Origin of the sequence: Pedobacter boryungensis (assembly GCF_013204825.1) — a bacterium.
GTDB classification, from domain to species: domain Bacteria; phylum Bacteroidota; class Bacteroidia; order Sphingobacteriales; family Sphingobacteriaceae; genus Pedobacter; species Pedobacter boryungensis.
Window position 1 is genome coordinate 634,165 of the sequence record NZ_JABMKV010000002.1, and the last position, 230,686, is coordinate 864,850.

Sequence of the window (230,686 nt, forward strand, 5' to 3'; positions counted from 1 at the left end):
ACCCAAGTATTATTTTTGGAATCAAAAGTCTCTCCTTGATTTTTCATCCATTTCCATTTGCCAATAAGCGCCTCTTTTAAAGGCTTGGAAGGTACATTAGGAGTTATAGGGTTTTTTTTACAGGCAGTTAAAGTGAATGCTGCAAGAGTGAGCACTAATATTAATTTTTTCATGTGGGATATTTTTGCAAAAAAACACATATATGTTTATATGTTAAGCATTTATACCCCAAAAGACTAGTTTTTATGGTTGTTTTGAAAAGCATGCTGTAAATATGAGCTATGTAACTAGTCTGTTTAATCGGTTTGGAATGACGATCGACTAAATATTTTTGAGAATTGGTAACCAGAATTTAGCATATAATATTACTGTTTTAAATTATTTAGCTGTTAATCAGTTAATTACATATTATAACTTATTTTTTAGTTGTATAACTGAAAAATAAGTTATAGCTTTAGTCTATGGAAGAATTAACTAAGGCAGAAGAGCGCATCATGCAAGTTTTATGGAAACTGCAAACTGCATTTGTAAAAGATATCATCGACGAATTGGAGGAGGAACCTAAACCACCATACAATACCATTTCATCAATTGTTAGGCTTTTGGAAAAGAAGGGATATGTAAGCTATAAAGCATACGGCAAAACCTACGAGTATTTTCCAGCCATTAGTAAAGAAGATTATACCAAAACCACGTTTTCTAAATTATTTTCAGGGTATTTCGATAATTCGCCTACAAGCCTATTATCATTCATGGTAAAAGAGGAAAAATTAAGTGAAAGCGATATAGAAGAACTAAAAGCTTTAATCAACAAAAAATCATAGGTATGGAATGGCTGATCTATCTTTTTAAAGTAAGTGTATGCTCTGGATTGTTCTTTGCCTTTTACCTGCTTTTTTTACGCAAACTAACTTTTTTTAGAGCAAATCGTTTTTATTTGTTAGCAGCATTAGTCTTAAGCTTTACTATTCCGGCATTAAATTTTAATCTAGAACGAGCAGCTCCTGAAATCGTTAACCGGGTGGTTTTCCCACAAGAAAATTTGACTGCAGTAAATACTCAGATTGCAGCTCCGGTAGTAACTCAACAGATAGATTGGCAATTCTTATTGATCTCAACGTATAAATTACTTGTTGTGGTTTTATTGCTCATTACTACATGGCGGCTTTTCCAATTACTAAGTTTTACAAGGCGACCAACTCGAGAAATTAATGGGCTAAAATTAGTTTCTAAAACGGATGGCTTTACCAATTGCTCTTTTTTCAACTATGTTTTTATTGACCAAGATAGCCTAACCGATAAAGAATTAGCGCTTTTGCTAAAACACGAAGAAGTACATGCCAAGCAATATCATTCATTTGATAAGTTATTGCTTATGATCACAAAGGCAGTATTATGGTTTAATCCAATTATTTATTTATACGATAAGGCATTAGAACAAACACATGAATATGAAGCGGATGAGGTGACGTCTCAAGATTTTGGGACAGCACCTTATGCTAACCTTTTATTAAAATTAGCCGTGGCTAGAGGGAATATGCCACTCATTCACAACTTCGTGAAAAGCCCCCTAAAAGAAAGAATAAAAATGTTATATAATTCAAAATCAAAAGACATGAAAAAATTAAGGTATGTATTGGCAATGCCAATAGGTTTGGTATTAGTTTGGGGTTTAGCTGTAAATGTGGTGTATGCTCAAACAAAAGAAACTGAAGTAAAAGAAGTGAGAATAGTAGGTAAAACAGAACCTGTAACGGTAAAGGAAGTAAGAGTTACAGAGGTGCCAATCAAGGTAAGGGGTGTGCAGGTAAATCCTAATACTAGTGTCTCTGGCAAAGTAGTGGCTATTACCGAAAAAAGAAATGATGTAGCTGCGGTTACAGTAACTGGAGTACAGGCAATAAATGGACAAATAGTGGGTACTGGAAAGGTGAATGCTATAAGTGTTGCTGGTGTAGAGGAAAGACCAATTGCCAGCAGAGCTGTGGGTGTTATGGCTACAGGAAGTAGAAATTCAGTTAATGCAGTAACGATATCAGGAGTAAAAAGTATCAATTCAACAAATACTAGAGGAATAGTAAGTGGTAACCAAGTGTTTGCTACAGTAACAGAACAGCCAATAGCTACTAGAACTAGAAGGACAAGTAAGGAAGAAGAAACCTTTTATGAAAGATATACAGCAATAGATAGAAATGGTGAAGCACATGATGTTGCAACAATAAAAACATTAAAAGGTAGCTCTGCTTCTGTAGAAATTCCTAGAAATGGAAAAGTAATGATTTACATAAATGGAGTTCCTTACACCGAAAGCCAAGCCGCAAACCTTAAAAAACCAGCAATTGAAACCTATAATATGGTTTCAGCATGTGAAAAAGGAGCTGAAGACTTTGCTAATAAATATCCTAATCTAGTTGGGAAATATGATGCAGTTCTAGAATTAAAATCTAATTAATCGCTATCTATGGAATGGTTTAACTATCTCTTAAAAGTAAGTGCTTGTACTACCTTATTCTTTGCCTTTTACCTACTGGTTTTAAGGAAGCTGACCTTTTTTAAAATTAATCGATTTTATTTACTAGGTAGTTTGTTGCTCAGCTTTGTTATTCCTGCTTTGCAATTTAAGATAGAAAAAGAGGTAGAGCAAAGTGCATTAATTGAACAAACTACTACTTTGTCAGATGTAGACTTAGCAGGAACTAGCTTTAGTACACCAATTGTGGTTGGCTCAGGCACTGGAGATATTGAGGTTGAACCTTTCGATTGGTATGCTCTACTTCCTTACGTGTACACTGCGGTTGTAATGGGTTTTTTAGCTGTAGCCGCATGGCGATTATTTCAATTGTACAAACATACCAGAACAAAAGCCCACGAAATAAACGGACTAAAATTAGTAGCAAAAAGTGCTGGATTTACCAACTGCTCTTTCTTTAATTATGTATTTATTGATCAAAATAGTTTAACAGAAGCAGAACTAAAGGTATTACTCCAACACGAAGAAGTACATGCAAGGCAACTTCATTCGATAGATAAAATTTTGTTAATGATAGCTAAAGCAGTGTTATGGTTTAATCCGATTGTTTATTTATACGATAAAGCATTAGAGCAAGCGCATGAATATGAAGCAGATGAAACTACATCCTTAAACTTCGGAGCTGAACACTACGCTCATCTGTTATTGAAATTAGCCGTTAGTAAAAATACAATGCCGCTCATTCACAATTTTGTGAAAAGCCCCATTAAAGAAAGAATTAAAATGTTGTTTCACTCAAAATCTAAAAACATGAAAAAATTAATGTACTTATTAGCATTGCCAATTGGATTGGGGTTGCTATGGGGTTTTACGGTAGATGTAGTTGAGGTTCCTACCAAAACTGCAAATGAATTTACTTTAATTCTTGATGCCGGCCATGGCGGCAAAGAAATTGGAGCCAATATAAATGGATATAAAGAAAAAGATATCGCATTAGCATTTACAAAAAAGATTAAAGCGTTGGCAGAAGCTAAGGGAATTAAAGTAGTAACTACCCGTGCTGATGACGAGAGTTTAAGCTTAGCTGATAGATTAAAACCACAAGGAGATTTCCTACTTTCTATTCATGTAAATAGTGAACCAATTGCTACTGGTGGTTCAAAAAATGGAATTGAAATGTATACCCCTACTTCAGATAATAAGTTAAACTGGTTTAAATCAACCAGCATGACTTATAATTTGTATAAAAATCTGACAACTGTAGAAGGTATCAAAACAGGTAATAAACCATTCCAGAAAAAACTATTTCTACTACAAAATTCAAACGCTGCAGGATTAGTGCTAGAAATGGGTTATTTAACCAACAAACAAGATTTAAAAACGATTACCAATGAAGCTAAGCAAGATGAATTAGCTACGGCCATAGTAAATGCTATTCTACAATATAAAACATATTTAAAAACAGATCAGGAGATAGAAAGGAATTTAAAAGGAGGAACATTACCAGAACCACCTAAACCTAATCAACAAAATGTGCCGTTGATTAAAAAAACAAGCATGAACTATAAAGATGGTAAAACAGGAGAGAAAATAGTGATCACTGCTAACGGTAAAACTTTCCCAATCATCTATACATCCCTTGCCGGACAAACGAAAGTATATTTTTACATCAACCAAAAAGTATACAGCGAAGCAGAAGCGATGCAGTTTACCCCAGCCTTTATTGCCAAACTAAGTGATAAAAGCGGTATAGGAAATATAAAAAGCACGTATGAAGTTCCTGGTGTAGAAAATACAATGGATAACTATGTCGTATGGTTTGGTGTAGAGCCAAAATTATCAGCTTATGCAGTTAAAAATAAAGACATTTATGAAAAGTACAATGGTAAAACTGTTGATGGAAAAGTAATTGATTATACCTATTCTCCAGTTTCAAAAGTAATGGATGGTTTTATTGTAAAAACAACCACAGGTGAGACTTTAAAAGCAAATGTTGAAGAGAAGTTTGCAAAACAAACGCAAGCTATGGTAACCAAAGGCGATAAAGTTTCTATAAAAATATATAATGCTAATTACAACGAAAATATAGCATTCCCAGTAGTATTTAGTTATAAATTAATGAAAGGAGATAAGGTTTTATTTGATAGATGGCCTAAAACTGCAAGTACATTAGTAAATGATGCTACTGTTAATGTGGTGCAAAACGAACAAGGTAAAATTTATCCTAAGCCAATGGTATATAAAGCTTTAAGTATTACCAATGATACTAAAAATAATATCTCTTATTTAAAAAAAGGAATTATGGAGATTGGAGAAAACAAACTAGAAGGAGAAGAAATTGCTTTTGATAAAAGAAAGGAAACGATTACTGCAAAAAACGGAAAACTTACATTAAAAGGTGGTACAGAGGTTGCAGAAAAGTATATCATTTACGATATAAAAAAAGGAACATACATTACAAATAAAACACCTGGAAATACTATTCAAGTTAATTCGGATGCTTACGAATTAATTTCGAGACTAAAGGCTAATAATGATTCTTTAAAAATGAATACTATAATGAATAAGACTCTTATAGTAAGCGGTAATGTAAAGTTAAATATCGATAAGTTTTTATTTAATGCCAAGGTATTTACCGTAGATAAAAATTCTGATGTCATAGTTGCTCATGTAGCAACTTTAACAACTCCAGAAGGTTATCAAATAAGTGGAGATAAAATTGAATACAATACACTACTTAAAAAATATACTGTAACACAACCAGTTGGCAGTGTGTATTAAAACTGGTAATTTATCAGTTTTTGTCATTCAGAGCGAAGCGAAGAATCTCAAAAACTTACCACACCAATTTATTCAAGAGATTTCTCCAAAGTCGGAATGACAATTAGTTAAAGGGCTGTCAAACCATATAAATTAATTTTTCATTCCGACTTTGCTCTATGTTCCTATGTGGTAAATCTTATTGGCCAGGCTGATAGCTTCTTTCTACATGTTTAAGCACATCTTCTTTATAAAAAAGCACATCTTTAAATTGTCCTTTGGTATACATTAAAGCCTGATCGTTGAAATGTTTTGAAGTGGGATCTCCACTATTTCCACCAGCTAGAATAGATTTTGCTTTAATCCGTTTGCCAAACTCAACTGCACAAACAAAACTATTGCCACTATATCCATAACGTTTATTTGTTTTAAAAGGGTTACTCACAAATGATCCTAATTGACCCCACATTGCGGAACCGAAACCTACAGGGATGCTGGGCGAATTGTCATCAAATTTTTCGTTAATAGCACCAGTCAATCGCTGGTATCGATTTACTTCCCCCCAAGCAATTTGCCATTTACCAAAACGCTTGGTTAAATCGGCAAGCGTAGCTTTTAATGGGTCTAATAATTCATTTGGCCGTGCTACTTTTGCAAATGCCGTGGTTGCTTCTACCTGATCTTTATCCCCAGGATTAATGTAAACTTTGCGAATGGCAGAGTTTAATCTAGGCGCCCACTCCATGGCTAAAGTAGTGGCTTCAGAATTTTCTCCAGATCTATAATCCCACGTTTTTAAAATAGCAATAGGCGCTTTTAATTCTTCTAATAAAGGATCGCTTTGTGGCAATTGATGATATGCTTTTAATAATGCAGGAATGAGTACTTCAAAACCAGGCATGTAACTATCGTAACCAGTTGCAATAACTTTATCTAGGGTGTATTTCATTGGTCGACTTAATAATTTTACTGCCGCTACACCTCTAAAATTTTCTCCATCCGGTGCCATATAGCTTGGGTAATTTGCTTTAATTGGACTGGATTTGCCTGCCGAACTAAATGGAGTAGAATTACAGTTTTGTAGCCAGCCATTTGGTGGATTATACACATGAACCATATCTTTCACATTGTGTAATCCTTTCCAAGCCGTTGCCGATGTAGAACCATCAACAACCTCAGTCCAATTATATATTGTATTTCTTACAGGAATAAAATTACCATGCCAGTAGGCAATATTTCCTTGCGCATCTGCATAAACCGTATTATTAGATGCATTTGCTTTTAAGTCCATTGCCTTTTGATAATCTTCAAAACTTTTAGCTTTAGTACGTACCCAACTTTGCACTAAACTTTGTGTATTTCTGTTTTTAGATTTTAAGCTAATCCATTTGCCGTCTCTGACCGCCATAACTGGTCCATTATTGGTAAAATAGGCGTTAAAATTTTTAGTTCTTAAAGTTTCTCCTTCACGATAGCGGATGGTTACTTTTTTCTCCATTACAGGGAATTTCTTTTTATCGTATTCATAAACTAAACCCTTATCCGTTTTACTTATTTTCTCAGCATACATATCGGCAATATCAACATTGTTAGACGTATGCATCCAGCCACAATGTTCATTAAAGCCTTGGTAAACGAAAAACTGACCCCAAGTTACAGCACCATATGCATTTAAACCTTCTTCGCTTTGCATTTGTACTTCTGGTCTAAAATAAAAGGTAGTATGCGGATTGATATATAAAATTGCATTACCAGATTCAGTCATTGATGGTGCAAAAGCAAAACCATTTGATCCACTATGTTGATCTTTTATCACAGGAACATAAGCCGTTGGCGAATAATCTCCTGTATAAAATTTCTTTAATTCTTCGATGGTTAAATCAGCAGTATTAATCGCACCAATACTTCCATCAGTCCATAGTAACGCGTACCAAGGTTTAAATCTAGTTAGTAGGGCAGGTTTAACTTGTGGATTTTTGTATAAATAATAGTTTATACCTGCAGCATAAGCATCCAATAATTTTTTAAGCCAAGGTTGGGCTTTTTGATAATCAGCTATAGCTTCAGTCGAATCTATTAATAAACGAATTTGCAAATCATTAAAAAGGCTTCGTTCCCCATTAATTTCAGCTAATCTCCCTAATTTTTCAATGTAGTTAAGTTCTACACGCTTAAAATCATCCTCACATTGCGCATACAAAAGTCCAAAAACTGCATCAGCATCTGTTTTGCCATATACATGTGGAATTCCCCAATTATCTCTAATAATAGTCACATTTTTAGCTCGAGCCTGATAAGCGGCAATTTCGGTAGGAGTAAATTTCTGAGCGAAAACAGAAAGGGGAAGTAAAAACAGTAATACTAATTTTTTCATGACCAAGAAGTAAAATATAATGAGAGAACCCTAAATTGAGAAATATTTTTGATTTAATAGTGGTTCGTTATAATCGGCTTTAAATTAATTGATTATGCAGGAAATTTTCATTTGTATTAGTATAGATAAATATCGAAATTAGTTTCAAATCTAAATTCATGCGCCACAATACAACAGTTGAAGACCATTTAAAAAATAAAGTAGAATGCACTTCTTGCGGATCAGTATTAACGGGCAAGTATTGTAGCACATGTGGTGAGAAAAGATTTGAACTTCATGATCTAGCTTTGAAGCATTATGCTGAAGAATCAATTGAAGGGATAACCCATTTTGATAATAAGTTTTTTAAATCGGTAAAACTGTTAGTGACGAGGCCGGGGTTGTTGGCATTAGATTTTTGCAGAGGTAAAAGAGTGCCGTTTATGCGTCCATTTGCTTTATTCTTTGTCTGCAATATCATTTATTTTTTACTAATTGGACAAAACAACCTGTTTTCAACACCGTTAACTAGTTTTTATAATTTTTATCCCTTTACAGAATTTCATTCAAAAGAGATTATAGATCAAGTAGCTCCAACAAATGAAAAGTTTAAAGTTGTTGCTACAATTTTTAATCAAAAGATGGGTATAGAATCAAAAGCCTTTTTAGTGGTTTTTATTCCCTTATTGGCCATTGGTGGTTTTTTAGTATTTAGAAGAAGATATCTCTCTGAACATTTAGTTTTTAGCACCTATCTTTTTTCGTTCTTACTTTTGTTTTACACTTTTTTAGGCTCCTGTATCACAAACCCTTACTACTATTTTTTTGTAAAAGGGAATTACGATAGCACCTATGATTTGGTTAGTGCGTTAACAGCATGGGTCATTTTTGGCGTATATTGTTTTTTTGCCTCAAGAAGATTTTATAATGCTTCCATAATCCGATCAGTTATCGGATCTGTAGTCATTATGTTTTTATTTTTAGCAGGGTTATACGGCTATAGAATATTGCTTTTCTTTAAAATTATACATTCAATTGGAGTTTAAACCAGTTAAAAAGCCTCTGCTAAACTAATATACATTCCACTTTGGCGTTTTTCATTTGCTTTTTTCTCCCCAATTCCATAATCCAAACGAACACTTAACCCTTTGGCAGTATCAAAGAAATATCTTCCGCCTACACCATAATTAGGCTTTAAATCATCAAAAGATAAATTGCCGTTAGAGAATACTTTTCCTCCGCCAGCAAAAGCAACAATACCAAATCTGTTCATAAAACGATAACGCAATTCCGCTTGTGCCGCTACTAAATTCTCATCCCGATAGCGCCCAGTATAATAACCACGCATAATTTCATCATTACCTAACTGCGGTAAAAGATAAAATGGAGTTTGTGTGCCCTGCACAGTATGATATAAGCCTTGTATGCCCAATACTACTTTTGGTGCTAACGACCAAAAATTACGCACATTTACCTTTATTTGGCTGCCTGTAAAATGGCTGCTACCAAAAACATCTGGTGCATATTGATAAGTTATTCTGCCAAAAAACCCTTTTGTTGGGTAATTATTAGAGTTTCTCGTGTCATAACTTTGAGATAAACCAACATACGCAACCGAACCACCAGTTCTATCGTGTAAAGCAGGCGATGAACTGTAAATTCCACCAGTAATTTTATCGGTAAAACTATAGTTTTCAAACCCTAAAGAAATTCCAGTATAAGCGTGTTTAATAAATGTTTTCTCTGCATCTAAAAGGATTTTTATTTGCTGTTGCACCAGCTTATCTTCATCACTTTTTTGCGTGTTATTTCCTATGCCATAAAAGTTAAAAGGTGTTTTTTTAAAGCGTACTTCACCAATAAAATGATAAAGATTTCCCTTTGTCCATGCATCACCTTTTAACGTTAAATTATATGTCTTTTTCGTAGAGTAAGAAGCTGTTCCAGAGAAATTAGAACTTCTATTAGTTGTATCTTTTCTATCCATATAAAATGAATACAGTGCACCTAGGCCAAATTCAAAACCAGTTTCCTGCGCATAACCTAATACAGGTATCGGCATAAAGCTAGCCTTACGAGTAGTATCTTTTTCGTTCGATAATAACTTTTGAATTAGTTTTTTTTGAGCCCAAAGAGGATTAGTCAAAACAGTCAGTACGCAAAAAATCAATATTTTTTTCATCGCCACAAAGTAAAGGAATTATTGCTTAAAAGTTTAATAGCGTATTTGGATATAATAAGCAGTTTGATTGCAATTTATAGTTTGAGATGGATGTCACTCAACTTCTTAAAAATTCATTTTCAACTTCACTGTTAAGACGGGGTTTGGTCGGAGTTTGGTCGGGGTTTGGTCGGACTTGTGACAATTGTACCCGACTAAAGTCCGTATCAACTGCGAATTAAACTGGAGCTTAAATAATCCAATTAGAGTTCTCCTTGGTCATAGTATCATTGCCTATTAATAGAACCACTCTTTAATCTAATTTAACTAATAGTTAATAGTGCGGCCAGACCAAAAAATCGCAATAGAAAATTATCAATTTCACTTTAACCTAAAATCTGTACTTTTGCAGCAAACAATAAAAATATACAGATGAGTACGACAAGAGGACCGATATCGAAATTTATGGAGACTAACTATCTTCATTTTAACGCTGCGGCGATGATGGATGCAGCTAAAGGTTATGAAACCCATTTAGAAGAAGGTGGAAAAATGATGATTACCCTTGCAGGCGCAATGAGTACGGCAGAGTTGGGCATTTCTTTAGCGGAAATGATTAGACAAGATAAAGTGGCTATTATTTCATGTACAGGTGCAAACTTAGAGGAAGATATTATGAACCTTGTTGCGCACTCACACTATAAACGTGTTCCAAACTATCGTGATTTAAGTCCGCAAGATGAGTGGGACTTATTAGAAAATCATTACAACCGTGTAACGGATACCTGTATTCCAGAAGAAGAGGCATTTCGTCGTTTGCAAAAACATATTCACAAAATTTGGAAAGATGCTGATGCTTCAGGCGAGCGTTATTTTCCGCATGAGTTTATGTACAAAATGCTGTTAAGTGGAGATTTAGAGCAATACTATGAAATTGACCCTAAAAATTCATGGATGTTGGCAGCTGCCGAAAAGAATTTGCCAATTGTAGTGCCAGGATGGGAAGATTCGACGATGGGAAATATCTTCGCATCTTACGTGATGAAAAATGAATTGAAAGCTACCACCATGAAAAGTGGTATTGAATATATGGGTTATCTAGCAGATTGGTATATCGCAAACTCGGCTGGCAAAGGAATTGGCTTTTTCCAAATTGGTGGCGGTATAGCAGGAGATTTCCCAATTTGTGTGGTTCCGATGTTGTATCAAGATATGGAAATGGAGAATATTCCATTCTGGAGTTATTTCTGTCAGATATCTGATTCCACTACTTCTTATGGTTCTTATTCGGGCGCTGTGCCAAATGAAAAGATCACTTGGGGTAAATTAGATATTCATACGCCTAAATTTATTGTAGAATCTGATGCTACGATTGTAGCTCCATTGATATTTGCTTGGATATTAAAAATGTAATTTAAAATCCAAATTTTTTTCAAAAAGATAAGCGCAAGAGAATCAGCAGTATTTTAAAAATTGCTGATTTTTTATTGTTTAAAGGGGAAAATACAATAATTTAGAATGATTATAAATTGTATTTCACTGTCATTAATATGTCATTGGTATCTTAATAAATTTTACTTTTGTTCAAATCTTTCTGAATGGCTTAATCAAATCATCATCTAGATTTAAAATTAATTTCAAAAAATAGCATAAAATACTCATTATGAGGAATATCTCATTAATTCTTAAGAAAGTTTGGAAGTCGGCATTTATTTTTGCCTCTTTATCTTTTTTAATTGTAACTGTAACACAGGCACAAGATGTAGTAGCTGGTAGAACATTGTTTAAAGCAAAATGTGCTTCTTGCCATGCTTTAGATCATGATGCTACAGGTCCGGCACTTACTCCAAAGGTGAATGAATTGGATGAAACCTTTTTGCTTGCGTGGATTAAAAACAACGTTGCTTTAAGAGCTTCTGGAAACGCACAAGCAATAGAGGCTGCAAAGTTTTCTCCTTCGGAGATGACGGCATTCCCTACGTTAAAAGATGAAGAAATTAAAAACGTCATCGCTTACGCAAAAGCAGGAGAGCCTAAGAAAGCTGCAGAAGCTGGTGCTGCTGTTAAAGACGAAGGCACTTCAAGTCTTTCTATTGTTGGTGTAATTGCCATCATTATCCTTTCTATTATTGTATTGGTGGTTTTAGGCCGTGCAGTAAAAATGTTAGAGCGCTTAATTCTACAAAAACAAGGTATAGAAATTGTTGAAGAAGAAAATGTATCTCTTGCTACAGGAGTTAGAGCATTATTTAAAAACAAGAAATTTGTTGCCTTCTTTGTATTGTGTTTAATCATTGTATTAGGCTCATTCGGTTGGATGGGTATGTGGGAAACAGGTGTACACACAGGTTATCAACCAGTACAGCCAATTAAATTCTCACACGAATTACATGCTGGTATCAATCAAATCGATTGTCAATACTGTCACTCTGGTGCATTTAAATCAAAAAACTCTACTATTCCTTCACTTAACGTTTGTATGAACTGTCACAAAAACGTACAAGCTAGAACAGAGGATGGTCAGATTTCACCAGAAATTCAGAAGATATACAATGCTTTAGGTTACGATGCTGATAAACAGACTTACGATAAAACTAAAGAAAAACCAATTGAGTGGGTTCGTGTTCACAACTTGCCAGATTTTGCATATTTCAATCACTCACAACACGTAGTAGTTGGTGAAGCAGCAATTCGTAAAGAAAAAGGTATCAATCCAAAAGACCCAGTATGTTTCGCTTGCCATGGTCCTGTTAATACAATGGAAGAAATTTATCAATATTCTCCATTAACAATGAAATGGTGTATCAATTGCCATAAAGATGCAGATATCTCTGGTAAGAAAAATGATGCTTTCTATGCGAACATTATTGCAGCGCATGAGAAAATTAAAAAAGGCGAAAAAATTACTCCAGCCATGTTAGGTGGTTTAGAGTGTGGTAAATGCCATTATTAATTAATAGAGTTTAGTAAAGAACGTTCGATAAACAGTAATAGAGCTTAAATGGAAAGCAATAAAAAATACTGGAAAGGCTTAGAGGAGCTTAAAAACACTCCCGATTTTGTTCAAAACAACAAAAACGAATTTGCAGAGCCACTTCCAATAGAAGATGTTTTAAGTGAAGCAGGATTAAGTACCGTTACCCCACGCCGTGACTTTTTAAAAGCCTTAGGTTTTGGTTTAGGTGCGGTAACCTTAGCAGCTTGTCAAACAACACCTGTACACAAATCAATTCCTTATTTAATTAGACCGGAAGAGGTTGTGCCAGGTATCCCTAACTATTATGTTTCGACTTTTAAAGGTCAAAGCGTATTGGTTAAAACAGTAGTTGGTAGACCGATTAAAATAGAGGTTAATCCAAATGCTGGTGTATTTAGCACAGGTACAGATGCACAAGCGCAAGCTTCTGTGTTAGATTTGTATGATGTATCTAAATTAAAAACGCCTTTGCTTAAAAAAGCAGAAACAACTTGGAGTAAATTAGATGAGTTTGTAAAAGGCGAATTAAATAAAGCACAAGCATCAGGTAAAAAAATCCGTATTGTTTCATCTAGCTTAAATAGCCCATCGGCTAAAGCAGTTGTTGCAGATTTTGCGGTTAAATATCCTACATCAAAACTTGTACAATACGATGCGGTATCTTATACAGGTATCATCAAAGCAAATGAGAATAGCTTTGGTAAAGCAGTATTGCCAAAATATAACTTCGATAAAGCAGACTTAATTGTAAGTTTTGCTGCAGATTTCTTAGGAACTTGGATTAGTGGAGAAGAGTTCACTGCGCAATATGTTGCAAACAGAAATCATAAATCGTTAGAAAAAGGTAAAATGTCTCGCCACTTTCAGTTTGAAACTGGTATGAGCTTAACAGGTACTAACGCTGATACACGTATTCCGATTAAATTATCTGAAGAAGGTCCGGCATTAATTACCTTATACAATGCAATTACAGGTAGCAATTTAGCTGGCGGAACATTAGGAAATAATACCAATGCCGATAAAGCTTTAAAATTAGTTGCCAAAGAATTACTACAAAACAAAGGAAAATCTGTAGTAGTTTCTGGTTCTAACGACGTTTCTACTCAAACTTTAGTAAATGCCATTAACTCTGCTATTGGTAGTTATGGTACAACTATCGATTTAGATAATCCAAATAAACGTTACGAAGGTAATGATGCAGAATTTGCAGAATTAATTAATGAAATGAACAGAGGAGAAGTTGCTGCGGTATTCTTCTTAAATTCAAACCCTGTTTATGATTCAACTAATTCAAAAGCATTTGCTGAAGCCTTAGCTAAAGTAGCTTTAAAAGTTTCTTTCTCAGATAGAGTTGATGAAACTTCAGATAACTGTGATGTTGTTGCCATTACACCTAACTATTTAGAGTCATGGGGTGATGCAAATACATACGAAGGTTTCTATTCTATCGTACAGCCAACAATCAATCCTGTTTTCAATTCTCGTCAAGCAGAACAAAGTTTATTAATTTGGTCTGATGCTGCTGTTCAAGATTACTACCAATATGTACGTAACAATTGGGAGAAAAACATTTTACCTAGTGTAGGTAAAACTTGGAATGATGTATTACAAAGTGGTGTAGTTATGGCAGCGCCAAAAACTGCAGGTGCTTATAACTTCGCTCTTTCTTTAGATGCTGTTGCTACTTCAATTGCAAATAGCAGCAAAGCTTTAGCTAAAGGAAACGGAAAAGATACGTTAGAATTACATGTATACGAAAGCATTCCGATGCGTGATGGTAAACATGCTAACAATGCATTCTTACAAGAGTTACCTGATCCAGTTTCTAAAGTAACTTGGGATAACTATTTAGCGCTTTCACCTAAACAAGCTGAAGCATCAGGTTACAAAGAATTTGATGTAGTTACCATCAAGGATGAAAAAGGAACATCAATTGATTTACCTGTATTAATTCAACCAGGTCAGGCAATGGGTACTGCTTCTGTAGCTTTAGGTTACGGACGTACTAAAGTGGGTAAAGCTGGTGATAATGTAGGTAAAAATGCCTTCCCTTTTGTACAGTTTAGTAACGGTACTTTAAGTTATGCAACTACAGTTAAATTAACTGGAACTGGCATGACAGAAGAATTGGCGCAAACACAAACGCACTATTCATTTGAAGGTAGAAATATTATTCGCGAAGCAAGTTTAAAAGATTACTTAAAAGATCCAGCTGCTGGTTCTGGTAATCACCATAAACATAAAGTTTACGATTTATGGACTACAGATAAATACGAGAAATTAGGTAATGACTGGGTAATGGCAATCGATTTGAATGCTTGTACTGGTTGTGGTTCTTGTATTGTTGCTTGTAATGTAGAAAACAACATTCCAGTTGTAGGTAAAGATGAAGTTCGTAGACGTAGAGAAATGCACTGGTTGCGTATCGATCGTTATTACAGCTTTAACGATGAGAAAACTGGCGAAAATGTAACTGAAGAAAAAGAAATCGCTCACATGAGCAATTTAGATAATGTTTCAGTTGTTCACCAACCAATGTTATGCCAACACTGTGATCACGCACCATGCGAAACAGTTTGTCCGGTATTAGCAACTGTACACTCATCAGATGGTTTAAACCACATGGCTTACAACCGTTGTGTTGGTACACGTTATTGTGCAAACAACTGTCCATATAAAGTTCGTCGTTTCAACTGGTTTAACTACTGGAATGATTCACGTTTCGATAACTACTTAAACAATGAATTTACACAATTGGTATTAAATCCAGATGTTACTACACGTTCTCGTGGGGTAATGGAGAAATGCTCTATGTGTATTCAACGTATCCAAGCTGGTAAATTAACTGCCAAAATGGAAAAACGTGCACTAAAAGACGGAGATATCAAAATGGCTTGTCAACAAGCTTGTTCGGCTAACGCGATTATCTTCGGTGATAAAAACGATCCAAATTCAGAGGTATCGAAATTATTGCGCAGTGAACGTACCTACTACGTTTTAGAAGAAATCAACGTACAACCAGGTATTGGTTATATGACGAAAATTAGAAATATAGATTCAGAAACTAAAGAAGTACACGCTTAAGCCGTACTTACAGCAATATAAATTATGTCAGGACATAACGAATCAATTTTAAGAGAACCATTAATTACCGGTAAAGACATTACGTATGCTCAAATTACGAATGATATTTTACTGCCGGTAGAAAACAAGCCTAACAGGGCTTGGTGGATTGGCTTTATCATCGCACTTTGTGGTGCTACACTTTGGGTAGTTGCCGTGAGTTATACTTTTTGGTTCGGTATCGGATCATGGGGTTTAAATAAAACAGTTGGATGGGCTTGGGATATCACCGGTTTCGTATGGTGGGTAGGTATTGGTCACGCAGGAACGCTAATTTCTGCAGTATTACTACTCTTCCGTCAAAATTGGCGTAACTCTATTAACCGTTCTGCAGAGGCGATGACTATTTTCGCCGTTATCTGCGCCGCAACATACGTAGTATCGCACATGGGTCGTCCATGGTTAGCGTATTGGGTATTACCATTACCAAATCAGTTTGGTTCACTTTGGGTAAACTTTAACTCTCCGTTAGTATGGGATATGTTTGCCATCTCTACTTATTTCTCAGTATCATTATTGTTTTGGTATACAGGTTTATTGCCTGATATCGCAACCATTAGAGATAGAGCAATAGGTATGCGTAGAAAAGTATATACCATCCTTTCTTTCGGTTGGACTGGTAATGTGAAAACTTGGCAACGTTTTGAGGCGGTGTCTCTAATCTTAGCAGGTATTTCAACACCACTTGTACTTTCGGTACACACTATTGTATCTATGGACTTTGCAACCTCTGTAATTCCAGGATGGCACACTACCATTTTCCCTCCATACTTTGTGGCTGGGGCGATTTTCTCTGGCTTTGCGATGGTGTTAACCTTATTATTGGTTGCACGTAAAGTATTAGGTTTAGAAAATTATATCACCATGTTCCACATCGAATCGATGAACAAGATTATCATCTTAACAGGTTCAATTGTAGGTGTGGCTTACTTAACTGAGTTCTTTATCGCTTGGTACTCTGGTTCAGAGTATGAGCAATACGCCTTCATAAACCGTTCTACTGGTCCTTACTGGTGGGCATATTGGATGATGATGACTTGTAACGTAATCTCTCCGCAGTTGTTATGGTTCAAAAAAATCCGTACCAGCATTGCAGCTACTTGGATTTTATCTATCGTGGTAAACATCGGTATGTGGTTTGAGCGTTTCGTAATTATTGTAACCTCTTTACACCGTGATTATTTACCATCAAGTTGGGCAATGTTTTATCCAACATGGGTTGATGTAAGTGTATTTGTAGGATCAATTGGAGTATTCTTTACTTTATTCTTATTGTTCTTAAGAGTATTACCTTCTATCGCGATAGCAGAGGTGAAATTATTGTTGAAGAGTGCGAGTGAGCAATCTAAAATGGAATTAATCAAAGACGGTCACTTGGATAAAGAACAAGTAGCTGAGTATATAGAGTCTTTAGATAAATTTGATAGTGTTAAACAAGAAGAATACGCAAAAATATAACAATGAGTAATATCAAATATATTTTAGGCAGTTTTGGCGATCCTGATGAAATGATGCATGGCATCGAAAAATTGCAGGAAAATAACATCAAGATACATGATGTATATACGCCTATGCCTATCCACGGCATCGAAGCAAAATTAGGAGTAAAAAGATCTAGGTTAGATATAGCTGCATTCTTTTTCGGTATTACCGGAACGATAACTATGTTAACCGGGGTTTATTTAGCTACAGTAGTAGATTGGCCGATTAACATTGGTGGTAAAACCCACTTTGCTTTACCAGATTTTATTCCAATAACTTTTGAGTTAACGATTTTATTTTGTGCTTTTGGCCTAGTAGGATCATACTATGCTTCTACTCATTTATTTCCGGGAAGAGCACCAAGAGTAATGGATTTACGTGCAACTGATGATCGTTTTATCATCGCTATAGATGCAAAACAAAATACTGAGCACACTAAAATTGACGAACTATTAAAAGGTGCTGGTGCTTTAGAAGTAAAGCATAATGAAAGGAAGTATGTTAGCTATGAATAAGAAGAATATAGTTTACGCCGCATTTATACTACTTGCTTCTGTGGCGATGCTTTCGGCTTGTAGAGATAAACGCAGTACAGGCTTAGAGTATGCAAGAAATATGTATGATCCAATTGCTTACAATCAGGATCAACCAAACAAAAACTTTGCAAATGGAGCTACTGCACAAACTCCACCAGCAAATACAGATCCAATTGGATTTGTAAGATATGAGTACGCTAATACAAAGGAAGGTTATGAAGCTTCTGCAGCATTAGTGAACCCTTTACCTTTAACAGAAAAGAATTTAGTAGAAGGTAAACACTTCTTTACTGTATTCTGCGCTCCATGCCATGGTGAAAAAGGCGATGGTCAAGGTCATATCGTAAAACTAGATAAAGGTATTTCTGGAGTTCCAGCATATCATGGAGCTGATGCAGTTTCATCACGTGGTGGATTAATGAAAGATATGCCAGCTGGTAAAATTTATCATACTATTATGTATGGTTTAAATGCAATGGGATCTCATGCTTCACAACTTACACCAGACGAAAGATGGAAAGTAGTGATGTATGTTCAACAATTACAAAAAATAAAATAAGAAAAGCAGATTTAAATGGGAACTCATCATTATAATTTAAGTGAACAATTTGAGTTTACAGGGAAAGTAAAAACGCTGAGCATTATCGGTATCGTAATTGGTATTGGAGCAATTGCTTACGGTTTTATGAGCGACGCTCACGAGCGTACATTCGCTAACCTGTTACTAATGGCATATTACTTTGCATGTGTATGTATGTCTGGGGCTTTCTTTTTAGCCGTTCAATATGTAGCTCAGGCAGGTTGGTCTGCATCTATTTTACGTGTACCTCAAGCAATGGCAAAAGTTTTGCCTTTAGCTGTGATTATCTTATTGGTTGTTGTAGGCTTAGGTTTATATACACACAACTTGTATCACCATTGGAATGCACCAGGTATTACTGATCCTAATTCTGCTAACTATGATAAGTTGATTGATGGTAAATCGGCATTCTTAAATGTGCCTTTTTTCATGGCAAGACAGGTTATCTTTTTAGGAGTATATAGCATCTTTGCTGTGCTTTTAGCAAAATGGTCTAACAACGAAGATTTAGAGGGTGGATTAAATTCATACCGTAAAAGCTTTAAATACTCATGTATATTTTTAGTAATTTATGGTTTTACTACACCAATATTTGCTTTTGATACCATCATGTCGTTAGAAGCGCATTGGTTCTCAACTATGTTTGGTTGGTACAACTTCGCTGCAATGTGGGTAAGTAGTTTAGCTACCATTGCTGTAATTATTATCTTATTAAAGAAAGCTGGTTATATGAGCTGGGTTAACAATAGCCACTTACATAACTTAGGTCAGTTTATCTTTGGTTTCTCTATTTTCTGGACTTATGTATGGTTTGCTCAATTCTTATTGATTTACTATGCAAACATGTCTGAGGAAACTGTATACTTCTACAAACGATTTAATAACTATGAAGCTTGGTTCTACATCAATTTAATATTGAATTTCCTTTCTCCTTTATTATTATTAATGGATCGTGATAACAAGAGAAGTGAAAATATATTATTAGCTGTATCGATTGTGGTTCTTTGTGGACACTGGGTAGATTACTATCAAATGATTATGCCAGGTGTATTTGAATTTGGACCTAAGGTAGTTGATGGAAAGCCAGGTAGCGGATTTGGAATTATAGAAATAGGAACAGCATTAGGTTTCTTAGGCTTATTTACATTCACAGTGTTAAGTTCACTAAGTAAAAAAGCATTAATCCCTAAAAACCATCCGTTTTTACAAGAAAGTTTAAACCATCATCTATAATAGATTAGGTTTAGGAGTATATAAATTAATATTATAAAAGTACAGCGTACTACTTTTAAGAAAATGAGTTTAAAAAAATTAATAAGTAATAAAACAATGGCGGCTTTAGCAGTAATTTTTACTGCGTTTGCAAGCACCAATGCTTTTGCCCAAGAAGCAGCCGCAGCCGCTACAGCAAAACCTGTAGATATGGGTCCGATTTATAAATCGACATTATTCTATGTATTGCTATTCTTGCTATTGTGCTTATTCATTGCCATAGTTGGTAAAGCAATGAAGGTTTATGAATTAACTCGCGAGAGTGAAGGTAAATCTGAAGGAATTAACTGGGATTTAGTGAATGGGGTTATATTCGTCGTATTCCTACTTGTAGGTTTGTACGGTGTGTATTGGGAATATACGGTTCATGGAAATATGATTTTACCTGAAGCTGCATCTGAGCATGGTAAAAAAATTGATGAAATGTTTAATATTACGCTAATATTAACCACCATCGTATTTATAGCTACGCATATTGTTTTATTTACGTTTGCCTATATCTATAGACATCAAAAAGATAAGAAAGCATATTACTATCCACATAATAATGTTTTAGAGCGTGTTTGGACTGTTATTCCTGCGTTTGTATTAACTATTTTGGTATTGATGGGCTTTATTACTTGGAGATCGATTTTTTATAAGATTGAAGATCCTAAAAATAAGCCATTGAGCATTGAAGTAACTTCTTCTCAATTCCAATGGGATGTTCGTTATCCAGGAGCAGATGGTATTGTTGGTTTAAAGAACTATAAATTAATTACCTCTATTAATAATTTGGGTATCGATTTTAACGATAAAAACAACTTAGATGATCAAGTTGCTGATGAAATTGTACTTCCAGTAAACAAACCAGTTCGTTTTATTTTAACAAGTAAAGACGTTATACATAGTTTTTATATGCCTCACTTTAGAGTTCAATTAAATACTGTACCTGGTATGACTTCTTATTTCGAATTTACGCCTACTATTACTACAGCTGAAATGAAGGCTAAAACGAACGATCCTAATTTTAACTATTTATTGCTTTGCGCAAAAATTTGTGGTACTAACCACTATAACATGCAAAAACCAGTTAGAGTTGTTTCGCAAAAAGAATATGAGGAATGGGTGGTTAAACAAGCAACTTATTTAACTAACGATTTGAGAAAGACTTTCAAATTACCTTTACTTGCTGATCCGGCTGAAAAACCTGCCGCAGCTGATTCAACAGCAAAAGATACGACTGCAAAAACAAATCAATTAGCTTTAAAAAAATAATAATACTGGAGAGCCCTTATTATGTCAACTATATCACTACAAGATACACACCACCACGATAATCATGATGATCACGGTCATGAGCATCACCAAGATACGTTCTTAACTAAATACGTATTTAGTCAGGATCATAAAATGATTGCCAAACAGTTTCTAATAACTGGTATTATTATGGCTGTTATTGCTATGGGTTTGTCTATTTTATTTAGATTACAATTAGCATGGCCAGATAAAAGCTTCCCAATTTTAGAAACATTTTTAGGTAAATGGGCTGAAGGTGGTAGAATTAGACCAGACTTTTACTTGGCGCTAGTTACTATACATGGTACCATTATGGTATTCTTTGTGTTAACAGCAGGGTTAAGTGGAACTTTTAGTAACTTATTAATCCCATTACAAGTGGGTGCTAGAGATATGGCATCGCCATTCTTGAATATGCTTTCTTATTGGTTTTTCTTTACTGCTTGTGTAATCATGATGGGATCATTCTTTATACAAACAGGTCCTGCAAGTGCTGGTTGGACAGTATATCCGCCATTATCGGCTATACCAAAAGCAATACCAGGGTCTGGATTGGGTATGACCATGTGGTTAATTAGTATGGTGCTTTTCGTAGCTTCATCGCTAATGGGTGGTATTAACTATGTAAGTACAATCTTAAACATGCGTACTAAAGGGATGGATCTTTGGAAAATGCCTTTAACAATTTGGGCGTTTTTCTTAACAGCTATCTTGGGTATTTTATCATTCCCTGTATTAGTAGCAGGTGTTGTATTATTGGTATTTGACCGTAGTTTTGGTACAAGTTTCTACCTATCAGATATTGTTTTCGGTACACAAATTTTACCTAACGAAGGGGGCTCGCCAATTTTATGGCAACACTTATTTTGGTTCTTAGGTCACCCAGAGGTGTATATTGTAATTATGCCAGCAATGGGTATCTCATCAGAAATTATTTCTGTAAACTCGAGAAAACCAATTTTTGGTTATCATGCAATGATTTATTCATTAATTGGTATTACTGTATTATCATTTATCGTTTGGGGTCACCATATGTTCGTAACTGGTATGAATCCTTTACTAGGTGGTGTATTTATGATCACTACTTTGATTATTGCGGTACCATCAGCAGTAAAAACATTTAACTGGTTGGCTACCTTATGGAGAGGTAATATTAGATTTACACCAGCGATGTTATTTGCTATTGGTATGGTTTCATTCTTTATCTCTGGTGGTTTAACTGGTATTTGGTTGGGTAATGCAGCATTAGATATTAACTTACACGATACCTATTTCGTAGTAGCTCACTTCCACTTGGTAATGGGTTCTGCAGCGATATTTGGTATGCTTGCAGGTGTTTATCACTGGTTCCCAAGAATGTTCGGTCGTTTAATGGACAAAAAATTAGGTTATTTACACTTCTGGATTACATTCACTTGTGCTTATTTAGTATTCTTCCCATTACACTTTTTAGGATTAGATGGAGTACCGCGTCGTTATTACGCATTTACTGAATTTGCTTTCATGGAGAAATGGTTAACTGTGAATGTATTGGTAACTTGGTCGGCTATTATAGCTGGTTTAGCTCAAGTAGCATTCTTATTTAACTTCTTTTATTCGATATTTAAAGGTAAAAAATCATCACAAAACCCTTGGGGTGCAAATACATTAGAATGGACTGCCCCAGTTGAGCGCTTACATGGTAACTGGCCAGGAGAAATTCCAACAGTATATCGTTGGCCATATGACTATAGTAAGCCAGGTGCGGAAGAAGACTTTATTCCTCAAACTGTTCCTTTCTCTCAAACTATGAGCTCTAACTTGCCACATGATTTTGAAGGAAACACTGAAGCTGAAAAAATTCAGGCGGAATGGGAGTTAAATAACAAACCCGCTAAAGACACAGAATAGCAGGTATTATTCTGTATAATAATATAGATAAGGTATCTGCTGAAGTAATTTAACTTGCAACAGATGCCTTTTTTTAATCTATCACACATCAATGATTGCTAAATCTGAAAATAGATTTATTAGATTAAACTTTATTAGTATTGTGGTAACACTACTAGTTATTTTGGCTGGTGGAATTGTTCGCAGCACTGGCTCTGGTATGGGCTGTCCTGATTGGCCAAAATGCTTTGATCAATATATACCACCAACTTCGGTATCACAATTACCAGCTAATTATAAAGAAAAATATGTAGCACAACGTTTAGCAAAAAACGAACGTTTTGCTAAAACGCTAGAAAAAATAGGTAAAGCAGATTTAGCGGATAGTATTAGACATGATACTTCTATTGCCCAACCCGAAGCATTTAATGTGGCGAATACTTGGACAGAGTATGCCAATAGATTAGTAGGTGTGGTAGCAGGCTTTTGCCTTATTCTATTGGTAATTTATTCTTTCTCTTTTAAAAAATCAGCTAAAAGAATAATCGTATTAAGTATTTTAAATTTATTACTGATTGGTTTTCAAGGATGGTTGGGTGCAATTGTAGTATCCACTAATTTAACACAGTGGGTAGTAACAGCACATATGTTAATTGCATTAGTAATTTTGGGTATTTTAATTTATACCTACAATTATGCTAAAATGTTGCATAAAGATCGTAGCGTAATTATGTATCGCATTTTATGGTTAAAGGGATTTTTGGCCTTTACAATTATCGTTACCATTATACAAATCATTTTAGGTACAGAGGTGCGTGAGAGTATAGATGCAGTAGCCAAATCATTGCAATTTAATGGACGAAATACATGGGTTGGTAGAGTGGGTTCAATATTTTCATACCATAGAGATTTAGCAATTTTAGTGACGGTATGTAATTTTATCGTATACAAAATGGTGATTGATCGTTTTAGTGGAAAAGGTTGGCCTTTATTAACTGCTAATTATATCATGATTACCTTAGTGGTGCAAATTGCTTCAGGTTTCTTATTGTCCTATTTGTCGTTACCACCATACGCACAAGCCATACATATTTTATTTGCTACAGTATTATTTAGCCTACAATATTATTTATATCTATTAGTTTACCGTACAGCTACTTATAAACCCAATTAAATTGAAACAGTTTTTTTCAGATTTCTCAAAATTAATCAAGTTCAGACTTACCTTTTTGGTAGTGTTTTCTGCTTCGGTTACATTTTTGATTGGGTCTAAAATTCAGATTGACAGAAATATTGCAGAAGGAATTAACTGGACAAATTGGTTAATTCTTATTGTAGGTGGATTTTTGGTTACTGCTTCGGCAAATTGTTTCAATGAGATTATTGAAAAGGATTTGGATAAGTTGATGAGTAGAACCAAAGATAGACCAATGCCAGCAGGTAGAATGACTACAGGACAAGGATTGGTACTAGGTTTAATTATGGGGATGGCAGGTACCTCACTATTGGTGAAATTAAATCCTGAAACCGGTTTGCTTTCTGTTTTCTCTATATTGTTGTACGCTTTTGCTTATACGCCTTTAAAACGTAAATCGCCAATTGCTGTATTTGTAGGCGCAATTCCAGGAGCCTTGCCACCACTAATCGGATATATTGCTGCTATCGGTGGACAATCAGAGATTGGGTATGTTCCTGTGGATTATCAGATTGCATTAATTCTATTTCTAATTCAATTTGTATGGCAATTCCCTCATTTTTGGTCTATTGCATGGGTATTGGATGATGATTATAAAAAGGCTGGTTTTAGATTATTGCCAACCAAAAAACGAGATAAAACAAGTGCTGTATTTACCTTTGTAAGTACATTGATTTTAATACCTGTAAGTTTATTGCCAACCATTTATGGCTTTGGTGGTTATTACATTGCTGGTGTTTCTATAGTTGCTGGGCTTGTTTTTAGCTACTTTGCTTATCAGATGATGGTAAAAATGGATTTGCCTAGTGCAAGAAAGGTGATGTTCTGTTCTTTTATTTACATCCCGTTAGTACAAGTGGTTTTATTATTTAATTTAATAGTTTAACAATATTAAAATGGTGCATACTTTGCAACAACAAGAATTTAAGTTTGATGCCAAACCCAAAAAGTTTGTGGTATGGTTATTTGTGGTTTCGTCTACCATTATGTTTGGTGGATGGACAAGTTATTACATTGTATTTGCAGCGTCTAAAGGTAAGGGTCATGGGTTAGTATTGCCAGATGCCTTTATGTACAGTACTGCAGTATTAGTAGTTAGCAGTGTTACACTTTTCTTAGCCTCGAGAGCTTTAAGAAATGGGAATAAAAAATCACAGCAATTATTTTTATGGATCACCTTTGCATTGGGGTTAATTTTTGCCTATTTGCAATTTCAGGGTTGGACAGGATTATATCGTAGTGGAGCTGTCTTAATTAACAATAATGCAGCTATTTCCCTAATATATGTTGTATCAGGGTTCCACTTATTACACATTTTTGCAGGTATTTGCTTTATCTTAAATACGCTAATTGGTTCTTATAAAGAGATTCCAACTGAGAAAGCGGTTTATCGTCAAGAAATTACCTCTATTTTTTGGCATTTTATAGATATATTATGGATATATCTGTATGTTTTTTTACTTTTGAACAGTTAGATTTTTTAACAAACTATTATACTATTACTAAATGGATTCATTATCGAAATTAGACCAAGTTAAAACCACTCCATGGGCTGGCGGACATTCTCCCTGGAACGTAGAATATGGTAAAATAATGATGTGGTTTTTCTTATTATCAGATGCCTTTACTTTCTCATCATTATTGGTTTATTATGGTGCACAACGTTTTACTAAATTCACTTGGCCAGCACCAGACAAGGTTTTTCAATCTATACCAGGTATAACAGATAGTGGTGCTCCACTAGTATTTGTGGGTATTATGACTTTTATTTTGATTATGAGTTCGGTAACTATGGTACTAGCGGTAGAAGCTGGTCATCGCCGTGCTAAAAAAGAAGTAATTGGTTGGATGATTGCTACCATTATAGGTGGTTTCATGTTCTTAGGCTGTCAGGCTATTGAATGGACACACTTACATCATGAAGGTTTCTGGTGGGGAACAATTCCATCTGCTGAAGAACTAACTCATTTCTTTAATGGGCCTGTTTCTACCGTTGCAGCACAACAATTTGCAAACTTATTCTTTACCATTACTGGTTTCCACGGTTTCCACGTATTTAGTGGTGTGGTGATCAATATCATCATTTTATGTATGACAATTAACGGTACTTTCGAGAAACGTGGTCATTATTTAATGGTTGAAAAAGTAGGTTTATATTGGCACTTTGTAGATTTAGTTTGGGTGTTTGTATTTACATTCTTCTATCTAGTTTAATTATTCTTTAAAAAAAATATTATGTCAGAACAACACATACATACTACAGATGAGCATGCACACGGTGAGCATGAAGGAATGACGAAGAAAAAAATCTGGAAGGTTTTCGGTATTTTATTGATGATTACAGTGATTGAGTTTATCATCGCTTTATGGGCAATTCCTCAGGGTCATCTTACACAACACACAGGTAATTATATTTATATCGTTTTAACATTGCTTAAAGCATTTTATATTGTTGCTTATTTTATGCACTTAAAGTTCGAAAAATTAGGATTACAATTGGCGCTTTCAGTTTCTTTTGTATTCATTATTTATTTCATAACATTAATGCTAATTGAAGGTGGTTACCTTCATATTCACATGCCAAAGGTTTAATGTAACTCGAAATGGATAAAGATTATTTATTCATTAAAGGCTCCATCCGACTATTGAAAGAAAAAAACTAACGGATGAAATATAATCCAATAAAAAAAATATTAATCCTGGTCACCATATTAGCGGTACCAGGATTTTTATATTATTTACTTCAAGAAAAGGGTAAAAACAGATATAAACCCTTAGCTATATACGGCGCAAAACAAGTCGCTTCAACTTTTCATTCGGTAAGAGGAAAACAGATACCAGATACCATTTACCATACGATAGAAAATTTTAAGTTAGTTAACCAGAAAGGTGATTCAGTAAGTTGGAAAAATTACGAAGGTAAAATTATCCTTGCTCATCTTTTTTATACTAATGGCGGGAATTATGGAATTGATGTTGCCAATACCGCTTTAAAAACCCTCAATAAAGAGTACACGAAGAATACCATGGTTCATTTTGTTGGTTTAACTATGGATGCTGAGCATGACCAACCTTTTGTTTTGGCCGATTATGCGAAAAAGCTAAATGCGAAAGCTAGTAAGTGGGATTTATTAACGGGAGACAGCACAACCATACATCGCTTTATTAAAAACGGATTATTATTGGATGCATTGAAAGTAACTGAAAACGGGCAAACTAAATTTACCTTTAGCAATATGTTTGTATTGTTAGATCCACAGCATAGAATAAGAGGATATTACGAAGCTACAAATCAAGAAGCATTATCAAAACTAGACGATGAAATTAAAGTATTGATTGCTGAAGAGTTAAGAAGTATGGACGATGGTAGATAGTCAAAATAAAAAGCATTTGACTAAACAAACAAGAAATAAAATGAATACATCAGTAGAACAAAAATATAATAAATGGATAATTGTATTATCTGTTGCGATACCACTAGTTGTTGCCTTGCTTTTTGGGGTTAATTTGAGAAAGCTTGGTTACGATGTACAACCACTTTCTTTTTTGCCACCAATTTATGCTACCATTAATGGGATAACGGCTGTTGTGTTGGTTATTGCAGTTTGGGCAATTAAGAATGGTAAGAGAAAATTACACGAAAATTTAATGAAGTTTGCGATTTGTCTTTCTGTTCTGTTTTTAGGCATGTACGTTGCCTACCACATGACCTCGGATTCTACTAAATTTGGCGGTGAAGGCGCTATCAAATATATCTACTATTTTATTTTAATTACGCATATCTGTTTATCGGTAATTATTATTCCTTTTGTATTAGTGACGTATGTGAGAGCCTTAGCCCAACGTTTTGATAGACATAAAAAGATTGCAAAAATCACGTTTCCAATGTGGTTATATGTAGCGGTAACAGGAGTAATTGTATATCTCATGATATCGCCATATTATAATTTTTAAAACAATTTAACGTTAGAATAGGTATATTTGTCAGATGAAAAAAGGTATAGTTTTTCTATTTATTATCCTATTGAGTTTTTCGTTTAGCCCAGCAGTTAAGGCGCAATGTTCTATGTGTACCATAAATGCAGAGCAAGGCACTAAAAATGGAAATACGCAAGGAAAGGGGCTAAACTCTGGTATTATTTATCTTTTAGCAATTCCTTATCTTTTAATGACAGGGATTGGAGTGCTATGGTATAGAAATTATCGTAAGAAGATGATATCTACACCTCTTAATCACTAATTTCTTTCATTAGGTCTTTTCTTACCATGGGTCATTCTTTACAGAAAACGCCTAAACTCTATGCAATCCTAACAGGAAAATGTCCTCATTGCAGAAGGGGAGCAATATTTACTGGAAGTATGTATGGTTTCAATGTTCAGCGTACTAACTATAAATGTGCACATTGCGGACAAAGATTTGAAATAGAACCGGGTTACTTTTACGCAGCCATGTATGTAAGTTATGCAATGAATATGGCTGAAATGATTAGTATGGGCTTTTTAACCTATTACTTATCTAACGGCAAATTGGATTTCGATTCTGTATGGTTATATGTAGGTGTCATTTTCCTTGGATCACTTTTTTTATCTCCCCTAAATTATCGATATTCACGTATAATTTTACTGCATTTACTATCGCCTAAAATTAAATACAATGCTAATTTTGATAAGTCATGATTAAACCTAAAACCTTATCTTTTTTAACTGAACTTAGTGAGAATAACAATCGTGAATGGTTTGCAGAAAACAAGTATCTGTATGAAGAAGCAAAAGCAGATTTATTCCCTTTCATCGCGAAGTTGATTAAAGAACTTGCAGCAATCGACCCTCAGTTTTCTGCAGATACAGAGCCTAAAAAAGCTTTGATGCGCATTTACCGCGATGTACGATTTAGTAAGAACAAAGATCCTTATAAAAAGAATTACGGTATTGCATTTGATGTAAAAGGGTATGGCCCAAATACAGCAGCTTATTATCTCCATTTGCAACCTGGCAATTGTTTTTTTGGTGTAGGTTTTTGGCAGCCAGAGTCTTCGGTATTAAAAATGATTAGAGAAGAAATTGATTATAATACTTCTGAATTTTTAGACGTTATTAACGCAAAAGAATTTAAAAATATATACAAACTTAGCCAAGAAGATAAACTGAAAAAAGCACCAAAGGGATATGAAATCACACATCCTGAAATTGAATTATTAAAGCTGAAAAGTTTTATCGCAATTTATTCAATACCAGATGCAGAGTTTTTTAAGCCAACAATCGTGGATAAGTTAATAACTGCTTTTAAAACTATTCAACCATTTGTTCTATTTTTGAGAAAAGCCACTACTGCATAATTACAGTTAGTGGTTTATAAATACTATAAACACACAAATTCGCATAATGAAAAACACTTTTCTAGCAATAGCTCTCTTTTTAATCGTTTCAACTATTAGTTCTTGCGTAATATTATCGCCTAAAAAGTATAAAACTTTATTGGCAAAACAAGATTCGTTAAATACAGGTTGGACAGAATCTCAACTTAAAAATGAAAGTTTAGAACAATTAATTGCTCGTTTAAAAACAGATACTACAAACTTAAGTGGCCAGTTAAATGACTTAAAATCTCAGTATGCAGAAATGGATGCTAATTACAATAAATTACGTAACAATAGCTCTTCAGAGATTAATAAGCTTTCTGCTGATTTACAGAAACGTGAACAACGTTTAAAGGAGGTAGAAGAAGTGTTGCGCAAACGCGATGAGGCAACGAACCAATTGAAGGCAAAATTACAGACGGCTTTATTAGGTTTCACCAAAAATGGATTAACTGTTGAGATTAAAAATGGTAAGGTATATGTTTCATTAACTGATAAATTATTATTCCCTTCTGGTAGTATTATTATTGATGAAAAAGGTAAACAAGCATTAACGCAGTTGGCTTCGGTACTTAAACAGCAGCCTGAAATTAATATTGCTGTAGAAGGTCATACTGATTCTCAAAAAATCACTAATCTTGGTCAGATAAAAGATAATTGGGATTTAAGTGTGCTTAGATCTACGTCGGTTGTTCGATTTTTAACGGATGAGCAAAAAGTGGAAAGTGTAAGAATGACAGCCACTGGTAAGGGAGAGTTCCAGCCCTTAAGTTCAAATACCACCGCAGAAGGTCGAAGCAAAAATCGTAGGATAGAAATTGTATTGTCACCTAAATTAGATGAATTGTACGATTTGATAAAACAATAATTTATCATTTAGAATGTAGTGAAGAATTTAATTCTTCACTACATAATGTATAAGATTAAAACGGACTTTCAAGAGATTTAAAGTCACTAAGAATTAAGTCCTTATCAGATAATAGAAATTCGTTGGCATTCACATGTTCGCTCCAATTTATATTTAAAGTTGGGTCGTTCCATATTACGCCAATTTCAGAATTTTTATCGTAATAATTAGTTACTTTATAAGTGAAAATGGTATTATCTTCTAATGTAAGAAAACCATGTAAAAAACCTGGCGGAACCCACAATTGCTTATGGTTTTCACCGCTTAATTCAATTGCGAAATGTTCGCCGTAGGTAGATGAATTTTTACGAATATCAACCGCAACATCTAATACACTTCCTTGAATAACACGGACTAACTTGCCTTGCGCAAAAGGAGGTGCTTGCGCATGCAAGCCTCGTAAAGTTCCTTTTTGAGAAAAAGACTGATTGTCCTGTACAAATACTGCATTTATATCTGCTTCAGAAAATAATTTTGCGCTATAGCTTTCGTAAAAATAACCACGTGGATCTTTCCAGATTTTGGGTTCAATAACAAAAAGGTCTTTTATGGGAGTTTCTATAATATTCATATTAGGCTACAAATTCCATTAATGTGCGAAAAGCAACAAATCTATTCTCGAATTTACGTTGTAAGTCTGCTTGTAAAGCTGGAGCATAATTTTGTTGGTAATCTGCGTAATCTTCTGCTGTTTCTGCAACATATTGTGTGCAATACGTTTTACCTTCATTTGGTGAATCTAGCACTTTCAATAAACGATTGGAAACAAATTTTCCAGTTGCCATTACTTCTGGAATATGGATTTCTAACATCCATTGCAACCACTCTTCTGCAGCTGCCTCTTCTATAATTACGGTTACATTGTATAATAACATAGTACAAATATATAATTAAGTGCCTACATTATCACCACGGATATTTCTAAAACGTTTCCTGGCCTCTGCATTAAACATACTTCCAGGATAATCATTCATTAATTGCTGGTATAATTTTTTTGCCTCCTCTGGATTATTGAGTTTCTTTTCTAAAATATCGGCCAATGTAAATAAAGCATCGTCAATCCAAATGCTACTGGTTTGGGTTGTAATTAATTCTTTCAATGTTATAACCGCTTTATTTATCTCATTAGTTTTTACATAAATTTTAGCTTTCGCCATTAAGATATCATCCATTAAACTATTATTTGGATATGAGATATCAATGCTATCTAATTTGCTCAAAGCTTGATCTGATAGGTTCATGAATTGAAGCATTTCTGCATCAGCATACATTTTGAGTGCTAAACTGTCATTCTTACTTTGTAGATTGTCTGATAATAATAGACTTAAATTTAAAGCATCATTTGCAATTAGTTGTGTAGTAGACGCTTTTAAAACATCAGCTTGAGATTTAGCATAGTCAAAATCACCAACATAAAAATTAACTCTAGCAGAGCGATAACGAGCTTCATTTCCAATTGGCTGATTCTCGAATTGTTTAGCCACTTGTTCATATACTAAAATGGCTTCCCAAGGTTGTTTGGTTAAAATATAAATATCACCTAAATCTATTTTTATCTGACCAATATCTGCATTAGAGATCCCTTTTACTTGTAGTCCTTCTTCTAAAGTTGCTTCTGCTTTCTTTAAGTCGTTAAGATAATAAGCTTGCAAATAAGCCAATTTTTTTAATGCAAAAAGAGTTTGTGGGGTTTTACCATATTTCGTTAAAATTTCCTGGTATTCAGTTGCTAAAACTTGGATTGCTTGTCTATCAATTTTTCCAGCAACTGCCAGTTCATACTTCGCATTAATTAATTCAATTTTAGCTGGGATATATAATTCATTCTCTGGCCCTTTGGTTAAAATATATTCATAAGCTTTTATAGCAGTCGAAAAAGCTTTGTTAGCAGTAAAAGTATCTGCCGAATTAAACAATAACAATCCATCTCCTTTTGTGCGTTTATCTTGCGCAATTAATTGCCTCAGCGCCATTTCATAATCCTGTTGCTGTATGTATTGCCATGTGAGCAACTCGGTGTAAACCTCTGTTTGCGGATCTTTTTGTATTTTTTTGAGTAGTGCAGTTTGCAGTAATTGATAATCTATATTATCTTCAAATACAGATGATAGCACATTTTCTGCTTGGGATAATAACTGCGGATTGCTTGGTAGAGCATTTAGATATTCCTCGATTAACATTTTTTTATCTTTCTTAAAGCGATAAATACTAAGCAAATCATATACAAATAGTTGTTGGTCACCAAATGATTTCCTGCCTTGTAAAAGAGCTAGAATTGCCATGTCATAGGCTTCAAACCGATAGAAACTATTAGCTAATTCTCTAAATTTATATTCGTCTTTTGGCGTGTTGTTTATGGCATCAAGAAATGATTTATTTGCTTCCGCAATACGCCCATTTTCTTGGTAAACTCTACCTAAAGCAATCGCATATTGTGTTTTTGTAGGGTTTTGTTTAATCAGTTTTTTAAGAAGATTTTCTGCTTCATTGTATTTTTTTATTTTAATGAGAGATGTAAAATAAAGCTCAAAATAGCTGTCGTTTTTCGTAGCATTGAACAACTTCTCAAGTAAAACTGCAGCTTTCTCATACTCTGCTTGCTGATAATATTGATATGCCAAAGCTTCATCTACATTATCTTGTGCATGTAGCAGTAAGGAAGAAAAGGTTAGTAAACTAAGTATGAGAAACTTCTTCATTAAAATGGATAAACGTAAGTTTAAATTTAAGCGTTAGAACGCTGGTTAGCTTAATTGCTAAAATAACGAAAATTGTTAAAGCGTATTCTAAATGTTACTCATATTTTATTTGAATAAAGTACAATGTTGCTACATTGAGACTTCGAAGGGTATTTTGAAGGATAAGTAACAATGTTACTATTTAATGCCTTTGGCGAATAGGTTGCTTATTTTTGTATTCGATTTAACTATGATGATGATCTGGAAGAGATATGTTTTGATAATGCTTGTTGCATCCTTCTTTGCCTGTAAGCAAGGAAATAAAGTTGCAATTATTCCTGTTAATGATTTTTTTAAATCGCAGGATAGAGCAACTTATCATGTTTCTCCTGATGGTAAAAGTTTGTCTTATTTAAAGTTACAAGGCAAAAAGCAAAATCTTTTTGTTGAAGATATTGCAACTGGAAAAGTTGTTCAACTAACACATTTGCGTGATAAAAACATCAACTTTTATTCTTGGGTAAGTAATAAGGAGTTAATTTATTATAAAGAAAAAGCTGGAGAACGTTTTCAGTCAGACCTCTATATTATTAATCAAGATGGCACAAATGAGCGGCTGCTAGGCAATAATGAGAAAAGTAGAATTAGAGTTTTGGAAGATCAGTTGATTGATGATAAATTTTTATTAGTGCTTTCTAATAAAAGAGATTCTACAGTTTCTGATGTTTACCGCTTAAATGTTAGGGATGGGAAAATGGAAATGGCTGCACAAAATCCGGGTAATATTACCAATTGGGTAACAGATTCTCGAGGTAAACTTCGCATGGCCGTTTCAAGTGATGGCGTAAATGAAACTGTGTTGTACCGAGAAAACGAAGAACAGAAATTTAAGCCAATCCTTACCAACAATTTTAAAACAAAGTTATTTCCCGTTGCATTTTCTGAAGATAAACCAAATATTGTTTATGCGATCTCTAATGTAAATAGAGATAAAAATGCCTTAATCGAATTAGATTGTACTACTGGAAAGGAAAAAAGTGTACTCTTTGCTAACGATACCTTAAATGTAGTTAATGCACAATATTCAAGGCAAAAGGGAAAAATGGCTTACGTTGTCTATGAAAATTGGAAGAAAGAAAAACATTATTTAGATAATGATGCAAAGGTTCTTTATCAAAAGCTAGATGAGCTATTGCCAAAAACAGAATCGAGAATAATTGACAGAGATAAAAATGAAAATGTATTTGTAGTAAGAACATTTACAGATAGAAATCCTGGTTCTTATTATTTGTATATCGTTAATACTGGGACGTTAAAAAAGTTGAGCGATATTAATTCTGCAATTAATGAAGATGAAATGTGCGAAATGAAGCCCATTAGTTATATTGCAAGGGATGGGTTAAAGATAAATGGTTATTTAACGCTACCATTAAATTCTAATGCTAAGAATTTGCCTGTTGTAGTAATGCCGCACAACGGCCCAGGTCAGCGCAATACATGGGGTTTTAACGCTGAAGTTCAATTTCTTGCTAATAGAGGTTATGCAGTTTTACAAGTAAACTATCGTGGTTCTACGGGTTATGGAAAGGACTTTTATGCTGCAGGGTTTAAACAATGGGGTGCTAAAATACAAGATGACGTTGATAATGGTGTATTATGGTTAATTAATAAAAAGATTGCTAATCCTCAAAAAATAGCAATTTATGGCAGCGGTTTTGGCGGCTATATTGCATTAAATGGCGCTATTAAAAGTCCAAAATTATATAAATGTGCAGCATCGAATTCTGGAGTGCTTAATTTATTCAGCTATTTGAAATCAATTCCACCGTATTTTAAATCGAATTTGCAGATGTTTTATGATATTTTAGGTAATCCAGATACTGATGTAGATTACATGCGCCAAGCTTCACCCGTCTTCCATGCTGATAAAATTAATATTCCTATCTTTATTACTCAAAATATTAAAGACCCTCGCATTAACTCAAGTGATGCAATACAGTTCGTTAAAGAATTAAAAAAACGCAATGTATCAGTAACTTATTTTGAAAATGACGAAACGCCTTTTCCTATGAACCGCGAAGAAAGTCGCCAAAGGGTTTACACAGCTTTGGAACAATTTTTAGAAAGTAATTTAAAGAAGAAATAATCCGCAAATCAAAAATGATTTCAGAAAAGGATAGTGGTTATCGCAAGAATTTTTCACTGATAGTAACGTTTATTGTCTTAATTTCTATCTTATTTATCCTTTCTCTTTTTTTAGCGTTTAATTTTAGTAAAAAGAACATAGAAAACGACTTTGTTTCGGCAAAAGCTAATGTGCTCGAAGAAAGTATAAAACCATACAATGATTTCTTTTTAAATAAACTACCCGAAATTTCATATTACAATGGTTATTTAGATTCGGCAACTGCTTCTAAATTTGTAGATACAGTATTATTACAATACCCTTTTGTATCTAAAGTGATATTTTACGATACGCAGGTAAGAAATGTGAAATACGAAGAAAATGGGCTTAATATTGGCGATTTTTCCATTGGAATGAAAAGTGCATATCAGTTTGGAAGTCTAGTGCCTAAAGATTCGATTAAGCTTTTTGGAGAAAATGAAGTTCGTAAAAATGTGAGCTTGGATGATTTTACAGCACTTTCTATAAAACTCATCAATTTTATTCAAAAATTAGATACAACAAAGGTTCCAAGCCAAGAGGAGCTGTTTAGTAATTTCACAAATACACGCTCTAATCACATCGATTATTTCAATATACCAAGTCATGAGTTGCTGAAAACGTATAAAAAAATGGTGAGTACTAAACTCCAATCTGATCCTGTGTATGAACAAGATATGCTTTCTTTTGAGTTAGACCCTTACAAGATTAAGATTAAAAATTCCAGACCTTTATTATATCAGAACATTAGGATTGAACCTATTACTTACGATCCTTTAGATACTTCGTCAGAATACGTTACGGGAGAAATTACTTTGGGAGGAGCATTTTCAGACTATAAACTTTATTTCATTTCCTCTAAATCTTTCGTAAAAAAAGAGATCTTCAGCTATTTTTTACCAATTGCTGCTTTATTGTTACTTGTTTATGGCGTTTTAGTATTAGTTGCTTTTTTAATTTATCGAAACTTAAATATCAATCATAAAATGTTTAAGCTACAATATGATTTCGTGACTAATTTAACACATGAATTTAAAACACCTGTAAGTGTAATTAAGATTGCTGGAAATAATATTAAAAGTGCAGCTAGTTTAACCGAACGTGAGCAGCAACTGTATGGTAAAATATTAGACGAGGAAGCTGATAAGCTGAACGGTTTGATGAATAAATTGCTAGCATTTACACAAATAGAAAATAAGGCAATTACCTTAAATCAGGATGAGATTAATATGCTCGACTTTATTGAAAGTACAATAGATGTACACCAATTAAAGCATCCGGATTTTGAATTTACCTATGAGGTTTCTGGCTTTAAAACATTTATAACAGATCCAGTTTTATTGGGTAGTTTGTTCGATAATTTAGTAGAAAATTCTTACAAATATTCTCCGTCAGATCGTAAAAAATTGCACATTAGTGCTCGATTAATAAAAGATAGAGTTGTACTTCGATTTAAAGACGCTGGGATAGGTATTCCATCATCAGAAATAAATAATATCTTTAAAAAGTTTTATCGTATTCAGAACCGATATAATCAAAATGGGAGTGTGGGTTTGGGTTTGGCTTTTTGTAAGGAACTTGTTAACTTTATGAACGGCGAAATTTCAGTGAAAAGTGTTGTAGATAAAGGAACAGAATTTAAAATTGTATTGCCTTATAATAATTAATCGTTGCAAATTTGAAACGTTGTAATATAACAACCTTAGAAAAAAAATATGTCTAAAGGAATTAAAATACTGATAGTTGAGGATGATGAAAATTTACGTTTTTTAGTAGTTCATCGCTTACAAGCAGAAGGATATCAAGTGTTAGAAAATAGCGATGGTACAACTGCTATAGAAACGATTATGGCAGAAAAGCCAGAAATTGTGCTGTTAGATTGGATGTTGCCAGGGAAAGAGGGTGCAGAAGTTTGCGAAGAGGTGCGTAAACAAGGATACGAAGGTTTGGTGATTATGATGACTGCAAAAGCACAAGATGTAGATAAAATTGATGCCTATAATTTTGGTGCTTCAGATTATGTGACCAAGCCTTTTAATATGGATGTTTTGGTAGCGATGTTAGAAAGTAAAGTTAAATTCTTACTCAACAACGATCGTTCTGAAATTCATCGTTTTGGTAACATGGAACATCATCCTAATATTCATACCTTATATCGTGATGGTAAAAAAATTGAGCTTACTATTTTAGAAAATCGAATATTATTATACTTTTTGCGTAATCCAAATAAAGTAATTAATCGTGATGAATTGATGTTAGTGGTTTGGGGTTACAACTCTGATGTGAATACCCGCACACTTGATATGCATATTGTTAGATTGCGTAAAAAAATAGAACTTAATCCAGATAATCCTCAATTATTACAAACAGTACGCGGTATAGGATATCGCTTTAATGCTGGATAACATTTGTCCTGAATTTCTTTCCAAGTCGTATCATAGGGATGAAATTCAGGATTTTTTATGCCTTCATTTTTAAATGGGTACTATCGAGCTCAAGAAATGTATAGTAAACAGAATTACCCATTGCAAAAGCATTGTTCCATCTAAGTAAAAGAAATAATAATATTCATTTCTTTTAAAGTTCGATTTAAAAATCAACCACCCTGTTAAGAAAATAGTTAAAGCTAAGCCTATTACATCTAAATTGATATTCTTAGTGAAAAGAACGAGCAAAATTAAATAGGCTCCTAGTAAGGCTTGACAGAAAATCCATGCTTTTTTTTCGCCTAACATTACCGGAATAGTTTTCAACTCATAAAGTTTATCCTGAAAAAGATCACGAATATCAAAAGGGATGGTAATTGCACAAATAAACAAAAAACGCTTAGCTACCAACAATAAAGTTTCTCCCAATGGGATAACTACATTACGGTTATTTTCGAGTTCTACAATTGGTAAGAGCACACAACTTACCGACCAAACGAAAGCAATTAAAAACAATTTGATTCCTGGCAAGTTTCTTAATCCTATCTTTTTTTGATTTAAGCTTAAAAAGGGAAAATTATAAGCAACTGATATTAACCCAACAAAAGCCATTAATAGTTTTGCCTGAAAACTTAAATACAATAAACCTAATGGAATTATGCAGAGTATAGCAATTAGCGTTATAGATATAATTAATCGGTGATGGGAAAAAATCCAGCGAACTCTTTTAAAAGGTGATTTTTGTGGTTCTTTGGGCTTGGATAACAACATACTTAAGTTGTAGATCAACAAGGTAGAGAAGAAAACAAAGGCTAAAACATAGATGTCTGGTGGAAGCTTTAGGAGATAATAGGTTACTAAGCCCTGAGCAACGGCGCAAATGGCAATGAAAAGATTGCTAAAAAGCAGAAAATCTAATACAGAAAAGAATGCTTTTTTTAACATAGTATAATATCAAATTAGCAATCTATTATTTTGCTAATTAAGATCGCTTTAATTCAAATATCGTAATTTCTGGTAAAACTCCTACACGTCCAGGATATCCTAAAAAGCCATACCCGACATTTACATAAAGTTGTTGTTGTTTCTCTCTGTAAAGTCCTGCCCATTCTTTATAGATATACTGCACAGGGCTCCACTGAAATTCTTTTAATCTAACGCCGAACTGCATGCCGTGTGTATGGCCGCTAAACATCGCATCAACATCTTGATATTTTTCTAAAACTTCACCACGCCAATGTGATGGGTCATGAGAAAGGAGTAATTTAACAGGTAAATCTTCGGTGTTTTTATGTGCTAGCTCCATTTTACCGTATTTAGGAAAACGCCCCATTCCCCAATTTTCTATGCCTAAAATTCCAATTTCTTCCCCATCAACTTTTAAACGTCTGTTTTCATTCATTAATAAATCGTAACCCATTAATTTATGAGTGGTAATCATATCCTGCAAATTTTTCACCTTGGCAGGAGAACTTTCTTTGCCAAAATAGTAATCTCCATAATCGTGATTACCTAATGTAGAATACACACCTAGCGGTGCTTTAACTTTTGAAAAGATATCTTGATAATCCTTTACTTCATTTGTTAAGTTGTTCACTAAATCACCTGTAAAAAAAATAAAATCTGGTTTTTCTGCCATCAGCATTTCTACACCACCTTTTACCGCTGTTTTATTGTAAAAACTGCCAGAATGGATATCTGATATTTGTCCTAATTTAATACCATCAAAAGCTTTTGGTAAATTAGGAAGGACCAATTTTACACGCTTTACTTTGTAATCGTATGCGCCAGAAATAATACCCCAACTTAAAGAGCTTAATGGAACTGCAGCTGCTAAAAGACCGGCTTTAACTAAAAAAGAAGAGCGACTAATAGGTTCGCCAATTGGTTGTTTAGCTGTTTGGTTGTTTGGTTGATTCGTTTTAGGTAATCTAAATAATTTGATAAAAAATCTTCTTAAATCATCAATTAATAGAAATGGAAGCATGAAAACTTTTCCTACACTTAATAGGAAAAAAGCAACCAAAATAATTGCTCTTATCGTTAAAAATAAATTGAGATAAATTGCTGCAAAAACACCAACTATCAATGAAAGATTAATCGTCCACCAAACAATGGTAAAATTTCTTTTAGTTTTAAGCGACCATTTTTTAAAAACGCTAATGATAGCTTTGTAACAATAATAATCTAGTAAAAGAACTATTAGGCAAAGTATAGTTAAAAATCCTGTTCTTCCCATTTATGGTATAATTTATTTTTTAGTTAGATGATCGTAAAGATGATTTGTTTCATGTTCTATTATGGGCACACTGTCATTTTGACTCTGTGGGGAATCCTTGGAATTGGTAACCAAAGTTCAAAAGATTTCTCTATGTCGCTGCGCTCCAGTCGAAATGACAGTTCGGATGATTTGTTGTAATCACTAATTACCTAAAATCATCCTCGTCTTCATCTGTTAAATCTACATTAAAAAGACTATCAAACATATCAGAGAAACCAAAGCCACCTGTTAAATAGTTTTTGCTTAGTTGTGAAAATTCTGCTAAACCATGCAATACAAATTCCATCAATAAAAGCGTTTGGTTCTCACTTAATTTAGGATGAAACTTCTGAACTAATTCATGCAATCCTTCAACATTCATTAGTTTCTTTTTGTAATCGTCAAACTTCAAATCATCGCCAATGTCTATCGTATTACCTTCTGTAAACCATTCGGTAATTTTGGTAAACGGATTAGCTGTTTTGCTTTTCTTAGCCCTTTCTGGATCTGGAAAATAACGAGCAAATAAATGTTTAATTGCTTTCCCAATTAATGTATGTGCAACTTTAGCGGGGCCTTCTAATTCGCCTTCGTAAACTAATTCTATTTTACCAGTAACCGCTGGAATAATTCCACTTAAATCGGCCAAACGCACAAAAGTTGATTTTTCATGATTAATGAGCATTCTTCGCTCTGCGTTACTAATTAAATTCTCATAAGCTGAGATCGTTAGCCTGGCCGAAACTCCAGATTTTTGATCGATAAATTCACTTTTACGTGCTTCAAAAGCCACTTGTTCAATTAAATCTTTAAGTAGGCCATCAACTTCAATTAAACGTTGCTCTTCAGTTAATTTTGCTTCCTGAAAAGTGATTTTTCGAGAAATTTCTACTGTTTTTGGATAATGCGTTAAAATTTGGCTTTCAATTCTGTCTTTTAAAGGCGTTACAATGCTGCCACGATTGGTATAATCTTCTGGATTTGCAGTAAATACAAATTGAACATCTAACGGTAAACGTAATTTAAAACCACGAATTTGAATGTCTTTTTCTTGTAGCATATTAAATAAAGCTACTTGAATACGAGCTTGCAAGTCGGGTAATTCATTAATTACAAAAATTCCGCGATGTGCTCTTGGAATTAAACCAAAATGGATTACGCGTTCATCGTTATATGTTAACTTTAAGGTTGCTGCTTTGATCGGATCTACATCGCCAATTAAATCTGCAACCGTAACATCTGGTGTAGCCAATTTTTCTGTATAACGTTCGCTTCGGTGCAGCCATAAAATAGGAGTGTTATCTCCTTTTTGTTCAATCTCGTTTTTAGCAAACCATGAGATCGGATTTAATGGATCGTCGAAAATTTCGCTTCCTGCAACGTAAGGAATATATTCGTCTAATAAATTTACCATTAAACGGGCAATTCTAGTTTTCGCCTGACCGCGTAACCCTAATAACAAAACATTATGTCGTGATAGAATAGCAGTTTGCAATTCTGGGATAACGGTTTCGTCGTAACCAAGTATTCCCTCAAAACCAAGCTCTTTTTGTTGAAGCTGTGTAATTAAGTTTTTTCTTAATTCATCTTTAACGCTAAGTGAAATATAATTGGTGGCCTTTAATTCGCCTAATGTTTTTGCTTGCATATTTTTTATTTAGTCAGTAAGTCCGAAAGTCAGTAAAGTCCGCAAGTTTGAAGTTTTGATTTTTATCTTCCCCACTTTCAGCTAAAACCTTCGAACTATCTAAAAGTTTTTCTTCTGTTTTTAATATAATCTTCAAAGATGTATTCACCTAAACCAGTTAATGAACTATAAAAAGCTCTACCACCATTTATTTGAGTGAACTGTCTTACAAATTGTTGTAAGTACGGATCTTGAGCAATCATAAATGTTGTTATTGGGATATTTAAACGTTTACATTGTGCTGCCATATTTAAAGTTTTGCCAATTACTTTTCTGTCCAAACCCATACTATTTTTATAATATCGACCATTCTCCTTCAAACAGGTTGGTTTCCCATCGGTAATCATAAAAATTTGTTTGTTGTGGGTTTTTCTGCGACGCAATAAATCTGTCGCTAATTCTAATCCTGCTAAGGTATTTGTATGATAGGGACCAACTTGTAAATAAGGCAAATCTTTTATAGTAATTGGCCAAGCGTCATTTCCAAAAACTACAATATCTAAGGTATCTTTTGGATATTTTGTTTTAATCAGCTCGGCTAGTGCCATTGCCGTTTTTTTTGCAGGAGTAATCCTGTCTTCACCATATAAAATCATAGAATGAGAAATATCTATCATTAATACAGTTGAGGTTAATGTTTTGTAATCTTTTTCTTCAACCTCTAAATCCTTTTCTGTAAGTGTGAAATTACCAATACCATGATTTATTTGCGCATTTTGAATTGATGCAGTCATGTCAATTTGGTCTAAACTATCGCCGAAGTTATATTCGCGGCGGTCGGCATTTTTTTCTTCTCCAATGCCCGAAATATTACTATTGTGATTTCCTTTTCCAGCCTTTTTTAACTTGCCAAATATTTCTTCTAAGGCAGATTTTCGAATAGTCTGTTCAGTTTTTGCAGTAATTTTTACTTCACCATTTTTCTCTTTGAGATAACCTTTTTCTTTTAAATCATCAATAAAATCGCCCATGGCATAATCGTTATTGGTGAATTTGTATTGCTTATCAAGTTCATTCATCCAAGCTAAAGTTTCTCCAGCATCGCCAGCAGTGTAATTTAGTAATTCGGTAAAAAGCTTAAGCAATTCATCGAAACCACCTTTTGGCAACTTATTCGGTAAAAACTTAGAAAATTGAAATCCTCTCATGAGTTATATAAACGTAGTATCGAAGGTAAAAGTTTGAGAATGAATTAATGTTATGGACTTGTAAAAATACCTTACTATATTTAAAGATGAAACAGATTATAAAATTGATACTCGTACTAACTTGTTTATTTTCTTTCCAAGTTCAAGCGCAAAAAATTAACGATAAACAAGCTATTTTAAACCTTTTAGAAAAGCAACGAACAGAATGGAATAAAGGTAATGTTGAAGCTTTTATGCAAGGGTATTGGAAAAACGATAGTTTATTGTTTGTAGGAAAGAGCGGGGCAACGTATGGTTGGCAAAAAACATTGGATAACTACAAAAAGGGTTATCCCAATAAGGCGGCAATGGGTTTTTTAACCTTTGGAATAAAAAAAGTTGACCTTCTAACCAAAGATAGAGCTTTTGTTTTGGGAAGTTGGAATGTGAAACAGGAAAAAAATGAACTTAAAGGATATTTCACACTTCTATTGCGGAAGATAAACGGTGTTTGGAAAATTGTGGTAGATCATTCAAGTTAATCTATTGGGAAATAAAAAAGGTCGAAACATTTATTGCTTCGACCTTTAAAGTATCTGTATAAAAGTTATTTTGGATTGCCGTTTTTTAAAGCTCTTTCGGCACGTTTAATAGCTAATTTTTCTCTCCATTGTGCATATGGAGCTTTAAAAGCCATTTTTAATAAGCTATCTACTCCACCTTTAACGGCTAAATTGAAAACACTTGCAGCTTTTCTACTAAGAGATGCATCCCAAGCTCTTAAACTTAGCGAGAAAGAACCATCTAAATATTTCATCCAATGCCACATTCCTGTAGGCATAAATAAAGTGTCGCCATGCTCTAAAAAAACTTCATAGCCTTCTACGCCTTTTAACGCTGGGAATTTCTCAAAATCAGGATTTGCAACATCATAATCTTCTAGGGCATAAGTTGCATTTGGAATACAGTATAAACGTTTCTTCCATTTATTGTCAAATAGAATGATGTGTTTTCGTCCGCCAAAATGAGTATGGAAAAGATGTGGTAAATCTATATCGTAATGTAAAAAAGTAACAGAATTAGAACCGCCAAAAAACATAGCTGGCATGCTTTCTATAAAACCGCCCATTAAATCTTTAGGAATTTTAATGTCGTTAATTAAACTTGGAACATGCTTAAACAAATTAAAAAAGAAGATACGTAATTCGGTAGGTTCTCTTTTAATCAGATCCAAATAATCGCCAAACTTCATGCTAGCAATTGAAGCATTAATTGGTTTAGTAGGGTCGGCCTTAGAATTATCCACTAGGTTAACTTCAATATTTCCGCCAATTTCCTTTAAATAATCGGTTGTCCATTTTTCACGGGCTGGCCAATCTTTAGTCAATCCTTTAATAATTAATGGTTTTCCGGCATCGAGATAGTTTTTTTTAAAATCTTCTCTGCTTATGGTTTCAACGGTGTCAACTGGTTTTAAAATAAAGCTCATAATGTGCAATAAAGTAAATTTTAGGCGAAAAAAATCGTTTAATTATTTCACCAACACAAAAGTGTAAATTAAAATTTAAAAAAAATATGATTAATCTCACAAATGTTAAGCCTATGATAATTCAATGTAAATAAAAAAGCGCTCTGAATATCAGAACGCCCTCGTATTAAACATTTACCTAAAAAGATTGAATATTTATTTTGGCATTAAAACGGTATCAATTACATGGATAACACCATTACTTTGAAAAACGTCTTTGATAGTAACTTTAGCCATTCCACCTTTTTCATCTTTAAGCATTAAATTTTTACCTTCCATCCAAGCCCACAATTTTCCACCTTGTACTGTTGTCAATTCTGCTTTACCACCGCCAGCTTTAATTGCAGCAGCAATTTCTTTACTTCCCATTTTACCTGCAACTACGTGATAAGTTAAAATGGTGGTTAAAGTCGCTTTGTTCTCTGGTTTTACCAGCATATCTACTGTTCCTGCAGGTAATTTTGCAAATGCATCATTTGTTGGTGCAAAAACTGTAAACGGACCAGCGCTTTTTAAAGTTTCAACTAAACCTGCAGCGCCAACAGCAGCAACTAGGGTAGTATGGTCTTTTGAATTCAAGGCATTTTCAACAATGTTTTTTGTTGGATACATTTCGGCGCCACCAACCATTGGATTTTTCTGTGCGTTAACTTGAGTTGTGAATGCTATTGTTATTACAGCAATCGCAGATAGGAATATTCTTTTCATAATTTTTTAATTTGATATGAAAGCAGATACGCAGAATAAAAACCTATGGATTGAAGTAAATTCAATTAAAGATTTAAAATGTTGATTTTTAACTAATTAAAATTTAAAATCGCATTAAGTCACTTTAGCTTTGCGGATAATTTTAGAAAATAAACGTGGAAAAAAACGTTTCAATAATATTCCTTTTACTTCTTTACCACCAATATATACCTCTTCTTTTTTGGCTTCGATTGCTTTAATGATTTGTTCGGCACAAACTTCAGGGAGCATCCCATTTTCTTGGGCATCGTCCATGCTTCCTTGAGCTGTACCATTTGCCGTTAGAGCATTGATGGTAACTTTTGTCTTAATAAAACCTGGGCAAGCCAACATGATATGCACGTTTGGATTGTCAATTTCTATGCGTAGTGAATCGAAATAACCATGTAAAGCATGTTTTGATGCAGCGTATGCAGAGCGAAAACGAGTGCCGAATTTTCCTACTAAACTGCTTACGCAAACAATACTTCCACTTCCTTGTGTTAACATTTGAGGTAAAACGGCTTTACTTAAAATTACAGTACCCCAAAAATTAACATCCATTAAGCGTTTCTCGGTTTCTAAATTAGTTTCTATTGCTAAACTCCTCTGACTAATTCCGCCGCTATTAATTAAAATATCAATTTTTCCGAAGATTTTTAAAGCCTCTCCAGCCTTGCCTTTTAAAGATAGATTGTCAGCTAAATCAAGTGATAAAACGTGTACATTAATTTGATCTTTACAATTAGATTTAACTCTAAAAAGCTCGTCGCGGTTGCGTGATGAGATAATTAATTTAGCTCCCATTTTATTGTATGCATATACTAATGCTTCGCCAATACCAGATGAAGCTCCGGTAATCCATACAATTTTATTTTTCATCTGCATTGCCAGTAGAATTTTTTAATGCATCATTTTCTATCACCTTTTCTTCCATCGATTTTTCAGTGATTATCTGTTCTTTTTTAGAAGGAGTGTTTAAGAATTTTTGATCGAATTCTGGCCTTAAAGTTCCCATCCATCTATCCCAAAATAAAAAATACAAACCATAATTACCTTTAAAGAATTGATGATGCATGTTATGAGCAGTTCCGGTACTGATCCATCTACCTATCCAACTTTTGTGAAATTTTGGCGAAAATAATTCATATCCTAAGTGCCCATAAACATTGTACACAAATACGATAGTGAAAAATACAGCCAAATGTATTTGATGCACTGGCATTATAAAAATAATAACCACAAATATGCCAGTTTCTACGACTGCCTCTAAGGGATGAAAGGAATAAGCGGTCCAAGGAGTTGGACTAGTAGATTTATGGTGAATTAAATGGAAAAGTTTAAATAATTTTGGGTGATGCATGATGCGGTGTGTCCAATAAAAATAAGCATCGTGAATAAGTAGCATTAATGGAAAAGCTAAAATAAAATAAACCCAACCATGATCACTAATGTGCTGATAAAGCTGAGTGTAAGGTCTTATTTTATCATTTTCTAAAAATATTACTGGTAAGGCGCCAAAAATTACAATTGTGATAATAGAATAAAAGACGTCTCTTTTGTGGTCGGACATCTTTGGCATTTTCTTCTGCAAACGTCTTCCACTAAATCTCTCATGAAATAGTACATAGAAAATTAAAAAAGCAATTCCAGCAATTAAAAAATAACGGGTCCCTACGTCAAAAATATATTTCAGGAAATTTTCAGGGGTCATAACAGTAAATAATAGAGGATGTTGAACAAAAATAAGGAAAATCGATTAGATTAGTATTCGTCTGTTGCAAAAAGTTCCGATGCAATACCGTCTGCGAATAATTTGCCATCATGAGTCAAATTGATGATAGAATTATTTACAGCCAGCTGACCTTTTTCAATAAATGGTTTGATTTGTCGGAGTGTTAAATCAGTATAATTTTTGCCAAAATCGGCAGTTATTTTTTGTAAATCCACTCCCCACATAGTGCGAATTGAGGTCATGATATATTCGTTGAAACGATCTACCTGAGTTAATTCTTCGATCTCTTCAGCTAATTTTTGTGAGCTTAATGCGCTTAAATATTTTGCATTGTTAGCCACATTAATGTATCTGTTCTGTCCATCAAAACCATGTGCCGAAGGCCCAATGCCTAAATATGATACACCTTTCCAATAATTTGTGTTATGAACTGCATACTTGCCAGGTAAACTGTAATTTGAAATTTCATAATGCTCAAAATTATGATCAGTCAATTGCTTTGTTAAGCATAAAAACTGAGCAGCACTCTGTTCATCATTTATAGGTGTTTGTTTTCCTCTTTGTATCGAGTTAGCTAAAGCGGTACGTGCTTCAACAGTAAGAGAATAAGCAGAAATATGTGGGGTTTTTAAGGATAAAATAGTTTGAATATTGGTAAGCAACTTTTCGTCGGTAAGCAATGGATAGCCATAGATTAAATCTATACTTAAATTTTCAAATCCTGCATCTTGACTTCTCTTGATACAATTTATAGCTTCATCTGCACTATGTGCTCTGTTCATCCAAACTAAATCTTCATTAAAAAAAGATTGAATCCCAATACTAAATCTATTGATCGGAAGCTGACGTAATTCACCTATTTTTTTTGCATCAAGATCATCTGGGTTGGCTTCGATAGTTATTTCGGCATCGGAAGATATGGAAAAGCATTCTGTAAGTGTATCGAAAATTTTTTGGAAGGAAGCTGCAGATAAGACGGATGGAGTACCTCCACCAAAATAAATAGTCTCAATTTGCTCTGTTATGCGATTTTTTTTAAGTCTTATTTCTGTGCAAATTGCTGCTGTCATTTCATCAACATATTTAAATGAGGTAGAAAAGTGGAAATCACAATAGGTGCAAGCCTTTTTACAGAAAGGAATATGGATATAAATACCAGCCATTTTACAAAGATAAATTAATTTAAGGGTGCAACTATTATTATGCATCAAGATTTAAAACAGGCTCTATTGTGGAAACAAAATAATAAAGCAGTAAATTTGTGACAATTGGGCGCAGTTATATAGTTGTTTATTTACAATGTTTAAAAAAGTTTTTTTACTTAATCTATTGTTTTTTAGTAGTTTATTGCTGTCCATTAAAGCGCAACAATTACCGCTAACAGCTGATAGCATTTCTAATATTACGGTAGTAACAGATAGTTTAGATTCCACCCAAAATGTAGTAGTAGCTGAAGATACAATTACCCCACACAGTTTAAGAGCACTCGATTCTTTAACCAAGGCGCTTATCGCAGATAGTTTAAAAAAGAGCTTTAGCTATCCAAAACTTGATTTCAAGGTTTTGATGGAAAATTTTTTGCGCAACTCTGTAAATAGTGATCCAAGACAACAGGGTGATATTTTGGTTAAGGGCGATATTTGGATACTAGCCTTTATTGCTTTTTTATTAGTTCTATTCGCGATCTTAAAAAATGTCTTTTCTAAACAGTTAATGGGAATTATATTATCTTTTTTTAGCAATAGAGCTTTAGGAAATTTAAATAAGGAAGATAATCTCTTTACATCTTGGCCTTTTTTGTTGCTTTTTGTTCAATTTGGTTTCACAATTGGAATGTTTTTTTATCTAGTAGCCCAATATCAAAAGCTAGATTATGTTAGGAATGGCTTCCAATTCTTTGTAACAATTTCGGTAGTTATTATTGTTTTATATGTGTTAAAGATCTTATTGCTGCGAGTGCTTGGCTATATATTTAATATTCAAAAACCGGTTCACGAATATGTTTCTATATTATATTTAAGTTATTTTAATGCTTCTTTATTGTTCACTCCCTTAGTTATTGCATTTGCTCTTTCTCCAATAAAATATGGCTCATTTTATATTGCAACAGCAATTATTTTGATAGTCGTTATCTTTGTTTTTCAATTTATTAGAGCAGGTGTAAATATTTTATCTCACTATAGGTTTTCAAAAGTCTATTTATTTTTGTACTTTTGCACCCTCGAAATTTGCCCTATATTAATATTAATCAAGGCAATAGGATTTTAAAGAGGTAATTAGTTAAAATGCAGGAAAAGAAAGAAGATAGGTTACGTAAAGTTAAAAGTATACTGATCACTTTACCAAAGCCCGAAACAGAAAAATCACCTTATTTTGATCTGGCTAAAAAGTACAATTTGAAAATCGACTTTCGGTCATTTATTCATGTTGAAGGAGTTCCAGCCAGAGATTTTAGAAAAGACAAAATTAACTTAGCAGAATTTACTGCCGTAGTTTTTACAAGTCGTAATGCTGTTGATCATTTTTTTAGAATATGTGAAGAAATGAGATACGAAGTTCCGGCAGATCTTAAATATTTCTGTATTTCTGAATCTACAGCCTTATATCTTCAAAAATATATTCAATATAGAAAACGTAAAATTTTCTTTGGCAAACAAACTGCATCTGATTTAGCAGAAGTTTTGAAAAAACATGCCGGAGAGAAATTTTTATATCCTTGTTCTGATGTTGCTACAGAAGATACCATGAATTTCTTGCAAAAAAATGGGTATGATGTTACTCCTGCAGTTTTATTTAAAACGGTAGTTAGTGATTTATCAGATTTGGCAGAAGTTTTCTACGATGTAATTGCTTTTTTCAGTCCATCAAGTATACAGTCTCTTTATACCAATTTTCCGGACTTTAAGCAAAATAATACTCGCATTGCTGCATTTGGTTCAAATACTAACAAAGCGGCAGCAGATGCTGGTCAAATAGTAGATATTGCTGCACCAAGTCCTGAAGCTCCATCTATGATTATGGCAATAGAAAATTATATAAAAAAATCTAATAAGTAATTTTTCATAACATGTGCCGTTACTTCAACAATATTTGAAGAATTTCTGCGGCTAAAAACAATTTTCTTCACCTTAAATCTTAGTTAAGATTATGCTTAATTAAAATTAAACAACTTATTATTAGGTTGTTATATTTTCAATTAATATAGCGGGGTGCTGTGTATTTATTTGTGTAAATAATTGTTTATTTCAAGGATTTTCGATAAAATTGCTAACAAATAACAAGATATTGCTTTAACGAATTTTATGAGAAAAATATACTTTCTTGGTTTTTTGATCATCTCTAGTTTACTTTTTAGCTGTAAAAGTGGACAGCAGGGAGAACTAGTTGGCGCATACAACAAAAAATTTAAGAATAAAACAATTCCTTATGGGATGGTTTTTATCCCCCCAGGAAGAACTTTAATTGGTATGACTGATGAAGATATTAGCTTTTATCAAGGTACGCCTAGTCGAATGACGTCATTCCCTGCTTTTTACATGGATCAAACTGAAATTACAAATGCAGAATATAGACAATTTGTAAATTGGGTAAGAGATTCTGTAGCAGTAACTACTTTAGGGCAATCTGGTGCGCCAAATCTATATATGCCACAACCGGCAGCTGCAGCAGGAACTACAGTGTCTGGTCAAAGAAATATTAATTGGAAAGCGATAGGGAAAAGTGGTGTTCTTTGGGGAAAAAATAGTGCATATAAAGCTAGATTACAAAATATGTACTATTCTGGAAATGATGCTTTGCCAGGAAAAAATGAATTTGATATCCGTAAATTCAGATATGCTTACAGTTATTTAGATCATGATTTAGAAGCAGCAGGAAGAAATGATCCAAGTAAAAGCAGACAAGATTTTATACAAACATATACTGATAATCCTACACCAGGTAAAACAAATGAGCATCCTTCGGTTAGTGTATACCCAGATACCTTGGTTTGGAAATTGGATTTTTCTTATGCGCAAAATGATCCAATGGTTGATTCATATTTTAACCACCCATCTTATGATGGATATCCGGTAGTTGGTGTAACTTGGGAACAAGCAACGGCTTTCTGTAATTGGAGAACAGTTTTATATAAAAATATAGCATCTGCTAGAAAACAGCCGGAAAATGTAAGATTAAAATACCGCCTACCAACAGACCAAGAGTTTGAATATGCCGCTAGAGGTGGAAGAACTCAAACTAAATATCCTTGGGGAGGGCCATATATTAAAAATACTAAAGGATGTTTACAAGCAAACTTTAAAGTAGGTAGAGGTAATTATACCGATGATGGTGGATTATACACTGTGGATGCTAGAGCTTATATTCCAAATGATTACGGTTTGTATAATATGGCTGGTAATGTAGCCGAGTGGACAGTAACAGCTTATAACAGATCTGCAACAAGTTTATTGTCAGATTTTAGTCCTAATTATGTGAATACAGCTAAGGGGGCTAAAGTAGTGAGAGGTGGTTCATGGAAAGATATAGGTTTCTTTTTGCAAAATTCTGTAGGTACATACGAGTATCAAGATAAAGCAAGATCGTATATCGGTTTCCGTTGTGTATCAGATTATCCTGGTAACGCATTAAATTAAAAATTCAACAAGCAACAAATAAAACTTTAAACAAATTATGGCAGCAAGAAAACAACCGGGTTGGTTACATGTGGCAATTTCCTGGGGAGCGAGTATAGTAATTATCGGTGCATTATGTAAAATTATTCACTTTGGTGGATCATGGGCCAATATAATCATTGGAGTTGGTTTGGGAGTAGAAGCATTATTATTCTTCTTAACAGGATTTTTTCCGCCAGAACCGGAATTACCTTGGGAGCGTGTTTACCCAGAATTAAATATGGGCTTTGCTGGTGAATTACCAAAAGCTACTGCAAGACCAGTAGTTTCTGCAGGTTCTTCTTCAACAGCAGCGTTGGATAGTATGTTAAATAATGCTAAAATTGGTCCAGAATTAATCGAAAGTTTAGGTAATGGCTTACGTACGTTTGGTGATAAAGTAGCTACAATTTCTAATGTGAGTGATGCTGCAATTGCAACAAACGAATTCACTGGAAAAGTAAAAACAGCTTCATCTAGCTTTGATAATTTAAGTAATGCGTTTGAGAAAGCTACTTCACAATTAGTTGAAATGGGAGAGAGTAATGTTGATTCTAGAGCTTATCATGATCAAGTAAATAATTTAGCTAAGAATTTATCAGCCTTAAATGCTGTATATGAATTAGAATTACAAGATTCAAGTGCTCATTTAAAATCGATGAATAAGTTTTACCAAAACTTATCTTTAACAATGGGTAATTTCAATGAATCAATGGAAGACTCTAAACAGTTTAAAGAAGAAGTAGGTAAACTGGCTAAAAACTTAGCGTCATTAAATGCAATTTATGGCAATATGTTAACAGCTATGAACCAACCACGTACATAATTAGTTTCTATTATTTAAATCAGTAAACAAAAATCTAATTTAACATGGCTGGAGGAAAAGAAACGACAAGGCAGAAGATGATCAATATCATGTATTTGGTATTGTTAGCTATGCTTGCTTTAAACGTTTCAGATGCAATCTTAAATGCTTTTAAGAACATTAACGATAGTTTAGATGCCTCAAAAACAAATGTAAGCTCTGGCTTGGATCAAACATTTAGTGCATTTGAAGAAACAGAATTAAAAAATAAACCCGAGCGTGCTCAACCACTTTGGGACAGAGCCCAAAAAGTAAAAGCTTACGCTGAAGATTTGAATAAAGAAATTCAAAGACTTAAAGATGAGTTTAGAGAAAAAGGTGAAGGAATTGATCCTGAAACTGGAGATTTGGTGCTGAGAGACAATTTAGATATTGCTCAAAACATCATGATCAATAAAAAAGAAGGAGCAAAGCTAAAAGCAAAAATCAACGAAACTAGAGCGAAACTAATTTCATTATTAGATAAAAAAGATAGAGAAAACGTATCATTTTCTTTAGAAGCGAAAGATCCTTTAAAAGCAGTAAATGGAAAAAAATGGGAAGATGTTAATTTTGGAGAAGGAACTCCATTAACAGCTGCAAACACCATTTTAACTAAACTACAAGCAGATTTAAAAAATGCAGAGTCGGAAGTAGTTCGAAAGATTTTTGGTAAAATGAGCGAAACTACAATTATCATGGACGCGTTTACAGCTGTTGCAGTACCTTCTAGTAGCTATGTAATTCAAGGTCAACCTTATAAAGCTGATATTTTCTTAACTGCAAGAGATACGAAATCGAATCCTGAAATTTCTGTAGGAGGTAATTCATTAGGAGTAGTAAAAGGTATAGCAACCTATACAGGTGGTACCGGGTCAGTAGGTGAATTTACATGGAAAGGAACAATTCGTGTTAAGAAAACAGATGGTACTTATGCAACATATTACACTGAACCAATGAAATACCAAGTTGCAAAACCATCTGCAACTGTTTCTTCAACTAACTTAAATGTAATTTACGCAGGTATTCCTAATCCATTTTCAATTTCTGCTCCTGGATTTTCGTTAGAAAGCATAAAAGCTAATATTTCTGCAGGTTCAATGACAGGGGGGGCTGGTAGATATACCATTAATGTTCCAGGAAGTTTAATTGGTAATGAGGTTACTATTAGTGTATCTGGCAATAGCAATGGGAAATCGCTAAGCTTAGGTACGAATAAATTTAGAGTAAAAGGAATTCCTAATCCAGTGGCAAAATTTGCTGGTAAAATGGGTGGGGTTATTTCTGGAAATACAATTGCAAGAGAAAGTCAAGTTTCAGCAGCTATTGAAAATTTCGAATTCGATGTTAAAGTAAGGGTTACTAAGTTTAGTGTAACAGTTGTTAGACCACGCCAAGATGCTCAGGTTTATTATTGTTCAGGAGATAATTTTAGTGCACAAGCTAAATCTGCATTGTCGAATTTACCCTTTAAATCGGTTGTTTATATCGATAATATTGTTGCTCAAATGCCAGATGGACGTACACCTACATTAAATTCAATGGTATTTACCGTAAACTAAAAATTATGAAGAAAATATTTTTTCTATTTATATTTCTTTTAAGTATTGGATTTGTATATGCGCAAAATCCAACTACCCCTCCCGTAACTGCGGATAAAAAAGTAGTACCTAAAAAGAAGGGTCCAAAAAAGGATGGCTTTATTTATAGGGAAGAAAGCGTAGCTGATACAGTAGTGCCTTATGCACCCGTAAATAAAGAAGATGTAGTTTATACAAAGCGTGTATGGAGAGAAATAGACCTTCGTGATCGTGGAAATTCTGTATTGGCTTCTCCTAAAGTGAACTTATTAGGTGTTATTTATGATGCAGTTAGCAATGGAGAATTAGATCTATATTCTAGTGAGGATGAAGATTTTAAAGGTGAACCTTTAGGGCAGAAAAAAGGTAATGATCCAAAGGTTACGAATAGTTCTGCAGCAGATACAGCTTTTTTAGGTGTTAATCCAGGTACAAATGAAATCAACAGAGCAAACAATGAGTTCTTTGTTGCAAGTTTTACCACATTAAGAATTAAAGAGGATTGGATATTAGATATTAAACGAGGAATTTTCGAGCCGCGGATAATTGGTATTGCGCCAGTTAGAATTGATGTTAAAACACAAGTAGATAACAATGGAAATCCAGTTCCTGATCCTACAACTGGTAAACCAAGAGCAGATACATTAAAAACTGTAGCTGGCTGGCTATATTTTGATGATTTAAGAGAAATTTTAGTGAAACACAAAGTAGCGAATAATCAGAATGATAACTCTGGAATTAACTTCGATGATGTATTTACTAGAAGATTATTTTTTAGCAATATCACTAAAGTCTCTAATGCTGCAGATAATAGAATTGAAGATATTTTATTTAATCCTAAAGAAAGACTTTTAGAGTCTGAACGTATTAAAAAGGCAATGGCCGATTTTGAACAAGGTCTTTGGGAATATTAGAAAAGAAGTCTCGATCATTCGGGGCTTTTTTATGCCTTAAAATATTCACTTAAGGCAAGGATTTGCTTCTTATTCAGAAGTTGAGCTAATTCTTCTTCTGATGCTTCTTTTATTTTTTTGACAGATTTAAATTTTACTAAAAGTTTATCTGCAGTACTTTTTCCAATTCCCGGAATTACTTCGAGTTCTGTTTTAAGGGTACCTTGATCTCTTTTTTTACGATGGAAAGTGATGCCAAAACGATGGGCTTCATCTCGTAATTGTTGAATTATTTTTAAGGTTTCAGATTTTTTATCAAGATACAATGGTAAGCTATCTCCAGGATAATATAATTCTTCTAAACGCTTCGCAATACCAATAACTGTTACTTTTTTGTCTATGCCTAATTTCTTTAAACTGCTAACAGCAGATGATAATTGGCCTTTACCACCATCTATAATTATTAATTGAGGTAATGGCTGTTGCTCCTCTAACATTCGTCTGTAACGTCTGTATACGGCTTCTTCCATGGTTGCAAAATCATTCGGACCTTCTACAGTTTTAACATTAAAATGTCGATAGTCTTTTTTACTAGGCTTAGCATCCTTAAATACTACAATTGCTGAAACAGGATATTTACCTTGAAAATTTGAGTTATCAAAACATTCAATATGTTGAGGAACTTGGGTAAGCCTTAAATCCTTTTGCATCTGACTTAAAATACGATCTGTTCTTAAATCAGGGTTTAATTTTTCATATTGATTTAATTTTTCACGCTTAAAGAACAATACATTCTTTTCAGACAATTCTAATAGTTTCTTCTTTTCACCAAGCTTTGGTACTGTGAATTTTAAATTTTTATCTAATAAAGAAATGTTGAATGGAACAATAATCTCTCTGGATGTACTATTAAATTTGGTTCTAAATTCGGTAATTGCAATCGTTAATAATTCCTCATCTGTCTCATCTAAGCGTTTTTTAATCTCTATAGTTTGTGTTTGGATAATGCTTCCATTTACTACTTTTAAATAATTTACGAACGCATAACGTTCATCAGATGCAATACTTACCACATCTGTATTTGTAATGGCGCTATTAACAACAGTAGATTTGCTTTGATATTTTTCTAAAATCAATAATTTCTTTTGATAAGAATGGGCAAGCTCAAAATTCAAATCTTCCGAAGCTTTTTTAACTACTTGTTTTACATCTCTAATTACATTGCCAATTTTACCATTTAAAATAGCTGTAATTTCTTCAATGTTTTGATCGTAATCTGCTTTGCTTTGATAATTTTGGCAAGGACCTTTGCAATTTCCTATCTGATATTCTAAGCAAACTTTAAATTTTCCATCATTAATATTTTGTGGAGTTAGGGGAAGATTGCAGGTTCTTAATGTATAAGTTTCCTTTATCAAATCTAAAATGGTGTGCATCATTCCGACAGATGCGTAGGGTCCAAAATACGTAGACCCATCTTTAATCATTTTTCGTGTCCAATAAATACGAGGAAAATCTTCTTTTTTAATGATAATCCATGGATAGGTCTTATCATCTTTCAGCATAATATTATAACGAGGCTGATGTTTTTTGATCAGGTTATTTTCCAATAACCATGCATCAATTTCAGTATCAACTATGGTAAAGCTTATTCGTCTTATTTTGGAAACAAGAACTTTAGTTTTGCCATTAACCTGCTTATCTTGATTAAAATAAGAGCCAACTCGATTGCGTAAATCCTTCGCTTTGCCAATATAAATAAGCAAACCTTCCTCATCAAAATACTGGTAAACTCCAGGTTTATGCGGAATATCGGCCAATGCCTTTTTATAGTCGAAAGCACTCATTTATAATGTAGGGATGATTTAATAAAACTAGAAACCTAATTTTTTATCGAGTTCAGTTGTGTCCTGCTCAGGTTGTTGATATTGGTTACAGTCATAAACAATGGAAACACCATTTTTAGGAGGTTCAAAATCAGCTTTGCTTATTTTTAAATTTGGATTTGCATATACTCGTTTCATAAAACCAGCATAAATTGGTAGGGCCGAATTTGCACCCTCGCCGTCTCTTGTGCTCGTAAAATGGAATGCTCTGTCTTCACATCCTGTCCAAATACCAGCTACTAAATCTGGTGTAATGGCCATAAACCAACCATCTGAATTATTTTGAGTTGTTCCTGTTTTTCCACCAGTTGGAGCATTTATTCCGTATTTATAACTTAGTCTCGAACCTGTACCCCCAGTAATTACACCTCTTAGCATCCTGGTCATTACGTAAGCTACTTCTTCGTTCATAGCTACTTTTATTGTTGGTTTGCTATCATAAAGCACTACACCATTTTTATCTTCGATTTTTAAAATATAGGTAGGTTGTGTCCAAACTCCTTTATTGGCAAAAACGCCATAAGCACCTACCATGTCATAAATTGATGCATCAAAAACGCCTAAAGCTATAGATGGTACGATTGGAACATCTGATGTTATACCCATTTTTTTGGCTTCGGTAGCTACAGCGGTTGGCCCTACTTGTTTCATTAAATAGGCTGCAATGTAGTTTTGAGAGTATGCCAATGCCTTTTGTAAGGTAATTGCCCCAGGTAAAGTTCCAGAAGACCGAGGAGTCCAATCCGGACTACCGGGATTTGAAATAGTAACTGGTTCATTTTGCACGGTAAAACAAGGCGAATATCCATTTTCTATAGCAACAGCGTAGGTAAATGGTTTTGCTGTTGAACCAACCTGACGTGTACCCATTTTTACTTGATCGTATTTAAAGTGCTCGAAATTAATTCCGCCTACCCAAGCTTTAATGTAACCTGTTTTGGGATCCATTGCCATCATCGCATTGCGCAATAATAATTTATAGTATTTCACAGAATCAATAGGTTTCATTAATGTATCTATATCACCTTTCCATGTGAAAATCGTTAATCTGGTTCGTGTATTGAAATCAGCTTTAATTTCTTCATCAGATTTTCCTTCTAATTTCAGCGCTTTGTATCGATCTGAGCGTCTCATCCCCTGATCAATTTGTAATTCCATTCCTTTAAAAGGATTTCTTCCTTTCCAACTATTTGTAAATTGCTGTTGCAAAATTTTCATGTATTCTTTTTGTGCTTGTTCAGCATAAACCTGCATATCGTAATTGATAGTTGTAGTTATTTTGAGGCCATCTCTATCTAAATCATATGGAATGCCATTATTTGTAATAGAGCGCTCTTCTAAAATTTTTCTTACTTCTGATTTTAAAACAGCTCTAAAATAAGGCGCAACACCATCATTTGTTGTAGCAGCATTAAAATGCAAATCAAGTGGTTTCCCTTTTTCTGCTTCAAATTGTTCTTCCGTCAACAAATCTGCTTTAACCATTAATGCCATCACTGTATTCCTTCTGGTTAATGATCTTTCTGGGTTTTTAGTAGGTGAATATCGAGTAATACCTCTTTGTATCCCAACTAAAACTGCAGCTTGAGGAACTGTTAATTTATCAGGAGTTGTATTAAAATAAACTCTTGCGGCAGATTTTATACCATAAGCTTGATTACCAAAATCAACTGTATTTAAATACATAGTGATAATTTCTTCCTTAGTATAATTACGTTCTAATTTTACTGCAATTACCCATTCTTGAAATTTTTGGATTATTCTTTTGAAGTAATTTTTTTGTCTACCTTCTTCAGAAAATAAGTTTAGCGCTAATTGTTGAGTAATTGTACTTCCACCTTGTTTTTTACCCATTAATGCATAAGCAAAAATGGTAAATGTACGCTTAAAGTCTATACCAGAATGAGAGCGAAAACGGACATCTTCTGTTGCAATTAATGCATTTACAACATTTGGAGATATTTCGCTATAGTTAACATTAGAACGATTTTTAACAAAATAAGTTCCTATTACTTTTCCATCTTCTGAAAGAATTTCTGTGGCTTCATTGCTTTTTGGGTGCTCAATTGCTCTAAAGGAAGGAATATCTCCGAATAGCCCAAATCCTATTGAAACAATAAATAAAGCGAAAAACACCATGCCGCCAATGAGTAATTTCCAAAGTCTGTGGTTATACTTTTTTATGTTTTCTGGTGTTAGGGATGTATTCATTTTATTACTGGTTGTTCTTGAAAAACTCAATATACCTATTTAAAAGTTCTCTGTTCTTAATTTTGTCGAAGTTCTCTTTACTAATATAAAAACCTTTATAAGTAGTAGCGGGAACTTTCATGATTTTTGTTAGTTGTGGCGTAATACTTTCTGCATAAGTTTTCACCTCATCTAAGGATGCAAAAGTACCTACAAAAATTAATTGATCTTCATCAAGTTCTAATAATTGATGTTTTAATGCTGTACCAGCATAATTACCTCTATTAAATTGACCAATACCAAAACGAGATGAACTTACACTCAAGCTCATATCATTAACGCTAACTACGTAATAATATATATTTGATTCTGCTTTGCTGAAAAGATTATCTACAGGTTTAACGGTTGGCTCATTTTTAATTTCTTGGGATTTTGTGTTAACTGGTACACTTGGAGTAGTGATTGCAACTGGCGTAGTAACTGGAGTAATAGGCTTAATTACTTCAGGTTCTGGTTTAGTTAAAGTAGTTTCTGGTTTATTTACTACGACAACTGTATTTTCTCGTTGCGAAATAAAGCGAGGTTCAGTCGGATCAAAATCGATTAATGCAATTTTTCTTGCTTTAAATGCTGGTAAATTAGCTTGGATGTAGTTTATATGATCCAAAACGAGTGGATTGATCAATTTATCATCTGGATATTTAGTGATAATAGTATTAAATGCAATTAATAAACTATCTACATTTTGTGTGCGACCAATGGCGATTGCTTTTAAATAATCATATTGTGCTTGTAATGAATTCCCTGGAAATCGCTGATTAGTTTCGTTTACCGCTGCAATTACTGTAGGAAAATCTTTTTGCTCATAGCGATCAAAAATGGTATTGTAAATTTTATTTATTTCTAAATCTAAAGCATTTTGTTTAGCCGAAAAATTAGGGTCTACTATTGTCTTTGCATAGACCGAATTCGGATAAATAGCTAATACCTTGTTTTTATATAGGTCCGATTTAGCTTGATCTGTTTTTGCATAAACAAGATATAAGCTATAATAAACTGCTTCTAGATGATTGTTTTGAGGATATCTAGACAATAGTTCTTCGTAAACTTTAGCTGCTTCTTCTTCATCTTGCAGAACCTGTTGGTAAAAGCCTGCAATTTCAAAATAGGCATCTATTATTTTTTGGTCAGATTTAACCATTTGATCTGCTGTTAAAGGCAGTAGAGCTGTATATTCTTTAATTCGTGATTCTTTATCTGCATTTGCAGCAAGCATATTTGTAGAATTATTCGAATTATCAATAATAGCCGACTGATTTTGCTGATTAACCTGAGCAGATGATTTTACACTTTGTCTCCAATTATCCTCTAAACTTCTATTTCCCCAACGCTTTTTGAAATCGGTAAAACCTCTACTAATTGCATTAGTGTTGCTAAAATAAAACTTATCGCTATTTTGCGTTTTTGTAGGGTCATCAAATTTTACAACTTTACCATTATCAATTGTTTTTGTAGTGTTATTAACTTCTTTTTTAGGTTCAAATAATTCGTTTAGTTTCTTTTCACGAGCCTGTTCTGGTAAATGAGCTATAAATTGCAATGTATCTTCATCTGCAATTAATTGGTAGCGTTTAGTTAAATACTCTAAATTTTCTGCTTTTTTCAATATGCCTTCATAACCCTGATAATTTTTAGGCAAAGTAGTTACTGCACTATCATAATATAGCTTGGCATTCACATAGTTGCTTAGATTTTTAAAGTTAAGGTCGGCAAGTTTTAAATACGATAATCCCTTTTGATATTGATTTGTTATACTTTTTTGAGCAGATAATTTATAATACTCCTCTGCTTTTTTATACTCCTTATCTGAGAAATAATCTTCAGCTACCTCATAATAAATCTGATCAGTATAATCGAAATTTTTATCATCCTTTAATAATTTAAGCAATTGCTGTTTACGATTGGAAGTTTGAGAATTCAAAATGTCATTAATACGAATTTTACTCAGCTTTGCGTTAAAATACATTTCAAAAGGTGCGTTGCTATTCTCAACCTTAGTATAATTACGTAAGCTGGCATCGTATTCTTTATTATATTCATAGAGTTGAGCTAAAATGTAAGGCCATCTAGTTCTACTTTGTATTTTATTAGTTTCTTTTATCGCTTGCTCTAAATAGCTAGTGGCCCCTTTGTAATCTTGCTGATAAATATTCATTTGTGCTAGCGTAGCTAATGGTTCAGCTTTTTCACTTTTAACCGAATCTAATGTTGCTTTAACGGTATCTAACGTAAGTTCAGCTTTTTCATAATTATTCAGTTGCATTAAACTACGAGCTTTCCATGTCATAGCACTTAAAAAAACATTTTTATTGCTTCTATAAGTTTTGGCAGTATAATCAAAATATTCTACGGCAGTAAAATAGTTGCCTTTATAGAAATTTGTTTTACCTAAAAGGATGTACGCTTCGTCTATATAATTACTAAAGTTTTTTTCGCTAATAATTGTTTGCGCCTTTTGCGTAATCTCATCTAATGATTTAACATTACTAGGAGTAGTTGAAATATTTAGATAATCAGACGTTTCGGGAGCAATATAAACAGCTAAAAAATTATCATAATTATCTTTGTAAGTTTGAGAAAGATCATCCTGATAAGTTGTTAATAAAACATTTGAGTTATAAATATAGTTATAACGAGCAGAGAGGTTTTGTAGACTTCTGTTTGTTGCATTATCTTTTTGCGTAGAGCAACCAATAATGGCTATGCTTAAGCATGAGAAGATAATTTTTGCACTTAGTTTTGCGTAGTTGTTCAAGGAATTTAAGAATTGCGTATAACTTTACAAGATAACAGAATGTATGCAAAAATATTTTATTTGCTCTTAAATTTTTAATATTTGAGCTTATATTTTTAAAGGAGACGACTTATTATGGCAAACTTTGGAAATAATGATGAAGGTAAACAGGTTAGTAATTTCGCCAAATATACAGGTATAGCATTTCAGATGTTAGCAACAATCGGCGTATTTGCTTTTGTAGGGTATAAAATTGATGAGCATAGTGGGAGCACCAAATCAATTTATACCGCAATGCTAGGTTTGTTAGGTGTTATTATATCTTTATATATGGTAATTAGATCTTTAACTAAAAAGTAAACCAAATTTAGTCTGTAAAGAATAAAGTCAACACTTTTTCCGAATTGCTTAATAGTTCTACAATCTCAGCCAAATATCAATGCATTCTTCTACCTTTGCATAAAATTTAAGGGTTTGAGTTTACAACGTTTTATTCTATACTTCGTCTTATATACGGTGATGTTAGCTGGTATAGCCCTGGCAATGCCGTTAATTTTTCCTACTGTCAAACTATTAACCAATAAATTTTGGCTAGTTTTTGGCTTTTTAGGCGGGATCACTTTTATCGCCTACATTGTGGCTTTTTTGGGGATTAAACGAAATCCAGAAACAGGCATTTTAGCCATTATGGGGTCGATCGCTATAAAGATGCTTTTTTCTATGGCTTTCGTACTGATTTACAGTCTAAACCATAAAGGAAAGGACGTTGTTTTTGTGTTGAATTTTTTTTCTTTATATTTATTGTTCACCTTCTTTGAAATATACTGTTTGTTACGTAACTTGCGCCACCAAAATAAATAGTAAAAATCTGCGAGTAAATGGATTGTAGCCACGTTTTTGAGTTTAAGTTTAATAGGTTAATTGTTGTTTTTACGCTTTTTTCGATGTTTTTGTTGGTTTCTCTTGGTGCAAAAGCACAAGTAGATACTCTACATAAAGTTGAAGAGACACATGGTGAAACGGCGGAAAAGAAAAAGTTTGAGATTGGTAAATTTGCCCTGCATCACATTGCTGATTCGCATAGCTGGCATGTAATTGGTGAAACCTATATTGGATTGCCAATTGTTCTATTTGCTGATGGAAAAGTTGTGACTTTTAATGATAATGATTTTAATCATGATAATGATGCAAAAGTTGTAGTTGAAAAAGACGGACAACGTTTTGTGAAAATGCATGAGAAAATTTATTTTGCATCTGCAACTGCAAATGAGCACGGTCAGTATGTAGAGCTGAATGAAAAACATCACCCAGAGAATAAACGTCCTTTAGATTTCTCATTGACTAAAAATACTTGCACTTTGTTGCTTTCGGTAGTTTTATTATTAGTGGTTTTTATTAGTGTAGGTAATAGCTATAAAAAACGCCATGGTAAATCTCCTAAGGGATTACAATCATGGGTAGAGCCAATCATTCTTTTTGTACGTGACGATATTGCTAAGCCAAACTTGGGTCATAAATATGAGCGTTTTATGCCTTATTTATTAACGGTTTTCTTTTTTATCTGGTTTAACAACATGTTGGGCTTGGTTCCATTTTTACCAGGAGGTGCAAATTTAACAGGTAATATTGCGGTAACTATGGTGTTAGCAGTAATCACTTTCTTGGTTACGGTATTTAATGGAAACAAGCACTATTGGAAACATATTTTCTGGATGCCGGGCGTACCAGTGCCAATGAAAATCTTTTTAATGCCTTTAGAGTTGATCGGTATTTTTACCAAACCAATTGCATTGATGATACGATTATTTGCGAACATTACTGCAGGTCACATTTTGGTGCTATCATTAATTTGCTTAATCTTCGTATTTAACAGTATTTGGGTGTCTGCAGCTTCTATTCCGTTTGCAATATTTATTGGCGGTATAGAGCTTATGGTTGCATTTATCCAAGCATTTATATTTACTATTCTATCTGCCTTATTTATTGGTATGGCAGTAGAAGAACACCATTAATTTTAATATTTTTTAAACAATTTAATATATAAAATCATGATTACAGGAAGTATTGCTGCAGTAGGTGCGGGATTAGCTGCGATTGGCGCTGGTCTAGGTATCGGTCGTATTGGTGGTTCTGCTATGGACGGTATTGCTCGTCAACCAGAAGCTGCCTCAAAAATTCAAACTGCGATGTTGATCGCTGCTGCCTTCGTTGAGGCTGTTGCGTTATTCGCGGTTGTTGTTGCTTTAATGTAATAACAAAAAGTAAGTGCCTTGCAAAAGATTGTTTTGTAAGGCGCTTATTTATTCAATGAACACAAAAAAATTATAATATATACTGAAATGGATTTATTAATACCTGAAGTTGGTTTAGTTGTATTTCAAACAATAGCTTTTTTATTGTTAATGTTTCTTTTGGGCAAATTTGCTTGGAAACCAGTAATGGCTGCCATTAAAGAACGTGAGCAATTCATTGATGATTCTTTGAATAAAGCAGAATTAGCTAATCAAGAAATGGCTAGATTGGCAGCTCAAAATGAAGATTTGATGAAACAAGCTCGTGCTGAGCGTGATGAAATTCTGAAAGAGGCTAAAAAACTAAAAGATAATATTGTTAATGAAGCTAAAACATCTGCTCAAACAGAAGGTGCTAAATTGATTGAAAAAGCTCGTATTGAGATTGAAAATCAAAAGAAAGCAGCATTGGCTGAATTAAAAGGTCAGGTTTCTACTTTATCATTAGATATTGCTGAACGGGTTTTACGCAGTCAGTTAGATGATAAAGCAAAACAACAGGATTTGGTTAACAGCCTGTTAAAAGATGTTGAATTAAACTAAGTTATTAAAGTATAAAGTTAAAAGTCAAAATAAATCATTTGAACTTTAACTTAAACTCAAAGATATGTCAAGTAAAGCAGCAAGCAGATATGCAAAATCGTTAATTGATCTTTCTACAGAGCAAAATGCGCTAGAAGAAATGAAAAACGATATGGTGTTATTTGAGGAAATTGTAGATAACAATAGTGAACTAGAAGCTATTTTAAAAAACCCAATTGTTCCTTTAGATAAGAAACTTGGGATTTTAAATAATGTTTTTGGTGGCAAGGTTCATAAAATTACTGAAAGCTTTTTAAAGCTTGTTGTAAATAAAGGTCGTGCTGCGATATTGTTTGAAACTTCTAAACAATTTATTAGCCAATATCAATTAATTAAAGGAATTGTTACTGCTGAGGTAACATCTGCTATTGCATTAATTGATGCGACTAGAGCTGAAATAGTAAGCTTAGTTAAAAGGGAAGTAGGTGCTAAAGAGGTGATTATTAAAGAAAAAGTTGACGAAAAGTTAATTGGTGGTTTTATTTTAAAAGTTGGCGATAAGCAGTTTGATGCTAGTATAGCTAGTGGTTTAAATAAACTGAAAAAGGAATTTGCACAAGGTATAGCTTAATTGCTATAAAAAGCAAGCGAAGTAATACTAACGCTAATATATAAACCCGATTGACAGCGATAGCTCTTGAGCTGAAAGCTAAAGACTACAGCAGAAAGCGGGACTAGAATAACAAAAGAGTACAAGATTTATATTTTCAAAAAGAAATCAAAAATAAAATTATGGTAGAGGTAAGACCAGACGAAGTTTCGGCAATTATCAGACAACAATTGTCAGGCTTTAAATCGGAAGCTGAATTGGAAGAAGTTGGTACCGTTTTACAAGTGGGTGATGGTATTGCTCGTGTTTACGGTTTAACTAAAGTTCAAAGTGGTGAGCTAGTTGAATTTGCAAACGGATTGCAAGGTATCGTTTTAAACCTTGAAGAAGATAACGTTGGTGTGGTTTTATTAGGCCCATCAGACGAGATTAAAGAAGGTGATACTATTAAACGTACCAAAAAAATTGCTTCTATTAAAGTTGGTGAAGGTATGTTAGGTCGTGTTGTTAACACACTTGGTGAGCCTATTGACGGTAAAGGGCCAATTTTAGGCGAGACTTACGAAATGCCTTTGGAGCGTAAAGCACCAGGTGTAATTTATCGTCAGCCAGTTACTGAACCTTTACAAACAGGTATTAAAGCAATTGATGCAATGATTCCAATCGGTCGTGGTCAACGTGAGTTGGTTATTGGTGATCGTCAAATTGGTAAAACTGCAGTTTGTATCGATACCATTATCAATCAGAAAGAGTTTTATGATGCAGGAAATCCTGTGTTCTGTATATATGTAGCTTGTGGACAAAAAGCAAGTACAGTAGCGAACGTGGTACGTACATTAGAAGAAAATGGTGCAATGCCTTACACTGTAGTTGTTGCTGCATCTGCTGCTGAACCTGCTCCATTACAGTTTTACGCTCCATTTGCAGGTGCTGCAATTGGTGAGTTTTTCCGTGATACTGGTCGTCCAGCATTAATTGTTTATGATGATTTATCTAAACAAGCAGTTGCTTACCGTGAGGTGTCATTATTATTACGTCGTCCACCGGGTCGTGAGGCTTATCCAGGTGATGTGTTTTATTTGCACAGTCGTTTATTAGAACGTGCTGCAAAAATCAACGCAAACGATGAGATTGCTAAGAACATGAATGATTTACCAGAATCGTTAAAGGGAATTGTTAAAGGTGGTGGTTCATTAACTGCTTTACCAATTATCGAAACTCAAGCTGGTGACGTTTCTGCATATATTCCAACTAACGTAATCTCAATTACTGATGGTCAGATTTTCTTAGAGTCGAATTTATTCAACTCTGGTGTACGCCCGGCAATTAACGTAGGTATTTCGGTATCACGTGTAGGTGGTAATGCACAAATTAAATCAATGAAAAAAGTAGCTGGTACGTTAAAATTAGATCAGGCTCAATACCGTGAGTTAGAGGCTTTCTCTAAATTCGGTTCTGATTTAGATGCGGCTACTAAATCTGTTTTAGATAAAGGTGCTCGTAACGTAGAGATGTTGAAACAAGCTCAATTCTCTCCATTTACTGTTGAGAAACAAGTTGCGATTGTTTATTTGGGTACTAAAAACTTAATGCGTTCGGTTCCTGTAAACAAAGTAAAAGAATTTGAAGCGGAGTTTTTACAAGCACTAGAATTACGTCATCCAGAAGCTTTAGCTTCTTTAAAAGCTGGTAAGTTAGATGATGCAATTGAAGTGTTAGAAAGAGTTGCAAAAGAGATTTCAAGTAAATACTAAGAAGTTTAAAGTTGAAAGTAGAGAGTTTAAGCTTTTTACTTTTAACTTCAGACTTTACACTTATAAAGAATGGCTAATTTAAAAGAAGTAAGAATTCGTATATCATCGGTACAATCTACCCAGCAGATTACAAAAGCTATGAAAATGGTTTCGGCTGCGAAGTTAAAACGTGCTACCAATGCTATTGTAGCTTTACGCCCTTATGCTACTAAATTGAAAGAGATTTTAGGAAATCTTTCTGCCAGTTTAGAAGGTGCTTCATCTCCTTTTAGTCAGGAACGTGAGCCGAATAAGGTATTAATTGTTGTAGTATCATCAAACCGTGGTTTGGCTGGTGCTTTTAACATGAATGTAATTAAAACTGCGAATATTTTAATTGCCGAAAAATATAGCGAACAGCTTAAAAATGGTAATGTAAGTATAGTTGCTATTGGTAAAAAAGCGCAAGATTTTTACGAAAAACGTAATTATAAAGTAGTTGGAAACAATAACGAAGTTTACTCGGCTTTAACATTCGAAAACGTAACTAAAATTACCGATGCTATTATGGCTGGTTTTGAAAAGGAAGAGTTTGATAGAGTAGAATTGGTTTATAACCGTTTTAAAAATGCTGCAGTGCAGATTTTAACTACTGAACAATTATTACCACTACCTAAAGCAGAAACGAATGACGCAGTAAAAGCATCGAACGTTGATTACATTTTAGAGCCAAATCAAGAAGAAATTGTAAAACAGTTGATTCCTAAATCGATTAAAACACAATTATATAAAGCAGTATTAGATTCTCACGCTTCTGAACATGGTGCTCGTATGACATCAATGGATAAAGCAACAGAAAATGCTGGTGACTTGATTAAATCATTAAAATTAGCGTATAACCAAGCTCGTCAGGCGGCAATTACAACGGAGTTGACAGAGATTGTGAGCGGTGCAGCAGCATTGAACGGGTAATTACATTAATTAGTTGTTTATATCTTCATTTAAACTAAGCCCTTTATCCGTTAGATAAAGGGCTTTAGGCTAAAATAAAGTCTTAATTTTATTAAATTTTTATATCTTTATTATTAAGCGTTTTAAAATTTACTCTACCTACACTTGTAGGTAGTTTGTATTGAAGAGCTATAGGGTACTTACTTTGTTGTTTCCGAATTTGATCTATCCTTAATAGATCAAAGCTTTTTAATTGTAAAGTTTATCTTCTATATAAGATTATTAACTTAATTTAATTATATGAAAAATATATCTATATTATTTTTAGTTGTTTTCTTATTTGCATGTAAAGATGAAAATAATACTCCTATTGAAAGTTCAAAACCTTATGACTTGGAAGTAGTGTCTTCGACTCTAACCTCAATTAAGATATCATGGAAGGATTTAACATCAGTGTCAGGTTTCAATGTATATAGAAAAACAGGTAGTTCTAATTATGTAAAGATTACATCAATTGCCTTTCCAATTAAAAGCTATTCTGATACTCAATTAACCCCTGGTACATTATATACCTATAAAGTTACTGCTGTTACTGCTGACGGAGCGGAAAGTTTGCCAACAAACGAATTAACAGTTTCAACTGTAATAAACACTGTGATAACTGGCTTTAGTATTCCATCAAAGAATTTTGGTGATGCTCCTTTTAGTATTTTACCTCCAATAAGCAATAGTCCTGAGCCTTTCTTTTATATTTCAGGAAATGAAAATGTGGCGAAGATTTTGGGTAATGTTATTACCATTATTGGCCCCGGTTCATCTATAATATCGGTTAATCAGAAAGCTACTAGTAATTATAGCATAGGAACAATTTCTACTATATTTACAGTTAATGGAGCCTCTCCAACCTTAAGTAATTTTATTGTAGTTACTAAGTTCAACTACGATCCAACAAGATTTCCAGAAGAAATTATTCCTCCAACTAGCAACAGTACCGGGAAATTCTCGTACACAAGTAGCGATACATCAATTGCTTCAATTGGCACACTACAATGTGGACTTGGCTGTTCCATACCTACTTTAGAAATAAAAAAAGCAGGTACTGTTACGATAACTGCTAATCAAGCTGCTCAAGGCGCCTATTCATCTGGAACAATTTCCAAAACGATTACGCTTACAAATTAAGTTTGCTGTTGTAAATTACTTCTATAAAGCATTAATCTATTAGCTTTGTTATAAATTAAATGAAGTAATATGAAGAAGTTGTTTTTTATAAGCGTTTTTTATCTATTGTCTGCTTTATCGTTTGCTCAAAAAAGCCCTGAAAGAGATTATACAAATGCAGTTTTATGGCAACAGTACAGTGGTGAATATAGAGCCTTATCTTTTCAGGCTTATAATTTTGCTCGTTTATCCTTAAAGGAAGCACTGTGGAATCAGGCGAATGCCAAACCGAATTGTGTAATTGTAGATGCTGATGAAACCATTTTAGATAATTCTGCTTTCCAAGGGCATGAAATGAAAAATGGAGTAAGTTATGTACAAAAGGATTGGACGCAATGGACTTCTTTAGCACAGGCTGATACAGTTCCTGGGGCTTTAGCATTTTTGAAATTTGCAGCTAGTAAAAATGTAGAAACTTTTTATGTAACTAATAGAGAAGCCGCGGATCATGATGGCACATTAAAGAACCTGCAAAAATTTGGATTTCCTTATGCCGATGAAGCGCATTTATTGTTAAAAACTACTACATCAGATAAAGAACCACGGAGACAAAAAATACTTGAAAAATATAATATCTTATTGTTGTGTGGAGATAATTTGAGCGATTTTTCAAACGTGTTTTATCGCGAAGGAAAAGATACAAAAGAGCAAGTTAATCTATTGCAAAACCTATTTGGAACTCGCTTTATAGTATTACCAAATCCTATGTATGGGGATTGGGAAAAGCTATTGTACAAGGGTGATAAATTAAATGAAGCGGATAAAGCAAAACAAAGATTTAATCAGCTGAAAAGTTATTAAAATGTATGCTGATTTTACCTAATTAATATTATTTTTGTAGCAGAAAAATTTTTAAAAGAAAAACGATGGAACAATTTGAAGAAAGAGAACAAAGCATGAAGTCTGCTAATCAAGTTTCGATATATAAATCATTACTAGTTGGAATTTTAATTGGAGTTGTGGGTGTTTTTGGCCGCTTTGCCTTTGATTCAATGGCACTTTCAATTGCATGTTGGGTTATCTTATTAATTGGTACAATCTGGAGCTTTAAAGCTGTTTTTAAGATTTTAGACGCAAAATAAATAGACTATTTTATATGTATTAATCCTCTTTGGTAATAACCGGAGAGGATTTTTTATTGGGTATTATTTCTGTTACTCATAAGAATTTAAGGTTACTTCTGCATCCTATTGGCATTAAGCAATACCGGCCGGTACAAATAAATTAAACAAATTTTAATGCTGAAATTGCTATGGGCGAACCCTATCAATTGGCACTAGAGTTTGACACCTTAAACAATAGAAATAATGAAAAGATATTTATTTTGTGTCGCTATTATCATAGCTATGTTTGGCTGCAACTCTGAGAAGAAAAATGATTATGCCAGCTCAGAAAATTTAGTAGTATCTGATACTACAGCATCTGTTGATACAACTTCGATTGCAAAAATCATAAAGACTGCAGATATGCGGTTTCGTGTTAAAGATGTCCAAGGAACAAAGGAACAGTTAAGTGCCAGTATAAAAGCACGAGGAGGAACAATTGCTGAATTTTCTATCGAAAGCTCAATTCAAGAGCGTGATAAAGTAAAATACAGTGTAGATTCATTGAAAGAAATCACCTCTTGTCGTAAAGAAGGATTTGTCATTGCAAAAATTCCTTCAGAAAAATTGGATGATTTTACAAACTCGGTTGCAAAAATGGCTGTGTTTGTTGATCATCAAGCGATGAAGATGGATGATCAGAGTATCGCATATTTGGCTAATAAGCTGAAAGCTCAAAACAGAGTTGATGCAATGAATGCTATCAATAAAACCGCAACTAGAAAAGGAAATAACATAGAAACATCATTGTATATTAAAGATGATTATGTTGATAAGAAAATAGAAAATATGAGCATAGATAATCGTGTAAGGTATAGTACAATTACCCTTAATTTTTATCAAGACAATACTGTAAATGCCATAATTGTTGGGAATGACAATTTATATGATTATCGTCCTGGTTTTTTTCAACGTTTAGGTTTAAATATAATTGATGGTTGGATATATTTTAAGGAGTTTTTGTTGGGGTTATCACGCTTATGGGCAATAATTGCTCTAGGTCTTGTAATATTTTTTGGAGTTAGATATTTAATTAGAAAGCGAAAAGTCTAATCATTTTATGATGAAGTAATCTTAGAGATAGGGTTACTTCATCATAATTTACATCAATAATGCGAAGTTTTTATTTCACTCTTTTCTTATTATCCTTTACAAAAGCATCCCAACCAGAATAAGATTTGCCTGTGTTTGATGTATTAATTTTTTGAAACGAATGACAAACTGCAACAGCTAGACCATCGGTAGCATCTAAAAATTCTGGAGTTTCATGAAAGCCTAATAATCGTTGTAACATGGCAGCAACTTGCTCTTTACTTGCAGTTCCTTTACCTGTTATAGATTGTTTAATTTTTCGAGGAGCATATTCGGTAACCGAGATATTTCTTGATAAAGCAGCAGCCATTGCAATTCCTTGAGCTCTGCCAAGTTTTAACATTACTTGAATGTTTTTACCATAAAAAGGAGCTTCAATAGCTAATACATCTGGTTTATATTCGTCAATTAATGCAATTGTTTTTTCGAAAATGCGTTGAAGTTTTAAAAAGTGATCATCTAAATGATTCATTTTTACAATGCCCATGCCAAGCAATTCAATTTTATTTCCCTTTTCTAACACGATACCGTAACCCATAATGGCTGTACCTGGGTCGATACCCATGATAACTCGTTCCTTTTTTTCAACCAACATACAACAATATTAAGCATATTTGCACAATCAAAAAGCAAAAATTTGACACCTCAATACAAAAAAATATTTTCCATCAGTATTAAAATCGCGATTGTAGTTTTTGCATTTTGGTTTATCTATGTAAAACTTATTGCTAATAACGACTTAAAGAAATTTATATCATTATTAAATGCAATGCCTAGATTTCAAATCTGGACAATACTTTCTATTGTTGTTGCTCTAATGCTTTTAAATTGGGGTTTAGAAGCTGTAAAATGGAAAAGATTAATTAAACAAGTCGAACCAATTAATATATGGCTGGCTATAGAATCAGTTTTTTGCGGATTAACTTGGGCCGTTTTTACCCCGAATCGATTGGGAGAATATGGCGGTAGAGTATTTTTTCTTTCCCCAAAAAGAAGGATAGTTGGAGTGGTAGCGATGGCAGTAGGTAATATTGGTCAGCTAGTATTAACCAACTTTTTTGGAGCAATTGCTGTGTGTATTTTTATTTACAGATTTACGCCAATAGATCATCGCTTGTTTTTGGCGGTTTGTGCAATAGCTATGGGTTTTTGCTTGTTTTTTATCATTTTCTTCTTCAACATTAAATGGTTAAATGGCATTTTGTTATCCATGCGTTTTACAAGAAAATATAAAAAATTCTATTCTATTTTGGCTCGTTATAAAAAAGCAGAATTATTAAAAATTTTACTTTTTTGTTTTGCCCGTTATTTAGTTTTTAGCACTCAATATTTCATCATGTTTTTATGGCTTATTCCAGAGCTTCATTTCTTAGACATCATGATGCTTGTGAGTATTTTATTTTTTGTCCAATCGTCATTACCCTCGTTAGATTTACTAGATATCGGCATTAGAAGTGTTACAGCATTATTTTTCTTTAAGTTTGTAACACAGCAAAATACAGCAGTTGTAGCATGTATTGCAAGTATTTGGCTCATCAATATTATAATTCCTGCTATATTAGGGTCGTATTTTGTTTTTAAACTCAATTTCTTTGGAAGTAATCAGCGGACTTAGTTATTTTACCATTTTCTTAACCCTAATTTATGTGCTTGTAGTTGGCACATTTATAAGAGGCTGGACAAGAATTATTCTGTATAAACGAAATGATAAAGTTGCAAAAACAAAAGTTTCGATATTAATCGCTGCTCGTAATGAAGAAGATAAAATAGGAAAAACTATTAATGATCTTTTAGCTCAAGATTATGATAAAAGTCTCACAGAAATTATTGTAATAGATGATCATTCTACTGACAAAACTGCTCAAATCATAGCCTCTTATTCAGATCAAGGTATAAAACTAATACAACTCAATGAGGCGAATGCTTTAAACTCTTATAAGAAAAAGGCAATACAAACTGCTATAGGTGAAGCAACCGGTGCACTTATTATTACTACAGATGCAGACTGCAGAATGGGCCCAAATTGGTTAAAGACCATTGTTAATTATTATGAAACTAATAATTACAAGATGATTTCGGCTCCTGTAGCATATTTTGAAGAAAAAAGTTTTTTTGAAAGAATACAGACTTTAGAATTTTCTTATTTGATTGGATTAGGCGCCTCAACTATTGGTAATAATAATCCAAGTACCTGTAATGGTGCAAATCTGGCTTACGAACGAAAAGCATTTTTTGACGTTGGTGGTTTTAAAGGTATCGATGATTTAGCATCTGGAGATGATGAGTTATTACTACACAAAATGGCTGCTCTTTATGAAGGAAAAATTGGGTTTTTAAAAAATAAAGACGCCATAGTTTACACTCATGCCAAGCCTACATTAATTGAATTTATACAACAACGAAAACGTTGGGCATCAAAAAGCACTCGCTATAAAGACAAATTAGTTATTGTATTGGGCATAAGTATTTGGTTATTTAATCTCAGTATTATTATAAATGCGCTATTAGCTATTGTTTTTCCTGCTGGAGAAAGTTTATGGTTTTTACTTTTTCAATTAATTTGTAAAATTGGAATAGAATTGATTTTTTTAAATAATGTAACCAACTTCTTTAAACGGAAACAATTGTTAGTTTTACTACCAATAATGAATATTCTGCATATTATTTACTTCGTTTATATTGGTATTGCTGGTAACTTTGGTAAATACAATTGGAAAGACCGAATGGTTAAATAGGTAAGATGAATACTAACAGCCCTTCAGAGAAAATATGGAATAGATTTAAACGCAATAAACTTGCGTTTGGCGGATTGATATTTATCATTTTATTAATGGTGATGGGTATTTTAGGTTATTTAATTACACCAGATCAAACTCCTTATGCTAACACGATGCATTTGCAGATTGCTAATAAAAAACCAGGTAGATCTTTCAATTTCCTAATCATTAGCAGAAATAACAGTATTAAAAAGGTTAACCTTTTTGAGAAAATGTTGTACGGACAGGAAGCTAATTTTAAAAGCATACCCATAACTTCTTATCGACAGGTTGGCGTTAAAGTTTATGCCAGAGAGTATATAGGCGATGATGAACAGGCAGAAGAAATTGCTTATCCTCTAGTTTCTGGTGCAAATCGTTACGCACAAACCTTTTATTTAGGTACAGATATTTACGGAAGAGATTTACTGAGTAGATTAATTTTAGGTATTCGAGTTTCGCTTTCAGTAGGTTTAATGGCGGTATTAATCTCCCTATTTATTGGCGTTACCTTAGGTGCAATTGCTGGTTATTTTGGCGGTAAAACCGATGCAAGTATCAGTTGGTTTATGAATGTAATTTGGGCATTACCTTCCTTATTGCTCGTTATTGCTATTTCTTTTGCATTAGGCAAGGGCTTTTGGCAAATATTCATCGCCGTTGGTTTATCTACATGGGTAGATGTTGCACGTTTAGTGCGAGGACAGGTGATGGCATTAAAGGAAGTAGAATTTGTAGAAGCTGCCAAAGCATTGGGTTTTTCTACAAGTCGCACCATTGCAAAACATATTTTACCTAATATAGCCGGACCAATTTTAGTTGTCGCATCAGCCAACTTTGCATCAGCCATTCTATTAGAAACCGGATTAAGCTTTTTAGGTTTTGGTGCACAACCCCCAATGCCAAGTTGGGGTACCATGATAAAAGAACACTACGGCTACATTATTATGGATGCAGCCTATTTAGCTATTTTACCTGGTTTGGCAATTATGCTTACGGTTTATGCGTTTAATTTATTAGCGATTGGTTTGCGAGATGCTTTTGATGTAAAAGGTCAGAATACTTCTGTTTGAGTAAAGCCAATCATCTATCTCATGAATCTGTTTAATCTATTTTTTAACTTTGTGTAGTGTTATTAAACTGTTACCATTTAGAACTAATTGAAGCCGGGTGCGATGAAGCTGGGAGAGGGTGTCTAGCCGGTCCAGTGTTTGCTGCCGCCGTAATTTTGCGTAAAGATTTCTATTTAGAGGGATTAAATGATTCGAAACAATTAACACACGAGCAACGTGACCAGCTTAGACCTATTATTGAAAGAGAGGCATTGTCTTGGGCTGTTGCAGCAGTTGATCATGAAGAAATAGATCGAATTAATATATTGAATGCATCTTTTTTAGCTATGCACAGGGCGATAGAAAAATTGATGATTATTCCGCAACATTTGATTATTGATGGGAATAGGTTTAAGGCTTTTTCAGATATTCCGCATTGTTGTATTGTAAAAGGTGATGGAAAATACCTTAACATAGCTGCGGCTTCAATTTTAGCAAAAACACATCGCGATGAATATATGGCCAACCTTCATTCGGAATATCCAATGTATAATTGGAAACAAAATAAAGGATATCCAACCATTGAGCATCGAAAAGCTGTTATTGAAACTGGCTTGTCGCCATATCACCGTAAAACTTTTAATGTAAGCGACCCTCAAACCAGTCTTTCTTTTGAAGCAATGGTATAATTCGTAGATTTATGGTGTGAAAGTACTCATTTTAACAAATCGTGTTCCTTTTCCACCAAATAGTGGTTATCCAATTGTGGTGTATAACACCATTAAAGGTTTGTTAAACTTAAACGTAGATGTTTCATTATTTAGCATTAATGCCTCAAAACATAGGGTTGATGTTGATGATATTTACGATCCTGTATTTGAGAAAATCAACTTTCATTCGTTTAATGTAGATACGGAAGTAAATATTTGGGGTGCTTTTTTTAACATTTTCTCTAATCAATCTTATAATGTTTCTCGTTTTTATGATGAAGATGCGGCTAAGCTTTTAGAGAATGTTTTGCGTGAACATGAGTTCGATATTATTCAGTTTGAGGGCTTATTTGTTGTTCCTTATTTAGATCTTGTTAAGGAGTATAGTAAAGCAAAGCTGATTTATAGGGCGCATAATATAGAGTTTGATGTGTGGGAACGTTTAGCTGCTAGGGAACAATTTACTCCTCGAAGAAAATATTTGGAGTTTTTATCTAGAAGGTTAAAGGTTTACGAAACTGAACAAATTAATCGTTTTCATCAGGTGTTTGCTATTAGTGATCCTGATAGACAAAATATTTTAAAATTGGGTTGTCAGACGCGATTAGATGTTTTTCCGGTAGCGATAGATGTAGAAAAATACCTAGTTGATATTAAGAAAACGAGTTTCCCAACGTTGTTCCATTTAGGTGCAATGGATTGGCGGCCAAATAAGGAAGGATTAGAGTGGTTTTTGGATGAAATTTGGCCAGATATAGAAAAACTGAGTGGTGAATTGCGCTTTTATATTGCTGGCAAACATATGCAAAAGCAATTTTTCGACTATGATTCGGATAATTTAATTGTTGAGGGAGAGGTTTTTGATGCAGTTGAGTTTATGAATTCCAAGGCGATTATGATTGTGCCTTTGTTGTCTGGTAGTGGAATGCGGGTGAAAATTATAGAGGGGATGGCAATGCAAAAGTGTATTATCGCTACCACTATGGCTGCCGAAGGGATTAACTGTATGCATGGAAAGGATATTTTAATTGCCGATACTCCTGATGAATTTTACCGTTCGATTTTACAATGCATTACTCAGCCTAACCGTTGGAGGGAAATTGGTAAGCATGCTCGCAAAACTGCTGAGAGAGACCATGATATTAATGGTAATGCAAAACGGATGCTTGACATTTATGAAATTTTGGTTAGTAACCTCAGTCGATAATTAAATCCTGATTTTATTAGAGATGTCGTCATTGCGAGGCACGAATCAATCTTAAAGAGATAGGTTATAAACTTTCTCACGTTGTAGGATTGCTTCGTGCCTCGCAATGACGATATGCCTAGGCATAATGCGCCAATCCTGTTTATGGATTGGCTTTTTTTATGTCGCTTATAGTTTGGGTTATTTCTTTTATTTGTTTAAAAGGCATGGAAGCTAGTAATTCTTGCACATTGCTTTGAACTTGGGCTCTTTTGAGGTTAAATAGTGGGTGATTTTCTGGGTAGATTTGATCTTTGTCTGGTGACCAGACTAGGAGGTCGTTAGGTTCGCAGATTAAGAGTTTACAAAGTAACTCTATGTGATCTAGTCTAAGAACACGAGGTTTTCCTTGTATTAGATCTGTAGCGGAATGTCTGGAAATGCCTGCTTTAACTAAATAAGTGTAAGGTCTTTCGATACCTCTGGCCTTTAAAACAGGGCCTACATTTAATGATAACATACGATTTGTTTTAAAATAGCAATACATTTTACTATTAGTAATGTATATGTTAGTTATCATGATTACTACTAAACTAATAATAGTTGCTGGGATGATTAGTTTTAAATATACTATTTTAAAATTGTAATTGCTATTGGTTTTTTTATAGGTACAGTTGATTTAAGTTGGGTTGCAGTTGACTTATGTGGGGTTATAAGTGATTTATACAGAATTGCAGTTAATACCTACGGAGCTGTAGTTAATTTCTATGGAATTGAAGTTGACATCTATGGGTATGAAGTTAATTTAAATGGGGTTGAAGTTGATTTATACTGGGTATAAGTTGTGTTATGCTGGGGCAAAGTTGATAAAAGTGGGGAATAAGTAGGTTGTTTTTAGTTTTACTATAATTTTTGGCTTATCTAGGCTTATTGTTAACACTCAATGTCTTAACGAAGCTGATTTTTATAAGCTGTGGCAATGTTATTGTTTTTTGTGCTAGCGCAAAAGTTTGTAGCTGATTGGCTGTTTCTTTTGGATAGGCCGTGGCACTTTGCTTGCCTCGGCTCTTGACAGCCGAAGGGTCAATTCACTTTTTCCTTGATGAAAAAGTAACCAAAAAATCAAGGCTGTGTATCATCTCTCGGATTAAGCTAACCAAACTTTTTTTGGGGCGACAGAAAAAGGTTTCGATGAAGGATCGAAACTGCTTTCTGTCTTGGGTAGTGGTTTGTGAATGTTGGTGGTGAAGTTTGATTGCTTTCTCCTTCGGGATGCTACAAGGCCGTATGACGTTCTTGGGATTAGGCTGTGGTTTAGGAGGGGGTGCATGGGTCGTTAGCATGACGAAACCGTGCGTTAAGTTCTGATTAGACGTTTGAATTAAAGAGCCTAGTATAATTATTAAGACCTTATGTACGTTTAAAACCAATAACATTGTTATTTGAAACTCTTCCAAGTGCTCTATTTTTCAAATCTTCAAACTCTTCATTTGTAATTGCATTTCTATCTTTTAGCCAAACAAGGTTTTGAAGTTGAGGTTCAATGGGAAAGTCGTGATCAATATTTCCATATTTCTCTTTTATGTATCTATTTATTTGCACAGATAATTCTTCGATAAATTCGGTTACGGTTTCTTTATTTGGTGAATTTTCAAATAGAATTACAAATTGTTGAAGACTTTGTTTATTTGCTGCTGGAATTAATATTTCTCTTCTTCTACCAACATAAGCAGAAAACCCCATGATTATTGTAAATAAGAAAAGTATAGTAAGCGCCCCATAGGTAAATTCTGTATCATCTTTTAAAAGAAGAGCCACAAAGTTTACGAATAAAACAATTGTCATAATCGGAGTTAAGATAAGTGGTATCCAGCTTGTTTCTTGTTGCTTTAATAATCTTTGTGGATATATATCTTCATAAGGTACTGTAACCTCACTACCATTTTTTAAACTATTCACACGATAAATAAGTCCATGCTCTGCGAATTCGCACTCTCGTGTAATGAATAATCGCCTTTGTTTTAAAATTTTATTTTGCATTAGTTTTAAGTGATGTAGTTAGGCATTTCGAAGATATAAAATATTGCGGATGAAATTTGTATTTCGGTTTGCAACAGAAGTTATTAGTACGATATTCGTCTTCTAAACCCGATAGTAATGGGCACGAGCGTAGCGAAGTAAAACGGATAGCGGGGCTGGTGTTGCTATGAAAGAGTGACTTTCGTTTTCAAATTTTACTTTACTGTGCTTAGGCTCTGCATGGCTGATGTTTGAAATTTACAGGTTAGAGGTCCTTCGCTGCGCTCTGGAGGACAAGAGCAAGCTCTGGATGATAAAATAGTCTAAAAAGATTGGGCTATTCTTAGTATTTTTGGGCATCAATATTTATATAAATGAAGAATACTGCATTAACAGAGAAACATATTTCATTAGGTGCTAAGATGGTTCCTTTTGCTGGTTACAACATGCCTGTACAATATGAGGGCATTAATATAGAGCATGCAACGGTTAGAAATGGGGTTGGTGTTTTTGATGTGAGCCACATGGGTGAGTTTATTTTAAAGGGTGAGGGTGCTTTGGATTTGATACAACGTGTTACGAGTAATGATGCGTCGAAATTGCATGATGGTAAGGTGCAATATTCTTGCTTGCCAAATGAGGATGGTGGTATTGTTGATGATTTATTGGTGTACCGTATTGATGATAAAACCTATATGTTGGTTGTGAATGCGAGTAATATTGATAAGGATTGGGAGTGGATTATGAAGTATAATACTGCTAATGTTGAAATGCATAACATTTCTGACAAGACTTCTTTATTGGCTGTTCAAGGCCCGAAAGCGGCAGATGCTTTACAGAGTTTAACGTATTTGGATTTGGCTTCGATGGAGTATTATACTTTTAAGAAGGGCACTTTTGCTGGGATTGAGAATGTGGTGGTTTCTGCTACGGGTTATACTGGTGCTGGTGGTTTTGAGATTTATTTTGATAATGAGCACGCGGATAAAATGTGGGATGCCATTTTTGCAGCTGGTGCTGAGTTTGGTATTAAACCGATTGGTTTGGCTGCTCGTGATACGTTGCGTTTGGAAATGGGTTTCTGTTTGTATGGTAATGATATTGATGATACAACATCACCAATTGAAGCTGGTTTGGGTTGGATTACTAAATTCACTAAATCGTTTACTAATTCTGAGGCTTTGTTAGCTCAAAAGGAAGCTGGTGTTACGCGTAAGTTAATTGGCTTTGAAATGATTGATAGAGGTATTCCACGTCATGATTACCAAATTATGGATGCTGACGGGAATGTGATTGGTAAGGTTACTTCGGGTACGCAATCTCCTTCGTTGCAAAAGGCAATTGGAATGGGTTATATAACTAAGGAGTTTGCTAAGGAGGGTACAGAAATCTTTATCGACATTAGAAATAGCAAAATAAAAGCTAAAGTTGTTAAGTTTCCATTTTATAAATAGATTTTTAGTAGTTAGTATTTAGTAATTAGACATGGTTCTAGCATTAAATACTACCTATTTTGCATTAAAAATATGGCTAGAACTATTGAAGTCTGCTTAACTCCTGCTCTGCTTAACTTATATGCTATTGAAGATAGTATTGTTGTTGTTATTGATATACTTAGGGCAACATCGTCGATTACTTATGGGATAGATAATGGTGCAGAGGCTATTATTCCGGTGGCTAATGTTGAAGAGTGTTTGGCTTATGCTGATAAGGGTTTTCTATTAGCTGCTGAGCGCAATGGTGAGGTTGTTGAGGGATATGATTTCGGAAATTCGCCATTTTCTTATACTAAGGAAAAGGTTGGTGGTAAAACGGTGGTGCTGACGACTACAAATGGTACTAAGGCTATGCATATGGCACGGGAAAGGGCTTATCAGGTTGTGGTTGGCTCTTTTTTAAATATTACTGCTTTATGTGATTGGCTAAAAACCCAGGATAAAAATGTGTTGTTGCTTTGTGCTGGTTGGAAAGATAATTTCAATTTAGAGGATACTTTGTTTGCGGGTGCTGTGGTAAATGTTTTGCGCAATGATTTTAAGCATAGTGATGATGCTTGCGTTGTTGCAGAGGATATGTATTTAATGGCTAAGGATGATTTGAGAACTTATTTGCATAAATCGTCGCACAGTCATAGATTGGCGGCCTTGAATATTGAGGAAGATGTACAATTTTGTTTAAAACTTGATGTTTGTAAAGCTATTCCGGTTTTGCGAGGGGATAGGTTGGTGGCTTTAACACTCTAGCTTTTTAAATATTTAGGTGTTTATTAACTCCTGGAAACTCTCACTGGTTTTGATTGTCTTTAACGCTTCTTCGTAAGCTACCCAATAAATGCTTTCAGCTTTTTTCATATCGAATGTGCTAATTTCTCCCATCCCTTTGGGTTCGATGAGCAAATCGCAAAACTTAGCTTTACGCTCCATATCGTGATTAATGGACATTATCCCCGCTCGTTGCATTAAGTTAGAGATCTTGGTGATTTTATCTACTGGTTTTAAATGATTGCATGATGAACCGATAATGTAATCGCAGTTGTTAAGCAAAGGCTCTACTGGGAAGTTGTTTAAAATACCTCCATCTACAAACATTTGGTTCTCGATCATGATTGGTCTAAAAATACCAGGGATGCAACTTGATGCTAGTATTGCTCTTATTAATGGACCTTTTGTGAAATAAACTAGGTTTCCTTCGCTAAAGTTAGTGGCGCAAATTGTTAAGGGAATTTTGAGGTCTTCTATTTTATCGTGAGGGAAATGTTCGGTTAACACATCTCTCATATTTTCGATGTTAATTAAACCTAAAGAGCCTATAGCGGGGCGGATAAATCGTAAAAGTTTAGTTCGCATGAAAATATTTAAGCCTTCTTCTGGATCTATACCGGCAGCATAGAAAGCGCCTGCAATGGAACCTGCACTTGTACCACTTACATGACTGAATTTGATGCCAGCATTGATAAAAGCTTTTAAAATTCCTAAATGTGCAATACCTCTAATGCCTCCTCCAGATAATACAATTCCGATTTTCTTTTTTGGTTTTTTTTCTGTCATTGGTTTATTGGTGTCATTAGTTCACTGGTGTCAATTGTTTATTAGTTACATTATTTAACAAGCTTGGTATACAGATGGTAACTTGGAAATGTTAACTGAAAACTGTTTACTGAGTTTCTTTAGGTTTATATTTGGCTTTGGTTAATATTTTTTGAGCGTCTGTTTCGGCCATTAATTGTTGTAGGGTGATAGTTGGATTTTCTGTCATGTACTTTCTTACAATTTGCCAACCTAGCCAAACGCCTAATTTTGGCGCTGATGATCTTTTTTCTCCTAAGCCAGGTGTAAATGGACCATCAGTTAAAAATGTTTGTATTTTTTGATTATCGCTTTGATACAATAAATCATTTTCTAAAAAGAAACCCCAAATGTTGCCTTCGTAATTTTTACACCATGCTAATTGTTTTCCTGTGTAGCCAATTTTAACTGTGTCGGCTGTGGTTTCTGGTAAAATTTGATCCATGAAGTAGAGAATTTTACCGTTATAGATCATTTTTGCTAACAAGGTTTGATCTTCATCACGCTCTGGAAATAGTTCTTCCCTCGCATATACTTCGGATACTCTGGGTACAATGTATTGTGGTTCAAATCTTCTGGATTGGTACATAGGAATGCTTTGTACAATAGCGCCGTAAAATTTACTGTCTCTGCCTAAAAACATATCTAAACCAATACTCATGTAATCATCGCCAGTTGTAATTTGGTATGCAAAGCCAGATAAATGAGAAATAAAGTGAGGAACTTTTGCTTTGGGATAATAATATTTGATGTACTTAAAACTCTGGGTCAAATCTTTTTCTACAGAATTTAAATTCGGATAAACGCTATCTACTTCATTATTTAAATCTGTATAAGCTTGATCTTTGTATAAACCCATTAAAACATCTTTTCCGGTTAAATTGGGATTTCCTACCATTCTGTGTATAAAATCATCATAAAAGAAACCGTATTTCTGCTTTAATAAATTATCGGTTTGTTGTACATCTTTATTTTTACCTCGATATAAGTCTTGATCAAACCGTTGTATTTTTATATCCAACTTGATGTTGCTGATATCTGGTTTTTTATCCTGCTTGCAAGAAAAAATTAGCACTACACAGAGAAAAAATAGATAAATTTGTGCCGAAGGCATCCCTTTTGAAAGATGTTTTACGTTATACCTCATGAATAACAAATATAACCACAAGTAACATGAAAAAAACAGTAACCGCAATACTATTCCTATTTTTTACATTGAATCTTTATGCTCAACAAAATGCTGCACCTTATTATGGTTTTAGGCTTGGGTTAACTGCACATCCAAACTTTGGTTATATAAAGGCCGAAAATGGCAAAGGCAATGGTGTAAGTTTGGGTTTTTCGTACGGCTTAATTGGTGATTTTAATTTTGCTGAGAACTATAGCTTTTCTACCGGAATAACGATTACCACTATTAATGGAAAAAGCACAGAAATAGATGCTTTACCTTATTATGCCAAGGTGAGTAGCACAACACCTGTAAGTTATGATTTGAAGTATAAAATGCAGTATGTTGAAGTTCCGTTAACTATTAAATTAAAAACAGACAATATTGGTAATATCCGGTGGTTTGGTCAGTTTGGTTTATCGAATGATATCAAAATAGGTGCTAAACAAGATGCAGAATCAAATGGAACTGAATTAGCAGACGATATAAATTCATCAGACTGGACACGATTTTACAGAGCAGGATTAATTATTGGCGGTGGTGCAGAATTTAATGTGAATGGCAAAACTAGTATTATGACAGGAATTACGTTAAATAATGGTTTTACTAATATCTCGACTGGGAAAAACAATATCCGTAATCATTATGTTGCTTTAAATTTAGGCGTATTCTTTTAGTAAATTACTCTACTTACATTATTAATGAAAATAGCACTGGCACAACTTAATTATCACATTGGTAATTTTGAATTAAATACACAGCGAATTATAGAAAATATAAATCTTGCAAAAGCTAAAGGCGCAGATCTGGTTGTGTTTGCGGAGTTGGCGATTTGCGGATATCCACCACGTGATTTTTTAGAGTTTACGGACTTTATTTTATTGTGTGAAGAAGCTGCTCAGCAAGTAGCGAAACATTGTGTCGATATTGCTTGTATTATTGGCTTGCCTATTAAAAATGATATTTTAGAGGGCAAAGATTTATATAATGCCGCTTATTTTATTGAGAATGGAAAGGTAAAGGTAGTCACGAAAAAAGCCTTATTGCCAACGTATGATGTTTTTGATGAATATCGTTATTTTGAACCAAACACTCAGTTTGAATGTATAGAGTTTAAAGGGAAAAAAATTGCATTAACTATTTGTGAGGATCTTTGGAACATAAATGATAATCCATTGTATGTTTCTTGTCCGATGGATGAATTGATTAAGCAGTCGCCTGATGTGATGATTAATATTGCTGCGTCTCCATTTAATTATCGTCATGATGAAGATCGAATTCAAGTATTAGCTGATAATGCTAGAAAGTATAATTTGCCTTTGTTTTATGTAAACCAGGTTGGTGCGCAAACGGAAATCATTTTTGATGGAGGATCTTTAGTATTTGACGAAACTGGAGAAGTGAAAGCAGAAATGAAATATTTTGAAGAAGATCTTCAGGTATTTGATTTGGATGAAATACAAAATGTAAAGAATAAATATCCCGCAGCGGAAAGAGCGAGTGACATTAGCCAAATTCACGATGCGTTGATTATGGGAATTCAAGATTATTTTAAAAAATCGGGATTTAGCAAAGCAGTTTTAGGTCTTTCTGGTGGAATAGATTCTGCAATTGTTTGCGCATTAGCTTGTCGTGCTTTAGGAGCAGAAAATGTTATGGCTGTGTTAATGCCGTCGAAATATTCATCAGATCATTCTATAAAAGATGCCTTAGATTTAGTAAATGCTACAGGTTGCAAACACGAAATTATAGCTATAAAAGAAGCCGCTACTGCATTTGATAGTATGTTGGCTAAGCCTTTTACAGGTTTGGAGCACAACTTAACGGAAGAAAATATTCAGGCACGTTGTCGTGGAATTGTATTAATGGCCATGTCTAATAAATTTGGATATATTTTGCTTAATACCTCTAATAAAAGCGAGTGTGCAGTTGGTTATGGCACTTTATATGGAGATATGTGTGGTGCAATTGGTGTAATTGGCGATGTGTACAAAACACAGATTTTTGAATTGGCACGCTATATCAATAAAGATGGGGAGGTTATTCCAGAGAATACGATTGTAAAACCACCTTCGGCAGAATTAAGACCAGATCAGAAGGATTCTGATTCTTTGCCAGATTATGGTGTTCTTGACCAAATTCTATTTCAGCATATCGAATTACAGAAGGGCTCAAAAGCAATTATAGCGCAAGGTTTTGATGAAGCTCTAGTGCATAGGGTTCTTAAAATGGTAAATCAAGCAGAGTTTAAACGTTACCAAACACCACCAATTTTAAGGGTTTCACCTAAAGCATTTGGCATGGGTAGAAGGATGCCTATTGTTGGAAAGTATATGGCTTAAGTAGTTTGTTTAATTGTTTTCTTTTTTAGGGATTGGATAAATAATATGGCTATGCCAATCATGATAGATACATCGGCTAAATTGAAAATGCCAGTTCTGAAGATGCCAAAATCTATATGGAGAAAATCTGTAACAGAGCCAAATACAATGCGATCATATACGTTGCCAATTCCACCGCCTATTAAAAAGCATAAGCCTATTTGCATTTCTCGTGATAAATTATTTTTATTAAGTAAATAAAATAAACCATAACCTAATACTAAAACTGGCAAAATGCTCAATAAAATAATGCGGACGGCTTCTGGTAAATTGTTTCCCGCACTTAAAAATGCACCAGTATTTTCTACTTTGGTTAAGATAAAATGATTTTTAATAATGCTGATATTCTCATCATAATCAATTTTCTGTCTTACAATACTTTTTGAAACTTGATCGCACCCAATATTTAATGCAACTATAGCTAAAAGCAAAATTAATCTTAGTGAGTTTTTCTTTTGCATGGTTATGCGGTAAGGTTTATTTTTTTACCCATTTTTTGTAAGGAATAACTAACGCCAATACAACTGCTAATACTGAAAATAATTTTGCTAATATATCTCCACTACTAACGTAAGTTGTTATCGAATCGTTTAGATTGATATCAGCTTTTAAAGCAGCTCGCGTCCACCATTTAGATTGTTGAACTATATCGCCGCGTTGATTAATAAAACCAGAAATACCCGTGTTTGCGGAGCGAACAACCCATCTACGTGTTTCGATGGCTCTTAATTTTGCATATAATAGGTGTTGTTCCTTACCAGAAGTATTTCCCCACCATCCATCATTTGTAATTATAGCAATGAATTGAGCTCCATTTTTTACAGATTCACCGATCCAATTGCCCCAAATAGATTCGTAGCAAATTACAGGAGCAACGCCTATTCCGCTTTGCGAATAAAAAACTGCCGGGTGTGCTTGCCAGCCATATCCAGAGGTGCTGCCGCCTAAATTCTCGAACACTGGAGCCAAAAAAGAAAACACTTTAGGGAAAGGCATTTTCTCTACGCCAGGTACTAATTTAGATTTATGGTAAACATCGATTGTTGCAGAGTTTTCTATTTGTAAAGCAGAATTAAAACTATCATAATACATTCCACTTTGAGTATGTTTTTTGGCTGAGATGGTCTCTTTGGTCGCGTACCATTTTACACTCTCAATTCCAGTTATAAGCGTTCCGTTTTTATATTTACTTAAAAATTGTTGTGCTTGTAAAAAGTCTGGATTGCTTCGAATTTTATCTTCATCTATGTAATTAGAAATAGCAGTTTCTGGCCAAATAAAATACTCAGTGTTTACTTGTCCAACAGAATCTGATAAATGAATAAGCGTTTGTAGGTGTTTATCTGCAGCTGCTGTCTCGTATTTTTCATAAGGATCAATATTGGGTTGAACCACTACAACATTAACTGGAACTGATTTTTCTTTATAAGTTGAATAGGTATACAATGAAAATGCGATAGGTAATGCGATTATCAATGCCCAGCTTAAGGTTGGCTTTAGCTTACTACTATTATTTTTCCAGGCTTTGTAAGCTTCAAATGCTAAAATATTACTTACTAAAATCCACAATGAACCGCCGTACACGCCTGTGTATTCGTACCATTGCGCTAATTGATGCATACCTGCAAATCCATTACCTAATGTCATCCATGGAAAAGCTAAATCCCAACTTTGGTGTAAGAATTCCATGGCAATGTAAAAGGAAACTAATCCTACATATGCAACATTGGCACTCACTTTCGTTTTTAATTGATAATACAGCCAAAATGCAAAAGTCATTAATAAAGCTCCTAAACCATACGGAATAAGTGATACCAATAAAGAAATAACTGCGCCAATAAAACCAGTATTAGAAGCACTTATCGCATTATAAACCCAATAAATACTCGCTGTATTCCACGTTAAAAAGGTCAAGCCAGCGGTTAAAAAAATGCGCTTGCCCGATTTAGATTGTTGCTGTTTTGCTATGTCATTTACGGCAATAAACAAAGGTACCAAGCCGACAAGTAATAACGGAGCTAGCCAAATATGAGGTGGCCAGGCCAGCCATAATAGTAGTGCACTTAATAGGGCAAGTAGATAGTTTTTCTTTAACATTGTCAATTACAAACTATCTAAAATATTTGCCTTTTTACTTTCGTATTCTTCTTGGGTGATTAACTGTTTATCGTATAATGTTTTCAGTTTTCTCAGTTTCAAAGTCGTTTCATCTTCTGGTTCTTCAAGTTGTACTTGCGGAATTACAACTGCTTCCTCAATTTCGATTGGTGTTTCGAATGTGCTTTGAGGAGTTTGCGGTACATTGATAGAAGAAGCGGAAGCACGATTTTCTTCTAATTTTTGTTGTCTTGTTAATTCTTTAAATGCTTCCAATTGCTCATTTGCCGCTTGATGTAATTTTCTAGCCTGTATTTTAGGAATAAACTCAGTCACAATATTTTCACCATGCTGCGGCACGCAAATAAATTTAGAACCAAAAAATTCTTCCTTAAAAGAAACCTCTTTAATGTTTTTCCAAGAAATGTCTTTGAAATTCATCGTTAAACCTAAATTTCCAGGCTCACAATAAAAAATGCGTTTATTGCTAATTGCAATACTATCTGGCAACAAATTTACAGCAGGTTTTTTTTGTACTGCTAAGTATAAAAGTTCTTCTCCACTGGTTAACAAATCATTTAATTTCCCAATTACTTTTTCTACAGCTTTTGGATCTTGTTCATCACTTAAAAATCTATCTATTGAAATCATTCTTTATCTTTTTTATGGTATTTATTCTTGTTTTTTATTCCTTTATCTTTTTCTACTTTCCCAGCAACACAAATTACGAATTCTCCTTTTAATATATTGTTTTCGAAATGTGATTTTATTTCTATAACGGTGCCACGAACAGTTTCTTCGTAAATTTTGGTCAATTCTCTACTTACAGATGCCTGTCTATCTTCACCTAAAAACGCTGCAAATTCTTCTAATGTTTTTAATAATCGATGCGGACTTTCATAAAAAATCATGGTTCGTTCTTCCTCAGCCAATAACTTCAAACGCGTTTGTCGCCCTTTCTTAACAGGAAGAAATCCTTCAAAAACAAATTGATCGCTTGGTAAACCCGAATTAACTAAAGCTGGTACAAAGGCTGTCGCCCCAGGCAAACAATTCACTTCTATTTCGTTTTTTAATGCTTCTCTAACTAAGAAAAAACCAGGATCGGAAATTGCGGGAGTACCTGCATCAGATACTAGAGCTACATTTTTACCTTCTTTTAAAAATTTGATAATTTCAGATGTTGCTTTATGCTCATTATGCTGGTGATGAGAATATGCTTTTTTATCAATACCAAAATGTTTCAGCATTGGTGCACTTGTACGGGTGTCTTCGGCCAAAATTATATCTGCTTCTTTCAAAATACGGATAGCCCTAAAGGTCATGTCCTCTAAATTTCCGATTGGTGTTGGTACGAGATAAAGTTTGCCTTCCATTTTTTTGTAATTTTTTTGGTTGCAGGTTACAGGTTATGTTTGAGTTGGAAAAACACACAACTCGTACTGATAACTCGTAACTCTTATTATCTTTGTGAAAAAATAAAATAATGCTGCAAGTTAACTATATCCGCGAAAATAGAGAGAAAGTTTTAGAGCGCTTAAATGTGCGTAATTTTAAACAACCCGAATTGGTAGATCAAATCATTTTCATTGATGAAGAACGTCGCCAAACTCAAAATTCGTTAGATAATCTTTCTGCAGCAGCAAATGCCGCCGCTAAACAAATTGGTGAATTAATGCGCTCTGGCAAAAAAGAAAAAGCGGAAGCGATAAAATCCCAAACTGCTTCTCAAAAAGAAAGTATTAAAACGCTTGGTGAAAAACTGACCGAACTAGAGCAAAATCAATTTAATTTACTTGTTCAATTACCTAATTTACCTCACGATTTGGTAAAACCTGGTACTACTCCAGAAGAAAATGAAGTAGTTTTAGTTCATGGTGAGCCAGCAAAATTACCTGTAGATGCAAAACCTCACTGGGAGTTGACGGCAAAATATGATATTATTGATTTTGAACTTGGTGTAAAAATAACTGGCGCAGGTTTCCCTGTTTATAAAGGAAAGGGAGCTCGTTTACAACGTGCTTTAATTAATTTTTTCTTAGATGAAGCTATTGCGGCTGGTTATAGAGAAATGCAAGTTCCTCATATGGTAAACGCAGCTTCTGGTTTTGGAACTGGTCAATTACCAGATAAAGAAGGACAAATGTATCATTCGACAGTTGATGATTTGTACTTAATACCAACAGCGGAAGTTCCAGTTACAAATTTATATCGTGATGTAATTTTAAAGGAAGAAGATTTACCAATTAAAAATACAGCTTATACGCCTTGTTTTAGAAGAGAGGCTGGTTCTTACGGTTCTCATGTACGTGGCCTAAATCGCTTGCATCAATTTGATAAAGTAGAATTGGTACAAGTTACTCACCCCGATAAATCTTACGAAACACTTGAAGAAATGAGTGCCTATGTTCAAGGGTTATTGCAAAAATTAGGATTACATTATCGTGTATTACGTTTGTGTGGCGGCGATATGGGTTTTGGTTCAGCTATGACGTATGATATGGAAACATGGAGTGCTTCTCAAGAACGTTGGCTAGAAGTTTCTTCTGTTTCAAATGTGGAAACTTTCCAAAGTAACCGTTCAAAAATCCGTTTTAAAGGTAAGGAAGGTAAAACTCAATTAGCGCACACCTTAAATGGAAGTGCTTTGGCTTTACCGAGAATTGTAGCCTCAATTTTAGAAAATTATCAGACAGAAAAAGGTATCGTTATTCCAGAAATATTGAGAAAATATACCGGATTTGATATTATAGATTAAAATTATCGCATTACGTATAAGGGCATTGTAAGATTGCTTCGTGCCTCGCAATGACGAAACTGCTTAAAATGAAAAAGTCCCTCAATAAATCGGGGGACTTTTTCTATATATAGGATTGTGTAAATTCTTATAAAATTAAAATCAACAATAAAATGATGATGATAATTGCACCAACTGAAAGATAAACACCACCAGACATAGCACGAGCTTTATCTTTCATTTCTTTCAATTCTTTACGTAATTCTCTTTTCTCTGTTCTAGTTAAGTTAGATTTATCCATTTTGCGGATTTCTTCAACTCTGTTTACAATTTTTTCAAACTGTACTTTTTGTTCAGCAGTCATTTCTGCTTTTGGGTCTTTTTTGTTGTCAGCTGCCGAAGCAGTATTAGCACTAATTCCCAATGTGAAAATTAGAACAAGAGAGTAAATAAATTTTTTCATGTGATTTTGATTTAAAGGTTAATTAATTAGTAAGATAACAAAAAACCTACCAATATGTTTGGTAGGTCTTAAAAACGCTATTAAATTTAAAAAAAATTACCTATTTAATTTCAAAAACTGCGTTTACAGTAAAATTTAGCTTTATTTTTTTGAAATCAATTTCTTGAGCAGGCGCAGCATCAGCCATTTCTGCTTTCATCATGTAATTTCTGTATATAGGTTGTATTACATTATCGCCACCATCTTGTATTTCTAATACACTACCCAACTTTTCACCTAGCGCAGTTACCATATAATTGGCCTTATCTCTAGCCGCTAATAATGCTTTTATTTTAAGCTCTTTTTTTAGCGTTTCCATTTTGCTATAATCATAGCTTTCTATGTTTGTACTAGCAATGCCTTTTGCGTCAATCGCATTTATAATCTCATTAAATTTGTTTAAATCACTTACTTTTAAACGGTATTGTTTGCTCGCTAAAAAATCAGGATTTTTCTTTTTCTCAGTTGCAAAATTATAGCTCGATACATTGTTAATCATCAAATCCTCTTTAGCAATTCCTGCTTTTAAAACCGCATTATACAATTGATTTTCTAACTCAGTAATCTCTACTCTTTTTTTACTGTTGTTATCTTTAAAATACTCTTTTAAAGAAATACCGATATAAATAATATCTGGTGTAACTTCGGTTTCTGCCGAACCGCTTACATTAATCTTCTTTCTTAAATCTACTTGTTGAGCCATGGCACTTACACTAAATAAGGCAACAATGGCTAGGGCTATTAAATTTTTCATGTTATAATATTTAATTTGTGTGTTATACAAATCAGATGTAAAAACCGTACCAATTCCACAGACTTAATTTTATTTTTAATTTTTAAATAACTAAGATGCAGATCATCAGTATCTTAAAATAGATATGCTTTTTTTTGAAAAGGGTAGGTAGCACTACTATTTTAGGATAGTCCTTCTTTCCACTAAATCTTCTCGCAAAAGCTCAAAGGATATCGTTTCAATAAGGTTTATGAAACAATGTTCCTCATTCTAATGAACAACAAAGTGCTTCAAGGATAAACGTAAAGCTATCAGAATAAGAGCGAAAGAATTAATCTGGCCTATCTACCTGATACACAAAATTTAATTTAACAGGCTCACCATAATAGGCAACTTCCAACTCTCCAATTTTTTTAGCGCCTAATTTTTCTGTAGCCTTTTGCGAACGGAAATTAGTTTCGCCAATGTGTAAAATTATTTTGTCTACAAATTGAAAAGCATACGCAAACATTAAGTTCTTTAACGCTTTATTATGTCCTTTTCCCCAATAATCTCGTCCAATGAAAGTATAACCAACAGCTATCGAGCTATTTTCTTCATCTAAATCATAATACCTAGAGCTACCAATAATTCTATCGGTTTCTTTTTCATACACTAAAAAAGCACCTTTAGATTCCATGGCACCTTTAAAGAAATTTTGAAATACTTCTCTTTGATATCGATTTTTGTTTGGATGTTGTTCCCAGATCAAAGGATCAGATGCTACAGCATACAACTTTTCAAAATCATCTTCTTGTAAAGGAACAATCTTGATCAATTCATTTTCAAGTGTGGGTTGTAAATTGAAATCCATACTTATTTGCTGAGTTTTTTAATTGGTTTTAATAACAATTTCTTAAACTCAACTTCAGCACCTTCAGCTTGTAAGGCAATTTGTCCTTTATCTACTGTGCAGTTTGTTCCTTCATTAACTAAAACACCATTTACCCAAACTTTAACAGCATTATTAAAACATTCAATTACCATCGTGTTCCATTCGCCTAAAGGTTTTTCACTTCCATCTGTTAGGTTTTTAATTCTGCGTAGTTTATTTCCGTTAACACCCCAATTTTCCTTTGGCCCACGACGAGCTTCCATATCTGGAACAGTAATATCTTCTTCAATACACCAAAAATCACCTGCATCTTGATGTTGCATTTGCACTTCTAATGATTTTGGAAACATTCCGTACAATGCTCTTGGAGTAGAAGCATGAATTAAAACGCCACAATTTCCAGGTTTTCCCGCAAAGCGATATTCAACTTCTAAACGATAATTTTGATAAATAGCATCCGTAATTAAATGACCACGTGGATCGCCTAAACTAACTAACATTCCATTCCTTACTATAAAAGCATCTGGGGTTTTTGGATCTTTATCTTTAGCTGGTACATCAGCATGCCAGCCGCTTAGAGTTTTTCCGTCAAAAAGACTTTTTTGTTGAGCAAATGCTGAAGAAATAGATAATGAAATTACGATAGCAACAAGGATGAGCTTGAATTTTTGCATGATTTTTATAGTTGGTCTTCTCAAATATAATCATCTAAATTAAAAAAGCCATTTAGGTATTAAACTAAATGGCTTTGATATATTGAGTTTTATTTTGATTAATCCTCTACAGTTTCATTATTTATTCCAACCTCATCTTTCACTTCTTCTTTAAAATAACGTTTTTGGAATATTAAAATCGCAATTACACCAACAGAAATTGCCGCATCTGCTAAATTAAATACCGGACGGAAGAACTCAAATGACTCGTTTCCCCATATCGGAAACCAAGATGGAAAAGTTCCTTTAACGATTGGGAAATAAAGCATATCAACTACTCTTCCATGGAAAAGGGTTTCATATTTATAAATTACTCCATAAAATACTGAATCAATAATATTGCCTAATGCTCCAGCAAAAATTAAAGCTACATTTAAAATTAAGCCACGGTGATATTTGCGTTTAATTAGATAATGCAATCCATATCCAATTCCAATTACTGCAAGCACTCTAAATAAGGATAAAGCTAGTTTGCCGAATTCACCACCAAACTCTAATCCAAATGCCATACCGTTATTTTCGGTAAAATGGATAATAAACCAATCGCCAATAATTTTAAATTCCTGACCTAAAAACATGTGTGTTTTAATCCAAGTTTTTAAAACCTGATCAGCAATTAAAACCAGAAAAATAAGTAGTAAGGGTTTTGTATAGCCTTTCATTAACCTTGTTTCAATTTAGCTTCCATACTCAATGTAGCGTGGGGTACAGCACGTAAGCGTTCTTTTTGTATCAATTTTCCAGTTTCTCTGCAGATACCGTACGTTTTATTTTCGATGCGGACCAAAGCAGCTTCTAAATTATCAATAAACTTTTTTTGACGAGCTGCTAATTGATTGATTTGTTCTTTTTCTAAAGTTGCAGAACCATCTTCTAATGTTTTATAAGCACCAGAAGTATCTTCTGTGCCGTGAGAATTTGGGTTGCTTAACGATGAGGTAAGTGAAAGAAACTCTTCTCTTGAACTTTTTAGTTTTCCTTGGATCAGCTCTTTAAACTCTTGTAGTTCGCTATCAGAGTAGCGGGTTTTTTCAGTTTTTTCCATATTATTTATTGTTTTGCAATCGAAATTTGTAGTTCAACATCTTCGATTACTATTTTGTTTCCATTATCTATGTTTTCGGAGAGAATTAAATCATCAGCTAATATTTCTGCGCAAATGTAGGCTTTGTTTTGCATTACTGCATCTCCCAATATATTATCCTGTTGTAAATTTACCGTAATGCGATCTGTAACCTCAAAATTTAACTCTTTTCTTAGGTTTTGAATACGATTAATTAATTCACGAGATAATCCTTCCTGTTTTAACTCTGTTGTAATACTTACATCTAAAGCAACAGTTAAATTGCCTAAATTGGTTACTTGCCAACCTGGAATATCCTCTGCTATAATTTCTACATCACTTAAAACAATACTGTAGCTTGTGTTAGGTATTGAAATAGAACCTTCTTTTTCAAATTTGGCTAATTCCTCTTGTGATATATTTTGAATAGCTTCAGTTACCAATTTCATATCCTTACCAACTTTTGCTCCTAAAGCTTTAAAGTTTGGTTTGATTTTCTTTTTGATTAGTCCAGCTGTATCTGTAATGAAATCTATTTCTTTGATATTGGTTTCTGATAAAATTAAATCTTTTACCAGCTCAACCTTTACTTGGAAATTATCATCCAATACAGGAATTAAAACTTTTGCCAATGGCTGACGAACATTGATGCCCATTTTCTTTCTCAATGATAAAACCATCGATGAAATATTTTGAGCCAATTCCATTCTTTCATTTAAATCATAGTCGATTAAAGTCTCATCAACTTCATTCCAAATCGTTAAATGAACAGATTTTGCAGTATGAACTGTCGGATTTGCCTCGGTTAATCGGATATATAACCAATCTGCAAAGAACGGTGCAACTGGACTCATGATTTGCGAAATGGTCATTAAACAAGTAAACAAAGTTTCGTAAGCGGCTTTTTTGTCTTCTGTCATTTCACCTTTCCAGAAACGGCGGCGAGATAAACGGATATACCAATTACTTAAATGTTCATCAACAAAAGTTTGAATTGCTCTAGCTGCTTTTGTAGGTTCATAAGCTGCATAACTTTCATCAACTTCTTTAATCAAGGTTTGAAGTAATGATAAAATCCAACGGTCTAGTTCGCTTCTTTGTGCAATTGGAGTTTGATTTTCTAAATCGATTTCAAACTTGTCGATATTTGCATAAAGCGCAAAGAATGAATATGTATTGTAAAGCGTTCCGAAAAATTTACGGCGAACCTCATCTAATCCATCTAAGCTAAATTTCAAGTTGTCCCAAGGTGAAGCATTTGAAATCATATACCAACGTGTTGCATCAGCACTATAAATATCAATTGTACTAAATGGGTCAACAGCATTGCCCAAACGTTTAGACATTTTATTGCCATTTTTATCTAACACTAATCCGTTAGAAACCACATTTTTATAAGCAACACCTAAGTTATTTACGTGTTTATTGATGGTTTTAATTTCATCGCTGCTTTCGCTTAACATTACAGCAATAGCGTGTAAAGTAAAGAACCAACCACGAGTTTGGTCAACACCTTCAGCTATAAAATCTGCTGGATAAGCGTTTTCAAATTCTTCTTTATTTTCAAAAGGGAAGTGCCATTGTGCATAAGGCATTGCACCGCTATCAAACCAAACATCAATAAGATCTAGTTCGCGGGTCATTTTTTCACCTTTGGTTGAAGTTAAAATTACATCATCAACATAAGGGCGGTGCATATCTTTTAGCTCGAATTCTGCGGGCATAAAGCCAGCATCGATAGATTTTTTGATTTCTGCATTTAGCTCTGCTATAGAACCGATACATTTTTCTTCCAAACCATCCGCTGTGCGCCAAATTGGTAAAGGTGTGCCCCAATAACGCGAACGAGATAAATTCCAGTCCACCAAGTTTTCTAACCAGTTGCCAAAACGACCTGTTCCAGTTGCTTCAGGTTTCCAGTTGATGGTTTTATTCAACTCTACCATTTTCTCTTTTACAGCTGTAGTTTTGATAAACCAACTATCCAATGGATAATATAAAACTGGTTTATCTGTACGCCAGCAATGTGGGTAGGTGTGAACGTATTTTTCTACTTTAAAGGCTTTATTTTCTTCTTTTAATTGAATGGCAAGTTCTACATCTACAGATTTTTCGGGAGCTTCGCCTTCGTTATAATATTCGTTTTTAACGTATTTACCTCCGTAATTACCACCTAAAGAAGCGATAAATTTTCCTTGTAAATCTACCAAAGGAACAGCATTGCCCTTGTCATCTAAAACCAACATTGGTGGAACTTCTGGCGTTGCCAATTTAGCAACTCGAGCATCGTCTGCACCAAAAGTAGGAGCAGTGTGCACAATACCAGTTCCATCTTCTGTAGTTACGAAATCGCCTGAAATTACTCTAAAAGCATTTTCTGGATTTTGGTATGGCAATGCATAAGGTAATAATTGTTCGTATTTGATGCCGACTAAATCTGCCCCCATAAACTCACCTAATATTGCATATGGGATTTTTTTGTCTTCAGCTTTGTAATTAGTAAAATCTTCATCGCCTTCGGCTAAAAAGTATTTGCCAGCAAATTGTTTACCAACTAAAGCTTTTGCCAAGATAACTTGGATTGGCTCAAACGTATATTGATTAAAAGTTTTAACTAAAACATAGTCTATTTTTGGACCGACAGTTAGAGCGGTATTACTTGGTAAAGTCCAAGGTGTGGTTGTCCAGGCTAGAAAGTGAACTGCTCCAAAACCTTTTAAAGCTTGGGGTAAAGTTTCATCAATAGCTTTAAATTGAGCAACAATAGTTGTATCACTTACATCGCGATAAGTTCCAGGTTGGTTCAGTTCGTGAGAACTTAATCCTGTTCCTGCAGCAGGCGAATAAGGTTGTACGGTATATCCTTTGTATAATAATCCTTTTTCGTAGAACGATTTTAAGATCCACCAAAGAGTTTCAATATATTCATTGTGATAGGTAACGTAAGGATTTTGTAAATCAACCCAATAACCCATTTTTTCGGTTAGGTCGTTCCATACGTCTGTATAACGCATTACCTCTTCTTTACAAGCAGAATTGTATTCTTCTACAGAGATTTTTTTTCCAATATCGTCTTTAGTAATGCCTAATTTTTTCTCAACTGCAAGTTCAATCGGAAGTCCATGGGTATCCCATCCGCCTTTGCGTTTAACTTGGTAACCTTTAAGTGTTTTATAACGACAAAAAATATCTTTAATAGCACGAGCCATTACGTGGTGAATACCAGGCATTCCGTTTGCAGAAGGCGGTCCTTCGTAAAAAGTAAAAGGCTTAGCTTTTGAGCGAGTTGAAATGCTTTTTTCAAATATCATTTCCTCTTTCCAAAACTTAAGTATTTCTTCTCCTATTTTAGCTAGTTCTAAAGTTTTAAATTCCCTATACATCAATCAAGTATCTCCAAAAATTAAAGGATGCAAAGCTAAGGTTTTAGAATGAATTTTGGTAGTTTTGAAGTCAATTTGTTTTATGGAAAAAAGACTAAAAACCGGACTAATATTTATGGTTGCTGCAGTGGTGCTGATGCCTGCTGCAATTTTGCTTAAAAACAGTAATCAAGAATTAACAATTGCTGTTTTAATTTTTACCATGTTGTTAGAACTTATTGGGTTGATATTTGTTATTATGAGCATAGTTAGAAGAAAAAGAATCTAATATCTCATCACAATGATAAAAGTATTGAAATTACGAAAAGCTGTAATTGCCATTATTCTTGGCATAATAGCATTAGTTGTAGCTCAAATTATGAGTAGCAAACGTGTAACAGGAAGTAGTTATGTGCTTGGTCTTTCTGGGTTTCTTTTAATTATTGGAGCATTACTTTTTCTATATCCAATTCTATTTGCTAAAAAAATAGATAATGACGGAAAGGTAGTTGAACTTACGCCGGTTGAAAAAGATCCACTGGAGGGAGAGAGTGTAGTTTAGCTTATTTAATGTGAGTTAAATTTTTCCAATCTTCTGCTGACATTTCAAACTTTATTTCACCTTTTCCGTGTGTTCCAATTACTTTCCAACCAGCTTTTTTATAGAATTTTTCAGCTCTAGTATTTGGTGAAGTTCCAAGCCAAACATTAAAGCTTCTTTGAGTGAAATACCAATCTAACATCATATCATGAAGTTTTCTTCCAATCCCTTGTCCTTCAAATTCAGGAAGTAAAAATAATGCCCAAATGTTATTTTCTTTTAAATCTACGATTGAAAAACCTACAATTTTATTGTTAATTTCACATACCCATCCTTTGCCTCTATTTAAGATATAATCTTCAACATCAACATCAGGTACTAAATTAGGATTAGATAAAACATTTTCTTTAACCGAATTTCTAACGAATTGGATTTGTTTAATGTCTTGTATGGTCGCTTCCCTAAAAATCATTCTTAATGGTCAATTTTTTCTTCATTTCTTGCTGCTTCTTCTGCAGGAATTAGTTTACGAGCTTTTTTTGCATCTAACCACAACATTAATGCTGGCAGGAGAGTTAAATTAAAAATCAAAGCCACAATTAGAGTGATAGAAAGCAATAATCCTAAAACGACAGTTCCGCCAAATGTAGATGCGGTGAAAATGCCGAATCCAAAGAATAAAATTAGAGCAATGTGTGTCATACTTACTCCAGTTTCTCTAATTGTATCTGAAACCACTTTCGCAACACTATAATTTGTCAATGTTAATTCCTGCTGGTATCGAGTTAAAAAGTAAATAGTTTGGTCGGAAGCTAAGCCAAAGGCGATGGTAAAGATTAATATTGTTGATGGCTTAAGCGGGATGTGAAAATATCCCATTAGTCCAGCTGTAATGACCAAAGGAACAATATTTGGCAATAGGGAAATAAACATAATGCCAAGGCTTTTAAATTGCGCCAATCGCAGTAGAGAAATTAAAACAATTGCTAATCCGATACTTTCAAATAAATGTTTTAACAAATAATCTGTTCCTTTTGAAAAGATAATACTTGACCCTGTTAACTCTATATTATAACGTTTAGGTGATAAAATAGAATCAATTCTCGGTTTAAGTTCTACTAGTACGGCATCTAAACGTTTAGAACCAATATCGGCCATTTGAAAACTTACACGAGCAGTTTGTTTATCTTTATCTACAAAATTGGTTAACATGTTTCCATTGCCTTTACCAGAGTTGGCCGCGTAAGCTAGAATGAAATTTTTCTCTATATCAGTTGGTAGACGATAAAATGCAGAATCTCCATTATAGAATGCTTGAGAAGCATATTTTAATCCAGTATTTAAAGAAATAGAACGTGAAAACTCTGGGTAAGAAGCAATCATCCGTTCCATTTTATCAATTTTATTTAGAGTGGAGATGCTTAAAATTCCATTTTTCCTTTTGGTATCAACACTAATTTCTAATGGTAAAATTCCTTCAAAATTCTTTTCAAAAAACTTTAAGTCAGTTAAAATTTGCGAACTTTTAGGTAAGTCATCTACTACATAACCATTGATGTTTATTTTATAAATTCCAATAAATGATATCGCTGTTAAAATAATTGTCACAACATAAATTAATAGACTTTTTTGTTGGACTAATGCATCAGTTTTTGCCAATAAATGATCTAAAAAATTAGGGATATGTTTTGCATTTGCTTTCCCTTTTGGTATTGGTAAATAGCTGAAAATAATTGGAATTAAGCATAAGCACATTAGCCAGGTGAACATCACATTTAAAGCGGCTACACTTCCAAATTGCATTAATAATTCGCTGCCAGTAAAGTATAAAACCCCAAAGCCAATAGCTGCGGTTACGTTTGCAATTAATGTTGTAACGGCTATTCTTTCAATAGTTATAGCAAGTGCTTTTTGTTTATCGCCATGCTTTTTGAGCTCGTTATGGTACTTATTTAATAACAATATACTATTAGGGATACCAATAATGACAATCAATGGTGGGATTAAACCTGTTAAAATAGTAATCTCATAACCGAATAATACTAATGTTCCAATACTCCATATTACACCCATAACCACTACCAAAATAGGGAAGAATACAGCGTAAAAACTTCTAAAAAAGATTAATAATATTAAGGCTGAAACTAAAATTGATAAACCTAAGAAAAGTACAAATTCATTAGAAACTAATTTGCTTGTTGCAGTCCTAATAAATGGTAAACCAGATTTATGAACTTCAATACTTGTACTTTTTGCAAATGCATCTGCTTTTGCTTCAATCTCTTTTAATATTGGATTTCTATTAACAGAGTTTAAAATTTTTGGATCAAAAGTAATGGCCATTAACGTAGAGTTACTTTCTTTGTTAAGTAACAATCCGCTATAAAAAGGCATTCCTTGTATTTTGTTTTTCAACGAATCCATTTCTGCATCCGTTTTAACCAAACCGCTCGGAATTGGACTAACTACAAATTTTTGATTTATAGTGTCTTTTTGTAATTCAAACAGTTTTCCAATAGAAAGAACTCCTTTTATTCCTTTTAATTTTTGGATTTCATCTGATAATTGTATCCACTTATTATAATTTTCCTTTTTATAAATGTTTGGACTTTGAACTCCTAAAACCATTACGCTTCCATCTTCTCCAAATGTCTTTTTAAAAGCGTTATACTTGATAAAAACAGAATCTGTTAATGGTAAAATTTTGCTTCCAGCATAAGAAAGTTTTAAATTTCGAGCATGCCAAGCCATAAAAATGGTTGCAACAAGAAAAAAAAGGATAATAGGAATTCGGTTTTGAAGTATAGCTCTAGAGAGTTTAGCCCACATAATCAACTGCGTTTAAAAAGTAAAGAAAGTATAAAAATGCCTTAAATGCAAAATCTACACCTATAATTTCGCTTTAGGTTAACATACAAAAATCGCTATTGTTTTGTATTGAAATAGATCATTTAACAATTTTGATGTATTTTAGCATGATCATGGAAAGGTTTTTAAAAAGTTTTTTTTATGCATTTAAAGGTTTAGCATATGCTTTTAAAACACAACTAAATTTTAAAATGCATTGCTTTTCTGGGGCTTTGATCATAGCATTAGGATTATATCTCAAACTATCAATTATAGAATGGTTGTGGATTAGTTTAGCAATTGCATTGGTTTTTATTGTCGAACTAATTAATACAGCTATGGAGGTTTTAGTAGATTTAGTTTCACCGCAGCAACACCCAAAAGCTGGGACAATTAAAGATATTGCTGCAGCCGCAGTTTTAGTCACGGCTTTGCTTGCGTTAAGTATCGGATTACTTATTTTTGTTCCTAAGTTAATCTGATAAATGCTACACAAAACCCGTGGAATTGTTTTAAAAACTACATTGTATAGTGAGAGTAGCGTTATTGTTCAAGTTTTTACAGATAAATTTGGGATACAATCTTACTTAATTAATGGAGTAAAAAAGGCAAAAGCAAAAATACCCATGAATGTTTTGCAGCCTTTACATTTATTGGATATGGTGGTGTATCATAAAATGAATACTCAAATTCAGCGTGTAGCTGAAGCTAGGCCATCACCAGTTTTTCGCTCAATCCCTTATGATGTAATCAAGAATACTATAATTCAGTTTTTGAATGAGGTGCTGTACAAAAGTATAAGGCAGCAAAATACAGATGAAAATCTTTTCGACTTTATTTATAACGCGGTGAGTTGGTTTGATGAAACTACTGAAGCGAGCATAAATTTTCATTTGGCTTTTTTGCTGAAACTGTCACGATTTTTAGGTTTTGCACCCCATGCTCAAACCCGTAACGATCAAAAATATTTCGATTTGCAAGAAGGAGATTTTACATCTATACCTCCAATTCATCCATATTTTATAAATAAAACTGAGGCAGATTATTTTTTATTGCTATTTACCACGTCATTTGAAAGATTAAATGAAATAAAAATCGATAACAAAATTAGACGATTAATTTTAGATAAAATATTGGTTTACTATACGTTACATACGGCTTCTTTTGGCCAAATTAAATCTCATCAAATATTGGAAGATGTTCTTTCATAAAAAAAATGAAATTATTTTTGCAAAACAGTTAGAAGACACTATATTTGCAATCCCAAAACGAAGGAACATTTATTAAGTTTTGAAGTAAAGGGAAAGAAAGGGAGCTTAGCTCAGCTGGTTCAGAGCACCTCGTTTACACCGAGGGGGTCGGGGGTTCGAACCCCTCAGCTCCCACCAAAAGCCTTAGAGAAATCTGAGGCTTTTTTGCTTTAAAAGCATATATTTATTAAAAATTCTTTTTATACTCATGGATAGTGCTCGCAAAAGAAGAGTTGTTTCTCTTATTATTATAGTTGTAATCTTAATAATTGTTGCTAAAGCTTGTAATTTTAGTTTTAGAGATATATTTCCAGGTAATAGCTAATATCTTTTAGCTAAAAAATGTTAACCCTTAGTTAATATCTGCGCCTGATTTTAATTTTCTTTTTCTATTTTTAAATCCATGAACTATAAACTAGGGATAGCATGGGTATTTTTACTAATCAGTCTTAAATCGGCAGCGCAACAAAAGCACGAAACTTATACACAAAAATTAGAAGGCACAAAACTTTCATTTGATATGCAAGCCATAGCAGGTGGAAGTTTTTTAATGGGTAGTAAAAATGGCAATGCCGATGAAAAACCAATTCATAAAGTAAAACTCGATCCTTTTTGGATGAGCCAAGTTGAGGTGACTTGGGATATTTTTGAACCTTTTCTCTACAAAGATTACGAAGTAAATAATACTACAAATGTTTCTGCCCAAGTTGATGCCGTTACGCGACCAACAAAACCATATTTAGATATGACTTTTGGAATGGGAAAGCAAAATCATCCGGCATTGGCTATGACTCAATATAATGCTATACAATTTTGCAAATGGTTATACGCTAGAACAGGGATTTTTTATCGCCTACCAACGGAGGCAGAGTGGGAATATGCCTGCAAAGCAGGAAGTAATGAAGATTATTACTTTGGTAACGACAGTAAAAAGTTAAATGAGTACGCCTGGTTTAATTTAAATAGTGAAAAGAAGACGCATGAAGTAGGGTTAAAAAAACCTAACGCTTGGGGTTTGTATGACATGCTTGGAAATGTTGCAGAGTGGACATACGATGAATATAGACCTGATTTTTATGCGAGCTCTGGTCAAGCGGAAATTAAAAACCCTGTAGCAATTGCTGATAAGTTATACCCATTAGTTATTCGTGGGGGCTCATATGAAGATGACGCAAAAGCACTTCGCTCTGCAACTAGAAGAGCATCTGATCCAGCTTGGAAACAAATCGACCCACAAATTCCTAAAAGCAATTGGTGGTTTCCTGAAGCCCCTTTTATTGGTATACGTTTAGTACGACCGCTTAATACTCCTACAAAAGAAGAAATTGACGCCTATTATAATCGACCTCCAATAGCAGATTACTAACCAAATATAACACCTGATAAAACCAAAACTAATGAACGACAACAACAAAACACACAATGAACGCAGAGAATTCTTAAAAGCTTCTGCACTTGTAGCTGGCGGCGTAATGATGAGCGGCTATTCTTGGGCTGGTATGCCTTCTTCTAATGATGACACTATTAAAATTGCCTTAATAGGTTGTGGAGATAGAGGAACGGGTGCCGCTTTTCAGGCTTTAAGCACCAAGTTTAATTTGAAATTAGTAGCAATGGCTGATGCTTTTCAAGATCGTCTTGATAATAGCTATAAAGCAATCTCAACTAAATTTGGGGCTAAAGTTGATGTGCCAAAAGAGCGTCAATTTGTGGGCTTTGATGGTTATAAACAAGCTATCGCATTGGCGGATGTTGTTTTATTGGTAACTCCTCCAGGTTTCAGGCCTATTCATTTTGAAGAAGCTATTAAACAAGGAAAGCATGTTTTTATGGAAAAGCCTGTTGCAGTAGATTCTCCAGGAATTAGAAAAGTTTTGGCTGCAGCAGAATTAGCAAAACAGAAAAAATTAAATGTGGTTGTTGGTTTACAGCGTAGATATCAAACTAATTATAGAGAAACGTTAAAAAGAATACAAGATGGTGCAATTGGCGATATAGTTTCTGGTCAGGTGTATTGGAATAGCGGTGGTGTTTGGGTAAGACCACGAATAGCAAGTCAAACGGAAATGGAATATCAAATGCGCAATTGGTATTACTTTAATTGGCTATGTGGAGATCATATTGTAGAGCAACATGTACATAATATAGATATCGCGAATTGGGTTAAAAATGCATATCCAGTTTCTATTCAGGGTACTGGAAGTAGAGCATGGAGAACTGGTAAAAATTACGGAGAAATTTACGACAACCATGCGGTTGAACTTACGTATGCAGATGGCTCGGTAATTTACAGCCAATGCAGACACTTTGAAGGCACAAATAATCGTGTTGATGAAAGTTTTCAAGGCACAAAAGGTAGGGTTTATCTTTCGGCCAATAATTCTGGAATTTTATGGGATCATAAAGGGAAAGAATTGTTTAGTCATAATACAAAAGGTAATGCTAATCCATACCAAACTGAGCATGACGAATTATTTGCGGCAATTACTAATAATGAGTATAAATTTTGGGATGCTGAACGAGCGGCTAAAAGTTGTTTCACAGCCATAGTTGGACGTTATGCTACGTATTCGGGAGAAGTTATTAAATGGGATGATGCTTTAAAAGCTGAAAATAGTCTTTTTCCAGAACAGTTAAGTTGGGATGCTAAACCAAAAGTTTTGCCAGATGCAAACGGACTTTATCCGGTAGCTATGCCAGGTAAAACAAAAGTGTTAGGTCAATCTTAATTTAATGCAATCACATTTAAAGTACTTTTTAGGACTAACATTTATTTTTTTGTCAGCAGCAAATTATTTGCCTTTGCGTGAATTTAAAATAAATGGTTATGCACAAGGAACAAGTTATTCGATTAGCTATTTTGCTGCAGATAGCTTAGTTACCCAAACGCAAGTAGATAGTATTTTAAATGTGATTGATTTATCAATGTCACTATACAAACCTAATTCAGCTATTAATAAATTCAACTTAGCAGAAAATGGAATAACGTTGGATTCTCATTTTGCGAAAGTAGTCAAGCGATCGTTCGATATTTTTAAAGATAGCAATGGACTGTTCGATATTACGGTTGCGCCATTGGTTCAGTATTGGGGTTTTGGACCCGCATCATTAAAAGATAAACCAAATACGCAAACTATCGAAAACATTATGCAATGCGTTGGGATGGATAAAATTGAGCTCACAAAAAATTACTTATCCAAAAAGAAAGCATGTGTAAGTATAGATTTAAATGGTATTGCTCAAGGTTATTCTGTAGATGTGGTAGCAGATTTTATACTTGCCAAAGGGATTAACGTATTTGTTGTTGAAATTGGTGGAGAGTTACGGGTAAAAGGACCAAAACCAGATGGAAAACCAATACGAATTGGTATTGAAGGGCCAAGTGAAACTCCAGCTGCAGAACCTAAGATTAAACATATCATGTCGTTTACAGAAGGTGCAGTAACTACATCAGGCAATTACCGCAAATATTTAACGAATGGCTCAAAGAAGATTTCACATTTGATTAATCCTAAAACAGGTTATCCCTTAGCGAACGAAATGATAAGTGCAACGGTTTATGCACCAGATGCAATTACTGCTGATGGTTACGACAACGTATTGATGGGAATGACCATAAAAGAAGCTTTATCTTTTGTATCTGCACATAAAAACTTGGAAGCATACCTTATTTACACTAAACCCGATGGTAAAATTGCCGATACGCTCACTACTGGTTTTAAAAAGATGATGATCAAGTAAATGTTATTTAATGTTAATTTCGTAATCGTTATATCTCAATTTTCTATTTTTAAGCCGTATGATATTTATAGAGAATGAACACATAAAAGTATCCTTTGCTGCAAAAGGCGCAGAGTTACAAAGCATTTTAGGTACAGATAGTTTAACCGAATATATGTGGAGTGGCGATGCTAATTTTTGGGGAAAGTTTAGCCCTGTTTTATTTCCAATAGTTGGTGCATTAAAAGAGAATAGTTATCAGTTTGAAGGTAAAACCTACGAGTTGTCTCGACATGGGTTTGCTAGAGACATGGAATTTGAATACCATCACATCAGTGAACAGGAAATTCTTTTTACCCTCACACATAGTGATGAAACCTTAAAAATTTACCCTTTTGAGTTTACCTTAAGTTTGCGATATAAACTATCAGGTGCAAGTTTATCTTGTACTTATGAAGTTGTTAATCCTGCTGAAAAGGAATTACTTTTTTCCATTGGTGGTCATCCAGCGTTTGCTGTACCTTTAAACAAGCAAGGTGCTTATACCGATTACTTTTTACAGTTTAACAAGGATGCTGAATTAACCTATCATCACATTGTGGATAATTTAATATCACCTAAAAAATCGGTTTTAACATTAGATGAGGGTAAACTTACATTGCAGCATGAATTGTTTTATGAGGATGCTTTAGTTTTTAAAAGTTTAAAAAGTGATCGCATTTCCATCTTAAATACTAAAAATTACAACGGTTTAGAATTCAATTTTAAAGATTTCCCATGCTTTGGCGTTTGGGCAGCGAAAGATGCAGATTTTGTATGTTTAGAACCATGGTGTGGCATTGCCGATGGCATAGATCATAATCAGCAATTAAAAGATAAAGAAGGTATAATTAGCTTAGCTCCCAAACAACATTGGGAAAGAATATGGCAAGTTACTTGCTTTTAACCTAAACTTTCCATAATGGATTCGAGAAGAGATTTTATAAAAAAAGCGGCCTTATTATCAGGTGCATTTGGTTTGCCTAACGTAATTCCGATGTCTATACAAAAGGCGATGGCAATTAATGCCGAGCCGGGTAGCACATTTTATGATGCAGAGCATATCGTTTTTTTGATGCAAGAAAATCGTTCGTTCGATCACATGTTTGGCAAAATGAAAGGTGTGCGAGGTTTTAATGATCCGAGAGCAAAAACACTTCCTAATCAGAATAAAGTATGGTTGCAAAGCGATGAAAAGGGAAAAACCTATGCGCCATTTCATGTAGATATTAATAAAACTAAAATTACATGGCAAGGCGGATTGGCACATTCATGGCCAGATCAAGTTGCTGCAAGAAATAAAGGGAAATACGATAAATGGGTGCCTGTAAAATCGTTAATGACTTTAGGATATTATAAGCGAGAAGATATTCCTTTTTATTACGCAATGGCTGATGCGTTTACCATTTGCGATCATCATTTTTGTTCATCGTTAACAGGTACCACGCCAAATAGGCTTTTCTTTTGGACGGGGACAATTCGTCCAGAGCAAAATGGAAATTCAGTTGCAGTGGTGAATAATTCGCAGGCTGAATCGCAAGATAATGTGTTTGTAGATTGGCAAACTTTTCCTGAATTATTAGAAGATAATGGAGTTTCTTGGAAGGTTTATCAAAATGAATTATGGACTGCAAAACTAACTAATTTAGATAAGGACGGAGAAATTGACGATTGGTTGGGTAACTATGGCGATAATCCGTTAGAATACATTACACGTCATCATGTTAAATTATCGGCTTATTTCCGCAAAAATGGAGATAAAACAAATCACCCTGAGCTAACAGTTGATGAAGTTTTAGCAAAGTATAATCAACTCTCGCAACGCGAAAAAAATTTAATTGATAAAGCGTTTACCACCAATATTGATAACCCTGATTATTTAAAATTAGCACCATTTACTTTTACAAATGATGAAGGTAAAACGGAAACGCTAAACATTCCGAAGGAAGATATTTTTGAGCAGTTTAGAAAGGATGTTGATACTGGGAAATTGCCAACTGTTTCGTGGTTAGTTGCTCCTCAACGATTTTCAGATCATACTAGTTCGCCATTGTATGGTACGTGGTATGTTTCGGAAGCGATAGATATTTTAACTAAAAATCCAGAGGTGTGGAAGAAAACGATTTTCATTTTAACATATGATGAAAATGACGGGTATTTTGATCATTTGTCACCTTTTGTGCCGCCAAAACCAGAAGATTTATCGACAGGGAAAGTAAGTGAGGGGTTAGAAACGTGGGCCGATTATGAATTTAAAAAGGATAGTCCGATAGGTTTAGGATACCGAGTACCAATGATGATAGCCTCGCCTTGGAGTAAGGGTGGTTATGTGAACTCGCAGGTTTTCGACCATACTTCTTCTTTACTATTTTTAGAGAATTTCTTGAGCAATAAAACGGGTAAGAAAATCAAAAGTGATACGATTAGTCCGTGGCGGAGGGCGATTTGTGGAGATTTAACATCGGTATTTAGACCATATACTGGTGAGACTATCAATACTCCAGCAAGGCTGAAAAGAGAAAAAGTAATAGGCGATATTCAAAATGCAAAATCTAAGCCTGCTCAAGTAACGCCAACAGCATTAGCAAAGGAAGAGATTGATAAAATAAATTCTTTGCCGCCATTTCATAAAGATGCATCTGAATTTGCACCTGTACAAGAAAAAGGTACAAAGCTTGCTTGTGCATTGCCTTATCAATTACAGGTTGATTCACTTATTAATATCGATAACATTGAACTAGATTTTACATCGCTTAAAACTTCATTTGGACAGAAATTGGCAAATGTGGGTGCGCCATTTAGTGTTTACACGCCAAGTAGCTACTTAAAAGAAGCTGGCAAAACCTGGAATTATGCGGTAAAAGCTGGCGGTTGGTTAAGAGATAGTTGGAAGATTGCTGACTTTAAGGATGGGATTTATAATCTTGTTGTTAATGGGCCAAATGGTTTTTTCCGTCATTTTAAAGGAGATAAGCACGATCCACTGTTAAGTCTAGAGTGCACCTATGAACAGAATGGTGTATTAAAAAAAGCAACAGGCAATATTCAGCTTTTGCTCGAGAATATTGAAATGTCGGCTTTGCAAATTCAAATTACAGACGATGTTTATAAAGCCAATTCTAAAAATATCACCATTGCTGCAAACAGTAAAAAGACCGTTACCCTTAATTTGCAAAAAAGTCTGGGTTGGTACGATTTTAAAGTTGAAGTAAAGGGTAAAGCAAATTTTAGTAAGCATTATGCAGGCCATGTAGAAACTGGAGAAGATTCTATAACAGATCCTTTTATGGGTGGTGTGTTGTAAGCGCTAAAGAATTACCGTTTTGCAGGTGTTAGGTTTCCTTTTTACATTGGTAGTTTTCTTTTTTACATTGTTAGGTTTCCTTTTTACATTGGTAGTTTTCTTTTTTACATTGCTAGGTTTCTTTTTGACATCGTTAGATTTCTTTTTTACATCGTTAGTTTTCCTTTTTACATAGGTAGATTTCTTTTTGACATAGCTAATTTTCCTTTTTACATTGGTAGATTTCTTTTTTACATTGTCAGTTTTCTTTTTTACATAGCCAAGTTTCTTTTTTGCATTGCTAGTTTTCTTTTTTACAATGGCGGTTTTCTTTTTTACATAGATAGATCTCTTTTTTACATTGCTAGTTTTCTTTTTGCTGGTAGGTGAATTTGTGATAAACCACTAACTTTGTACTATGCAACCTACTATAAGACCAATTAAGCAGAGTGATGATGTTGCGTTAAGCAAACTCATTAAAAGTGTTTTAACGGAATTTAAAGCGAATAAACCTGGTACGGCTTTCTTTGATGAAGGCACAAATCATTTATCGACTGTGTTTGAAAATGATAAGTCTGTTTATTGGGTGATTGAAGAAAATGGAGACGTGATTGGCGGTGGCGGTATTTTTCCGACGGCAAACTTACCAGAAGGAACATGTGAACTAGTGAAACTTTATTTGTATCCTGAAGCTAGAGGGAGAGGTTTAGGCAAAGCTGTTATGGATAAATGTTTTGCGTCTGCTATAGCATTAGGGTATGAGAATATTTATTTAGAATCTATGCCAGAGTTAAATCAGGCTGTAAGTATGTACGAACGGTTAGGTTTTGAGAAATTATGTAGCTCGTTAGGTAATTCGGGGCATTTTGGTTGTGATATTTGGATGGTGAAAAAATTGTAAAAACTTGCCCTTGCATTAGGATTCCCAATCGAGTTGGGAATGACGGTTGAGATGATAAGGTGATATCATCTAATCGCTAATTCTTTCTAATAGATTCCTCGTGCCTCGGAATGACAAATTTTGTTTTATAATGCATTAATATTCCCAATCGAGTTGGGAATGACGGCTATGTGGGAATGGCAAATCTGGTTATTATCATGATTATTCTAACAACAAATCTTCTTCTTCATCGCCTAAGCTCAATTGGATATTATCATTACCAGAAATTCCTTCAATGGAGCCACGAATATGTGCAGCGTTTAAAAGTACTTTTTCTAGCTGTTTTTCTCTGCTTTTCCATAGGCGTTCCATGGCATCTCGTTCTCGCTGAATAGATAGTTTCATGCTCATAAAACCTTCGCGGATAGCTTTCCATTGTTCAGAAAATTCATTTCCATTAAGGTAATCGTACAACATGTGCATTTTATCGCCCTTGTTTTCTTGTGTTTTAGTTGCGCCAAATAGTTTTATAATTCCATCTCTCAGGATATAAGAAACTGCTTTAACTTCATCAAAGGAACAAATCCATACGCCATCTTTTTCTCCGAAACAATCCATCCCCTTTGGGTAACATTGGGTAACAATTACAGCAACATCTACGCCCATGCTGCGCATATCTTTTTTCAATTTCTCAATCCATTCCATCGAAAAATCCTTAGTTCGTTTGCTTTCGTAAATAATTTTACCACATTCTTGTCCGAATTGGTTGCGCACATTATGTACACAATCTGCCCCTCGAACACCCTTGCCAACTTCCTCAATTAAATCAAATGGAAAAGTATTTCGAAGCAATTCTTCCAGGATTAATTCCTGTACTTCACCTTGTAATTGCATAGAACCCTGCTCGGCTTTACGCTTCATTTCTTCGGCCAGTTTCTTTTGGTCGTCTAGTTGTTTTTCTAATTCCTTAACGCGGAGCTGATGTTCGGTATCTTTCAAATTGTTCTTTTCCAATTCTTGCTTGCGCACTTGGGCAACTAATTCTTCGCGTTGTTCTTGTAGCTTACGTTGGATGTTTAACTCCAATTCTGCTTCGCGATTTTTTATTTCTTGTTCCTTTTTTAAAAATTCAATTTCTTTAGCACGAGCAAGTTTCAGCTTTTCTTCGTTCTCTTTATTGGCCTCTTCGAACATTTTCAGTTTATTCTCGAAATCTGCGCTTATCGTTTTACGTAAATTTTCGGCCATTGATGTTTGCAAAGCAGCCTTTTCTTGTGCTAATTTTTGCTCGAAAGCTAGTTCTTGTTGCTTTTTTTGCGTGTTGTAAAGTTCTTCTTGTTGTTTTTTTTGAATTTCAAATGCTTGGGATTTTTTCAGGAATTCTTCCTCTTTTTGCTTTTTGTAGCTTAACATTTCTTGCCTCATTCCTTGTTTAAGGTCTTCGGTAATTGCTGCTTCAAGCGGAAAAATATGATTACAACTAGGACATTTGATTTCTGTAGACATTTGCTATGATTTTATTGATGCTAAATTTTAGGCGAACTCAAAAATACAGAAATAATGGATAGGTTTTTACAGCCTAATGTCTATTTTTGGTTTACAATAAAACCTCCATGTTTAGGTCGATAATTAACGCATACAAAACCTCTTTTTCTGGATTAAGTAAAGAAACCTGGCTATTAAGTTCGGTAATTTTATTGAATCGTTGCGGGTATATGGCGGTTCCATTTATGGGTTTGTATGTTACGCAAGCACTGCATCGCCCTGCGTCTGATGCTGGCATTATTATTTCTTTATTTGGTATAGGTTCTATTTTGGGTGCAACAGCAGGGGGTAAGTTAACCGATATGTTTGGGTTTAGACCGGTCCAAATTTTTTCATCCCTAATTGGTGGTGCGCTTTTTTTAGTGTTTTCGCAGGTGAGCCACTTTAATACACTATGTGTGTTAGCCGTATTAATTAGCTTTTTTTACGATGCTTTTCGACCAGCAAATTTTACAGCTATTGCTGCGTATGCAGCAGAAGGAAAAGAAACTCGTTCATATTCTTTGAACCGTTTAGCTACGAATATAGGTTGGGCTGTTGGGGTGAGTATGGGTGGTATTATTGCTTCTTTTAATTATAAATTGCTATTTATTGTAGATGGAACTGTAAGTATTTTAGTCGCCGTAGCTATTTTTATGTTTTTGCCTACTGTTAAAGGTTTTAGAAAGGCAACGATTGAAAAAATGAAGGGAATTGTGGTACGCAAGCCTTGGCAGGATGCGTTGTTTGTGAAATTTATTTTGCTCACTACTGTTTTTGCAACATGTTTCTTTTTAATGTTTAGGGTGGTGCCTGTGTTTTTTAAAGAGGTTTGGCATTTAGACGAGGCATTAATTGGGTTAATTTTAGGTGTGAATGGAGTTTTAATTGCACTGTTTGAAATGATCATGATTAGTAAGATCGAAAATAAACGACCGGCAGTTTTTTATATTGTAATAGGGGTTTTAATTGTCGGACTTTCTTTTGCCGTGTTAATGCTGCCAAAATTTTTGCCAGTTGTTGTGGCTTTATTAAGTGTAATTTGTTTCACATTTGGTGAGATGTTTGCAATTCCATTTATTAATACTTTTGTTATTAAACGTAGCAACGAATTTAACCGCGGACAGTATGCTGCGGGCTATACGGTTGGCTGGTCTATTGCACAAGTAATTGGTCCTACTGGTGGATTTTATTTAGCTGAAAAACTCGGTTATAATGCACTTTGGATAGGTATTACAATCTTACTTTTAGTTTGCGCTTATGGGTATAGCGCTTTAAATTATAAGGAAGAATTAAAAAATTAAATTAATCAAACAATCATTGCACTTTTTTGTTCATCTTAGCATATGAAGAAACGGATACACATTTTAGAAGATGATAAGGATATAGGTTACATCATCGAATTTTTATTGAAAGATGAGGGATACGATTTACAGCTTTCCTCTACATTTGCAGAAATGAAAAAGAAGTTAAAAGATTCAATTCCTGATCTTTTCATTTTAGACGTAATGCTTCCAGATGGAAATGGTATTGAAATTTGTCACGATTTAAAGAATGACATTTTCACTAAACATATTCCGGTTATTGTGATGTCGGCTAATATTAGAAGCAAACAAATGAGTGAAATGGCTGCGCCAGATGATTACATTAGCAAACCATTTGACTTAGACGATATCGAAAATAGGATTAAGAGATTAATAGATAAAAAAGCAGTGTCATAAGCTTTTAAAGGGATGAACCAGGTGTGAAAATCTGTGTTCATCTTTTTTTGCCTAAAATTATTGGGTAAATTGCCAAGGTAAACGATCTATTTTATCTCCAATTAGCTGCACGCTTTCTGCAGTAAGTTCTTCTTTTGCGTATTCTTCCATCATCCAGCCGCCATCTTTCTTTCTAATAAAACCAATAGGTTTATTATCTACCGTTACTCGGTACAAATTTTTTTCTATAGGTTTTACTTTTACCAATCTTTCTCCAAGGCTATATACCAGATGCTCTTCCATTCGGTAAAACTAAATTTTTATTTTAAACTATTTAGAAAAGGATTTCAACAACCTTTTGCTATTTTGCAGCCCTCAATTTTAGCAATGGAAGTCGAAGAAAATCTATATTACGTTAATCAAGTTTTCGAAAAAGTCTCAACCTTTCCAAAGGGATTAATAGAAACACAATTTGAAAAGTGTACTTTCATTAGCTGCGATTTTACCGAAGCAGATTTCTCAGGTTGTGATTTTATTAAATGCACTTTTGATGGCTGCAATTTAAGTATGATTAAATTTGGGTCAATTGGTTTTGATAAAGTGCAGTTTACGAATTGCAAATTGATTGGCGTAGATTTTTCGCACACTAAAGATTTTTTGTTTGGTGTAGATTTTACGAATTGCATTTTAGACTATGCAGCTTTTATGAAAAAGAAAAATCGTAAATGCCATTTTATTAATTGTTCATTAAAAGGAACTGATTTTTCAGAGGCAGACTTAACTTCAGCGGTATTTGAACGTTGTGATTTAAGTGCTGCGGTTTTTATGCGAAGCATTTTAAATAACGCCAACTTTACGTCAGCTATTAACTTTACCATAGATCCCGAAAAAAATCTGCTCAGAAAAGCAAAATTCTCAGCAGATGGTTTAGCAGGTTTGCTTACTACTTATGGCATCGTTGTTGAAGAGAGCTAGTAGAGATCTGATACTAAAAACTAATCGTCATCGTTTCAACCTACGTATTTAATATAAAATTTACATGAATAACTTTAAAAAATTAATTCCACTCGTATTATTAGCAGCATTGCCTTTTGTATCCTTTGGACAAAAGATTAATTGGCAAAACCTTGATCTTAAAAAGGATTCTATTTTTGGGATCAGTACTGAAAAAGCTTACACAGATTTACTTAAAGGGAAAAAATCTACCCCTGTATTAGTTGCCGTTTTAGATGGTGGTGTAGATTTAAACCATGAAGATTTAAAAAGAGTAATATGGACTAACAAAAAGGAAATTGCTGGTAACGGTGTTGATGATGACAAAAATGGTTATGTTGACGATTTACATGGCTGGAACTTTTTGGGTGGTAAAAATGGATCGATAGAATTTGAAGCCTTGGAACTTACTCGTTTAGTACGTAGAGATAATGCTCGTTTTGCAGGTGTAACTGCAGCAAATGTTCCTGAAAAAGATAAAACAGCTTATGAAACATTTATCAAGAATAGAACAGAAGTAGAAAAAGAATTAGCTACAGCAAAAAGTAATTTGGCTGGTATTTCTGGTTTTAAATTCGTTTTGGATGCTGTTGTGAAAAAAATTGGCAAAGAAAATCCAACTAAAGCCGATTTCGAAGCATTTAAATCTGAAGATGCACAAGCAATGAGAGTGAGAGAAGCTGTGCTTAATGTATTAAATGAGATGGATTTCAAAACTTTTTACGAAACTCAAATTGCTGAAGGGGTAAAATATTATACTACTCAGGTTAATTATAATTACAATGTTGATTATGATCCGAGAGCTATTGTGGGTGATAATCCTAATGATAGTAAAGAACGTTTTTATGGAAATAATGATATTAAAGGCCCAGATGCTTTACATGGTTCGCATGTTGCTGGTATAATTGGCGCAGACCGTACCAACAAAATTGGTGTTATGGGTGTAGCCGATAATATTATGATTATGGGTGTGCGCAATACACCGAATGGCGATGAAAGAGATAAAGATGTGGCGAATGCCATCCGCTATGCGGCTGATAATGGTGCAAAAGTAATAAACATGAGTTTTGGTAAAGGTTACTCATGGGATAAAGCGGCGGTAGATGAAGCTGTAAAATATGCTGTGAGTAAAGATGTATTGTTAGTTCATGCAGCAGGTAATGAAAATGCTGATATTGATGTAGAAAGTAATTTTCCTAATCAAAAATATTTAGATGGTGGTGTAGCAAGCTCTTGGCTTACTGTTGGTGCATCTGGACCAAAAGATGATGAAACGTTAAAAGCAGCATTTTCAAATTATGGTAAAACATCGGTTGATGTTTTTGCGCCTGGTGTTCGTATCACTTCTACTGTACCAGATAATAAATACATTGAAGAAGACGGAACGAGTATGGCAGCACCAGTTGTAACAGGCTTAGCCGCATTAATTCGTTCGTATTATCCAAAGCTTACTGCAATGCAAGTAAAAGAGATTATCATGAAATCTGTAGTGAAAGTTAATCACAACGTTTCAACAATGAAAGGTGCAGAAACAGTAAGTATTCCTTTTGCAGATTTATGTGTAACTGGTGGAATTGTAAATGCATATAACGCGTTAAAATTGGCAGCAACTTATAAGTAGAACTTTTCAACTGAATAGTATTTAGCCTCGATAATTTATCGGGGCTTTTTTGTTTATTTCTATTAAAAAAGCAATAAATTACTATGCATGCAGAATAAATTTAAAATCGGTTGTTGCAGAAAAGATAATTTATTAGATTTGAGAAACGGCAACACTAGTCAAGTTAAAAAGTCATCCCATGTCTACAACCATAACCAGAGTATTTGATCTTTTAAAGTATAACCTCGATAATTTTCCTAAACCAGAATTTATTAGTGGTAAAACCAATGGGAAATGGACAAAATACAGTACTCAAGAGTTTTGTGAAGTAACTGATAACCTTAGTCGCGGATTAACTACAATAGGTATTGGCAAGGGAAGTAGAGTTGCTGTAATGTCGCATAATAGACCAGAATGGAACATTTGTGATTTCGCAATTATGCAGTTGGGGGCTTATCAAATCCCCTTATATCCCACTTTAGCAGAGCATGATGTTAAGTTTATTATAGAGAATGCAGATATTACAGTAGTGTTTGTGAGCGATGAAGCAATTTATCATAAAGTAAAAGCTGTTGCTAAAGATTTAAAACACCCTATTAAAATTTACTCATTTAACAAAGTTGAGGGTGCTGAAAACTGGCAAGGGCTGATTGACACTGGAAAATCCAGTTCACAAATAGATTTAGAAAGTTATAGAGAAGCTGTAACAAGCGAAGATATTTTAACTTTAATTTATACTTCTGGTACAACTGGTACACCAAAGGGAGTAATGCTTACACATAATAATTTAGTACTAAATTTCGAGAAATCTGCTATTATTTTTCCTAAAGAAGTAAAAACTGCCCTTAGCTTTTTGCCTTTATCACACATCTTCGAAAGAATGATTTCTTACTTGTATGTGTATTCTGGAGTTTCTATCTATTATGCCGAAAGCATGGATACCATTGTTGCCGATATTCAAGAAGTTAAACCAAATGCGTTTTCTACCGTACCTCGATTACTAGAAAAAGTGTATGATAAAATTATGGAAAAGGGCAAAGACTTAACAGGAATTAAAAGAGGAATTTTCTTTTGGTCGCTTGCTTTAGCCGAAAAATATGATTTTAAAAATGGGTGGTGGTATAATTTTCAATTAGACATTGCTCGTAAATTGGTGTTCAAAAAATGGCAAGAAGCATTAGGTGGTCGCATTGTGGTGTTGGCATCTGGTGGTGCAGCATTAAATCCGAGATTGGCTCGTATATTTTGGGCAGCAGGAATGCCCGTTTTTGAAGGATATGGCTTAACAGAAACTTCGCCAGTAATTACAGTTAATCATTTTGGTGCAACCATGTTTGGTACGGTTGGCCCAGTGATAGAGGGAGTTGAAATTAAAATTGCAGAGGACGGAGAGATCTTAACGCGTGGTCATCATATTATGAAAGGTTATTATTTAAGAGATGATTTAACCGCAGAAAGCATAGATAAAGATGGCTGGTTCCATACAGGAGATATTGGGGAAATTTTAGAAGGAAAATTCTTAAAAATCACCGATCGTAAAAAAGAAATTTTTAAAACTGCCGGAGGAAAATACATCGCTCCTCAAATGCTAGAAAATAGATATAAAGAATCGCCATTAATTGAGCAAATAATGGTGTTGGGTGAAAACAGAAAATTCCCATCTGCATTAATTGTGCCTGCTTTCCCTGCTTTAAAAACATGGTGTGATAAGAAAGGAATAACCTATACTACCAATGAAGAAATGATTTGTAATGATCAAGTAATTGATAAATTTAATCGCATAATTGCTACATTAGGAACTGAATTTGGCAAATGGGAGCAAGTAAAACGTTTCGCATTATTGCCAAAAGAATTTAGTATTGATGGTGGTGAACTTACACCAAAGTTGAGCTTTAAACGAAAAGTTATTTTAGAAAAAAATAAAGACATTATCGAAAAGATTTATAAAGATGCAGAGAATTACAAAGTATAGATTAAAAATTACAGGATTTACCTGTGCAGTGTTTGTAGCAAGCATGTTGTTAAGTTGTGTTGGTGGTCAGCTGGGTAAAAACAACAGTGGTGAATTTAGAAATGGAATGGTCGTTTCTGCAAATGAAATCGCTTCGGAAGTTGGTGTTGAAATTCTAAAAAAAGGCGGTAATGCAGTTGATGCTGCTGTAGCTGTTCAATTTGCATTAGCTGTTGTTTATCCAAATGCAGGTAATATTGGAGGCGGTGGTTTTATGGTATATCGCTCTGCAAAAGGCGAAATCAACTCATTAGATTTTAGAGAAAAAGCAAGTGCAAGTGCAGGTCGAGATATGTATTTGGACGCTTCCGGAAATCCAATAGTTGATAAAAGCTTACATGGACAATTAGCTGCTGGCGTACCAGGTTCTGTAGCGGGTATGGCCGAAGCGCACCAAAAATATGGTCATTTAAAGTGGGAAGATTTACTTGCTCCAGCTATACGTTTAGCACAAGATGGTTTCAAATTATCTGCAAGACAGGCCAGAGAATTAAACGGATTAAAAGGAACATTTACAAAGTTAAATCCTTTAGGTACGGCATTGATCAAAGAAACTAAATGGGTAGAAGGTGATGTTTTAGTCCAAACAGAATTAGCAAATACATTAAAGTTAATCGCAAGTAAAGGTAGAAGTGGTTTTTACGAAGGTGCAGTAGCCGATTCAATTGTTGCCGAAATGCAACGTGGCGGGGGAATTATTACAAAACAAGATCTTGCATCTTACAAAGCAATTTGGCGTAAACCTGTTACCGGAGAATATAGAGGGTACGAAGTTGTAACTATGCCGCCACCTTCTAGCGGAGGAATTGCCTTAATCCAATTGCTAAAATCTGTTGAACCTTATCCTTTAACAAAATGGGGTTTCAATTCAGATTCAACTGTACAGTTAATGGTTGAGGCAGAACGTAGGGTTTATGCTGATCGAGCTGCACATTTGGGAGATCCAGATTTTTATCCTGTTCCTCAAACAAAGTTGATAGAAAATGGATACATAAAACAACGCATGAGTACATTTAATTGGCAAAAAGCAAGTACAAGTGCAGAAATTAGTGCTGGCGAAATTGCACCAAAAGAACATGAAGAAACTACTCATTTTTCCATTGTAGATAGAGATGGTAATGCGGTTGCAATTACTACGACTTTAAATGGTTCGTATGGGGCGGGTGTGGTTGTTAAGGGTGCTGGCTTTCTATTAAATAACGAAATGGATGATTTTTCTGTGAAACCTGGAGTACCTAACATGTATGGACTGGTTGGCGGAGAAGCAAATGCAATTGCACCTAATAAACGGATGTTAAGTTCTATGACGCCTGCAATTTTATCAAAAGATGGCGAATTATTTATGGTAGTAGGTACGCCCGGTGGTTCAACTATCATTACCTCTGTATTTCAAACTATTTTAAATGTGATCGATTTTAACATGTCGATGCAAAGTGCTGTCAATGCAAAGAAATTCCATCATCAATGGTTACCGGATGAGGTAGCAGTAGAAGATAAAGCAATAGATAGTTTAACAACAGAAAAACTAAAAGCTAAAGGCTATAAATTTGTTAATCGAGGTGCAATTGGTAGAGTAGATGCGATTCTTAAAACAAAATGGGGTTATTATCAAGGCGGAGCAGACCCAAGAGGAGATGATAAAACGGTTGGTTGGTAAATTGATAATAAAGCAATAGACTCTCTTTATAACTAAATAATCATGCGTAAAATCTTATTTCCGCTTCTCATTTTATCATTAATTAGCTCAATATTAAGTGCTCAAAGTAATGAAGCAAGTTTAGTTGCCCCGTTTATAAATCAGTATCAGGCAGATGAAACTATGCTGGGCCGTAAATATACATTAAAACGTTCTGAGGAATATTTTCAAAAAATGGAACGCTTTTACGAAGAGTGGCTGACAAAACTAAAGACATTGCCTTTTGCTAAACTTAATGTAAATGAACGCGTAGATTATACTTTGCTTAAACGAGATATCAACGCAGATTCTAGAGCCTTGCAAGAAGCATATACAGAATTCAAAAACACAAATTTTACTATTCCCTTCGCAAAAGCTATGATAGATTTTGAACAAAAAAGAAGGGTAGGGAAACAGCAAAATGGTAAACAAACAGAAGAGATTTTCAATACACTAAAAAATGATGTAGATAATACAACCAAAGCATTACGCAATCAGCAACTTAATATAAGTCCTGTTCAAGCAAATTGGGCTCAGCAAACGGTTAATCAATATTTAACGGTTTTTACAGAAGCCTATAAGTTTTACGATGGCTACGATCCTCAATTTACAAAAGCTACTAAAAGCAGTTATCCAAATGTGGTGAATGCATTAAAAGAGTATGCTGCAGAATTAGGTAAAATCGCAAAACTATCAAATACAAAAGATGATGGTAGCGGAATTGTAGGTATTCCTATCGGAAGAAATGCTTTGTTAGCTAATTTAAAAGATGAAATGATTGCTTATACGCCAGAGCAAATAGAAGCTATCGCAATGCGAGAATTTGCATGGTGCGATGCAGAAATGTTAAAGGCATCTCAACAAATGGGTTTTGGTAACGATTGGAAAAAAGCATTAGAAAAAGTAAAAACAGATTATCCAGAATTAGGGAAACAACCCGAGCTAGTTTACGAATTGGCTAACGAAGCAATTGATTTCGTAGAAAAAAATAAGCTCATAAAAATTCCAGTTATGGCCAAAGAAGGTTGGCGAATGAGAATGTTAAGTCCACAGGAACAACAATTTGCACCTTTCTTTTTGGGAGGAGAATCAGTTTTAATCGCTTATCCGACAGAAGACATGAGTGAGGATGCAAAAATGATGACCTTGAGAGGGAATAACAGACATTTTTCTAGAGCTGTTGTTTTTCATGAATTAATACCTGGTCATAATTTGCAATATTATATGCAAAGCAGGTATAAACCCTATCGAAGAGGTTTTAGTACTCCTTTCTGGACAGAGGGCTGGTCATTATATTGGGAAATGTTATTGTGGGATAAAAATTTTGCGAAAACACCAGAAGATAAAATTGGAATGTTGTTTTGGAGAATGCATCGCTGTGCTAGAATTATTTTTTCTATGAATTATCATTTAAGCAAATGGACACCAAAACAATGCATAGATTTTTTAGTAGAACGTGTTGGATTTGAAAGAGCAAATGCTGAAGCAGAAGTACGTCGTTCATTTACTGGGGGATATGGGCCACTTTATCAAATAGGATATATGCTTGGTGGATTAGAATTTAGAGCATTACATAAAGAATTGGTAGAAAGTGGTAAAATGACAGACATTCAGTTTCACGATCGCATTTTAAAAGAAAATAATATGCCAGTGGAAATGGTGAGAGCAATTTTAACACAACAATTATTGCCTGAAGACTTCACTACCAAATGGAAATTTGCGGGTTTAATCCCTTAAAATCAAACAAAAAAGGTATTCATTTGTTTGCCTCCATCCCAACACTTTTGCCTAATCTTTGTATAGCAAACCACACACTTTTTAACATTTTTTAACATCTCGAATAGTCTAATAGAAATGTGTTAAGTACTTGTAAATAAAGACAATAAAGTAAACATATTAATTTTTAACCCAGCTTTGGTATAGCGATTGACTATTGGAACGTAAATGTCAAAACGCTTATTAAAATTAATATTATGAAACTTAATTTATTAAAATGTTTACCAGTTGCCTTAGCTGGTTTATTTATTGGTAGTGCTGCACAAGCACAAACTTCAACATCTACAATGGAACCTTTTAGAACATGGTCTATTGGAGTTAATGCAGGTGTAATTTCACCAATCTCACCACTTGGTGGACAAAACGATTATTCTAACTGGGAATCGAGTTTTGGATATGGTTTGTATATTAAAAAACAAATTACACCATATTTCTCTTTACGTTTAGATGGAAACAGAGGTAGCGCCAAAGGTGATAACAATGAGCCTTATAATAGTGGGGGTGTAAATGTTAGTCCGTTTAAATCATTTTCAACAGATTTAAATTATTCAGGTAGTTTAAATGCTGTAGTTAATATGTTTAATTGGAGCATGTTTAAACAACAAAATAATGCACAGTTATATGGATCTGTAGGTGGTGGTTTTGCAAATTATACTACAACTACGGTTAGCTCTGGTGGTGCAACAGTAGAGAATGAAACAGTAAATAGAATGATTATCCCAGTAGGCTTAGGCGCTAAATTTCGTTTAGCAGACGCAATAAATCTTGATTTAGGTTGGACCATTAGCTTTGTTGATGGTGATACTTTTGACGGTTATGCAAGAGGTGGTAACGATAAATATAATTACGCTTACGCTGGTTTAGAATTTGCTTTAGGTAAAGGAAAACAATTAGCTTTTTATAGCCCAACAGCAGCAACTTATGACGAAGCTTTAGCTGCTAAAAACATTGCTAATGGTTTAAAATCAGATTTAGATGCTCAAAAAGCAGAAAATGCTAGATTACGTTCAGAAATGGGCGATTTATTAAAAGATAGTGATGGTGATGGAGTAGCAGATAAATTAGATAAATGTCCTGGAACTCCTGCAGGTACAGTAGTTGATGGTTCTGGTTGTCCGTTAAAAGTACCAGCTCCACAGGTAACTGAAAAAGTAATTGTTACAGAAGCCGATCGTAAAGTTGTTGCGGATGCAATTAAAAACTTAGAATTCGATTTAGGTAAAGCAACTATACGTTCAAGATCTTATCCTACTTTAAATAGAGTAGCAGCATTATTAATGGAGAAAAACTTTAGCTTAAAATTAGCTGGTCATACAGATAATACAGGTTCAAATGAATTAAATATGCGTTTATCTAAAGATAGAGCAGAATCTGTAAAAGCTTATTTAGTATCACAAGGTGCTAATGCAAGTAGAATCGAAGCTACAGGTTATGGAGAAGATCAACCAATTGCAACCAACAAAACTGCAGCTGGTCGTCAACAAAATCGTAGAGTAGAATTTACTTTATACTAAAAAAAATCATCCCCCATATAAAAGCGTTTCGAGCAATCGAAGCGCTTTTTTGTTTTAATCCAAATGATCTTTACTAACGTTTTATCATTTCGAAGACGCGGAATATCTTTAAAAACTATCTTGCACTGAATAATTTCTTAAAATGTTTTGAAAAACAATGTCAGCGCTTTTGGCAAATTCAGTCCTTCTTTTCGTTTTACTTCGCTACGCTTCGTGCTCACTTCAATAAGGTTTATGTGGAAAAAGCAATGGTTCTTTTGAAAATTTGCAACCCCTTATAGTAGCACAATCATAATTTAATAGCCCTGATTGAAGCAATATACTTTTTGCGGTCATCTTGAGCTCTGCGAAGGGGCAAAAAGATTTAGCGTAAAGCAGGAACGAGTTTTAATTATAGCTGCCAAATTGCGCTTCTAAAAACTAAACTTCGACAAATTCTTCCAGACGCCTAAAACTTTGTCAAAAGTTAAATGGAGCAAAAAATTATTTTCAAATTCTACTTGCATTCTAAATTCTTATTATATAAATTTGTTATGCAAGCATAGTAATTAATGAAGCAGAAAGAAACAGTAGATTATTTTTTAAAGGTAGTGTGGCAAAACATTTCCAACACTTATAACCAAATTGCCGGTGGCTTTGGAATTACACAAGCTATAGGATATGTGCTCATCAACATTGAGGCCGAAGGAACAGCAGTTTCAGCACTTGCAGCTTTGCTTGGTGTTAAAGCTACAAGTTTATCGCGAATGTTAAATAATATGGAAGAACTAGGTTTAATTTACCGCGAAACCTCTACGGGTGATAAGCGTTCGGTTAAAGTATTTTTAACCCCATTTGGCATTGAGAAAAGAAAATTGGCCAGTAATGTGGTGATCAAGTTTAACGAATATTTAAATGATAAATTAAGTTCGAAAGAAAAAGATCAATTGATATCAACCTTAGATAAAGTGAACCAATTAACCTTGGCTTACACAACTATAAAAGAGAATGATGAAAAGAATAAATAAAGTAGCTGTATTGGGATCGGGCATTATGGGTTCTCGTATCGCCTGCCATTTTGCCAACATTGGTGTAGAGGTTTTGCTTTTAGATATTGCTCCAAAAGAGTTGAGTGCCGAAGAACAGGCAAAAGGATTGGCTTTAACTCATCCAGCAGTAAAAAATCGTATTGTAAATGCAGCTTTGCAAACAGCTGTTAAAACTAATCCATCTCCAATTTATTCGCAAAGTGTTTTAAAAAGAATTAGCACGGGTAATTTTGAAGATGATATGGCTAAAATTGGCAATTACGACTGGATTATTGAGGTCGTAGTTGAAAATTTGGGGATTAAACAAAAGGTATTTGAGCAAGTTGAGCAATTTCGTAAGCCAGGTACCTTGGTTACTTCAAACACTTCGGGTATTCCGATACACATGATGGCCGAAGGTAGAAGTGAGGATTTTAAAGCTAACTTCTGCGGAACACACTTTTTTAATCCACCACGCTATTTAAGGTTGTTGGAAATTATTCCTACACCTTATACTAAACCAGAATTGGTAGATTTCTTAATGCATTATGGTGATAAGTTTTTAGGTAAAACGACTGTTTTATGTAAAGATACACCTGCATTTATTGCTAATCGAGTTGGGGTCTATTCTATCATGTCGCTATTACATTTGGTAGAGAAAATGGATTTAACTGTTGAAGAAGTAGATAAGTTTACTGGTCCAGCTTTGGGCAGACCAAAATCTGCTACTTTTCGTACAACCGATGTCGTAGGATTAGATACCATGATCAAAGTATCAAAAGGATTGTATGATAACTGCCCTGATGATAAAGCCCACGATTTGTTTAAACTTCCAGATTATGTGCAAAAAATGGAAGCTAACAATTGGTTAGGAGATAAAACCAAGCAAGGTTTCTACAAAAAGACAAAAACGCCTGAAGGTAAAACAGAAATATTAGCGTTGGATTTGAAAACGCTCGAATATCGCCCGCAACAGAAAGTGAAATCTGCTACTTTAGAAATGACAAAAACCATTGAAAAAGTTGCAGACAGAATGAAAATTTTTGCAGCTGGAAAAGATAAAGCGGCTGAATTATTTAGAGCATCTTTCTTTGGTTTGTTCGAATACGTTTCAGACCGAATTCCAGAAATTTCTGAGGAATTGTATCGTATAGATGATGCAATGCGTGCTGGTTTTGGTTGGGATTTAGGCCCGTTTGAAGTTTGGGATGCTGTTGGTGTTCAAGCTTCAATAGATGGAATGAAACAATATGGTCATACGCCAGCAAATTGGGTTACAGAAATGTTGTCGGCTGGACATACTTCATTCTATAAAGTGGAAGATGGTATTAAAAAGTATTACGATATCCCTTCAAAAGCCTACAAAACAATTCCAGGAGCTGATGAATTTATCATTCTGGATAATTTAAGAGCTAATAAAGTGCTTTGGAAAAATAGCGGCGCTTCAATTATCGATTTAGGCGATGGTATTTTAAATGTAGAATTCCACTCTAAAATGAACACAATTGGTGGTGATACTTTATCTGCTATTAACAAAGCGATAGACATGGCTGAGAAAGATTATCGCGGTGTGGTAATTGGTAATGATGGTGCGAACTTTTCGGCAGGTGCCAACGTTGGAATGATTTTCATGATGGCTGTTGAACAAGAATGGGAGGAGTTAAATATGGCTGTTCGCCTATTCCAAAATACATCGATGCGCATTCGTTACTCTTCAATTCCAGTAGTTGTTGCTCCGCATAATTTAACCTTAGGCGGTGGTTGCGAATTTAGTTTACATGCTGATTTTGTACAGTTGAATGCGGAAACTTACATGGGATTGGTTGAATTTGGAGTGGGTGTTATTCCTGGCGGTGGCGGAAGTAAGGAATTTGCTTTGCGTGCATCAGATGAATACAAAGTCGACCAAATTGTTCAGAATACAATGAAAGATCGATTTTTAACTATCGGAATGGCTAAAGTTTCCACTTCAGCAATTGAGGCGTTTGAATTGGGCTATTTGCAAAAAGACAAATATGCAATTACTATGAATAGAAGTAGATTAATTGCCGATGCAAAAGCTAAAGCAATTGAATTGGCGGATGCAGGTTACACTAAGCCAGTGCAACGAAAAGACATTAAAGTTTTGGGTAAACAAGGTTTAGGAATTGTTTATGCAGGTGCAAACACCATGTATTCTGGTAATTACATTTCAGAACATGATAAAAAAATATCCGAAAAATTAGGATGGGTAATGTGTGGTGGAGATCTTTCATCGCCAACAGAAGTTACAGAACAATATTTATTGGATTTAGAAAGAGAAGCCTTTTTATCGCTTTGTGGAGAACGCAAAACTTTAGAGCGAATACAGAGTATAGTAACGAAAGGCAAACCTTTAAGGAATTAATTAAAAGAAATAAAGATTAAGACCTAAAGTTTATAAGAATTAAATAAGATAAATCGATTGAGAAGTATGATCCTACTGCTTAATCCATAATCAAAAATAAAATGCAAGAAGCATATATAATAGCAGGACTTAGAACAGCTGTAGGTAAAGCACCTCGTGGTGTATTTCGTTTTACAAGAGCTGATGAACTGGCAGCGAATGTAATTAGAGAGTTGGTGGCCTCAGTTCCAAATTTGGATAAGGAGCAAATTGACGATGTAATTGTCGGTAATGCAACTCCAGAAGCAGAGCAAGGTTTAAATATTGCACGGATGATATCGCTGATGGGATTAGATACTGACAAAGTTCCAGGAGTAACAATCAACCGTTATTGCGCATCAGGTTTAGATACCATTGCGACTGCGGTTGCTAAAATTAAAGCAGGCATGGCAGATTGCATTGTAGCAGGTGGAGTAGAGGTGATGTCGGGGATGCCCTTTGGGGGATGGAAATTAGTTCCAAACCCAGATGTTGCAAAAACAAATCCAGATTGGTACTGGGGAATGGGCTTAACGGCTGAAGCAGTTGCTAAAGAATACAATGTAAACAGAGAGGATCAGGATGAGTTTTCTTTTAACTCGCATCAAAAAGCCATTGAAGCCATTAAAAATGGACATCTAAAAGCTGGAGTTTTGCCAATTACAATCAATGAAAACTACTTAGATGCAAATATGAAAAAGCAAACTCGCTCTTATGTTGTAGATACAGACGAGGGGCCGAGGGCAGATACTACCGTTGCAGCTTTAGCTAAATTAAAGCCAGTTTTTGCTGCTAATGGTGTAATTACTGCTGGAAATTCTTCACAAACATCAGATGGAGCGGCTTTTGTATTGGTCGTATCTGAAAAGAAAATGAAAGAATTAGGTGCTGAACCAATTGCTCGTTTAGTAAGTTATGGTGTTGCAGGTGTTCCGCCTCGCATTATGGGTGTTGGGCCGATCGAAGCCATTCCGAAAGCATTAAAACAAGCTGGGATGAAACAAGATGATATCGATTTAATTGAACTAAATGAAGCTTTTGCTTCTCAATCATTAGCTATTATCAGAACATTAGGCTTAGATCAAAGTAAAATCAATGTAAATGGTGGAGCCATAGCTTTAGGTCACCCACTAGGTTGTACTGGTGCTAAATTATCTGTTCAATTATTTAACGAATTAAAAAGACAAGATAAAAAATACGGAATGGTAACCATGTGCGTAGGCACAGGACAGGGTGCGGCTGGTATTTTTGAAATATTTTAAGAAATATGCAGGAAGCTAGGATTTAATTCTTAACTCCTTAATCATTTAAAAAATGGAAACTACAGACAAAAAAACAATTAAAGGTGGCGAGTTCTTAATTACTGAAACCACTTACCAGGATGTATTTATTCCTGAAGAATTTGATGAGGAGCAACAGATGATTGCACAGACTTGTCGAGACTTTTTAACTGCAGAGATTAATCCAATTTTGGATAGAATTGATAGCCAGGAAGAAGGTTTAATGCCATCTTTGATGGATAAAGCAGGTGAGCTAGGAATTTTAGGAGTTTCTATTCCTGAAGAATATGGCGGTTTTGGAAAAAACTTTAACACCTCAATGTTGGTGGCTGATGTTTGTGGCGCTGGTCATTCTTTTGCGGTAGCCTTATCTGCACATACGGGTATTGGCACACTTCCAATTTTATATTATGGTAATGAAGCACAAAAAGCTAAATACATTCCTAAGTTAGGTACAGGTGAATGGAAAGCTTCTTACTGTTTAACTGAACCAAATTCTGGTTCGGATGCTAATTCTGGTAAAACAAAAGCCAAGTTGACAGATGATGGAAAACATTATGTGATCAATGGACAAAAGATGTGGATTACCAATGGTGGATTTGCTGATATCTTTATCGTTTTCGCAAAAATTGATGATGACAAAAATCTAACAGCATTTATCGTTGAGAAAGATTTTGGTGGCATCACTATGAATCCAGAAGAACACAAAATGGGAATTAAAGGCTCATCAACTCGTCAAGTGTTTTTTAACGATTGCCATGTGCCAGTAGAAAACATGCTTTCTGATAGAGAGAATGGATTTAAGATTGCTGTAAATATTTTAAATATTGGACGTATAAAATTATCTGCAGCTGCTATTGGCGGAAGTAGAGAAGTTTTAAATCATGCAGTAAATTATTCAAATGAACGTATTCAATTTGATAGACCAATTTCTAAATACGGTGCAATAAGATTTAAAATCGCCGAGATGGCATCTAAAATTTATGCTGTAGAATCTGCAAATTATAGAGCCGGTCAAAATATCGATGATGCTTATGATGAATTAGTGGCAGGTGGTATGGATGAAGGTAAAGCTAAGCTAAAATCAACTGAGCAATTTGCTGTAGAATGTGCCATTCTTAAAGTTTGGGGTTCTGAAGTATTGGACTATGTGACGGATGAAGGTGTGCAAATCTATGGTGGAATGGGTTTTAGTGCCGATGCACCAATGGATAGATCTTATCGTGATGCTCGTATCAACAGAATTTTTGAAGGTACAAATGAAATCAATCGACTTTTAACAGTTGATATGATGTTGAAACGTGCTATGAAGGGGGAATTAGATTTGATGACTCCTGCAACCGCAGTAGCAGCAGAGCTGATGTCTATCCCTGATTTTGGCGAAGAAGACACTACTCGGTTCGCTGCAGAAAAGAAGATCATTCAAAATTTAAAGAAAGCGACATTAATGGTAGCAGGAGCTGCGGTTCAAAAATTGATGATGAGCTTATCTAAAGAGCAAGAGATTTTAATGAACATTGCTGATATGGCAAGTTATGTTTACATCGCTGAATCTGCTATGCTTAGAACAGAAAAATTAGTCTCACTCCGTGGGGAAGAAGCTTGTAAAGGGCAGTTAGATATGATGAAAATCTATTTTGTGGAAGCAGTTGATGGAGTACAAAAAGCAGGAAAAGAAGCCTTATGGGCATTTGCAGAAGGTGATGAGCAAAGAATGATGTTGGTAGGACTACGTAGATTTACAAAAATGGAACCATTTAATGTAAAACAAGCTCGTCAGAATGTTGCACAACAAATTATCGATGCGAATAAATATATTTTCTAAGAGATAAGTATAAGAGTGTAAGGTTTAGAGTTTAAGCGTTTAGCTAAAACTCTAAACCTTTTTCGTTTTAATGATAAATTGTACTTTCAGCATTAATTCTCAACCTTTTGGAATGTTAAAATTGGTTAAAAATTGCGCCATCGCGAATAAAAGCTTATTTTTGTACAATTATGTTAAAAACGAAAATTCTACTAAGTCTTTTTTTAATCGTTGGAACTTTATCATCGTGTAAAAAAGACAATTATAATGCTGAAAAACAAGCTAAAATAGACGACGGCTTAATTGTTGATTTTTTAGCAAAAAATAGCATTGTTGCTGTAAAACATAGTTCAGGTTTATATTATCAGGTTTTAAATGCAGGTTCTGGAAATGAGGTAACGGCATCCAATACTGTAACTGTTAATTATCAGGGTAAACTTTTAAATGGAGTTGAATTTGATAAATCGACGGCACCAGTTTCTTTTTCGTTGGCCGGTAATTTAATTCAAGGTTGGAAAATTGGTGTTCCTTTAATTAAAAAAGGTGGCAAAATAAGACTGATTATACCTTCAGCCTTAGCTTATAAAAATTCATCTCCAGGGGCTGGGATTCCTGAAAATGCTGTTTTAGATTTTACAATTGACTTAATAGATGTACAATAACATGCAAATGAGCAAAAAACTAACTATATATTCTTTCGCCTTATTAGGTGTATTGGTGCTATTTAATTCTTGTAAAAAGGAATATGAATCTATCGAAAGCATCGATGAAGCTAAAATTCAGGCTTATATAAAGCAGAATAACTTGACTATGACTAAAGATCCATCTGGTTTTTATTATCAAGTTGTTAGTCAGGGGGCTGGAGATGCTATGTTGAACAAAGATTCTGTTTTATATGATTTTAATATCAAATCTTTAGCCGGTGTAGAATATCAGAAAAATAGTGCCATTAGTAACTTTGGAAATTATTTAGGATACATTACACCTTCACCGTATAGAATTGCATTAACTAATTTAAAGAGAGGAAGTTCTGTTAAGGTAATTTTCCCATCTTACTTAGCTTTTGGAAAAAATGGAAGTGGTAATATCCCTTCAAATGAAGTACTAATTTCAGAAATATCAACTTATACACAAAAAACACAATGGGAATTGGATGATATTAAAATAAAAGCATTTCTAACTACAAAAGGAATTGCTGCTACTAAAGATCCATCAAGAGTTTATTATCAAGTTTTAACAGCAGGAACAGGAACTGATGCAATAAACCAAAATTCTACGTTAGTAGTTAAGTATACAGGAAGACTATTAGATGGAACTGTTTTTGACTCAAACACTTCATATTCTACCACTTTAAATGGAGTAATAGTAGGCTGGGGAAAAATTCTGCCATTATTTAAAAGTGGTGCAAAAATTAGGATATTTATTCCTTCTGATCTTGCATATAGTTCAATTGGCAATGGTTTGATCCCTGCTAATGCATCATTAGATTTTGATATAGAAATAGTGAGTGTAACCAATTAACTCAAACTAAAAACATTTAAAGCCGTTAAGATTTTATTCTTAATGGCTTTTTTTATGCCAATGCTTTTTTAAACTCCTTTAAAACTCTATCTCGAGCAAAGGTATGTTCTACTATTGGAATAGGTAGAATAGCTAATTTATATGCTGGAGCCCACTTAAAAACATATTCCATTTTAGAGTCGAATTTTTTAAGCTGTAATTCTGGATTAAAAACTCTGAAATAAGGGGCTGCATCATTGCCAGAGCCACATGCCCATTGCCAACCCCCAACATTACTAGCTAGTTCATAATCTAAAAGTTTATCGGCAAAATATGCCTCTCCCCAACGCCAATCAATTAGTAAATGTTTGCATAAAAAGCTAGCAACAACCATACGTATACGGTTGTGCATAAAACCAGTTTGATTGAGTTGTCGCATACCTGCATCCACTAAAGGATATCCGGTTTTTCCTTCACACCATGCTTTAAATTCTGCTTCATTATTTCTCCATTTGATATTGTCATAAGCGGGTTTAAAGGCTTTGTTCGTAATGTGTGGGAAATGCCAAAGTATCATCATGTAAAAATCTCTCCATGCTAATTCCGATAACCATTTTTCCGCATTATGTGCAATAGCTTTTGCTGCTGCTTTTCTAATACTAACAGTACCAAACCTTAAATGTAAACCGATATGTGTGGTTGCGTCTGCTGCCGGATAATCTCTTTTTTTCTCATAACTAGCTAATTTTTCTTCAAAATTCAGTGTAGGAAATTGTTGAGAAGATAATTCAAATCCCATTTCTTCCAATGTTGGAAATGATAACTTATGAGTTGGAAAAAAATTGTGTATGTACTTTTCTGAAGGATAAGGTTTTAGGTAAAAATCATTTAGTTTGTTATTCCAGACCTTAAAGTATGGTGTAAATACGGTGTAAGGTTTTTGATCCGCTTTAACAATTTCACTCTTCTCAAAAATAACCTGATCTTTAAAGCTATGAAAGATAATCCCTTCACTTCTTAAAAACTCTGCAAGCGTATCATCACGTCTAGTAGCATAAGGTTCATAATCATGATTTGTATAAACAGCTTTAACATTATATGTTTTTAAAACTTCAGCCCAAACCTTTTCAGGAATCCCATATTTAACAATAAGAGAAGTATTTTTTTGTATTAATTTTCCTTGTAAGCTTTCTAATGTCTGATAAATGAAAGTAACCCTAGCGTCTTTTTTGTTTTCAAGTTTATCTAAAATATGTTTATCAAAAATAAAGAGTAACAATACAGGGTGAGACCCTTTCAATGCATGGTAAAGCGCTGCATTATCTTCTAATCTTAAATCTCTTCTTAGCCAGCAAATGCTAATTTCTTTCTTTTCTAAATGATGGTGATTGCTATTTTTATTTTGTGCCATTAATTTACGTTTATTCCACTTAGCTATTTGTATAAATAGAATTAAGTGCATCATCTAAGTGTACATAGTCAAATTTGTAACCTGTATCTAAAAGTTTTTGTACCATCGTATTACTACTCATTAAAGGTAAAATACTCATTTCTCCAAGAATTGTGTTTAAAACAAATTTAGGTACATGAACTGGCCAAACAGGTCTGTTTAATTTTTTAGCAATCGTTTTTGTGAAGGATTTATTGGTAACTGGAAAAGGAGCACAAGCATTATATGCACCAACCATTTGGCTGTCTTCTACGGCTTTGGTGAAAATTTTAATAATATCATTTAAATGTATCCATGGCATCCATTGTTTGCCACTACCTAAAGGAGCTCCAAAGAAAAATTTGATTGGTTTTTCCATAGCTTTTAACACTCCACCATCCTTACTTAAAATTAATCCTATCCTAATTTTAACTACTCTAATTCCTAATTTTTTGCCTTGGTTAGCGGCATCTTCCCATTTTACACAACATTGTGATAAGAAATCATTTCCACTATCACTTTTTTCTGTCAAAACTTCATCGCCTCTATCTCCATAAAAACCTACTGCAGAAGCAGAAATAAACGTGCTAACTGGTGCTTTTGTTTCTTGAATGGTTTTGTATAAAAGTTGAGCAGACATCACCCGGCTATCAATAATTTCTTGCTTACGTTTATTTGTCCACTTTTTATCTGCAATGCCCTCACCGGCTAAGTTTATAACAGTATCAATTCTTTTAAGTGCATCTGGATCTATAGTTTGGTTATACACATCCCACAAAAACACATTAACATCTTTTATACTAATTTGTCGCCTGGATAAAATAGAGATTTTATGTCCTTGTGCTTGCAAAGCAGGAATAAGTTTTTTTCCAATTAAACCACTTGCTCCAGTGATGAGAATGTTTTTTGCCATAATTAACAAACGGTTATTTTAACTTTTGGTTTTCACAAGATAGTACAATAGATAAGAAAACCCACCAACAAATGCCAAATGTGTTGGTGGTATGTAAAAAATAGAATGTTTAAACGAGTAATTGCTACAAAATTTGCAAATTGCAAGTCAATATAAAAGGCTACGGATATGAGCAAAAAGATTTTAGTTTGGTTTAGGAATGATTTACGCTTGCATGATAATGAAATGCTGGTAGAAGCCATAGCTAAGTCTGACGAAATTTTGCCTGTTTATTTTTTCGATCCACGGCAATTTGAACTCACACGTTATCATAGCATTAAAACTGGAGCAATCCGAGCTCAATTCTTGCTTGAAAGTGTAGCTGCCTTACGTCAATCATTTCAGCAGCATGGTGGTGATATTCTAGTTTTGAAAGGAAAACCTGAAGATTTTTTACCAAATCTTGTGAACCAATATGAAATTGCAGAAGTTTATCACCATAGGGAAGTGGCAAGCGAAGAAACCGTGGTCTCAACTAAAGTAGAAGATTTATTATGGAAGCAGAAAGTAAATCTGAAACATTTTATTGGTCATACACTTTATAATAAAGAAGATTTACCTTTTCCAATAAAAGATATACCTGATGTATTTACTCAGTTTAAAAAGAAAACTGAACGTGATGCGATAGTTAAACCCTGTTTTTTAACACCTGATAAAATCGACTTTGTTAATGTTGAAGATTGGGGTGTTTTACCTGAATTAAACGAACTTATAGTACATGAAGATTTAGATGGTTTAATGCAAAATATTGAATTTAGGGGAGGTGAACAACAAGCTTTCGAGCATTTGCATGATTTTCTACATACTGGAGAAGATATGGCTTTAGCAAATGCGTCTTTAAAAAAGAATGAAATTATTTCTAAGCTTTCCCCTTGGCTCGCTTTAGGTTGTTTATCTCCTAGGGAGGTATATTGGAAAATGAAAGAAGCAGAAGCTAATTATGGATTGAAGCCATATTTTAATCAAATAGTGCTTGGTCTTTTATGGCGTGATTATTACCGTTTTATGTTTAAAAAACATGGAAATACTTTCTTTAGACCAGAAGGGTTCTCAAAAGATGCTAAGGTAATTACTTTAGCAGATAGCAGTTTGTTAGATTCTTGGAAAACTGGAACTACAGGGCATCCATTGGTTGATGCAATAATGAATGAATTAAACGCAACTGGTTACATCAATAATGCTTCACGTCAATTAGTAGCAACCTATTTAATTTATGAGTTAAAAGTAAATTGGGTAATGGGTGCTGCTTATTTAGAAGAAAAATTAATCGATTATTCGCCTGCAAGCAATTGGGGCAATTGGGCTACTGTTGCTGGAGTTGGTAACGATCAACGTTTAACCACAAGTTTTGATTTCGAAAAGCAGCTTAAAGTTGTAGACCCAAAAGGAGTTTATGCACAAAGTGTAAGGGCGTAATCTACTTTTTGCCAACTTCATAAGTGGATAAAATTAACAGTTGATATTACAGGTTCAAAAAAACCGTTTTTTATTTGATTAAATTGTTAAGATTGTTGCCATTTTTGGTGGTAAAATCCTAATTTTGCATTACTTATCGTAAAAAAATACTAATGGATAACTTATCTTATCTCAATGGCGCCAATGCCGAATATATCGAGTCCTTATATCAAAGCTATAAAGAAGACAGAAATTCGGTAGAATTTGGATGGCAGAAATTTTTTGAAGGCTTTGATTTTGGAAGGGGTTCTGATGCTGCACATGTAAGCAATGAAGCTCCAGAACATTTTTTGAAAGAAATTAATGTTTTAAATTTGATTAATGGGTATCGTCAACGCGGACATTTGTTTACCAAAACAAATCCGGTAAGAGAAAGACGTAAACATTTACCAACACTCGCTATAGAAAACTTTGGTTTAGCAGAAGCTGATTTAAACACTGTATTTAATTCTGCAGTTGAAACAGGAATTGGTGCACCTGCAAAGTTAAGTGATATAGTTGCTTTCTTGGAACAAACCTATTGCAGATCTATTGGAGCTGAATATTTATATGTACGTACTCCAGAAATCTTAAAGTGGATCGAAACCAAAATGGAAAGCGATCGCAATACACCTAAGTTTTCTATTGATGAAAAAAAACGCATCCTTACCAAATTAAATGAAGCGGTTAGTTTTGAGAATTTTTTGGGCACCAAATTTTTGGGACAAAAACGTTTCTCTTTAGAAGGAGCCGAAGCATTAATACCTGCACTAGATTCTGTAATCGAAAAAGGCGCAGAATTAGGTATCGAAGAGTTTGTAATTGGAATGGCTCACCGTGGTCGTTTAAATGTGCTGGCGAATATTATGCAAAAGACCTATAAGGATATTTTTGCAGAGTTTGAAGGCAAGGGATATAGTGCAGAATCTCCTTTTGGTGGCGATGTGAAATATCACTTAGGTTATTCTACCGATGTAACAACAAATAGTGGACAAAATGTTCACTTGAGTTTATGTCCAAACCCATCGCATTTAGAAACTGTAAATGGTGTGGTAGAAGGGATGTCGCGTTCTAAAATCGACTTCAAATATGCAGGAGACAATAGCCGTTTAGCACCAATATTAATACACGGCGATGCTTCAGTAGCTGGTCAGGGTATTGTATACGAAGTTATACAAATGGCAGGTTTAGAAGGTTATAAAACTGGTGGGACTATCCATTTGGTAATTAATAATCAAATCGGTTTTACTACAAATTATAAAGACGCTCGTTCAAGTACATATTGTACAGATATTGCTAAGGTAACTTTATCACCAGTTTTCCATGTAAATGGAGATGATGTAGAAGCTTTAGTTTATGCTATTAATTTAGCAATGGAATACCGTCAGAAATATAAAAATGATGTATTTATTGATATTTTATGCTACCGCAGATTTGGACACAACGAAGCGGACGAGCCGAAATTCACTCAACCATTATTATATAAAGCGATAGAAAAACACGCAAATCCTCGTGATATTTATATCGATAAATTAACTAAAACAGGCGAGTTAGAAGCTGGTTTAGCTAAAGAAATGGAGAAACAATTTAAAGGCCTTTTACAAGAGCGTTTAAATGAAGCTAAAGAAATTACATCAACATACCATGATGTTAAATTTGGTGGTGCATGGGCAGAGATGCGTATTGCCACGGCTAAAGATTTCGAAGTATCTCCAAATACAGCAGTTAAAAAAGAAACCTTATTGGAAGTTGCTAAACGCATTTCTTCTTTGCCTGCAGATAAAAAGTTCTTCAAAAAAATTGAAAAATTATTTGATGAACGTAATAAAATGGCAACTACCACTCATGTATTTGATTGGGCAATGGGCGAACAGTTAGCTTACGGAACCTTATTAGCCGAAGGTAAGAGGGTTCGTTTAAGTGGGCAAGATGTAAAGAGAGGTACTTTTTCTCATCGCCATGCGGTATTAACTTTAGAAGATAGTGAAGAAGAATACACACCATTATTAAATGTTTCTGAGCAACAAGCACAATTTGATATTTACAATTCGCATTTATCTGAATATGGTGTTTTAGGTTTCGAATATGGTTATGCAATGGCAAACCCGAATGCATTAACGATTTGGGAGGCGCAATTTGGAGATTTCTTTAACGGTGCTCAAATTGTGGTTGATCAATATGTTGCAAGTGCAGAAACAAAATGGCAAAGAGAAAATGGATTGGTGATGTTATTACCACACGGATATGAAGGACAAGGACCTGAACATTCGTCAGCAAGAATTGAACGTTTTATGGAACTTTGTGCGGATTACAATATGCAAGTAACAAATTGTACTACACCTGCAAACTTCTTCCATGCCTTACGTCGTCAATTTAAACGCGATTTCCGTAAACCATTAGTTGTATTTACACCTAAAAGCTTATTACGTCATCCGCTTTGCGTTAGTCCATTAGCTGATTTTACAGATGGTAAATTTAAAGAAGTAATAGATGATGCAAATGTAAAACCTGCAGATGTGAAACGTGTCGTATTTTGCAGTGGTAAAATCTATTATGATTTATTGGAAACTCAAAAAGAAAATAAAAAAGGTGATGTAGCTTTGGTACGTGTTGAACAGTTATATCCAACTCCAGTTGATCAAATGGAAGCAGTTTATAAACGTTACAAAAATGCTAACGATACAGTTTGGGTTCAAGAAGAACCGGAAAATATGGGAGCTTGGCCTTATTTGTTACGCAGACTGAGAAAAACTTCATTGAGCGAAATAGATGTAATTTCTAGAAGAGAAAGTAGCAGTACTGCTACTGGTTATATGAAACAACATACCAATCAGCAGGCATACATTGTTTCAACAGCTTTTGATGTTCCGATAACTGAAAAAGTGAAAGAAACGGTAGCAAAAGCGACTAAAAAATTAGTAAATATAGATTAAAAGAGATTTGAGAAATGAGATGTGAGTTTTGAGAAGGTTATGTAACTTGCAATATTCAAACTTTACAACATTTCAACTTTACAACATACAATAAATTATGGGTTTAGAAATAAAAGTTCCGCCAGTTGGCGAATCGATTACAGAGGTAGTTTTATCACGTTGGGTTAAAAACGACGGAGATTTTGTTGAAATGGACGAAATCATTGCTGAATTAGAATCTGATAAAGCTACGTTTGAGCTAACTGCAGAAAAAGCGGGAACTTTAAAAACTGTAGCAAGTGAAGGCGATACATTGCCAATTGGCGCAGTAGTTTGTTCTATAGAAGAAGGTGGTGCTGCGGCTCCTGCTAAAGAAGCAGCGAAAGCTGAAGCTCCAGTTGTTGCTGATAAAGTTGCAACTCCTGTTGCAGAAAAAACTGGCGATAGCTATGCTTCAGGAACTCCATCGCCGGCGGCAGGAAAAATTTTAGCTGAAAAAGGTATTGATGCAAGTGCAGTAAAAGGTACTGGTGTTGATGGAAGAATTACTAAGGAAGATGCTTTAAAGTCTGAAAATGCTAAGTCGGGAAGTCCGAAAGTTGAAGCAGCTAAAGTAGCAGCTCCAGTTGCTGCAGTTGCAGGTTCTAGAGGTGAACGCAGAGAAAAGATGTCGCCATTGCGTAAAACTGTAGCTAAACGTTTGGTAACTGTGAAAAATGAGACGGCCATGTTAACCACCTTCAATGAGGTAAACATGAAACCAATCATGGATTTGCGAGCAAAATATAAAGATCAATTTAAAGAGAAATTTGGCGTAGGCTTAGGCTTTATGAGTTTCTTTACTAAAGCGGTTTGTGAAGCAGCTAAAGATTTTCCAGCAGTAAATGCTCGTATTGAGGGTGAAGAGGTGGTTTATAATGATTTTGTAGATGTTTCTATAGCAGTTTCTGCTCCGAAGGGATTAGTGGTTCCAATTATTAGAAATGCAGAAAGCATGTCTCTAGCTCAAATTGAGAAAACTGTAATTGAATTAGCTACTAAAGCAAGAGATAGCAAATTGACAATTGAAGAAATGACTGGCGGAACATTTACCATCACCAATGGTGGTGTATTTGGATCGATGATGTCTACACCAATTATTAATGCGCCACAATCTGCTATTTTAGGAATGCATAATATTATCGAACGTCCTATTGCGGAAAATAAAGAAGTGGTAATTCGTCCAATGATGTACATCGCTTTATCTTATGACCATAGAATTATTGATGGACGTGAATCGGTAGGATTCTTGGTAAGAGTTAAACAATTGTTAGAAGATCCGGCTAGATTATTATTAGGCGTGTAATTTTAAATAACATATTTAGCCCTAATGCTTACACATTAGGGCTTTTTTTTGAACTTTATTCTGAATTTAATGAAAAAAATAGGATTAGCTGTATTGCTTTTTATGTCTATTGGTAAATTATCAGCGCAAACACAACTTCAAAACTCTGGCTGGTTTGCCATTTTTAACACTACTAAATTTAATGCAAAGTGGGGGCTAGCTTTTGATGCGCAGTTTCGTAGTTCTGATAACTGGGAATATTTAAGAAATGTACTCATAAGACCAGGTATAACTTATTACATCAATAATAAAAACAATATAACTGCTGGTTATTTATATACAACTACAGATACTCGTTTAATAGGGACATCAAATAACATTTTAACAGAAAATAGAATTTGGGAGCAGTATATCTTCACACATAAATTAAAATCTGTTTTTGTATCTCACAGAGCAAGATTAGAACAACGATTTATAGAACAAGCCAATAGCGATGAAATATTTACACAACGTTTTCGCTATTTTATAAGACTAATGCAACCTTTACAAGCTAATTCAGCGGCATTCGAGAAAGGCGTTTTTGTTGCCTTACAAAATGAGGTTTTTTTAAATGTTCAAAATAAAGAGTTGCTAAATAACAGTTTGTTTGATCAAAATAGATTTTATTTAGCTGGTGGGTATCGCTTTTCTAAAAATGTTGATATTGAGGCTGGGTACTTAAATCAATATAGCAATGGATTAGTAAAAAATACTTCAAATCGTGTTGCTCAATTGGCATTATATACACGTTTTTAAAAGATTAATTTCTTTTAAGCTATAAACAAAAAAAAGCTCTCCGACTTTAATCAGAGAGCTTAGCTTTTATGTGTGTTAAAAGCGTTTATATTTTTCGAACTCTACCAGAGCCTATTACTGTTTGATCTACACTTGGATTACCACTATAATTTACGCTGCCTGAGCCACTTATTACAGCGTTAATTTTGTCGTTAGCATTTACATTTACAGAACCAGATCCGCTAATTGTTGTAGAAAGTGTGCCTACTGAAAATCCAGTTTTGGCTAACGACCCTGAGCCGCTAAGCGTTACATTTGCTCTACCTGCCTTTCCAGAAATATTTAAATTTCCAGAACCACTAATTACGCCATTAAAATTATCTACCTCTATATTAGCAGATATATTACCAGATCCGCTTAATGTTGCTGCAAAGCCTGCACCTTTTATTGATCCTACTAAACTCATCTTGCCAGAGCCACTCATAGTTAGGCTTTTAATTACTTTTGCACTAACATAAGCCGTAATTTTTTTGTTTTCGTATTTGTGGCTCCAACTTGTCCAACTATTTTGAGGTCTGATTATTAGAACATTGCCTTTTACTTCTGTAATTAAAGTTGCAATGGCATCTGCATCTCCTTCAAATCTTAAACCTTCTGAGTTACCCAAGGTAACGACTACATTTATTGGTCCGCCGGCAGCAACACCATTAAAGTTTTTTACTTCTCTATCTTGTTTTGAAAACTTAGATAAACCAATAACGATTGGATAGTTTGCCAAAACAGGTTGTAGGCTCATAGTGGCTAGTACCAAAATGAAACTTAATGTGATAAATATTTTTTTCATGTCTAGTTTTTATTATTAGACGTTAATTATTTCTTAAACGTTGCATGCATTTGTGAAATTTTTATTCGCCTTTTTTTGTATTTACATAAAAATTTGGTTCAGTTTTAAAGTTATCCATATTTACTGACGCATCAATTTTACTTGTTTTCCAATCGTTAGTTGGTTTAATCAAGGTATATTCATCTGCTTTTAACGAAACTTTTATAGGCATATCAAATCCTTTAACATCTGTTATCCAACGATAAGACAATACACCGTTGTTAATTTTATATTCTAATACAGGGATTTTTGAATAACGTAGATACTGGTCAAATACTTTGTCTAATTTTAATCCGCTTTGCTTGGCGATGTAATTTTCTACTTCTGCAGATGTTACAGTTTTATGATAGTAAACTTTATTTAGGTCTCTTAAAATTCCTCTAAACTTTTCATCATTATCTATTAACTGACGAATTGTATGAATTAAATTTGCTCCCTTTGGATACATATCTCCACTACCTTCTTTGTTCACATTATATGGACCGATAATTGGTTCTCTATTACCAATACCTTTTCTAATGCCAATTATGTAAGCCTCTCCAGCTTTTTTGCCTTGAGTAGATTCAGTAAATAAGGTTTCCGAATAATTTGTAAAACCTTCGTGTAACCACATATCTGCTAAATCTTTACTGGTAATATTATTCCCGAACCATTCATGCCCGCTTTCATGCACAGTTATAAAATCCCATTTTAAACCTAGTCCTGTACCTGATAAATCTCTGCCTAAATATCCTTTTTTAAACTGGTTACCATACGCAACTGCACTTTGATGTTCCATACCTAAATGTGGTGCTTGCACCAATTTATAACCATCTTTATACCAAGGATATGGCCCAAACCAATATTCGAATGATTTAAGCATTGGTTTTACATCCGCATCCCAATGTGGACGAGCTACCGCACTATCTTCTTTTAACGACCAAAAATCTATTGTTAATGGACCATTTTCTCCAGCATAAGTATCAGTCCAATGTGCGTATTTGCCAATTTGAAATGATACATCATAATTGTTAATTGGGTTTGCCACAAACCAATTGTGCTGTTTATAGCCATCTGGTTTATTTACTACGCTACGCAAACGTCCGTTAGAAACTTCATCTAAATCTTTTGGTGCAGATATACTGATGAGCATACTATCTACTTCATCGCTTTGATGGTCTTTTGTTGGCCACCATACGCTAGCACCCAAACCCTGACAAGCTACAGAAACGAAAGGATTACCACTTTTATCTTTTTTGAAAATAAAGCCACCATCCCAAGGTGGATTACGTGCAATAGGTGGATTACCATTATACCACACTTTGAAACTTTCTTTACTGCCTTTTTTAACCGTTTTTGGGAAGGTGATAAATACAGCATTGAATTCACGAGTGTATGGTAATTCGGTTCCTTTATATACAACCTTCTCTATTTTTAAATTAGCAAATAAATCGAATTGAAGTTTGGTAAAATCTTGTGTAGCAGTAAAAGCAAATTCATTACTCCCACTTACCGATTTATCATCTAAATTAATTTTTACATCTAAGTGGTAATAATTAATGTCGTAACAAGTGCGTAGAGGAGTAAGCATTCCTCTTAAAGTATCTGCTCTAGTGTAGGTTTCTTTAGCTACCCCAAGCTGAGCTTTGGTACTTAAGCTTAGTAACACTAGGACTAGCATTGTGAGAATTTTTGTTTTCATCAGTTTTACTTATTTATGGTTTTAAAACATTTACAGTTATAAATGAACTGTTATGAGTATCGTGGTAAATTTTATGTGTTGCTTTTTGAAAATCTTTAGGCTCTGCCTGATAGATATCCATAAATTTTTGAGGATTTCTATCTGCTAATGGGAACCATGAATTTTGAATTTGTATCATAATACGATGTCCTTTTTTAAACGTATGGGCAACATCTGGAAGTGGATAATTTACTTTTGTAATTGCACCAGGTACAAATGGTTCAGGTTTTTCGAAGCTGTTACGGTATTTTCCTCTCATAATTTCTCCTCTAACTAACATTTCATAACCTCCCATTATTAAATTTTTAGGATTGGGAACTGGATTTGGTGCATCTTCTGGATATACATCAATTAGTTTTACCACATAATCTGCATCGGTACCTGTGGTAGAAACGACTAAATTTGCTAATACAGGCCCTGTTAAGGTAATATCCTCTGTCAAAACATCAGTTTGATAAGTTTTAACATCAGGTCTACGAGCTGCGAAACGCTGATCATCTATCATATATTCACGTGTTCGTCTGGCCTGAACCCCATCTTGATAAGGAACTGGATTTGCAGGATCGCTCACATATTCATCCCAGCTATCTGTTCTTCCAACTTTTTCAAATGCTAACTTCCCGTTAGGTTGCAAATACAAATTTTTGCTCTCGGTATCTGCAGGTGGCCAGCTACTAAACCTTTTCCACTGATTACTTCCTGTTACAAAAATATTAGCTTCAGCAGGATTAAAACTACCTTCTCCTTTTAGGTAATATTTAAAGAAAGGTAGTTCGAAGTTTTCTTGGTAATAGGTGCTAGTAGGTTGACCAAATTCTATATCGCCAAAACTATTTCCTGTGCTGCGTACCCAACCGCCGTGAAACCAAGGTCCAGCTACTAAAATATTATTCGCTGTAGGATTTTGCTTTTCAATTGCTTTGTAAGTAGCGAAAGTTCCATAGGCATCTTCTGCATCAAAAAAACCACCTACAACCATCACCGCAGGTTTTACATTGGTTAAATGTGGTAATATTAATCTGGCTTTCCAGAACGTATCCAAGTTTGAATGTTTAAATAAATCGTTCCAAAATTTAATGCTATCTGCAAAATATTTGTCTTTTAAATTTTTTACTGAACCAGCTTCTAAATAGAAACGATAGTTATCTTGTATAGGAAATTTGAAACCTTTAGGGCCTTTATCTGGTGTAATAGGTTTAGGACGAGGAACACCAAAGGTTGTCATGAAGCTAAATGCATCCATTAAAAACAAAGTGCCACGGTGGTGAAAATCATCTCCCATAAACCAATCCGTTACAGGTGCTTGTGGAGAAACTGCTTTTAAAGCAGGGTGTGCATTTGGTAATGATGTTGTAGAATAAAAACCAGGATAGGAAATTCCAGAAATCCCTACTTTGCCATTATTATTTTGTACGTTTTTAATTAACCAATCGATGGTGTCATACGTATCCGTACTTTCATCTATTGCTTTATTTCCTTTGCTAGTGGTTTGCGGTCTAACATCTTCAAAATTTCCTTCGCTCATCCATTTCCCACGTACATCTTGATAAACAAAAATAAAGCCTTCTCTCATCATACCCGGAAAATTACCCAAGCTTGTTTTGTATTTGTCTTCACCATAAGGTGAAACTGTATACGGAGTACGATTTAGTAGAATGGGATATTTTTTACTTTGATCTTTTGGCATATAGATCGAGGTAAATAATTTAACTCCATCACGCATCTGTATTTGTCGTTCTATTTTGGTATAATGACTTTTTACATAAGCCGAATCTGTTTCTTGTGCAGAAACTGAGCATGAAAATGAAATGATAAAAAGAACTAAGAATAGTTTTAAATTGGTCATAGCGGTGAGAATAGGTTATAAAGTATAAATATAAAAAAAATGCAATTCTTGTAGTAGCAAGTATCAATATTGTGATGTGATAAGCTTAAATGAATTAGTGATTGAATAGGAATTACATCATCTAACTTTACAACCTACCAACATTTCAACTTTACAACAATAAAACTAATCCGTAACTTAGCCGCATAAATTTTAAAAAGATATGCAATACGATGTAGTTGTTATTGGCTCGGGTCCGGGCGGTTATGTAGGTGCCATCCGTTGTGCACAATTAGGCTTAAAGACAGCCGTGGTAGAAAAATATAAAACCTATGGCGGTACCTGCTTAAATGTGGGCTGTATTCCTTCAAAAGCTTTATTAGATTCTTCAGAGCACTTTCATAATGCGGCACATACATTTAAAACACATGGTATTAATTTAAAAGATTTAAAGGTTGATATGAAACAAATGATTGCCCGTAAGGACGATGTTGTTTCACAAAATACTACTGGTATCACCTATCTTTTTAAGAAAAATAAAATTGATGCTTTTGAAGGTGTGGGTTCATTTGTAGATAAAAACACTATTCTGGTTACTAAAGCAGATGGAACAACAGAAACCCTTTCAGCTAAAAATGTAATCATTGCAACAGGATCTAAACCCACTGCATTACCATTTTTACCCATCGATAAAAAGCGCATTATTACTTCTACTGAAGCCTTGAATATTAAGGAAGTACCTAAAACTATGGTTGTAATTGGTGGTGGTGTAATTGGTTTGGAGTTAGGTTCAGTATATGCTCGTTTAGGTACAAAAGTTTCTGTAATCGAATTTATGCCTTCAATTATTGCAACAATGGATGCTGGCTTAGGTAAAGAATTACAACGTGTATTGAAGAAATCTTTAGGCATGGAATTCTTTATGGGCCATAAAGTAACTGGAGCTACAACTAAAGGGGAAACCGTTACAGTAACTGCTGATAACGCAAAAGGAGAAGCTGTTAAATTTGAAGCTGATTATTGTATTGTTGCAGTAGGTAGAACAGCATATAGCGAAGGTTTAGGTTTAGATAAAATCGGAATTAATGTTGAAGAAAGAGGTAAGAAAATTCCAGTAAATGCACATTTAGAAACTTCGGTTCCGGGAGTTTATGCAATTGGTGATATAATTACTGGTGCAATGTTAGCTCACAAAGCAGAAGATGAAGGAATTTATGTAGCAGAAACTATTGCTGGACAAAAACCTCATATCAATTATAATTTAATTCCAGGTGTGGTTTACACTTGGCCAGAAGTTGCATCGGTTGGTCAAACTGAAGAACAATTAAAAGCTGCAGGTGTAAAATACAAAGCTGGTTCGTTCCCATTCAAAGCAAGTGGAAGAGCAAAAGCTAGTATGGATACTGATGGTTTTGTTAAAGTTTTAGCAGACGAAGCTACCGACGAAGTGTTAGGTGTACATATGATTGGTCCACGTGCAGCAGATATGATCGCAGAAGCTGTAGTTGCGATGGAATTCCGTGCGTCTGCAGAGGATATTGCAAGGATTTGCCATGCACACCCAACTTATACAGAAGCACTAAAAGAAGCTGCAATGGCAGCAACTGAGAATAGAGCGATACATATTTAGGAAGTGAGGAAAGATTTTTAGTCTGAAAGTAGTAAGATATAATAATGAAAAGCCAGCAAGTGATTGCTGGCTTTTTTATGGTCATCATTTAACAGAAAGATAACTTCTAGCAAATATAATATTGAGCTTGTGCCAATATTTTTGCGATTAGATAAACAGATAAAAAATGACCTTAAAAACTAAATTATTCGCTACTCTTGCATTTTCTGCAATTGCTTTTGGCGCTTGTAAAAAGAACAACCCATTAATCCCTATTAATCAAGAAACAGAAGCTATTGTGCCAGAAAAAATCGATAGTTTTTCTGAAACTGCAATGATTGATTTAGGTGGAGCAACGGCTTCAGAAATATCAGCTTACGATCCATCTACCAAAAAGGTATTTGTAGTAAGTAATGATGGCGGTACAAAAGTAGAAGTTGTAGATTTAAGTGCTTATCCAACAGTTACCAAAACTAAAACATTAATCTATCCTGATAACGCAGGCATAAATAGCGTTGCAGTTAGTAACGGATTATTAGCTATTGCTTTAAACGGGACAACTACTACAGCTAATGGAGATATTATTGTTTTAAAGACCTCAGATTTATCTGAAGTAAAAAAGATCAGTGTTGGGGCTATGCCAGATATGGTAACTTTTAGTCCAGATGGTAATTACATCATTTCTGCAAATGAAGGTGAGCCTAACGATGCGTATACAATTGATCCAGTAGGTTCTATTTCTATCATCGATATCAAAAATAATTATACAGTTAAAACATTAGATTTTGCTGGTTTTGAAGTTGATAAAGCTAAGCTTGTAGCCGCTGGCTTAAGAATTTATGGTCCAAATGCAAGTTTTGCTCAAGATATTGAACCAGAATATGTTGCAGTTGCTGCAGATTCAAAAAAGGCATTTGTAACCTTACAAGAGAACAATGCAGTTGCAGAAGTGGATATTATTGCCGGGAAAATCACTAAAATAGTCCCATTAGGATTAAAGGATCTTAGTTTAGCACAAAATGCTTTTGATACTTCTGAAGAAGATAAAAAATATAATCCAAAAACTTGGCCTATAAAAGCATACTATTTGCCCGATGCAATTTCTTATTTTTCAGCTAATGATAATAATTATATCGCTCTAGCTAATGAAGGTGATACTCGAGCTTGGACTGGTTATAATGAAGAAACAACTGTAAAAAAGGTAACGCTTAATCCTCTTAAATTTCCAGATGCTGCAACCTTGCAACAAGATGATAATATGGGTAAACTACTTATTACAAGTGCTAAAGGTAAAAACGCTGATGGGCAGTACGATGAATTATTTGCTTTAGGAGGCAGAAGTGTTACTATTTTAAATGCTGCTACTGGGCAATTAGTTGCAGAGATAGGTAAAGACTTAGAGCAACGTGTTGCTGATGCAGGTAAATATCTAGATAGTAGATCGAGTAAGAAAGGTGTAGAAGTAGAGGGTGTAACGGTTGCCAAGGTAAATGGTAAAACCTTAGCCTTTATTGGCATGGAACGTTCGTATATGGTTGCTATTTATGATGTTAGTATTCCAAGCAAGCCTGTATTTGTACAACTTTTTCAAACAGGCGAAGAACCCGAAGGCTTGATGTTTGTAAAACCAAAGGATAGTCCAAATGGAAGAAGTATGTTGATTGTATCAAGTGAAAAAGATGGCACAGTAAGGTTTTACCAGCCTAATAAGATATAATTAGGAAAGACTGAAATTTAGAAAGTAAAAAGGAGTCCTGTGAGCAGCATCATAGGACTCCTTTGTTAATATGGGTTTCATAGTAACGCATTAATATTATGCTACGTTATTGTGAGGCACAATCCTTTCCAACATTTTACGAGCAATCTTAAAGCATTATTCAGGATAATTTGAAATCATTACTTTATAAATTATTATTCAAAATCACCTTAACAAGGGAAATCATTATATCCAAATGATAAAAACCTCTTTCTATTCCCAATAGATTTAAAGAACTTTGCACTACTCAATAGTTCTTCTTTTTTAAATCGAAAATATGCCCGAAATTATCGAAACTTCTGTTTTACAAAATCCTTTTCAAAATCATCCTTACAGTAAGAAAAGAGTAAGACTTGCCGTTTCTTTATTTTATTTCGGACAAGGTGTTTGCTTCGCTTCATGGGCTAGTAGAATTCCAGATTTAAAATCAGCTATGCATCTTTCTGATGCGCAATTAGGAAGCATTTTACTAGCCTTACCCTTAGGGCAATTAGTAACCATGCCTATTTCAGGTAGGTTAACAACTATTTTTGGGAGTAGAAGAATGTTAACTATTGCCACTCCTTTGTATGCTTTTGCATTAACTATTTTGGCATTGGCAACTGCCGGATGGCAATTAGCTATATTTTTATTTTTATTTGGAGTAGCAGGCAACCTATGTAACATCGCTTTAAATACCCAGGGTGTTGCTGGTGAAACTTATTATGGTAAACCCATAATGACTTCTTTTCATGGGGCATGGAGTATTGGGGGATTTACAGGGGCTTTAATAGGCTTGTTAATGATTAATTTACATCTTAATCCCTATATCCATTTTTGTATCATTGCTGTTTTGGCTTGGACACATATTGTCATTAATTATCGTTATCTACTAGGTTGGCAGAAACCTAAAGAAACTGAAAAAACAAAACTATTTACAAAGCCTCAAGGGGTACTTGTTCAATTGGGGATTATAGGTTTTTGTAGTATGGCAACAGAAGGCGCTATGTTCGATTGGAGCGGTGTATATTTCAAAGAAATTGTTAAGGCACCTCATGCTTTGATAATTCTCGGTTATACTTCTTTTATGATTATGATGGCCACCGGGCGCTTTTTAGGTGATAAAGTCATTGCTCGTTATGGTAGAAAAAAAATGATACAGACTAGTGGTGTGATTATTTCAACAGGGATGTTTATTTCTGTTGTTTTTCCTTTCATTATTCCAGCAACGGTAGGTTTTATGTTGGTAGGTATTGGCGTCTCTGGAATTGTACCAATGGTATATAGTATAGCAGGTAGCAACACTAAAGTCTCTCCAGGTATTGCGTTAGCTATGGTTTCAGGGGTCAGTTATTTTGGTTTTTTAATGGGGCCTCCGTTAATAGGATATATTTCCGCTCTTTCAAGTTTGCGTTATTCTTATGCTGTAATTGGTTGTTTTGGTTTGTTAATTTCTATGCTGGTAACTAAAATTAGCGCAATAAAGTAACCCTCTAAAATATCACAATTCATTACAGGTATACTATAAGTCTACCTTAAAATGTAGCATATTAAATTTGCTAAAGTCTTTGATAATCAATAAATTGTATTGAAACATTCAATTAGTTGCTAGTTTGCGTAATAAAAATTTACGTAATTAAACAAATGTGTTTAGTTGTTTGGCTGAAAATCTTTTGAGTTTGCATCATGACAAATGATCTAGAAATTTTTAAGAAAAAACTGGGCAAACAAATAGCAAAACTAAGAGAAAATAAAGGTTTAACTCAATCACAATTATCTGCCCTTATCAATAAAGATTTTCAAAGTATCAGTAGAATAGAAAATGGCCGAGTAAATGCTTCTGGATATATATTGAAAGAGATTGCAGATGCATTAGAAGTTGACATGAATAAGCTATTCGATTTTTAATACTAGCCTAATCGGGATCTGTAAACCTAAATTGTTTTTGAATAGCTAATTTATGATGTTGATTAATATTAGCCGTTAATAATTCCAAGTCAAACTCCTGATTTGTTCCACAATCTAGCATATGAAAATAGACCGAGGGTTTTAAACTTTCGAAATACTCTATCAAATTACTACTCCATACTAACTGACAATTTCCATTTATTCGTTTTACAATTTCAGCAATACCGGGCTTAATTACAATATTTCTTACGTGGTTAGATTCAAGATTTCCCTGTGGGAACATTAAAAATATATTGCCAGGTGTATTTAGTACTTCGGCAGCATAATTTAAACTTTCACTTACAGTAATAGTACCTGGAGCAATAGAAAAGCAACCCAAACGCGTTAACCATTTATGTTGCGCCAATTGTTTTTCTAATACCATAATATAAAATCCTTTTAGGTTGGGCTCTTGTTTGTAAATGGATTTTAAGCACACATAGCCCGCCCAGAAACCATCCCAAAAGCTAAAATGATTGCACATTAATATGTATGAGTGATTTTTTAAAATTGTTGCTTCATTAATTTTCATTTTATTAAATCGCCAACTAAAAAGCCACGATAAAAATTTACCAACTAGTATTAAATATTTAATTCGAATAGGATTGGCCTTAATTATCATACATTAACTTATAAATTTTATCAGGCAAATTTTTATTCACCATATCATGATCTTCATCTAACGTTGTTTTATGAGCAAAATTCAATTTTGAAATCATCTCATCAGCTAAATGCTGTGGATACATTTTATCTCTTTGTCCAAAAAGGAAAAAGCATTTTACATTATGCTCATTTAATGACGTTATTAAATCTATCTCTTTTACTTGTAAATAGCGCAAGTAAGTAACATTAGCATAAAAAGCGAATCGCAAATCTTTAGTAGCCATTTCTGATTTTAATATGCCATGACTTTTTTCATCTATTATTCGCAATGTTTTGCAGAAATTAAGTACAACTTTAATCCCGTTTTCACTTAAAAAAAGTTTACGGAATGCATAATTTGCTATTTTATTTTTCGACATCACCTGAAATGGTGGAAAAACCTTTAAAAAAGCTGGTGCCAAAATAAAAAGCTGATCAATTCTTTGAGCTTCTTTTTCGGCTAATACAGACGCATAATGCGAACCTAAGGAATAGCCAATAACACAAAACCTATCAATTCCTTGCATTGCACAAAAAGACGTGATTAACTCACAAAAATCAGTTTTTGAAATGCCATTTTTTACCTGTTGTATTGATTGATCATGTAATGTAGTTTCTTTATGAAAGAAAAGATCAAAACCATAAAAAGTGTATTCATTCCCTAATTTCTCTTTTAACACAGAAAATTGTTTTCCATGCATTCCATATCCATGAAAACATAACATAGTTTTAGGTCCATTTCCAAAACGGTAATAATGTAAATTAACCAATGGATGATTAAAGAAATGAGAGGTCATAGAGAGCGTTGAATGTTATTTTTTTAAAAGTACATAAAAAAATAAAATGCAGAATATTTGTCACTTTAAAATCAGTTGTGTGAAATACCATCCATCTATGTCTCGCATTTTTGTTATTGATAACCGAATGACTTAACTTTGTAGCACATTTAAAAACAATAAATTATGTCATCAGTAGAGACAACTTACGTTCCTTATAAAGTTAAGGATATTTCACTGGCAGAATGGGGCCGTAAAGAAATCGGATTAGCCGAAGCAGAAATGCCAGGTTTAATGAGTTTACGTAAAGAATTCGGACCATCTAAACCATTAGCAGGTGCTCGTATTGCAGGCTGCTTACACATGACCATTCAAACTGCAGTTTTAATAGAAACTTTAGTAGAATTAGGTGCAGAAGTTACTTGGTCATCTTGCAACATTTTCTCAACACAAGACCATGCTGCTGCGGCAATTGCTGCTGCAGGTATTCAAGTTTATGCTTGGAAAGGTTTAAATGAAACTGATTTCGATTGGTGTATTGAGCAAACTTTACATTTCGGACCAGATCGTCAACCATTAAATATGATTTTAGATGATGGTGGTGATTTAACTAATATGGTTTTTGATAGATATCCTGAGCTAATCGCAGCTATAAAAGGTTTATCAGAAGAAACTACCACAGGTGTACACCGTTTGTATGAAAGAATGAAAAACGGGACATTGCATTTACCAGCAATTAACGTTAACGATTCAGTAACTAAATCTAAATTCGATAACAAATACGGATGTAGAGAATCATTAGTAGACGCAATTCGTCGTGCAACTGATGTAATGATGGCAGGTAAAGTTGCTGTTGTTTGTGGTTATGGTGATGTGGGTAAAGGTTCAGCTGAATCTTTAAGTTCACAAGGAGTACGCGTTATCGTGACCGAAATTGACCCGATTTGTGCTTTACAAGCGGCAATGGAAGGTTATGAAGTTAAAAAATTGGCTACTGCAATTAAAGAAGCTGATATCGTAGTAACTACAACTGGTAACTGTGATATCGTTCGCGAACAACATTTCCGTGCATTAAAAGATAAAGCGATAGTATGTAACATCGGTCACTTCGATAATGAAATTGACATGGCTTGGTTAAATGCAAATTATGGCAATACTAAAGTTGAAATCAAACCTCAAGTAGATAAATATACTATCGACGGAAAAGATGTAATTATCTTAGCCGAAGGTCGTTTAGTAAACTTAGGTTGTGCAACTGGTCACCCAAGTTTTGTAATGAGTAACTCGTTTACAAACCAAACTTTAGCTCAATTAGAACTGTGGACTAACCCAGGTAAATACGAAAACAAAGTTTATGTGTTACCTAAACACCTAGATGAAAAAGTTGCTCGTTTGCACTTAGAAAAAATTGGTGTAGAATTAGACGTTTTAGATCAACACCAGGCAGATTATATCGGTGTTCCAGTTGAAGGCCCTTTCAAACCAGAAACTTATAGGTACTAGAAAAGTCGGAGTTAAAAGTCGAAAGTTTAGTCTTTTGCTCCTTAATCTTTTATCCAAAAGGGATGTGCAAATTGCATATCCCTTTTTTATTTGCGCTATCGTCATTGCGCTATATGAAACAATCTTAAAACGATATTTTAGAAAACGTATATCAGCAATTCTTCGGTCAATGCAGCCCTGCTTTCCGCTTTACTCCATTTCATTTCGTGTTCGCTCCAATCAGGTTTATTATACAAATCCATCTTTTCATAGGCCAACCAGCACCTCTAAAGTGCAAAATTAATCCTTACAATCAGTCTGTTTAAATACAAACCTTCCTTTGTCATAATCAATCGGCACAGAATTCAAGAAAAATCCAGATCCCCACAAAATATAAATCTCGCCAACACCCATTGTTAGCGTGTGTTCATTTTTCAATAAAGCAATTGGATTTCTATACCACTTATCTATCCCATTTAATCTAAATGTATAATCACCCTTTAAAGTATCACCATTCATTAAGCCCTTAATTAATCCTTTATAATGCTTTTCATTATGGTAATTAAATATCATTTCGCCCAAAATATGTTTTCTATCTGCAGTATCAATTTTTAGCCAAGCCGTATCAGTCTTATCAATCGCTATATAGCAAACTGCAAATTTTTTATCAATTTTTGTTTTAATTGGCCTTTTTTCCTTACAACTAAAGAAAAAGAGAATTATTAAGACAGCAACAAAAGGAATTAGTCTATTTATTTTCATATCATTTAATTATTTTAATTCATGATGCTAAAATTGTACAGTTTACACACATCAATATAAGAATTATAAAAGAAATAATTCAACTTCTTATTTTACAAAACCCTGAATTTCTATACTTCTAAAACCCATAAATTTGGACAAAAACAATATCATGAAAAAATTAATTTTCACCCTCGTTATAGGCTTTATCGGTTTCGCTGCAAACGCCCAAACTAAAGTTAAACAACCCCAAAAAATTGATAATAAAACTGTAGAAATTGCCTGCGGCGAATGTCAATTTAAAATGAAAGGTAAAGATTGTGAATTAGCCATTAGAATAGATGGGAAACCTTATTTCGTTGATGGAAAAGGAATAGATGATTTTGGCGACGCACATGGCAAACATGGTTTTTGCAATGCGATCAGCAAGGCAGAAGTTACAGGCGAAATTGTAAACAATCGATTTAAAGCAAAAACAATAATCCTTCTTCCTGAAAAGAAAAAAGGCGAATAATATTACGATAAGTCGAAGATGATTAATTTAAATTCTGCGTATTCACTTTAGTTCTTTTTCTAAACCTTGCTTTAAATCAAATAACAACCACTGCTTTTGCTTAATATCAATCTGTTTTGCCTTAAGTAGTTTAAGAAAATCATGCACGCCGATTTCTTCATTTCCATTTCCATGGATGAGAACTATGCTGCCTGCATTAGCTTGTTGTCCCTTAGCTAGCCAAGCATCGCTACCAACAGGGATAAGCCCATAGGCAATCGTTTTTTCTACAATTTGCTGATCTGAAACCAAGCCCGGAAACCTAAAAAATGCAGACGGAGTTAATCCATATTTAAGCATTAACATTTCATTTGCTAAAATTTCTGAGTCTAAATTTGTCCCAGGTGCAAGCAGAAAGTTTTCGCTTAAAGGCAAGCTGTTTACCTCATGATTATAAGAATGATTAATCCAAGTAATGTCAATTTCATTTTGGATCATTAAATTTTTCAGCCAATTTAAATCTTCTTCGTGTTTAAGCATCCACTTCCCAGAAACTGAAATTGCTAAAGGAACAGGTTGTTCAATTCTTTTAAATTCATTGATTAAGGATTGAAAGATAATTCGATCCAAACCTTTATGAGAAGGGCACAGGTCAATTGTTAATGTTATTCCTTTTTCCTTAGGGATAGCGTGATCAATTCCTGCGTTTTGCAATTTTTTATCACTTTGCAAAGCTAAGTCGATTGCTTTCACATACGCTGATTTTTTAAAAATAGCCTGAACGTTACCCCATGCTAAGTTAGATAGCGTGTAGTTGCGAGCTAAATCTATTGTTGTATTTAAAGTTTGTGGATTAACCAATAAGAGGTATTTCTCCTGATCACTTACAAAGCTTCTAATCGCAATTTTCTTTTCGGCTCCTTTTGTTGCTAACGCGTAGTTTATCTTATAACGTTTAATATGATCAAAATTTTGGGACGAAACATTAATTGATAAACCCATTAAAAATAAACAAGCTATTAATTTCATATACAAAGATAAGCAGTGGTTTTGTTTTGTCCTCTGATTTAAGCGTTGAGCTTTACACTTTAAGCTTTCCGCTTAAAAAGCTATCTTTGCATCATGACAAAACTATCAGTCAACATTAATAAAATAGCGACTTTACGTAACAGTCGTGGGGGTAATAACCCAGATTTAGTTAAAGTAGCCTTAGATTGCGAGCGTTTTGGCGCACAAGGAATTACTGTACATCCACGTCCAGACGAAAGACATATCCGGTATCAAGATACATTTGATTTAAAAGCAGTAATTGCAACGGAATTTAACATTGAAGGAAATTGTCGTGAGCAGAAATTCATCGATTTAGTATTAGCGAACAAACCTGCACAAGTAACTTTAGTGCCTGATGTTTTAGGTCAAATTACTTCAAATCATGGTTGGGATACCATAAAAGAGCAAGCCTACTTAAAAGAAATGGTTTCGCTTTTTCAAAAGGCAGGCATTCGCGTTTCTATTTTTGTAGATCCAGTAATCGAAATGGTAGAAGGTGCTTTAGCAACAGGAACTGACAGAATTGAATTATATACTGAGGCTTATGCAAGCGAATATGCCGCAAATAAGGAAAAAGCAATTGAGCCTTACATTGCAGCTGCAAAAAAAGCAAATGAATTAGGTTTAGGTATTAATGCCGGTCACGATTTAGATTTGAACAACCTTCAATATTTTGCCAAAAACATTCCTAATTTATTAGAAGTTTCAATAGGCCATGCCTTAATTAGTGATGCACTATACTTAGGTCTGGAAAACACAATTCAACTTTATTTAAAACAATTAATATAAATCATCGTCATTGCGATGCCAATTTTTCATTGGCAGAAGCAATCTTTCCTGAAGATAGATTGCCACGTCGTTTCACTCCTCGCAATGACGCTTTAATATAATAACATGTTAAAAGGTATTATCCTTGTTCTTTTTGGTGCCTGCAGTTTCGGCGTCCTTTCTACTTTTGTAAAGCTGGCTTATTCCGAAGGTTATTCTTTAGGCGATGTAACTGGTACACAAGCACTATTTGGAGCAATTGTATTATGGCTCCTTTATTTTATTCAAACTAAAACGCAAGCTAAAGAGAAAGAAAAGCCAGTTATCAAAACACATTGGCTTAAATTAATTGGCGCTGGCTTTTTTACAGGATTGGTAAGTCTTACATATTATCAATGTGTAAAATTGGCTCCTGCATCTGTTGCCATCATTTTATTAATGCAATTTGTGTGGATTAGCGTTTTGTTAGAATTGTTCATCTATAAAAAGAAACCAAGCAGAAATCAAATTTTAGCTGTGTTACTCGTATTAGTAGGAACAGTTTTAGCAAGTGGCTTAACAGAAACAAAAATATCAGGCTTTAATATGTTGGGCATTGGATACGGCATGTTGGCTGCGCTTTTTTACGCTACATTCTTAATGCTTAACGGGAAGTTGGGTAATGAATATCCACCATTAAAAAAGAGTGCATTAATGATTACAGGAGCATGCTTACTAATATTTGTAATTCTTCCTCCTACATTTTTAATCAATGATGCTTTAGCGGGGAGCTTATTAAAATGGGGAATAATTTTAGCCATCTTTGGTACGGTTATTCCGCCACTTTGTTTTTCATCCGGCATACCAAAAGCCGGACTTACGTTAAGTTCTATTTTAAGTTCAGTAGAATTGCCTGTTGCAGTTAGCATGTCTGCATTGGTACTACATGAAGATGTTAGCTGGATCCGTTGGTTAGGTGTGCTTATTATTTTGAGTGCGATGATTTTGCCAAATTTGGAAAATATAAAAAAGGGGAATATCTTTAATAAATCATGATAACATCATTACCTTAAAACAAATTATAAAATGAAAAACCAACTTTTAATTCTATTGAGCTTATTTGTTTTCGCCTTTGGCGGATGTAAAAATATTGCCACTATAAATGCTGATGAGGCTGGCGAAGTAATTACGGATTATTTAAAGGCAAATCCAGAATATAAAACTACACGTTTTAGTTTTGGTGAAATGAAATTTAATAGCGACAATGAAATGAAAGAGTTAGCTAAATATAAAACTTTGGCTAATGAAGGTTATGTATCATTGAATTTAAAAGAAGCTAAAAAGAAATTCCTTTCTAAAGATAGCAGTTTTGTTTACTTGATCACACTAACCGATAAAGCCAGCGATTTAGTATTAAAACAAGACGAAAATAAAGCGACTGTTAAAGTTGTCAATTACGAATTAGCTAGTGAGAAACCTGTAGACTTTAACAGAGTAAATGATAACAATGCTAAAGTAACGGTATCCCTTAAAAAGGTAAACACTCCATTTGCGCCTTTCGATAAAAATCAAGAGAACAACAGCAATTTTATTACTAAAACCTACCGTTTAAAATTGAGTAAAGACGAAGGTTGGAAAGTAAACAAGTAGAATTAAGCTTCTAAACCTCTACAGTCATCTTATGAGTTGCTAAATGTCTTGGATCTAATGGATCACAATAGGTGTTCTATTTATTAATTTTTTAAAAATTTAAACAAACGTTTGATCTGATCTCCTACTAAAATTATAGGCTTTACGCCCTAGAAAACACGGTTCGTCAATCATTTTTTACACGATTTTAACAAGACAATTTTGTACCTTTGAGGCAACTTATTTTTTAAAACTTCATGAGTTTAAACATCCATTACCAAGAAGACTTTCAAGACCGTCATATTGCACCTAATAAGGAAGATACTACGGCAATGCTACACACTATTGGTGTAAAATCTATTGATGAACTGATTGAACAAACCATTCCTCAGAAAATCCGATTAAAGCAACCGTTAAATCTGCCAAAGGCAAAATCTGAAATCGAATATTTAACCAGTTTAAAGCAAACTGCCTCCTTAAATAAAGTTTTCAAATCTTACATTGGACAAGGTTATTACGACACTTTAACGCCAGGTGTTATTTTGCGTAACGTAATGGAAAATCCAGGATGGTACACTCAATACACACCTTACCAAGCAGAAATTGCACAAGGTCGTTTGCAAGCTTTATTAAACTTCCAAACTATGGTTATTGATTTAACCGGAATGGAAATTGCCAACGCTTCTTTGTTAGATGAAGGTACTGCAGCTGCAGAAGCGATGTTTATGCAGTTTAGTCTACGTAAAAATCAACAAGCTACCAAATACTTTGTATCTGATTTAGTTTTTGCACAAACCATAGACATTTTAAAAACTCGAGCCAATCCTTTTGGAATTGAATTGGTAATTGGAAACTATGAAGAATTTACTGCAACTGAAGAGTTCTTTGGTGCAATAGTTCAATATCCGGCAAGTAATGGAGAAGTATTTGATTACACTAGCTTTGCAGAAACACTACATACTAAAAATATAAAATTAACTGTTATTGCAGATTTACTCAGCTTAACCTTATTAACTCCTCCTGGAGAATGGGGAGCTGATGTAGTTGTAGGTACAACGCAACGTTTTGGAGTTCCAATGGGTTTTGGTGGTCCGCATGCTGCATATTTTGCTACAAAAGACGAGTATAAACGTTCTATTCCGGGACGTATTATAGGCGTAACTATTGATAGCAATAACAATTACGCTTTACGTATGGCTTTACAAACTCGCGAACAACACATTCGTAGAGATAAAGCCACCTCAAATATTTGTACTGCACAAGCTTTATTAGCTATAATGGCAGGTTTTTATGCTGCTTATCATGGTCCAAAAGGATTAAAATTAATTGCAGAGCGTACACATGGATTATCTGTAACACTAGCAAAATCTTTATCAGAAATAGGATATAACGTTTTAAGTAAATCTTATTTCGATACCATTCAATTAGATTTAGGCGATTTAACAAATTCTATTCACAAAGAATGTCTAGATAATAATATCAACCTAAATTATAACGGGAACATTGTTAGCATCGCTTTTGATGAAACAACAACATTTGAAGATGTGAAATTATTGGTTCGCATTTTCTCTAAGGTTAAGGCAATTTCTTCAGATAATTTAACTGTTGTTGAAAATGTTGAAACTATAATTCCAGCAAGCCTACAACGTACATCTGAATATTTGACGCATCCTATTTTCAACTCACATCACTCTGAGCATGAAATGTTGCGTTATATCAAATCTTTAGAAACTAAAGATCTATCGCTTTGTCATTCTATGATTGCTTTAGGCTCATGTACCATGAAATTAAATGCAACTAGCGAAATGATCCCTGTTACTTGGCCTGAGTTTGGTAAAGTGCATCCATTTGCACCAGCAGATCAAGTATTAGGTTATTATACGGTTTTTGATGAATTGGATAAATGGTTAAGCGAAATCACTGGTTTTGCTGCTATGAGTTTACAGCCAAATGCTGGAGCGCAAGGTGAATATGCTGGTTTAATGGTTATTCGTGCTTATCACCAAGATAGAGGTGATTTCCACCGTAATATTGCGTTAATTCCTGCGTCTGCTCACGGTACAAATCCTGCTTCAGCGGCAATGGCCGGAATGAAAATTATTGTTGTAAAATCATTAGAAAATGGAAACATTGATGTTGATGATTTAAAAGCAAAAGCGGCAGAGCATGCTGCAAATCTTTCATGTTTAATGGTTACTTATCCATCAACACATGGTGTTTTTGAAGAAAGCATTATAGATATCTGTAACATTATTCATGAAAACGGTGGACAGGTTTATATGGATGGTGCTAATATGAACGCACAAGTTGGTTTAACAAGTCCGGCTAATATTGGTGCCGATGTTTGCCATTTGAACTTACACAAAACATTCTGTATTCCACATGGTGGAGGTGGTCCTGGTATGGGGCCAATTGGTGTAGCTGCGCACTTGGTAAAATATTTGCCTGGTCATGCTGTTGTGAATATCAACAATGAAAAATCTATCCCTGCTGTATCTTCAGCACCTTGGGGTTCTGCTTCAATTTTAATTATTTCTCATGCTTACATCGCAATGATGGGTGGAGAAGGATTAACAGATGCTACTAGATATGCGATTTTGAATGCTAACTATATGAAAGCTCGTTTAGAAGCTCATTATCCAGTATTGTATTCAGGCAGTCAAGGCCGTTGTGCACACGAAATGATTTTAGATTGTAGAGGCTTTAAAAACTTCGGTATCGAAGTGGTTGATATTGCTAAACGTTTAATGGATTATGGTTTCCATGCGCCAACGGTTTCTTTCCCTGTTGCTGGAACGTTAATGGTTGAGCCTACAGAAAGTGAGCCTAAACATGAATTAGATCGTTTTTGCGATGCACTAATTGCAATTAGAAATGAAATTACTGCTGTAGAAAAAGGCGAATTAGATAAGGTTGATAATCCATTGAAGAACGCACCACACACTGCTGCTGTAGTTACTGCTAACGAGTGGGAGCATGGCTATAGCCGTCAAACTGCTGCTTTCCCTTTACCTTATGTGGCTGCTTATAAATTCTGGCCATCAGTGGGTAGAGTAAACGATAGTCATGGCGATAGATCATTAATCTGTGCTTGCCCGCCATTAGAAAGCTATATGGAAGAAGAAGTAACAGTTTAACTCAAAGCTTCGTCATTTCGACCGTAGTGGAGAAATCTTATTAAAAAAAATAGCTCGAATTAATATTCGGGCTATTTTTTTTAATAGATATAGCTATTCATTTATACTTTGCACTACTTGCATTAACATAAAAAATCCCTTTAATCTTTTCGACTAAAGGGATTTTTTATGTGTGTTATATATTTTATTCAGCTGCTGGCTCTTCTGCTGTTTTGGCAGAATGATCAGCTTCTACAGATTTTTTCTTAAACCATCCTTTTATAGCTCTCGAATTTTTATCCATTACGATATACATACAAGGAACTAGAATTAACGTTAAGAAAGTCGCGAAACTTAATCCGAAAATCATTGTCCATGAAAGTGGCCCCCAGAAAGCTACGTTGTCTCCACCAAAATATATGTGTGGATTTAACTCCGTAAACATTTTCACGAAATCAATATTTAAACCAACTGCTAAAGGAATTAAGCCTAACATGGTTGCAGTTGCAGTTAATAATACCGGTGTCATACGTGTACGGCCAGCCTCAATAACTGCATCTTTAACGGTAAAACCTTGGCTAATCAGCAGTTCAGTAAACTCTACCAATAAGATACCATTACGAACCACAATACCCACTAAAGCAACAATACCTAACATCGACATCATTACAGAGAAAGGCATATTGAAAATAATACAGCCTCCTAACACACCAATAAAACTAAATAACACCTCAACTAAAATGATAATAGGTTTGCTAATCGAGTTAAATTGAGTAACTAATATGATAAGGATTGTACCAATTGCAATAAAGAATGCCATTCCTAAGAATCCCATGGTTTCTGCCTGTTCTTCTTGATCTCCCGCCATTTTTATTTCAACCCCTGTAGGTGTTTTAAATTGTGCTACTTCTTGCGCAACATTCTGTACTACCTGATTTGCATTGGCATCACTTAAAACATTTGATGAAAGAATGATAATACGCTTTTGCTGTTTACGCTTAATACCTCCATAAGTGTTTACATATCGGATGTTTACAAAAGAGGAGATCGGAACTTGTCTAATCTGACCACCCATAGCCATATCACGATAGGTCATCTTCATGTTCCTCAAAACTTCAAGATTATTCTTTTGGTCATCACGAGCACGAACATTAATCTCGTAATCTTCTTTATCATCTCTAAATTTAGACAATTCACGTCCATAAAGTGCTGCACGAAGATCCATTGCAATCTGTCCAGAGTAAATACCTTCTCTGTTTGCTCTTTCCCTATCGATATCAAATATAACCTCTGGCTTATTGTTCTGGAAATCTGACTTTAATTCCTCTACTCCAGCAATATTCTTACTCACCAAGTATTTTTTCAATCTTTCAGAGGTGTGAACGATGGAATCCAAGTTGTCACCAGTGATCTCAATACTAATTGGTTTAGCTGTTGGTGGACCGCCTTGTTCTTGGGCTACCGAAATCTCAGCTCCAGGAATGCCCTTCACTGCATTTCTGATCTTATCTAAATACGCGGCTGTATTTACCCCGTTTCTTTTGCCAAATTCTACAAAGGCAACAGTTACTTTTCCTTTATTTGGATATTCTCCTTGATCTTCATCTTGTGGATCTGTTACACCTTTGGTAACATTTGAAATGATAGATGTTACTACTGGATCTATTTTTCCATCTTTAGAAAGAACACCTGTAACACGTTGTTCAACTTTTCTAACCACCTCGTTCGTATAGGCTTGATCAGTTCCTACAGGAAGACCAACATATACATACACAAAGTTTGGATCACCTGATGGGAAGAATATAACCTTCTGACGTCCTGCAATTACCAAAACACCAAAAAGGATAATCGTACCGAAAAATAATCCGAAGGTACCCCAAATTAATTTTTTAGGATGATCTACGGCCCAGTGCAATAATTTAACATATTTACTTTGGAAAGCTGGCCAAATTTTATTTTGAAAAGTCTTAACCCAATTTTCTAAGAAATAATGGTTTAGTAAGTATAATATAATGATAAATACCATGAAATTACCAAAACCAAAGCTGCCAGCCAATGCACCAATAGCATAGGCTACAATCGCAGCAATGCCCAAAATAAGTGTTATTTTCTTTGTTCTCTTATCAAATGTTGGCTTTTTGTTAGCAGAATGATCATCATGTTCCATAAAATCAACCGCAAAAACAGGATTGATGATATAGGCTACGATTAATGATGCGAACAAGGTTACAATTAATGTTAATGGCAAGAAATACATGAATTTTCCGATAATTCCTGGCCAAAATAGTAAAGGGAAGAAAGGTGCTAAAGTGGTTAATGTACCAGAAAATACGGGTACGAATACCTCTCCAGCAGCCATTTTAGCCGCTTTTACAATCGGAACTTTACCATTATCGAAAATACGGTGTGTATTCTCAATTACTACAATCGCATCATCTACCACAATACCCAATCCCAATAGGAAGGAGAAGAGCACAATCATGTTCATCGTAAAGTTGAATCCCATAATTCCACCTAATAAAGGCATGAACAGGAAGGCGATGAACATTGATAATGGAACTGATAATGCTACGAATATGGCATTTTTTACACCCATGAAAAACATGAGGATAATAGTTACTAGAATAAAACCGATAATAATGGTGTTAATCAAATCGTGTAAAGTAACACGGGTTTGATCAGATTGATCACCAGTTATTTTAATGTCCAAAGTTTTTGGCAACGATTTATCCTTCATCTCCGTTAAAATCTGATTGATTTTATCAGATGCTTCGATTAGATTTTGACCTGAACGTTTTTTAACGTTTAAGGTAATTACGTTCTTTCCATATAAACGTGCATAACTGGTCTGTTCTTTAAACGCATCCTTAACTTCAGCGATATCTCTTAAATACACAACTGCTCCTGTAGGAGTTTTAATTACCAGATTAGCAATTTCCTCAGCACTTTTGAAATCCTTTTTAATATTTAAAGTACGACGTAGTCCGTCCATTTTTACCGTACCACCAGATGCAGTTAAATTTTCATAACCAACTGCATTTTGGATGTCTGTAAAAGAAACCTGGGCAGCAGCCATTTTATTCATGTCTACGTTGATCTGAATTTCAGGATCTAAAGCACCAACTAAATCAACTCCTGAAATTTCTGGCAAAGCCTCTATGCGGTCTTGGATATCATCTGCATAGTCTTTTAATTTTTTAAGATCGAAATTACCTGAGATATTGATATACATTACCGGTAAATCAGACATGTTAAAATCCATAACAGTCGGATCATCTGGGATGTCATTTGGTAAATCTGTCTTGGCTTTATCAACCGCATCTTTTACACGCTGTTTTGCATCTTTTATATCTACATCAGTACCAAATTCTGCAGTAATAATTGAGAAATCCTGATAAGAATTAGAGGTCACTTTTTTTAGGCCCTGTGTGCCTTTGATTTGTTTTTCTAGCTGCTTGGTCACTAGGTTCTCCATGTTTTCAGGAGAAGTACCAGGATAAACAGTTTGTACGAAAATTTTAGGAACAATTACTTCCGGAAAATTCTCTTTAGGAGTTGAATTATAGGCAAATAATCCAGCTAATGTAATCATAATCGTGATGATATAAATAGCCGTTTTATTGTCTATTGCCCAACTTGATGGGCCAAACTCTTTGTTTACGTCTTTCATTTTATTTTGAATGTTAGAGACTAATTAGCTGATTAATATTTAACTGGATCACCTTCGTTGATGTCATCAATTCCGGTAGTTACAACTTTGTCGCCTTCGGTTAAACCTGATAAAATCTCAGTTTTTCCATCAATTGTTCTTCCAGCTTTTATTGTTGTACGTTTCGCTTTTCCATCTACTACTGTAATTACATATTGGCCATTTTCTGCATTTTGAATGGCACTAACTGGAACTACAATCGCCTTTGGATTTTTATAGTCGACAACTTTTAACACGACGATCATATTAGCCCGATATTTCGCATTCGATGGTAATTTAACTTCGATATTGAAACTACGAGAAGCAGGATCGATAACCTTAGCGGCAAAGCTTACCTTGGTTACTAAGCTATCTGGAATATCTGGGAAGATTACTTTTACATCATCACCTTGGCTAATTTTTCCTAAGTATGATTCTGCAACCTGTGCTTTAGCTTTCAAGATATTTCCGTTCACAATTCGAATACCAGTCATACCTGGAGCTACAGCCTGACCAACTTTTAGGTCCATCTGCTCAACACTTCCACTAATTGGAGCTTTGATTTTATACATTGCTTGTTGAGAACGCAAAACATTCATTTGACGCTCTAACCCTTCTTTTTGAGTTTTTGCATTTAAGTATTGAACTTCAGTACCGATTTTTTGATCCCAAAGATTTTTTTGGCGGTTAAATAGATTTGTCGCCAAATCAATTTGTGTCTGCAACTGAGCCATGCTCTGACGAAGTACATTGTCGTCAATTTGAGCTAAAACTTGTCCCTTACTCACGTTTTGACCAATACTAACGTATACTCTGGTTACTACACCTTGCGCTTCAGGATTAACCTGAACATTCTGTTCAGCATCAACCTTGCCCTGAATTTCTACATAGTTATTAAAGGTAGTCTGCTTAACGTCGAAAACGGTTACATCTTTCGTAGATACAGAGTCTTTGCCACCAACAGTGCTTTCTAATTTTGCAATTTTGGCGTCTAATTCTGTACGTTGTTTTTTAAGATCCGCTAATTCAGCCTTTGGATCTTTTTTTTCAGAAGAACATGCTGCTAAAAATGCGATTGCTGCTATAAATAATATTCTTTTCATTATAAATTGTTTGTAAGGTTAGTAGTTAATGTTTCCTAAAGCTTTATCTAGATTTACTTTGTTAATTAGCATATCGTATAAAGCGTTGATATAATTATTTTGAGCTTCTTTTAATGAAGTTTCGGCAGTGGTTACCTCTAAACTTGAGCCAACACCCTGATCGTATTTAATTTTAGTCACACGTAGAACTTCTTTAGCTAATTCCATATTTCTTTTTTGGTTTTCTAAAGATTTTTGACCGTTTAAATAGGTGGTTTGCGCTTGTGCAACCTCTAAATCAATTGAGTTTTTCAAATTGATAAGGTTGTTGTCGGTTTTTAGAGATTCTAGTTTTGCATTTCTAACATCATACAGTTTCTGACCACCCGATAGGATAGGAATAGAAAGTTTAAGGCCAACTAACGAGGTAGGGAAACTTTTATCATATAAAGAACTAAAGTTATCTCCTTGGAAACTTCTAGAATAATTACCAAAAGCAGCTAAAGTAGGTAAAAATGCACTTTTATATCTTTTTACATCTAATTCATTTAGTTTCTTTTGCGTTTGTAATAAAGAGTATTCAATGCGTCTTTGATAAACTGTACCATCATTTAAAATCGGAGTCTGATCAGTATTAACAGAAGTTATTTTATCGAGTAAGGTAATGTTGCTATTTATCGTTAAACCCATTTGAAATTTCAATAGGTTTAAATTCAAGGCTAATAATCTGATTACATTTTCTCTTTCTGTCATTAGGTTATTGTTCAATACACTTAACCTATCCACATCAATTTTCTCTACAAAGCCATTCTTTAGCATTTGCTCTGTATCGTTTAACGATTTTTTTAAACGTTCAAGGTTGGCATCAATCAAGGTAAGTTGTTCGTTGCTTATCAAAACAGAATAATAGGCCTTGGTGACTGCAACTGCAGTTTCAATTCGAGTACGGGCAGTGTTTTTTGTACTTAATTCCTTATACGTTTTGGACGCTTTTAACCCAACCAAATAACTGCCATCAAATAATAGTTGTGTAGCATTTATACCTACAGTCGAATTATATTTAACACCAAACTTAACTGGAATAGTAGCTCCAGGAGCAGCATCTTTATCAAAAAAGATGGCAGGAACTAAGCTAGTTGCAACATTTAAAAAATCATTAAAATCTGCGCTGGCACTAACTTGTGGTAAACCAATTCCAATTGTCTTTTTAACTGTATTGATTGCAATTTGCTCATCAATTTTAGCATTTTTAATACTTGTTTGATGAGTTAAAGAATAGTTGATCGCATCTTGTAAGGTAAAACTTGCCGTGGTGTCCTTTTCCTGAGCCATGGCTGGAAAAGCCAAACTCAAACTAAAAAGTAAAATGTAAAGTTGTTTTTTCATAAATGATTATACTTGGGACAATTGTTGTTTGTAATAATTAATTTTTTCTAATCCTTTTTGATTGCAAATACCATAAAGGAAATGTTCTGTTATTTCTATCATTACTTGTGCAATGGTATATTTACCTTTGGTGTAATGATCGTGTTGACTAAAAATTAGTTCCACGTGATCTAATCTCAATTGTGTTAAAATCTCTTTATTAAGATCTTCGCGGTAAATACCTTCTGCTATACCTCTTTCTAGATTTTTTAAAATAGCATTGCTCATGCTCTTTTCTTTAAAGTTTTTAAAATATAACCAAGCTTTTGGATGATATTTCTGTAGATCATAAAACAATTTAGGATTCATGTTTCCCAGCAATTCATGCATACTTGATAAAGAGAAAAATATTTCATGAACCGCATCCTTCGCCTTATCCACAAATTGGTTATTTGCACAATCCTGATTGGCTAGCTTATCTTCAATTAAGATGTTTACTAATTCATCTTTATCTCTAAAATGCTGATAAATGGTTTTTTTAGACATGCCTAAGTGTTTGGCAATATCATCCATTGTTACACTTTTAAAGCCGTACTGACAAAAAAGCTTATCCGCTTCAGCAATTATGTATTCTTTAACTTCCAAATTTTGCTCCTCTTAATTAGTTAAAAATTAGCCCCAAACTTTAATCATCAATAATCTTATCTCTTCTGCTAGGGTTAGCTCTGTACTATTAGTATCCATACTCTCTCAAATGAGGAGCAAAACTATGGAAACTTTTTTTAATTCCAAAGTTTCCTGATTAATATTTTTATCTCTTCGATGAGCGTTTGCTCTGTTTGTGTTGTTTCCATAGTACAAAAGAACATAAATATTAAAAGCAGAAACAGGGATAATCGGTGAATGGAGGATTTGAGTAGGTGAAATTCTGAGGATGATCTTTAAATAGATTAAATACACTAATGAAATATTTTTTTATTCTATCTTCGATTAACAAAATCAAAAAAGGACAAATCGTTTTATGAAAAAAGGAAGAATAGAGGCATTTAGCGATGGGGTTATTGCCATTATTATTACAATTATGGTGTTGGAGTTAAAAGTTCCTCATGATAAAAGTAGTTTAAAAGATTTGACGCCATTATGGCCCGTATTTTCGAGCTATATCTTGAGTTTTATTTATGTCGGCATTTATTGGAATAATCATCATCATATGTTTATGGTGGTAAATAAAGTAAATGGAGCCATACTTTGGGCAAACCTACACTTGTTATTTTGGCTTTCTATGATACCTTTTACCACAAGTTGGATGGGAGAAAATCATTTTGCGCCTGCGCCTATCGCCTTATATGGTTTTGTTTTATTAATGAATGGGATTGCCTATTCAATTTTAGCTTCACTATTAGTTAAACATCATGGACAAGATTCACTATTGGCAAGAGCCTTAGGGAATGATTTTAAGGGCAAACTTTCGGTAGCTTGTTACATTATTTCCATACCATGTGCTTTTGTAAACGTATGGATTTCTGGAGCATTGTATGTTTTGGTAGCTATGATGTGGCTAATTCCCGACAAACGGATAGAAAAGGTAATTCACGAAGACAGTTTAAAACCTTAAAGAAATTAAAAGCATAAAATTTATCTAGTACATTTGTGCTTTAAAATAAATCCATGTCAGTTTTACAAGAAAATGTATCCTTAAAAACATATAATACTTTTGGTATTGATGTTAATGCAAATTATTTTGTTGAAGTTAAAAGTGTTGATGACTTAAGGGAGATTTTTAAAAATTCGATTGCTAAAACAAAGAAATTACTGGTTTTAGGTGGTGGAAGTAATATGCTTTTCACAAAAGATTTTGATGGCATTGTACTAAAAATTAGTATTCAGGGTATTACGTATCAAACACAAGGTGATGATGTGATGGTTACTGCTGGAGGTGGTGTAGTATGGAACGATTTGGTGACTTATTGCGTTGAAAATAATTTCGCCGGACTAGAAAACTTAACTTTAATACCAGGTACAGTTGGTGCTTCTCCAATTCAAAATATTGGTGCTTATGGTGTAGAATTAAAAGATGTTTTTACTTCTTGTACTGCATTTGAAATTGCCACTGGTGAAATGAGAACATTTAGCTATGCAGATTGCAATTTTGGCTATAGAGATAGCGTATTCAAAAATGAACTCAAAAATAAATACATCATAACATCAGTTCAATTTCATTTAAATAAGCAGGCAAAGCTGCAAACTCATTACGGAGCAATTACAACAGAGCTCGAAAAAAGAAATATTTCGTCGCCAACTATTGCCGACGTTTCTAATGTTGTAGCCGCAATAAGGATAAGTAAATTGCCAGATCCTAAAACAATTGGTAACGCTGGGAGTTTCTTTAAAAACCCTGTAATAGAAAAGGAAGTATTTGATGAATTAGTCGAAAAATTTCCTGATGTAGTAAATTATCCAGCACCAAATGGAAAAATAAAGCTGGCTGCAGGTTGGTTAATAGAACAGTGTGGCTTTAAAGGTATTGTTGTAGGCGAAACAGGTACTTGGAAAAATCAAGCATTAGTATTAGTAAATCATGGTCATGCCAGCGGACAAGAAGTGTACACTTTTTCAGAACAAATAATTAATACTGTATATACCAAGTTTGCTGTAAAACTAGAGCGAGAAGTAAATATTCTATAACATCTTGCTTTTTGCCTATTCAGATAGGGTTTCTGCATAAAATAAACTTCATTTTTCTTTTTGGTATCATAGTTGTATAGTCTTTAGTAATTACAAACAGTTGGCTCGAACCACTTCAGCTTCTGTTTCTTTTTTAAAACTTAAAACTAAAAAACTATGACACAGCTACAATTTAACCACCAATTGCACGACTATTCTGGTTCGTTACAGTCATTCGCTTTAAATTTTACGAAAGATGTAGAGGATGCCAATGATTTGGTACAAGATACGATGCTTAAAGCGGTTACCTATTATAGTAAATTTAAAGAGGGAACTAATTTAAAAGGTTGGTTATTTACAATTATGCGCAATACGTTTATCAATAACTACAGACGTATGGTAAAAACTAATACCTTAATTACACAAAGCGAAGATATTTCTTCGGCTAACTTGCATTATAGCGCTACAAGAAATGAAGTAGAAAGCAAATTTGTAATGGGCGATATTCATAAAGCCTTAGCAACATTGCAACCAGAATATTATGTTCCATTTATCAAATATTTTGAAGGTTTTAAATACCACGAAATTGCTGATGAATTAAATATTCCAATTGGTACGGTAAAAACACGTATCCATGTAGCCCGAGGAATATTAAAAAAATATTTAAAGACTTATGCAAAAGATCTTGCAACTGCAGAAGCATAATACTTTAATAATCTACCAATGAAAAACAGAAAAAGGCTCCTATATGGAGCCTTTTTTTTATTTGCAACAAATATTTATACTGTGTAAGCCGCTTCAAAATCATACTTTTGAAAATCTAAAATTTAACACAGGTATAAATGAACTATATTTTTTTGTTGCTAAATCTATTTTTATTCCTTATCCCCATATTTTTTTCTTTTGATAAAAAAGCTTTTCCAATTGAAAAATTGAAATCTATCATTGCAGGCACTTTAATATCAGGAATTATTTTTTCTGCTATAGCCGTATTTTTTGTGATTTTTAAAGTTTGGACTTTTAATCCTGCTTATTTAATAGGGGTTTACTATAGAGAACTTCCCTTAGAGCAATATCTTTTTTCGTTTACTTTCAGCTTTGCTGGATTAGCTATTTATCATTACCTCAATGCTAAGTTTCCAAATAATCAGTTACAAAAGTTTAGTTTATCCGTTAGTAATTTAATGTTAGGAGTTTGCGTAGCATTTCTGTTTTTCGCTTATGCAAAATGGTATACGGTAATTACTTTTTCTGTATTGCTACTCTTGTTATTGTACATCGAGTATTTAAATAAATTAAGGTTTATGTATCGATTTTACAGGGCCTATTTGGTTTGTTTGATACCATTTTATATCTGTTTTGGTATCCTATGCAATTTGCCCATTATCCAATATCAAGCAGCAGAAAGCATTAAGCTGAATGTATCAAATATTCCGCTAGAAAATCACTTCTATATCATGGGCATGCTTTTGTTGGCTATTTATTTGAATGAATTTTTCGAAAAAAGGGAAGCAGCTAAATAATGGATTTGCCTATTTATAGCAAACAGCAACTCGCTTTGCGTAACGGACAGGACAAGCCTGAGATTTGGATTGCTTACAAAGGATTAATTTATGATGTAGGCAGCAGCCGATTATGGAAAAATGGCAAGCATTATGAGCATTGGGCTGGTCAGGATTTAACTGATGAATTACCTGATGCCCCACATACCGAAACTGTTTTCGAAAAATTTGAAGTGATAGGAGTGCTGAAGTAAACCGCTTAACGTCAAAAACATACAAACATTTCTCTTCTTATTCCGTTTTTAATTTAGTTCCCAAGGAGTTTTATTAAATGAATACATCATGGAATATGTTGTTAAGCAAAATATCAAAATTAACGCTAAGCCTGCTCAGGTTTGGGATGCGTTAACCGACCCTAAAAAAACAAAGAAATATTTTTTTAATGCAAAGGTTCTTTCGAAATGGAAAGAAGGAAGTAGCATCACATTTAAGGGTAGGATGTTTTTGATCATCAAATTCGAAATGACTGGAAAGATTTTAGAAATTAAACCTGAAAAGCTTCTAAAATATACGCTTAGAAACGGAAGTGATAAAAAAAGCAATTCATTTTCTACTGTGACGGATAAGCTGACCTACAGTAAAGGAGTTACAACCCTTTCTATTACAGATGATGTAGGGAAAGGAGAAGGTGCCGAGAAAAGATATAAACGCTCAACTAAAGGCTGGAAGAAAGTATTAAAAGGCTTAAAGAAATTAGTAGAAGAAGGAAATTAAAAATGCCTCTTTAATAACCTGCACTCTGAACATGATTATTATAGTTTTACCTGCACTAATAGCCTTTAGGCTAGGGGTTATGTAATCCTTTGTTTCCTGATCAAATATTTCTGATTTAATCATTAAAATAAGTTTAACGCCTGTTCGTAATTAACTATTAGTTAAAAAATAGTTCGGTAGGTTTTACCAAGGAATTTACAAGGTGAACAACTCTGTTTTCACCTTGTTTGTACCCTGTGATCACCCTGTTAACACCCTGTTAAAATAAAAGAAAAAACCCATGCAAATTAGGCATGGGTTTTAGCTGTAATTAACTATTAGTTAATTCTATTTAATCTTGAATAATTTCGAAGCTACTTAAGTTTACAAATTGTTGTAAGCGAGCAGCAATTGTAGCTTTATCTAATTCCAATAAACGCTCAGTTCCAAATTTCTCCACGCAGAAGGATGCTAGAGCAGAACCATAAATTAAGGCGTTTTTCATGTTATTGAAATTCACTGTACCTACTTGTGCTAAATACCCAATAAAACCACCTGCAAAAGTATCGCCTGCGCCTGTTGGGTCAAACACATCAGCTAAAGGTAGGGCAGGAGCAGAAAATATTTTATCCTCATGGAATAACAAGGCCCCGTGTTCTCCTTTTTTGATGATCAAATATTTTGGTCCCATCGTTAAGATTTTATTTGCCGCTTTAACTAATGAATACTCGCCAGATAATTGACGAGCTTCAGAATCATTAATTGTTAAAACATCAACCATTTTAATGGTTTCCAATAGGTCGTCCATCATGATATCCATCCAAAAATTCATGGTATCTAATACAATTAGTTTAGGACGGTTTTTTAATCTTTTAATAACTGTTTGCTGAATTTGAGGTGTAAGATTGCCCAGCATTAAGTATTCACAATCTTGGTAACTTTCTGGAATGATGGGATCGAAATTTTCCAATACATTTAATTCAGTAATCAAGGTATCACGACTATTCATATCATTGTGATATTTTCCGCTCCAGAAAAATGATTTTTCGCCAGCTTTAATCTGTAAACCTTCCGTATCTACACCATGTTGATTAAGGATGTTAATGTTGTCTTTTCCGAAATCATCACCAACAACTGCAACAATTTTTGTTTGATTATAAAAGTAAGAAGCGGCTAAACTTGCGTAAGTTGCGGCACCACCAACAATTTTATCCGTTTTTCCGAATGGTGTTTCAATGGCATCAAAAGCCACAGTACCTATGATTATCAGGCTCATATATATCTTATTAAAATTATTTTAAATTTTTTCTCTGCAAATATTGCATAAATAATTTAAAAGCCCTAATATTGCATTCCCAAAACGAACAAGGCATTATGTTCTTAACATGAGCTCAAAGGCGTTTTAGGAATAACCAGTACTCCTTCTTAGCTCAGCTGGTTAGAGCATCTGACTGTTAATCAGAGGGTCGCTGGTTCGAGCCCAGCAGAGGGAGCAAATGCCTTTCACGATATCGTGAAGGGCATTTCTGTTTTTAGCTGATTTTCAAATCGTTGCATACGATAAGTAGAGGTCGATTTTTGGTTCGAGCCCAGTGTCCGCACCTATACTGTGCAAAGCCTCTAAAAAAGTTAAATTTGCTTAACTAATACTTTCTTAGCGAACAGATTATAATTTATATTCTCTGTTTTTTTGGTTCGATGCTATTAAATTCTACAGGATTACAAGTTTTGCTAGCATTGTATAGTTTAAATGCTTGTTCTGAAAAAAAATAAATTAAGTCGATATACTTTTCTGCGTCCTCTTCAGTAAGGTTATTTTTTTTCTTTGCTTTGAAGTCTTCGATTATCTTTTTAGCGGTAAGGATCTTTTGATTTGATTTTCCATTATGGTTGGTTTTGATGAACGATGCCATAAAGTTGTTGTGGTTTAAGGATGTCTATATCTAACAATTTAGCGACAGATCGTTATTAATGCTACGCATTATGTAAAAGAAATATTAAATTGAAAAGCTTATTGCGTACATTTATTATTGACTTAACTACTCCTTATATATAATTTTAATCCATTCCTGAAATTTTTGATTTATTTTAGAATGGGTTGTCATAAACCATTGTAAGACATCTGTGTTTTCCATTATTTCATCCATGCTAACCAATAGGTCTTCTTTTGCTTTAGGGTGTGTTATTTGATTTCTTCTTTTGGATTGTTTAATAAGTTTTTCAAATTGATGAGTACTATAATCGGGACTTTCAGCATCAAATACTTCTGCAAATAAATTTAACGTAAATCTTAACGAAGGTATGAAGCTATGGAATTGATCCTTAGTTTCTATTTGACCTTTCCGATTTATGTCAACCCTTTTTTCATTTAATAATGCTAGTTTTTGCCAATCTAAGCTATCACCACTATTTTCAATTTTGATTTTTATAATCTCTTTTGTTACGTACAAATAGGTCTCAATTATAACAAATGTATTTCTTATGATAAGTCTTCTAATAAAGGGGCTTTCTAAATATTCTTTTGTCATAAACTGATTTATGCCCTCTAGTTCTTCCATCGTGGTTCCCCAAAGGAGTAATATCTTATTTATTCTTAATTGAAGTTCATTATATACTCTCATATAGCGTAAAGTTTCCTTTCATATTTTTGGTAAGTTAAGTATATAAAGCCAAATCAACTTTGTCCAAAATATTTTAAAGACTGTGAATCAATAACCGATTTGTGCATTTGCAAAAAAATAAAATATTACTTCTATTCAAATGTATTCTCAATATTATTTGAAAATATTTTTTCTGACGCATTAATCTTTATATCTTTGTACTAACAGAACCCGTCTGCATACCATAAGAACTGCATTCGGGTCATTTTTTTTCTAAAGTGGCCAATAACAAACCAGCATTTAGCATACCCGATCAAATTAATCTGCTTAAACAGCGAGGGATGTTATTTAAAGACGAAGCCGCAGCTCATCATTTTTTTGCCAATATCAGCTATTACCGTCTTAAAGGTTATTGGTGGGATATGCAGGATGATTTACAGAATCATATTTTTAAAAAAAGCACCTATTTCGAAGATATATTAGACAGGTATAACTTTGATAGGCATTTAAGACTTATTCTTTTCGACGCAATTGAACGCATTGAAATTGCTCTTAGGACAAAAATGATTTATGTTCTATCCATGAAATTTGGTGGACTATGGTATCTGGATGCCTCAATTTTTCAAAGTGCAACACTAGAAATTAAAGGCAATACCAAGACATTGCATTTGCACACGCTAGATGAGCTTCAAAAAGAATTTAATCGTAGTCAGGAAATATTTATCAAAGATCAAAAGTATAGATTTCCTGGGCAAGATGCTGATGCATGGAAAATATTGGAAGTAGCTTCATTGGGCACCTTATCAAAGCTCTATAAAAGTTTAAATCACCAATTACCCGAAAAAGCACAAATCGCAAATGAAATGGGCCTAAACTTGCATAATGAACTATCTAGTTGGCTGGAAGCAATTACTTATCTAAGAAATATAATAGCACACCATTCTAGACTTTGGAGTAGGAGTATGGTTAAGACTCCACTAATGCTAAATAATCCCTCTGGCGCTTGGTTTAATAATGGTCTAACGCCTGTTCAGATTAAAAAACCTTTCCTTCTCATTTCTTGTTTAGTTTATCTATGTAACGAAGTTACTCCAGGACACCAGATCAAAAGTAAAATTTTATCGCTTTTTAATGAATTCCCGTCTGTTCAAGTTTATAAACTTGGATTTGTAAATAATTGGAAAAATACGCCAATTTGGAGCTAAAGTGATTTTGTCTTGTGAGATAAGCCCAAAGTTTCATTTGCTTTTAGAAAATTAACAAAAGATAAATACTTTTAAATTATCCTAAAGGAATCTTAATCAATCCTTAAAATTCTCATCAAATCATCAAGCAAATTTCTTGAAAAGTACACAGTCTCGGGAGCAGATTGAAAGCCTTACAGCAATGTAAGGCTTTTTTGTTTTAGTAGTTTTATAATAGGCTCTTGCGATTTTTTAAGGTCTTGAATGGAAAATTATTTCTTCTTGTTAAAAAGATAAGTTAAAGCCCCAGTAGACCATAATGCCGCTAAAATAAGTACAGGCTGAAAAAACAATCTAATAAGTCTAGCTCGATCCGTATCAAGTCCAAATGCATCTGTGTGGTTCAAATATTGAGCAATATTTCCCGGGAAAATTAACACATAGAATATGGCAAGGGCTATGCCCACCCTAACTTTTTGTTTTGTCCAAAATATCATAGCTAAACCCAAAGTAATTTCTACTATCCCAGAGAGTAATACTACCGCATCCTTACTTATCGGAATCCAATTGGGTACCTGAGCCTGAAATGCATCTCGTTGAAAAGTAAAATGACCAATTGCAGCCAAGATCATAAAAACCCCTAAAAGAATTCTGAGTATGTTTTGAAAGACGTTGGTTTCAATATTTTTCATTTATAAATATAACTATTGTGAAGTTTAATACTGCCAAATTTGAAAGATAATAGCATCTACCTTCAAAAACTCTAAATTTATTTTTTGTAATTTGCGCTGCGCTCATAAATTTTCTCTGAAATCAATGCGGCAATCCAATAAAATTATAAACTCCATTCGTCTACACTTAAAAAATTCATTTGATCGCATCGGTAATGAGCGATTTAAAAAGAACCTTTTACAAGCGGTACCTTTTTGGATTGCATCAATGATTGCTGGATTAGCTGCGGTTGCCTATGCAAAATTATTTGTCATGGCAGAGGATGTTGCACTTTGGGTTTTCCATTACAATAGTTGGCTGCTATTTGCATTAACTCCACTTTGTTTTGTAGTTGCATGGTTGTTAGTGTGGAAATTTGCACCTTATGCTAAAGGTAGCGGTATCCCTCAGGTGATGGCGGGCATTACCATTTCAGCTCCTAAAACGCACAATTTGGTTAGTCGGCTGCTTAGTCTTAAAGTTTTGGTAATTAAAGTGCTATCGAGCTTAGTGATGGCATTAGGAGGAGGAGCAATAGGTAGGGAAGGACCCACCATTCAAATCTCCGCATCAATATTTCGATCGGTCAATTCAATATTGCCAAATTGGTGGCCTAAAGTAGCCAAAAGAAATATGCTTGTAACTGGCGCCGCTGCAGGCCTAGCTGCTGCTTTTAATACACCATTGGGTGGAATTGTGTTCGCTATCGAAGAGCTTACAAAGACTCATTTCAGTTTTTTCAAGACAGCCATTTTCTCTTCTGTAATTATTGCCGGATTAACAGCTCAAGCTATATTAGGCCCTTATCTTTATCTAGGTTATCCTAAAATTGACAATACTTCAGGGTATATTTTCTTTGGTGTTCTTTTGGTAGCCTTAATTTCTGGACTTCTCGGCAGTTTAATGGGTAAATTAATTTTATTGGTGCTGAGGTGGAAAGCAAGGTTAAAATCATTACGTGCCAATATGATTTATGTAGTAAGTTGTGCAGCGGTTTTAGTTGTACTTGCTATTCTTTTCGGGACAAATGCTTTGGGTTCTGGTAAACAAGTGATGGAAACTGTATTATTCACTCCAGATCGTCATGCGCATTGGTACATTCCCATTTTAAGAATATGTAGTTCGATGGTATCCTTTACTACTGGTGCTGCTGGAGGGATTTTTGCCCCTGCGTTAGCTGCTGGTGCTTCTGTGGGATCTGTTGTTTCGGGTTGGTTTAATCTTTCAGAAACCAATACCAATCTTTTAATATTAGCCGGAATGGTGGGTTTTTTAACAGGAGTAACACGTTCGCCATTTACATCTGCAATTTTAGTATTAGAAATGACGAATCGTCAAACAGCTATATTTAGCTTAATTCTTGCAGGAATGGTAGCCAGTTTGGTCTCGATGTTGGTAGATAAACATTCTTTATACGATCATTTGAAAGTTCAATATGTAAAGGAACTCGAAGAAATCGAAAGAAATGAAAAAAAGGATTTAATTGTACAGTAAAATCTATTGAGCATTTAGCCAATGCCATGATCCGAATTTATCAGGATCGAAAAAATCAGGGTTTAAATCTACATTTATTTTAAAGTCATGATATTCTTCTGTTTGGACTACTTTGCCGTTTACAAAGATCTTTACATTTCCTTCGTGCCATATCTTACCAATTTTTTGATGGTCTTCAAATTGACATTCTAAGCGAGATTTTTCACTTTGTTGGATCATCCTTACCAAATAATGATTTTTTGCATCGTACCATAATTGGCTTTTTGTCGTATCCTGACTGGCCACTCCAATAATATCAATTGCTTTTCCTTTCCAGGTGCTTTTAAAGCCTTTACTTAGGTCGAAACCTTCCTTAGCTAGCTTTTGATTCACCTGATCTAAGGTTTCAAAATACATTCCTCCCAACAGATACACTAAAATATTTGGATTAACTGCAGGTTTAAGTTTCTTCGACTGTCTGAAATTGTAGGTTGTATCACCTCTATAAATTATGGCGTTTCCATCTTTAGGGTCTCCAAGATCAATTCGGAATAGATTAGGGAAAATACCAGCCTCATACCAGATTTGGCTTCGATTAAGTGTATCGGCCCTATAAAAACCAGTCTTCTGATTAAATGTGATCGTCTTTGGCCATTTTCCGTAGAATTGAGCATGGATCTCTTTAAACTTTGGAGTGATTTGAGCAAATGCTGAAGTAGTTAGTGCGAATGCTATAATAAAACAGCTTTTGGCTTTTAGATTTAAGTTCATCATATACGTTAATATGAGATAAAGTTTTGAATAGTCAGTTAAAGTTAAACAATAATTAATCGTTTTTTCTCAATGTAATTAAACCTAAAATTGGGCCTAAGGCTAATAACATATAAATGTATTGTGCATTGCTCTCCGTTTTTAAAACATCAATGAGTTGGATGCTAATGATTGTAATGGCAAAGCCGATGCAGTTAACAATGGTTAAAGAAGAGCCTTTATACTCGGCGACTGCATTTTGTGCGACTAAGGTAGAGAATAAGGGAGAGTCTGCAATTACCACCATACCCCATATAAACATAAATACTATAAAAACGATTGCAGAACTGTTTAAAACAAATAATGGAGAGGCTAAACAACAAAGGCAAGATAAACCTAAAGAAACCGTAGCAACTTTCTTTACACCAAATTTATTCGAAATCATTCCTCCAATTACACAGGCAATACCTCCCACTGCAATAATTAAAAAAGAGAAAAGCGGAACATTAAATGTATGATTGGGGTGTTGATGGTTATAGGCTAGCAAAATAGCAGGAACAAATACCCAAAAAGCATAAAGTTCCCACATGTGTCCAAAATATCCAAAGGTAACAGCTCTAAATTTTCTTTCTCCAAAACCTTTTATAAATGAGTTTAAACTCAGTTTTTGACCAACAGCTCTAAATGGCCCATCAGGAACCAAAATTCGTATTGCAAAACCTCCAAGTATTGCAAGCAGAGAAGTACACAACACAATGGAATGCCAAGGAATACTGTTTATGCTTTTTAAGAGATGAGGAAAAGCAGTCCCTAAAACTAAAGCTCCAACTAAAAAGCCTAAAGATTTTCCTAGGCCTTTTTGAAAATGGTCTGCTGCTATTTTCATTCCCACTGGGTAAATACCAGCAAGGAAAAATCCTGTAATAAACCTGAGGCTCATTAATTGAGTAACGCTTAGACCATCAAAATTGATGCAAAGGTTGATTATGGCTGCGATGATGGCACAAGTAAAGAAAATTTTAGAAGGAGAAAAACGATCTGAAATACTTAGCAGTGCAAAAACTAAAGTGCCTATAATAAAACCAAATTGAACGGCACTAGTGAGATGAGCTAAATAAGAAGAGGGAAAATGCAACTGTTTAACCAAGTCGTTGATAATGGCATTACCAGCAAACCATAGTGAAGTGCAAAAGAATTGTGCGATGACTATTATGGGTAGAATTATTTTCTTTGGCTGTAAAACGGTGGATTGCATTGTTATAGATTACAAGATAAAGATAGGATGTTTAATGCTATCCTCATTAATGCAAAATAAAAAAGCCTCTCAGTTTCCCGAGAGGCTTTTTTATTAAATGGTATGCTTAATAGAAAGCAGTATAAAGCGCAACTAATAAACCTATAATTAAAACTGCTCCAACTGCAAAGCCAGTAGTGGTTTTAAACATTTTAGTATCTATCTCTAAACTGTTAGGCGTAACTCCTTTTTTATTTTCGTATACGCTAATGATGTACATACCAATGGCACAAAATGCAAAAACGATCAGCATTCTATCCATAAAAGGAATTTCGAAAACACCTGCGCCGTTTTTAACCGCCCAACCAAAGTTATATAACGGTGATAAATCGAACATATTTGGCGTGAACTTTAAGAAGACAGAGATTAGGAAACCTCCAATGGTTGCAAATAGAGCTGCATTTGAAGTGGTTTTTTTCCAAAAGAAACCAAAAATAAACATGGCGAAAATACCAGGAGATACAAAACCTGTATACTCTTGAATATATTGGAATCCTTGTTTTCCTTCTCCCATTAAAGCATCACCAACTATAAATGATAATAGAACAGCGAGCAACATAGATACGATAACTGCTATTTTACCTACATTAACTAATCTAGTTTCTGATGCCTGAGGTTCGAAAGCTTTTTTATAAATATCTAAAGTAAAAATGGTAGCAATGCTATTTGCTTTACCTGCTAACGAAGCTACAATAGCTGCAGTAAGTGCTGCAAAAGATAAACCTTTTAAACCTGCTGGTAACAAAGTTAATAACGCTGGATAAGCTTTGTTTGGATCTTGTACACCTGAAGAGGTTAATAAATCGCCAGAGTTAATTACCCCAACATCATTTTTAATGATATAATAAACGGCAATACCTGGTAAAACAACTATTACAGGCATTAACATTTTTAAAAACGCCGCAAATAATAATCCTGCTCTAGCAGTAGGTAACGATGCTCCTAAAGCACGTTGGGTAATGTACTGGTTACAGCCCCAATAACTTAAGTTTGCAATCCACATCCCTCCAATTAATACACTTAACCCAGGTAAATCTATATAGTTAGGATTGTCTTTTTTAAAGATTAAATGGAAGTGTTCTGATGCACCATCTTTCAACATAGAGAAGCCACTTAAGATCCCTTTTCCTCCCGAAATAAGATTTAAAGCAATATAGGTTGCTACCAATCCTCCAAGAACTAAGAAAAATACTTGTATTACATCTGTGTAACCAATTACTTTCATCCCGCCAAGCGTAATGAAAATGGCAAAAATAGCTAAGGCCAAAATGCAGACAGTAATGCTTAGTCCTGATATTCCACTAATGGCTAAGGCTCCTAAGTATAAAATAGACATTAAGTTTACAACAATATAAAGCATTAGCCAAAAAACAGCCATAATCATAGCTACTTTAGAATTGTACCTTTGACTCAGGAATTGAGGCATTGTAAAAATTTTGTTCTTTAAGTAGACAGGCATGAAGAAAACGGCTACAATTATTAAAGTCGCTGCAGCCATCCATTCGTAAGCAGAAATAGCCAGGCCAAGTTTAAAACCCGAACCACTCATGCCAATCATTTGTTCGGCAGAAATGTTAGAGGCAATTAAAGATGCACCAATTGCCCACCATGTTAAAGAACCTTCGGCAAGAAAATAGTCTTTTGAACCCCCAGAGGCAGATTTTTTCTTATTGTAGATGTACAAACCATACGCGGCTACGATTACGAAGTAAATTAGAAATACAATGTAATCCTTCGTGTCTAATAAGTTATTTTTCATTCATTTGTGTTTATTTGATTTGAATTTTAAATGTAATAAATTGAAAAATAAAGTTCATGATTTAGAAAATATATTTTGATGTAATTTAAGCTAAAGTGTATGCTATATATGCTTATATGACAGCAAGTAGCAATTATTTCAAACCTCCTTATTAAAGTATTTTTGTAACTAGGTAAAAAATGATATTTTTATCAGTAGATGAAGGGAACGATTATACTTATTGCATTATTTTTTTTAAGCGAAAGTAAGGGCGTTATAAATTGGTTGCAAAATCATTTATTGTCGTGTCCATTTAAACAAACTTTAGGTATAGATTGCCCAGGTTGTGGTATACAACGTTCAATTTTAGAATTATTTCAGGGTAATTTGATAGCCTCTTTTAAGCTTTATCCAGCTACAATACCTATCATCACCTTATTTATTTATACTATTTTCCATTTAAAATTTGATTTCAAAAACGGAGCGATTTTTATTAAAATGCTTTATATTGGTATCACTTTAATTATTGTAATCAATTATATTTATAAAATATTTACTCATCAATTAATCTAACACTATGTCTGAAGAACAATTAGAACCACAAGAAACCCCACAACCTCAACCTAATCCGCAACCAAGTAATCAAAATCCTTTTCCGCCACAAAATGGAGGTTTTGGTTACGGAATGCAACAAACTTTGCCTAATTCAACTGTTGTTTTAGTATTGGGGATCCTTTCCATCGTATTTTGCTGCTGCTACGGTATACTTGGATTAATACCTGCAATTATTGCATTGGTGTTGAGTAAAAAAGATAGAACGCTTTACGAAATGAATCCAGCTTTATATACTTTAAGCTCTTATAAAAATTTGAATGCTGGTAGAGTTTGTGCCATCATTGGTTTAATTTTAAACATTCTTTCTTTATTATATTTCGCAGTGATCATCATTATGTTTGGTACAGGCATATTGAGTGATCCTCAAAAATTACAAGAAATGATGAAGGGTATGCAATAGTATTTCCAATTCAACAAAAAAAAGCAACTTGTGATAATATGCAAGTTGCTTTTTTGTTGTCTGTAAGTCAGCAAATTGTTATTTTATGTTGTACTAATTTTTAGCGCATCATATTTGTTATCTTTGCATATTATTAATAAAAAGAGAAAAGAATGTATCCAGAATATTTAGTAGAACCTATGCGTGCTGAGTTGACTAATGTAGGTTTTGAAGAATTAAAAACAGCAGAAGAAGTAGATAGCGCAATTAAAGGCGAAGGAACTGTTTTTGTGGTTGTAAACTCTGTATGTGGTTGTGCGGCAGCAAATGCTCGTCCAGCAGCAAAAATTGCAGCTTCTAATGAAAAACACCCTAGTAAACTAGTAACCGTTTTTGCGGGTATGGAAAAAGATGCGGTTGATAGAGCAAGATCTTACATGATGCCTTTTCCACCTTCATCGCCTGCAATGGCATTATTTAAGGATGGTAAATTGGTACATATGATAGAGCGTCATCAAATTGAAGGTCGCCCTGCACAAATGATAGCTGACAGCTTAATTGGTGCATTTGAGCAATATTGCTAGTTTAAGAAGATAAAAAAATTAAGGAGCAAGAATAAGGACAACTGTCTGATTTCTTGCTCTTTTCTGTTAAAGGAAATTCATGTTTTCTTAAAAATCTTTATTGAGTAACTTTTCTAATTCGCCAAAAGAAACGTTCATGCGAACACGACCTTGTTTGGCGTAGGCAATTTCACCCGTTTCTTCTGACACAATAACCGCAACGGCATCAGCTGTTTCAGATACGCCAATACCAGCTCTGTGACGCAAGCCAAATTGAGGAGGTAATTTATCATTATCAGTTAACGGCAAAATACAACTTGCACTTTTAATTTTATTTTCGGCAATCACGACAGCGCCGTCATGTAGTGGACTATGTTTTTGAAATATACTTTCTAATAAACGTTTAGATATTTTTGAATCGATAATTTCACAGCTATTGGTGAAAAGTTCATTATCGTAAAACTTAACAAATACAATTAATGCGCCTGTACGTGTTTTTTTCATGCTTTTGCAAGCATCAATAATGGGTTTAATTCGGATTAAATTATCCCGTTCTAGGTTTTTACTGCCAAACAAATAACCCCACCAGGCTTTGTTTTTTTGAAGAAAGGTGTTTTTACCAATATGTAGTAAGAATCTTCGAATTTCTGGTTGAAAAATAACAATAAGCGCCATAATACCCACGCTCATGAATTTATTAATAATAGCCGACAACAAATTCATGTGCAGGCCTTTTACCACATAATAAAAAATAAGAATAATGAACATGCCTAACAGCAAATTCACCGCTAATGTATTTCGTATTAGGCTGTAAATGTAATAGATCAAGATAGCCACTAGGACAATATCTATCCCATCAACCCAAGTAATTTTAAGAAAGTCAAAGTCAAGGCTTTTCATTGAGCACAAGTTAGTTATTTTAAGCCTCTCCATCAACAAAGAGCAAACTATAAAAGCTAAAAATCTAAAATTATTAAGGGTTTTTTATTCTTTCGATTAAAGTGATGCACTCTATTGCTTCTTTAACATCGTGAACTCTTAAAATCTTAGCTCCCTTAAGCAAAGCTGATGTATTTAAAACTGTGGTTCCGTTTAACGCATCAACAGATTTATTGTTTAACACTTTTGTCACCATAGATTTTCTAGAAAAACCTACTAAAATTGGCAATTCAAAAGAATTTAGTCGTTCCATATTTTGCAAAAGCTCGTAATTATGGCTTATCGTTTTTGCAAATCCAAAACCTGGATCGATAATGATATCTTTCACGCCCAAATTGCTTAAAACTGCTAATTTCTCTGAGAAATAAGTGCTTACTTCTTCAACTAGGTTATGGTAAGTGGGGTTTTCTTGCATGTTTTGCGGCGTACCTTTCATGTGCATCATCACATAAGGCACTTGTAATTTTGCTACTGTTTGGAACATTTTTTCATCTAAATTCCCAGCCGAAATATCATTAATGATATGTGCGCCAGCTAAAATAGATTCTTCAGCTACTTTAGCTCTAAAAGTATCAATAGAAACAAAAACATCTGGAAATTCTTTTGTAATTGCCTCAACTACTGGGACAAGTCGATTTAACTCTTCATCAATTGAGATATCTACAGCGCCAGGTCTGGAAGAATATGCTCCGATGTCTATGAACTTAGCACCTTCGTTTAAAAATTTTTCTGTTGTTTTTAAAGCATCATCAACACCTTTAATTCTGCTGTTGGCGTAAAATGAATCGGGAGTTAAATTTAAGATGGCCATCACAGCTGGGCTACTTAAATCTATCAGTTTGCCTTTGCTATTTAGTATTACTTTTCGGTTTAAAAATGTATCTTTAGCCATCATTTAATACAAAAATAGGTATTATGATAGCTTTAAACTAAATATTTTAATTGTTTTGGCAGTAAACACATCACAAGAGTACGACAACGTTATAGCGGTATGTAAATCGCTTTTTTTAAAGAAGACAAAAGATTATGGCACAGCGTGGCGTATCCTTAGAGCAGCGTCTATAACCGACCAAATTTTTATCAAGGCACAGCGTATTCGTACTTTAGAAGAAAAGAAAGTATCGAAAGTAGGAGAGGACATTACTTCTGAATATATTGGTATTGTAAATTACTGTGTAATTGCAATGCTACAACTAGAATTAAGCGAAAACGATCCTAACGAAATGGAGGTGCAAGAGGTTGAAAGTTTATTCGATAAACGTGTGAATGAAACTAAAGACTTAATGTTTGCCAAAAACCACGATTATGGAGAGGCTTGGAGAGATATGCGAATTAGTTCGTTAACTGATTTAATTCTGATGAAAATATTAAGGGTTAAACAAATTGAAGATAATTTAGGTCAAACTGTAGCTTCCGAAGGTGTAAAAGCAAATTATCAAGATATGTTGAATTACGCTGTTTTTGCATTGATAAAATTAGGAGTAAAATAATATTAGCCAATTAGCATTATACTATGTCGAAAATAGCATTAAACTTTTCTCGTTGGTTTGTTGGAGTTTTATTCATCTTTTCTGGCTTAATCAAAGCAAATGATCCACTTGGCTTTGGTTATAAACTACAAGAATACTTTGAAGTTTTTCATCTGAATTTTTTAAGCAATTGGGCTACGGGGATAGCTATCATTTTATGCGTTTTAGAAATTGTTTTAGGTGCACTTCTCTTATTTGGTTTTTGGCGTAATCAAGTAACTAAGGGCTTATTGGCACTCATTATTTTCTTCACTTTTCTCACGTTTGTTTCGGCAGCATTTAAAGTGGTTACCTCTTGCGGCTGCTTCGGCGATGCTATTCCACTTACACCTTGGCAATCTTTTACAAAAGATTTAATCCTATTGGTGATGATCGTCTATTTATTCATTCACCGCAATAAAATAGAACCTATTACCACCAATTTGGCTTGGCAAAAGAGATTAGCATCCATAGTGTTAATTGCATCCTTGCTTTTTGGATTGTTTACTTATAACTTTTTGCCAATTTTAGATTTCTTGCCCTATAAAATAGGTTCGAGCATTCCTGAATCTATGAAAATTCCTGATGGAGCAACTCCTGATGAATTTCTAATTATGTATCAGCTTAAAAATAAAGCAACTGGCGAAACTAAAACCTTGAGCGACAAAGATTATTTAAAGTTGGAGGTTTGGAAAGATAATAATTGGGAAGTAGTTGGTAACCCAGAAAAGAAATTGGTTAAAAAAGGGTATGATGTAAAAATTAAAGATTTGCTGATAGCAGATGCTTCGGGAACGGATTATACCAAAGAATTGATAGAAAATCCTTATTATAATTTAGTTGTGGTTGCCTACGATTTAAAAAATACCAATGAGCATGCCATTGCTGAAACGAATGCATTAGCCTTAAACGCTGCAGATCAGTTTAATATTAGAACCGTTTTGTTAACTTCTAATTCGGCAAAAGATGCAGACGCGTTTAGCAAAAAGATGAAACTTTTTATGGAAGTTTTCTATGCTGATGCTGTTCCTTTAAAAAGTATGGTAAGGGCAAATCCGGGTGTACTATTATTAAAGAATGGCGTGATTGTCGGTAAATGGCATTATCACAGTTTGCCATCGTTTAACGAATTATCTGAAAAATACTTTACAAAATAAATGGGAGCTTACGCGATTAGAAAATTGTTATATGGCTTGGCAGTAATGGCAGGAGTTATTTTAGTGGTTTTTGTGCTATTTAACATTTTGCCAGGAGATCCGGCCAGAATGACGATGGGTCAACGATCTGATGTGCAGTCGTTAGAGGCAGTGCGTAAAGAGTTTGGCTTAGATCGTTCAAAACCTGTTCAATTCTTTTTGTATGTGAATGATTTATCACCAATTAGCATTCATCCAAACACAACTGAAAATCAAGAAAAATATCATTTCCAAAAGTTATTTAGTGTAGGTAAAGATGTCATCGTATTAAAAGTTCCTTATTTGCGCAGATCATATCAAACTAAGAGAGATGTAACTACTATACTTTCGGAAACTGTACCTAATACTTTTGTGTTGGCTTTAACTGCAATGATATTTGCTACTATAATTGGGGTTTTATTAGGCGTTGTTTCTGCTGTTCATCAAGGTACGTGGATTGATAATGCGGCGAACTCTTTTGCAATATTAGGTATTTCTGCACCTTCTTTTTTCGCAGGGATTATTATTGCTTGGCTATTTGGATTTGTATTAGCAGATTATACAGGTTTAAATATGAGTGGCAGCTTATACAGTTATGATCCTTTTAAAGGAGAAGTTATTTCATGGAAAAACCTGTGGTTACCAATGATTACTTTGGGTTTGCGCCCGCTAGCTATCATTGTGCAACTAACCCGCAGTGCGATGTTGGATGTATTAGCGCAAGATTATATTCGTACCGCAAGAGCAAAGGGTCTAGGTCGCAACGCGATTATATACAAACACGCTTTGAAAAATGCATTAAATCCTGTAATTACTGCGATTTCAGGATGGTTTGCCTCTTTATTGGCAGGGTCATTCTTTGTAGAATATATTTTTGGCTACAATGGTTTAGGTCGAACAACAGTTACGGCGTTAGAGATGTCGGATTTTCCAGTAGTAATGGGTTCTATTTTATTTATTGCTTTTGTATTTGTAGTGGTAAATATATTGGTCGATTTGCTGTATGCATGGGTAGATCCAAGGGTTAAATTAGCGTAATATGTTACTAAAAAAGATGTTAAATTATACTGCTAAAGCCGATGCGATTTTAATAGCGGACTTAATTAAAGTGGCCCTTCCAGAAGCAAACAAGTTATTTAGTCATGTTTTAACAGCCCAACACATTTGGCTAAAGAGAGTTTTAAACCAAACACCAGATTTTGGCGTATGGGAAATAAAAAGTGTAGAGGATTTCCAAGCTATTAGTGAGCATAATTTAAAACTAGCTGAAGACATACTTCAACATGTTTCCCTTGAAAAAGATATCACCTATAAAAATGGTGCGGGTGATGAATTTACGAACAAAGTAGAAGATATTTTGCTGCATATCTGTAATCATTCTACCTATCACAGAGCGCAAATATCAACCATGTTAAGAGTGAGTGGTTATACTCCACCAATCACTGATTACATTATGTTAAAAAGAACGAACCAAATATGATTGTTTTTTTGGTGGGCTTTATGGGCTGCGGTAAAAGTACCAAAGCAAAACAGCTAGCAAATAGATTAAATTGCTCAGTAATAGACTTAGATGCTGAAATTGTGGAGAAGGAAGGTAAATCCATTGCTGATTATTTTGCTAAAAATGGCGAAGCTGCTTTTAGAGTGTTAGAAAGTGAAACATTAAAATCCTTTCCTTATCCAGAAACATGCGTTGTTGCAACAGGAGGAGGTTTACCTTGCTTTTTTGATAATATGGAGTGGATGAATGCGAATGGTAAAACTGTTTATTTACACATGACACCACCTCAATTGGTATCTAGACTTCATAACAGAGAGAAGAGGCCATTGCTAAAAGGTATGGATGACGAGCAGTTATTGTCTTTTATTCAAATGAAGTTAGCAGAACGAGATTATTATTATACCCAAGCTAAACTTGTTGTAAATGCATTTGATTTAGACCCTGCACTTTTGGAAGAGCAGTTAAAAGCTAAATAGTATATTTTAGATAGCTTTAGTGAGCTGTTTACAGTAACTATGAAGTTGTAAGTTTCAATCAATTACTTATTTTTGCCGCTTAAATTACTCAGATGAATATAAGTAGTGCAAAGCTTGAGGATGTTAAAGAACTAGAAAGACTTATTAACTCGGCCTATCGTGGTGAGGAGTCTAAAAAAGGCTGGACAACTGAAGCTGAAATACTAGATGGCATTCGCGTAGATGAAGCTGCATTGACACTATTGCTTACTCAACCAAAAGTAACAATACTGAAAATAAGTGATTTGAATAATAAGATATTAGGTTCAGTTTGCTTAGAAGTGAAATTACAAGGATTGTACCTTGGTATGTTTGCCGTATCACCTGTCACTCAAGGTAATGGTATAGGTAAGGCACTCTTAATGGCTGCAGAAGATCACGCTCTTCAAAATAATTGTGCTAAAATTATTATTTCTGTTATTAGCACCCGAGTTGAATTAATAGCTTGGTACAGCCGCCATGGTTATATAGCTACTGGAAATTCCATAGCATTTGATGAAATAGAAGGTAGGTTTGGTGATCCAAAAGTATCTGCAATTAGTTTAATAGAAATGGAAAAGGTGATCAATGCTTAGACTTTTGGTTAAATTTGTTTGAAATACTTCAAAAAACTAAGCTCAACAAACCATTATTCACTATTTTCCTTCTTGCTCAAACTGCTCTTCGATATATTTAATTTTTGTTTTGCCATGTGGAGTTGGTTCACCGTAATCGTTAATGTTTACAAAAACAATTTTATCTATAGTTAAAATGCTTTTTCTGGTAATTTTATTTCGCACTTCGCAACACATGGTGATGGATGTATTTCCAAAAGATGTAGCAGTTATTCCTAATTCAATAATATCGCCAAGTTTGCCAGAACTTACAAAGTTAATTTCAGACATGTACTTAGTGACTACTCTTGGATTCTCTAACTGAACAATTGCATATATAGCAGCTTCTTCATCAATCCATTTTAATAAACTACCACCAAATAATCCTCCATTAGGATTTAGATCTTCGGGTTTTATCCATTTACGCGTATGAAAATTCATAGTATTTGCTTTTATGCTAAGTTAACAATACGTAGCACAGAAAGTCTCATATGAATGCAACAAGCTTAATTTCTTTCCCTTTTAGAAATTCCATTAAATCCAATTATGGAATCGGGAAGTTCAGATAATTTCATTTCAATATTTTTGTTCGGTATAAAAGTTCGGTAGGTGAAATCTTTATATGATTTAATTGGAATCTCAATAATTGTATAAGCTCTGGTTGCTAAAGTCGAATCGCCAATAAGTTTTCGAGGGCCTTCACCAATGCAACCTGTATTTAATAAACGTAAGCTACCATCCCTGGCTGGATAATAAGCATGTTGGTGTCCACTGACGTATAAGTTTACATTGTTCCTTTTAAAGAAATCTACCGTTTCTTTTGTGGATGCTAAAACTTCACCTGGTTTATTCTTGCTATCTACAATGGCATAAATAGGTAAATGCCCCAGCAGTATTCTTAATTTTGCTTTTTTCGCTTTTTCTGAACTTAATTGCTTTTCCATCCATTTGTACACTTCAGCCTGAATAGTAGAACTAGCTGCATCCCAACTGATGAAGAAGACATCGTTTTTGGTATAACTATAATAAAATGGGAAGTTCTCTTTGTCAATAAAGTTTAAACCTAACTCCTCTTGATGATCATTCCAAAACTTTTGAGTAGCTGCTCTATCTTTTTTGAAATTTGCTGATGCATCGTGATTTCCAACTGTAAAGGCAAAAGGAACTTTCATTGCTTTGATGGGCGAGAATACATTTGCCCCAAAACTCTGCCACATATCAGTTAAATTCTGTTCAGTTAAGGAAGCTTTTTGTCCAGCTACCATATCTCCTGCACATAGAATTAGATCAGGTTTAATGCTATCAATTGCCTTAAGTGCAGCAGCAACGTCAGGATGATACACGGTAGAACCGTATCCAGAATTTAAGTCGCTGATGACTGCAATTTTGAAGAATTTATTTTTAATTGCTTCTTTAACAAAAGTAGCTTGATATTCAGTTATCGGTCTTCCTATTAAAAATAGACCTATTGTAAGAACAAAAGCTACTGCTAATTTCATTATTTTAATTCATCTAAATAAGCTTGAACCTGTTTCTCTACTGCTAAAGTCGCTACTTTGATAGAAGAACCCACTCGTGTGGTTTTTGCATCAACAGGCATTGTTCCAATTGTTGCTAAAGCATCTGTATACCACTTGCCCCAAACTTCTATAATGTGTTTTTCGTCAGCAGCAGACTTGCCTTCAGCGATTGCTTTTTTACTTAATTCGAATTCTGTTTTTAATCGTGTTAATGCATCATGTTTAACTTGATTAACTGTAGTGCTTGCTGTATTTTCATTTGCAGTAACTAATGTATAAGCAGCTGTTAAGGCACTAACACCAACATTTTTCATCGTAGTGGCAGATACTTTATCAATCCTGTCGTTATCTGTATGGTAAAATACATCTGTAAAATGCCACATTAATAAACCTGGTATTTTATTCTGTAAAAAAGGAGTATGATCGCTCCCACCTTCAAACGGATTAAAGTTTACTGTCCAGTTAGCAAACTTACCTTGAGTTTTACAGATATCGAAAATAAAATCGTTGTAATAATGAGGGAAAAGATCTTTTTCTTTCACATCACCTGCTCCCCATTCAGTGTGTTTATCAGCTCCACGAGTCCAAATTGCAGAAGGATCAGGCATTTTCTCGATTAAAAAAGAACCGCCAGTTTTTTTAGTATCCTCGCCAACCATATCTAAGCTCATTCCCCATAAAATTCCGGTAGCACGTTCTTTATCATCAGTAATGTATCTTCTTGTCGATACAATTTCATCGCCCCATAAAAAAGTTAAGGTGCGTTGTGGTTTTAACTGACCACTTTTAACCAAATTTGCAGTTACACGAGCCATTTCTGCTAAAGTTCCTACACCAGTAGCATTATCATTTGCACCAGGTTCTTGTACGTGTGCGCTGTATACAAAACGTTCATTTGGTTTTACGCTACCTTTTACGTTTGCAACGATGGTTAATTCATCAGATTCATAAATTTTAGTTTCAATATTAACTTTTAAAGTTACAGCGCCCTTTAAGCAAGCGGCTTTTAGTTTTTCTTTAACACCATATGATAAAAGCAAAGACCACACACCCGCATTCGCTGGCATACTGCCAAATGAGATGGAGGTTTGATATTTTTCTGGCTGATTATATTTAGGTACAGAATAGCCCATTACGCCAATTGCACCAGCTTTTGCAGCAGTATTAATTAATCTTCCTGCAGCTGCATCAGCAAATAAGATTTTTCCTTTTAGGTCTTTTCCTTCTAAATCAGCAGCTGCTCCTTTGCCTACAAAAATCACTTCTGCAGTTACACCGCCAGCAGGAGTTGATGGACAATTTATAGGGATCATATTGCGGTTGGTTTGAAACGCAATAAGTGGTTGATTTTCGCCAACTATGCTTACACTTGCATTTACTGGTTCCCAAGTACTACGTTTCATTGGGCGTTTTTCTATGCGGTAGGTTAATGGAGCTTCAAACTCATTTGCTTTTTCTTCTATATAGCCAGCTTTTTTTAATATTTCTTCCACACGGTGGATACTTGCATTAAAACCAGTATTGCCAGGTATACGAAAATATTTTTCGACAAACGAAGTAGTTTCGTATGCATTTTTTTCTTTAAAAGCCGCACGAGTTAACTTAAAATAGGTATCGGTTTGGGTTTGAGAAAATGCGCTCAGTGATAAGAGTGTTAATACAAAAAGAAAGATTTTTTTCATCGGTATAAATTTGTTTTCAGTTGTGATGAATCTATCAAAACCTGATAGATTCATGCTTGTTTTCTAGAACCGAAAGGTAATCAGTTATCCTGAAAATAAATCATGAATGAAATAAAATCTATGTGACAAAAGAAAAGTACTTCAATTTTATTGCATATAGATAAGCTAAGTGTATTAAACCTAGGAGTGTATGTGTTAAGATAAGAGTAAGTTATCTTTTATTCTTAATCTGATGGTCTACTGAGAGCGGGCCAGAACCAACTATCCAAAATAAAATGAGTAGACACAATACAATTAGTGATAACCATAACTCGGAGTTCAGAGCAGAAAATCCGTTAGCAATGTTTACAAATACAATAGCACAAATTAAAATTGGAATTTGAATAACTACTGCAAAGCGTGTTACTAAACCAATAATAATTAAAATGCCGCCTACTAAATGTGCAAAGGCCACAATGTGAATAGCAACACTTGCCATCATTCCTGAAAAACCAAAAATGCTATTGTTAATTAAGATTTCTTGCTGGGCGCCCGTATCGCTGATGAGCGCAATACCTTTACTAAATATGATCAGGCCTAATACAATTCTAACTATATCTAGCCATTTTGCGTGATGGGCATCACCCCAGTGCTCAACTTTTTGGATAACATTCATGACAAACCTCCTTTTAAGCTACATGAAGTTAACAATCTAAATCTAGATTTGCAAAATATTTTGGAGAAATTGGAGTATAGCGTTTTACATAAAGTCTAACTTAGTGTGTTGATTTTCTTGCTTTTATAAAATCATCCATTGCATGTTCTACACCTTCTATATCTTTTGAAGTAATTGAAGAACCGATCACATGGTTGCCAGCATTTGGAATAGCAATTTTTTGTTTATCCCTTACAGGCGTTCCTAATTCATCAAACATTTTTAGCATGGCATCTACTTTTACAACAGGATCTTGCTCAGCATCGTTTTTATAGTAATAAAGAAGCAACACAGGTTGTTTTACTTTTTTGAATAGCGATGTAGTCATGCTACTTTCTAGCATTTCTTCTAGTTGAACTACAGATTCAAGACGATAATGAGTATACCAGTATTTTTTATATTCTGGACTTCTACCATCTACCGTTCGTTCATTTCCTCCAGTTACTTTACGAGCAATTTGTAACCCCCATGGATTATTTAAGAGCCAAGCTTTGTTGTCATTTATTGCAATATTTGGCGACATCAATACTAAACTATTTATTTCTGGATAGGTTGCGGCTAGCTGTAAGGCCAAACTTCCACCAGTAGATGTACCTACCAGTATTACTTTTTTACCTAATTTTTTGCCAATAGCATATGCTTCCTTGCCTGTCTCCCAAAGGCGATCTGCTGTAAAATACTGCATGGGTGCAACGGTATCAATTCCATGATCTGCTAAACGAGCTAAATATAAGTTGGCATGTAAAGCCTTAGCCAAGTAGGTATAAGCCGGATTTCCTTCTTGTTTAGATGCTGAAAAACCATGTAAATAAACAATAGCATATTCCGTTTGTTGTCGAGTGCTGTCTGCCCAAACAATTTCGGCTTCATTACCTGGCTTAATTTTGTGTTTAGCTTCTTGCGACGCAACGTATGTAGGCAGTGCCACCAACTCGGGAATTATAGGAAGTTTAACCTTGTAGAGGGGTGTAGTTGGCTTTGGGCCAACTAAATAAATAACGACTATTGTTATTAGAAGGATAAATAGTGCACTTAGGAATATTTTCATGTTAATAGTTTGATTAAAAATACGCTTTTAATGGAATTTAAGTAAGTTTGCAGACACATTTTTAGCTGAATGCCAGGAATAAATCAGATAAAACTACCTATAGCCGCAGAGATTGATGCATTTGAAGCAAAGTTCAAAGATTCTATGCACAGTGAGGCGCCGCTATTAAATAGAATTACACATTACATTGTAAAAAGAAAAGGCAAACAAATGCGACCTATGTTTGTGTTTTTTGCTGCGAAACTTTGCGGTGGAATTTTAGAATCTACTCATCGCGGCGCTGCATTAGTAGAGCTTTTACATACTGCAACTTTGGTGCATGATGATGTAGTTGACAATGCTTATGAACGGCGTGGATTTTTCTCTATTAATGCACTTTGGAAAAATAAGATCGCGGTTTTGGTAGGCGATTATTTATTAGCAAAGGGTTTGTTGCTTTCTGTAAACAATAGTGAGTTTGCTTTGTTGAAAATTGTATCAGAAGCAGTACAGCAAATGAGCGAGGGTGAATTGCTGCAGATCGAAAAAGTTAGACGAATGGATATTAGTGAAGAATTGTATTTTGAGGTTATTCGTCAAAAAACAGCTTCCTTAATTGCATCATGTTGTGCGTGTGGCGCTGCATCTGCAGGTGCTGATGCAGAAACGATTGAAAAAATGCGCTTGTTTGGAGAGAAAGTTGGAATTGCTTTTCAAATTAAAGATGATACATTTGATTTTGGTACGGATGATGTAGGTAAACCTTTAGGGATTGATATTAAAGAAAAGAAAGTTACACTACCTTTAATTTATGCTTTAAATAGAGCCGAAAAGGCAGAACGCAAAAGAATAATAAACTTGGTTAAGAACCACCAAGATGATCCTAAAAAGATACAAGAGGTAATTGATTTTGTAAATAGTAAGGATGGTGTGCATTATGCGAATGAAAAAATGTTAACCTACCAGCAAGAAGCTTTTGATATTTTATATCAATTTGAGGAAAGTGATGCAAGAACAGGTTTAGAACAATTAGTAAGGTATACAACGGAACGTAAAAAATAATGTCGAACGAATTATTATTCATTGGTGGTTTCTTAGTCTTCATAGTGCTGATTCTAGCTTTAGACTTAGGCTTATTCAGTAAAAAAGATCATATCATTAGCTTAAAGCAAGCAGGTATCATGAGTTTTATCATGGTAATGCTGGCATTGGGTTTTTACTTTTTATTGATTTTAGAAGGGCAAGAGCTACATGGCATTCATAATTATGCAAAGCTGGAGCAAATTGTAAAAGCACATCAGCATCAGATTACATTAATACCTGGAAACTTTGAAGAGAGCTTGAAAATATATAAGCAAAATCTGGGTATAGAGTTTTTAACGGGTTATGTAATTGAGTATGCACTTTCTGTTGATAATATATTTGTAATTGTACTTATTTTTTCAGCCTTTGCAGTTCCTGAAAAATATTATCACCGTGTTTTATTTTGGGGTATTTTGGGAGCAATCGTAATGCGTTTCATCTTCATTTTTGTAGGTGCAGCCTTAATTACTAAATTCTCTTGGATATTATATGTATTTGGAGCATTCTTAATATTTACGGGTATACGGATGTTTTTTTCGAAAGAGGGCGATGATAAGATTGATACTGAAAAACATCCAGTAGTTAAATTTGCTTCGAGATTTTTTTCAATTCATCCACGTTATGAAGGAAATAATTTCTTCCATAAAATAAATGGAAAAACATTATTAACACCTTTATTTTTAGTGCTATTAATTGTTGAATTTACAGATCTAATCTTTGCAGTAGACTCGATACCTGCAATTTTTGCGGTGACTAAAGATGCTTATATCGTGTTCTTCTCCAATATCTTTGCTATTATGGGCTTAAGATCAATGTTCTTTTTATTGATCAATATTATTCATAAATTCCATTATCTTAAAACTGGTTTAGCAGTGCTATTAACGTTTATTGGTATAAAAATGCTTGCTCACGATTATTTAAAAGCTTGGGGCTTTACTACCGAACATTCTTTATTAATCATACTCTTTATTTTAACAGCAAGTGTAGTTGCTTCATTAGTTTTTCCAAAACGGAAACGAGTTCATGCTGATTAATTTATTCAAAACGAATTTATAAATTTTTAAACTCATCTATTTAGGTGAGTTTTTTTGTTTTGCATTATCCAGTAATTTTTAAGATTGAAGGAAAAACACCCTATATCTTGTTTCTTTTAAATTAATTCCTCAAATATTGATATATAATCAGTAATGATTGTCTTCATATGCCATCCCTCAAAAGACGATTTTTTAAAGAAAATAGACTAAGTACTTTTGAAATGTTAATTCTAAATCATTACAATTTCGAATTTTTACAATTAAATGCAGTTATAGCCAGTTATGCCAAACTGAACCTTTAGCTGAATAGATATTAAGATTTTAGGAAAGGAGTTTCCTGATTAACAAGTAGAGAGGATAGGGTCTGGCAATGAAAAACGCTGGGCCCTTTTTTAATTCTAAAATTTTATAAGCAATACTTTATCTTCCACTTAAAAACCTTAATTTCATCAAAAAATTAGATTGATGAAGAATTTCTTTTTAGTAGCACTAACAAGCTTATGTTTATCCGCAAGTGCGCAGGATAATTTCGAACCTGTTTTTAAACAGATTAATACCGAAGTACAAAATAATTCAAAAGCTTATAGCACGTTAAAGGATGCTTCAATAACTATTGGTCATCGTTTAACAGGTTCTGCAAATGGCGCAAAAGCTGAAGAATATGCTTATAATTTATTGAAATCTTATGGATGTGATGTTAAATATCAACCTTTTGAGGTAGAAAGTTGGGATAGAAGAACACTTGCTGTTAAAATAGGCAATTCTGCTAATGAGTTATTACCAATGAAGGCTGTAACATTAGCGCATTCACCAGTATCTGCAAAAGTGACTTCGGATATTATTGATGTGGGCAATGGGTTGGAAGCAGATTATCAATCTTTAGGAGATAAAGTGAAAGGTAAAATTGCTTTAATCTACTTAGGGGTATTACCTGGATCTCCAAAGGGAACTGCTTCACTTCATCGTTCTGAGAAAACAGCTATTGCAACAAAATATGGTGCAGTTGGTGTGATTATCATTAATACAGTAAAGGATGGAGTTTTATTAACAGGTACAGCTTCGGTAACTGGTAAATTAATTCCCATTCCTGCAGTATGTATTGGCTTGGAGAATGGAATGGCACTAAAGGAAAAATTGAAAACTGTTAATCAAATAGCTTCAATTGAAATGACTAATTTTTCAGGAGTGATTAAAGCTCGTAATGTAGTTGCTACTTTTAAAGGAAATGAATTGCCTAACGAAAAAATTGTTGTTGGTGGTCACTTAGATAGTTGGGATTTAGCTACAGGCGCTATTGATAATGGAATTGGATCTTTTTCTGTAATTGATATGGCTCGTACATTTAAGAAGTTAAATCTTAAAACCAAAAGAACAGTTGAGTTTGTTTTATTTATGGGCGAAGAGCAAGGTTTGCTAGGTTCAAAGGCTTACATTGCACAAGCTAAGCAAAATGGTTCTTTAGATAAAGTTAGCTTTATGTTGAACTATGATATGACCAATGATCCAAAAGGGTTTTCAACTTCGAGAAAAGAAATGGAGCCATTGTTTAAAAGCTGGGGTGCTGAGGTAGCTCAGATTGATACAAATTTTAAAAACTTATTTCAAGCTGGTGCTGGTTTACATAGCGATCATCAGCCGTTTATGTTGGAAGGAATACCAACTGGCGGTGGGGCAGGAGGCAGATTACCAAATAATTCTGGTCCTTATTATCATTCTGATGGAGATGTGTTTAAATTAGTTGACGAGCAAGAGTTAAAAAATACTGTGCGTTATTCAGCTATGCTTACTTACGCTTTAGCAAATACGCCAAAAATTCCTGTTAGCAAACAGAATGAAAAAGATTTAGAAGCATTTTTAGAAAGTCAGAATTTAAAAGAACCACTTAAAATTGCTGGCGAGTGGAGATGGAAAGACTAGTTGGTTTGTTATTTAGATAATTAGTTTTTAGGTATTGACCCTTAAAAACAAAATAACTAACAAAAATTAGCTATTAATGTAGCTTTCTAATTGAGAAATGGTCTGTTTTTGATCGGCGATAATAAATTTTACTACGTCACCAATAGAAACCATTCCAGCTACTTTTTCTGCTTCAATAACGGGTAAATGCCTAATGTGTTTATCCGTCATTATTTGCATGCACAGCTCTATGCTATCGGCAGGATTTACTGTAATTGGAGCAGTAGTCATTGCATCGTTAATCAATGTATCTTTTGAGGATTTGCCATGTAAAATAATTTTCCTCGCATAATCTCGTTCTGTAAAAATACCTAACAAGGTAACGTCTTCCATGATCAATAATGCACTAATATTTTTATCTGTCATTATTTTTAGCGCATCTAAAACTGAAGTTGTAGGAAGCACACTATAAATTTGAACAGGTTTGGTATTAAGAATTTGCTGTACAGTTTTCATAATTGTTTGTTTATTAGCTACTTAAATTTAGCTAAAAAAACTTTAATTCCAAATAAGAAAACTTAAACTAAAACATTGAATAGCTTAAATATTAATGATTTTACGTTGAGCTGCTTTCCAACTTAAATATTTTTCCAAATCTTTAGCAACTTGTTTATACACAAAACTTAAAATAAGCGCATCATCCACAAACCCCAACCCCGTAATAAAATCTGGAATAAGATCTAATGGCGAAATGAAATACAATAAACAGGCAACAATTGCAATGATTGATCTTTTTGGAATAGTCGTATAACTTCCATTCGCATAAGCTTTTGCAACCTCAAACAGTAAAACTAACTGATCCCAGATATTTGTTAAAGTTCCTTTATGCTTATTGGCTTTTTTTAAACCTTCTTGTACTTTTTTAAGCGTACTATTTTTATCTAATAGAATTTGTTTTGCACTTTTTTTTAAGATATTAAACCTGCTGGTGAGTTTATTTAAATCCATAGCTATTCTTTTGTATTATAGCTACAATAAGCATACCTAATTAAAGCATTTTTAATATTTCATCTACATACTTGCGCTCATTTGCTAAGCGAGGAACTTTGTGTTGGCCACCTAATTTCCCAACTGCCTTAAGCCATTTGTAAAAAGTATCTGTAGGAGCATTATGTACTTTTGGGCGACGCAATGCCATGTCTTTAAAGCGTTTTGCGTCATAATCTGAATTTACTTCACGTAATGTTTGATCTAAAATGTCTATAAACTTTTCGAAATCTCTAGGTTGTGTTTCAAATTCAATAATCCATTCGTGACCACCAACATCTTCGCCATTAAAATAAATAGGACAAGCTGTATAATCTTTAACTTTTGCTCCAGTTTCATTGCAAGCTTTCGTTAGTGCATTTTCTGCATTGTCAATAATTACTTCTTCACCAAATGCATTAATAAAGTGTTTTGTACGACCTGTAATTTTAATTCTGAAAGGAGAGATAGAAGTAAATTGTATAGTATCTCCAATTAAATATCGCCATAAACCTGCATTGGTAGTAATAATAATAGCGTAGTTTTTATGGAGTTCTACTTGTTCTAATGTTAAGGTTTTTGGGTTTTCGTCTTCAATATTTTCTAAAGGAAGAAATTCATAAAATATACCATAATCGAGCATAAGTAATAGTTCTTCAGAATCATCCTGATCTTGTATGCCGAAAAAACCTTCAGAAGCATTATACGTTTCCAAATAATACATATCCTTAGAAGGAATTAACTCTTTAAACTGTTCACGATAAGGAGTAAAATTTACTGCACCATGAAAATAGAGTTCTAGGTTTGGCCAAACTTCTAATAGATTCTTTTTGCCAGTTAATTCTAATACTTTTTTTGCTAAAACGATTGTCCATGTTGGTACACCAGAAATGCTAGTTACGTTTTCTTTAATGGTGGCTTCGGCCATTTTATCCATTTTATCTTCGTAATTATCCATTAACGCAATAGAAATATCAGGCGTTCTATAATACTCTGCCCACATCGGTAAATTTTTTATGAGCACAGCCGATAAATCTCCATAATGGATATCTTCGCAAAGCTGATTAATTTGATGACTTCCTCCTAAAACTAAGCCTTTACCTGTAAACATTTGAGTATTTGGGCGATTATTACAGTAGATGGAAATCATATCTTTTCCGCCTTTGTAATGACATTCTTCTAGCGCTTCTTCAGATACTGGAATAAATTTGCTTCTATCGCTAGTAGTGCCAGATGACTTAGCAAACCATTTAATCTCTGATGGCCAGAGGATATTTTGTTCACCTTTGAGCATGCGCTCGATGTAAGGTTTTAAAGTGTCATAATTTTGGATAGGTACACGTTCCTTAAACTGACCAATCGTTAGAATAGATTTATAATCGTATAACTTACCCCATTCTGTATTTTGAGCGCTAGAAATTAAAGTGTGTAACCACTCTTCTTGTACATCTAATGGATACTTTTTAAAAAGCTCAATCTGGTGAATGCGCTTTTTCATATACCACGTAAAAATAGAATTTACAATTGCCATGTGAGATCCTAAGATTATAAATTTTTTCTACGCAGTACAAAATTTGAGCCTAAATATACTTTCCGAACCATTTCATTAGCGGCTAGTACTTCGGGTGTGCCAGATTCTAAAATCTTTCCTTCAAAAAGCAAATAAGCTCTATCTGTAATAGATAATGTTTCTTGCACATTATGATCTGTAATCAGGATTCCTATGTTCTTTTTCTTCAATTTGGCTACAATCGTTTGTATTTCTTCAACAGCAATTGGATCAACTCCTGCAAAAGGCTCATCCAATAAAATGAAGTTAGGGTTGGCCGCCAAAGCACGAGCAATTTCCGTTCTACGACGTTCGCCTCCAGAAAGTAAATCGCCACGATTTTTTCTTACTTTATGTAAACTAAATTCGTTAATTAATTCTTCTAGTTTTTCGTGTCTTTCTTCTTTATTTAGACTGGTCATCTCTAAAATGGCCATAATATTGTCTTCAACCGTTAATTTCCTAAATACACTAGCTTCTTGTGCCAAATAACCAATTCCTTTTTGCGCTCTTCGGTACATTGGGTCTTTCGTAATATCTAAACCCTCAAGTAAAATAGTGCCTTCATTTGGTTTAATTAAACCAACAATCATGTAAAAAGAAGTCGTTTTTCCAGCACCATTCGGTCCTAATAAACCTACGATCTCTCCCTGACTTACTTCAAAAGATACATGGTTTACAACTGTACGTTGCTTATATTTTTTAACTAGATTTTCGGCTCTTAAAATCATTTATATTTTAGTTTTTGGGGTAGTTAGTTTTTTGGCTGCTTTAGTCTTTTAATTCACAACTTTTAACTTTCAACCTTCTATCTTTATTCCTTTTATATTTAGCTGCAAGCGCTTTTTATCTTTCCAAACATTTTCTTCAATTGTATAACATACAGAAAAGGTTTTATTCGGTTCTAATTTAGCTTCAAATTCTCCTAAACCAAAAGCGATGCCTTCAAAAATAGCTGAATTTTGTTGTTTTATGCTCAACTTTAAATGATTTGTGCCAACAATTTGCGCTGGACCAACCAGATTAACGCCTTTGCTTACAAATACTGGAGACATATTTTGAGGCCCAAATGGTGCCATCTGACTTAATATGCGATAATATTTAGCGTCAATTTGGTTTAAATTAATTTCGCAGTCAATTTTTATTTCAGGAATGAGCAGATTAGGACTAATTGTCGAGGCAACTACACTTTCAAATTTTTCAGAGAATGGAATTAAGTTTTCAGGTTTAATGGTTAAGCCAGCAGCATACTTATGACCACCAAATTGTTCTAATAAATCACTACAAGAAAGCAATGCCTCATATAAATCGTAACCTACAACAGAACGGGCAGAACCTGTATAGTTGCCATTAGATTCTGTTAATACAATAGTTGGTCGGTAATATTTTTCGGTTAAACGAGATGCAACAATACCAATTACACCCTTATTCCAGTTCTGCTGATAAACTACAGTAGTCTTTCTATTGATCAACAATTCGCTTTCTTCAATAATTGCTAGTGCTTCTAAGGTAATATTCTGATCAAAAGATTTGCGTTCTGTATTTTGCGAATTGATAAATAGACTTTGCTCATCAGCCAATACAGTCTCATCACTTAGTAAAACCTTCACAGCGTCTTTTGCATCGCCCATACGGCCTGCAGCATTAATTCGTGGTGCTAATAAAAATACAACATCTGTAATAGAATAGCTATCGTTTTTACCAGCAATTTGCATTAAAGCTTTTAAACCACAGCAAGGATTTTCATTTAATTTTATCAATCCATAATGAGCCATTACCCTATTTTCATCAACAATGGGAACAATATCTGCAGCAATACTTACCATGCATAAATCTAAATATTGCTCATAATTTTGGTCGGGTAAATCGTTTGCTTGAGAATAGGCTTGTGCCAATTTAAAACCAATTCCACAGCCAGATAATTCTTTAAAAGGATAATCGCAATCAGCTCGTTTGGGATCCAGTACGGCAATTGCATTTGGCAATTCTTCTCCTGGTAAATGGTGATCGCAAATAATAAAATCAACACCCAAAGAATTTGCATAGGCAATTTTATCAACTGATCTAATCCCGCAATCTAAAGCAATAATTAACGTAAAACCGTTCTCTTTAGCAAAATCAATACCTCTAGTAGAAATCCCATAACCCTCTAAATGCCTGTCGGGAATATAGTATGCAATTTCACTAGTAAACTGACTAAAGAAACTGTAAGTTAACGCAACTGAAGTAGTTCCATCTACATCATAATCACCATAAACTAATATCCTTTCATTATTTTGCAAAGCCGATGTAATTCTTACAATAGCTTTTTCCATATCCTTCATTAAAAAAGGATCATGTAACTGCGTAAGTGTAGGTCTAAAAAAGTAACGAGCATCCTCAAAATTCGAAATGCCTCTTTGAACTAATAATTGAGCTAAAGAGTAGTCTATATTTAACTCTTGGGCAAGTGTTTTACACGTTTCTACATCACATTGGTCTATCTGAGCCCATCTTTTTTCCATCTAGTTCTTCTTATTATTCGATAATCCCTATGACTGTAAGTTCATCTAGGTTCCATATATTTGTCCTATCGCTCGTAAATATATCATTTAATTTCTTTCCAAAAAACAACCCATGTCTTTGCAAGTACACACATTACACGAAGGTTCTTATTCAGTTGATATTACCAAGAAATTTCTACCGTTCGATCCCACCAAAGATAATCCAAAAGATAGGCCTGCATCGTTATTTATTCATGTACAACCATTTTTGGTGAAACTTGAAAACGAGTTGATTTTATTTGATACAGGTTTAGGTTATAGCAATGCTGATGGAAAGTTACATTTACATGAAAACATTAAAAAAGCAGGTTTTAAGCCAGAAGATGTTACTATGGTATTAATGTCACATTTGCATTTCGATCATTCTGGTGGTATGGTTCATCACTTAAATGATAAAATGGAACTTAGTTTCCCAGATGCTACTTATGTAATACAAAGAGGAGAGTGGGAAACTGCATTTACAAGCACATCATCTTCTTATCATACAGAAATATTTGATTTTTTGCAGCGTAACGCCCAACTGAAGTTTGTAGAAGGCTCAGGTAAATTGACAGATGAGATTAGCTACGAATTAACTGGGGCTCACTGTCCATATCACCAAGTTTTTTTAATAGATGATGGGGAGGATAAAGTGTTTTTTGGCGGTGATGTTTTACCAGAACCTGAAGAATTGTTAAGGAAATTCATCGCCAAATATGATTTTGATGGACGAAAAGCAATGGAACTCAGAGAAGAATTCGGACAAAAAGCTGCTGCTGAAAATTGGAAGTGTTTGTTTTATCATTCTAAAACAAAAACTCAAGCTTTTATCGAATTAACAGAAGATCGCTTTAAAATAGTTTAGTATTCAAGCTCTTTTATTAATTCTTTTAAACGCTCTATAGAAAGTGGTTTTGAAATAAAGCCTTTTACCGTGCTATAACTTTTGGTTTTTTCGATATCATTCTCATATACCGAAGAAGAGAGAATATATAAATCTACACGTTGTTCAATACCTAAAGCTTGATATGCTTCTACAAACTCCCATCCATTCATAACTGGCATATTGATATCTATTAAAATAAGATGAGGTAAGGGCTGATTCGCCGAAATAACATCATTTAAATAATCAATGGCTTGCTGCCCATTATTTTTGGATACCATATTAATAGCATATCCCGTCTTTTCTACAATTTTTTTGATGATAAAAATATTAATATCATCGTCATCTATAACCAATAAATTGATCTTAGTGTCTAACATTTAGCTCCTCAGTGTACTGTAAAAAAGCGTTTCTTTACATGGTTAAAGGTATATATTGGAAATCGAAATAACAATAGCTATAAATAAAAAGACCCAACGTTTCCATTGGGTCTTTTCATCTAGTTATTCGAATTATTTTTTAGCAACTAATTTTACAGCTATAGTGAATTCGTCATAAATAAAATTATCACCAATATTAGAGAAAACTGATTTAGACTTAAATTGGATACCATATTTAGTTCTGTCAATTACAATTTTATCTGCAGTTGCAGTAACTGATTTATCTGCATTCCAAACTACAGTAGCAGGGAATGTAATAGAATTAGTAACGGATTTAATAGTTAAATCTCCAGTGATATTTACATTAGCACCATTTCCCTCTACCTTTTTAATCACAAAGTTTGCAGCAGGAAATTTATCAGCCCCAAAAAAGTCATCTGCTTTTAAGTGTTTTTCTAAGCCACCATTTTTATCAGCATCTTTTATTGTAGTCATGTTTGCAATAAAGCCACCACCTGTTAATTTTTTGCCGTTAAAATTTAAGTTACCAGAAGTTAAATCTACAGTACCATTATGAGAACCTGCAAATTTTTTACCTTCCCATGTGATGCTAGATTTAGTAAGGTCTACTTTATAAACATCATCTTTTGCTGTAAAAGCAATTAATGAAAAGCCAGCTATAACTGCTAGTAATAAGATTGAAGTGATTTTTAATTTCATTATTAATTTTTTTAAGTTTTTGTAAAGGTATTTAATAAATCGTGAAAGTTTCATTGATGTATGTTAAGATTTTACAAATCTTACACAAACGTTTGAGATTGCTTGATTCGTCATTTATTGTGTTTAAACTATAATTAGACGCATTTTAATGTGTGAAATTTGCTTTAAAAAACAATCATGTTGCTTACATTAGCCAACTTGATACCATCATTCAGTCAACCAAAACACACAAATACCAAATATTAATCATGAACCTAAAACTTAGTAAAACCATTTTTAGGGTTGCCACTTTAACGGCAACTTCTATAATTATGCTGCTGCTATCTAAAGAAGATGTACAAGCAATCCCAACATCAAATTCCATATCAGCATTCAGAGATGGTTCTAAAATTACCGAAGCAAAAATTATCAATCCAACAACTGTTGAAATTCTCTACGACGATAATAAACGCTTAACCGTAGATTTTTATGGAGAGAATATTTTCAGAATGTTTCAAGATAATAACGGTGGTGTAATTAGAAATCCAGAAGCTAAACCAGCTGCACAAATTTTAGTAAATAATCCACGTAAGCCAGTTTCAAAACTTACTTTAAAAGATGAGAGTGGGCAAATTTTTATCTCAACAGCAAAAATTACGCTCTTACTGGATAAAAATACAAACCTATTTAAAGTAATAAATACACAAACTCAAGCTGTAGTGGCAGAAGAGACAGAACCTATTCAGTTCGAAAAAAATAGAGTTACACTTACTTTAAAGGAAAACCCAGACGAATACTTTTATGGTGGAGGCGTACAAAATGGCCGTTTTTCGCATAAAGGAAAATCAATTGCTATAGAAAATCAAAATAGTTGGACTGATGGTGGTGTAGCTTCCCCAACGCCTTATTATTGGAGTACTAAAGGATATGGTATAATGTGGTACACTTTTAAACAAGGTAGATATGATTATGGTGCAAAGACCAAAGGAACTGTTAAACTTTTTCATGAAACAGATTATTTGGATTTATTTTTCATGGTGGGTGATGGTGCTGTACCTTTATTAAATGATTTTTATCAATTAACTGGGAACCCAGTACTGTTGCCTAAATTCGGATTTTACGAAGGGCATTTAAACGCTTTTAATCGTGATTATTGGAAAGAAGATCCGACAGGAATTTTATTTGAAGATGGTAAAAGCTATAAAGAAAGCCAAAAAGACAACGGAGGAATTAAAGAATCACTGAATGGCGAAAAAAATAATTATCAATTCTCTGCCCGTGGTGTAATAGACAGATACAAAAATCACGATATGCCATTAGGCTGGATTTTACCAAATGATGGTTACGGTGCTGGTTATGGTCAAACACAAACCTTAGATGGTAACATTCAAAACCTTAAAAGTTTTGGCGATTATGCTCGCAAAAATGGCGTAGAAATTGGTTTATGGACACAGTCAGATTTACATCCAAAATCAGAGGTTAGTCCTTTATTACAACGCGATATTTTAAAAGAAGTAAGAGATGCTGGCGTAAGAGTCCTTAAAACTGATGTGGCATGGGTTGGTGCAGGATATTCTTTTGGGTTAAATGGAGTAGCAGATGTTGGTCAAACCATTCCGTATTATGGAAATGATAGTCGACCATTTATTATCTCATTAGATGGTTGGGCAGGCACACAACGTTATGCAACAATTTGGTCTGGTGATCAAACCGGTGGTGCATGGGAATATATTCGTTTTCACATTCCAACCTATATAGGTTCAGGTTTATCTGGTCAACCTAATATCACATCAGATATGGACGGTATTTTTGGTGGTAAAAATGTACCTGTAAACATTAGAGATTTCCAATGGAAAACATTTACACCAATGCAATTAAATATGGATGGTTGGGGCTCAAGTCAAAAATATCCACACGCACAAGGAGAACCAGCTGCCTCAATTAATCGTAATTATTTAAAACTTAAGTCTGAGTTATTACCCTATAGTTACAGCATTGCAAAAGAAGCAGTAAATGGTTTGCCAATTATTAGAGCAGTGTTTTTAACTAATCCTAATGCCTTTACATTAGGCACTGCGACGCAATATGAATATTTATACGGACCTAATTTTTTAGTGGCACCAATTTATCAAGCTACACAAGCAGATGAAAAGGGAAATGACATCCGTAATAATATCTACTTGCCAGAAGGAACTTGGATAGATTACTTTTCAGGAGAAAAATACACGGGAAACACGGTTATCAATAGCTTTAATGCGCCAATTTGGAAACTACCAGTTTTCGTAAAAAGTGGAGCAATTATCCCAATGGTAAATGCAAATAACAATGTTTCTGAAATTAATAACGGAGCACGTAGTTATGAGATTTATCCATCTGGCACTAGCTCTTTTACAGCTTACGATGATGATGGAAAAACTGAAGCCTACAAATTAGGCAAAGGCGCAACTACCTTAATTACATCATCGGTAGAAAAAAACAATGCTACTATAACCATCGACCCAACACTGGGTTATTTTGATGGTTTCGTAAAAGAGAAATCAACTTCGTTAATCGTAAATGTAACAGAGCAACCTCAAAAAGTTGCGGCAACCGTTGGTGGTAAAAGTGTAAAATTAGTAGCTGCAAAATCTGCTGATGAATTTGCGAACTTACAAAATGGATATTTTTACGATGCCACACCAAACTTAAATCGATTTGCAACCAAAGGCAGCGAATTCGAAAAAGTAGCCATGACTAAAAATCCACAGCTCTTGGTAAAATTAGCATCAACAGATATCAGCAAAAATACAATTGCGGTCCAAATAAAAGGTATTGTTTTCGCACCAGTAGATAAAAGCCGTATTTCATCTGGCACATTAACAGCACCAACATTAGCGCAAGTTTCAAAAAGCAATACAGCAGCTTTTACTTTAAAACCATCTTGGAAAGCAGTAAGTAATGCAGATTTTTATGAAATTGATTTTAATAATATGGTGTATACCACTATTAGGGATACTACATTTTTATTCGACGGCTTAAAACCAGAAACTCCTTATACATTCAAATTAAGAGCGGTTAATAAAGATGGCTATTCTAATTGGGTAGATATTAAAGCTACCACAACCGTAAATCCACTACAATTTGCAATTAAAGGAATTAAAGGAGAAACCACAGCCGAAAATCAAGGCGGAGCAGGAATTAACAAGTTATTTGATTTTGATGAAGACAATGGCTGGCATACCAAATGGGGGCAAAATTCATTGCCTTTTGATATGGTTATCGATTTAAAAAGTACTAATCAAGTAGAAAAATTAAACTATTTGCCACGCACAGGTGGCGGCAATGGTGTTTTGCTAAAAGGAACCATTTATTACAGTAACAATAAAACGAATTGGACGGAAGCTGGTAAATTTGATTGGGCAAGGAATGGCGATACAAAAACATTCAGTTTTGTTAATCACCCCACTATACGTTACATTAAAATTGCAGTTACTGATGGTGTAGGTGGTTTTGGATCGGGTAGAGAATTATACGTGTTTAAAGTGCCCGGAACAGAGAGTTTTATTCCAGGCGATATTAATAACGATAAATTAATTGATGGAAATGATATCACATCATACACCAATTACACTGGTTTGCGCAAAGGTGATGGAGATTTTGACGGCTATATTAGCAACGGTGATATTAACAAAAACGATTTGATAGATGCCTATGATATTTCAAATGTAGCTGTACAATTAGATGGTGGTGTAGAAATAGATAGAAATGAAAAACTGGCAGGAAGTATCACCTTAACTACTCAAAAATCAAGCTATAATGAAGGTGAAACAGTAGAAATAACCGTAAAAGGAGTAAGTTTAAACAGCGTAAACGCATTGAGTTTTGGTTTGCCTTACAATCCGCAAGACTTTGAATTTATAAGTGTACAGCCATTAGCCGTTAAGGATATGGAAAACCTAACCTATGATAGATTACATACCAATGGTAAAAAAGCACTATATCCAACATTCGTAAACATAGGCGATAAACAAACCCTAAAAGGAAACACAGATTTGTTTGTAATTAAATTAAAAGCAAAACGTAAAGTAACATTTACTTTAAAAGCTGTTGATGGTTTATTGGTTGATAAAGCGTTGAATAGTTTAGGGTTTTAAGTGTTTGATGCATTTTGAACAAACTAAAAAAGCTTCCCGAATTTCGGGAAGCTTTTTTTTAAAGAAACTAGTCTTTGCAAAGGAGGTTTTTACCGATTGTGGCAAACTTTCTCATGCTTAAAACCTGCAGAAAACATTAATTATGTAATAGAAGCGGTATTTAATTTATGATAATACACGTAAGAAATGGCTAAAATACCCAAGAATATTAATGGAAAAAATGTTTGAAAATTAATACCATCTACTGCGCCGTGACTAATGCTCGCAAATATGAAATCGAACCCAAATCCTGCATATGCCCATTCTTTAAAACGATTTGGCACTTTAGGAATCATTAAAATTAAGGTGCCCAAAACTTTAAAAACCACTAAGGCATTTCCAAAATATTCAGGATAGCCTAAATGTCTAATTCCCTCTTTTGCCAATTCAGTTTGTGAGGTCAAAGCTGGCATAACACCTTCCATTAAAAAGATAATGGTAGTTGAGATCCAAAAAATTGTTTTTTCTTTTTTCATCTGATTTAATTTTTAGTTAAGCTAAGGTATCAAGAAGACGAAAAGTAATGGCGCTATAAAAAAGACAATCTGTGGGGTGAAATGCGACACGCAAAGATAATCTGAACTGCGTCAATTATAGAATTGAAAAACTAATCATATTTGTTTAGTCAATTGCTTTTTAGTACATTTGATTTAGACAAAGTGGGTGGTCTATTGGTTAATAGTAAAAGTTGATAGCCACCTGCTTTGTTTTCAATATAAGAAGGGAAAAATTTTTGAGTAAGAATGCTTAAAATGAAAAATTCCCTTGCTTCACACGAACGAAGTCAAGGGAATTAAATCACATTGTTAATAATTAGAACAGTTTAGCAAAAACGGGTTGATGAATTTCTACAAGTTGGTAAGCAATATTTATTTCTAATATGCCACTTGCTTTGTATCCACTATGTCCTCCAGAACTTGCGCTTAATGTACTTTTATGCCAAATTATTTTTCCTTGTTCACTGTCATTGCTATTTCTAGCTTTATTCAGAATAATAGGCAATCTATTTTCGATAGCAAAACTGGTGTTAAAAATTAGTAGTGGTTTTGCTCTTGCATCTATGGCTTTAAGATAAGACAATTGATTATTGCTTAGCTCAAAGTGATTATCCATCCAATAGTCAAAACAATTAAGAACTAAATCGGCTTCGATTTTTAAAACCTCATCACTTAAACTATAGAGGTCATGTTGCAAGGCCAGAAAGCCCGCGTTGGTAAATGGAAATTTTTTCATTGTAAATTAGGTTAATAGTAAGCCATTAAATTAAAATCAACATCAAAATTTTTTAAAATAGAAATAAGATTTCTTGCTGAACGATGTCATTATTTTTGATAACTGATGTTTCACAATAATTAAATAACTAATAGTTAATCTTATTTACAGATTAGAATGGTTTGCCTTAATTAATTTTTAATATTATTTCCTGCCTAATGCTAATCCTTTCGCGATTGTACTTGTTTTAAACGCTTCCAAAAACTTTTATATATTGGTATAGCTATTTGCTTAATTTTTAGGCAATGCTTCAGATTTTTTAAACGTCTAAATCTAAATTATCGATTTTACTAATCTTTTACATCTACCTTTTATACAGCTAACATGAAGAAATCACCTTGGTATAGAGCTGCTGGCGCAGTTAAATACCCTAACTATGTTATAAAATTACCATTTGCATTTTTGTCTTCGCACTTGCTTATTGTCTATGAAGAAAAACATACGTATGCAGTTATTTTTACAAATCCATATTATTATAGTGCATTATTAATTAATGCTGTAATGGCTTATATATTAATTTCAGTAGTTTTTAGAATTACCAGCCTTTTAGATTATTATTATCCTTGGGGCAGAAGTTATAAAATAAGAATGCCTAGACAGTTGTTAGGCGGAGTGCTTTTCCCGATTTTACCAGCAATTATATTGGCAACACTATATTTTGCTTACTATGAAATTAACATTTTGAATACTGTTTATTTTAGTAGGTATTTGCAACAAATTGTGTTCATGCTCATTATATTAAATGCATATTTATTTTACCACTGGCATATACTCAGCAAACAAAAAAGCATACCTAAAGCACTTTTAGAAAATTATGTAAATGAACCAATTGCGAAAGAAACTTTTACGCAAATCGCCTGTGTTTTTATTGAAGATAAAAACTGTTTCGCCTATAATTTACAAGGAGAAAAAATTATCTGGAATGATACTTTAATTAAAAGTATCAACTATTTACCTAGAAGCCAATTTTATATGATAAAACGTTCTTTTATTGTGAATAGGGCTGTCATTAACAAAGTGAATGTTGTTAATTCTAGAAAGACAACAATTAAATTGAAGTCTCCCTTAAATTTAGAAGTTGATGTTAGTCAGCGGGAAAATGCTGACTTTAAAAAATGGATGTTAAGGAGTTTTTCTTAATGAGAAATGCCCATCTCCCATCATGCAAAGGATATTTCCTAGTATGCAAAGGACTTTTCCTATCACGCAAAGGACTTTTTCCGTCACGCAAAGGGCTTTTCTCATCACGCAAAGAGCATTTCCCATCACGCAAAGGATATTTCTCGTTACCCAAAGGGCTTTTCCTATCATGCAAAAGACATTTCCCGTTACGCAAAGCCCTTTTCCTATTGGGAAAAACCAAAAAACACAGACGAAAAAAGCCAATCGCTAAGATTAAGAGTTAGATCTTTTAAATAGCTTTAGAAAGCCCGACTTAGGCAAACAATTTCTTAGCGATATCTTCTGTCGAAACCCATCTAGCTCAAGCGTCCAACTTGCTAGAGTTCATCAGAATCAGCATTCATATCGCCTGTTGACTTTATCTATTTGCCAATATTGATTGGTACACCCACCTTTAAGCCAACTGCAAATTTAGAATGAAGCGATTCATTGGTTCTTGTAGCATAGTGTACCGATTTATTGAGGTTAGTCCAACTTACATAAGGAATAATAGAAAGTAAATTCTTACTATCCTTATCACTTGAAGGTAAATTATAGATGATTCCTAATTCTGCTGGAAATTGATGGTCATTAACCCATGGTTCTCCATACGCATAACTAATTTTCGTATATAAACCTGGTACGAATTTAGATTTAGCCAAACAAAAATAGGCTTCTAAGAAAACATCAAGTCCAAAACCGTTTAAGTAATTTCCTCTATACGCAACACCTGTTGTCTCATCTGTTATAGTCTCATTACCTATCTTAATAATTTGCTCTGAAGTCTTATAGCTAAACTTATCAATATCTGCTAAGGAGTTGGTTCTTTTTGGGGTAATGCCACCAGAAACGAAAATAAATCTCCCAGGGTTTTTCTGGTATTTAAAGAGGTAATTGAAAGACATCTTTAAGTCTAATGTTAAGCTATGCCTAGAAGAAATGCTGCCTAAGCTAGCATCGTATAAATGGAATGCCGTATTACCTACAATTGGGCTAATGTTTATCCATTTAAGACTTACTGTATTGTAAATGTCCTTAAACATTCTCATTTCTGTATCCGATAATGAGTCTTTTGCCAGCTCTATGGTTTTAAGTGCGTCCCTATAATTTTTTTGAAATAGCATTCCGTAGGAAGTGGTGATGGTATCACTAAGAGGAGTATTATTTACTGGATCTTTCTTTCCTAAATTTTTCCAGCGGTCTACAAAAGATTTTAAAGCAAGATTAACATCTGGTTGTGTAATACCATAGCTAGCCAACACTTTAAGCAGCAGTACTTTTTCTTGTGTTAAATTGTAGTTTGCTAAATCAGTTTTTTTAGTTTCTGCATATATTTTGGAAAAGGTAGCCAAGTTCGGACTGTCAAAAAACCGCTGATCATTTAATGCCTTATGAATAGCAGCAATTCGGGTATAATAATTTATTCTTTTTAAGCTGTCTAATAAAGCGAAATCACTTAACCTATTTCCCATTTCGGCCGTTGCCGGACTTTTATCTGTCTTACCAGGAAAGGTTGCACTATTGTATTTGGTTAAAAAGTTAAAACCTAAACTAGCTTTTACATAACCATTAAGTTTATTGCTAGAAAAAATATCAGCCACATCCTCTACTACACCGCCCGAAATTTCTAAGTTAAGGATAAACGTTTTGTTTTTGCTGTTCACTAAATTTCCAGAAAGTGTGATACTGGGTTTAACGGTTTCAAATTTTAAACCAGTAACTGGGGTTTGACTTCCTAAAATGGTAAATCCATAGGTATCGGCTAAAAATCTATTGAATGTGTAAGGAGATAATAGTTTCTTTTTTAAAGGAAGTGGATTGTACGGTAGGGTGTCCAATTCTTTTTCTTTAGCCTTCACTTTTTCTCTTTCGCTTTGTTGTGCATAAACGTTGGTTAAAACAAAACAGCTGAATAGAGTTAGGGTTACTATTTTAAATGATTTCATATGATGGAGCATTAATTTGATGAACACTAAATTATTCTATAAAGTAATAGCAATCAATACCTATATTCAGGTATTCTTATCTTAACGTATTCATTTTCTTTGTATTACGAGTTGGTTGCTATGCTGTATAATAGTTAAAACAGACGTGCATATACTGCCGCATTACGATCCCGTATCGAGTACGGGATGACGGTATAAAAAATAAAGTTAAATGGAATGATTGCTGTGTAATTTAATGCGCTTCATGATTTCTAAGCAAGCTCTGCCATTATGATAAGGACATTTCCAAAAGCCAGCTTTGTCTTCACCTTGTAGTAGTGAATAATCATCGTTTATACCCCAATACCATTCGCCATTCTTTATATCTTTAAGGTAGTTTTTAATAAACTCCCAACTTTGTAGAGAATGCTTTAGGTATTTTTCATCTCCGTTTAATTGAAAGGCATTAAAAAAACCAACCATTGCTTCTGCTTGTGGCCACCAGTGCATTTCCTTTATCCAATGTTGTGTTGCCGTATCGTATTCATACCAAAGGCCACCATTTTTGGCTAAACCTTTTTCTGTAGCCTCACTGAGCTGCAAGGCAATCGTTTTAACTATTTCAATTTCTGTTTCATCAGCTATACTTTCTGCAGCTTCTTGTAATAGCCATGCTGCTTCAATGTCGTGTCCAAAAGAGGTGATAGTGGATTTTACTTCCCAGTTGGCCGTAAAAAATAAATGTAGGTGATGTGTTTTTTGATCAATAATATGTTGCTTAAAATTAGCTAGCAATTTACTAATTGCAGCTTTTAACGTGTCATTTGGCCAAACGGTATACAAGTTTGCATAAGCTTCTATTACATGCAAATGGGTATTCATTGATTTTTGCTCATTCTGATCTTTATCGCTCAAGCGAAGATCTTCTTGCGATTTCCACTCTATTGAAAAGGCTTCCAAATACCCTAAATAAATAGGATCGAAACTGTATTTCTCTATCAATGCAAATGTACCTTGCGCTAATGACAAGGCTTTCGTGTTTGCTGTAATTTTATAATATTCAACCAATGCATAAATAGCAAAAGCTTGTCCGTAAATTTGCTTTTTCCCATCTAATTGTTCACCAGTATAGGTTACCGACCAATAGAAACCACCGTTTTTAGTGTCTAAAAAATGTGTGTTCAAATACTCGAACGCTCTATTTGCCATACTTAAATAAGCAGATTCTTTTGTCGACAGATAAGCTGAAGAAAACGTATACAGTATTCTGGTATTTAAAACTAAGCTCTTTGGGGCATGAGGAATTGAAACATTGTAATTGTCAATCTTTCCATAAAAACCACCATTTTCTTCATCAACGGTATAGATTATCCACCACTGCAATAGCTCGTGTAATTCATGCTCAACTTCTTTGGCAAATGTGGTTAGTATGGGTAAATTCATTTAATGCTAATGAGCAGATTCTCCATTCAAATGTACATGCTTATCTGTTAAACTTTTATTCTGATCGATAATGTTGATCATTGTTTCAACTGATGCTGCAGAACGTAAACCATCTGCTGGATTATTCATTACATAATCTGTAAGTTGTTGAATTGTGCTGGTAGCTACATGCATACGTGTGTCTGAAGAAGCATAATAAATGTATACAGTTCCATCGGTATCTGCAATCCATCCATTGCTGAAAACCACATTTGAAACATCGCCAACACGTTCCTGACCTTCTGGAGCTAAAAAATAACCGGCAGGTTTGTGGGTTACTTTAGTTAAGTCGTTCAAATCGGTCATGAACATATACAACACATAGCGTAGACCCGCAGCTGTATTTCGTACACCATGCGCTAAATGTAACCAACCTTGAGGTGTTTTGATGGGAGCAGGGCCAAGGCCATTTTTTGCTTCGTAAACAGTATGGTATACTTTCTTATCGATCACAATTTCTTCTGTAATGGTTGCATTTTCTATGGTTGAAGAAAGACCAAAGCCAATCCCGCCGCCATTCCCTGCTTCTACAAAACCATCTTGCGGACGTGTATAAAAAGCATATTTTCCGTGTACAAACTCTGGATGCAAAACAACATTACGTTGCTGCGGTGAGGGTGTTTTAAGATCGGCTAAACGTTCCCATTTTACTAAATCTTTGGTTCGGGCAATTCCGCATTGTGCAATAGCCGCCGATTGATCTCCTTCGCTTGCTGATTGATCTCTTCGTTCGGTGCAAAATAATCCATATACCCACCCATCCTCATGGTCAACTAATCGAATATCATAAACATTGGTATCTGGAATAGCTGTTTCTGGCATCACTAAAGGATACTCCCAGAAACGAAAATTGTCAATCCCGTTAGGACTTTCAGCTACTGCGAAAAAAGATTTTCGATCGGTGCCTTCTACTCGTGCGACTAAAACATAACCGTCTTTCCATTTAATAGCTCCAGCATTGAGTACTGCATTTATGCCAAACCGTTCTATTAAATTAGGATTAGTTAGTGGGTTTAAGTCATATTTCCAATTGAATGGGACATGAGCAGCAGTTAAAACAGCATTTTTATAGCGATTGAATACACCATTTCCAGGTTCAATCATTTTATTAGGTACTTTAATCAGTTCTTCTTGATGTAAAGCCATTTGGGCAATACGTTGTTCGAAAGTAGTTTTCATTAGTATAGTTTGTTTTTTAAAGGATCGTGTTTTCTTAATCTTCTAATCTGTTCCACCACGTTCTTTTTAAAATGAAAATGATGATGGCTAATACAGCAATAGTTATCCATAAAGGGTTATACATTCCTGTTATTAAATACATAGGGAAAATGGTAAGGCAAAGTTGTGCCAGGATGCCTAGTGCGACATTAAACATGTCTAATTTAAAATTCTTATTGGCTTCAAAAGCGGGATCTTCTTCGACTACTATAGCATGTATAGGTTTCCAAAAACCCCATGGTCTTACGGTTTTATAAAATGATGTTAACACTTTTTCATCTGTTGGAGGCGCAGTATAGGTTCCAATTAAACACCCTATTATTGACAATACAAAAAGCAATGGCCACCAGTATAAAGGTAATCCGGTAGTTACGTACGGCATTAATAAAGCTGAGCCAACGCCAACCGCCATACCCCAGAAAAAGCCGTTGGCATTAAAGCGCCACCAATACCATTTTAAACAATTTGCTGCAACATACCCACCATATAAACCACCTACTATCCATTGTAGAATGTTGTTGACGTCTTTAGCTAAAAACCCGAAGAATATACCTACAATCACTACAACAATACCCACGATATAATTCATCGACATGATCTTTTTAGTAGGGGCATTTGGATTAATGTATTTTAAATAAATATCATTGACGATGTAGGCCTGAGCGGCATTTAGTGTTCCGCTGAAAGTGCCCATAAACGCACCAAGTAATCCGGTTAGCACTAAGCCCAATACACCTACTGGTAAAAAGTTATTAATTGTTGCTGGAAGAATACGTTCGAAATCTGTTACCCCATCAGGTCCTTTTAGGTACAATTGATTGTAGTACAACAAGGCTAAAACAGTTAGTCCTGTAATCATAGAATAACGAATAGGCAACAAAATAATACTCACAAATCCTGTCATTTTACTTGCTTCTTTAGGACTACGTGTACTCAATACTTTTTGCATATCGTAATTTGGTGCAGGACCAGCAAGAGAGGCAAAAATGCCTTTCATCAACATCATCATAAAGAAAATACCGAACAAACTAAAGCCATCATCTGCAATCTTTTTATTCGCATCTGCGGCAATCTTACTCCAATCTAGGTTTAACTTCCAGCTAAAGAAAGGGTCATTCCATCCCTTTGGTACGTTTAAGGTTTGTCCATTTAAGTGTTGTACCGCAATAATGCCAATAGCAACACAAGCAATCGTCATGATTAGATATTTAATTGCATCGCCTAAAACGATACTGTGCATACCGCCGATAATAGAATAGAACATGGCAAAGAGTGTAAATACAATACCGTAGAAATGCGGTACATACTTATCTGTTACATGAAAAGGAACATAATCCTTTACCATTTCCCATGGGATGAAAACTTGTACAAACTTGCCTAGTCCTACAAAACCATACGCTAAAAAACCTAAACAACTAATTAAAGCGAAAGCAATAACAATGATATGTGAACTTTTTACCCCTTTACCAGTTAACCCAAATCTTGTTTTTAACCATTCGGCACCTGTTGTTGCATTTGATCTTCTTAACCACTTAGATAAGAACATCATCATAAAAACTTGATTGAAAACAGGCCATAACCACGGAATCCAAATGCTTTTAAAACCGTACACAAAACAAAGTGCAACCATCCACATGGTGCCGCTTATGTCAAACATATCGCTGGCATCGCTTAACCCTAACATATACCAAGGCAGCTTTTTGCCGCCCATGAGGTAGCTTTCTTTATCTTGCTTTGCTTTATTTCTCATATAAAAACCTATGAGAACCATGGTAAGCAAGTAAGCAACTAGAATTAGAATATCTATAAGTTGTAGTTTCATGTGTGCGTTAATGTAATTGATATAATTTCTTTGCGCCTACTTTCTTTTCGAATAAGATGCGGTCTGTTTGGTAAAATTTCTTGAAATCGTTTTCAGAGATTTGCCCTTTAAATGGTGCGTAATAATGCATCTTTTTCATAGATGGGACATAGCCTGCGTTGCGCCACACCAATACATAAGAAAGTTCAAAACCGTTGATGGCGGGTAATAAAGTTTCTGTCCACCAGGTTGCATCTGGAACGGCTTCATATCCAGTTTCTGCAAATGCAGCTAATTTGTTTTTCTGTCTAGCAATTTTTGAAAGGATGTCTAATTCATATCGAACAGTATCTACAAATGCTTTTTTATCTTGATTTTCAAATTGATATAAATCGAAACTCACTACATCCACTACATCATCTCCAGGATAGCGCTCTAAAAATTCTTTTTCATTTGCAAAACCATTGGTGTTATATACAATGATGAGGTTGTGCAATTTTTTCTTGTTCCGTAAATAATCAACGGTAAAGCGCCAAGCTTTTTTTAGTTCGGCAGGAGAGGAGGTGTTTTTACCCCACCAAAACCAATCGCCAGTTAGCTCATGAAAAGGACGAAAAAGAATAGGAATAGGCTCATTTTTACTTCCTTTTAGACTCCCTATAAATTTTGCCGCTTTATTCAGCCAAGAAACATACAGTAAATGTTTTGAACCTCCAGGTAAAATAGATGCCACTGAATTTTTAGTGGTGTCCCAAGAAGAACCGCCCGTTAAGGGATTATCGAAGTGCCAACTTAAGGTTATTGCAGCTCCTTTTTTATATCCATATTGAATATATTTTTTCATGTTGTTGAAAGGAACGCCATCAATGTTTTTTAATGAATCATGTTCAATTCTAGCCATATCCCAGCCATATACAGCAGGATAATCATTTACGATATCTTTGATATCGCTTTTGTCAGCCACGTATTTCCAGTTTACGCCATAAGCTAAATCATCCTGATGCCCAAATAACGTATACCGTTTACTTAATTTGTGTAGATTTTTATACAGCGCTACTGTTTCTTTTGTAGCGAGTTTATCACTTAAGGATTGAGCATACGTTGCAATACTTCCCAAAAAAAGTAAACTGCTAAAAATGCTTGTTAAAATAATCCTGTTTAGTTTCATATAGGGGAACTGCTATTTTTGTGGTAGAACTTGTTTAATTGTGTTGCCAATTTCATGACCGTTTTCAAATTTCACTCCCAAAAATGCAGCAATAGTTTGCGCAAATTGATTTTGATAGAGTTGCCCTTTAGTTTTAATCTCTCCCAGTGGCTTTGTATCTGGCCCCATCACCGCAAAGAATATCTCATTGCTATGCTCAACCGTATAATAATGATGTTGCCAATTGTCTACATACCCTCTGCCATGATCTTCTGTAATAATAAAAGTAGTGTTGTCTTTATAAAAAGGATCACTTTGCATATAGTTCCAAAGGTCTTCGATCATTTTATCATTGTAATTGGCGGCATCTAAATAATAATCATATTTTCCACTGTGTGCTAAGGCATCTGTTTCTATAAAACTTAATTGTAATACCCGAGGGTGATTTAATTTTACATATTCTTTAGCAAAGGAATAGGTGATGCCATCGTGTCTTTCGCCCATCCCGTAATCTTTTGGTAACCACCATTGCAAATCATTTAATGTTTTTTGAACATCGCTTAATTTGTCGCCTTTCATATTAGTGTAGCCAGAATTAATAGGCAAACCTGATCTTTCTTGATTTAAAATTTTATTAAAAGCATCCCACGAGGTGAATGTGGCGACTTTACCTTTAAATGCTGGTATTTTATTTAAAAACTCTAATACGTTGATATTGTGATTTGCAGGATGCGAATTGGAGTTAATTAAATTGTCTGCATAGCCTGTAAATATTTCGTTGTAACCTGGATAAGAAAACCAATACTTATTGGTCACATTTACAAAATTGCCATAATTCCTGTTGCCATAAATTTGACCTTTTGCAGCTATTGTACCCCAAAAGAAGGGCATTAGTTTTGCCCTTCTTTCTTGTTCGGTTTTACCCCAATATTTTTTAACTCGCCACGTAGAATCTTGAGATGTAAATTTCTTTCCAAATAGATTACTTGAGTCGGCACCATTAAATAGGTCTTTCCATCGGTAGCCATCAAATGTAATAATGACTACATTTTTTGTTTTTTGTGCTACTGCAATATTAAAACTGCAAAGTAAACCTAGAATAACTAACTTTTTTAAACTCATTTATTCTTAATTAATAGAAACCAACATCATCAATATAAATTGTACCTGCAAAACCACTAAATTCTTGAAAAGTAAGGTATTCGATGATAGCTGGATTTCCGATATTGATTAAAGGAATTTGATATTCAGTCCATTTCCCTTCATTTAGAATTACATCATACGTACCTGAAGTTAAACTTAAATTAGATGATGATAGCCTAACTTTTTTACCTTGTGTACCCGGACCGCCATACATAGATATTTTCACGAAAGTATAACCTGCAGTTGGGAATTTGGCTACTAATCTAAATCTTACCGCAGAAAATGCTTTGTGTACCACTTTTATCGATGTAGTGCCTCTTCTTACAATTTCGGTATTGGCGAGGTCTAGAGAAGTGAAAGAGTAAGAAGTGTTTGTCCACACATTTTTTAGTCCATCATCATAAATAAAATGTTTCAGCCCGAAGGTTTTATCAGTAGTTACTGTGCCCACTGGTGTGGTAACCACAACTGCACCATAAGTAGTATTTGCAGGTACTTTTACTTTAATTTCTGTTTGAGTGCTAGAAACAACTGTTGCATTAACGCCATTAATAGTAACGCCTGTAACTCCTTTAAAATAATTGCCATTAATGGTCATATCATCGCCTGGATTTCCTGCTGCAGGATCAAATCCTGTAATGGTTGGAGGCGGTTGTTTAATTTGGAAATTTAGGGTCGCCGTACCATATTTTGTCGTAACTGTAATTGGGTTATTGATTGGGTCTGTTAACTGAGCTGGGATTTTAACCGTTATGGTATTGTCATCACCATAAATTAACGAATCTTTAGCTAACGTACCATTAAAATCGACTTTAGAGGTGGTACTCAAGTTAGTTCCTTTAATGACAATCCATTCTCCATATCCAATGGAGGTTAATGCTGTATTCCTATCAGTTAGATTAGTTACTGCGCTTAACGTAGGAGGTGAAGTGTCTACTACTTTATCCTTTTTACAAGCTCCTAAAATCACTATCACACAGAGAATGAGGAGACTTATTAATAACGATTTTTTCATATTCATAAATTTAAGTTATGATTTAAATACCTATTTAATTACCAGTCTAGATTATTATGACCAGCAATAGCTTTGTTAGAGTTTAATTCGTTTAATGGTAGCGGTAATAATAAATTCTTTCTGGCACGAACCTTTGAAATATTGTTTTGTCCTGTTCCTATTTTATTCATTACTTGAAGATAAATTCCCCAGCGGATTAAGTCGAAACGTCTGATTCCTTCTAAATTAAGTTCACGAGCCCGTTCTGCTAATACATAACTTCGGAATTGTTCTGGAGTCATTCCAGCTGGAGCATAAGCTGCTGGAACGGGTACTGGCGGAGTTCCCGTAGTTGGATAAGAACGAAAGCGAACAGTGTTCAATGCGTCATAAGCTGCAGTTGTAGCGCCATTTACTTCGTTTTCAGCCTCTGCATACATTAGCAAAACTTCTGCATACCTTAACAAAGGGAAAAAAGCATCGCTATTTGCTACGGTTGGATCTGCAACGGCACTATATTTAATAGTATAAGCTCTTTCTGAAGTGGCAGAATTACTATTATTGTAAGTTACGCCATTTACTACTTTATAAAGAGCAGATTGGGCAAACGGATAAAAAATATTGGTTCCTTGTAAGGTGGTATAGTTGTGCGTAATTCCATCCAATACCCTTTTATCCTCAATATCGTAATCGTTATAATGATTATTGGTAGTCCAAACAGCTCCTTGTCCAAATGTAGAACGAGCAGGGAAATAAGCACTTAAATTATTAATAAAGGCCGTTCCAGCAAGTGATTGTAATTCCCACATTTGCTCTTTGCTGTTTCTTCCGGCAATACTCCATAAGTCTTTCCAACTAGGTGTTAATGAATATGTGTTACTCGTGATTACTTCTCCGGCTTTATCTCTTGCTAAGGTATAAAGTGCTTTAGAGTCCATTCCTTCATGACCTGCTACTACATTTTTTGCGTAAGTATAATAACCATTATCAGTTCCGCCACGTACTGTAACGTTGCCTGTTGCTGCACCAGAAGCCATTGTTAAATACGTTTTAGCTAAAAAAGCTTTGGCTACGCCTTGATTAACTCTTCCAGCTTCACCGGCTTTAGGATGGCCTAAGGGGAATAGATTAGTTTCGGCAGATTTGAAATCACTAATGACCACATCATAGGTTTCTTTAACAGTAGCACGAGGTACATTTACTTGTGGATTTTCTGCAGATAATGCTTTTAAACGGATAGGTACACCGCCATATAATTGTACCAGTTGAAAATAAGCCCATCCTCTTAAAAAGTAAGCTTCTCCCAAAATCCTTTTCTTTATATCTGCATCCATATTGGTGATGGAAGGAACATTTTCTAACACCGTATTTGCTCTCGCGATAATGGTGTAACATCCAATCCAAGGTGCTTGCCAACCAAAATAGGCTTGTGGATTTCCAGCTCCGGTTGTCCCTAAAAACCAGTCGGCTCCAGATACATGATCATCATCTAAAATAGTGATATTCCAAAACGGTTGTAAGTATAAATCGTAAGTATACAATTCGGCATATACCCCATTAATTGCTGCTTTTGCATCACTTTCGTTTTTATAAAAATTCTCTGGTGAATAAAAAGAATAGGGAGTTTCTTGTAATGCTTTTTTGCAAGAGCTGAGGCTAAGTACGCTTAAGCCAGTCACAAATGCTATAAAATATGTTGAAATCGCTTTCATATTATATTTTTAATAAGGTTAAAAATTGCAACGTAAAGAAAGATTATAAGTTCTAGAGTTTGGATAACCACCAAGGTCTACACCAAATAAAGCAGGGTTATCGCCATAGCTATTAATCTCAGGATCGTAACCAGAATAATTGGTAAATGTATAGAGGTTGTTAACGCCTAAAGAAACTTTTAAATTAGAAATCGTTTTAGATTTTAATGGAACGTTATATCCAAAAGTGATGTTTTTAATCCTCACAAAACTTCCGTCTTCTACAAACCTTCTGCTAAACAATAGGTTTCTAAAAAACTGACGCATAATTTTTGGTCCAGTTGCATTGCTATTGTCTTTGCCTTCTGCCCAAGCTCCATCAGACATTTCTTGAGTGATATTCTTGTTGGTACCCAAGTTGCCGCTAAATCTAGTATTCATATTAATGATGTCATTTCCTTGTACACCATTAATGAATACACTTAAATCAAATCTTTTGTATTTAAAATTATTGGTAAAACCGAATGTATAATCAGGATTTACATCCCCAATAAATGTTCTGTCGCTTTGCGCAATTGAAGTTCTATCGTTATCTAAATTTTTATATTTAACTTCTCCAATCGTTCTTAAAATAATAGCATCGCCTAATCCACTGTACGCAGGATCGCTTCTTACTTCTGCTTCATTATCATAATATCCATCTTCAACATAGCCGTATAATGCACCAATTGGCTTCCCAACAGTTTGAATAAATGGCGCATCTCCAGTTGAAATATTTCGGCCATATTGTTCAGTTACATCTGGACTTAGGCTTAAAATTTTATTTCGGTTAAATGAAATATTGAAATTAGAGTTCCATTCAAAGTCTTTGTTTTTTAAGACAACACCATTTAATGTTAATTCTAAACCTTTGTTCTCAATTGATCCTGAATTAACCAATTTCGTCTGAAAACCAGTTGAAGAAGGAATAATTAAATTTTGCAATAGATCGTCGGTTATCTTTTTGTATAGATCTACATGAAAATTTAACCTGTTTTTAAATAGGCCTAAGTCTAAACCTAAATTATACGAGGTTGTAGTTTCCCATTTCAATTTTTCATTGGCAGGTCCGGCATACAAATCATTAGCTAAACCAGTTTGAACTGAGCCGCCAAACGGATAATTGTATACGCTCAATTTTGCTAATGAAGCATATGAACCAATTCCTTGATTACCTGTCTGGCCATAACTAATACGTAATTTCAAATCACTAATGGCTTTAACATTTTTCATGAACTCTTCATTCGATATTTTCCATGCAGCAGCGGCTGATGAAAAACCTGCCCATTTATTATCCTTTCCAAATTTACTAGAGCCATCTTGACGATAAGAAAAGGTTAATAAATAGCGATCATCATAATTATAATTTGCTCGACCTAAAAATGAAATTAAAGTAGATTGATAACGATAGGTAATAATTGGAAGAACAACCTCTCCGGCAGCAAGATTTTCATTTTCTAATGCATCATTTGGAAAAGTTTTGGCTTCCGCTCTTTTACTATTTCCATTAGTGCGTTCAAAAGTGCCTGCACCAACTATGTTTAAGCTATGTTTGTCAATTTTTTTGTTATACGTAAGAATGCTTTCTGCTACGCCACTATTCCAAACGTTATCAGATTTTAAACCCCAACCTTTTACAGCAAATCCTTCGTACACACTTCTTGGATAATATTGGTCTCTAGTACTGCCAGCATAACTAAATCCAATGTTCTGTCTAAATTTGAAATCCTTTAAGAAAGTTGCTTCCAAATAGTTAGAAGTGAAAATATTTAATCCTTTTACTCTATTTAAAACATCATTTACATAAATGTAAGGGTTTGTAATAAAAGCATCGCCGACCCCATCATATGCTATTGGCTGTGATAAGGTAGAAGGAAATGTTAATGCCGAACGGATAACTCCTGCACTTGCAGCATCAGATTTATCGGTTCCTGTTTTCACGCCATTGTTAATTGTCCTAGCTATAGAAGTACTTGTTCCTACTTTAAATGTTTTGCTAACGTTTCTATTTAAATTTAAGCCTAAACTAAACCTGTTATAATCAGAATTTGAGATAGTGCCTTCTTGATCTAGGTAACTAAAAGTTAAACTATGACTACCGGCATCACTCCCTCCAGAAACATTGATAGAATAGTTCTGATATAAACCACGGCGAAAAATTTGATCTTGCCAGTTATTTTTATCTCCTATATAATCTTGTGGACCTTTATCGTAATAAGTTTGTCCTGGATTTAATGGGTCGGGAATGGTTTCTCCTCTATAGGGTAGTGTATAAGCTGTACCTGTATATTTGTTTGAATTCGTATACGCTAAATTTTGATATGCTGCATATTCTGAGGCATTAAGCACATCTAATTTTCTAGATACTTCTGCTTGTCCGAAAGTAAAATTAGCTTCTATTCTATCTTTGCCGCTTTTTCCTTTTCTTGTTGTGATTAATACCACGCCATTAGCACCGCGTGAACCATAAATTGCTGTTGCTGATGCATCTTTAAGGATATCAATGCTTTCAATATCATCTGGATTTAAAAAAGACATTGCGTTTAAAGTTTGTTTCTCATCATCTCCAATGGATAGTGGGGTAGAGCCACTGCTATTGTTATTAAAAGGAACACCATCAATTACATAAAGAGGTTCTGTACCTCCTAAAAATGAGTTCGACCCTCTAACGCGAATACTTAATCCAGCACCTGGCGCACCATCATTTTGTGTTACATTTACACCAGCAATTTTTCCTTGTAAAGCTTGTAAAACATTAGTGGGGGCATCTTTAATTAAGTCTTCTCGTTCAATTCTTGATACTGATCCAGTAAGGTCTGATTTTTTAACAGTTCCATAACCAACAATCACAACATCAGAAAGAGTAGTGCTCTTAGATTTTAAAACAACGTTGAAAGAAGTTTTAGTTCCAATAGCAATTTGTTGTCCTTCCATTCCTAAAAATGTAACGACTAAAATTTGCGCAGAAGAAGGAATATTTAACGAGAAATTACCATTACCATCAGTAATAGTGGATACTTTAGTGTTCTTAATACTAACAGAAACACCTGGAAGTGTTAATCCATTTTCATCAGATACTTTGCCTGAGATCTTTTTATCTTGAGCAAAACAAGTCGTGATAGATAACAGGCATACAAGTATTGCCAATAAATTAGTAGATAGTTTATTAAGCATAAGCATTTTATTTGGTTTATATCAAAAGTAGTGTTCAATGCGTTGCGATAAATAATACTATTTTATCCATTTATAATATTTTTATCTCTTTAGTGTTCGTTTTACTCAAAATAACTATCATTTAATTTGGCTTATAATCTTTTAATTAGCAATTTAACTATAGTTGTTATATATTTGAATATTGATATTATTTTATCTTATTTATTGATATTATTTAATCATTTTACTGTGCATTCAACGATAATAAAAGAAATTACTCCACTTACCAATAGCGATTGTTTCACCATTTTTGAAAGAAAGAAACAAGATTTTGATTTTCCATTGCATTATCATGAAGAGATGGAATTGAATTTTATTTCTAATGCTAGCGGGGCACGTAGAGTTGTTGGTGATCATATTGAGGAAATTGGGGATATCGAATTGGTTTTAGTTGGTTCTAATTTACCACATGTTTGGGAAACCTATAAGTTAAACGGTAAAGAAATTCATGAAGTAACCATTCAATTTCACAAAGATTTATTTGATGAAAAATTTCTGCGCAGAAATCAATTGCGTGTAATTAGAGAACTATTTGAAAAATCGAAATGCGGTATTTTATTTTCTAAAGAAACAGCACAAGCGATTGGTCCGCGATTGGTGAAACTAAATAAGAAACATGGTTTCGATTCTGTATTGGAATTGATGTCCATTTTACATGATCTTTCTACTTCCAGAAACATGCGTACGCTTTCTGATTCTACATTTAGTAATGCTGAATTTTCTTATACCAGTAGGCGGGTAGAAAAAGTGATGGAATATATTAATGTCAATTTTGATAAACAAGTGAGCCTTGCCGAGGTTGCAAGAATAGCAAACATGACTGAAGTTTCATTTAGCCGATTTTTTAAAAGCCGCACAGGGATCAGTTTTATTGATAGTTTAATCGAAATCCGATTGGGTCATGCGTCAAGAAAATTAATCGACACCACGGAAGCTGTTGCCGAAGTCGCTTACAATTGCGGTTTTAATAACATCTCTAACTTTAATAGAATATTTAAAAAGAAAAAAGGATGCACACCTAAAGAGTTTAGGGAAAATCTTTCTGGTCATAGAGTTTTCGTTTAGTCGTATGAAATTATTATTTTCAATTTTATTGCTAACAATTTGTAGCAGCTTTACTGTAAATCATAAAGAGCAGTTTTTCGCTGCAGATAACCCTTATATACAATATACGGGCAGAGTAGATTTTACAAACTCAGCAAAACCAAAACTTTGGGCTTCTGGTGTCTATGTTCAAGTAAAATTTAGGGGTACTTCGTGTTCACTTCAAATTAATGATGAAATGATATGGGGTAAAGTTCTTAATTACTTAGAAATAAGGATAGATGATCAGCCGGCTTATCGGATTCAATTAAAAGGAAAAGAGAATACGCTAGTGTTAGCTGAAAATTTAACAAAAGGAGATCATGTAGTTACCATTTGTAAAAATTCAGAAGCTGAAAATGGGTATGTAGAAATTGTAGGTTTTACATGCGAAAAATTACTACCTCTACCTGCAAAGCAAAAAAGAAAAATGGAATTTATTGGCGATTCAATTACCTGTGGTGCAGGTAGCGATGAAAGTGTAATTGCTTGCGGTAAAGGAGAATGGCATGATCAGCACAATGCTTGGTTTGCCTATGGGCCAACTACCGCTCGAAACTTAAATGCACAATGGCATTTATCGTCTGTTTCGGGTATCGGATTAATGCATAGTTGTTGCGACAAAAAAATAGTGATGCCACAGGTTTTTGATAAGGTTAGCATGGCAAGAGATACTATAAAATGGGATTTCAGTAAATACCAACCAGATGTGGTAACTGTATGTTTAGGGCAAAATGATGGTGTACAAGACTCGACCAAATTTTGCAATGCTTATGTGAAATTTGCTAAAACACTACGAGGTTATTATCCTAAAGCAAAGCTGATTTTTTTAACTAGTCCAATGGCGAATAAAGAATTGAAAACGGCATTAGTAAAGTATATCAATGCTGTTAAAAAGACCTTAAATGATAATGGGGAGCATAATATTGGCTCTTATTTCTTTACTAAACAAGCCAATAAAGGCTGCGGTGGCCATCCTTCTTTAGCAGAACATAAAGAGATTGCAGATGAACTTACGGCTTATGTTAAGAAAACAATGAAATGGTAAAATTAAGAATTAAGATCTCTTTAATTTTTTTGAGTTTAAGCATAAATTTAAATGCGCAAGAACTCTTTAAAATGAAGGGTAATGTGAAATCTAGACTCATCAGTTTCGAAAACTTAAGTGGCGCTAGTAGCAATGGCGGTAAGGAAAATAATGGTGCAAAAGGTCATGCGACAGAGACTATTTTACCAGGAGCTACTCGAACAATTGTTAATTATAATGGCAACGGAATAGTGCAAAGAATGTGGTATACAATTAGTGAGCGAAGTCCAGAAGTATTACGTTCAATTAGATTACAAATATTTTGGGACGGTGCTACAAAACCTGCAGTTGATGTTCCATTTGGTGATTTTTTTGGCATTGGTTTAGGTCAGAAAAAACCGTTTGAATCTGCCTTTTTCAGTGATCCGGAAGGAAAATCATTCAATTGCTTTATCCCAATGCCATTTCACAAGCAGGTAAAAATTCTTTTCATTAATGAAAGTAAATTAAATGTAAACCTGTTTTTTGATGTCGATATTCTAGAAACCCCACCACATACTGCAGATGTATTGTATTTTCATGCTTATTGGAATAGAAAAATTACTAGTGAGTTGGGGGAAGATTTTGAGATCTTGCCTACTATAAAAGGAAAAGGTAGATTTTTAGGAACAAATGTTGGCGTAATTACCGATTCTGTTTATCGTGGTACATGGTGGGGTGAAGGAGAAGTGAAAATGTATATTGATGAAGATACTAAGTACCCAACTATCAATGGAACAGGAACAGAAGATTACGTTGGCGCTGCTTGGGGTTTAGGAACTTTTAATCATCAATTTCAAGGATGTTTAGTGGCGGACAATAAATTGGGATATTTTGCATTTTATAGATACCATGTCCCTGATGAGATTTATTTTAACAGCGGTATTAAGGTGACGATACAAGAACTTGGTGGTACTAGTTTAGAGATAGCAAGAAAGTTATATACATCAGGAGCCAGAATTAAACCTGTTATTGCTAATTCTAAAACTGGATATTTAAAACTAAATACAATTAATCCCCTCCCTATACTTACAGATGAACAGTTTAGACCAGGTGGTGTGTTGTTTTACAGAGTTGATGATTATTCTGCAACAAGTTATTTTTACTTGGATAAACCTACTCATGATTTACCAAGTTTACAACCAATTGAAATACGTACTTATAACTTAAAAACTATAAATTAAATTAATTTATGAAGACTTTAAAACTAATTGCCTTATTCCTTTTCGTATTTGTTACTGCGCAAGCACAACAGAAAGATCAGTTTTACAATGAAATTCAGAACTTTAAAAAACAAGATAGCATTAAATTTCCCCCAAAAAATGCAGTGCTTTTTATAGGAAGTTCAACCTTTACCAAATGGAAAGATGCACAAACGTATTTTCCAGATCATCTAATTTTAAATCGTGGTTTTGGCGGTTCTTCTTTGCCAAATGTGATTAATTACATTGGTGATGTAGTTTATCCTTACCACCCCAAACAAGTGGTGATCTATTGCGGAGAAAACGATTTTACAGGAAATGCAACCGCACAAATAGTAGTAGACCGAGTTAAAAACTTAATAGATTTAATTCGAGCAAAATACCCGAGAGTTCCTATCGCTTATATTTCTATTAAACCAAGTCCATCAAGAGAAAAGTATTGGCCGTTAATGGTAGAAGCAAATCAAAAGATAGCGGAAATGATTAAGGGCATAAGGCGTGCCGATTATATCAATACTTATGATGCTATGTTTAACGCAGATGGTACAATAATGAAAGATATTTTTCTTGCAGATAACCTGCATATGAACGCCAAAGGATATGCCATTTGGGCAAAAATTATGGAACCCTATTTAAAGTAAGATTATAAATTCATCTTTATTTTCTATTTTTGCTAGGTGAAAAACTTAGGTGTCTTTTATTTAATCTTTGTGGTATTGCTTTCGGTACTCCCATGTAGCGATGAATTAGAAGGACAAGAATTTACCCAACAAATTATTGTTAAAATAGATCATGATAAAGCCAAAGGTAGTGCAGAGAGCTGTTCGCCTATTTGCCTATGTTCGTGTTGCGGGCAAAGTGTGATCGAACCTCAGTTTATAGCATTTCAATCAGAAAATGGAGCTTTTATAGTAGAAAATCAAACTTCTACACATGATTTTTCTCTGGAGCAAAGAGCGAAAAACATCTGGCAACCGCCAAAATTGAGTTAAACTAAAATCACATGTTCAGCTTTCTCTAAGCAAATTTTAAATTTACGGCATTACATAATGCTGATGAACTGCATTGTTATGCAATGCGCACTCAATTTATATCATTAATATTCAAGATGAAAAAAATCATATTTACAGCACTAGCATTATTTATTACAGTCCTTACTTTTGGACAAAACACCTGGAAAGCCCACATTATTGATAGTGAAACTAAAGAGCCCTTATCTAGTGCAACCGCCTTTTTAAAGGGAACAAATATTGGGGTAAAGGCAGATAATGATGGTCTCCTTACATTGAGCTCTATTCCAGATGGAATTCAAACCATCTATATTAAATTAGTGGGATACGAAGAAAAGATAATTACGTTAAAGTTCCCTGTTGCACAAACTGAAATACCTACAATTTCATTAAAAGCGACAGCAGATGAATTGGAAACCATAACTATTTCTTCCACACGTAGTTCAAGAAGTATACAAGATATTCCAACTCGGGTTGAATT

206 protein-coding genes and 2 tRNA genes (2 of these 208 running past the window's edge) are annotated in these 230,686 nt (G+C 34.3%); 125 read left to right on the top strand and 83 right to left on the bottom strand.

The window, feature by feature from the left end:
• On the bottom strand, nt 1–173 hold the 5' end (the start) of the coding sequence (locus tag HQN85_RS09340) for a hypothetical protein (RefSeq protein ID WP_173271521.1). 286 nt of this gene lie to the left of the window's left edge; the window shows 173 of its 459 coding nt (coding positions 1–173); the start codon lies at nt 171–173; its stop codon lies off the left edge, out of view.
• Between the two features lie 288 nt (nt 174–461).
• Between HQN85_RS09340 and HQN85_RS09345 the strand changes: the two genes are divergently transcribed.
• Genes HQN85_RS09345 through HQN85_RS09355 form a run of 3 tightly spaced genes read left to right on the top strand, consistent with a single transcriptional unit; the run spans nt 462 to nt 5,251 of the window.
• The gene (locus HQN85_RS09345) at nt 462–824 is read left to right on the top strand and encodes a BlaI/MecI/CopY family transcriptional regulator (protein WP_173271523.1); all 363 of its coding nucleotides are present in this window, start codon (nt 462–464) and stop codon (nt 822–824) included.
• A gap of 2 nt (nt 825–826) precedes the next feature.
• Nucleotides 827–2,452 (top strand): M56 family metallopeptidase, encoded by a 1,626-nt coding sequence (locus HQN85_RS09350; RefSeq protein ID WP_173271525.1) that lies wholly within the window; start codon nt 827–829, stop codon nt 2,450–2,452.
• Nucleotides 2,453–2,461: 9 nt separating this feature from the next.
• The gene (locus tag HQN85_RS09355; protein ID WP_173271527.1) at nt 2,462–5,251 is read left to right on the top strand and encodes an N-acetylmuramoyl-L-alanine amidase; all 2,790 of its coding nucleotides are present in this window, start codon (nt 2,462–2,464) and stop codon (nt 5,249–5,251) included.
• A 178-nt stretch (nt 5,252–5,429) separates the two neighbouring features.
• Here HQN85_RS09355 and HQN85_RS09360 read toward each other — a convergent pair whose 3' ends face one another.
• Nucleotides 5,430–7,604, bottom strand: coding sequence for a penicillin acylase family protein (locus HQN85_RS09360; protein WP_173271529.1), 2,175 nt, complete (start codon nt 7,602–7,604; stop codon nt 5,430–5,432).
• A 158-nt stretch (nt 7,605–7,762) separates the two neighbouring features.
• Here HQN85_RS09360 and HQN85_RS09365 point away from each other — a divergent pair, with 158 nt between their 5' ends.
• Complete coding sequence (locus tag HQN85_RS09365) at nt 7,763–8,629, top strand: DUF3667 domain-containing protein (RefSeq protein WP_173271532.1); 867 nt, start codon at nt 7,763–7,765, stop codon at nt 8,627–8,629.
• 5 nt (nt 8,630–8,634) lie between these two features.
• On the opposite strand, the gene HQN85_RS09370 is transcribed toward HQN85_RS09365, so the two are convergent.
• Nucleotides 8,635–9,765: a BamA/TamA family outer membrane protein gene (locus HQN85_RS09370; RefSeq protein ID WP_173271534.1), complete on the bottom strand. Its 1,131-nt coding sequence runs from the start codon at nt 9,763–9,765 to the stop codon at nt 8,635–8,637.
• A gap of 411 nt (nt 9,766–10,176) precedes the next feature.
• Between HQN85_RS09370 and HQN85_RS09375 the strand changes: the two genes are divergently transcribed.
• The 20 genes from HQN85_RS09375 (at nt 10,177) to HQN85_RS09470 (ending at nt 30,281) form a co-directional block, all read left to right on the top strand.
• Nucleotides 10,177–11,157: a deoxyhypusine synthase family protein gene (locus tag HQN85_RS09375; RefSeq protein WP_173271536.1), complete on the top strand. Its 981-nt coding sequence runs from the start codon at nt 10,177–10,179 to the stop codon at nt 11,155–11,157.
• Between the two features lie 250 nt (nt 11,158–11,407).
• Nucleotides 11,408–12,697, top strand: a complete 1,290-nt coding sequence (locus HQN85_RS09380) for a c-type cytochrome (RefSeq protein ID WP_173271538.1) — start codon at nt 11,408–11,410, stop codon at nt 12,695–12,697.
• A 48-nt stretch (nt 12,698–12,745) separates the two neighbouring features.
• Nucleotides 12,746–15,805, top strand: coding sequence for a TAT-variant-translocated molybdopterin oxidoreductase (locus HQN85_RS09385; protein WP_173271539.1), 3,060 nt, complete (start codon nt 12,746–12,748; stop codon nt 15,803–15,805).
• Nucleotides 15,806–15,829: 24 nt separating this feature from the next.
• On the top strand, nt 15,830–17,302 hold the full coding sequence (gene nrfD / locus HQN85_RS09390) for an NrfD/PsrC family molybdoenzyme membrane anchor subunit (RefSeq protein WP_173271541.1): 1,473 nt from the start codon (nt 15,830–15,832) through the stop codon (nt 17,300–17,302).
• A 2-nt stretch (nt 17,303–17,304) separates the two neighbouring features.
• Nucleotides 17,305–17,841 (top strand): DUF3341 domain-containing protein, encoded by a 537-nt coding sequence (locus tag HQN85_RS09395; RefSeq protein ID WP_173271543.1) that lies wholly within the window; start codon nt 17,305–17,307, stop codon nt 17,839–17,841.
• Nucleotides 17,813–18,421 (top strand): c-type cytochrome, encoded by a 609-nt coding sequence (locus HQN85_RS09400; RefSeq protein WP_173271545.1) that lies wholly within the window; start codon nt 17,813–17,815, stop codon nt 18,419–18,421. Before HQN85_RS09395 ends, HQN85_RS09400 begins: the two co-directional genes overlap by 29 nt.
• Before the next feature lie 15 nt (nt 18,422–18,436).
• Nucleotides 18,437–19,675: a quinol:cytochrome C oxidoreductase gene (locus tag HQN85_RS09405; protein ID WP_173271547.1), complete on the top strand. Its 1,239-nt coding sequence runs from the start codon at nt 18,437–18,439 to the stop codon at nt 19,673–19,675.
• A 63-nt stretch (nt 19,676–19,738) separates the two neighbouring features.
• The gene (locus HQN85_RS09410; protein ID WP_173271549.1) at nt 19,739–20,971 is read left to right on the top strand and encodes a cytochrome c oxidase subunit II; all 1,233 of its coding nucleotides are present in this window, start codon (nt 19,739–19,741) and stop codon (nt 20,969–20,971) included.
• 21 nt (nt 20,972–20,992) lie between these two features.
• Entirely contained in the window at nt 20,993–22,882 is a 1,890-nt protein-coding gene (locus HQN85_RS09415) for a cytochrome c oxidase subunit I (protein WP_173271551.1), read from the top strand.
• Nucleotides 22,883–22,973: 91 nt separating this feature from the next.
• Nucleotides 22,974–24,035 (top strand): COX15/CtaA family protein, encoded by a 1,062-nt coding sequence (locus HQN85_RS09420; RefSeq protein WP_173271553.1) that lies wholly within the window; start codon nt 22,974–22,976, stop codon nt 24,033–24,035.
• A gap of 1 nt (nt 24,036) precedes the next feature.
• The gene (cyoE, locus tag HQN85_RS09425) at nt 24,037–24,942 is read left to right on the top strand and encodes a heme o synthase (RefSeq protein ID WP_173271555.1); all 906 of its coding nucleotides are present in this window, start codon (nt 24,037–24,039) and stop codon (nt 24,940–24,942) included.
• Between the two features lie 10 nt (nt 24,943–24,952).
• On the top strand, nt 24,953–25,531 hold the full coding sequence (locus tag HQN85_RS09430) for a cytochrome c oxidase subunit 3 (protein ID WP_173271557.1): 579 nt from the start codon (nt 24,953–24,955) through the stop codon (nt 25,529–25,531).
• Between the two features lie 31 nt (nt 25,532–25,562).
• The gene (locus HQN85_RS09435) at nt 25,563–26,270 is read left to right on the top strand and encodes a cytochrome c oxidase subunit 3 (protein ID WP_173271559.1); all 708 of its coding nucleotides are present in this window, start codon (nt 25,563–25,565) and stop codon (nt 26,268–26,270) included.
• Nucleotides 26,271–26,291: 21 nt separating this feature from the next.
• Entirely contained in the window at nt 26,292–26,648 is a 357-nt protein-coding gene (locus HQN85_RS09440) for a cytochrome C oxidase subunit IV family protein (RefSeq protein WP_173271561.1), read from the top strand.
• Nucleotides 26,649–26,722: 74 nt separating this feature from the next.
• Nucleotides 26,723–27,430 carry an SCO family protein gene (locus tag HQN85_RS09445; RefSeq protein WP_173271563.1) on the top strand — a complete coding sequence of 236 codons (708 nt, stop codon included), beginning with the start codon at nt 26,723–26,725 and terminating at the stop codon, nt 27,428–27,430.
• A gap of 40 nt (nt 27,431–27,470) precedes the next feature.
• Complete coding sequence (locus HQN85_RS09450) at nt 27,471–28,010, top strand: DUF420 domain-containing protein (RefSeq protein WP_173271565.1); 540 nt, start codon at nt 27,471–27,473, stop codon at nt 28,008–28,010.
• A 34-nt stretch (nt 28,011–28,044) separates the two neighbouring features.
• Nucleotides 28,045–28,296, top strand: coding sequence for a hypothetical protein (locus HQN85_RS09455; protein ID WP_173271567.1), 252 nt, complete (start codon nt 28,045–28,047; stop codon nt 28,294–28,296).
• Between the two features lie 26 nt (nt 28,297–28,322).
• Nucleotides 28,323–28,733: a DUF983 domain-containing protein gene (locus HQN85_RS09460; protein ID WP_173271568.1), complete on the top strand. Its 411-nt coding sequence runs from the start codon at nt 28,323–28,325 to the stop codon at nt 28,731–28,733.
• A complete protein-coding gene (locus HQN85_RS09465) occupies nt 28,730–29,392 on the top strand; it encodes a DUF2461 domain-containing protein (RefSeq protein WP_173271569.1) in 663 nt (220 codons plus the stop codon). The genes HQN85_RS09460 and HQN85_RS09465 overlap by 4 nt, the downstream gene beginning before the upstream one ends.
• A gap of 46 nt (nt 29,393–29,438) precedes the next feature.
• Complete coding sequence (locus tag HQN85_RS09470; protein ID WP_173271570.1) at nt 29,439–30,281, top strand: OmpA/MotB family protein; 843 nt, start codon at nt 29,439–29,441, stop codon at nt 30,279–30,281.
• 55 nt (nt 30,282–30,336) lie between these two features.
• On the opposite strand, the gene rfbC is transcribed toward HQN85_RS09470, so the two are convergent.
• The 3 genes from rfbC to HQN85_RS09485 are packed head-to-tail and all read right to left on the bottom strand — an operon-like array spanning nt 30,337 to nt 33,019.
• Nucleotides 30,337–30,891, bottom strand: coding sequence for a dTDP-4-dehydrorhamnose 3,5-epimerase (gene rfbC / locus HQN85_RS09475; RefSeq protein ID WP_173271571.1), 555 nt, complete (start codon nt 30,889–30,891; stop codon nt 30,337–30,339).
• Between the two features lies 1 nt (nt 30,892).
• Nucleotides 30,893–31,195: a DUF4286 family protein gene (locus HQN85_RS09480; RefSeq protein WP_173271572.1), complete on the bottom strand. Its 303-nt coding sequence runs from the start codon at nt 31,193–31,195 to the stop codon at nt 30,893–30,895.
• A gap of 15 nt (nt 31,196–31,210) precedes the next feature.
• Nucleotides 31,211–33,019 carry a tetratricopeptide repeat protein gene (locus HQN85_RS09485; RefSeq protein WP_173271573.1) on the bottom strand — a complete coding sequence of 603 codons (1,809 nt, stop codon included), beginning with the start codon at nt 33,017–33,019 and terminating at the stop codon, nt 31,211–31,213.
• 262 nt (nt 33,020–33,281) lie between these two features.
• Between HQN85_RS09485 and HQN85_RS09490 the strand changes: the two genes are divergently transcribed.
• The 3 genes from HQN85_RS09490 to HQN85_RS09500 are packed head-to-tail and all read left to right on the top strand — an operon-like array spanning nt 33,282 to nt 37,567.
• On the top strand, nt 33,282–35,144 hold the full coding sequence (locus HQN85_RS09490) for a S9 family peptidase (protein ID WP_246249710.1): 1,863 nt from the start codon (nt 33,282–33,284) through the stop codon (nt 35,142–35,144).
• 14 nt (nt 35,145–35,158) lie between these two features.
• Nucleotides 35,159–36,829, top strand: a complete 1,671-nt coding sequence (locus HQN85_RS09495; RefSeq protein ID WP_173271575.1) for a sensor histidine kinase — start codon at nt 35,159–35,161, stop codon at nt 36,827–36,829.
• 48 nt (nt 36,830–36,877) lie between these two features.
• On the top strand, nt 36,878–37,567 hold the full coding sequence (locus HQN85_RS09500; RefSeq protein WP_173271577.1) for a response regulator transcription factor: 690 nt from the start codon (nt 36,878–36,880) through the stop codon (nt 37,565–37,567).
• A gap of 69 nt (nt 37,568–37,636) precedes the next feature.
• Here HQN85_RS09500 and HQN85_RS09505 read toward each other — a convergent pair whose 3' ends face one another.
• The 4 genes from HQN85_RS09505 to HQN85_RS09520 form a co-directional block, all read right to left on the bottom strand.
• Nucleotides 37,637–38,533, bottom strand: coding sequence for a UbiA prenyltransferase family protein (locus HQN85_RS09505; protein WP_173271579.1), 897 nt, complete (start codon nt 38,531–38,533; stop codon nt 37,637–37,639).
• 37 nt (nt 38,534–38,570) lie between these two features.
• Nucleotides 38,571–39,827: a metallophosphoesterase gene (locus HQN85_RS09510; RefSeq protein ID WP_173271581.1), complete on the bottom strand. Its 1,257-nt coding sequence runs from the start codon at nt 39,825–39,827 to the stop codon at nt 38,571–38,573.
• Between the two features lie 187 nt (nt 39,828–40,014).
• Nucleotides 40,015–41,496 (bottom strand): sigma 54-interacting transcriptional regulator, encoded by a 1,482-nt coding sequence (locus HQN85_RS09515; RefSeq protein ID WP_173271583.1) that lies wholly within the window; start codon nt 41,494–41,496, stop codon nt 40,015–40,017.
• A gap of 95 nt (nt 41,497–41,591) precedes the next feature.
• Nucleotides 41,592–42,683: a vWA domain-containing protein gene (locus tag HQN85_RS09520; RefSeq protein WP_173271585.1), complete on the bottom strand. Its 1,092-nt coding sequence runs from the start codon at nt 42,681–42,683 to the stop codon at nt 41,592–41,594.
• 86 nt (nt 42,684–42,769) lie between these two features.
• Here HQN85_RS09520 and HQN85_RS09525 point away from each other — a divergent pair, with 86 nt between their 5' ends.
• Nucleotides 42,770–43,204 (top strand): YybH family protein, encoded by a 435-nt coding sequence (locus HQN85_RS09525; protein ID WP_173271587.1) that lies wholly within the window; start codon nt 42,770–42,772, stop codon nt 43,202–43,204.
• Between the two features lie 65 nt (nt 43,205–43,269).
• On the opposite strand, the gene HQN85_RS09530 is transcribed toward HQN85_RS09525, so the two are convergent.
• The 5 genes from HQN85_RS09530 to hemW form a co-directional block, all read right to left on the bottom strand.
• On the bottom strand, nt 43,270–44,151 hold the full coding sequence (locus tag HQN85_RS09530; protein ID WP_173271589.1) for a cupin-like domain-containing protein: 882 nt from the start codon (nt 44,149–44,151) through the stop codon (nt 43,270–43,272).
• A gap of 195 nt (nt 44,152–44,346) precedes the next feature.
• Complete coding sequence (locus tag HQN85_RS09535; RefSeq protein WP_173271591.1) at nt 44,347–44,898, bottom strand: fasciclin domain-containing protein; 552 nt, start codon at nt 44,896–44,898, stop codon at nt 44,347–44,349.
• A gap of 114 nt (nt 44,899–45,012) precedes the next feature.
• On the bottom strand, nt 45,013–45,798 hold the full coding sequence (locus HQN85_RS09540; RefSeq protein ID WP_173271592.1) for an SDR family oxidoreductase: 786 nt from the start codon (nt 45,796–45,798) through the stop codon (nt 45,013–45,015).
• Nucleotides 45,788–46,630, bottom strand: a complete 843-nt coding sequence (locus tag HQN85_RS09545; protein WP_173271594.1) for a sterol desaturase family protein — start codon at nt 46,628–46,630, stop codon at nt 45,788–45,790. Before HQN85_RS09545 ends, HQN85_RS09540 begins: the two co-directional genes overlap by 11 nt.
• A gap of 50 nt (nt 46,631–46,680) precedes the next feature.
• The gene (hemW, locus tag HQN85_RS09550; RefSeq protein WP_173271596.1) at nt 46,681–47,814 is read right to left on the bottom strand and encodes a radical SAM family heme chaperone HemW; all 1,134 of its coding nucleotides are present in this window, start codon (nt 47,812–47,814) and stop codon (nt 46,681–46,683) included.
• Between the two features lie 136 nt (nt 47,815–47,950).
• On the opposite strand from hemW, the gene HQN85_RS09555 reads away from it, so the two are divergent.
• The 6 genes from HQN85_RS09555 (at nt 47,951) to porN (ending at nt 54,641) form a co-directional block, all read left to right on the top strand.
• Nucleotides 47,951–48,919: a DUF4271 domain-containing protein gene (locus tag HQN85_RS09555; RefSeq protein WP_173271598.1), complete on the top strand. Its 969-nt coding sequence runs from the start codon at nt 47,951–47,953 to the stop codon at nt 48,917–48,919.
• A 17-nt stretch (nt 48,920–48,936) separates the two neighbouring features.
• Complete coding sequence (locus tag HQN85_RS09560) at nt 48,937–49,707, top strand: uroporphyrinogen-III synthase (protein WP_173271600.1); 771 nt, start codon at nt 48,937–48,939, stop codon at nt 49,705–49,707.
• Between the two features lie 246 nt (nt 49,708–49,953).
• The gene (porK, locus tag HQN85_RS09565) at nt 49,954–51,285 is read left to right on the top strand and encodes a T9SS ring complex lipoprotein PorK/GldK (RefSeq protein WP_173271602.1); all 1,332 of its coding nucleotides are present in this window, start codon (nt 49,954–49,956) and stop codon (nt 51,283–51,285) included.
• Nucleotides 51,286–51,322: 37 nt separating this feature from the next.
• Complete coding sequence (gene porL, locus HQN85_RS09570; protein WP_173271604.1) at nt 51,323–52,129, top strand: type IX secretion system motor protein PorL/GldL; 807 nt, start codon at nt 51,323–51,325, stop codon at nt 52,127–52,129.
• A 44-nt stretch (nt 52,130–52,173) separates the two neighbouring features.
• The gene (gene porM, locus HQN85_RS09575) at nt 52,174–53,709 is read left to right on the top strand and encodes a type IX secretion system motor protein PorM/GldM (RefSeq protein WP_173271606.1); all 1,536 of its coding nucleotides are present in this window, start codon (nt 52,174–52,176) and stop codon (nt 53,707–53,709) included.
• 5 nt (nt 53,710–53,714) lie between these two features.
• Nucleotides 53,715–54,641, top strand: coding sequence for a type IX secretion system ring subunit PorN/GldN (gene porN / locus HQN85_RS09580; protein ID WP_173271608.1), 927 nt, complete (start codon nt 53,715–53,717; stop codon nt 54,639–54,641).
• 29 nt (nt 54,642–54,670) lie between these two features.
• Here the strand turns inward: porN and uvrC are convergent, their stop codons facing one another.
• Genes uvrC through porW form a run of 3 tightly spaced genes read right to left on the bottom strand, consistent with a single transcriptional unit; the run spans nt 54,671 to nt 61,511 of the window.
• A complete protein-coding gene (gene uvrC / locus HQN85_RS09585) occupies nt 54,671–56,467 on the bottom strand; it encodes an excinuclease ABC subunit UvrC (RefSeq protein ID WP_173271610.1) in 1,797 nt (598 codons plus the stop codon).
• 27 nt (nt 56,468–56,494) lie between these two features.
• Nucleotides 56,495–58,717: a transglycosylase domain-containing protein gene (locus tag HQN85_RS09590; protein ID WP_173271612.1), complete on the bottom strand. Its 2,223-nt coding sequence runs from the start codon at nt 58,715–58,717 to the stop codon at nt 56,495–56,497.
• Nucleotides 58,718–58,721: 4 nt separating this feature from the next.
• Nucleotides 58,722–61,511, bottom strand: coding sequence for a type IX secretion system periplasmic lipoprotein PorW/SprE (porW, locus tag HQN85_RS09595; protein WP_173271614.1), 2,790 nt, complete (start codon nt 61,509–61,511; stop codon nt 58,722–58,724).
• A 114-nt stretch (nt 61,512–61,625) separates the two neighbouring features.
• Between porW and HQN85_RS09600 the strand changes: the two genes are divergently transcribed.
• The 12 genes from HQN85_RS09600 to HQN85_RS09655 all read left to right on the top strand — a co-directional run bounded on the left by HQN85_RS09600 (nt 61,626) and on the right by HQN85_RS09655 (nt 70,974).
• Nucleotides 61,626–61,850 (top strand): AtpZ/AtpI family protein, encoded by a 225-nt coding sequence (locus HQN85_RS09600; protein ID WP_173271616.1) that lies wholly within the window; start codon nt 61,626–61,628, stop codon nt 61,848–61,850.
• Between the two features lie 159 nt (nt 61,851–62,009).
• Nucleotides 62,010–62,351: a hypothetical protein gene (locus tag HQN85_RS09605; protein WP_246249711.1), complete on the top strand. Its 342-nt coding sequence runs from the start codon at nt 62,010–62,012 to the stop codon at nt 62,349–62,351.
• Nucleotides 62,352–62,368: 17 nt separating this feature from the next.
• The gene (gene atpB / locus HQN85_RS09610; RefSeq protein ID WP_173271620.1) at nt 62,369–63,502 is read left to right on the top strand and encodes a F0F1 ATP synthase subunit A; all 1,134 of its coding nucleotides are present in this window, start codon (nt 62,369–62,371) and stop codon (nt 63,500–63,502) included.
• Between the two features lie 39 nt (nt 63,503–63,541).
• Nucleotides 63,542–63,742, top strand: a complete 201-nt coding sequence (gene atpE / locus HQN85_RS09615) for an ATP synthase F0 subunit C (RefSeq protein WP_055132568.1) — start codon at nt 63,542–63,544, stop codon at nt 63,740–63,742.
• 87 nt (nt 63,743–63,829) lie between these two features.
• On the top strand, nt 63,830–64,324 hold the full coding sequence (gene atpF / locus HQN85_RS09620) for a F0F1 ATP synthase subunit B (protein WP_173271621.1): 495 nt from the start codon (nt 63,830–63,832) through the stop codon (nt 64,322–64,324).
• 64 nt (nt 64,325–64,388) lie between these two features.
• Complete coding sequence (gene atpH, locus HQN85_RS09625) at nt 64,389–64,934, top strand: ATP synthase F1 subunit delta (RefSeq protein ID WP_173271622.1); 546 nt, start codon at nt 64,389–64,391, stop codon at nt 64,932–64,934.
• Nucleotides 64,935–65,095: 161 nt separating this feature from the next.
• The gene (gene atpA / locus HQN85_RS09630; RefSeq protein WP_173271623.1) at nt 65,096–66,667 is read left to right on the top strand and encodes a F0F1 ATP synthase subunit alpha; all 1,572 of its coding nucleotides are present in this window, start codon (nt 65,096–65,098) and stop codon (nt 66,665–66,667) included.
• Nucleotides 66,668–66,736: 69 nt separating this feature from the next.
• Complete coding sequence (gene atpG / locus HQN85_RS09635) at nt 66,737–67,618, top strand: ATP synthase F1 subunit gamma (RefSeq protein ID WP_173271624.1); 882 nt, start codon at nt 66,737–66,739, stop codon at nt 67,616–67,618.
• 279 nt (nt 67,619–67,897) lie between these two features.
• A complete protein-coding gene (locus HQN85_RS09640) occupies nt 67,898–68,779 on the top strand; it encodes a fibronectin type III domain-containing protein (RefSeq protein ID WP_173271625.1) in 882 nt (293 codons plus the stop codon).
• Nucleotides 68,780–68,848: 69 nt separating this feature from the next.
• Complete coding sequence (locus HQN85_RS09645; protein WP_173271626.1) at nt 68,849–69,619, top strand: 5'-nucleotidase, lipoprotein e(P4) family; 771 nt, start codon at nt 68,849–68,851, stop codon at nt 69,617–69,619.
• Nucleotides 69,620–69,684: 65 nt separating this feature from the next.
• On the top strand, nt 69,685–69,900 hold the full coding sequence (locus tag HQN85_RS09650; protein ID WP_173271628.1) for a hypothetical protein: 216 nt from the start codon (nt 69,685–69,687) through the stop codon (nt 69,898–69,900).
• Between the two features lie 225 nt (nt 69,901–70,125).
• Nucleotides 70,126–70,974, top strand: coding sequence for a DUF4349 domain-containing protein (locus HQN85_RS09655; RefSeq protein WP_246249712.1), 849 nt, complete (start codon nt 70,126–70,128; stop codon nt 70,972–70,974).
• A 70-nt stretch (nt 70,975–71,044) separates the two neighbouring features.
• Here HQN85_RS09655 and ruvC read toward each other — a convergent pair whose 3' ends face one another.
• A complete protein-coding gene (gene ruvC, locus HQN85_RS09660; RefSeq protein WP_173271629.1) occupies nt 71,045–71,608 on the bottom strand; it encodes a crossover junction endodeoxyribonuclease RuvC in 564 nt (187 codons plus the stop codon).
• 42 nt (nt 71,609–71,650) lie between these two features.
• On the opposite strand from ruvC, the gene HQN85_RS09665 reads away from it, so the two are divergent.
• Genes HQN85_RS09665 through HQN85_RS15885 form a run of 5 tightly spaced genes read left to right on the top strand, consistent with a single transcriptional unit; the run spans nt 71,651 to nt 76,738 of the window.
• Entirely contained in the window at nt 71,651–72,628 is a 978-nt protein-coding gene (locus tag HQN85_RS09665; protein WP_173271631.1) for a lysylphosphatidylglycerol synthase domain-containing protein, read from the top strand.
• Complete coding sequence (locus tag HQN85_RS09670) at nt 72,606–73,748, top strand: glycosyltransferase family 2 protein (protein ID WP_173271633.1); 1,143 nt, start codon at nt 72,606–72,608, stop codon at nt 73,746–73,748. Before HQN85_RS09665 ends, HQN85_RS09670 begins: the two co-directional genes overlap by 23 nt.
• Nucleotides 73,749–73,753: 5 nt before the next feature.
• Nucleotides 73,754–74,842 carry an ABC transporter permease gene (locus HQN85_RS09675; protein ID WP_173271634.1) on the top strand — a complete coding sequence of 363 codons (1,089 nt, stop codon included), beginning with the start codon at nt 73,754–73,756 and terminating at the stop codon, nt 74,840–74,842.
• A gap of 56 nt (nt 74,843–74,898) precedes the next feature.
• Nucleotides 74,899–75,510: a ribonuclease HII gene (locus tag HQN85_RS09680; protein ID WP_173271636.1), complete on the top strand. Its 612-nt coding sequence runs from the start codon at nt 74,899–74,901 to the stop codon at nt 75,508–75,510.
• A 16-nt stretch (nt 75,511–75,526) separates the two neighbouring features.
• The gene (locus tag HQN85_RS15885; protein ID WP_173271638.1) at nt 75,527–76,738 is read left to right on the top strand and encodes a glycosyltransferase family 4 protein; all 1,212 of its coding nucleotides are present in this window, start codon (nt 75,527–75,529) and stop codon (nt 76,736–76,738) included.
• Between the two features lie 142 nt (nt 76,739–76,880).
• On the opposite strand, the gene HQN85_RS09690 is transcribed toward HQN85_RS15885, so the two are convergent.
• Nucleotides 76,881–77,237 (bottom strand): helix-turn-helix domain-containing protein, encoded by a 357-nt coding sequence (locus tag HQN85_RS09690; RefSeq protein ID WP_173271639.1) that lies wholly within the window; start codon nt 77,235–77,237, stop codon nt 76,881–76,883.
• Nucleotides 77,238–78,127: 890 nt separating this feature from the next.
• Nucleotides 78,128–78,757, bottom strand: coding sequence for a hypothetical protein (locus HQN85_RS09695; RefSeq protein WP_173271641.1), 630 nt, complete (start codon nt 78,755–78,757; stop codon nt 78,128–78,130).
• 353 nt (nt 78,758–79,110) lie between these two features.
• On the opposite strand from HQN85_RS09695, the gene gcvT reads away from it, so the two are divergent.
• Nucleotides 79,111–80,190, top strand: coding sequence for a glycine cleavage system aminomethyltransferase GcvT (gcvT, locus tag HQN85_RS09700; protein ID WP_173271643.1), 1,080 nt, complete (start codon nt 79,111–79,113; stop codon nt 80,188–80,190).
• Between the two features lie 72 nt (nt 80,191–80,262).
• Nucleotides 80,263–80,979, top strand: a complete 717-nt coding sequence (locus HQN85_RS09705; RefSeq protein WP_173271645.1) for a 2-phosphosulfolactate phosphatase — start codon at nt 80,263–80,265, stop codon at nt 80,977–80,979.
• A gap of 12 nt (nt 80,980–80,991) precedes the next feature.
• Here the strand turns inward: HQN85_RS09705 and HQN85_RS09710 are convergent, their stop codons facing one another.
• On the bottom strand, nt 80,992–81,783 hold the full coding sequence (locus HQN85_RS09710; protein ID WP_173271646.1) for a patatin-like phospholipase family protein: 792 nt from the start codon (nt 81,781–81,783) through the stop codon (nt 80,992–80,994).
• A 106-nt stretch (nt 81,784–81,889) separates the two neighbouring features.
• A complete protein-coding gene (gene gldB / locus HQN85_RS09715) occupies nt 81,890–82,948 on the bottom strand; it encodes a gliding motility lipoprotein GldB (protein WP_246249713.1) in 1,059 nt (352 codons plus the stop codon).
• A 26-nt stretch (nt 82,949–82,974) separates the two neighbouring features.
• Here gldB and HQN85_RS09720 point away from each other — a divergent pair, with 26 nt between their 5' ends.
• Together HQN85_RS09720 and HQN85_RS09725 are read left to right on the top strand one after the other, a co-directional pair.
• A complete protein-coding gene (locus HQN85_RS09720; protein WP_173271648.1) occupies nt 82,975–83,646 on the top strand; it encodes a porin family protein in 672 nt (223 codons plus the stop codon).
• Between the two features lie 24 nt (nt 83,647–83,670).
• Nucleotides 83,671–85,311 carry an NAD+ synthase gene (locus HQN85_RS09725; RefSeq protein ID WP_173271649.1) on the top strand — a complete coding sequence of 547 codons (1,641 nt, stop codon included), beginning with the start codon at nt 83,671–83,673 and terminating at the stop codon, nt 85,309–85,311.
• Here HQN85_RS09725 and lspA read toward each other — a convergent pair.
• The 4 genes from lspA to rsmI are packed head-to-tail and all read right to left on the bottom strand — an operon-like array spanning nt 85,308 to nt 88,823.
• Nucleotides 85,308–85,811 carry a signal peptidase II gene (gene lspA, locus HQN85_RS09730; RefSeq protein WP_173271651.1) on the bottom strand — a complete coding sequence of 168 codons (504 nt, stop codon included), beginning with the start codon at nt 85,809–85,811 and terminating at the stop codon, nt 85,308–85,310. The two genes, HQN85_RS09725 and lspA, sit on opposite strands and share 4 nt — an antisense overlap.
• Nucleotides 85,812–85,827: 16 nt before the next feature.
• Nucleotides 85,828–87,447, bottom strand: a complete 1,620-nt coding sequence (gene lnt / locus HQN85_RS09735) for an apolipoprotein N-acyltransferase (protein WP_173271653.1) — start codon at nt 87,445–87,447, stop codon at nt 85,828–85,830.
• 6 nt (nt 87,448–87,453) lie between these two features.
• Nucleotides 87,454–88,098, bottom strand: a complete 645-nt coding sequence (locus HQN85_RS09740; protein ID WP_173271655.1) for a PH domain-containing protein — start codon at nt 88,096–88,098, stop codon at nt 87,454–87,456.
• Nucleotides 88,095–88,823 (bottom strand): 16S rRNA (cytidine(1402)-2'-O)-methyltransferase, encoded by a 729-nt coding sequence (rsmI, locus tag HQN85_RS09745; RefSeq protein ID WP_173271657.1) that lies wholly within the window; start codon nt 88,821–88,823, stop codon nt 88,095–88,097. Before rsmI ends, HQN85_RS09740 begins: the two co-directional genes overlap by 4 nt.
• 110 nt (nt 88,824–88,933) lie before the next feature.
• Between rsmI and serS the strand changes: the two genes are divergently transcribed.
• Nucleotides 88,934–90,205: a serine--tRNA ligase gene (serS, locus tag HQN85_RS09750; RefSeq protein WP_173271659.1), complete on the top strand. Its 1,272-nt coding sequence runs from the start codon at nt 88,934–88,936 to the stop codon at nt 90,203–90,205.
• Nucleotides 90,206–90,332: 127 nt separating this feature from the next.
• Here the strand turns inward: serS and HQN85_RS09755 are convergent, their stop codons facing one another.
• From HQN85_RS09755 to ileS, 7 genes are all read right to left on the bottom strand, one after another.
• The gene (locus tag HQN85_RS09755) at nt 90,333–90,647 is read right to left on the bottom strand and encodes a hypothetical protein (protein ID WP_173271661.1); all 315 of its coding nucleotides are present in this window, start codon (nt 90,645–90,647) and stop codon (nt 90,333–90,335) included.
• A 100-nt stretch (nt 90,648–90,747) separates the two neighbouring features.
• On the bottom strand, nt 90,748–91,440 hold the full coding sequence (locus HQN85_RS09760) for an SIMPL domain-containing protein (protein ID WP_173271663.1): 693 nt from the start codon (nt 91,438–91,440) through the stop codon (nt 90,748–90,750).
• Nucleotides 91,441–91,750: 310 nt separating this feature from the next.
• On the bottom strand, nt 91,751–92,272 hold the full coding sequence (locus HQN85_RS09765) for a GNAT family N-acetyltransferase (protein ID WP_173271665.1): 522 nt from the start codon (nt 92,270–92,272) through the stop codon (nt 91,751–91,753).
• Nucleotides 92,273–92,274: 2 nt separating this feature from the next.
• Nucleotides 92,275–92,967 (bottom strand): 3-keto-disaccharide hydrolase, encoded by a 693-nt coding sequence (locus HQN85_RS09770; RefSeq protein ID WP_173271667.1) that lies wholly within the window; start codon nt 92,965–92,967, stop codon nt 92,275–92,277.
• A gap of 98 nt (nt 92,968–93,065) precedes the next feature.
• Entirely contained in the window at nt 93,066–93,668 is a 603-nt protein-coding gene (locus tag HQN85_RS09775; RefSeq protein ID WP_173271669.1) for a lipoprotein signal peptidase, read from the bottom strand.
• Nucleotides 93,668–94,051, bottom strand: coding sequence for a TraR/DksA family transcriptional regulator (locus HQN85_RS09780; protein ID WP_173271671.1), 384 nt, complete (start codon nt 94,049–94,051; stop codon nt 93,668–93,670). Before HQN85_RS09780 ends, HQN85_RS09775 begins: the two co-directional genes overlap by 1 nt.
• A gap of 5 nt (nt 94,052–94,056) precedes the next feature.
• A complete protein-coding gene (gene ileS, locus HQN85_RS09785; protein WP_173271673.1) occupies nt 94,057–97,452 on the bottom strand; it encodes an isoleucine--tRNA ligase in 3,396 nt (1,131 codons plus the stop codon).
• Between the two features lie 82 nt (nt 97,453–97,534).
• Between ileS and HQN85_RS09790 the strand changes: the two genes are divergently transcribed.
• On the top strand, nt 97,535–97,720 hold the full coding sequence (locus tag HQN85_RS09790; RefSeq protein ID WP_173271675.1) for a hypothetical protein: 186 nt from the start codon (nt 97,535–97,537) through the stop codon (nt 97,718–97,720).
• A gap of 12 nt (nt 97,721–97,732) precedes the next feature.
• Complete coding sequence (locus tag HQN85_RS09795) at nt 97,733–97,993, top strand: isoleucyl-tRNA synthetase (protein WP_173271677.1); 261 nt, start codon at nt 97,733–97,735, stop codon at nt 97,991–97,993.
• A 1-nt stretch (nt 97,994) separates the two neighbouring features.
• On the opposite strand, the gene HQN85_RS09800 is transcribed toward HQN85_RS09795, so the two are convergent.
• Both HQN85_RS09800 and HQN85_RS09805 read right to left on the bottom strand, forming a co-directional pair.
• On the bottom strand, nt 97,995–98,444 hold the full coding sequence (locus HQN85_RS09800) for a GNAT family N-acetyltransferase (RefSeq protein WP_173271678.1): 450 nt from the start codon (nt 98,442–98,444) through the stop codon (nt 97,995–97,997).
• Nucleotides 98,445–98,446: 2 nt separating this feature from the next.
• Nucleotides 98,447–100,801 (bottom strand): efflux RND transporter permease subunit, encoded by a 2,355-nt coding sequence (locus HQN85_RS09805; RefSeq protein ID WP_246249714.1) that lies wholly within the window; start codon nt 100,799–100,801, stop codon nt 98,447–98,449.
• A gap of 152 nt (nt 100,802–100,953) precedes the next feature.
• Here HQN85_RS09805 and HQN85_RS09810 point away from each other — a divergent pair, with 152 nt between their 5' ends.
• The 9 genes from HQN85_RS09810 (at nt 100,954) to HQN85_RS09850 (ending at nt 110,012) form a co-directional block, all read left to right on the top strand.
• Nucleotides 100,954–101,301: a diacylglycerol kinase family protein gene (locus tag HQN85_RS09810; RefSeq protein ID WP_173271680.1), complete on the top strand. Its 348-nt coding sequence runs from the start codon at nt 100,954–100,956 to the stop codon at nt 101,299–101,301.
• Nucleotides 101,302–101,304: 3 nt separating this feature from the next.
• Nucleotides 101,305–102,030: a DNA repair protein RecO gene (gene recO / locus HQN85_RS09815; RefSeq protein WP_173271681.1), complete on the top strand. Its 726-nt coding sequence runs from the start codon at nt 101,305–101,307 to the stop codon at nt 102,028–102,030.
• A gap of 99 nt (nt 102,031–102,129) precedes the next feature.
• A tRNA-Val gene (locus tag HQN85_RS09820) sits at nt 102,130–102,207 on the top strand.
• A 265-nt stretch (nt 102,208–102,472) separates the two neighbouring features.
• The gene (locus HQN85_RS09825; RefSeq protein WP_173271683.1) at nt 102,473–103,435 is read left to right on the top strand and encodes a formylglycine-generating enzyme family protein; all 963 of its coding nucleotides are present in this window, start codon (nt 102,473–102,475) and stop codon (nt 103,433–103,435) included.
• Nucleotides 103,436–103,466: 31 nt separating this feature from the next.
• On the top strand, nt 103,467–104,798 hold the full coding sequence (locus tag HQN85_RS09830; RefSeq protein ID WP_173271684.1) for a Gfo/Idh/MocA family protein: 1,332 nt from the start codon (nt 103,467–103,469) through the stop codon (nt 104,796–104,798).
• 4 nt (nt 104,799–104,802) lie between these two features.
• On the top strand, nt 104,803–105,810 hold the full coding sequence (locus HQN85_RS09835; RefSeq protein ID WP_173271686.1) for an FAD:protein FMN transferase: 1,008 nt from the start codon (nt 104,803–104,805) through the stop codon (nt 105,808–105,810).
• A gap of 58 nt (nt 105,811–105,868) precedes the next feature.
• Nucleotides 105,869–106,735, top strand: coding sequence for an aldose 1-epimerase family protein (locus HQN85_RS09840; RefSeq protein WP_173271687.1), 867 nt, complete (start codon nt 105,869–105,871; stop codon nt 106,733–106,735).
• A gap of 15 nt (nt 106,736–106,750) precedes the next feature.
• The gene (locus HQN85_RS09845; protein WP_173271688.1) at nt 106,751–109,132 is read left to right on the top strand and encodes a phosphocholine-specific phospholipase C; all 2,382 of its coding nucleotides are present in this window, start codon (nt 106,751–106,753) and stop codon (nt 109,130–109,132) included.
• A 397-nt stretch (nt 109,133–109,529) separates the two neighbouring features.
• Nucleotides 109,530–110,012 (top strand): GNAT family N-acetyltransferase, encoded by a 483-nt coding sequence (locus tag HQN85_RS09850; RefSeq protein ID WP_173271690.1) that lies wholly within the window; start codon nt 109,530–109,532, stop codon nt 110,010–110,012.
• 201 nt (nt 110,013–110,213) lie between these two features.
• Here HQN85_RS09850 and HQN85_RS09855 read toward each other — a convergent pair whose 3' ends face one another.
• The gene (locus HQN85_RS09855; protein WP_173271691.1) at nt 110,214–111,497 is read right to left on the bottom strand and encodes a DUF2130 domain-containing protein; all 1,284 of its coding nucleotides are present in this window, start codon (nt 111,495–111,497) and stop codon (nt 110,214–110,216) included.
• 107 nt (nt 111,498–111,604) lie between these two features.
• On the opposite strand from HQN85_RS09855, the gene HQN85_RS09860 reads away from it, so the two are divergent.
• Both HQN85_RS09860 and HQN85_RS09865 read left to right on the top strand, forming a co-directional pair.
• Nucleotides 111,605–112,819, top strand: a complete 1,215-nt coding sequence (locus tag HQN85_RS09860; protein ID WP_173271693.1) for an MFS transporter — start codon at nt 111,605–111,607, stop codon at nt 112,817–112,819.
• Nucleotides 112,820–112,861: 42 nt separating this feature from the next.
• Nucleotides 112,862–113,236, top strand: coding sequence for a response regulator transcription factor (locus HQN85_RS09865; protein WP_173271695.1), 375 nt, complete (start codon nt 112,862–112,864; stop codon nt 113,234–113,236).
• Nucleotides 113,237–113,293: 57 nt separating this feature from the next.
• Here HQN85_RS09865 and HQN85_RS09870 read toward each other — a convergent pair whose 3' ends face one another.
• The gene (locus HQN85_RS09870) at nt 113,294–113,518 is read right to left on the bottom strand and encodes a hypothetical protein (protein ID WP_173271696.1); all 225 of its coding nucleotides are present in this window, start codon (nt 113,516–113,518) and stop codon (nt 113,294–113,296) included.
• An 84-nt stretch (nt 113,519–113,602) separates the two neighbouring features.
• On the opposite strand from HQN85_RS09870, the gene HQN85_RS09875 reads away from it, so the two are divergent.
• The 12 genes from HQN85_RS09875 (at nt 113,603) to HQN85_RS09930 (ending at nt 130,800) form a co-directional block, all read left to right on the top strand.
• Complete coding sequence (locus tag HQN85_RS09875) at nt 113,603–114,190, top strand: pentapeptide repeat-containing protein (RefSeq protein WP_173271698.1); 588 nt, start codon at nt 113,603–113,605, stop codon at nt 114,188–114,190.
• Nucleotides 114,191–114,254: 64 nt separating this feature from the next.
• Nucleotides 114,255–115,829 carry a S8 family peptidase gene (locus HQN85_RS09880; RefSeq protein WP_173271700.1) on the top strand — a complete coding sequence of 525 codons (1,575 nt, stop codon included), beginning with the start codon at nt 114,255–114,257 and terminating at the stop codon, nt 115,827–115,829.
• 178 nt (nt 115,830–116,007) lie between these two features.
• Complete coding sequence (locus HQN85_RS09885) at nt 116,008–117,780, top strand: AMP-dependent synthetase/ligase (RefSeq protein WP_173271702.1); 1,773 nt, start codon at nt 116,008–116,010, stop codon at nt 117,778–117,780.
• Nucleotides 117,758–119,476, top strand: a complete 1,719-nt coding sequence (gene ggt / locus HQN85_RS09890; RefSeq protein ID WP_173271704.1) for a gamma-glutamyltransferase — start codon at nt 117,758–117,760, stop codon at nt 119,474–119,476. The genes HQN85_RS09885 and ggt overlap by 23 nt, the downstream gene beginning before the upstream one ends.
• Before the next feature lie 42 nt (nt 119,477–119,518).
• A complete protein-coding gene (locus tag HQN85_RS09895) occupies nt 119,519–121,231 on the top strand; it encodes a DUF885 family protein (RefSeq protein ID WP_173271706.1) in 1,713 nt (570 codons plus the stop codon).
• A 236-nt stretch (nt 121,232–121,467) separates the two neighbouring features.
• On the top strand, nt 121,468–122,784 hold the full coding sequence (locus HQN85_RS09900) for an OmpA family protein (RefSeq protein ID WP_173271707.1): 1,317 nt from the start codon (nt 121,468–121,470) through the stop codon (nt 122,782–122,784).
• A gap of 551 nt (nt 122,785–123,335) precedes the next feature.
• Nucleotides 123,336–123,791, top strand: a complete 456-nt coding sequence (locus tag HQN85_RS09905; RefSeq protein WP_173271709.1) for a MarR family winged helix-turn-helix transcriptional regulator — start codon at nt 123,336–123,338, stop codon at nt 123,789–123,791.
• Nucleotides 123,772–126,177: a 3-hydroxyacyl-CoA dehydrogenase/enoyl-CoA hydratase family protein gene (locus tag HQN85_RS09910; protein ID WP_173271710.1), complete on the top strand. Its 2,406-nt coding sequence runs from the start codon at nt 123,772–123,774 to the stop codon at nt 126,175–126,177. Before HQN85_RS09905 ends, HQN85_RS09910 begins: the two co-directional genes overlap by 20 nt.
• Before the next feature lie 101 nt (nt 126,178–126,278).
• On the top strand, nt 126,279–127,457 hold the full coding sequence (locus HQN85_RS09915) for an acetyl-CoA C-acyltransferase (RefSeq protein WP_173271711.1): 1,179 nt from the start codon (nt 126,279–126,281) through the stop codon (nt 127,455–127,457).
• Between the two features lie 52 nt (nt 127,458–127,509).
• The gene (locus tag HQN85_RS09920; protein WP_173271712.1) at nt 127,510–129,300 is read left to right on the top strand and encodes an acyl-CoA dehydrogenase family protein; all 1,791 of its coding nucleotides are present in this window, start codon (nt 127,510–127,512) and stop codon (nt 129,298–129,300) included.
• A gap of 170 nt (nt 129,301–129,470) precedes the next feature.
• Nucleotides 129,471–129,941 carry an FKBP-type peptidyl-prolyl cis-trans isomerase gene (locus HQN85_RS09925; protein ID WP_173271713.1) on the top strand — a complete coding sequence of 157 codons (471 nt, stop codon included), beginning with the start codon at nt 129,471–129,473 and terminating at the stop codon, nt 129,939–129,941.
• Between the two features lie 7 nt (nt 129,942–129,948).
• Nucleotides 129,949–130,800 (top strand): FKBP-type peptidyl-prolyl cis-trans isomerase, encoded by an 852-nt coding sequence (locus HQN85_RS09930; RefSeq protein WP_173271714.1) that lies wholly within the window; start codon nt 129,949–129,951, stop codon nt 130,798–130,800.
• A gap of 52 nt (nt 130,801–130,852) precedes the next feature.
• Here the strand turns inward: HQN85_RS09930 and HQN85_RS09935 are convergent, their stop codons facing one another.
• Both HQN85_RS09935 and HQN85_RS09940 read right to left on the bottom strand, forming a co-directional pair.
• Nucleotides 130,853–132,190, bottom strand: a complete 1,338-nt coding sequence (locus HQN85_RS09935) for a cryptochrome/photolyase family protein (protein WP_173271715.1) — start codon at nt 132,188–132,190, stop codon at nt 130,853–130,855.
• 19 nt (nt 132,191–132,209) lie between these two features.
• Nucleotides 132,210–133,121, bottom strand: coding sequence for a TIGR01777 family oxidoreductase (locus tag HQN85_RS09940; RefSeq protein ID WP_173271716.1), 912 nt, complete (start codon nt 133,119–133,121; stop codon nt 132,210–132,212).
• A 168-nt stretch (nt 133,122–133,289) separates the two neighbouring features.
• Between HQN85_RS09940 and HQN85_RS09945 the strand changes: the two genes are divergently transcribed.
• The 4 genes from HQN85_RS09945 (at nt 133,290) to HQN85_RS09960 (ending at nt 139,625) form a co-directional block, all read left to right on the top strand.
• On the top strand, nt 133,290–134,576 hold the full coding sequence (locus tag HQN85_RS09945; protein ID WP_173271717.1) for a DASH family cryptochrome: 1,287 nt from the start codon (nt 133,290–133,292) through the stop codon (nt 134,574–134,576).
• Between the two features lie 152 nt (nt 134,577–134,728).
• Nucleotides 134,729–137,527, top strand: coding sequence for a 2-oxoglutarate dehydrogenase E1 component (locus HQN85_RS09950; RefSeq protein WP_173271719.1), 2,799 nt, complete (start codon nt 134,729–134,731; stop codon nt 137,525–137,527).
• Between the two features lie 97 nt (nt 137,528–137,624).
• The gene (gene odhB, locus HQN85_RS09955) at nt 137,625–138,851 is read left to right on the top strand and encodes a 2-oxoglutarate dehydrogenase complex dihydrolipoyllysine-residue succinyltransferase (protein WP_173271721.1); all 1,227 of its coding nucleotides are present in this window, start codon (nt 137,625–137,627) and stop codon (nt 138,849–138,851) included.
• 69 nt (nt 138,852–138,920) lie between these two features.
• Nucleotides 138,921–139,625, top strand: coding sequence for a DUF2490 domain-containing protein (locus HQN85_RS09960; protein ID WP_173271723.1), 705 nt, complete (start codon nt 138,921–138,923; stop codon nt 139,623–139,625).
• A gap of 85 nt (nt 139,626–139,710) precedes the next feature.
• Here the strand turns inward: HQN85_RS09960 and HQN85_RS09965 are convergent, their stop codons facing one another.
• The 3 genes from HQN85_RS09965 to HQN85_RS09975 all read right to left on the bottom strand — a co-directional run bounded on the left by HQN85_RS09965 (nt 139,711) and on the right by HQN85_RS09975 (nt 144,053).
• Nucleotides 139,711–140,448, bottom strand: a complete 738-nt coding sequence (locus tag HQN85_RS09965) for a head GIN domain-containing protein (RefSeq protein ID WP_173271726.1) — start codon at nt 140,446–140,448, stop codon at nt 139,711–139,713.
• 61 nt (nt 140,449–140,509) lie between these two features.
• The gene (locus tag HQN85_RS09970) at nt 140,510–142,168 is read right to left on the bottom strand and encodes a M1 family metallopeptidase (protein ID WP_173271728.1); all 1,659 of its coding nucleotides are present in this window, start codon (nt 142,166–142,168) and stop codon (nt 140,510–140,512) included.
• Between the two features lie 13 nt (nt 142,169–142,181).
• Nucleotides 142,182–144,053 carry a CocE/NonD family hydrolase gene (locus tag HQN85_RS09975; protein WP_173271730.1) on the bottom strand — a complete coding sequence of 624 codons (1,872 nt, stop codon included), beginning with the start codon at nt 144,051–144,053 and terminating at the stop codon, nt 142,182–142,184.
• A 202-nt stretch (nt 144,054–144,255) separates the two neighbouring features.
• Here HQN85_RS09975 and lpdA point away from each other — a divergent pair, with 202 nt between their 5' ends.
• From lpdA to HQN85_RS09995, 4 genes are all read left to right on the top strand, one after another.
• Nucleotides 144,256–145,662 carry a dihydrolipoyl dehydrogenase gene (gene lpdA, locus HQN85_RS09980; RefSeq protein ID WP_173271732.1) on the top strand — a complete coding sequence of 469 codons (1,407 nt, stop codon included), beginning with the start codon at nt 144,256–144,258 and terminating at the stop codon, nt 145,660–145,662.
• Between the two features lie 166 nt (nt 145,663–145,828).
• A complete protein-coding gene (locus tag HQN85_RS09985; protein ID WP_173271733.1) occupies nt 145,829–147,358 on the top strand; it encodes a choice-of-anchor I family protein in 1,530 nt (509 codons plus the stop codon).
• A 316-nt stretch (nt 147,359–147,674) separates the two neighbouring features.
• Nucleotides 147,675–148,865: an MFS transporter gene (locus tag HQN85_RS09990; RefSeq protein ID WP_173271734.1), complete on the top strand. Its 1,191-nt coding sequence runs from the start codon at nt 147,675–147,677 to the stop codon at nt 148,863–148,865.
• A gap of 197 nt (nt 148,866–149,062) precedes the next feature.
• Nucleotides 149,063–149,284: a helix-turn-helix domain-containing protein gene (locus tag HQN85_RS09995; protein ID WP_173271735.1), complete on the top strand. Its 222-nt coding sequence runs from the start codon at nt 149,063–149,065 to the stop codon at nt 149,282–149,284.
• A gap of 7 nt (nt 149,285–149,291) precedes the next feature.
• On the opposite strand, the gene HQN85_RS10000 is transcribed toward HQN85_RS09995, so the two are convergent.
• Both HQN85_RS10000 and HQN85_RS10005 read right to left on the bottom strand, forming a co-directional pair.
• Complete coding sequence (locus HQN85_RS10000) at nt 149,292–149,855, bottom strand: 1-acyl-sn-glycerol-3-phosphate acyltransferase (RefSeq protein ID WP_246249715.1); 564 nt, start codon at nt 149,853–149,855, stop codon at nt 149,292–149,294.
• Between the two features lie 79 nt (nt 149,856–149,934).
• Nucleotides 149,935–150,762, bottom strand: a complete 828-nt coding sequence (locus tag HQN85_RS10005) for an alpha/beta fold hydrolase (RefSeq protein ID WP_173271737.1) — start codon at nt 150,760–150,762, stop codon at nt 149,935–149,937.
• Nucleotides 150,763–150,927: 165 nt separating this feature from the next.
• On the opposite strand from HQN85_RS10005, the gene ahcY reads away from it, so the two are divergent.
• Nucleotides 150,928–152,244, top strand: a complete 1,317-nt coding sequence (gene ahcY, locus HQN85_RS10010; RefSeq protein WP_173271738.1) for an adenosylhomocysteinase — start codon at nt 150,928–150,930, stop codon at nt 152,242–152,244.
• A gap of 279 nt (nt 152,245–152,523) precedes the next feature.
• On the opposite strand, the gene HQN85_RS10015 is transcribed toward ahcY, so the two are convergent.
• On the bottom strand, nt 152,524–152,985 hold the full coding sequence (locus HQN85_RS10015) for a hypothetical protein (protein WP_173271739.1): 462 nt from the start codon (nt 152,983–152,985) through the stop codon (nt 152,524–152,526).
• Between the two features lie 151 nt (nt 152,986–153,136).
• On the opposite strand from HQN85_RS10015, the gene HQN85_RS10020 reads away from it, so the two are divergent.
• The gene (locus HQN85_RS10020) at nt 153,137–153,478 is read left to right on the top strand and encodes a DUF6370 family protein (RefSeq protein ID WP_173271741.1); all 342 of its coding nucleotides are present in this window, start codon (nt 153,137–153,139) and stop codon (nt 153,476–153,478) included.
• A 42-nt stretch (nt 153,479–153,520) separates the two neighbouring features.
• On the opposite strand, the gene HQN85_RS10025 is transcribed toward HQN85_RS10020, so the two are convergent.
• Nucleotides 153,521–154,486 carry a polysaccharide deacetylase family protein gene (locus HQN85_RS10025; protein WP_173271743.1) on the bottom strand — a complete coding sequence of 322 codons (966 nt, stop codon included), beginning with the start codon at nt 154,484–154,486 and terminating at the stop codon, nt 153,521–153,523.
• Nucleotides 154,487–154,579: 93 nt separating this feature from the next.
• On the opposite strand from HQN85_RS10025, the gene HQN85_RS10030 reads away from it, so the two are divergent.
• The 4 genes from HQN85_RS10030 (at nt 154,580) to gcvP (ending at nt 160,020) form a co-directional block, all read left to right on the top strand.
• Entirely contained in the window at nt 154,580–155,296 is a 717-nt protein-coding gene (locus HQN85_RS10030) for a pyridoxine 5'-phosphate synthase (RefSeq protein ID WP_173271745.1), read from the top strand.
• A gap of 105 nt (nt 155,297–155,401) precedes the next feature.
• Entirely contained in the window at nt 155,402–156,310 is a 909-nt protein-coding gene (locus HQN85_RS10035) for an EamA family transporter (RefSeq protein WP_173271747.1), read from the top strand.
• A gap of 30 nt (nt 156,311–156,340) precedes the next feature.
• Nucleotides 156,341–156,904 carry a hypothetical protein gene (locus tag HQN85_RS10040; protein WP_173271749.1) on the top strand — a complete coding sequence of 188 codons (564 nt, stop codon included), beginning with the start codon at nt 156,341–156,343 and terminating at the stop codon, nt 156,902–156,904.
• A 236-nt stretch (nt 156,905–157,140) separates the two neighbouring features.
• Nucleotides 157,141–160,020, top strand: a complete 2,880-nt coding sequence (gene gcvP / locus HQN85_RS10045) for an aminomethyl-transferring glycine dehydrogenase (protein WP_173271751.1) — start codon at nt 157,141–157,143, stop codon at nt 160,018–160,020.
• A 184-nt stretch (nt 160,021–160,204) separates the two neighbouring features.
• On the opposite strand, the gene HQN85_RS10050 is transcribed toward gcvP, so the two are convergent.
• The 4 genes from HQN85_RS10050 to HQN85_RS10065 are packed head-to-tail and all read right to left on the bottom strand — an operon-like array spanning nt 160,205 to nt 166,779.
• Nucleotides 160,205–163,669 carry an efflux RND transporter permease subunit gene (locus HQN85_RS10050; RefSeq protein ID WP_173271753.1) on the bottom strand — a complete coding sequence of 1,155 codons (3,465 nt, stop codon included), beginning with the start codon at nt 163,667–163,669 and terminating at the stop codon, nt 160,205–160,207.
• A 32-nt stretch (nt 163,670–163,701) separates the two neighbouring features.
• Entirely contained in the window at nt 163,702–164,790 is a 1,089-nt protein-coding gene (locus tag HQN85_RS10055) for an efflux RND transporter periplasmic adaptor subunit (RefSeq protein WP_173271755.1), read from the bottom strand.
• Between the two features lie 18 nt (nt 164,791–164,808).
• Nucleotides 164,809–166,155, bottom strand: a complete 1,347-nt coding sequence (locus HQN85_RS10060) for a TolC family protein (protein WP_173271757.1) — start codon at nt 166,153–166,155, stop codon at nt 164,809–164,811.
• A gap of 6 nt (nt 166,156–166,161) precedes the next feature.
• Complete coding sequence (locus tag HQN85_RS10065; RefSeq protein WP_173271759.1) at nt 166,162–166,779, bottom strand: TetR/AcrR family transcriptional regulator; 618 nt, start codon at nt 166,777–166,779, stop codon at nt 166,162–166,164.
• A gap of 376 nt (nt 166,780–167,155) precedes the next feature.
• On the opposite strand from HQN85_RS10065, the gene HQN85_RS10070 reads away from it, so the two are divergent.
• From HQN85_RS10070 to HQN85_RS10095, 6 genes are all read left to right on the top strand, one after another.
• On the top strand, nt 167,156–167,749 hold the full coding sequence (locus HQN85_RS10070; RefSeq protein ID WP_173271761.1) for a TMEM175 family protein: 594 nt from the start codon (nt 167,156–167,158) through the stop codon (nt 167,747–167,749).
• A gap of 53 nt (nt 167,750–167,802) precedes the next feature.
• Entirely contained in the window at nt 167,803–168,819 is a 1,017-nt protein-coding gene (gene murB / locus HQN85_RS10075; protein WP_173271763.1) for a UDP-N-acetylmuramate dehydrogenase, read from the top strand.
• A gap of 156 nt (nt 168,820–168,975) precedes the next feature.
• Complete coding sequence (locus HQN85_RS10080) at nt 168,976–169,503, top strand: RNA polymerase sigma factor (RefSeq protein WP_173271765.1); 528 nt, start codon at nt 168,976–168,978, stop codon at nt 169,501–169,503.
• A gap of 137 nt (nt 169,504–169,640) precedes the next feature.
• Nucleotides 169,641–170,321, top strand: coding sequence for a lycopene cyclase domain-containing protein (locus tag HQN85_RS10085; RefSeq protein WP_173271767.1), 681 nt, complete (start codon nt 169,641–169,643; stop codon nt 170,319–170,321).
• Complete coding sequence (locus HQN85_RS10090) at nt 170,321–170,554, top strand: cytochrome b5 domain-containing protein (RefSeq protein WP_173271769.1); 234 nt, start codon at nt 170,321–170,323, stop codon at nt 170,552–170,554. The genes HQN85_RS10085 and HQN85_RS10090 overlap by 1 nt, the downstream gene beginning before the upstream one ends.
• Nucleotides 170,555–170,642: 88 nt before the next feature.
• Complete coding sequence (locus HQN85_RS10095; protein WP_173271771.1) at nt 170,643–171,074, top strand: SRPBCC domain-containing protein; 432 nt, start codon at nt 170,643–170,645, stop codon at nt 171,072–171,074.
• A 331-nt stretch (nt 171,075–171,405) separates the two neighbouring features.
• Here HQN85_RS10095 and HQN85_RS10100 read toward each other — a convergent pair whose 3' ends face one another.
• Nucleotides 171,406–172,329 (bottom strand): PfkB family carbohydrate kinase, encoded by a 924-nt coding sequence (locus tag HQN85_RS10100; RefSeq protein ID WP_173271773.1) that lies wholly within the window; start codon nt 172,327–172,329, stop codon nt 171,406–171,408.
• Between the two features lie 143 nt (nt 172,330–172,472).
• Between HQN85_RS10100 and HQN85_RS10105 the strand changes: the two genes are divergently transcribed.
• Nucleotides 172,473–172,546 (top strand) — tRNA-Asn (locus HQN85_RS10105).
• Between the two features lie 180 nt (nt 172,547–172,726).
• Here HQN85_RS10105 and HQN85_RS10110 read toward each other — a convergent pair.
• Together HQN85_RS10110 and HQN85_RS10115 are read right to left on the bottom strand one after the other, a co-directional pair.
• Entirely contained in the window at nt 172,727–172,966 is a 240-nt protein-coding gene (locus HQN85_RS10110; RefSeq protein ID WP_173271775.1) for a hypothetical protein, read from the bottom strand.
• A 126-nt stretch (nt 172,967–173,092) separates the two neighbouring features.
• Nucleotides 173,093–173,611, bottom strand: coding sequence for a hypothetical protein (locus HQN85_RS10115; protein WP_216847259.1), 519 nt, complete (start codon nt 173,609–173,611; stop codon nt 173,093–173,095).
• Between the two features lie 383 nt (nt 173,612–173,994).
• On the opposite strand from HQN85_RS10115, the gene HQN85_RS10120 reads away from it, so the two are divergent.
• Entirely contained in the window at nt 173,995–174,858 is an 864-nt protein-coding gene (locus HQN85_RS10120; protein ID WP_173271779.1) for an Abi family protein, read from the top strand.
• A 251-nt stretch (nt 174,859–175,109) separates the two neighbouring features.
• Here HQN85_RS10120 and HQN85_RS10125 read toward each other — a convergent pair whose 3' ends face one another.
• Nucleotides 175,110–175,529, bottom strand: coding sequence for a DoxX family protein (locus HQN85_RS10125; RefSeq protein WP_173271781.1), 420 nt, complete (start codon nt 175,527–175,529; stop codon nt 175,110–175,112).
• 124 nt (nt 175,530–175,653) lie between these two features.
• Here HQN85_RS10125 and HQN85_RS10130 point away from each other — a divergent pair, with 124 nt between their 5' ends.
• A complete protein-coding gene (locus HQN85_RS10130) occupies nt 175,654–177,042 on the top strand; it encodes a chloride channel protein (RefSeq protein ID WP_173271783.1) in 1,389 nt (462 codons plus the stop codon).
• Between the two features lie 3 nt (nt 177,043–177,045).
• Here HQN85_RS10130 and HQN85_RS10135 read toward each other — a convergent pair whose 3' ends face one another.
• The 3 genes from HQN85_RS10135 to HQN85_RS10145 form a co-directional block, all read right to left on the bottom strand.
• The gene (locus HQN85_RS10135; RefSeq protein ID WP_173271785.1) at nt 177,046–177,795 is read right to left on the bottom strand and encodes a hypothetical protein; all 750 of its coding nucleotides are present in this window, start codon (nt 177,793–177,795) and stop codon (nt 177,046–177,048) included.
• Nucleotides 177,796–177,847: 52 nt separating this feature from the next.
• Nucleotides 177,848–179,026 carry an MFS transporter gene (locus HQN85_RS10140; RefSeq protein ID WP_173271787.1) on the bottom strand — a complete coding sequence of 393 codons (1,179 nt, stop codon included), beginning with the start codon at nt 179,024–179,026 and terminating at the stop codon, nt 177,848–177,850.
• Between the two features lie 106 nt (nt 179,027–179,132).
• Nucleotides 179,133–180,824, bottom strand: coding sequence for a sodium/sugar symporter (locus tag HQN85_RS10145; protein WP_173271789.1), 1,692 nt, complete (start codon nt 180,822–180,824; stop codon nt 179,133–179,135).
• Nucleotides 180,825–181,022: 198 nt separating this feature from the next.
• Here HQN85_RS10145 and HQN85_RS10150 point away from each other — a divergent pair, with 198 nt between their 5' ends.
• The 3 genes from HQN85_RS10150 to HQN85_RS10160 all read left to right on the top strand — a co-directional run bounded on the left by HQN85_RS10150 (nt 181,023) and on the right by HQN85_RS10160 (nt 182,381).
• Complete coding sequence (locus HQN85_RS10150; RefSeq protein ID WP_173271791.1) at nt 181,023–181,376, top strand: DUF2752 domain-containing protein; 354 nt, start codon at nt 181,023–181,025, stop codon at nt 181,374–181,376.
• 4 nt (nt 181,377–181,380) lie between these two features.
• Complete coding sequence (locus HQN85_RS10155) at nt 181,381–181,818, top strand: CCC motif membrane protein (RefSeq protein ID WP_216847260.1); 438 nt, start codon at nt 181,381–181,383, stop codon at nt 181,816–181,818.
• 152 nt (nt 181,819–181,970) lie between these two features.
• Entirely contained in the window at nt 181,971–182,381 is a 411-nt protein-coding gene (locus HQN85_RS10160; protein ID WP_173271793.1) for a BrxA/BrxB family bacilliredoxin, read from the top strand.
• Between the two features lie 87 nt (nt 182,382–182,468).
• On the opposite strand, the gene cdaA is transcribed toward HQN85_RS10160, so the two are convergent.
• Nucleotides 182,469–183,260, bottom strand: coding sequence for a diadenylate cyclase CdaA (gene cdaA, locus HQN85_RS10165; protein ID WP_173271795.1), 792 nt, complete (start codon nt 183,258–183,260; stop codon nt 182,469–182,471).
• A 73-nt stretch (nt 183,261–183,333) separates the two neighbouring features.
• Nucleotides 183,334–184,191, bottom strand: a complete 858-nt coding sequence (gene folP / locus HQN85_RS10170; RefSeq protein ID WP_173272581.1) for a dihydropteroate synthase — start codon at nt 184,189–184,191, stop codon at nt 183,334–183,336.
• 55 nt (nt 184,192–184,246) lie between these two features.
• On the opposite strand from folP, the gene HQN85_RS10175 reads away from it, so the two are divergent.
• The 6 genes from HQN85_RS10175 (at nt 184,247) to HQN85_RS10200 (ending at nt 188,573) form a co-directional block, all read left to right on the top strand.
• Nucleotides 184,247–184,789: a DUF1599 domain-containing protein gene (locus HQN85_RS10175; protein WP_173271797.1), complete on the top strand. Its 543-nt coding sequence runs from the start codon at nt 184,247–184,249 to the stop codon at nt 184,787–184,789.
• 23 nt (nt 184,790–184,812) lie between these two features.
• On the top strand, nt 184,813–185,964 hold the full coding sequence (locus HQN85_RS10180) for a BT_3928 family protein (RefSeq protein ID WP_173271800.1): 1,152 nt from the start codon (nt 184,813–184,815) through the stop codon (nt 185,962–185,964).
• Complete coding sequence (locus tag HQN85_RS10185; RefSeq protein ID WP_173271807.1) at nt 185,965–187,020, top strand: ABC transporter permease; 1,056 nt, start codon at nt 185,965–185,967, stop codon at nt 187,018–187,020.
• A gap of 1 nt (nt 187,021) precedes the next feature.
• The gene (locus tag HQN85_RS10190) at nt 187,022–187,462 is read left to right on the top strand and encodes a DinB family protein (protein WP_173271809.1); all 441 of its coding nucleotides are present in this window, start codon (nt 187,022–187,024) and stop codon (nt 187,460–187,462) included.
• A complete protein-coding gene (locus HQN85_RS10195; protein WP_173271811.1) occupies nt 187,459–187,959 on the top strand; it encodes a shikimate kinase in 501 nt (166 codons plus the stop codon). The genes HQN85_RS10190 and HQN85_RS10195 overlap by 4 nt, the downstream gene beginning before the upstream one ends.
• 92 nt (nt 187,960–188,051) lie before the next feature.
• The gene (locus HQN85_RS10200; protein ID WP_173271813.1) at nt 188,052–188,573 is read left to right on the top strand and encodes a GNAT family N-acetyltransferase; all 522 of its coding nucleotides are present in this window, start codon (nt 188,052–188,054) and stop codon (nt 188,571–188,573) included.
• 60 nt (nt 188,574–188,633) lie between these two features.
• Here HQN85_RS10200 and HQN85_RS10205 read toward each other — a convergent pair whose 3' ends face one another.
• The 5 genes from HQN85_RS10205 to HQN85_RS10225 all read right to left on the bottom strand — a co-directional run bounded on the left by HQN85_RS10205 (nt 188,634) and on the right by HQN85_RS10225 (nt 193,535).
• Complete coding sequence (locus tag HQN85_RS10205; RefSeq protein ID WP_173271815.1) at nt 188,634–189,032, bottom strand: acyl-CoA thioesterase; 399 nt, start codon at nt 189,030–189,032, stop codon at nt 188,634–188,636.
• Between the two features lie 65 nt (nt 189,033–189,097).
• Nucleotides 189,098–190,090 (bottom strand): metallophosphoesterase family protein, encoded by a 993-nt coding sequence (locus tag HQN85_RS10210; RefSeq protein ID WP_173271817.1) that lies wholly within the window; start codon nt 190,088–190,090, stop codon nt 189,098–189,100.
• Complete coding sequence (locus HQN85_RS10215; RefSeq protein ID WP_173271819.1) at nt 190,090–191,793, bottom strand: M28 family peptidase; 1,704 nt, start codon at nt 191,791–191,793, stop codon at nt 190,090–190,092. Before HQN85_RS10215 ends, HQN85_RS10210 begins: the two co-directional genes overlap by 1 nt.
• 211 nt (nt 191,794–192,004) lie before the next feature.
• Nucleotides 192,005–192,448, bottom strand: coding sequence for a DoxX family protein (locus HQN85_RS10220; protein WP_173271821.1), 444 nt, complete (start codon nt 192,446–192,448; stop codon nt 192,005–192,007).
• Nucleotides 192,449–192,548: 100 nt separating this feature from the next.
• On the bottom strand, nt 192,549–193,535 hold the full coding sequence (locus HQN85_RS10225) for an alpha/beta hydrolase (protein WP_173271823.1): 987 nt from the start codon (nt 193,533–193,535) through the stop codon (nt 192,549–192,551).
• A 69-nt stretch (nt 193,536–193,604) separates the two neighbouring features.
• On the opposite strand from HQN85_RS10225, the gene HQN85_RS10230 reads away from it, so the two are divergent.
• The 3 genes from HQN85_RS10230 (at nt 193,605) to HQN85_RS10240 (ending at nt 197,548) form a co-directional block, all read left to right on the top strand.
• Nucleotides 193,605–194,576: a polyprenyl synthetase family protein gene (locus HQN85_RS10230; protein WP_173271825.1), complete on the top strand. Its 972-nt coding sequence runs from the start codon at nt 193,605–193,607 to the stop codon at nt 194,574–194,576.
• Entirely contained in the window at nt 194,576–195,631 is a 1,056-nt protein-coding gene (locus tag HQN85_RS10235) for a TerC/Alx family metal homeostasis membrane protein (protein WP_173271827.1), read from the top strand. Before HQN85_RS10230 ends, HQN85_RS10235 begins: the two co-directional genes overlap by 1 nt.
• A 465-nt stretch (nt 195,632–196,096) precedes the next feature.
• Nucleotides 196,097–197,548 (top strand): M28 family peptidase, encoded by a 1,452-nt coding sequence (locus tag HQN85_RS10240; protein ID WP_173271829.1) that lies wholly within the window; start codon nt 196,097–196,099, stop codon nt 197,546–197,548.
• Nucleotides 197,549–197,614: 66 nt separating this feature from the next.
• On the opposite strand, the gene HQN85_RS10245 is transcribed toward HQN85_RS10240, so the two are convergent.
• The 5 genes from HQN85_RS10245 to recJ all read right to left on the bottom strand — a co-directional run bounded on the left by HQN85_RS10245 (nt 197,615) and on the right by recJ (nt 202,606).
• Nucleotides 197,615–198,043 (bottom strand): CBS domain-containing protein, encoded by a 429-nt coding sequence (locus HQN85_RS10245; RefSeq protein WP_173271831.1) that lies wholly within the window; start codon nt 198,041–198,043, stop codon nt 197,615–197,617.
• A gap of 84 nt (nt 198,044–198,127) precedes the next feature.
• Nucleotides 198,128–198,535, bottom strand: coding sequence for a YkvA family protein (locus HQN85_RS10250; RefSeq protein ID WP_173271833.1), 408 nt, complete (start codon nt 198,533–198,535; stop codon nt 198,128–198,130).
• Between the two features lie 40 nt (nt 198,536–198,575).
• On the bottom strand, nt 198,576–200,084 hold the full coding sequence (locus HQN85_RS10255) for a GH3 auxin-responsive promoter family protein (RefSeq protein WP_173271835.1): 1,509 nt from the start codon (nt 200,082–200,084) through the stop codon (nt 198,576–198,578).
• A gap of 14 nt (nt 200,085–200,098) precedes the next feature.
• Entirely contained in the window at nt 200,099–200,833 is a 735-nt protein-coding gene (gene lptB, locus HQN85_RS10260; RefSeq protein ID WP_173271837.1) for an LPS export ABC transporter ATP-binding protein, read from the bottom strand.
• Between the two features lie 69 nt (nt 200,834–200,902).
• Nucleotides 200,903–202,606, bottom strand: a complete 1,704-nt coding sequence (recJ, locus tag HQN85_RS10265; protein WP_173271838.1) for a single-stranded-DNA-specific exonuclease RecJ — start codon at nt 202,604–202,606, stop codon at nt 200,903–200,905.
• 118 nt (nt 202,607–202,724) lie between these two features.
• Here recJ and HQN85_RS10270 point away from each other — a divergent pair, with 118 nt between their 5' ends.
• On the top strand, nt 202,725–203,489 hold the full coding sequence (locus HQN85_RS10270; protein ID WP_173272583.1) for an MBL fold metallo-hydrolase: 765 nt from the start codon (nt 202,725–202,727) through the stop codon (nt 203,487–203,489).
• On the opposite strand, the gene HQN85_RS10275 is transcribed toward HQN85_RS10270, so the two are convergent.
• Nucleotides 203,486–203,887 carry a response regulator gene (locus HQN85_RS10275; RefSeq protein ID WP_173271839.1) on the bottom strand — a complete coding sequence of 134 codons (402 nt, stop codon included), beginning with the start codon at nt 203,885–203,887 and terminating at the stop codon, nt 203,486–203,488. The two genes, HQN85_RS10270 and HQN85_RS10275, sit on opposite strands and share 4 nt — an antisense overlap.
• Before the next feature lie 132 nt (nt 203,888–204,019).
• On the bottom strand, nt 204,020–204,607 hold the full coding sequence (locus HQN85_RS10280) for a YceI family protein (RefSeq protein WP_173271840.1): 588 nt from the start codon (nt 204,605–204,607) through the stop codon (nt 204,020–204,022).
• Between the two features lie 248 nt (nt 204,608–204,855).
• Here HQN85_RS10280 and HQN85_RS10285 point away from each other — a divergent pair, with 248 nt between their 5' ends.
• Nucleotides 204,856–208,719, top strand: coding sequence for a TIM-barrel domain-containing protein (locus HQN85_RS10285; protein WP_173271841.1), 3,864 nt, complete (start codon nt 204,856–204,858; stop codon nt 208,717–208,719).
• A gap of 140 nt (nt 208,720–208,859) precedes the next feature.
• On the opposite strand, the gene HQN85_RS10290 is transcribed toward HQN85_RS10285, so the two are convergent.
• Together HQN85_RS10290 and HQN85_RS10295 are read right to left on the bottom strand one after the other, a co-directional pair.
• Nucleotides 208,860–209,234: a DoxX family protein gene (locus HQN85_RS10290; protein WP_173271842.1), complete on the bottom strand. Its 375-nt coding sequence runs from the start codon at nt 209,232–209,234 to the stop codon at nt 208,860–208,862.
• Between the two features lie 337 nt (nt 209,235–209,571).
• Complete coding sequence (locus HQN85_RS10295; protein WP_173271843.1) at nt 209,572–209,991, bottom strand: hypothetical protein; 420 nt, start codon at nt 209,989–209,991, stop codon at nt 209,572–209,574.
• 363 nt (nt 209,992–210,354) lie between these two features.
• Here HQN85_RS10295 and HQN85_RS10300 point away from each other — a divergent pair, with 363 nt between their 5' ends.
• Nucleotides 210,355–211,170 carry a LytTR family transcriptional regulator DNA-binding domain-containing protein gene (locus HQN85_RS10300; RefSeq protein ID WP_173271844.1) on the top strand — a complete coding sequence of 272 codons (816 nt, stop codon included), beginning with the start codon at nt 210,355–210,357 and terminating at the stop codon, nt 211,168–211,170.
• Between the two features lie 404 nt (nt 211,171–211,574).
• Here HQN85_RS10300 and HQN85_RS10305 read toward each other — a convergent pair whose 3' ends face one another.
• From HQN85_RS10305 to HQN85_RS10345, 9 genes are all read right to left on the bottom strand, one after another.
• Nucleotides 211,575–213,137 (bottom strand): hypothetical protein, encoded by a 1,563-nt coding sequence (locus HQN85_RS10305; RefSeq protein WP_173271846.1) that lies wholly within the window; start codon nt 213,135–213,137, stop codon nt 211,575–211,577.
• Between the two features lie 207 nt (nt 213,138–213,344).
• Complete coding sequence (locus tag HQN85_RS10310; RefSeq protein WP_173271848.1) at nt 213,345–214,559, bottom strand: AGE family epimerase/isomerase; 1,215 nt, start codon at nt 214,557–214,559, stop codon at nt 213,345–213,347.
• Between the two features lie 6 nt (nt 214,560–214,565).
• Nucleotides 214,566–215,777: a glycoside hydrolase family 130 protein gene (locus tag HQN85_RS10315; protein ID WP_173271850.1), complete on the bottom strand. Its 1,212-nt coding sequence runs from the start codon at nt 215,775–215,777 to the stop codon at nt 214,566–214,568.
• 34 nt (nt 215,778–215,811) lie between these two features.
• Nucleotides 215,812–217,638: a sodium:solute symporter family protein gene (locus tag HQN85_RS10320; protein WP_173271852.1), complete on the bottom strand. Its 1,827-nt coding sequence runs from the start codon at nt 217,636–217,638 to the stop codon at nt 215,812–215,814.
• A gap of 7 nt (nt 217,639–217,645) precedes the next feature.
• Nucleotides 217,646–218,785 carry a glycoside hydrolase family 26 protein gene (locus HQN85_RS10325; protein ID WP_173271854.1) on the bottom strand — a complete coding sequence of 380 codons (1,140 nt, stop codon included), beginning with the start codon at nt 218,783–218,785 and terminating at the stop codon, nt 217,646–217,648.
• Between the two features lie 12 nt (nt 218,786–218,797).
• A complete protein-coding gene (locus tag HQN85_RS10330; RefSeq protein ID WP_173271856.1) occupies nt 218,798–219,886 on the bottom strand; it encodes a phosphoglyceromutase in 1,089 nt (362 codons plus the stop codon).
• A 10-nt stretch (nt 219,887–219,896) separates the two neighbouring features.
• A complete protein-coding gene (locus tag HQN85_RS10335) occupies nt 219,897–220,922 on the bottom strand; it encodes an IPT/TIG domain-containing protein (RefSeq protein ID WP_173271858.1) in 1,026 nt (341 codons plus the stop codon).
• Nucleotides 220,923–220,960: 38 nt separating this feature from the next.
• Nucleotides 220,961–222,613, bottom strand: coding sequence for a RagB/SusD family nutrient uptake outer membrane protein (locus HQN85_RS10340; RefSeq protein WP_173271860.1), 1,653 nt, complete (start codon nt 222,611–222,613; stop codon nt 220,961–220,963).
• A gap of 18 nt (nt 222,614–222,631) precedes the next feature.
• The gene (locus HQN85_RS10345; protein ID WP_173271862.1) at nt 222,632–225,805 is read right to left on the bottom strand and encodes a SusC/RagA family TonB-linked outer membrane protein; all 3,174 of its coding nucleotides are present in this window, start codon (nt 225,803–225,805) and stop codon (nt 222,632–222,634) included.
• 228 nt (nt 225,806–226,033) lie between these two features.
• Between HQN85_RS10345 and HQN85_RS10350 the strand changes: the two genes are divergently transcribed.
• From HQN85_RS10350 to HQN85_RS10375, 6 genes are all read left to right on the top strand, one after another.
• Nucleotides 226,034–226,909: an AraC family transcriptional regulator gene (locus HQN85_RS10350; protein ID WP_173271864.1), complete on the top strand. Its 876-nt coding sequence runs from the start codon at nt 226,034–226,036 to the stop codon at nt 226,907–226,909.
• 4 nt (nt 226,910–226,913) lie between these two features.
• Entirely contained in the window at nt 226,914–227,975 is a 1,062-nt protein-coding gene (locus tag HQN85_RS10355; RefSeq protein ID WP_173271866.1) for an SGNH/GDSL hydrolase family protein, read from the top strand.
• On the top strand, nt 227,969–229,177 hold the full coding sequence (locus tag HQN85_RS10360; protein WP_173271868.1) for a glycoside hydrolase family 172 protein: 1,209 nt from the start codon (nt 227,969–227,971) through the stop codon (nt 229,175–229,177). The genes HQN85_RS10355 and HQN85_RS10360 overlap by 7 nt, the downstream gene beginning before the upstream one ends.
• A gap of 8 nt (nt 229,178–229,185) precedes the next feature.
• Nucleotides 229,186–229,836: a GDSL-type esterase/lipase family protein gene (locus HQN85_RS10365; protein ID WP_173271870.1), complete on the top strand. Its 651-nt coding sequence runs from the start codon at nt 229,186–229,188 to the stop codon at nt 229,834–229,836.
• 36 nt (nt 229,837–229,872) lie between these two features.
• Nucleotides 229,873–230,187 (top strand): DUF6660 family protein, encoded by a 315-nt coding sequence (locus HQN85_RS10370; RefSeq protein WP_173271872.1) that lies wholly within the window; start codon nt 229,873–229,875, stop codon nt 230,185–230,187.
• Between the two features lie 116 nt (nt 230,188–230,303).
• On the top strand, nt 230,304–230,686 hold the 5' portion of the coding sequence (locus HQN85_RS10375) for a TonB-dependent receptor (protein WP_173271874.1). Its footprint extends 1,792 nt past the window's final position; only the first 383 of its 2,175 coding nucleotides appear in the window; its start codon is at nt 230,304–230,306; its stop codon lies off the right edge, out of view.

Excerpts from the sequence above, each read along its gene's own strand:
- HQN85_RS09345 (WP_173271523.1), top strand. The coding sequence starts at position 462 with ATGGAAGAATTAACTAAGGCAGAAGAGCGCATCATGCAAGTTTTATGG.
- HQN85_RS09350 (WP_173271525.1), top strand. The coding sequence starts at position 827 with ATGGAATGGCTGATCTATCTTTTTAAAGTAAGTGTATGCTCTGGATTG.
- HQN85_RS09355 (WP_173271527.1), top strand. The coding sequence starts at position 2,462 with ATGGAATGGTTTAACTATCTCTTAAAAGTAAGTGCTTGTACTACCTTA.
- HQN85_RS09360 (WP_173271529.1), bottom strand. The coding sequence starts at position 7,604 with ATGAAAAAATTAGTATTACTGTTTTTACTTCCCCTTTCTGTTTTCGCT.
- HQN85_RS09365 (WP_173271532.1), top strand. The coding sequence starts at position 7,763 with ATGCGCCACAATACAACAGTTGAAGACCATTTAAAAAATAAAGTAGAA.
- HQN85_RS09370 (WP_173271534.1), bottom strand. The coding sequence starts at position 9,765 with ATGAAAAAAATATTGATTTTTTGCGTACTGACTGTTTTGACTAATCCT.
- HQN85_RS09375 (WP_173271536.1), top strand. The coding sequence starts at position 10,177 with ATGAGTACGACAAGAGGACCGATATCGAAATTTATGGAGACTAACTAT.
- HQN85_RS09380 (WP_173271538.1), top strand. The coding sequence starts at position 11,408 with ATGAGGAATATCTCATTAATTCTTAAGAAAGTTTGGAAGTCGGCATTT.
- HQN85_RS09385 (WP_173271539.1), top strand. The coding sequence starts at position 12,746 with ATGGAAAGCAATAAAAAATACTGGAAAGGCTTAGAGGAGCTTAAAAAC.
- nrfD (WP_173271541.1), top strand. The coding sequence starts at position 15,830 with ATGTCAGGACATAACGAATCAATTTTAAGAGAACCATTAATTACCGGT.
- HQN85_RS09395 (WP_173271543.1), top strand. The coding sequence starts at position 17,305 with ATGAGTAATATCAAATATATTTTAGGCAGTTTTGGCGATCCTGATGAA.
- HQN85_RS09400 (WP_173271545.1), top strand. The coding sequence starts at position 17,813 with ATGAAAGGAAGTATGTTAGCTATGAATAAGAAGAATATAGTTTACGCC.
- HQN85_RS09405 (WP_173271547.1), top strand. The coding sequence starts at position 18,437 with ATGGGAACTCATCATTATAATTTAAGTGAACAATTTGAGTTTACAGGG.
- HQN85_RS09410 (WP_173271549.1), top strand. The coding sequence starts at position 19,739 with ATGAGTTTAAAAAAATTAATAAGTAATAAAACAATGGCGGCTTTAGCA.
- HQN85_RS09415 (WP_173271551.1), top strand. The coding sequence starts at position 20,993 with ATGTCAACTATATCACTACAAGATACACACCACCACGATAATCATGAT.
- HQN85_RS09420 (WP_173271553.1), top strand. The coding sequence starts at position 22,974 with ATGATTGCTAAATCTGAAAATAGATTTATTAGATTAAACTTTATTAGT.
- HQN85_RS09430 (WP_173271557.1), top strand. The coding sequence starts at position 24,953 with ATGGTGCATACTTTGCAACAACAAGAATTTAAGTTTGATGCCAAACCC.
- HQN85_RS09435 (WP_173271559.1), top strand. The coding sequence starts at position 25,563 with ATGGATTCATTATCGAAATTAGACCAAGTTAAAACCACTCCATGGGCT.
- HQN85_RS09440 (WP_173271561.1), top strand. The coding sequence starts at position 26,292 with ATGTCAGAACAACACATACATACTACAGATGAGCATGCACACGGTGAG.
- HQN85_RS09445 (WP_173271563.1), top strand. The coding sequence starts at position 26,723 with ATGAAATATAATCCAATAAAAAAAATATTAATCCTGGTCACCATATTA.
- HQN85_RS09450 (WP_173271565.1), top strand. The coding sequence starts at position 27,471 with ATGAATACATCAGTAGAACAAAAATATAATAAATGGATAATTGTATTA.
- HQN85_RS09455 (WP_173271567.1), top strand. The coding sequence starts at position 28,045 with ATGAAAAAAGGTATAGTTTTTCTATTTATTATCCTATTGAGTTTTTCG.
- HQN85_RS09460 (WP_173271568.1), top strand. The coding sequence starts at position 28,323 with ATGGGTCATTCTTTACAGAAAACGCCTAAACTCTATGCAATCCTAACA.
- HQN85_RS09465 (WP_173271569.1), top strand. The coding sequence starts at position 28,730 with ATGATTAAACCTAAAACCTTATCTTTTTTAACTGAACTTAGTGAGAAT.
- HQN85_RS09470 (WP_173271570.1), top strand. The coding sequence starts at position 29,439 with ATGAAAAACACTTTTCTAGCAATAGCTCTCTTTTTAATCGTTTCAACT.
- rfbC (WP_173271571.1), bottom strand. The coding sequence starts at position 30,891 with ATGAATATTATAGAAACTCCCATAAAAGACCTTTTTGTTATTGAACCC.
- HQN85_RS09480 (WP_173271572.1), bottom strand. The coding sequence starts at position 31,195 with ATGTTATTATACAATGTAACCGTAATTATAGAAGAGGCAGCTGCAGAA.
- HQN85_RS09485 (WP_173271573.1), bottom strand. The coding sequence starts at position 33,019 with ATGAAGAAGTTTCTCATACTTAGTTTACTAACCTTTTCTTCCTTACTG.
- HQN85_RS09490 (WP_246249710.1), top strand. The coding sequence starts at position 33,282 with ATGCTTGTTGCATCCTTCTTTGCCTGTAAGCAAGGAAATAAAGTTGCA.
- HQN85_RS09495 (WP_173271575.1), top strand. The coding sequence starts at position 35,159 with ATGATTTCAGAAAAGGATAGTGGTTATCGCAAGAATTTTTCACTGATA.
- HQN85_RS09500 (WP_173271577.1), top strand. The coding sequence starts at position 36,878 with ATGTCTAAAGGAATTAAAATACTGATAGTTGAGGATGATGAAAATTTA.
- HQN85_RS09505 (WP_173271579.1), bottom strand. The coding sequence starts at position 38,533 with ATGTTAAAAAAAGCATTCTTTTCTGTATTAGATTTTCTGCTTTTTAGC.
- HQN85_RS09510 (WP_173271581.1), bottom strand. The coding sequence starts at position 39,827 with ATGGGAAGAACAGGATTTTTAACTATACTTTGCCTAATAGTTCTTTTA.
- HQN85_RS09515 (WP_173271583.1), bottom strand. The coding sequence starts at position 41,496 with ATGCAAGCAAAAACATTAGGCGAATTAAAGGCCACCAATTATATTTCA.
- HQN85_RS09520 (WP_173271585.1), bottom strand. The coding sequence starts at position 42,683 with ATGAGAGGATTTCAATTTTCTAAGTTTTTACCGAATAAGTTGCCAAAA.
- HQN85_RS09525 (WP_173271587.1), top strand. The coding sequence starts at position 42,770 with ATGAAACAGATTATAAAATTGATACTCGTACTAACTTGTTTATTTTCT.
- HQN85_RS09530 (WP_173271589.1), bottom strand. The coding sequence starts at position 44,151 with ATGAGCTTTATTTTAAAACCAGTTGACACCGTTGAAACCATAAGCAGA.
- HQN85_RS09535 (WP_173271591.1), bottom strand. The coding sequence starts at position 44,898 with ATGAAAAGAATATTCCTATCTGCGATTGCTGTAATAACAATAGCATTC.
- HQN85_RS09540 (WP_173271592.1), bottom strand. The coding sequence starts at position 45,798 with ATGAAAAATAAAATTGTATGGATTACCGGAGCTTCATCTGGTATTGGC.
- HQN85_RS09545 (WP_173271594.1), bottom strand. The coding sequence starts at position 46,630 with ATGACCCCTGAAAATTTCCTGAAATATATTTTTGACGTAGGGACCCGT.
- hemW (WP_173271596.1), bottom strand. The coding sequence starts at position 47,814 with ATGGCTGGTATTTATATCCATATTCCTTTCTGTAAAAAGGCTTGCACC.
- HQN85_RS09555 (WP_173271598.1), top strand. The coding sequence starts at position 47,951 with ATGTTTAAAAAAGTTTTTTTACTTAATCTATTGTTTTTTAGTAGTTTA.
- HQN85_RS09560 (WP_173271600.1), top strand. The coding sequence starts at position 48,937 with ATGCAGGAAAAGAAAGAAGATAGGTTACGTAAAGTTAAAAGTATACTG.
- porK (WP_173271602.1), top strand. The coding sequence starts at position 49,954 with ATGAGAAAAATATACTTTCTTGGTTTTTTGATCATCTCTAGTTTACTT.
- porL (WP_173271604.1), top strand. The coding sequence starts at position 51,323 with ATGGCAGCAAGAAAACAACCGGGTTGGTTACATGTGGCAATTTCCTGG.
- porM (WP_173271606.1), top strand. The coding sequence starts at position 52,174 with ATGGCTGGAGGAAAAGAAACGACAAGGCAGAAGATGATCAATATCATG.
- porN (WP_173271608.1), top strand. The coding sequence starts at position 53,715 with ATGAAGAAAATATTTTTTCTATTTATATTTCTTTTAAGTATTGGATTT.
- uvrC (WP_173271610.1), bottom strand. The coding sequence starts at position 56,467 with ATGAGTGCTTTCGACTATAAAAAGGCATTGGCCGATATTCCGCATAAA.
- HQN85_RS09590 (WP_173271612.1), bottom strand. The coding sequence starts at position 58,717 with ATGAATACATCCCTAACACCAGAAAACATAAAAAAGTATAACCACAGA.
- HQN85_RS09600 (WP_173271616.1), top strand. The coding sequence starts at position 61,626 with ATGGCAAACTTTGGAAATAATGATGAAGGTAAACAGGTTAGTAATTTC.
- HQN85_RS09605 (WP_246249711.1), top strand. The coding sequence starts at position 62,010 with ATGTTAGCTGGTATAGCCCTGGCAATGCCGTTAATTTTTCCTACTGTC.
- atpB (WP_173271620.1), top strand. The coding sequence starts at position 62,369 with ATGGATTGTAGCCACGTTTTTGAGTTTAAGTTTAATAGGTTAATTGTT.
- atpF (WP_173271621.1), top strand. The coding sequence starts at position 63,830 with ATGGATTTATTAATACCTGAAGTTGGTTTAGTTGTATTTCAAACAATA.
- atpH (WP_173271622.1), top strand. The coding sequence starts at position 64,389 with ATGTCAAGTAAAGCAGCAAGCAGATATGCAAAATCGTTAATTGATCTT.
- atpA (WP_173271623.1), top strand. The coding sequence starts at position 65,096 with ATGGTAGAGGTAAGACCAGACGAAGTTTCGGCAATTATCAGACAACAA.
- atpG (WP_173271624.1), top strand. The coding sequence starts at position 66,737 with ATGGCTAATTTAAAAGAAGTAAGAATTCGTATATCATCGGTACAATCT.
- HQN85_RS09640 (WP_173271625.1), top strand. The coding sequence starts at position 67,898 with ATGAAAAATATATCTATATTATTTTTAGTTGTTTTCTTATTTGCATGT.
- HQN85_RS09645 (WP_173271626.1), top strand. The coding sequence starts at position 68,849 with ATGAAGAAGTTGTTTTTTATAAGCGTTTTTTATCTATTGTCTGCTTTA.
- HQN85_RS09650 (WP_173271628.1), top strand. The coding sequence starts at position 69,685 with ATGGAACAATTTGAAGAAAGAGAACAAAGCATGAAGTCTGCTAATCAA.
- HQN85_RS09655 (WP_246249712.1), top strand. The coding sequence starts at position 70,126 with ATGAAAAGATATTTATTTTGTGTCGCTATTATCATAGCTATGTTTGGC.
- ruvC (WP_173271629.1), bottom strand. The coding sequence starts at position 71,608 with ATGTTGGTTGAAAAAAAGGAACGAGTTATCATGGGTATCGACCCAGGT.
- HQN85_RS09675 (WP_173271634.1), top strand. The coding sequence starts at position 73,754 with ATGAATACTAACAGCCCTTCAGAGAAAATATGGAATAGATTTAAACGC.
- HQN85_RS09690 (WP_173271639.1), bottom strand. The coding sequence starts at position 77,237 with ATGTTATCATTAAATGTAGGCCCTGTTTTAAAGGCCAGAGGTATCGAA.
- HQN85_RS09695 (WP_173271641.1), bottom strand. The coding sequence starts at position 78,757 with ATGCAAAATAAAATTTTAAAACAAAGGCGATTATTCATTACACGAGAG.
- gcvT (WP_173271643.1), top strand. The coding sequence starts at position 79,111 with ATGAAGAATACTGCATTAACAGAGAAACATATTTCATTAGGTGCTAAG.
- HQN85_RS09705 (WP_173271645.1), top strand. The coding sequence starts at position 80,263 with ATGGCTAGAACTATTGAAGTCTGCTTAACTCCTGCTCTGCTTAACTTA.
- HQN85_RS09710 (WP_173271646.1), bottom strand. The coding sequence starts at position 81,783 with ATGACAGAAAAAAAACCAAAAAAGAAAATCGGAATTGTATTATCTGGA.
- gldB (WP_246249713.1), bottom strand. The coding sequence starts at position 82,948 with ATGAGGTATAACGTAAAACATCTTTCAAAAGGGATGCCTTCGGCACAA.
- HQN85_RS09720 (WP_173271648.1), top strand. The coding sequence starts at position 82,975 with ATGAAAAAAACAGTAACCGCAATACTATTCCTATTTTTTACATTGAAT.
- HQN85_RS09725 (WP_173271649.1), top strand. The coding sequence starts at position 83,671 with ATGAAAATAGCACTGGCACAACTTAATTATCACATTGGTAATTTTGAA.
- lspA (WP_173271651.1), bottom strand. The coding sequence starts at position 85,811 with ATGCAAAAGAAAAACTCACTAAGATTAATTTTGCTTTTAGCTATAGTT.
- lnt (WP_173271653.1), bottom strand. The coding sequence starts at position 87,447 with ATGTTAAAGAAAAACTATCTACTTGCCCTATTAAGTGCACTACTATTA.
- HQN85_RS09740 (WP_173271655.1), bottom strand. The coding sequence starts at position 88,098 with ATGATTTCAATAGATAGATTTTTAAGTGATGAACAAGATCCAAAAGCT.
- rsmI (WP_173271657.1), bottom strand. The coding sequence starts at position 88,823 with ATGGAAGGCAAACTTTATCTCGTACCAACACCAATCGGAAATTTAGAG.
- serS (WP_173271659.1), top strand. The coding sequence starts at position 88,934 with ATGCTGCAAGTTAACTATATCCGCGAAAATAGAGAGAAAGTTTTAGAG.
- HQN85_RS09755 (WP_173271661.1), bottom strand. The coding sequence starts at position 90,647 with ATGAAAAAATTTATTTACTCTCTTGTTCTAATTTTCACATTGGGAATT.
- HQN85_RS09760 (WP_173271663.1), bottom strand. The coding sequence starts at position 91,440 with ATGAAAAATTTAATAGCCCTAGCCATTGTTGCCTTATTTAGTGTAAGT.
- HQN85_RS09765 (WP_173271665.1), bottom strand. The coding sequence starts at position 92,272 with ATGGATTTCAATTTACAACCCACACTTGAAAATGAATTGATCAAGATT.
- HQN85_RS09770 (WP_173271667.1), bottom strand. The coding sequence starts at position 92,967 with ATGCAAAAATTCAAGCTCATCCTTGTTGCTATCGTAATTTCATTATCT.
- HQN85_RS09775 (WP_173271669.1), bottom strand. The coding sequence starts at position 93,668 with ATGAAAGGCTATACAAAACCCTTACTACTTATTTTTCTGGTTTTAATT.
- HQN85_RS09780 (WP_173271671.1), bottom strand. The coding sequence starts at position 94,051 with ATGGAAAAAACTGAAAAAACCCGCTACTCTGATAGCGAACTACAAGAG.
- ileS (WP_173271673.1), bottom strand. The coding sequence starts at position 97,452 with ATGTATAGGGAATTTAAAACTTTAGAACTAGCTAAAATAGGAGAAGAA.
- HQN85_RS09790 (WP_173271675.1), top strand. The coding sequence starts at position 97,535 with ATGGAAAAAAGACTAAAAACCGGACTAATATTTATGGTTGCTGCAGTG.
- HQN85_RS09795 (WP_173271677.1), top strand. The coding sequence starts at position 97,733 with ATGATAAAAGTATTGAAATTACGAAAAGCTGTAATTGCCATTATTCTT.
- HQN85_RS09800 (WP_173271678.1), bottom strand. The coding sequence starts at position 98,444 with ATGATTTTTAGGGAAGCGACCATACAAGACATTAAACAAATCCAATTC.
- HQN85_RS09805 (WP_246249714.1), bottom strand. The coding sequence starts at position 100,801 with ATGTGGGCTAAACTCTCTAGAGCTATACTTCAAAACCGAATTCCTATT.
- HQN85_RS09810 (WP_173271680.1), top strand. The coding sequence starts at position 100,954 with ATGGAAAGGTTTTTAAAAAGTTTTTTTTATGCATTTAAAGGTTTAGCA.
- recO (WP_173271681.1), top strand. The coding sequence starts at position 101,305 with ATGCTACACAAAACCCGTGGAATTGTTTTAAAAACTACATTGTATAGT.
- HQN85_RS09825 (WP_173271683.1), top strand. The coding sequence starts at position 102,473 with ATGAACTATAAACTAGGGATAGCATGGGTATTTTTACTAATCAGTCTT.
- HQN85_RS09830 (WP_173271684.1), top strand. The coding sequence starts at position 103,467 with ATGAACGACAACAACAAAACACACAATGAACGCAGAGAATTCTTAAAA.
- HQN85_RS09835 (WP_173271686.1), top strand. The coding sequence starts at position 104,803 with ATGCAATCACATTTAAAGTACTTTTTAGGACTAACATTTATTTTTTTG.
- HQN85_RS09840 (WP_173271687.1), top strand. The coding sequence starts at position 105,869 with ATGATATTTATAGAGAATGAACACATAAAAGTATCCTTTGCTGCAAAA.
- HQN85_RS09845 (WP_173271688.1), top strand. The coding sequence starts at position 106,751 with ATGGATTCGAGAAGAGATTTTATAAAAAAAGCGGCCTTATTATCAGGT.
- HQN85_RS09850 (WP_173271690.1), top strand. The coding sequence starts at position 109,530 with ATGCAACCTACTATAAGACCAATTAAGCAGAGTGATGATGTTGCGTTA.
- HQN85_RS09855 (WP_173271691.1), bottom strand. The coding sequence starts at position 111,497 with ATGTCTACAGAAATCAAATGTCCTAGTTGTAATCATATTTTTCCGCTT.
- HQN85_RS09860 (WP_173271693.1), top strand. The coding sequence starts at position 111,605 with ATGTTTAGGTCGATAATTAACGCATACAAAACCTCTTTTTCTGGATTA.
- HQN85_RS09865 (WP_173271695.1), top strand. The coding sequence starts at position 112,862 with ATGAAGAAACGGATACACATTTTAGAAGATGATAAGGATATAGGTTAC.
- HQN85_RS09870 (WP_173271696.1), bottom strand. The coding sequence starts at position 113,518 with ATGGAAGAGCATCTGGTATATAGCCTTGGAGAAAGATTGGTAAAAGTA.
- HQN85_RS09875 (WP_173271698.1), top strand. The coding sequence starts at position 113,603 with ATGGAAGTCGAAGAAAATCTATATTACGTTAATCAAGTTTTCGAAAAA.
- HQN85_RS09880 (WP_173271700.1), top strand. The coding sequence starts at position 114,255 with ATGAATAACTTTAAAAAATTAATTCCACTCGTATTATTAGCAGCATTG.
- HQN85_RS09885 (WP_173271702.1), top strand. The coding sequence starts at position 116,008 with ATGTCTACAACCATAACCAGAGTATTTGATCTTTTAAAGTATAACCTC.
- ggt (WP_173271704.1), top strand. The coding sequence starts at position 117,758 with ATGCAGAGAATTACAAAGTATAGATTAAAAATTACAGGATTTACCTGT.
- HQN85_RS09895 (WP_173271706.1), top strand. The coding sequence starts at position 119,519 with ATGCGTAAAATCTTATTTCCGCTTCTCATTTTATCATTAATTAGCTCA.
- HQN85_RS09900 (WP_173271707.1), top strand. The coding sequence starts at position 121,468 with ATGAAACTTAATTTATTAAAATGTTTACCAGTTGCCTTAGCTGGTTTA.
- HQN85_RS09905 (WP_173271709.1), top strand. The coding sequence starts at position 123,336 with ATGAAGCAGAAAGAAACAGTAGATTATTTTTTAAAGGTAGTGTGGCAA.
- HQN85_RS09910 (WP_173271710.1), top strand. The coding sequence starts at position 123,772 with ATGATGAAAAGAATAAATAAAGTAGCTGTATTGGGATCGGGCATTATG.
- HQN85_RS09915 (WP_173271711.1), top strand. The coding sequence starts at position 126,279 with ATGCAAGAAGCATATATAATAGCAGGACTTAGAACAGCTGTAGGTAAA.
- HQN85_RS09920 (WP_173271712.1), top strand. The coding sequence starts at position 127,510 with ATGGAAACTACAGACAAAAAAACAATTAAAGGTGGCGAGTTCTTAATT.
- HQN85_RS09925 (WP_173271713.1), top strand. The coding sequence starts at position 129,471 with ATGTTAAAAACGAAAATTCTACTAAGTCTTTTTTTAATCGTTGGAACT.
- HQN85_RS09930 (WP_173271714.1), top strand. The coding sequence starts at position 129,949 with ATGAGCAAAAAACTAACTATATATTCTTTCGCCTTATTAGGTGTATTG.
- HQN85_RS09935 (WP_173271715.1), bottom strand. The coding sequence starts at position 132,190 with ATGGCACAAAATAAAAATAGCAATCACCATCATTTAGAAAAGAAAGAA.
- HQN85_RS09940 (WP_173271716.1), bottom strand. The coding sequence starts at position 133,121 with ATGGCAAAAAACATTCTCATCACTGGAGCAAGTGGTTTAATTGGAAAA.
- HQN85_RS09945 (WP_173271717.1), top strand. The coding sequence starts at position 133,290 with ATGAGCAAAAAGATTTTAGTTTGGTTTAGGAATGATTTACGCTTGCAT.
- HQN85_RS09950 (WP_173271719.1), top strand. The coding sequence starts at position 134,729 with ATGGATAACTTATCTTATCTCAATGGCGCCAATGCCGAATATATCGAG.
- odhB (WP_173271721.1), top strand. The coding sequence starts at position 137,625 with ATGGGTTTAGAAATAAAAGTTCCGCCAGTTGGCGAATCGATTACAGAG.
- HQN85_RS09960 (WP_173271723.1), top strand. The coding sequence starts at position 138,921 with ATGAAAAAAATAGGATTAGCTGTATTGCTTTTTATGTCTATTGGTAAA.
- HQN85_RS09965 (WP_173271726.1), bottom strand. The coding sequence starts at position 140,448 with ATGAAAAAAATATTTATCACATTAAGTTTCATTTTGGTACTAGCCACT.
- HQN85_RS09970 (WP_173271728.1), bottom strand. The coding sequence starts at position 142,168 with ATGAAAACAAAAATTCTCACAATGCTAGTCCTAGTGTTACTAAGCTTA.
- HQN85_RS09975 (WP_173271730.1), bottom strand. The coding sequence starts at position 144,053 with ATGACCAATTTAAAACTATTCTTAGTTCTTTTTATCATTTCATTTTCA.
- lpdA (WP_173271732.1), top strand. The coding sequence starts at position 144,256 with ATGCAATACGATGTAGTTGTTATTGGCTCGGGTCCGGGCGGTTATGTA.
- HQN85_RS09985 (WP_173271733.1), top strand. The coding sequence starts at position 145,829 with ATGACCTTAAAAACTAAATTATTCGCTACTCTTGCATTTTCTGCAATT.
- HQN85_RS09990 (WP_173271734.1), top strand. The coding sequence starts at position 147,675 with ATGCCCGAAATTATCGAAACTTCTGTTTTACAAAATCCTTTTCAAAAT.
- HQN85_RS09995 (WP_173271735.1), top strand. The coding sequence starts at position 149,063 with ATGACAAATGATCTAGAAATTTTTAAGAAAAAACTGGGCAAACAAATA.
- HQN85_RS10000 (WP_246249715.1), bottom strand. The coding sequence starts at position 149,855 with ATGAAAATTAATGAAGCAACAATTTTAAAAAATCACTCATACATATTA.
- HQN85_RS10005 (WP_173271737.1), bottom strand. The coding sequence starts at position 150,762 with ATGACCTCTCATTTCTTTAATCATCCATTGGTTAATTTACATTATTAC.
- ahcY (WP_173271738.1), top strand. The coding sequence starts at position 150,928 with ATGTCATCAGTAGAGACAACTTACGTTCCTTATAAAGTTAAGGATATT.
- HQN85_RS10015 (WP_173271739.1), bottom strand. The coding sequence starts at position 152,985 with ATGAAAATAAATAGACTAATTCCTTTTGTTGCTGTCTTAATAATTCTC.
- HQN85_RS10020 (WP_173271741.1), top strand. The coding sequence starts at position 153,137 with ATGAAAAAATTAATTTTCACCCTCGTTATAGGCTTTATCGGTTTCGCT.
- HQN85_RS10025 (WP_173271743.1), bottom strand. The coding sequence starts at position 154,486 with ATGAAATTAATAGCTTGTTTATTTTTAATGGGTTTATCAATTAATGTT.
- HQN85_RS10030 (WP_173271745.1), top strand. The coding sequence starts at position 154,580 with ATGACAAAACTATCAGTCAACATTAATAAAATAGCGACTTTACGTAAC.
- HQN85_RS10035 (WP_173271747.1), top strand. The coding sequence starts at position 155,402 with ATGTTAAAAGGTATTATCCTTGTTCTTTTTGGTGCCTGCAGTTTCGGC.
- HQN85_RS10040 (WP_173271749.1), top strand. The coding sequence starts at position 156,341 with ATGAAAAACCAACTTTTAATTCTATTGAGCTTATTTGTTTTCGCCTTT.
- gcvP (WP_173271751.1), top strand. The coding sequence starts at position 157,141 with ATGAGTTTAAACATCCATTACCAAGAAGACTTTCAAGACCGTCATATT.
- HQN85_RS10050 (WP_173271753.1), bottom strand. The coding sequence starts at position 163,669 with ATGAAAGACGTAAACAAAGAGTTTGGCCCATCAAGTTGGGCAATAGAC.
- HQN85_RS10055 (WP_173271755.1), bottom strand. The coding sequence starts at position 164,790 with ATGAAAAGAATATTATTTATAGCAGCAATCGCATTTTTAGCAGCATGT.
- HQN85_RS10060 (WP_173271757.1), bottom strand. The coding sequence starts at position 166,155 with ATGAAAAAACAACTTTACATTTTACTTTTTAGTTTGAGTTTGGCTTTT.
- HQN85_RS10070 (WP_173271761.1), top strand. The coding sequence starts at position 167,156 with ATGAAAAAAGGAAGAATAGAGGCATTTAGCGATGGGGTTATTGCCATT.
- murB (WP_173271763.1), top strand. The coding sequence starts at position 167,803 with ATGTCAGTTTTACAAGAAAATGTATCCTTAAAAACATATAATACTTTT.
- HQN85_RS10080 (WP_173271765.1), top strand. The coding sequence starts at position 168,976 with ATGACACAGCTACAATTTAACCACCAATTGCACGACTATTCTGGTTCG.
- HQN85_RS10085 (WP_173271767.1), top strand. The coding sequence starts at position 169,641 with ATGAACTATATTTTTTTGTTGCTAAATCTATTTTTATTCCTTATCCCC.
- HQN85_RS10090 (WP_173271769.1), top strand. The coding sequence starts at position 170,321 with ATGGATTTGCCTATTTATAGCAAACAGCAACTCGCTTTGCGTAACGGA.
- HQN85_RS10095 (WP_173271771.1), top strand. The coding sequence starts at position 170,643 with ATGGAATATGTTGTTAAGCAAAATATCAAAATTAACGCTAAGCCTGCT.
- HQN85_RS10100 (WP_173271773.1), bottom strand. The coding sequence starts at position 172,329 with ATGAGCCTGATAATCATAGGTACTGTGGCTTTTGATGCCATTGAAACA.
- HQN85_RS10110 (WP_173271775.1), bottom strand. The coding sequence starts at position 172,966 with ATGGCATCGTTCATCAAAACCAACCATAATGGAAAATCAAATCAAAAG.
- HQN85_RS10115 (WP_216847259.1), bottom strand. The coding sequence starts at position 173,611 with ATGGAAGAACTAGAGGGCATAAATCAGTTTATGACAAAAGAATATTTA.
- HQN85_RS10120 (WP_173271779.1), top strand. The coding sequence starts at position 173,995 with ATGTTATTTAAAGACGAAGCCGCAGCTCATCATTTTTTTGCCAATATC.
- HQN85_RS10125 (WP_173271781.1), bottom strand. The coding sequence starts at position 175,529 with ATGAAAAATATTGAAACCAACGTCTTTCAAAACATACTCAGAATTCTT.
- HQN85_RS10130 (WP_173271783.1), top strand. The coding sequence starts at position 175,654 with ATGCGGCAATCCAATAAAATTATAAACTCCATTCGTCTACACTTAAAA.
- HQN85_RS10135 (WP_173271785.1), bottom strand. The coding sequence starts at position 177,795 with ATGATGAACTTAAATCTAAAAGCCAAAAGCTGTTTTATTATAGCATTC.
- HQN85_RS10140 (WP_173271787.1), bottom strand. The coding sequence starts at position 179,026 with ATGCAATCCACCGTTTTACAGCCAAAGAAAATAATTCTACCCATAATA.
- HQN85_RS10145 (WP_173271789.1), bottom strand. The coding sequence starts at position 180,824 with ATGAAAAATAACTTATTAGACACGAAGGATTACATTGTATTTCTAATT.
- HQN85_RS10150 (WP_173271791.1), top strand. The coding sequence starts at position 181,023 with ATGAAGGGAACGATTATACTTATTGCATTATTTTTTTTAAGCGAAAGT.
- HQN85_RS10155 (WP_216847260.1), top strand. The coding sequence starts at position 181,381 with ATGTCTGAAGAACAATTAGAACCACAAGAAACCCCACAACCTCAACCT.
- HQN85_RS10160 (WP_173271793.1), top strand. The coding sequence starts at position 181,971 with ATGTATCCAGAATATTTAGTAGAACCTATGCGTGCTGAGTTGACTAAT.
- cdaA (WP_173271795.1), bottom strand. The coding sequence starts at position 183,260 with ATGAAAAGCCTTGACTTTGACTTTCTTAAAATTACTTGGGTTGATGGG.
- folP (WP_173272581.1), bottom strand. The coding sequence starts at position 184,191 with ATGGCTAAAGATACATTTTTAAACCGAAAAGTAATACTAAATAGCAAA.
- HQN85_RS10180 (WP_173271800.1), top strand. The coding sequence starts at position 184,813 with ATGTCGAAAATAGCATTAAACTTTTCTCGTTGGTTTGTTGGAGTTTTA.
- HQN85_RS10185 (WP_173271807.1), top strand. The coding sequence starts at position 185,965 with ATGGGAGCTTACGCGATTAGAAAATTGTTATATGGCTTGGCAGTAATG.
- HQN85_RS10190 (WP_173271809.1), top strand. The coding sequence starts at position 187,022 with ATGTTACTAAAAAAGATGTTAAATTATACTGCTAAAGCCGATGCGATT.
- HQN85_RS10195 (WP_173271811.1), top strand. The coding sequence starts at position 187,459 with ATGATTGTTTTTTTGGTGGGCTTTATGGGCTGCGGTAAAAGTACCAAA.
- HQN85_RS10200 (WP_173271813.1), top strand. The coding sequence starts at position 188,052 with ATGAATATAAGTAGTGCAAAGCTTGAGGATGTTAAAGAACTAGAAAGA.
- HQN85_RS10205 (WP_173271815.1), bottom strand. The coding sequence starts at position 189,032 with ATGAATTTTCATACGCGTAAATGGATAAAACCCGAAGATCTAAATCCT.
- HQN85_RS10210 (WP_173271817.1), bottom strand. The coding sequence starts at position 190,090 with ATGAAATTAGCAGTAGCTTTTGTTCTTACAATAGGTCTATTTTTAATA.
- HQN85_RS10215 (WP_173271819.1), bottom strand. The coding sequence starts at position 191,793 with ATGAAAAAAATCTTTCTTTTTGTATTAACACTCTTATCACTGAGCGCA.
- HQN85_RS10220 (WP_173271821.1), bottom strand. The coding sequence starts at position 192,448 with ATGAATGTTATCCAAAAAGTTGAGCACTGGGGTGATGCCCATCACGCA.
- HQN85_RS10225 (WP_173271823.1), bottom strand. The coding sequence starts at position 193,535 with ATGAAAATATTCCTAAGTGCACTATTTATCCTTCTAATAACAATAGTC.
- HQN85_RS10230 (WP_173271825.1), top strand. The coding sequence starts at position 193,605 with ATGCCAGGAATAAATCAGATAAAACTACCTATAGCCGCAGAGATTGAT.
- HQN85_RS10235 (WP_173271827.1), top strand. The coding sequence starts at position 194,576 with ATGTCGAACGAATTATTATTCATTGGTGGTTTCTTAGTCTTCATAGTG.
- HQN85_RS10240 (WP_173271829.1), top strand. The coding sequence starts at position 196,097 with ATGAAGAATTTCTTTTTAGTAGCACTAACAAGCTTATGTTTATCCGCA.
- HQN85_RS10245 (WP_173271831.1), bottom strand. The coding sequence starts at position 198,043 with ATGAAAACTGTACAGCAAATTCTTAATACCAAACCTGTTCAAATTTAT.
- HQN85_RS10250 (WP_173271833.1), bottom strand. The coding sequence starts at position 198,535 with ATGGATTTAAATAAACTCACCAGCAGGTTTAATATCTTAAAAAAAAGT.
- HQN85_RS10255 (WP_173271835.1), bottom strand. The coding sequence starts at position 200,084 with ATGGCAATTGTAAATTCTATTTTTACGTGGTATATGAAAAAGCGCATT.
- lptB (WP_173271837.1), bottom strand. The coding sequence starts at position 200,833 with ATGATTTTAAGAGCCGAAAATCTAGTTAAAAAATATAAGCAACGTACA.
- recJ (WP_173271838.1), bottom strand. The coding sequence starts at position 202,606 with ATGGAAAAAAGATGGGCTCAGATAGACCAATGTGATGTAGAAACGTGT.
- HQN85_RS10275 (WP_173271839.1), bottom strand. The coding sequence starts at position 203,887 with ATGTTAGACACTAAGATCAATTTATTGGTTATAGATGACGATGATATT.
- HQN85_RS10280 (WP_173271840.1), bottom strand. The coding sequence starts at position 204,607 with ATGAAATTAAAAATCACTTCAATCTTATTACTAGCAGTTATAGCTGGC.
- HQN85_RS10285 (WP_173271841.1), top strand. The coding sequence starts at position 204,856 with ATGAACCTAAAACTTAGTAAAACCATTTTTAGGGTTGCCACTTTAACG.
- HQN85_RS10290 (WP_173271842.1), bottom strand. The coding sequence starts at position 209,234 with ATGAAAAAAGAAAAAACAATTTTTTGGATCTCAACTACCATTATCTTT.
- HQN85_RS10295 (WP_173271843.1), bottom strand. The coding sequence starts at position 209,991 with ATGAAAAAATTTCCATTTACCAACGCGGGCTTTCTGGCCTTGCAACAT.
- HQN85_RS10300 (WP_173271844.1), top strand. The coding sequence starts at position 210,355 with ATGAAGAAATCACCTTGGTATAGAGCTGCTGGCGCAGTTAAATACCCT.
- HQN85_RS10305 (WP_173271846.1), bottom strand. The coding sequence starts at position 213,137 with ATGAAATCATTTAAAATAGTAACCCTAACTCTATTCAGCTGTTTTGTT.
- HQN85_RS10310 (WP_173271848.1), bottom strand. The coding sequence starts at position 214,559 with ATGAATTTACCCATACTAACCACATTTGCCAAAGAAGTTGAGCATGAA.
- HQN85_RS10315 (WP_173271850.1), bottom strand. The coding sequence starts at position 215,777 with ATGAAAACTACTTTCGAACAACGTATTGCCCAAATGGCTTTACATCAA.
- HQN85_RS10320 (WP_173271852.1), bottom strand. The coding sequence starts at position 217,638 with ATGAAACTACAACTTATAGATATTCTAATTCTAGTTGCTTACTTGCTT.
- HQN85_RS10325 (WP_173271854.1), bottom strand. The coding sequence starts at position 218,785 with ATGAAACTAAACAGGATTATTTTAACAAGCATTTTTAGCAGTTTACTT.
- HQN85_RS10330 (WP_173271856.1), bottom strand. The coding sequence starts at position 219,886 with ATGAGTTTAAAAAAGTTAGTTATTCTAGGTTTACTTTGCAGTTTTAAT.
- HQN85_RS10335 (WP_173271858.1), bottom strand. The coding sequence starts at position 220,922 with ATGAAAAAATCGTTATTAATAAGTCTCCTCATTCTCTGTGTGATAGTG.
- HQN85_RS10340 (WP_173271860.1), bottom strand. The coding sequence starts at position 222,613 with ATGAAAGCGATTTCAACATATTTTATAGCATTTGTGACTGGCTTAAGC.
- HQN85_RS10345 (WP_173271862.1), bottom strand. The coding sequence starts at position 225,805 with ATGCTTAATAAACTATCTACTAATTTATTGGCAATACTTGTATGCCTG.
- HQN85_RS10355 (WP_173271866.1), top strand. The coding sequence starts at position 226,914 with ATGAAATTATTATTTTCAATTTTATTGCTAACAATTTGTAGCAGCTTT.
- HQN85_RS10360 (WP_173271868.1), top strand. The coding sequence starts at position 227,969 with ATGGTAAAATTAAGAATTAAGATCTCTTTAATTTTTTTGAGTTTAAGC.
- HQN85_RS10365 (WP_173271870.1), top strand. The coding sequence starts at position 229,186 with ATGAAGACTTTAAAACTAATTGCCTTATTCCTTTTCGTATTTGTTACT.